This window comes from Rhizobium sp. SG741, from assembly GCF_012275435.1.
GTDB classification, from domain to species: Bacteria; Pseudomonadota; Alphaproteobacteria; order Rhizobiales; family Rhizobiaceae; genus Rhizobium; species Rhizobium lusitanum.
The window spans coordinates 341,720-572,405 of the sequence record NZ_JAAZQP010000002.1; the positions used below are offsets into that span (position 1 = coordinate 341,720).

At 60.9% G+C, this 230,686-nt stretch carries 210 protein-coding genes, 4 pseudogenes and 1 riboswitch (2 of these 215 cut by a window edge); of the genes and pseudogenes, 115 read left to right on the plus strand and 99 right to left on the minus strand.

Annotated elements, in window-relative coordinates; genetic code table 11:
* Together FHT29_RS06965 and FHT29_RS06970 are read left to right on the plus strand one after the other, a co-directional pair.
* Positions 1–109: the end of a TetR/AcrR family transcriptional regulator gene (locus tag FHT29_RS06965; RefSeq protein WP_168599438.1), read on the plus strand. It extends 458 nt beyond the left edge of the window; only the last 109 of its 567 coding nucleotides appear in the window; its start codon lies off the left edge, out of view; the stop codon is at positions 107–109.
* Between the two features lie 50 nt (positions 110–159).
* Positions 160–1,128: a quinone oxidoreductase gene (locus FHT29_RS06970; protein WP_168599439.1), complete on the plus strand. Its 969-nt coding sequence runs from the start codon at positions 160–162 to the stop codon at positions 1,126–1,128.
* A gap of 94 nt (positions 1,129–1,222) precedes the next feature.
* Here the strand turns inward: FHT29_RS06970 and FHT29_RS06975 are convergent, their stop codons facing one another.
* Together FHT29_RS06975 and FHT29_RS06980 are read right to left on the minus strand one after the other, a co-directional pair.
* Complete coding sequence (locus tag FHT29_RS06975; RefSeq protein WP_047554547.1) at positions 1,223–1,477, minus strand: hypothetical protein; 255 nt, start codon at positions 1,475–1,477, stop codon at positions 1,223–1,225.
* Between the two features lie 139 nt (positions 1,478–1,616).
* A complete protein-coding gene (locus FHT29_RS06980) occupies positions 1,617–2,534 on the minus strand; it encodes a phosphatase PAP2 family protein (RefSeq protein ID WP_168599440.1) in 918 nt (305 codons plus the stop codon).
* A gap of 440 nt (positions 2,535–2,974) precedes the next feature.
* Here FHT29_RS06980 and FHT29_RS06985 point away from each other — a divergent pair, with 440 nt between their 5' ends.
* The 5 genes from FHT29_RS06985 (at position 2,975) to FHT29_RS07005 (ending at position 7,128) form a co-directional block, all read left to right on the plus strand.
* Positions 2,975–3,928, plus strand: coding sequence for a GAF domain-containing protein (locus FHT29_RS06985; protein ID WP_037192607.1), 954 nt, complete (start codon positions 2,975–2,977; stop codon positions 3,926–3,928).
* Positions 3,929–4,084: 156 nt separating this feature from the next.
* The gene (gene adh, locus FHT29_RS06990; RefSeq protein ID WP_168599441.1) at positions 4,085–5,593 is read left to right on the plus strand and encodes an aldehyde dehydrogenase; all 1,509 of its coding nucleotides are present in this window, start codon (positions 4,085–4,087) and stop codon (positions 5,591–5,593) included.
* Between the two features lie 81 nt (positions 5,594–5,674).
* Positions 5,675–6,067, plus strand: coding sequence for a DUF779 domain-containing protein (locus FHT29_RS06995; protein ID WP_168599442.1), 393 nt, complete (start codon positions 5,675–5,677; stop codon positions 6,065–6,067).
* A 93-nt stretch (positions 6,068–6,160) separates the two neighbouring features.
* Positions 6,161–6,757, plus strand: a complete 597-nt coding sequence (locus FHT29_RS07000) for a DJ-1/PfpI family protein (protein ID WP_047554554.1) — start codon at positions 6,161–6,163, stop codon at positions 6,755–6,757.
* A 20-nt stretch (positions 6,758–6,777) separates the two neighbouring features.
* The gene (locus FHT29_RS07005) at positions 6,778–7,128 is read left to right on the plus strand and encodes a ribbon-helix-helix domain-containing protein (protein ID WP_037192598.1); all 351 of its coding nucleotides are present in this window, start codon (positions 6,778–6,780) and stop codon (positions 7,126–7,128) included.
* Here the strand turns inward: FHT29_RS07005 and FHT29_RS07010 are convergent.
* From FHT29_RS07010 to FHT29_RS07020, 3 genes are all read right to left on the minus strand, one after another.
* Positions 7,122–9,761, minus strand: a complete 2,640-nt coding sequence (locus FHT29_RS07010) for a bifunctional diguanylate cyclase/phosphodiesterase (protein ID WP_168599443.1) — start codon at positions 9,759–9,761, stop codon at positions 7,122–7,124. The genes FHT29_RS07005 and FHT29_RS07010 overlap by 7 nt on opposite strands.
* Before the next feature lie 409 nt (positions 9,762–10,170).
* Positions 10,171–10,683, minus strand: coding sequence for a hypothetical protein (locus FHT29_RS07015; RefSeq protein ID WP_047638405.1), 513 nt, complete (start codon positions 10,681–10,683; stop codon positions 10,171–10,173).
* 106 nt (positions 10,684–10,789) lie between these two features.
* Positions 10,790–11,383 (minus strand): TetR/AcrR family transcriptional regulator, encoded by a 594-nt coding sequence (locus FHT29_RS07020; protein ID WP_168599444.1) that lies wholly within the window; start codon positions 11,381–11,383, stop codon positions 10,790–10,792.
* Positions 11,384–11,444: 61 nt separating this feature from the next.
* Here FHT29_RS07020 and FHT29_RS07025 point away from each other — a divergent pair, with 61 nt between their 5' ends.
* Positions 11,445–12,374 (plus strand): alpha/beta fold hydrolase, encoded by a 930-nt coding sequence (locus FHT29_RS07025; protein WP_168599445.1) that lies wholly within the window; start codon positions 11,445–11,447, stop codon positions 12,372–12,374.
* Between the two features lie 47 nt (positions 12,375–12,421).
* Here FHT29_RS07025 and FHT29_RS07030 read toward each other — a convergent pair whose 3' ends face one another.
* Positions 12,422–13,432, minus strand: a complete 1,011-nt coding sequence (locus FHT29_RS07030; RefSeq protein ID WP_047554560.1) for a GntR family transcriptional regulator — start codon at positions 13,430–13,432, stop codon at positions 12,422–12,424.
* Positions 13,433–13,985: 553 nt separating this feature from the next.
* Here FHT29_RS07030 and FHT29_RS07035 point away from each other — a divergent pair.
* The 13 genes and pseudogenes from FHT29_RS07035 to FHT29_RS07095 form a co-directional block, all read left to right on the plus strand.
* Positions 13,986–15,059 carry an ABC transporter ATP-binding protein gene (locus FHT29_RS07035; RefSeq protein ID WP_168599446.1) on the plus strand — a complete coding sequence of 358 codons (1,074 nt, stop codon included), beginning with the start codon at positions 13,986–13,988 and terminating at the stop codon, positions 15,057–15,059.
* Positions 15,060–15,107: 48 nt separating this feature from the next.
* Positions 15,108–16,007: an ABC transporter permease gene (locus tag FHT29_RS07040; protein ID WP_047554562.1), complete on the plus strand. Its 900-nt coding sequence runs from the start codon at positions 15,108–15,110 to the stop codon at positions 16,005–16,007.
* A gap of 2 nt (positions 16,008–16,009) precedes the next feature.
* Positions 16,010–16,855, plus strand: a complete 846-nt coding sequence (locus FHT29_RS07045; protein WP_168599447.1) for an ABC transporter permease — start codon at positions 16,010–16,012, stop codon at positions 16,853–16,855.
* Positions 16,855–17,595 (plus strand): glucose 1-dehydrogenase, encoded by a 741-nt coding sequence (locus FHT29_RS07050; protein ID WP_168599565.1) that lies wholly within the window; start codon positions 16,855–16,857, stop codon positions 17,593–17,595. The genes FHT29_RS07045 and FHT29_RS07050 overlap by 1 nt, the downstream gene beginning before the upstream one ends.
* Positions 17,596–17,608: 13 nt before the next feature.
* Positions 17,609–18,376 carry an SDR family NAD(P)-dependent oxidoreductase gene (locus tag FHT29_RS07055; protein WP_168599448.1) on the plus strand — a complete coding sequence of 256 codons (768 nt, stop codon included), beginning with the start codon at positions 17,609–17,611 and terminating at the stop codon, positions 18,374–18,376.
* Between the two features lie 99 nt (positions 18,377–18,475).
* A complete protein-coding gene (locus tag FHT29_RS07060) occupies positions 18,476–19,708 on the plus strand; it encodes an extracellular solute-binding protein (protein ID WP_047554568.1) in 1,233 nt (410 codons plus the stop codon).
* 87 nt (positions 19,709–19,795) lie between these two features.
* Entirely contained in the window at positions 19,796–20,899 is a 1,104-nt protein-coding gene (locus tag FHT29_RS07065; protein WP_168599449.1) for an ABC transporter ATP-binding protein, read from the plus strand.
* Between the two features lie 32 nt (positions 20,900–20,931).
* Positions 20,932–21,813 carry a polysaccharide deacetylase gene (locus FHT29_RS07070; RefSeq protein WP_037192585.1) on the plus strand — a complete coding sequence of 294 codons (882 nt, stop codon included), beginning with the start codon at positions 20,932–20,934 and terminating at the stop codon, positions 21,811–21,813.
* A 48-nt stretch (positions 21,814–21,861) separates the two neighbouring features.
* Positions 21,862–22,194, plus strand: coding sequence for a hypothetical protein (locus FHT29_RS07075; RefSeq protein ID WP_037192583.1), 333 nt, complete (start codon positions 21,862–21,864; stop codon positions 22,192–22,194).
* Positions 22,184–23,248, plus strand: coding sequence for a GTP-binding protein (locus tag FHT29_RS07080; protein ID WP_168599450.1), 1,065 nt, complete (start codon positions 22,184–22,186; stop codon positions 23,246–23,248). The genes FHT29_RS07075 and FHT29_RS07080 overlap by 11 nt, the downstream gene beginning before the upstream one ends.
* A 16-nt stretch (positions 23,249–23,264) precedes the next feature.
* The gene (locus FHT29_RS07085; RefSeq protein ID WP_113108873.1) at positions 23,265–24,503 is read left to right on the plus strand and encodes an extracellular solute-binding protein; all 1,239 of its coding nucleotides are present in this window, start codon (positions 23,265–23,267) and stop codon (positions 24,501–24,503) included.
* Positions 24,500–25,873, plus strand: a complete 1,374-nt coding sequence (locus FHT29_RS07090) for an amidase (protein ID WP_168599451.1) — start codon at positions 24,500–24,502, stop codon at positions 25,871–25,873. The genes FHT29_RS07085 and FHT29_RS07090 overlap by 4 nt, the downstream gene beginning before the upstream one ends.
* 135 nt (positions 25,874–26,008) lie before the next feature.
* A pseudogene (locus FHT29_RS07095) lies at positions 26,009–26,113 on the plus strand (aldo/keto reductase); the annotation flags it as partial.
* 87 nt (positions 26,114–26,200) lie between these two features.
* Here FHT29_RS07095 and FHT29_RS07100 read toward each other — a convergent pair.
* Entirely contained in the window at positions 26,201–26,899 is a 699-nt protein-coding gene (locus tag FHT29_RS07100; RefSeq protein ID WP_168599452.1) for a RibD family protein, read from the minus strand.
* Complete coding sequence (locus tag FHT29_RS07105; RefSeq protein ID WP_047554580.1) at positions 26,896–27,297, minus strand: cupin domain-containing protein; 402 nt, start codon at positions 27,295–27,297, stop codon at positions 26,896–26,898. The genes FHT29_RS07100 and FHT29_RS07105 overlap by 4 nt, the downstream gene beginning before the upstream one ends.
* A 121-nt stretch (positions 27,298–27,418) precedes the next feature.
* On the opposite strand from FHT29_RS07105, the gene FHT29_RS07110 reads away from it, so the two are divergent.
* The gene (locus FHT29_RS07110; RefSeq protein WP_047554582.1) at positions 27,419–28,312 is read left to right on the plus strand and encodes a LysR family transcriptional regulator; all 894 of its coding nucleotides are present in this window, start codon (positions 27,419–27,421) and stop codon (positions 28,310–28,312) included.
* 93 nt (positions 28,313–28,405) lie between these two features.
* Here FHT29_RS07110 and FHT29_RS07115 read toward each other — a convergent pair whose 3' ends face one another.
* Positions 28,406–29,464: an NAD(P)-dependent alcohol dehydrogenase gene (locus tag FHT29_RS07115; RefSeq protein WP_047638416.1), complete on the minus strand. Its 1,059-nt coding sequence runs from the start codon at positions 29,462–29,464 to the stop codon at positions 28,406–28,408.
* A gap of 354 nt (positions 29,465–29,818) precedes the next feature.
* Here FHT29_RS07115 and FHT29_RS07120 point away from each other — a divergent pair, with 354 nt between their 5' ends.
* The 6 genes from FHT29_RS07120 (at position 29,819) to FHT29_RS07145 (ending at position 35,061) form a co-directional block, all read left to right on the plus strand.
* The gene (locus tag FHT29_RS07120) at positions 29,819–30,853 is read left to right on the plus strand and encodes an aldo/keto reductase (RefSeq protein ID WP_037192563.1); all 1,035 of its coding nucleotides are present in this window, start codon (positions 29,819–29,821) and stop codon (positions 30,851–30,853) included.
* Positions 30,854–30,943: 90 nt separating this feature from the next.
* Positions 30,944–32,446: a helix-turn-helix transcriptional regulator gene (locus tag FHT29_RS07125; protein WP_047554586.1), complete on the plus strand. Its 1,503-nt coding sequence runs from the start codon at positions 30,944–30,946 to the stop codon at positions 32,444–32,446.
* 193 nt (positions 32,447–32,639) lie between these two features.
* Positions 32,640–32,819, plus strand: a complete 180-nt coding sequence (locus FHT29_RS07130) for a CsbD family protein (RefSeq protein ID WP_037193245.1) — start codon at positions 32,640–32,642, stop codon at positions 32,817–32,819.
* Between the two features lie 45 nt (positions 32,820–32,864).
* The gene (locus FHT29_RS07135; RefSeq protein WP_080760456.1) at positions 32,865–33,209 is read left to right on the plus strand and encodes a BON domain-containing protein; all 345 of its coding nucleotides are present in this window, start codon (positions 32,865–32,867) and stop codon (positions 33,207–33,209) included.
* A complete protein-coding gene (locus tag FHT29_RS07140; protein ID WP_037192556.1) occupies positions 33,206–33,721 on the plus strand; it encodes a DUF992 domain-containing protein in 516 nt (171 codons plus the stop codon). Before FHT29_RS07135 ends, FHT29_RS07140 begins: the two co-directional genes overlap by 4 nt.
* Positions 33,722–34,035: 314 nt before the next feature.
* Entirely contained in the window at positions 34,036–35,061 is a 1,026-nt protein-coding gene (locus FHT29_RS07145) for an acyltransferase (RefSeq protein WP_047554588.1), read from the plus strand.
* Positions 35,062–35,224: 163 nt separating this feature from the next.
* Here FHT29_RS07145 and katG read toward each other — a convergent pair whose 3' ends face one another.
* Positions 35,225–37,423 carry a catalase/peroxidase HPI gene (gene katG, locus FHT29_RS07150; protein WP_168599453.1) on the minus strand — a complete coding sequence of 733 codons (2,199 nt, stop codon included), beginning with the start codon at positions 37,421–37,423 and terminating at the stop codon, positions 35,225–35,227.
* A gap of 339 nt (positions 37,424–37,762) precedes the next feature.
* Here katG and FHT29_RS07155 point away from each other — a divergent pair, with 339 nt between their 5' ends.
* The gene (locus tag FHT29_RS07155) at positions 37,763–38,782 is read left to right on the plus strand and encodes a hydrogen peroxide-inducible genes activator (protein ID WP_246703005.1); all 1,020 of its coding nucleotides are present in this window, start codon (positions 37,763–37,765) and stop codon (positions 38,780–38,782) included.
* A gap of 171 nt (positions 38,783–38,953) precedes the next feature.
* Entirely contained in the window at positions 38,954–39,130 is a 177-nt protein-coding gene (locus FHT29_RS07160) for a hypothetical protein (protein WP_167669541.1), read from the plus strand.
* A 154-nt stretch (positions 39,131–39,284) separates the two neighbouring features.
* On the opposite strand, the gene FHT29_RS07165 is transcribed toward FHT29_RS07160, so the two are convergent.
* The 5 genes from FHT29_RS07165 to FHT29_RS07185 form a co-directional block, all read right to left on the minus strand.
* Positions 39,285–40,466 carry a M20 aminoacylase family protein gene (locus tag FHT29_RS07165; RefSeq protein ID WP_168599454.1) on the minus strand — a complete coding sequence of 394 codons (1,182 nt, stop codon included), beginning with the start codon at positions 40,464–40,466 and terminating at the stop codon, positions 39,285–39,287.
* Positions 40,467–40,541: 75 nt separating this feature from the next.
* Positions 40,542–41,321: an amino acid ABC transporter ATP-binding protein gene (locus tag FHT29_RS07170; protein WP_168599455.1), complete on the minus strand. Its 780-nt coding sequence runs from the start codon at positions 41,319–41,321 to the stop codon at positions 40,542–40,544.
* Complete coding sequence (locus FHT29_RS07175) at positions 41,318–42,256, minus strand: amino acid ABC transporter permease (RefSeq protein ID WP_168599456.1); 939 nt, start codon at positions 42,254–42,256, stop codon at positions 41,318–41,320. The genes FHT29_RS07170 and FHT29_RS07175 overlap by 4 nt, the downstream gene beginning before the upstream one ends.
* Positions 42,253–43,143, minus strand: a complete 891-nt coding sequence (locus FHT29_RS07180) for an ABC transporter substrate-binding protein (protein ID WP_037192540.1) — start codon at positions 43,141–43,143, stop codon at positions 42,253–42,255. Before FHT29_RS07180 ends, FHT29_RS07175 begins: the two co-directional genes overlap by 4 nt.
* Before the next feature lie 46 nt (positions 43,144–43,189).
* The gene (locus FHT29_RS07185; RefSeq protein ID WP_168599457.1) at positions 43,190–44,167 is read right to left on the minus strand and encodes a nitrate ABC transporter substrate-binding protein; all 978 of its coding nucleotides are present in this window, start codon (positions 44,165–44,167) and stop codon (positions 43,190–43,192) included.
* A gap of 102 nt (positions 44,168–44,269) precedes the next feature.
* Between FHT29_RS07185 and FHT29_RS07190 the strand changes: the two genes are divergently transcribed.
* Entirely contained in the window at positions 44,270–45,598 is a 1,329-nt protein-coding gene (locus tag FHT29_RS07190) for a PLP-dependent aminotransferase family protein (protein WP_168599458.1), read from the plus strand.
* Positions 45,599–45,610: 12 nt separating this feature from the next.
* Here FHT29_RS07190 and FHT29_RS07195 read toward each other — a convergent pair whose 3' ends face one another.
* The 5 genes from FHT29_RS07195 to FHT29_RS34410 all read right to left on the minus strand — a co-directional run bounded on the left by FHT29_RS07195 (position 45,611) and on the right by FHT29_RS34410 (position 50,642).
* Complete coding sequence (locus FHT29_RS07195) at positions 45,611–46,684, minus strand: acyltransferase (RefSeq protein WP_168599459.1); 1,074 nt, start codon at positions 46,682–46,684, stop codon at positions 45,611–45,613.
* A gap of 38 nt (positions 46,685–46,722) precedes the next feature.
* Positions 46,723–47,538, minus strand: coding sequence for a galactosyl transferase (locus FHT29_RS07200; protein ID WP_168599460.1), 816 nt, complete (start codon positions 47,536–47,538; stop codon positions 46,723–46,725).
* Positions 47,539–47,628: 90 nt separating this feature from the next.
* A complete protein-coding gene (locus FHT29_RS07205) occupies positions 47,629–49,119 on the minus strand; it encodes a lipopolysaccharide biosynthesis protein (RefSeq protein WP_092573630.1) in 1,491 nt (496 codons plus the stop codon).
* Positions 49,120–49,414: 295 nt separating this feature from the next.
* Entirely contained in the window at positions 49,415–50,047 is a 633-nt protein-coding gene (locus tag FHT29_RS07210) for a DnaJ domain-containing protein (protein ID WP_037193235.1), read from the minus strand.
* Between the two features lie 196 nt (positions 50,048–50,243).
* The gene (locus tag FHT29_RS34410; RefSeq protein WP_348644861.1) at positions 50,244–50,642 is read right to left on the minus strand and encodes a hypothetical protein; all 399 of its coding nucleotides are present in this window, start codon (positions 50,640–50,642) and stop codon (positions 50,244–50,246) included.
* Positions 50,643–50,870: 228 nt separating this feature from the next.
* Between FHT29_RS34410 and FHT29_RS34415 the strand changes: the two are divergent.
* Positions 50,871–50,981: pseudogene (locus tag FHT29_RS34415) on the plus strand (sugar kinase); the annotation flags it as partial.
* A 60-nt stretch (positions 50,982–51,041) separates the two neighbouring features.
* Here FHT29_RS34415 and FHT29_RS07220 read toward each other — a convergent pair.
* The 3 genes from FHT29_RS07220 to FHT29_RS07230 all read right to left on the minus strand — a co-directional run bounded on the left by FHT29_RS07220 (position 51,042) and on the right by FHT29_RS07230 (position 54,398).
* Positions 51,042–52,544, minus strand: a complete 1,503-nt coding sequence (locus tag FHT29_RS07220) for a DegQ family serine endoprotease (protein ID WP_047638426.1) — start codon at positions 52,542–52,544, stop codon at positions 51,042–51,044.
* A gap of 265 nt (positions 52,545–52,809) precedes the next feature.
* Positions 52,810–53,466 carry a DUF2161 family putative PD-(D/E)XK-type phosphodiesterase gene (locus FHT29_RS07225; protein ID WP_047554612.1) on the minus strand — a complete coding sequence of 219 codons (657 nt, stop codon included), beginning with the start codon at positions 53,464–53,466 and terminating at the stop codon, positions 52,810–52,812.
* 35 nt (positions 53,467–53,501) lie between these two features.
* Positions 53,502–54,398, minus strand: coding sequence for a LysR family transcriptional regulator (locus FHT29_RS07230; protein ID WP_168599461.1), 897 nt, complete (start codon positions 54,396–54,398; stop codon positions 53,502–53,504).
* A gap of 146 nt (positions 54,399–54,544) precedes the next feature.
* Between FHT29_RS07230 and FHT29_RS07235 the strand changes: the two genes are divergently transcribed.
* Positions 54,545–55,738, plus strand: a complete 1,194-nt coding sequence (locus tag FHT29_RS07235) for an MFS transporter (protein ID WP_037193233.1) — start codon at positions 54,545–54,547, stop codon at positions 55,736–55,738.
* A gap of 28 nt (positions 55,739–55,766) precedes the next feature.
* Positions 55,767–56,597, plus strand: coding sequence for an aldo/keto reductase (locus tag FHT29_RS07240; RefSeq protein ID WP_047554614.1), 831 nt, complete (start codon positions 55,767–55,769; stop codon positions 56,595–56,597).
* A 51-nt stretch (positions 56,598–56,648) separates the two neighbouring features.
* On the opposite strand, the gene FHT29_RS07245 is transcribed toward FHT29_RS07240, so the two are convergent.
* The 3 genes from FHT29_RS07245 to FHT29_RS07255 all read right to left on the minus strand — a co-directional run bounded on the left by FHT29_RS07245 (position 56,649) and on the right by FHT29_RS07255 (position 63,293).
* Positions 56,649–59,909, minus strand: coding sequence for a cellobiose phosphorylase (locus tag FHT29_RS07245; protein WP_168599462.1), 3,261 nt, complete (start codon positions 59,907–59,909; stop codon positions 56,649–56,651).
* A 185-nt stretch (positions 59,910–60,094) separates the two neighbouring features.
* A complete protein-coding gene (locus FHT29_RS07250) occupies positions 60,095–62,566 on the minus strand; it encodes a glycoside hydrolase family 2 protein (RefSeq protein ID WP_168599463.1) in 2,472 nt (823 codons plus the stop codon).
* Between the two features lie 28 nt (positions 62,567–62,594).
* The gene (locus tag FHT29_RS07255; protein ID WP_245297463.1) at positions 62,595–63,293 is read right to left on the minus strand and encodes an FCD domain-containing protein; all 699 of its coding nucleotides are present in this window, start codon (positions 63,291–63,293) and stop codon (positions 62,595–62,597) included.
* A 128-nt stretch (positions 63,294–63,421) separates the two neighbouring features.
* Here FHT29_RS07255 and uxuA point away from each other — a divergent pair, with 128 nt between their 5' ends.
* From uxuA to FHT29_RS07270, 3 genes are all read left to right on the plus strand, one after another.
* Positions 63,422–64,600, plus strand: coding sequence for a mannonate dehydratase (gene uxuA / locus FHT29_RS07260; protein WP_168599464.1), 1,179 nt, complete (start codon positions 63,422–63,424; stop codon positions 64,598–64,600).
* Between the two features lie 187 nt (positions 64,601–64,787).
* Positions 64,788–66,878 (plus strand): bifunctional diguanylate cyclase/phosphodiesterase, encoded by a 2,091-nt coding sequence (locus FHT29_RS07265; protein ID WP_168599465.1) that lies wholly within the window; start codon positions 64,788–64,790, stop codon positions 66,876–66,878.
* 142 nt (positions 66,879–67,020) lie between these two features.
* Positions 67,021–67,452, plus strand: coding sequence for a glyoxalase/bleomycin resistance/extradiol dioxygenase family protein (locus tag FHT29_RS07270; protein WP_037192498.1), 432 nt, complete (start codon positions 67,021–67,023; stop codon positions 67,450–67,452).
* A 61-nt stretch (positions 67,453–67,513) separates the two neighbouring features.
* Here FHT29_RS07270 and FHT29_RS07275 read toward each other — a convergent pair whose 3' ends face one another.
* From FHT29_RS07275 to FHT29_RS07295, 5 genes are all read right to left on the minus strand, one after another.
* Complete coding sequence (locus FHT29_RS07275) at positions 67,514–68,344, minus strand: alpha/beta hydrolase (protein WP_168599466.1); 831 nt, start codon at positions 68,342–68,344, stop codon at positions 67,514–67,516.
* A gap of 37 nt (positions 68,345–68,381) precedes the next feature.
* The gene (gene kynU, locus FHT29_RS07280; protein WP_168599467.1) at positions 68,382–69,629 is read right to left on the minus strand and encodes a kynureninase; all 1,248 of its coding nucleotides are present in this window, start codon (positions 69,627–69,629) and stop codon (positions 68,382–68,384) included.
* Positions 69,630–69,645: 16 nt separating this feature from the next.
* On the minus strand, positions 69,646–70,569 hold the full coding sequence (locus FHT29_RS07285) for an ABC transporter permease (RefSeq protein WP_047638433.1): 924 nt from the start codon (positions 70,567–70,569) through the stop codon (positions 69,646–69,648).
* 4 nt (positions 70,570–70,573) lie between these two features.
* Positions 70,574–71,353: an ABC transporter ATP-binding protein gene (locus tag FHT29_RS07290; protein WP_037192490.1), complete on the minus strand. Its 780-nt coding sequence runs from the start codon at positions 71,351–71,353 to the stop codon at positions 70,574–70,576.
* 87 nt (positions 71,354–71,440) lie between these two features.
* Positions 71,441–72,427, minus strand: a complete 987-nt coding sequence (locus FHT29_RS07295) for an ABC transporter substrate-binding protein (protein WP_037192488.1) — start codon at positions 72,425–72,427, stop codon at positions 71,441–71,443.
* 183 nt (positions 72,428–72,610) lie between these two features.
* On the opposite strand from FHT29_RS07295, the gene FHT29_RS07300 reads away from it, so the two are divergent.
* The 3 genes and pseudogenes from FHT29_RS07300 (at position 72,611) to FHT29_RS07305 (ending at position 74,698) form a co-directional block, all read left to right on the plus strand.
* Positions 72,611–73,339 carry a GntR family transcriptional regulator gene (locus FHT29_RS07300; RefSeq protein ID WP_047554986.1) on the plus strand — a complete coding sequence of 243 codons (729 nt, stop codon included), beginning with the start codon at positions 72,611–72,613 and terminating at the stop codon, positions 73,337–73,339.
* Between the two features lie 144 nt (positions 73,340–73,483).
* A pseudogene (locus FHT29_RS34910) lies at positions 73,484–73,596 on the plus strand (glycine/betaine ABC transporter); the annotation flags it as partial.
* Positions 73,597–73,744: 148 nt separating this feature from the next.
* Entirely contained in the window at positions 73,745–74,698 is a 954-nt protein-coding gene (locus FHT29_RS07305; protein ID WP_047638434.1) for an NAD(P)-dependent oxidoreductase, read from the plus strand.
* Positions 74,699–74,717: 19 nt separating this feature from the next.
* Here the strand turns inward: FHT29_RS07305 and FHT29_RS07310 are convergent, their stop codons facing one another.
* Positions 74,718–75,926 carry a TIGR03862 family flavoprotein gene (locus FHT29_RS07310; RefSeq protein WP_047638435.1) on the minus strand — a complete coding sequence of 403 codons (1,209 nt, stop codon included), beginning with the start codon at positions 75,924–75,926 and terminating at the stop codon, positions 74,718–74,720.
* A gap of 257 nt (positions 75,927–76,183) precedes the next feature.
* On the opposite strand from FHT29_RS07310, the gene FHT29_RS07315 reads away from it, so the two are divergent.
* The 4 genes from FHT29_RS07315 to FHT29_RS07330 all read left to right on the plus strand — a co-directional run bounded on the left by FHT29_RS07315 (position 76,184) and on the right by FHT29_RS07330 (position 80,234).
* The gene (locus FHT29_RS07315; protein ID WP_081938700.1) at positions 76,184–76,891 is read left to right on the plus strand and encodes a TetR/AcrR family transcriptional regulator; all 708 of its coding nucleotides are present in this window, start codon (positions 76,184–76,186) and stop codon (positions 76,889–76,891) included.
* Positions 76,892–77,019: 128 nt separating this feature from the next.
* Positions 77,020–78,177 carry a Gfo/Idh/MocA family oxidoreductase gene (locus FHT29_RS07320; RefSeq protein WP_047638436.1) on the plus strand — a complete coding sequence of 386 codons (1,158 nt, stop codon included), beginning with the start codon at positions 77,020–77,022 and terminating at the stop codon, positions 78,175–78,177.
* Between the two features lie 12 nt (positions 78,178–78,189).
* A complete protein-coding gene (locus FHT29_RS07325; protein WP_047638437.1) occupies positions 78,190–79,365 on the plus strand; it encodes a dihydrodipicolinate synthase family protein in 1,176 nt (391 codons plus the stop codon).
* Between the two features lie 20 nt (positions 79,366–79,385).
* Positions 79,386–80,234, plus strand: a complete 849-nt coding sequence (locus tag FHT29_RS07330; RefSeq protein ID WP_047638438.1) for a sugar phosphate isomerase/epimerase — start codon at positions 79,386–79,388, stop codon at positions 80,232–80,234.
* A gap of 158 nt (positions 80,235–80,392) precedes the next feature.
* On the opposite strand, the gene FHT29_RS07335 is transcribed toward FHT29_RS07330, so the two are convergent.
* The 8 genes from FHT29_RS07335 to FHT29_RS07370 all read right to left on the minus strand — a co-directional run bounded on the left by FHT29_RS07335 (position 80,393) and on the right by FHT29_RS07370 (position 89,027).
* The gene (locus tag FHT29_RS07335; protein WP_047638439.1) at positions 80,393–81,499 is read right to left on the minus strand and encodes a branched-chain amino acid ABC transporter substrate-binding protein; all 1,107 of its coding nucleotides are present in this window, start codon (positions 81,497–81,499) and stop codon (positions 80,393–80,395) included.
* A 327-nt stretch (positions 81,500–81,826) separates the two neighbouring features.
* Positions 81,827–83,212: an FGGY-family carbohydrate kinase gene (locus tag FHT29_RS07340; RefSeq protein ID WP_168599468.1), complete on the minus strand. Its 1,386-nt coding sequence runs from the start codon at positions 83,210–83,212 to the stop codon at positions 81,827–81,829.
* On the minus strand, positions 83,209–83,535 hold the full coding sequence (rhaM, locus tag FHT29_RS07345) for an L-rhamnose mutarotase (protein WP_168599469.1): 327 nt from the start codon (positions 83,533–83,535) through the stop codon (positions 83,209–83,211). Before rhaM ends, FHT29_RS07340 begins: the two co-directional genes overlap by 4 nt.
* Positions 83,532–84,545, minus strand: a complete 1,014-nt coding sequence (locus tag FHT29_RS07350; RefSeq protein ID WP_168599470.1) for an ABC transporter permease — start codon at positions 84,543–84,545, stop codon at positions 83,532–83,534. The genes rhaM and FHT29_RS07350 overlap by 4 nt, the downstream gene beginning before the upstream one ends.
* A complete protein-coding gene (locus tag FHT29_RS07355) occupies positions 84,542–85,546 on the minus strand; it encodes an ABC transporter permease (protein ID WP_168599471.1) in 1,005 nt (334 codons plus the stop codon). Before FHT29_RS07355 ends, FHT29_RS07350 begins: the two co-directional genes overlap by 4 nt.
* A gap of 10 nt (positions 85,547–85,556) precedes the next feature.
* Positions 85,557–87,092 carry a sugar ABC transporter ATP-binding protein gene (locus FHT29_RS07360; RefSeq protein WP_047554647.1) on the minus strand — a complete coding sequence of 512 codons (1,536 nt, stop codon included), beginning with the start codon at positions 87,090–87,092 and terminating at the stop codon, positions 85,557–85,559.
* Between the two features lie 73 nt (positions 87,093–87,165).
* The gene (gene rhaS, locus FHT29_RS07365) at positions 87,166–88,161 is read right to left on the minus strand and encodes a rhamnose ABC transporter substrate-binding protein (RefSeq protein ID WP_047554649.1); all 996 of its coding nucleotides are present in this window, start codon (positions 88,159–88,161) and stop codon (positions 87,166–87,168) included.
* A 53-nt stretch (positions 88,162–88,214) separates the two neighbouring features.
* Positions 88,215–89,027: a DeoR/GlpR family DNA-binding transcription regulator gene (locus FHT29_RS07370; RefSeq protein WP_037192461.1), complete on the minus strand. Its 813-nt coding sequence runs from the start codon at positions 89,025–89,027 to the stop codon at positions 88,215–88,217.
* Positions 89,028–89,235: 208 nt separating this feature from the next.
* Here FHT29_RS07370 and FHT29_RS07375 point away from each other — a divergent pair, with 208 nt between their 5' ends.
* Both FHT29_RS07375 and rhaI read left to right on the plus strand, forming a co-directional pair.
* Complete coding sequence (locus tag FHT29_RS07375) at positions 89,236–91,332, plus strand: bifunctional rhamnulose-1-phosphate aldolase/short-chain dehydrogenase (protein ID WP_047554651.1); 2,097 nt, start codon at positions 89,236–89,238, stop codon at positions 91,330–91,332.
* A 226-nt stretch (positions 91,333–91,558) separates the two neighbouring features.
* Positions 91,559–92,851: an L-rhamnose catabolism isomerase gene (gene rhaI, locus FHT29_RS07380; RefSeq protein ID WP_168599472.1), complete on the plus strand. Its 1,293-nt coding sequence runs from the start codon at positions 91,559–91,561 to the stop codon at positions 92,849–92,851.
* Between the two features lie 5 nt (positions 92,852–92,856).
* Here the strand turns inward: rhaI and FHT29_RS07385 are convergent, their stop codons facing one another.
* From FHT29_RS07385 to ggt, 3 genes are all read right to left on the minus strand, one after another.
* The gene (locus tag FHT29_RS07385) at positions 92,857–93,303 is read right to left on the minus strand and encodes a type II toxin-antitoxin system VapC family toxin (RefSeq protein WP_047638443.1); all 447 of its coding nucleotides are present in this window, start codon (positions 93,301–93,303) and stop codon (positions 92,857–92,859) included.
* On the minus strand, positions 93,303–93,548 hold the full coding sequence (locus tag FHT29_RS07390) for a type II toxin-antitoxin system Phd/YefM family antitoxin (RefSeq protein WP_037192453.1): 246 nt from the start codon (positions 93,546–93,548) through the stop codon (positions 93,303–93,305). The genes FHT29_RS07385 and FHT29_RS07390 overlap by 1 nt, the downstream gene beginning before the upstream one ends.
* A gap of 66 nt (positions 93,549–93,614) precedes the next feature.
* On the minus strand, positions 93,615–95,204 hold the full coding sequence (gene ggt / locus FHT29_RS07395) for a gamma-glutamyltransferase (RefSeq protein WP_047638569.1): 1,590 nt from the start codon (positions 95,202–95,204) through the stop codon (positions 93,615–93,617).
* Positions 95,205–95,601: 397 nt separating this feature from the next.
* On the opposite strand from ggt, the gene FHT29_RS07400 reads away from it, so the two are divergent.
* The gene (locus tag FHT29_RS07400; RefSeq protein WP_047638444.1) at positions 95,602–96,393 is read left to right on the plus strand and encodes an aldolase/citrate lyase family protein; all 792 of its coding nucleotides are present in this window, start codon (positions 95,602–95,604) and stop codon (positions 96,391–96,393) included.
* Between the two features lie 158 nt (positions 96,394–96,551).
* On the opposite strand, the gene FHT29_RS07405 is transcribed toward FHT29_RS07400, so the two are convergent.
* Entirely contained in the window at positions 96,552–96,701 is a 150-nt protein-coding gene (locus FHT29_RS07405; protein ID WP_037192449.1) for a hypothetical protein, read from the minus strand.
* A gap of 193 nt (positions 96,702–96,894) precedes the next feature.
* On the opposite strand from FHT29_RS07405, the gene FHT29_RS07410 reads away from it, so the two are divergent.
* The 7 genes from FHT29_RS07410 (at position 96,895) to FHT29_RS07440 (ending at position 104,758) form a co-directional block, all read left to right on the plus strand.
* Positions 96,895–97,983 carry a LacI family transcriptional regulator gene (locus FHT29_RS07410; RefSeq protein WP_047554659.1) on the plus strand — a complete coding sequence of 363 codons (1,089 nt, stop codon included), beginning with the start codon at positions 96,895–96,897 and terminating at the stop codon, positions 97,981–97,983.
* Positions 97,984–98,231: 248 nt separating this feature from the next.
* Positions 98,232–99,161, plus strand: coding sequence for a sugar phosphate isomerase/epimerase family protein (locus FHT29_RS07415; RefSeq protein WP_168599473.1), 930 nt, complete (start codon positions 98,232–98,234; stop codon positions 99,159–99,161).
* Between the two features lie 11 nt (positions 99,162–99,172).
* A complete protein-coding gene (locus FHT29_RS07420; RefSeq protein ID WP_168599474.1) occupies positions 99,173–100,294 on the plus strand; it encodes a Gfo/Idh/MocA family oxidoreductase in 1,122 nt (373 codons plus the stop codon).
* Between the two features lie 208 nt (positions 100,295–100,502).
* Complete coding sequence (locus FHT29_RS07425; RefSeq protein WP_080760457.1) at positions 100,503–101,750, plus strand: ABC transporter substrate-binding protein; 1,248 nt, start codon at positions 100,503–100,505, stop codon at positions 101,748–101,750.
* A 72-nt stretch (positions 101,751–101,822) separates the two neighbouring features.
* The gene (locus FHT29_RS07430) at positions 101,823–102,761 is read left to right on the plus strand and encodes a sugar ABC transporter permease (RefSeq protein ID WP_080760458.1); all 939 of its coding nucleotides are present in this window, start codon (positions 101,823–101,825) and stop codon (positions 102,759–102,761) included.
* Entirely contained in the window at positions 102,761–103,669 is a 909-nt protein-coding gene (locus FHT29_RS07435; RefSeq protein ID WP_113108893.1) for a carbohydrate ABC transporter permease, read from the plus strand. The genes FHT29_RS07430 and FHT29_RS07435 overlap by 1 nt, the downstream gene beginning before the upstream one ends.
* 3 nt (positions 103,670–103,672) lie before the next feature.
* A complete protein-coding gene (locus FHT29_RS07440) occupies positions 103,673–104,758 on the plus strand; it encodes an ATP-binding cassette domain-containing protein (RefSeq protein ID WP_168599475.1) in 1,086 nt (361 codons plus the stop codon).
* Between the two features lie 46 nt (positions 104,759–104,804).
* Here the strand turns inward: FHT29_RS07440 and FHT29_RS07445 are convergent, their stop codons facing one another.
* From FHT29_RS07445 to FHT29_RS07495, 11 genes are all read right to left on the minus strand, one after another.
* Positions 104,805–105,866 (minus strand): class I SAM-dependent methyltransferase, encoded by a 1,062-nt coding sequence (locus FHT29_RS07445; protein WP_037192440.1) that lies wholly within the window; start codon positions 105,864–105,866, stop codon positions 104,805–104,807.
* 187 nt (positions 105,867–106,053) lie between these two features.
* Positions 106,054–106,605: a glutathione peroxidase gene (locus FHT29_RS07450; protein WP_037192437.1), complete on the minus strand. Its 552-nt coding sequence runs from the start codon at positions 106,603–106,605 to the stop codon at positions 106,054–106,056.
* Positions 106,606–106,684: 79 nt separating this feature from the next.
* Positions 106,685–108,535 (minus strand): ABC transporter ATP-binding protein, encoded by a 1,851-nt coding sequence (locus FHT29_RS07455; protein ID WP_168599476.1) that lies wholly within the window; start codon positions 108,533–108,535, stop codon positions 106,685–106,687.
* Between the two features lie 52 nt (positions 108,536–108,587).
* Positions 108,588–109,346 carry a DUF1028 domain-containing protein gene (locus FHT29_RS07460; RefSeq protein WP_168599477.1) on the minus strand — a complete coding sequence of 253 codons (759 nt, stop codon included), beginning with the start codon at positions 109,344–109,346 and terminating at the stop codon, positions 108,588–108,590.
* Between the two features lie 5 nt (positions 109,347–109,351).
* The gene (locus FHT29_RS07465) at positions 109,352–111,139 is read right to left on the minus strand and encodes a gamma-glutamyltransferase family protein (protein WP_168599478.1); all 1,788 of its coding nucleotides are present in this window, start codon (positions 111,137–111,139) and stop codon (positions 109,352–109,354) included.
* Positions 111,140–111,161: 22 nt separating this feature from the next.
* A complete protein-coding gene (locus FHT29_RS07470) occupies positions 111,162–112,040 on the minus strand; it encodes an ABC transporter permease (protein WP_168599479.1) in 879 nt (292 codons plus the stop codon).
* Positions 112,037–112,984 carry an ABC transporter permease gene (locus FHT29_RS07475; RefSeq protein WP_037193196.1) on the minus strand — a complete coding sequence of 316 codons (948 nt, stop codon included), beginning with the start codon at positions 112,982–112,984 and terminating at the stop codon, positions 112,037–112,039. The genes FHT29_RS07470 and FHT29_RS07475 overlap by 4 nt, the downstream gene beginning before the upstream one ends.
* A 73-nt stretch (positions 112,985–113,057) precedes the next feature.
* The gene (locus FHT29_RS07480; protein WP_047638450.1) at positions 113,058–114,566 is read right to left on the minus strand and encodes an ABC transporter substrate-binding protein; all 1,509 of its coding nucleotides are present in this window, start codon (positions 114,564–114,566) and stop codon (positions 113,058–113,060) included.
* A 94-nt stretch (positions 114,567–114,660) separates the two neighbouring features.
* Positions 114,661–115,398 (minus strand): FadR/GntR family transcriptional regulator, encoded by a 738-nt coding sequence (locus FHT29_RS07485; RefSeq protein ID WP_037192424.1) that lies wholly within the window; start codon positions 115,396–115,398, stop codon positions 114,661–114,663.
* 191 nt (positions 115,399–115,589) lie between these two features.
* Entirely contained in the window at positions 115,590–117,032 is a 1,443-nt protein-coding gene (locus tag FHT29_RS07490) for a M81 family metallopeptidase (protein ID WP_168599480.1), read from the minus strand.
* 7 nt (positions 117,033–117,039) lie between these two features.
* The gene (locus FHT29_RS07495) at positions 117,040–118,173 is read right to left on the minus strand and encodes an ROK family transcriptional regulator (protein ID WP_168599481.1); all 1,134 of its coding nucleotides are present in this window, start codon (positions 118,171–118,173) and stop codon (positions 117,040–117,042) included.
* Between the two features lie 324 nt (positions 118,174–118,497).
* Here FHT29_RS07495 and FHT29_RS07500 point away from each other — a divergent pair, with 324 nt between their 5' ends.
* On the plus strand, positions 118,498–119,994 hold the full coding sequence (locus tag FHT29_RS07500) for an MDR family MFS transporter (protein ID WP_168599482.1): 1,497 nt from the start codon (positions 118,498–118,500) through the stop codon (positions 119,992–119,994).
* A gap of 70 nt (positions 119,995–120,064) precedes the next feature.
* Here FHT29_RS07500 and FHT29_RS07505 read toward each other — a convergent pair whose 3' ends face one another.
* The gene (locus FHT29_RS07505) at positions 120,065–120,859 is read right to left on the minus strand and encodes a FadR/GntR family transcriptional regulator (RefSeq protein ID WP_168599483.1); all 795 of its coding nucleotides are present in this window, start codon (positions 120,857–120,859) and stop codon (positions 120,065–120,067) included.
* Between the two features lie 417 nt (positions 120,860–121,276).
* Here FHT29_RS07505 and FHT29_RS07510 point away from each other — a divergent pair, with 417 nt between their 5' ends.
* Positions 121,277–122,740 carry a DHA2 family efflux MFS transporter permease subunit gene (locus FHT29_RS07510; RefSeq protein WP_168597318.1) on the plus strand — a complete coding sequence of 488 codons (1,464 nt, stop codon included), beginning with the start codon at positions 121,277–121,279 and terminating at the stop codon, positions 122,738–122,740.
* Positions 122,741–122,769: 29 nt separating this feature from the next.
* Here the strand turns inward: FHT29_RS07510 and FHT29_RS07515 are convergent, their stop codons facing one another.
* Positions 122,770–122,910: a hypothetical protein gene (locus tag FHT29_RS07515; RefSeq protein ID WP_167669539.1), complete on the minus strand. Its 141-nt coding sequence runs from the start codon at positions 122,908–122,910 to the stop codon at positions 122,770–122,772.
* 257 nt (positions 122,911–123,167) lie between these two features.
* On the opposite strand from FHT29_RS07515, the gene FHT29_RS07520 reads away from it, so the two are divergent.
* Entirely contained in the window at positions 123,168–124,214 is a 1,047-nt protein-coding gene (locus FHT29_RS07520; protein WP_168599484.1) for an NAD(P)-dependent alcohol dehydrogenase, read from the plus strand.
* Positions 124,215–124,361: 147 nt separating this feature from the next.
* Positions 124,362–126,104, plus strand: coding sequence for a cation:proton antiporter (locus FHT29_RS07525; protein ID WP_168599485.1), 1,743 nt, complete (start codon positions 124,362–124,364; stop codon positions 126,102–126,104).
* 15 nt (positions 126,105–126,119) lie between these two features.
* On the opposite strand, the gene FHT29_RS07530 is transcribed toward FHT29_RS07525, so the two are convergent.
* Entirely contained in the window at positions 126,120–127,031 is a 912-nt protein-coding gene (locus tag FHT29_RS07530; RefSeq protein WP_037192409.1) for an acetamidase/formamidase family protein, read from the minus strand.
* 179 nt (positions 127,032–127,210) lie between these two features.
* Positions 127,211–128,161 (minus strand): helix-turn-helix domain-containing protein, encoded by a 951-nt coding sequence (locus FHT29_RS07535; protein ID WP_113134132.1) that lies wholly within the window; start codon positions 128,159–128,161, stop codon positions 127,211–127,213.
* Between the two features lie 85 nt (positions 128,162–128,246).
* On the opposite strand from FHT29_RS07535, the gene FHT29_RS07540 reads away from it, so the two are divergent.
* The 3 genes from FHT29_RS07540 to FHT29_RS07550 all read left to right on the plus strand — a co-directional run bounded on the left by FHT29_RS07540 (position 128,247) and on the right by FHT29_RS07550 (position 131,350).
* Positions 128,247–128,936: a DJ-1/PfpI family protein gene (locus FHT29_RS07540; protein ID WP_037192406.1), complete on the plus strand. Its 690-nt coding sequence runs from the start codon at positions 128,247–128,249 to the stop codon at positions 128,934–128,936.
* A gap of 274 nt (positions 128,937–129,210) precedes the next feature.
* Positions 129,211–130,209: an alpha/beta hydrolase gene (locus FHT29_RS07545; protein WP_037193182.1), complete on the plus strand. Its 999-nt coding sequence runs from the start codon at positions 129,211–129,213 to the stop codon at positions 130,207–130,209.
* 307 nt (positions 130,210–130,516) lie between these two features.
* The gene (locus tag FHT29_RS07550) at positions 130,517–131,350 is read left to right on the plus strand and encodes an alpha/beta hydrolase (protein WP_092573628.1); all 834 of its coding nucleotides are present in this window, start codon (positions 130,517–130,519) and stop codon (positions 131,348–131,350) included.
* Between the two features lie 79 nt (positions 131,351–131,429).
* On the opposite strand, the gene FHT29_RS07555 is transcribed toward FHT29_RS07550, so the two are convergent.
* From FHT29_RS07555 to FHT29_RS07575, 5 genes are all read right to left on the minus strand, one after another.
* Positions 131,430–131,603, minus strand: coding sequence for a hypothetical protein (locus FHT29_RS07555; protein WP_092573627.1), 174 nt, complete (start codon positions 131,601–131,603; stop codon positions 131,430–131,432).
* 230 nt (positions 131,604–131,833) lie between these two features.
* Positions 131,834–132,016, minus strand: coding sequence for a hypothetical protein (locus FHT29_RS07560; RefSeq protein WP_047554688.1), 183 nt, complete (start codon positions 132,014–132,016; stop codon positions 131,834–131,836).
* Between the two features lie 661 nt (positions 132,017–132,677).
* Positions 132,678–132,908, minus strand: a complete 231-nt coding sequence (locus FHT29_RS07565) for a hypothetical protein (protein WP_037192396.1) — start codon at positions 132,906–132,908, stop codon at positions 132,678–132,680.
* 47 nt (positions 132,909–132,955) lie between these two features.
* Positions 132,956–133,195: a 30S ribosomal protein S21 gene (gene rpsU, locus FHT29_RS07570; RefSeq protein WP_037193176.1), complete on the minus strand. Its 240-nt coding sequence runs from the start codon at positions 133,193–133,195 to the stop codon at positions 132,956–132,958.
* 449 nt (positions 133,196–133,644) lie between these two features.
* Positions 133,645–133,854: a cold-shock protein gene (locus tag FHT29_RS07575; RefSeq protein ID WP_037192391.1), complete on the minus strand. Its 210-nt coding sequence runs from the start codon at positions 133,852–133,854 to the stop codon at positions 133,645–133,647.
* A gap of 513 nt (positions 133,855–134,367) precedes the next feature.
* Between FHT29_RS07575 and htpG the strand changes: the two genes are divergently transcribed.
* The 5 genes and pseudogenes from htpG to FHT29_RS07605 all read left to right on the plus strand — a co-directional run bounded on the left by htpG (position 134,368) and on the right by FHT29_RS07605 (position 141,205).
* Complete coding sequence (htpG, locus tag FHT29_RS07580) at positions 134,368–136,254, plus strand: molecular chaperone HtpG (protein WP_168599486.1); 1,887 nt, start codon at positions 134,368–134,370, stop codon at positions 136,252–136,254.
* A gap of 185 nt (positions 136,255–136,439) precedes the next feature.
* Positions 136,440–136,722 (plus strand): annotated as a pseudogene (locus tag FHT29_RS07585) (PIG-L domain-containing protein); the annotation flags it as partial.
* A 321-nt stretch (positions 136,723–137,043) separates the two neighbouring features.
* Entirely contained in the window at positions 137,044–137,817 is a 774-nt protein-coding gene (locus FHT29_RS07595) for a siderophore-interacting protein (protein ID WP_168599487.1), read from the plus strand.
* Positions 137,818–138,158: 341 nt separating this feature from the next.
* Positions 138,159–139,892 carry a type I secretion system permease/ATPase gene (locus FHT29_RS07600; RefSeq protein WP_168599488.1) on the plus strand — a complete coding sequence of 578 codons (1,734 nt, stop codon included), beginning with the start codon at positions 138,159–138,161 and terminating at the stop codon, positions 139,890–139,892.
* Positions 139,893–139,894: 2 nt separating this feature from the next.
* Positions 139,895–141,205: an HlyD family type I secretion periplasmic adaptor subunit gene (locus tag FHT29_RS07605; RefSeq protein ID WP_168599489.1), complete on the plus strand. Its 1,311-nt coding sequence runs from the start codon at positions 139,895–139,897 to the stop codon at positions 141,203–141,205.
* Between the two features lie 29 nt (positions 141,206–141,234).
* Here FHT29_RS07605 and FHT29_RS07610 read toward each other — a convergent pair whose 3' ends face one another.
* On the minus strand, positions 141,235–142,674 hold the full coding sequence (locus tag FHT29_RS07610) for a family 16 glycosylhydrolase (RefSeq protein ID WP_037192379.1): 1,440 nt from the start codon (positions 142,672–142,674) through the stop codon (positions 141,235–141,237).
* A 309-nt stretch (positions 142,675–142,983) separates the two neighbouring features.
* On the opposite strand from FHT29_RS07610, the gene msuE reads away from it, so the two are divergent.
* The 4 genes from msuE to FHT29_RS07630 all read left to right on the plus strand — a co-directional run bounded on the left by msuE (position 142,984) and on the right by FHT29_RS07630 (position 145,207).
* Complete coding sequence (msuE, locus tag FHT29_RS07615) at positions 142,984–143,544, plus strand: FMN reductase (protein ID WP_037192376.1); 561 nt, start codon at positions 142,984–142,986, stop codon at positions 143,542–143,544.
* Between the two features lie 62 nt (positions 143,545–143,606).
* Complete coding sequence (locus FHT29_RS07620) at positions 143,607–143,783, plus strand: hypothetical protein (protein WP_234903847.1); 177 nt, start codon at positions 143,607–143,609, stop codon at positions 143,781–143,783.
* A 65-nt stretch (positions 143,784–143,848) separates the two neighbouring features.
* Positions 143,849–144,433: an alpha/beta hydrolase gene (locus FHT29_RS07625; RefSeq protein WP_168599490.1), complete on the plus strand. Its 585-nt coding sequence runs from the start codon at positions 143,849–143,851 to the stop codon at positions 144,431–144,433.
* A gap of 114 nt (positions 144,434–144,547) precedes the next feature.
* Positions 144,548–145,207, plus strand: a complete 660-nt coding sequence (locus tag FHT29_RS07630) for a peroxiredoxin (RefSeq protein WP_168599491.1) — start codon at positions 144,548–144,550, stop codon at positions 145,205–145,207.
* 61 nt (positions 145,208–145,268) lie between these two features.
* Here FHT29_RS07630 and FHT29_RS07635 read toward each other — a convergent pair whose 3' ends face one another.
* Entirely contained in the window at positions 145,269–146,171 is a 903-nt protein-coding gene (locus FHT29_RS07635) for a LysR family transcriptional regulator (protein WP_168599492.1), read from the minus strand.
* A gap of 93 nt (positions 146,172–146,264) precedes the next feature.
* On the opposite strand from FHT29_RS07635, the gene FHT29_RS07640 reads away from it, so the two are divergent.
* Positions 146,265–147,299, plus strand: coding sequence for an aldo/keto reductase (locus FHT29_RS07640; RefSeq protein ID WP_168599493.1), 1,035 nt, complete (start codon positions 146,265–146,267; stop codon positions 147,297–147,299).
* 85 nt (positions 147,300–147,384) lie between these two features.
* Here FHT29_RS07640 and FHT29_RS07645 read toward each other — a convergent pair whose 3' ends face one another.
* Entirely contained in the window at positions 147,385–148,416 is a 1,032-nt protein-coding gene (locus FHT29_RS07645; protein ID WP_168599494.1) for an aldo/keto reductase, read from the minus strand.
* 259 nt (positions 148,417–148,675) lie between these two features.
* Between FHT29_RS07645 and recX the strand changes: the two genes are divergently transcribed.
* The 9 genes from recX (at position 148,676) to FHT29_RS07690 (ending at position 157,286) form a co-directional block, all read left to right on the plus strand.
* Positions 148,676–149,212, plus strand: a complete 537-nt coding sequence (gene recX, locus FHT29_RS07650) for a recombination regulator RecX (protein ID WP_047555017.1) — start codon at positions 148,676–148,678, stop codon at positions 149,210–149,212.
* A 103-nt stretch (positions 149,213–149,315) separates the two neighbouring features.
* Entirely contained in the window at positions 149,316–149,891 is a 576-nt protein-coding gene (locus FHT29_RS07655) for a DUF922 domain-containing protein (protein ID WP_047554703.1), read from the plus strand.
* Positions 149,892–150,003: 112 nt separating this feature from the next.
* Positions 150,004–151,053 (plus strand): LacI family DNA-binding transcriptional regulator, encoded by a 1,050-nt coding sequence (locus FHT29_RS07660; protein ID WP_168597334.1) that lies wholly within the window; start codon positions 150,004–150,006, stop codon positions 151,051–151,053.
* A gap of 82 nt (positions 151,054–151,135) precedes the next feature.
* Positions 151,136–152,743, plus strand: coding sequence for an ABC transporter substrate-binding protein (locus tag FHT29_RS07665; protein ID WP_168599495.1), 1,608 nt, complete (start codon positions 151,136–151,138; stop codon positions 152,741–152,743).
* Positions 152,744–152,754: 11 nt separating this feature from the next.
* Positions 152,755–153,723: an ABC transporter ATP-binding protein gene (locus FHT29_RS07670; protein ID WP_168599496.1), complete on the plus strand. Its 969-nt coding sequence runs from the start codon at positions 152,755–152,757 to the stop codon at positions 153,721–153,723.
* Positions 153,713–154,582 (plus strand): ATP-binding cassette domain-containing protein, encoded by an 870-nt coding sequence (locus FHT29_RS07675; RefSeq protein WP_168599497.1) that lies wholly within the window; start codon positions 153,713–153,715, stop codon positions 154,580–154,582. The genes FHT29_RS07670 and FHT29_RS07675 overlap by 11 nt, the downstream gene beginning before the upstream one ends.
* 11 nt (positions 154,583–154,593) lie before the next feature.
* Positions 154,594–155,520 carry an ABC transporter permease gene (locus tag FHT29_RS07680; RefSeq protein WP_047638468.1) on the plus strand — a complete coding sequence of 309 codons (927 nt, stop codon included), beginning with the start codon at positions 154,594–154,596 and terminating at the stop codon, positions 155,518–155,520.
* Between the two features lie 25 nt (positions 155,521–155,545).
* The gene (locus tag FHT29_RS07685; protein ID WP_168599498.1) at positions 155,546–156,433 is read left to right on the plus strand and encodes an ABC transporter permease; all 888 of its coding nucleotides are present in this window, start codon (positions 155,546–155,548) and stop codon (positions 156,431–156,433) included.
* A gap of 40 nt (positions 156,434–156,473) precedes the next feature.
* Positions 156,474–157,286, plus strand: a complete 813-nt coding sequence (locus FHT29_RS07690) for a glycerophosphodiester phosphodiesterase family protein (RefSeq protein ID WP_168599499.1) — start codon at positions 156,474–156,476, stop codon at positions 157,284–157,286.
* Between the two features lie 41 nt (positions 157,287–157,327).
* Here FHT29_RS07690 and FHT29_RS07695 read toward each other — a convergent pair whose 3' ends face one another.
* Genes FHT29_RS07695 through FHT29_RS07715 form a run of 5 tightly spaced genes read right to left on the minus strand, consistent with a single transcriptional unit; the run spans position 157,328 to position 162,605 of the window.
* On the minus strand, positions 157,328–158,053 hold the full coding sequence (locus tag FHT29_RS07695; RefSeq protein ID WP_168599500.1) for a ribonuclease activity regulator RraA: 726 nt from the start codon (positions 158,051–158,053) through the stop codon (positions 157,328–157,330).
* Positions 158,054–158,071: 18 nt separating this feature from the next.
* Entirely contained in the window at positions 158,072–159,808 is a 1,737-nt protein-coding gene (gene araD / locus FHT29_RS07700; protein ID WP_168599501.1) for an L-arabinonate dehydratase, read from the minus strand.
* Positions 159,809–159,863: 55 nt separating this feature from the next.
* Complete coding sequence (locus tag FHT29_RS07705; protein ID WP_168599502.1) at positions 159,864–160,727, minus strand: ABC transporter permease; 864 nt, start codon at positions 160,725–160,727, stop codon at positions 159,864–159,866.
* A 4-nt stretch (positions 160,728–160,731) separates the two neighbouring features.
* Positions 160,732–161,547, minus strand: coding sequence for an ABC transporter ATP-binding protein (locus FHT29_RS07710; RefSeq protein ID WP_051963302.1), 816 nt, complete (start codon positions 161,545–161,547; stop codon positions 160,732–160,734).
* Between the two features lie 53 nt (positions 161,548–161,600).
* On the minus strand, positions 161,601–162,605 hold the full coding sequence (locus FHT29_RS07715) for an ABC transporter substrate-binding protein (RefSeq protein ID WP_037192340.1): 1,005 nt from the start codon (positions 162,603–162,605) through the stop codon (positions 161,601–161,603).
* 130 nt (positions 162,606–162,735) lie between these two features.
* Here FHT29_RS07715 and FHT29_RS07720 point away from each other — a divergent pair, with 130 nt between their 5' ends.
* From FHT29_RS07720 to nadC, 5 genes are all read left to right on the plus strand, one after another.
* Positions 162,736–163,428 (plus strand): GntR family transcriptional regulator, encoded by a 693-nt coding sequence (locus FHT29_RS07720; protein ID WP_047554718.1) that lies wholly within the window; start codon positions 162,736–162,738, stop codon positions 163,426–163,428.
* Positions 163,429–163,542: 114 nt separating this feature from the next.
* Positions 163,543–164,445, plus strand: a complete 903-nt coding sequence (locus FHT29_RS07725) for a hypothetical protein (protein WP_168599503.1) — start codon at positions 163,543–163,545, stop codon at positions 164,443–164,445.
* Between the two features lie 69 nt (positions 164,446–164,514).
* Positions 164,515–165,486 carry a quinolinate synthase NadA gene (nadA, locus tag FHT29_RS07730; protein ID WP_047554722.1) on the plus strand — a complete coding sequence of 324 codons (972 nt, stop codon included), beginning with the start codon at positions 164,515–164,517 and terminating at the stop codon, positions 165,484–165,486.
* A complete protein-coding gene (locus tag FHT29_RS07735; protein WP_168599504.1) occupies positions 165,483–167,024 on the plus strand; it encodes an L-aspartate oxidase in 1,542 nt (513 codons plus the stop codon). Before nadA ends, FHT29_RS07735 begins: the two co-directional genes overlap by 4 nt.
* A gap of 1 nt (position 167,025) precedes the next feature.
* Complete coding sequence (gene nadC, locus FHT29_RS07740) at positions 167,026–167,883, plus strand: carboxylating nicotinate-nucleotide diphosphorylase (RefSeq protein WP_168599505.1); 858 nt, start codon at positions 167,026–167,028, stop codon at positions 167,881–167,883.
* A 17-nt stretch (positions 167,884–167,900) separates the two neighbouring features.
* Here the strand turns inward: nadC and FHT29_RS07745 are convergent, their stop codons facing one another.
* Together FHT29_RS07745 and FHT29_RS07750 are read right to left on the minus strand one after the other, a co-directional pair.
* Positions 167,901–168,677, minus strand: a complete 777-nt coding sequence (locus tag FHT29_RS07745) for an SDR family oxidoreductase (RefSeq protein ID WP_168599506.1) — start codon at positions 168,675–168,677, stop codon at positions 167,901–167,903.
* Between the two features lie 97 nt (positions 168,678–168,774).
* Positions 168,775–169,635 carry a MurR/RpiR family transcriptional regulator gene (locus tag FHT29_RS07750; protein WP_168599507.1) on the minus strand — a complete coding sequence of 287 codons (861 nt, stop codon included), beginning with the start codon at positions 169,633–169,635 and terminating at the stop codon, positions 168,775–168,777.
* 228 nt (positions 169,636–169,863) lie between these two features.
* Between FHT29_RS07750 and murA the strand changes: the two genes are divergently transcribed.
* The 11 genes from murA (at position 169,864) to FHT29_RS07805 (ending at position 184,039) form a co-directional block, all read left to right on the plus strand.
* Positions 169,864–171,120 (plus strand): UDP-N-acetylglucosamine 1-carboxyvinyltransferase, encoded by a 1,257-nt coding sequence (gene murA, locus FHT29_RS07755; protein ID WP_168599508.1) that lies wholly within the window; start codon positions 169,864–169,866, stop codon positions 171,118–171,120.
* Entirely contained in the window at positions 171,117–172,007 is an 891-nt protein-coding gene (locus tag FHT29_RS07760) for an N-acetylglucosamine kinase (protein ID WP_168597347.1), read from the plus strand. Before murA ends, FHT29_RS07760 begins: the two co-directional genes overlap by 4 nt.
* A gap of 274 nt (positions 172,008–172,281) precedes the next feature.
* A complete protein-coding gene (murQ, locus tag FHT29_RS07765) occupies positions 172,282–173,205 on the plus strand; it encodes an N-acetylmuramic acid 6-phosphate etherase (RefSeq protein ID WP_168599509.1) in 924 nt (307 codons plus the stop codon).
* Between the two features lie 80 nt (positions 173,206–173,285).
* On the plus strand, positions 173,286–174,806 hold the full coding sequence (locus tag FHT29_RS07770; RefSeq protein ID WP_168599510.1) for an ABC transporter substrate-binding protein: 1,521 nt from the start codon (positions 173,286–173,288) through the stop codon (positions 174,804–174,806).
* 27 nt (positions 174,807–174,833) lie between these two features.
* A complete protein-coding gene (locus tag FHT29_RS07775; protein ID WP_168597349.1) occupies positions 174,834–175,793 on the plus strand; it encodes an ABC transporter permease in 960 nt (319 codons plus the stop codon).
* A complete protein-coding gene (locus FHT29_RS07780; protein ID WP_168599511.1) occupies positions 175,793–176,632 on the plus strand; it encodes an ABC transporter permease in 840 nt (279 codons plus the stop codon). Before FHT29_RS07775 ends, FHT29_RS07780 begins: the two co-directional genes overlap by 1 nt.
* Complete coding sequence (locus FHT29_RS07785) at positions 176,629–178,368, plus strand: ABC transporter ATP-binding protein (protein ID WP_168599512.1); 1,740 nt, start codon at positions 176,629–176,631, stop codon at positions 178,366–178,368. The genes FHT29_RS07780 and FHT29_RS07785 overlap by 4 nt, the downstream gene beginning before the upstream one ends.
* Before the next feature lie 24 nt (positions 178,369–178,392).
* Positions 178,393–179,409 (plus strand): serine hydrolase, encoded by a 1,017-nt coding sequence (locus tag FHT29_RS07790; protein WP_168599513.1) that lies wholly within the window; start codon positions 178,393–178,395, stop codon positions 179,407–179,409.
* 10 nt (positions 179,410–179,419) lie between these two features.
* Positions 179,420–180,535, plus strand: a complete 1,116-nt coding sequence (locus FHT29_RS07795; RefSeq protein ID WP_168599514.1) for an anhydro-N-acetylmuramic acid kinase — start codon at positions 179,420–179,422, stop codon at positions 180,533–180,535.
* Positions 180,536–180,641: 106 nt separating this feature from the next.
* Positions 180,642–181,592 carry a lytic transglycosylase domain-containing protein gene (locus FHT29_RS07800; protein ID WP_168599515.1) on the plus strand — a complete coding sequence of 317 codons (951 nt, stop codon included), beginning with the start codon at positions 180,642–180,644 and terminating at the stop codon, positions 181,590–181,592.
* A gap of 176 nt (positions 181,593–181,768) precedes the next feature.
* Positions 181,769–184,039 (plus strand): FdhF/YdeP family oxidoreductase, encoded by a 2,271-nt coding sequence (locus tag FHT29_RS07805; RefSeq protein ID WP_168599516.1) that lies wholly within the window; start codon positions 181,769–181,771, stop codon positions 184,037–184,039.
* 22 nt (positions 184,040–184,061) lie between these two features.
* Here the strand turns inward: FHT29_RS07805 and guaD are convergent, their stop codons facing one another.
* The 6 genes from guaD to FHT29_RS07835 form a co-directional block, all read right to left on the minus strand.
* Positions 184,062–185,420: a guanine deaminase gene (gene guaD / locus FHT29_RS07810; RefSeq protein ID WP_168599517.1), complete on the minus strand. Its 1,359-nt coding sequence runs from the start codon at positions 185,418–185,420 to the stop codon at positions 184,062–184,064.
* A 14-nt stretch (positions 185,421–185,434) separates the two neighbouring features.
* Positions 185,435–186,292: an aromatic ring-hydroxylating dioxygenase subunit alpha gene (locus FHT29_RS07815; RefSeq protein ID WP_168599518.1), complete on the minus strand. Its 858-nt coding sequence runs from the start codon at positions 186,290–186,292 to the stop codon at positions 185,435–185,437.
* Positions 186,293–186,325: 33 nt separating this feature from the next.
* Positions 186,326–187,261 carry an ABC transporter permease gene (locus tag FHT29_RS07820; RefSeq protein ID WP_047638488.1) on the minus strand — a complete coding sequence of 312 codons (936 nt, stop codon included), beginning with the start codon at positions 187,259–187,261 and terminating at the stop codon, positions 186,326–186,328.
* A 14-nt stretch (positions 187,262–187,275) separates the two neighbouring features.
* Positions 187,276–188,319 (minus strand): ABC transporter permease, encoded by a 1,044-nt coding sequence (locus FHT29_RS07825; protein ID WP_210255397.1) that lies wholly within the window; start codon positions 188,317–188,319, stop codon positions 187,276–187,278.
* A 1-nt stretch (position 188,320) separates the two neighbouring features.
* A complete protein-coding gene (locus FHT29_RS07830; RefSeq protein ID WP_168599519.1) occupies positions 188,321–189,895 on the minus strand; it encodes an ABC transporter ATP-binding protein in 1,575 nt (524 codons plus the stop codon).
* Positions 189,896–189,969: 74 nt separating this feature from the next.
* Positions 189,970–191,091, minus strand: coding sequence for a BMP family ABC transporter substrate-binding protein (locus tag FHT29_RS07835; RefSeq protein ID WP_047554750.1), 1,122 nt, complete (start codon positions 191,089–191,091; stop codon positions 189,970–189,972).
* Positions 191,092–191,339: 248 nt separating this feature from the next.
* Between FHT29_RS07835 and FHT29_RS07840 the strand changes: the two genes are divergently transcribed.
* From FHT29_RS07840 to FHT29_RS07865, 6 genes are all read left to right on the plus strand, one after another.
* The gene (locus FHT29_RS07840) at positions 191,340–191,576 is read left to right on the plus strand and encodes a hypothetical protein (RefSeq protein WP_246703006.1); all 237 of its coding nucleotides are present in this window, start codon (positions 191,340–191,342) and stop codon (positions 191,574–191,576) included.
* Positions 191,573–192,235: a Rieske 2Fe-2S domain-containing protein gene (locus FHT29_RS07845; RefSeq protein WP_168599520.1), complete on the plus strand. Its 663-nt coding sequence runs from the start codon at positions 191,573–191,575 to the stop codon at positions 192,233–192,235. Before FHT29_RS07840 ends, FHT29_RS07845 begins: the two co-directional genes overlap by 4 nt.
* On the plus strand, positions 192,235–192,867 hold the full coding sequence (locus FHT29_RS07850; protein ID WP_168599521.1) for a glutathione S-transferase family protein: 633 nt from the start codon (positions 192,235–192,237) through the stop codon (positions 192,865–192,867). Before FHT29_RS07845 ends, FHT29_RS07850 begins: the two co-directional genes overlap by 1 nt.
* Positions 192,868–192,885: 18 nt before the next feature.
* Positions 192,886–194,685, plus strand: coding sequence for an adenine deaminase C-terminal domain-containing protein (locus tag FHT29_RS07855; RefSeq protein ID WP_168599522.1), 1,800 nt, complete (start codon positions 192,886–192,888; stop codon positions 194,683–194,685).
* 88 nt (positions 194,686–194,773) lie between these two features.
* Complete coding sequence (locus FHT29_RS07860) at positions 194,774–195,022, plus strand: hypothetical protein (protein ID WP_037192288.1); 249 nt, start codon at positions 194,774–194,776, stop codon at positions 195,020–195,022.
* Entirely contained in the window at positions 195,019–195,432 is a 414-nt protein-coding gene (locus tag FHT29_RS07865; protein ID WP_047554759.1) for a type II toxin-antitoxin system VapC family toxin, read from the plus strand. Before FHT29_RS07860 ends, FHT29_RS07865 begins: the two co-directional genes overlap by 4 nt.
* 13 nt (positions 195,433–195,445) lie before the next feature.
* Here the strand turns inward: FHT29_RS07865 and FHT29_RS07870 are convergent, their stop codons facing one another.
* From FHT29_RS07870 to putA, 8 genes are all read right to left on the minus strand, one after another.
* Complete coding sequence (locus tag FHT29_RS07870; RefSeq protein ID WP_047554761.1) at positions 195,446–197,062, minus strand: GMC family oxidoreductase N-terminal domain-containing protein; 1,617 nt, start codon at positions 197,060–197,062, stop codon at positions 195,446–195,448.
* A gap of 136 nt (positions 197,063–197,198) precedes the next feature.
* Positions 197,199–198,272 (minus strand): sn-glycerol-3-phosphate ABC transporter ATP-binding protein UgpC, encoded by a 1,074-nt coding sequence (gene ugpC / locus FHT29_RS07875; protein ID WP_168599523.1) that lies wholly within the window; start codon positions 198,270–198,272, stop codon positions 197,199–197,201.
* A 1-nt stretch (position 198,273) separates the two neighbouring features.
* Positions 198,274–200,202, minus strand: coding sequence for a glycoside hydrolase family 127 protein (locus FHT29_RS07880; protein ID WP_168599524.1), 1,929 nt, complete (start codon positions 200,200–200,202; stop codon positions 198,274–198,276).
* Between the two features lie 26 nt (positions 200,203–200,228).
* On the minus strand, positions 200,229–201,092 hold the full coding sequence (locus FHT29_RS07885; RefSeq protein ID WP_168599525.1) for a carbohydrate ABC transporter permease: 864 nt from the start codon (positions 201,090–201,092) through the stop codon (positions 200,229–200,231).
* Positions 201,089–202,006 carry a sugar ABC transporter permease gene (locus FHT29_RS07890; protein WP_037192280.1) on the minus strand — a complete coding sequence of 306 codons (918 nt, stop codon included), beginning with the start codon at positions 202,004–202,006 and terminating at the stop codon, positions 201,089–201,091. The genes FHT29_RS07885 and FHT29_RS07890 overlap by 4 nt, the downstream gene beginning before the upstream one ends.
* Before the next feature lie 69 nt (positions 202,007–202,075).
* Positions 202,076–203,311: a sugar ABC transporter substrate-binding protein gene (locus tag FHT29_RS07895; RefSeq protein ID WP_047554765.1), complete on the minus strand. Its 1,236-nt coding sequence runs from the start codon at positions 203,309–203,311 to the stop codon at positions 202,076–202,078.
* A gap of 46 nt (positions 203,312–203,357) precedes the next feature.
* Positions 203,358–204,314, minus strand: coding sequence for a LacI family DNA-binding transcriptional regulator (locus FHT29_RS07900; protein WP_348644857.1), 957 nt, complete (start codon positions 204,312–204,314; stop codon positions 203,358–203,360).
* A 313-nt stretch (positions 204,315–204,627) separates the two neighbouring features.
* Positions 204,628–208,323 carry a trifunctional transcriptional regulator/proline dehydrogenase/L-glutamate gamma-semialdehyde dehydrogenase gene (gene putA / locus FHT29_RS07905; RefSeq protein WP_168599526.1) on the minus strand — a complete coding sequence of 1,232 codons (3,696 nt, stop codon included), beginning with the start codon at positions 208,321–208,323 and terminating at the stop codon, positions 204,628–204,630.
* Between the two features lie 184 nt (positions 208,324–208,507).
* Here putA and FHT29_RS07910 point away from each other — a divergent pair, with 184 nt between their 5' ends.
* Both FHT29_RS07910 and FHT29_RS07915 read left to right on the plus strand, forming a co-directional pair.
* Positions 208,508–208,969, plus strand: a complete 462-nt coding sequence (locus FHT29_RS07910) for an Lrp/AsnC family transcriptional regulator (protein WP_034506732.1) — start codon at positions 208,508–208,510, stop codon at positions 208,967–208,969.
* Positions 208,970–209,110: 141 nt separating this feature from the next.
* The gene (locus FHT29_RS07915) at positions 209,111–209,377 is read left to right on the plus strand and encodes a hypothetical protein (RefSeq protein WP_037192275.1); all 267 of its coding nucleotides are present in this window, start codon (positions 209,111–209,113) and stop codon (positions 209,375–209,377) included.
* A 46-nt stretch (positions 209,378–209,423) separates the two neighbouring features.
* Here FHT29_RS07915 and FHT29_RS07920 read toward each other — a convergent pair whose 3' ends face one another.
* Positions 209,424–209,609, minus strand: coding sequence for a 4-oxalocrotonate tautomerase (locus FHT29_RS07920; protein ID WP_037192273.1), 186 nt, complete (start codon positions 209,607–209,609; stop codon positions 209,424–209,426).
* A gap of 115 nt (positions 209,610–209,724) precedes the next feature.
* On the opposite strand from FHT29_RS07920, the gene FHT29_RS07925 reads away from it, so the two are divergent.
* Together FHT29_RS07925 and FHT29_RS07930 are read left to right on the plus strand one after the other, a co-directional pair.
* Positions 209,725–210,609, plus strand: a complete 885-nt coding sequence (locus FHT29_RS07925) for a LysR family transcriptional regulator (protein WP_047638496.1) — start codon at positions 209,725–209,727, stop codon at positions 210,607–210,609.
* A gap of 55 nt (positions 210,610–210,664) precedes the next feature.
* Positions 210,665–211,690, plus strand: a complete 1,026-nt coding sequence (locus tag FHT29_RS07930) for a LacI family DNA-binding transcriptional regulator (RefSeq protein ID WP_210255398.1) — start codon at positions 210,665–210,667, stop codon at positions 211,688–211,690.
* 51 nt (positions 211,691–211,741) lie between these two features.
* Here the strand turns inward: FHT29_RS07930 and FHT29_RS07935 are convergent, their stop codons facing one another.
* Positions 211,742–212,626, minus strand: coding sequence for a LysR substrate-binding domain-containing protein (locus tag FHT29_RS07935; protein ID WP_037192269.1), 885 nt, complete (start codon positions 212,624–212,626; stop codon positions 211,742–211,744).
* Between the two features lie 145 nt (positions 212,627–212,771).
* On the opposite strand from FHT29_RS07935, the gene FHT29_RS07940 reads away from it, so the two are divergent.
* Positions 212,772–213,632: a DUF1989 domain-containing protein gene (locus FHT29_RS07940; RefSeq protein ID WP_047638499.1), complete on the plus strand. Its 861-nt coding sequence runs from the start codon at positions 212,772–212,774 to the stop codon at positions 213,630–213,632.
* A 122-nt stretch (positions 213,633–213,754) separates the two neighbouring features.
* Here the strand turns inward: FHT29_RS07940 and FHT29_RS07945 are convergent, their stop codons facing one another.
* From FHT29_RS07945 to FHT29_RS07975, 7 genes are all read right to left on the minus strand, one after another.
* Positions 213,755–214,102 carry a hypothetical protein gene (locus FHT29_RS07945; protein WP_037192265.1) on the minus strand — a complete coding sequence of 116 codons (348 nt, stop codon included), beginning with the start codon at positions 214,100–214,102 and terminating at the stop codon, positions 213,755–213,757.
* 156 nt (positions 214,103–214,258) lie between these two features.
* Positions 214,259–214,873 carry a thiamine phosphate synthase gene (locus FHT29_RS07950; RefSeq protein ID WP_112440366.1) on the minus strand — a complete coding sequence of 205 codons (615 nt, stop codon included), beginning with the start codon at positions 214,871–214,873 and terminating at the stop codon, positions 214,259–214,261.
* Positions 214,870–215,643 carry a thiazole synthase gene (locus FHT29_RS07955; protein ID WP_047554777.1) on the minus strand — a complete coding sequence of 258 codons (774 nt, stop codon included), beginning with the start codon at positions 215,641–215,643 and terminating at the stop codon, positions 214,870–214,872. The genes FHT29_RS07950 and FHT29_RS07955 overlap by 4 nt, the downstream gene beginning before the upstream one ends.
* Positions 215,644–215,646: 3 nt before the next feature.
* Positions 215,647–215,844 carry a sulfur carrier protein ThiS gene (gene thiS / locus FHT29_RS07960; protein ID WP_037192258.1) on the minus strand — a complete coding sequence of 66 codons (198 nt, stop codon included), beginning with the start codon at positions 215,842–215,844 and terminating at the stop codon, positions 215,647–215,649.
* Complete coding sequence (thiO, locus tag FHT29_RS07965; protein ID WP_047638502.1) at positions 215,835–216,815, minus strand: glycine oxidase ThiO; 981 nt, start codon at positions 216,813–216,815, stop codon at positions 215,835–215,837. The genes thiS and thiO overlap by 10 nt, the downstream gene beginning before the upstream one ends.
* A 1-nt stretch (position 216,816) precedes the next feature.
* Complete coding sequence (gene thiC / locus FHT29_RS07970) at positions 216,817–218,643, minus strand: phosphomethylpyrimidine synthase ThiC (protein WP_047555039.1); 1,827 nt, start codon at positions 218,641–218,643, stop codon at positions 216,817–216,819.
* 93 nt (positions 218,644–218,736) lie between these two features.
* Positions 218,737–218,868: riboswitch (TPP riboswitch) on the minus strand.
* Positions 218,869–218,966: 98 nt separating this feature from the next.
* Positions 218,967–219,710 (minus strand): hypothetical protein, encoded by a 744-nt coding sequence (locus FHT29_RS07975; RefSeq protein ID WP_037192252.1) that lies wholly within the window; start codon positions 219,708–219,710, stop codon positions 218,967–218,969.
* A gap of 597 nt (positions 219,711–220,307) precedes the next feature.
* Between FHT29_RS07975 and FHT29_RS07980 the strand changes: the two genes are divergently transcribed.
* Positions 220,308–221,399 carry a porin gene (locus tag FHT29_RS07980; RefSeq protein WP_037192250.1) on the plus strand — a complete coding sequence of 364 codons (1,092 nt, stop codon included), beginning with the start codon at positions 220,308–220,310 and terminating at the stop codon, positions 221,397–221,399.
* Positions 221,400–221,529: 130 nt separating this feature from the next.
* Here the strand turns inward: FHT29_RS07980 and FHT29_RS07985 are convergent, their stop codons facing one another.
* Complete coding sequence (locus tag FHT29_RS07985) at positions 221,530–222,171, minus strand: TetR family transcriptional regulator (protein WP_037192247.1); 642 nt, start codon at positions 222,169–222,171, stop codon at positions 221,530–221,532.
* 826 nt (positions 222,172–222,997) lie between these two features.
* On the opposite strand from FHT29_RS07985, the gene FHT29_RS34420 reads away from it, so the two are divergent.
* From FHT29_RS34420 to FHT29_RS08015, 6 genes are all read left to right on the plus strand, one after another.
* The gene (locus FHT29_RS34420; protein WP_246703007.1) at positions 222,998–223,486 is read left to right on the plus strand and encodes an EF-hand domain-containing protein; all 489 of its coding nucleotides are present in this window, start codon (positions 222,998–223,000) and stop codon (positions 223,484–223,486) included.
* Between the two features lie 414 nt (positions 223,487–223,900).
* Positions 223,901–224,518, plus strand: coding sequence for an RNA polymerase sigma factor (locus tag FHT29_RS07995; RefSeq protein ID WP_348644858.1), 618 nt, complete (start codon positions 223,901–223,903; stop codon positions 224,516–224,518).
* Entirely contained in the window at positions 224,511–224,960 is a 450-nt protein-coding gene (locus tag FHT29_RS08000; RefSeq protein WP_047554782.1) for a hypothetical protein, read from the plus strand. The genes FHT29_RS07995 and FHT29_RS08000 overlap by 8 nt, the downstream gene beginning before the upstream one ends.
* Positions 224,957–225,406 carry a periplasmic heavy metal sensor gene (locus tag FHT29_RS08005; RefSeq protein WP_047554785.1) on the plus strand — a complete coding sequence of 150 codons (450 nt, stop codon included), beginning with the start codon at positions 224,957–224,959 and terminating at the stop codon, positions 225,404–225,406. The genes FHT29_RS08000 and FHT29_RS08005 overlap by 4 nt, the downstream gene beginning before the upstream one ends.
* 75 nt (positions 225,407–225,481) lie before the next feature.
* Positions 225,482–226,981, plus strand: a complete 1,500-nt coding sequence (locus FHT29_RS08010; protein ID WP_047554787.1) for a DUF1800 family protein — start codon at positions 225,482–225,484, stop codon at positions 226,979–226,981.
* Between the two features lie 2 nt (positions 226,982–226,983).
* Positions 226,984–228,204: a DUF1501 domain-containing protein gene (locus tag FHT29_RS08015; protein ID WP_047554789.1), complete on the plus strand. Its 1,221-nt coding sequence runs from the start codon at positions 226,984–226,986 to the stop codon at positions 228,202–228,204.
* A 13-nt stretch (positions 228,205–228,217) separates the two neighbouring features.
* Here the strand turns inward: FHT29_RS08015 and FHT29_RS08020 are convergent, their stop codons facing one another.
* The gene (locus tag FHT29_RS08020; protein ID WP_037192232.1) at positions 228,218–229,117 is read right to left on the minus strand and encodes a helix-turn-helix transcriptional regulator; all 900 of its coding nucleotides are present in this window, start codon (positions 229,115–229,117) and stop codon (positions 228,218–228,220) included.
* A gap of 244 nt (positions 229,118–229,361) precedes the next feature.
* Between FHT29_RS08020 and FHT29_RS08025 the strand changes: the two genes are divergently transcribed.
* Positions 229,362–230,686, plus strand: the 5' portion of a protein-coding gene (locus FHT29_RS08025) for an aldehyde dehydrogenase (RefSeq protein ID WP_037192230.1). The gene runs 127 nt beyond the window's last position; 1,325 of the gene's 1,452 nt are visible here — the first part of the coding sequence; its start codon is at positions 229,362–229,364; its stop codon lies off the right edge, out of view.

Sequence of the window (230,686 nt, forward strand, 5' to 3'; positions counted from 1 at the left end):
GCAGTTCTTGACGTCCAACATCGCCGCGATCCGTCTGGCTGCCCGAGCTGGGGTCGGAGGCGATAATTTGCTCGCCCTTGCCCGCCTTGCGCTTCGGAGCCTGCGATAAGGAATTTTTTTGCACAGTTTTGGAATGATTGTTCAAATAAGGAGATGAAGATGAAATCGATCGTCATGACCGCAGTTGGCGGCTCGAACGTCCTGCAACATGTGGACGGACCGGATCCCGTTCCCGGCGAGGGAGAAGTCTTGGTGCAGGTGCATGTGGCCGGCGTAAATTTCATGGATATTGGCGTGCGACAGGGCATGGCCTGGACCGATATGCCCAATCCCAAGCCGCTTGGCGTCGAGGGGGCAGGTCATGTTTTGGCCATTGGCGCGGGTGTCAAAAGCTTTCAGGTCGGCGATCGCGTTGCCTGGGTCTATGCGCCGGGAAGCTATGCCGAACGCATCGCCATTCCTGAGCGCGCGCTGGTACCGATACCGGCGGCCATCGACGACCGGACGGCGGCGGCCGTCATGATGCAGGGGCTGACCGCCAGCCATTTCGCGACCGACTTCTATCCCGTGCAACAAGGCGATATCGCGCTCGTTCACGCCGCTGCCGGCGGCGTCGGTTTGCTGCTGACGCAGATCATCAAGCTGCGCGGGGGGCAGGTGATCGGCCGCGTCTCCAGTGAAGACAAGAGCAGTATCGCAAAATCCGTGGGTGCCGACCATGTGATCGTAGATACGGAAGGCAAATTCGCCGATACGGCGATGCGCATCACCGGAGGGGAGGGAGTCCATGTCGTCTATGACGGCTCCGGCCCGAAGACATTTCAAGGATCGCTCGATTCCCTGATGCGGGCGGGGACATTCTGCTGGTTCGGGCCAGTTCTTGGCGGCCCAGGCCCCTTGGATATCATGAGCTTGCCGCGCAGCATCAAGATCGGCTACGCCACCTTCTTCGATCACATTCATACGCCAGAGCTTCTTATTGCCCGCTCTTCCCGCCTCTTCGAATGGATCGAGCACGGCAAGCTGCGGGTCAACATAGGCGGCGTCTATTCATTGGCGGATGCGCGCCGTGCGCATGAGGACATGGAAAGCCGCAAAACGACAGGAAAACTACTGCTCGTGCCATAAGACCAGGGGTGGCTTGGACGCCCCCATGCCTTGTCATTTAAGGCCGCGTGGCCCTACTTTCCGGGTTGGGCCACGCTAATCTTGCAGGATCTATTTAGCGGTAGCGCCATCCGCCATGCCACCGCTCGCGGTGCATCCAGTAGCGGCGCCCATCCCAATAGCCGCGTCCCGGATAGAAGGCGCCATAGCGTGGGCCGGCGGGCACGACGACAACCGGCCCGCGATTGGGGCGACATGCGCCGTAAGGGCCGCGATGGAAGCCGATACCGCATCCGTCACGGGCTTCGGCCGGTGCAACGGCGGCAAAGCAAGCTGCGGCCGCCAGGGCCAATAAAGTAATCTTTCTCATGATGTAGCCTCTATTCCCAAAGAACTTAGTTGTTGTCCCTTCAGCGCTTAAACGGCGGAGATCGGTAAATCCGTCGCTGCCCATGCCCGATATTTGCATTTCTCCGTAGGGGGCCGATGTGTCGGCGCTCACCGCCGGCTCAGGATCGGATTTCCAAGGTGTGGGAGGCGAGGTTTGACTGTGATGGGCATGCCGTCGCCGGTGCGGAGGTTGCTTCTTCTTTCGCGGTTACCGGCCTGCGCCGCAGGAGCGCGCGCAGGGTCATGAGGACTGTTTTATACCGCTCTCCCGGGCACAGGCGGCCATCGGAGCCATAGGTGAAGAGCAGCCGGCGGCGGGCAAAAGCGTGGGCCAGCCACAAGGCGAAGGCTATTCCGACGCCCCAGCCCATCAAGGTGTCGCTCGCCCAATGGGCGCCGACCCATTGACGCGACAGGCAGATCAGTACGCCGGCCGGCATGAATATGGGACGTAGGCGCGGAAAGACGAGTGCCAACGACATCGCCATGGCGCCCGCTGTCGCGGAGTGTCCGGACGGAAAGGACGCGAAGTCCGCGTGGAAGGCGACGGGTCGAAAATAAAATGCGCCGTTCGTCTGCAGCAGCTCCGGCCGAGCCCGGCCGATGATGTTCTTGGCAAGCGAGTCGACAAGGCCGCCGCCTGCTACCGATAAGAAGACGAATGCCGCGGCGGTGGCAACAAGATCGGCGCCTGTTCGTGCCGATTTCCTCAATTTGTGGGCGGGCGCGAGGATAGCGAATATCAGCAGAGCACCGCTGAACGAAAGAACCAGGAGGCCGGTGCCGAAGCTGCTGATCCATTTCGCCGTTCCACGAAGCTGCTCCGGAAATGATTTCATCCAGACGCCCAAGGGGTAGTCGGCGGTGATCATGACCAGCAAAGACAGGGCAAGGAAGATGGAGATGATCACGATCGGACGTTCGAGAAACGCTCGATTTGCAGGGGGGGTGAGCGTCGGTGCTGCGAAGAATCGTCGAAGGCCATTGATGCAGCGTGCGCGACAGGTGTCGGTAGCCGTTGCGAGGGTTTTCTTCATGGGGTCAGAACCCTGCAGGCCCGCGCGCGGAAGTCCAGCTTGCCATCACAGGCAACACGCTTACTGATGAAACTGGCACTCATGAAGTTGCGCCTCAAACTCCGCTTTCTCACTTCGTCATCGCTACAACAGCACGCTGACAACCGCCTGAAAGGGGCGGCTATAGTGCATGACTGATGTTAGGGGCCTCGAGATTGCCTGCGCATGACACGGTGGATCGGAGCACCCGAAATCCGACGCTCGAGGGGGATTATCGGGCAATGGCGCTCAGTATCCGGGTGATCCTGCATGAAAGGTCGGCCACCGCGAGGCCGAAAGGGGCTTCGTCGTCAAGAGGATGGCAGAGCGCACAGCTGGCGGACGGTAAAAGAACCAGTGGAGGATTGCGTTACCTTGTTTTTTTAGCGACAATCGATGTTGCGTTCGGTGGGAGGAGCCAGATGCACGAATATTCCGCGCATGCGGACCAGGTATACGCGTCAGCGCAGTCGGCTGCGGCCAGTTCTTCGGTCGTTGCTTCCTGGCGCCGATGCATGATGATGCACCGTCTCGCGCCGGAAGAGAAACGTTTGCCGGTAAGTCTGACGGGGCAGGAATTCGCGACTGCCGTGGAGCGCTCGGAGCGACTGATCGCGGAAGCTTCCAATGAACTGGATCGCCTCTTTCTGGCTGTCGGCAAAGCTGGATGCTGCCTGCTGTTGACCGACCGGGACGGTATAGCGCTGGATCGCCGCGGCGCAGCCGGCGACGACAAGGAGTTTCGCGATCTTGGTCTCTGGACCGGCTCGGTCTGGACGGAAGCAAGTATCGGCACGAACGGCATCGGCACTGCGCTTGCCGACGAGCGGGCCGTGGCGATTTTCCGCGATCAGCACTTCTTTTGCTCCAACATCGACTTGAGTTGCACGACCGCGCCGATCCGGGATCATCGCGGTCAGTTGGCTGGCGCGCTCGACATTTCCACCCGCCGCGACGACGTCAACGATGCGACATTGGCAATCCTGTCGCAAACTGTTCGCGACGCGGCGCTGCGTATCGAACTCAACCTGTTCAGGAGCGCCTTTGCCGGCGCCCGCTTCGTCATGGTTCCGACGGATACGGCTTCCACCTCGGCGCTTCTGGCGGTCGACCGCAATGATCTCGTGCTCGGCGCGACGAAAGCCGCCCGCCTCGCATTGAAGCTGGACGATCGTCGTATCGCCGCCGGAATTCCCGCCTGCGATGTATTGAGCGAGCAGCAAGGGGAAGCGGGCGAAGACCTGCTGGAAGCCGAGCGCGCCGCCCTGCTGCGAGCCCTTTTCCGCGCCAACGGCAATGTGTCGCAGGCTGCTTTGGCGCTTGGCATGAGCCGCTCGACCCTGCATCGAAAGATGAACCGGCTCAATCTGCACTGATGCGCCCGCGATGCGCATTTGCGCGCTGCAGATGTCGCAGAGTTGCGACACTGTGCGCTGCGGCATCGCTGGGCGGTGGTTTCGCCTTGGCGCATATGGGCGCAGGTTCCTCCCATCGGGTCCATCTACCGGACCTGCCGACCAAGGGAGGATGGCATGCTACATCAGAAGATCGTCGAATCTCCGTTCAAACTGAAATATGGCAACTATATCGGCGGCGCCTGGCGCGAGCCGATCGGTGGCAGATACTTCGATAACCTCACGCCGATCACCGGCGGCAAGATCTGCGAAATTCCGCGCTCCGACGAAAAGGACATCAATGCCGCGCTCGATGCCGCCCATGCGGCAAAGGACAAATGGGGCAGGACTTCCGCCACTGAGCGCTCCAACATCCTGATGAAGATCGCCCAGCGCATGGAAGATAAGCTGGAGGTGCTGGCGCAGGCCGAAAGCTGGGATAACGGCAAGCCGATCCGGGAAACCATGGCCGCCGACATTCCGCTTGCCATCGATCACTTCCGCTATTTCGCCTCCTGCATCCGTGCGCAGGAAGGTTCGATCGGCGAGATCGACCACGACACGGTCGCCTATCACTTCCATGAGCCTCTTGGCGTCGTCGGGCAGATCATTCCGTGGAACTTCCCGATCCTGATGGCCGCCTGGAAGCTTGCGCCGGCGCTTGCCGCGGGCAATTGCGTCGTCATCAAGCCCGCCGAACAGACGCCGGCCTCGCTGCTGGTCTGGGCCGAGGTGGTGGGCGATCTCCTGCCGCCCGGCGTTCTCAATATCGTCAACGGTTTCGGTCTGGAGGCCGGCAAGCCGCTTGCCACCAGCCCGCGCGTCGCCAAGATTGCATTCACCGGCGAGACCACGACCGGCCGGCTGATCATGCAATATGCCAGCCAGAACCTCATCCCCGTCACGCTCGAGCTGGGTGGCAAGTCGCCGAACATCTTCTTCGCCGACGTTGCGGCGGAGGACGATGATTTCTTCGACAAGGCGCTCGAAGGCTTCGCCATGTTTGCCCTCAACCAGGGCGAGGTCTGCACATGCCCGAGCCGCGCGCTCATCCAGGAATCGGTCTATGACCGCTTCATGGAGAAGGCCATCAAGCGCGTCGAAGCGATCAAGCAGGGCAATCCGCTCGATTCCTCAACGATGATTGGTGCCCAGGCCTCCAGTGAGCAGATGGAGAAGATTCTCTCCTATCTCGACATCGGCAGGCAGGAGGGTGCTGAAGTCCTGACGGGTGGGGCGCGTGCCGATCTCGGCGGGGAATTGTCGAGCGGCTACTATATCAAGCCGACCATCTTCAAGGGCCACAACAAGATGCGTGTGTTCCAGGAGGAGATCTTCGGCCCGGTCGTGTCGGTGACGACCTTCAAGGACGAGAAGGAAGCGCTCGAAATCGCCAATGATACGCTTTACGGCCTTGGCGCTGGCGTGTGGACCCGCGACGGCAACCGCGCCTATCGCTTCGGCCGCGAGATCCAGGCGGGTCGCGTCTGGACCAATTGCTACCATGCCTATCCGGCGCATGCGGCCTTCGGCGGCTACAAGCAGTCCGGTATCGGGCGCGAGACGCACAAGATGATGCTCGATCACTACCAGCAGACCAAGAATATGCTGGTGAGCTACAGCCCCAAGGCGCTCGGTTTCTTCTGAGACCTCCCAACGAAGCCAACGAGGCTCCCAGCGGAAGCTGGGGGCTTTCGTGCATTTCAATCACCACGATGGGAGATCAACATGGATGACATAGGTACAGAGCCGAGGGTTCTGGCGACGGACAAGGCGCTCGACCTCATCCGGGAAATCCAGAAGGATCATCCCAATATCCTTTTCCATCAGTCCGGAGGCTGTTGCGATGGCTCCTCGCCCATGTGCTATCCGACGGATGACTTCATGATCGGCGACAACGACGTCAAGCTCGGCGAGATCGGCGGCGTGCCTGTCTATATCAGCGGCAGCCAGTTCGAGGCCTGGAAGCACACACAGCTCATCATCGATGTCGTGCCCGGCCGCGGCGGCATGTTTTCCCTCGACAATGGACGGGAGAAACGGTTTCTCACCCGCTCCCGCCTCTTCGGCGGCGACGAGGCCTGCGCGCTTCCGGATATTGGTCGCCCGCCCGCGCGATAAAAATGCATGGGTGCCGTTTGTAGTATTTGCCTAATACCCGCGACGCGCATTCCTTTGCTAAGCTGTGACGATTGGTTTCGAGGGAGGAAAACGATGCCAGCAGCGAAAATCCTGATGATAACAGGTGATTTCACCGAGGACTACGAGACCATGGTGCCGTTCCAGACGCTGCTTGCCTGCGGCTATACGGTGCACGCGGTCTGCCCGGGCAAGAATGCCGGTGAGACGGTGGCAACCGCGATCCATGATTTCGAAGGTGATCAGACCTACTCCGAAAAGCGCGGCCATAATTTCGCGCTGAACGCCACCTTCGCCAGCATCCGCGCCGAAGATTACGACGCGCTGGTCATCCCCGGCGGCCGCGCACCGGAATATCTGCGCCTGAACCCAGAAGTCATCAAGGCCGTTCAGCACTTCTTCGAGGCGGGCAAGCCCGTTGCAGCCATTTGCCACGGTGCGCAATTGCTGGCGGCGGCCGGCGTTCTCAAAGGGCGCACATGCTCGGCCTATCCCGCTTGCCGTCCCGAAGTCGAGCTTGCCGGCGGCATCTATGCCGATATCGCCATCAATGATGCCGTTGCCGATGGCAATCTCGTCACCGCGCCGGCCTGGCCGGCGCATCCGTCGTGGCTGCGCCAGTTCATGGCTGTCCTCGATGCCGGCGCCCTGTCGAAAGCCAACGCAGCCTGAGGCTGAGCCGGGAGGCATCCATGTGCGAATTGTTCATCAAGGCCGACGCCAAACTCTGGGAAAGTACGACGCGTTCTCTGCGCATAGACGGCATGGTAACCAGCGTGCGGTTGGAAAATTTCTTCTGGTCGAAACTGGAAGAAATCGCCCGGCGTGACGGCATGAATGTCGTGCAGCTGATTACCAGGCTGCATCACGAATCGATCGATGCCGGTCACGATCTCGGCAATTTCACGTCGTTCCTGCGCGTCTGCTGCGCACGCTATCTCGACTTGCAGCTCGCCGGAGACATTTCGGGCGATCTCTCCCAGCCCATTGCGGGGGTCGACGCTTCCGCTATCCTCGGCCGGGAACGCTTGAAATATCACTGATCGCGCTTGCCTCCGCCGCGCCCCATGCGGTGGAGGCCGGTCCTTTTTGCCGGTCTGGCTTCCGGGGAGTTAGCGTGATCATGCCGTACGTCCGATCTGCTGGCGACGAAGCGGCTGACGAATTCGATCAGGTCCGAACACGACATGGGTATCGCCAATCCGAAGCCTTGCAGCGTATCACAGCCAAGGTCGCGTAGGGCCTCGGCGTGCCGTTCGGTCTCCACGCCCTCGGCAATGGACTTGACGCCGAGCGAATGCCCCATGCTGATGATCGAGCCGACCAGTTCGCGCTGTTCTGCTGACGTGTCCAGGGTCTTGGTCAATTGACGGTCGATCTTCAATGCGCTCGGGCGCAGGCGAAGCAGGCCCATGATCGAGGCGTGGCCGGTGCCGAAGTCGTCGATCTCAATGCTGATGCCGAGCTGGCGGAGATGGGCCAGATTTTCAGCAATTTGTTCGTCCAGATCGTCGAGAAAAATCGACTCCAGCAGTTCGAACGAGAACCATCGTGCCTTCTCCGGCTGGATATCCAATAGTTGCTTGAGGTTAGGGTCGCGCAACCGCCGGGAGGAGACATTTACCGAGCATTTGGGGATGTTCAGCCCTTCCGCCTTCCAGATATCGAGATCCGAGATCGCCTTTCGATAGATGAGATGATCGATCTCGCTGACGATATTCAGGTCTTCGGCGATCGGCAGAAATTTGTCCGGTGTCAGCAGCCCGCGCGAAGGGTGCTGCCAGCGGGCCAGCGCCTCGACGCCGGCGATCGCGAGCGTCTTTGCGTCGAATTGCAGTTGGTAGAAGGGTACGAACTCGCCCCGCTCCAGGGCGATGAGAATGTCTTCCGTCGTCTGTTGTGCGTTCGCAAAGCGGCTGCGCGAATTGGCGGAATAGAACTCGTAGCGGCTGCGCCCCTGCGCCTTGGCCTGATAGAGCGCGATATCGGCGTCGAGAAGCATTTGGCCGACATCGACATTCTTCCCTCTTTCATGGGCGATGCCGATGCTTGCGCTTGACCGGCATTCGATGCCGTTGACGACAACAGGCTGACGCATATTCTGTATCATGCGCTCGGCGGTCACCCGCAGTTCTTCGGTCGATCCGTCGTAGCCGACGATCGCCAGAAACTCGTCACCGCCGATGCGGGCGACGAAATCGCCTTCGAGAACGCTTTCCTTTAGAAGCTTGGCGACATGCTGCAGCAACGCATCGCCGGCGTGGTGTCCATATATGTCGTTGATCTGCTTGAAGCGATCGAGATCGATATGGAGAAGTGCAAGGCCGGAGCCGCTCGACTTGCACTCAGCCTCGATTTCCAGGATCATCCGATCCATGAAGCGACGGTTCGGAAGCCCTGTCAACGCGTCATGGAGAGCCACATATTCGATTTGCTTCCTGGCGTCCTCGAGCTCCTGATTGCGTGCTTCAGCGAGGGTCTTAGCCTGCGCCAAATCGCGCTGAAGGGCGAGGTCCGCGGTCACATCCCAGTTGGCGCCGATCATCTTGCGATGGCCATCGCTGTCGATGAAGGGCAATGTTCTGGTTCGGATGAAATGCTCCTTGCCGTCGCTTAAAATCACCCGGTATTCGTCCGAAAACGGAATGAGGTTGGCGACATGATGATCGACATTCCTGAAGACACGCTCCATGTCATCGGGATGAAGCATCGATTCCCACAGTCCGCCGATTTTCACGGTCTCCTGCGATTCGAGGTGATAGAGGCGGAACATGCCGTCGTCCCACTCCGCCGTTCCCCGATCAAAGTCCGCCTCGAAGACGCCGATCTTCGAGGCCTCCAGCGCCAGCTTCAGACGCCGCGACATGCGATCCAGTGATTCCTCCCAGGCTTTCCTGGCCGTGATATCGTTGTCGGTGCCCAGAACCCTCAGCGGACGATTGTGCCGATCCCACTTGATGCAACTGCCGCGACATTCGATCCAGATCCAGTGCCCGAGCCGATGCCGGTAGCGATACTGGAAGATTGTGGGGTTCAGGTTCGGCTGTCGTTGCTGGTGAATGCGATCGAGCACGGTTTGCCTGTCGTCCGGATGAACGAATTCCAATAGTTCGTCCATGGTTCGAGGAACTGGGTCGTCGATGGCGAGCCCTCTGATCTGCCGCCACATGTCCGAATAGAATGTCTCTTGGCTTTCGAGATCATGATCCCAAATAGCGGTCTCGGCAGCCACCAGGGCGAGGCTGGCGCGATTGTCCGTGCGCGGCTGTTCGCCGTCTCGGTCGTTCGCAACGCCGGCTTCCATGAACGCAGCGGAGATGATCGCCGAGGCCGGCGTGCCATCGTGTTCAGCCATCAAAGCGACCGCGACAGGCTTGGACATGCCGCCGTCGGCGCGCAAGCGGAGCTGGACCCTTTGGCTCCGGTCTGGAGCTGCGATCGCTGCCAGGAACTGTGTTTCGAAGGCGCCGGTATCCTGTACCTCCAGGAAATCGCGGATATTGCGTCCCGCAAGCGATGATGAGGGAAGTCCTAGCAGATCGCTCAGGCCGTCACTGGCAGCCAGGATCTCGCCGTCCATGGCGAGGATAGTTGCCGAGGATCGGGCATCCGCCGACAGTTGCGAGGATACGGCACTATCCTGATCGGGTAGCCACGGTTCCCTGGAGCGAGTCAAACTCGAAGTTCCCTTTTTATAAGGCCCTTACGGCATCGCGCCGCGGAAATGAAACTATTCTAAATGCCCAGCGGCGGGCCGGCGTGGGCGACCGGGGTTTTCCATCCGTTTGCGGCCACGCAGCTCATCTACGCGGATATGAGCGCCATTTCGACGACGTTGTCGATGCGAATGGGTCGATGTCCAAGAGCAGAATGCGCCGCATAAGTCAGCAGTTTGAGCGCGACAGCTTAATAAACCCCTGCTTTCGCGTAGGGGACGCAATCGGGGGTGGATGGCGATCACGGTGCAACACGAATGTACTGATCCCATCGGCTGAACGGCTTTCGGTGGACGCAGACCCTCGATCGCAATCGCCAGAAGGCTTGCAGGGCGAACCGATGCATCAAGGCTAGACGGAGCCTCGTTCCTAAAGTTTGGCGAAGGCCACACTTCGCCAGATCCAGCCGGCGTCCAATGCGGCCTTCCGCAGCGGTTTCTTGATCACTGATGTGTCGAATGCATAGTCATAGATCGCGCCGAAGGAGCCGTCCTCCCGGAAGCCATAGGACTTCCCGAAGCTCTTCTCCGCGGTTTGACCACGAAAGGCGGATGCCGCCAGCGCAATTGTCGGGATGCCTGCGCGCCACTCGACGGACCATTCCTGGTCCACGGAGCGGACTTCTCCCTTGGCCTCGTCAAAGCGCATCAGCACTTTGAAGACCCGTTCGAGGCCGGCCTTGGCAAAGAATTCGTACCATTGCGCATCGACGATTTTCCACTCCGCAACCAGGTCCACGCCCTCTGCCGCACCATCGCGAACGAGGAAGGGTGCGGAGTCATGATTGACCGAGAGCAAGGCGTCGCGAAGCGCGTCGACCGATCGGCGCGGCACACCCTTCGCCGGATACGTCTTTCCGGTAAACAACTCCCAGAACCCCATTTTCCCGTCTCTGTCTATTTGAGAAAAACCTGCACCTACTGATACATGCCATGCCCGCAGCAACAATGGCCATTCTTGGGGACATTTTCGGCCCGGGACCGCCGCGCTAAGGCATTCTTGCGTTTGTTAAACGCTCATCGATAAGCCGCGCCGCAGCGTCTGCCGCGGTCTCCATATAGCTTGGATCGCGATGAAGCAGGACGATCGTAAACGAGCCATCAAGAAGCAGCATGATTTGTCGAGCAAGCGGCAAGGCATCAGTTCCGGCTCCGGCGTCCAGAAAAATTGATGAGAGCCAGTCTTCGACATGCTTCTTGTGGGTGCGCGCCGCAACCAAGGCCGGATGGCCGGGAAGGTTGACCAGCTCGACCGACGTGCGCAGAAAGCCGCAGCCTTTCCATTTTCCATTGCGTGCAGAGCGGGCAAGCTGGCGAAAGAGGCCGGCGACTTTCGTGGCCACGTTGCCTTCCGTTTCCTCGAACCAGCGTTTGAACAGAGCAAGATTCGGCTGATCACGCGCTTCCAGATGTGCCGCGATGAGATCGTCCTTGCTTCTAAAGTGATAGTAAAGGGTGCGCTTGGTCACGCCTGCTTTCTCGGCGATCGCATCGACGCTGACGGCCCGGATGCCGTCATGATGAAACAGCTTCGCAGCGGCCTGAAGAATACGATCACGTGTCGGCAGGGGCTGGGCTTTCATCGTCAAAAGTATACCGAGTAGTGAATATACATAATGCGGCGATCATCCCATGCTGTCGGGCATGAGTGAAGAGGCAATCCATCCATCGACCATCAGCGGTCGACCAATTTCCATCTCCTGTCGGGACGGTATCGTCCTTGGCGGCCATCTTTGGCGCGCGGAGACGAATACCCCCGCAGGCAGCGTGATCATCAATCCGGCAACGGGCGTTCTTGCACGCTACTATCATCGCTATGCGCAGTTTCTGGCGAGACATGGCTTCGATGTGCTGACCTTCGACTACCGCGGCATCGGCCAATCGCGTCCGCAAAGCCTCAAGGGCGTCGGCTATCGCTGGCGGGAGTGGGGCGAGCAGGATTTTGACGCTGCGCTGCAGCTGATGGTCGGCTATCGGCGCGGCGGCCCGCTCATGGTGGTCGGCCATAGTATCGGCGGCTTTCTGCCGGGGCTGGCCGAAAGTGCCGCGATGATCGAGAGAATGCTGACCGTGGGCGCCCAATATGCCTGGTGGGGTGATTACGCGCCGCGCCGGCGGCTGGGTCTGCTCGTCAAATGGCATGTCGCCATGCCTGCGATTACGGCCTTCTGCGGCTATTTTCCCGGTCGCCGGCTTGGTTGGCTGGAGGACCTGCCCCGCAATGTGGCGAACGAGTGGAGTTTTCGCCGGCGCCGGTTCGAATTGAACCATCCGCGAAACGAGCGGAAAGATGCGCTTTGCCGGATGGCGGCCGTCAAGGCTCCGATCCTGGCGATCGCGGTTTCGGATGACGAGCTTGGCACCGTGCCGGCGGTGCGCCGCGCGCTGACCTATTATACCGGCGCGCAACACGGGGTCGTGCTGCTGAAACCTGCCGATTTTGGCCGCGAAGCAATCGGCCATTTCGCCCTGTTTCACGATAGCCACGCGAGCGGCTTCTGGGCCGATACGCTGACGTGGCTTCGGGAAGGCCGTAATCCCTGGCCGGCATCTGTGGTGAAGCCTTCCCAGTGATAGGCGTCTTGGATGCGTAGGTAGCACGCAGCCGGCTCCGCCGGTTCCTATTCGAGAACGCGCGTCAGATAGGCGGCCGTTACGCTTGGGCCGGGAATGATTGCGACGATCTTCATCTGCGCGATCGTTCGGTTGACGGCGGCCTCCAGATGATTCTCCATCATTGCGGCTGCCGCCTTCACGGCACCCCGCAGCAAGAGCTCCGCCACCAGGCGCAGTTCGGTGATGATGGCCGGGTCGCCGGGCAGGCCGAGCCGCCGCAGCAACCGTTCGGTCGCCGTCACCGGCAGCAGATTGTTGCGGATCGATTCCTTCAGCCGCTCATTCGGCGTTGCAAGAATGCAGACGTCGATGAAATCGGCGTAGATCGCTTCCAGAGCCGCGAGATGATCGGCGGGCTCGTGCTGCTCCAGATCCGAAAGCCGCAGGAACAGGTCGTTCAATCGCCCACGATCGACGTGGTCGGCGCCTGCAATCAGTGCCTGGGGCTCGAGCATGCCGCGCAAGACGAAGTGATCCTTGATCATCTGCGCCGTCAGCGGCCCGGCGATCCAATGGGAGGACTGGTTCTTGCGCACGAGGCCACGTTCGCGCAGCCGGGTCAGCACATCCCGCACCACGGTGCGGCTGACATTGAAATGATCGGCCAGTTCGATCTCGATGATGCGATATTGGCCGAAGACGACGCAGCCGGCCACATCCGCTTCGACCGTGTTGTAGATCCGCTCCCAGGAGGCACGACTTTGCAGCGCCTCGTCGGCATGGCGCGGAATCGTAAGCCCGAGCGTCTTGATATCAATGCGGTTAGGTTCGATGCCCTGGCCGGCGGGGCCGACGAGATAGCCGCGCCCGTTGAAGCGATGGACCAGCCCCTCGCTTTCCAGCGTCTGGAGTGCCCTTTGCACGGGCGCGCGCGAAATCTGCAGGATGTCCGCGATCGGGCCCTCGAGCAGCACGACGCCGGGCGGCAGCGTGCTGTCCTCGATATTGCCGCGCAGTACATCCTCCGCGATCTCGTAGCGCTTCTGCGCGCTGGGCCGCGCACCGTTTTCGGTCATCTGATGCAATGGACTCATGTCGTTCCGATGCCTCACTCTTACGCTTTTTGTAGCGTCAATATAGCGCAAAAATAAATGACTATTGAATACGAAATTCAACTAATACCATTCCGTAAGCCGGCGCCGATGCGCGGCGAGGGTAGGTGTGCGAGATGCAATACGCATTTTTGTGAGTTATTTCCGTAGGAAGCACTGACCTGGCTGCCTTTGCTTCGATCATATGGTGACGACACTTTGGGGCCTTTCGACGGGAGTTTCTCGCGTCTAATGCTCTGGATGTCGGTTGAGGTTTTGATATTTGTTGCCGGGCAATCAGACTTTTGAAAAAAAGCCTATTGAATACAAAAATCATTTATGCGATGCTTTCATCATCAAGGCGCTCATCAGAAGCGCCGCAGGTGGAACTCGTTGAAACGCCAAGGAACATCTCTTTGACGCGCATGTGATCATGCGCGAAAGCAGACGGACGTCTGGTGTCCGGATCAATGCTGATCCGGCGATGGCGGCTCTTTGCCTAAAGGATGGTCCTTGCCTTGAAACTGGCAGGAAATCGGTGTCGACCGTTCTTCAGATCAAGCAAGTCACCAAGTCCTATGGCGCGGCGCCCGCGCTGGATGCGGTGGATTTTTCTCTGCCCGACGATGCCTATATTTCGCTGCTCGGACCGAGCGGGTCGGGCAAGACGACATTGCTGCGTGTCATCGCCGGTTTCGAGGGGCCGGATTCCGGCTCGATCCTCTTTCATGGCAAGCGCCTTGATGGTGTTCAGCCACATGATCGCGGCATCGGTTTCGTTTTCCAGAACTTTGCGCTGTTTCCGCATCTGTCCGTTGCCGAAAACGTCGCTTTCGGCCTGCGCAATCGCAAGGTCGATCCGGTCACCGATCCGCGCGCCTTGGCCTCGAGGGTTCAGGACATGTTGGCGCTGGTCGGTCTCAAGGGCTTTGATGATCGCGCCGTCACGCAGATTTCCGGCGGCCAGCGCCAGCGCGTCGCCTTGGCGCGCACACTGGTGACGGAGCCGAAGATGGTGCTGCTCGACGAGCCGCTCGGCGCGCTCGATGCCAACTTGCGCGGCCGCATGCGAAGTGAGCTCAAGATTATCAGGGAGCGCTGCGGCGTGACTTTCCTGCATGTGACGGGCAGCGAATCCGAGGCCCTGGCGATGGGGGATCTCGTGCTTGTTCTCGATCGTGGTCGCATCGCGCAGGCCGCTGCCTCCGATGTCGTCTACAACAGCCCGGCCTCGGCAGCCGTCGCCCGCTATCTCAATTGCTACAATCTGTTTGCCGGTGCTGTCGTCGAGGATGCCTTCGTCGGTCCCGCCGGCCGCTTTCCGCTGAACGCGTCGCGTAGGAAGGCGCCGCAGCCGGCCTATGCCATCCGCTATGATCGCGTTTCGATCCGTTCTCGCGATGCCCGGCTGTCGGACGATGAGGTCCGTATCGAGGGCGATTTCATCGCCAGCGAATATTCGGGCGCGGCGGTCAATTCCTTCTTCTCGCTCGATGGCGGGCACGTCTTCGAGGTCGAGTCCCATCTCAGCCACGCCCGGCCACCGGCCTTCGTCGAAAAGGATCGCTATGCGCTCGTCTGGAAGAAGGAGGATGCCCTTGTCTTCGGTTGATCTGAGCATCCCGAAACCTTCCCCCGGACCTGCCAAGGAGAGCGAGAGATGACCATGGTTGCGACAAGCGAGGAAGCCGCAGAGGAAAGCGCAACTGTGCGCAGGGCGTCGAACAAGACATTCTGGCTGCTGGCGCCGGGCATGATCTGGATGCTCGCCTTTCTGGTCCTGCCGATACTGATGATGGTCTATGTTTCCTTCTGGACGCAGACGACCTTCAAGATCGAGCCGACGCTGACCTTGCAGAGCTGGGTCACGTTCCTGACCAGCCCCACATATCTCGGGGCTCTCTGGACGACGATCCGCATCTGGCTGCTCGTGCTGATATCGACCCTCGTCGTCGGCTATCCGGCGGCGCTCTTCGTCGGCCTGCTCGTCAAGAACAAGACGCTGCAGACCGTGCTTCTCGTCCTCTGCGTCATTCCGTTCTGGACATCGTTCCTGATCCGCGTTCTCGCCTGGCGGCCGATGCTCGGTACCGAGGGGGCGATCAACATGATCCTGATGAAGCTCGGCATCGTGCAGCAGCCCATTGAAGTGCTCTTGTTTTCGGAGCTATCCGTGATCATCGGTATGACGCAAATCTATTGCGTCTTCATGGTCGGGCCGATCGCGTTCATGATGGGCCGCATCGACGCCTCGGTCATCGAGGCTGCACAGGATCTGGGTGCCGGCTTCTGGCGCATCTTCCGCACGATCATTCTGCCGCTGTCCATGCCGGGCGTAGTGGTCGGCTCGATCTTCGTCTCCGTGATGGTTCTCGGCGAATTCGCGACGGCCGCCGCGCTGTCCGGCCGAAAGGTCAATCTGCTCGGCAATATCATCGTCACCCAGGTCGGCTCGCTGAAATGGGCTTTTGCGGCGGTCGCGGGCGTCATCCTGACCATCGTCATGGGCGCGGTCATTGCCGCATTGCTCAGGGTCGTCGACCTCAGAAAGGAGCTTTGATCATGAACGCTGGCGGCATCAAACTCGGCCTGGGTGTTTATACGGCGCTCTTTCTAATCTTCCTTTATGGGCCGCTCGCGGTCCTGGCGATCCTGTCGTTCCAGACCGGCCCGGAGGGCGGCCCGCAATTCCCGATCATCGAATGGTCAACCTATTGGTATCGTCATCTCTTCGGGTTGACGCCGCCCTCGCGCATCGCGCCCCTGCCGATCGATCAGGCGCTGATCCGTTCGCTATCCCTCGCGCTGATGACCATGATCGTCTCCACGGTGCTCGGCGTCATGTCCGCCCAGGCCTTCCGCCGCAAGTTCCGCGGCTCGGGCGTCGTCTTCTATCTGATCGTTCTCGGCATGATGGTGCCGGGCGTGCTGGTCGGTCTCGGCATGGCGCTCGTCGCCAATGCTTTCGGCGTCGACCGGCATTGGTGGAGCACGGCCTTCGTCCTGCATGTCGTCTATACTTTCCCCTTCGCTTTCCTGGTCATGCTGGCCATCTTCAACAGGTTCGATCCCAGCATGGAGGAGGCGTCCTGGTCGCTCGGCGTCACCCCCGCGCGCACCTTCCGCAAGGTGACCTTCCCGCTGATCTTCCCCGGCGTGCTTTCGGCCATGCTCTTTGCCTTCACGCTGTCCTATGACGAGTTCTCGCGGACCCTGTTTGCCTCCGGCCGGGAATTGACGCTGCCGCTCGCCATCTACGGCACCTTCTCCGTCGAGGTTCATCCGAACGTTTTTGCCTTCGGTGTGCTGACGACGCTGTTTTCCTTCGCGCTTCTCGGCACCTACGCGATCCTGATGGGGCTGTCGGTTCGCCGCGCCAAGCGCATCCGCATCCAGGAGGACGCATGATGACGCATAGGGCTTCTGCAATCGTCACCGGCGCCGGCTCGGGTATTGGTCGGGCTATCGCGCTCCGGCTTGCGGCTGACGGCTATGCGGTTTTGGTCAACGATCTCTCCGGCGACCGGGCTCAGGTCGTCGCTTCGGAAATCATATCGGCAGACGGTATGGCGACCGCGATCGCCGGCGACGTCGCCCGGCCCGAGGATGTGGCGGCGATCCATGCTGCCGCCAAGGCCTCGCACGGCGACGTCGACCTTCTCGTCAACAATGCAGGCATCGCGCATCAGGCCGCTTTCGAGGATCTCGCGCTTGAGGATTTCGACCGGATGTTTGCCGTGCATGTTCGCGGCACCTTCCTGATGACCAAGGCGGTCATGCCGGCAATGCTTCGACGCGGCGAGGGGGTGATCGTCAACGTCGCCTCGCAGCTCGGGCAGATCGGCGGCATCGAGCTCGTCCATTACTCCGGCGCCAAGGCGGCAATCATCGGCATGACAAAGGCGCTTGCCCGCGAGGTTTCCAGCTGCGGCGTGCGGGTCAATGCCGTGGCGCCGGGGCCGATCAACACGCCGCTGGTACTGGGGCTTTCCGAGGAATGGCGCGAGCGCAAGAAACGCGAGCTGCCGCTCGGCCGCTTCGGCGAGCCTGAAGAGGTGGCCGCGACCGTGGCGTTCCTGGCGTCGCCGGCCGCAAGCCTCTTCGTCGGTCAGACGCTAGGGCCTAATTCCGGCGACGTGATGCTCTGAAGGAGAGAAGCAGATGGACAGTTTACAAAAGCGGGTTGTCATTATCACCGGCGCAGGCATCGGCATCGGCCAGGCGACAGCCAAGGCTTTTGCCGCGCTCGGCGATCATGTCGTCGTCACCGATATCCTCGAAAACGAGGGCGAGGCGACCGTTCGCGGCATTCTCAGCGCCGGCGGTTCGGCTGAATTCCACCTCTACGATGTCCGCTCGACCGACGCTACCAACCAGCTTGTCGCCGATGTCGAAGCGCGTTTCGGCAAGATCGATGTCATCGTCGCCAATGCCGGCATCGCCCATCGCACCCCGCTCGCCAAGCTCAGCGACGACAAGTGGGACCTGACGATGGATGTCGACCTGAAGGGCATCTTCAAGCTGGTGCGTGCTGCGGCGCCCGGCATGCGCACCCGTAAATCTGGAAGCATCATCGCACTCTCCTCCATCATGGGCGTCGCCTACGGATGGGACGAGCATGTCCATTATTCCGCCGCCAAGTCCGGCGTTGTTGGGCTGGTGCGAGGGCTTGCCGTCGAGCTGGCGAAAGACGGCGTCAGGGTCAACGGCATTGCCCCCGGCTATATCCGCACCGCGCAACTGCTCTCGGAAGAGAATTCGCTCGGCCCTGCAGGTGCCGAGAAGGCAGCCGAATTCATCCCCATGGGCCGGCTCGGCGAGCCGGAAGATATCGCCGATGTGATCGCATTCCTCGCGTCGAAGGGCGCGAGATACATGACCGGCCAGGTTCTGGTCGTGGATGGTGGCCTCCTGGTGGGGCGGTACTGATCGCCGGCGCTCCGGCAGCGGCCGGGCGCCACGCGATACGGCAATAAAGCAGGCCCGCCAAGGGCTCAGGGAACAGCAATCAGCACAGGAGAACATGAGATGTCCAAAATGGAAATGAACAGGCGCTCTCTGTTGAAACAATCGGCCGGCATGATGGCGCTGGCGATCGGGGGCGGCACGCCATTCCTATCGTCGCGGATGGCTTACGCACAGGCAAGCGGTCTTGCCAAGGAGCAGCTGCGCACCATCGGTCTTTCCGTCACCGTTCAGGAACGAATCCTCGCCGATTTCCGCAAGGAAAGCGGCGTCGGTCAGACCTCCGGCACGGCAGCGACCTTCCCAGACGCGCAGACGAAGATCCTCTCTGGCTCCAAGGACTACGATTGCTGGGAGATTATCGGCGAACGCCTGCCGTCGATCGTGATGACCAACAATGTCGAAGCGATCCCGGCCGCCTCGCTGAAGAATTGGGCCAATATTCGTGACACCTTCACGACGCCATCCGACAAGTGGGGGCCGAAACAGCAGATCGTCGGCCAGATCTGGGCTGACGATGCCAAGACCACGCTGAACATGGTGCCGGCCGTCTATAACTACGATTCCATCGGCTACAATCCCGACGTGTTGTCGGCCGAAGAGGCCAATAGCTGGTCGGCGATCTTCGATCCGAAGTGGAAAGGCAAGTCGGGCCTCAATACCGATCCGCTGATCGCCTTCGGCCAGGCCATCATGGCCATGAACACGCTCGGGCTTTCGAGCGTCAAGAACCCGGGCAACCCGACCGCCGCCGAAATCGACGAAGCGGCGAAATTCCTCGTCTCCAAGAAGAAGGACGGGCAGTTCCGGGCGCTTTGGGGTGATTTCGGCGAGCTGGTGAACCTTATGGCATCGGGCGAGATGGTTGTCTGCGATGCCTGGCAGCCGGCGGTCATGGCCGTCAAGGCCCAGGGCAAGGCGTGCAAATATGCGGTGCCGAAGGAAGGCTATCGCGGCTGGGCGATCGGCCCTTCGATGATATCGGGCACGCCCAACAAGGAAGCCGTGATCGCCTATGCCGACTACTGGCTGTCGGGCGAGCCGGGCATCACCGTATCGGAGCAGGGCTACTACTCGCCCTCGACCAATATCCAGAAGGTCATGGCGCCGGAAAAATATGCCTTCTGGTACGAGGGCAAGCCATGGGTGGGCGCTGCCGAGCGCGGCATCAAGGAAGGCGACCTGCGCGACGGCGGCTCGCTCTCGGAGCGCGCAAAGAACGTGGCCTATTGGCACCAGTGGCCGGATGAATACGACCATCTCGTCCAGAAATGGGATGAATTCCTCAATGCCTGATCTGGGCCTGGCACAGGCTTCGGCCATCTGCCTCTTGCCCCGCGGGGAGGCCAATCCGGCCTCTCTGCCCACGCTCGGAGATCTCTCATGATTTATGACCTGGAACTCATCAATGCCGGCAAGGTCTATGACAATGGCACTCCCGCCGTCATCGACTTCAACCTTGCGATCAAAAAGGGGGAGTTCATCGCCTTTCTGGGGCCGTCGGGCTGCGGCAAGACGACGACGCTTCGCATGATTGCCGGCTTCGAGAGCATTTCCTCCGGCGACATGATGATCAAGGGCGAGCGCATGAACGATGTGCGGCCGCAGAACCGGCCGACATCGATGATCTTCCAGAACTATGCGCTGTTTCCGCATATGACGGTCCGGCGCAATGTCGGATATGGTCTCGAGGTCAAAGGCGTGGTGAAGGGCGAGCGGGATGCGCGGGTCGACCGCATCCTCGCCACGCTTGGGCTTGAGGATATTGCCGAGCGCAAGCCGGACAAGCTCTCCGGCGGCCAGCGCCAGCGCATCGCGCTTGCACGTGGATTGGTGGTCGAGCCCGACGTCTTGCTTCTCGATGAACCCCTCGGCGCCCTCGATGCCAATCTGCGCAAAGCGATCCAGAACGAGCTTAAGCTCTTGCAGAAGAGGCTCGGCGTGACCTTCGTGTTCGTCACGCATGCCCAGTCGGAGGCGCTGGCGCTGTCCGACCGGATCGTCGTGATGAACCAGGGCAGGGTAGAGCAGATCAGCCCGCCGCATCAGCTCTACACGCGCCCGGACACGCCATTCGTCGCGCAGTTCATCGGCCGCAATACCATCTTCGAAGGCGAAGTGGCCGGCGCTCAAGCCGATAACACGCTCGTCTCCACATCGTTCGGCATGCTCTCAGGTCAGGCCAACGGTGGCCTTTCCAGCAAGGTCAATATCGTTATTCCGTCGGAAGCGATCGAAGTGCACGCGGCCGAGACCTCGGCGCGAGAAAGCCTCGCCGGCGCTTTCGGCGGCAATGTCGTCGGCGCGCGCGTCGACCGCTTCGATGTCGTCGGCCATATCTCGCAGATCGGCGTCAGCCTGCCCGATGGCCGGGGGCTCGCCCTGGAAGCACATATCGACAAATACAGGCCCGGCGCCTTCCCCGTGGGGGCCGAGGTCATGCTTACCTGGGATCCGGCCGACGCGACCGTCATTCCAGCTCACTGATTATAGAAAACCTGATCAAAGGAGGTCATCCCATGGCGAAGGAAATCTTGTGCAGTTTTGGTGTCGACGTCGATGCCGTGGCCGGCTGGCTCGGCTCCTATGGCGGCGAGGATTCGCCTGACGATATCTCGCGCGGCCTGTTTGCCGGCGAAGTCGGCAGCCCGCGGCTGGTGAAGCTCTTCGAGCGGTTCGGCATCAAGACCACGTGGTTTATCCCCGGCCATTCGATTGAGACCTTTCCCGAGCAGATGCAAGCGGTGGCCGACGCCGGCCATGAAATCGGCATTCACGGCTACAGCCATGAAAACCCGATCGCCATGACGCGCGAGCAGGAAACCGAGATCCTCGACAAGTGCATCGAGCTCGTGACCAAGCTTTCGGGCAAGCGTCCCACAGGTTATGTCGCGCCCTGGTGGGAATTCTCCAACGTCACCAACGAGCTGCTTCTGGAGCGCGGCATCAAGTACGATCACTCGCTGATGCACAAAGACTTCACGCCCTATTATGTGCGGGTCGGAGACAGCTGGACGAAGATCGACTATTCCCGCAAGCCCTCTGAATGGATGGTGCCGCTGAAGAGGGGCAAGGAGACCGATCTGATCGAGATCCCGGCTTCCTGGTATCTCGACGATCTGCCGCCGATGATGTTCATCAAGAAGGCTCCCAACAGCCACGGCTTCGTCAATCCGCACGATATCGAGCAGATGTGGCGCGATCAGTTCGATTGGGTCTATCGCGAAATGGACTATGCCGTCTTCCCGATCACCATCCATCCGGACGTGGCCGGCAGGCCGCAGGTGCTGATGATGCTGGAGCGGCTTTATGCGCATATGATCAAGCATCCGGGCGTGAAGTTCGTGACGATGAATGAGATCGCCGACGACTTCGCTGCCCGCTTCCCGCGCGCCAAATAGCCGGCTAGTCTCGACAGGGCGAAGCCGTTTTCGGAAGGAACGATCATCATGTGCTCACTGTGCGGTGTTCTCGGTGGCAATGAGCATTGGACCGATGCTGCGGCCCGGCCGGGCGTCTTCACGCGCAATCACGCCAGCCCGGAGCGGCGGCGTGAACGCGCCGAGCGCGTCCGTGCGGCCAACGAAATGCTCTCCGGCTTTGGCCTCGTTCTCTCCGATTGGCAGGGCGCGTCCTTCGTCCTATCCACGAGAACGGGCTCGAGCGAGATCATCGAAGACCTCGGGCATCTCTGGCCGGCGGCCGAAAGGCTCGTCGGCCGACCGTGTGATCCCCTTGATATCGTATTCATGACACGGATGGAGGCGCGGCATGATGATTGAGCCCGATGGCTTCCTGCCGGTCAATCTTCTCACCGGCTTCCTCGGCTCCGGCAAGACGACGCTGTTGAAGCGCATCCTGGCGGATGCGGCATTTGCCGATACGGCCGTGCTGATCAACGAATTCGGCGAGATCGGGCTGGACCACGATCTTGTCGAACGCGTCGATGGCGACATGGTGCTGCTGCGCTCCGGCTGTGTTTGCTGCACCGTCCGCGGCGAGCTCGCCACGGCACTCAAGGACCTCTATTCCAAACGCGACCGCGGGCTGTTGCCGCCGTTCCGCCGCGTCATCATCGAAAGCACCGGCCTTGCCGACCCCTTTCCGGTGCTCTCCACAATCAAGGCCGATCCGGTGCTCAGGCATCATTTCCGTGCCGGCAACGTGATCACGACTGTCGATGCGGTCAACGGATTGCGCCAGCTGGAGACCTATATCGAATCCAACCGGCAGGCGGCGATTGCCGATCAGCTTGTGGTGACCAAGACCGATCTCGCGGCGGATTGCGACCGACAGGCACTTGAAGAGCGCCTTCGCATCCTCAATCCCGATGCCCCGCTCCTGATGGCAGCCGATCCCGATCTCGATCTGTCCTCGCTTGCGGACATGCGCGGCAGCGTCTCGCCAGATAGCTGCCTGTCGCAAAGCGGCTTTTATTGCGAGGAGCCGTTGCAGCTCGTTTCGGCAGAGGGCGTGCCCCATCAGGCGGCGATTTCCTCCGTCTCGCTCAGGGTCGACCGGCCCGTCGATTGGACCGCTTTCGGCCTTTGGCTGACCATGCTGCTCAACCGGCACGGGGAGCGCGTGCTGCGCGTGAAGGGCATCCTCAACCTCAAGGGCGAAGAGCGTCCCGTCGCGGTGCATGGGGTTCAGCATCTGGTCCACGCGCCGGTTCACATGGACACATGGCCCTCCGGCGACCGTACGTCACGTCTGGTCTTCATCCTGGATGGGATCGATGGCGCCGTGGTCAAGCGCTCCTTCGAGGTTTTCACATTGGCACGCATGCCGCAGACGCCATCTGCCGCATCTTCTTTGGCAATGGCGGCGCAATAGGATAATCGATCCCTTCATGAACAAGCATCAACCCATGGCAAAGACCGTGTCTGCTCCAGCCCTGCATCTGGCGGGGCGGCCGCGTCTGCGCGTTCTCGGCACCGCGATCTCGCTGCTGGAGGAACTGCGGCTTCGCGCGCAGACCGATCTCGGCATCGACGTGACCTTCGACAATAACGACTTCCTGACGACGCAGTACAAGGCGGCGCGCGAGCCGGAAACCTACGACATCTACGATCAGTGCTTTCATAACCTCGATATCGTCTGGCATTGGCGCGCCATCCAGCCGATCGACACGCAGCGCATCGTCTTGTGGGACGAGATCAACGATCTGACGAAGACCGGCCATATCGGACCCAACCCGCGGCTGGGGCTCGGCGATGTGCCCGCCCGCAAGCTCTTCGTTCAGCCGAATCTCGCCTTGGGCGACACGCCTTCGCGCTTCATCTCCATGCTTCCGACCACCCATAATTTTGACAGCTTCGCCTATCGAACCGATCAGGCGCACGATGACGTCGGCATGCATTCCTGGAGCGCACTCTTTGACGAGAGATGGGCCGGGCGCGTGGCCTTGGTGGACGAGCCCGCCATCGGCATTTTCGATGCGGCGCTCGCCGCACAAGCTGCCGGCCTGATGTCCTTCGACGATATCGGCAATATGTCGGTGCAGGAGATCGATCAGCTGATCGACTTGCTGGAAGTGCGCAAGAAAGCCGGTTTCTTCCGTGACTTCTGGAAGACGGCCGAAGACGCCGCCCGGCTGATGATCGCCGGTGAGACCAGCGTTCAAAGCATGTGGTCGCCGGGCATCGGCATCCTGAATTCCAGGGGCGTGCCGGTCGAGCAGGCTGTGCCCGCCGAGGGCTATCGCGCCTGGCATGGTGGCTTATGCCTGTCGAAACATCTCAGCGGTCGCCTTCTCGATGTCGCCTACGACTATCTGAACTGGTGGATATCTGGCTGGCCGGGCGCCGTCGTCGCACGGCAGGGCTATTACATCTCAACGCCGCAACGTTCGCGTCAGTTCATGACGCCGGCGGAATGGGGATACTGGTATGACGGGGTCGCCGCGACCGAAGACCTGCCGGGACCGGATGGGCAGATCAGGATAAAGGCGGGCTCGGTGCGCAGCGGCGGGTCCTATTGGCAGCGGGCCAATTGCATTGCGGTTTGGAATACGACAATGGATGAGCACAACTATCTTGTTCGTCGCTGGATGCAGCTTGTCGGCGGCAGAGGAGAGCAGGCGTCATGACACAGACACATCTCGGCAAGTCGATCGCGCAATTGTCGGTCCTGATCCAGTCCGGCAGTCTCGATCCTGTCACGCTGGTCGAAGAGAGCCTGGACGCGATCCGTACGCACAAGGATCAGGCGATTTTTACGCGCCTGCTCGAGGAGCGTGCGCGCGAGGAAGCCACTGCATCGTCAAGGAGATTGCGGGAAGGGCGCTCGCGCGGGTTGCTGGATGGTATTCCGGTGGCCTGGAAGGATCTTTTTGCTATTCGGGGCCTGCCCACGACGGCAGGATCGATCGTGCTCGCGGATGCCGCGCCGGCGCAAGAGGATGCGGATGTCGTAGAGGCGCTGAAAGCAGCCGGCATGGTCGCGATAGGCCGGGTCAACATGAGCGAGTTTGCCTTTTCCGGCCTCGGCCTCAATCCACATTATGGCACGCCGCTTAATCCACGGGCCACGGATGTCGCCCGGATACCGGGCGGGTCTTCCTCCGGTTCCGCTGTCGCCGTCGCTTCCGGGCTGGTGCCGGTGTCGATCGGCACGGATACCGGCGGTTCGGTGCGCATTCCCTCGGCCTTCAATGGCCTTGTCGGCTATAAGGCAAGTCGCGGCCGCTACAGCATGGCGGGGGTCTTTCCCCTGGCAACCAGCCTCGACTCGCTCGGCCCCCTGTGCCGCAGCGTTCAGGACGCCGTCTGGGTCGATGCGGCGATGCGTGGCCGTGCGGCACCCGACATCATCCGCGCGAATCCTGCCGGACTTTCAGTCGTCGTGCCGACCACTGTCGTCATGGACGATGTCGAGGACGGCGTGGCGGAGGCGTTCGAGGCGACGCTTGCCCGGCTGAGCGCTGCCGGCGTCAAGGTCCGGCGCGCCGCTTTCCCCGCTTTCGACAGGCTCTTTCAGGTGATGGCCGAGCATGGCCCGTTGGTGACCGCCGAGGCTTTCGCCCTGCATCATCGCCGGTTGGCCGGACCTGAGGCTGAAGCCATGGATCGGCGTGTCGTGGCGCGCACGCGCCTAGGCGAGAAGATCACGCTGGTCGGCTATCTGGAAATATTGCAGGTGCGTGAGCAGCTGATCAAGTACGTGGCCGGCATGATCGGGCCGAATGAGTTCGTCGCCTATCCGACTGTCGCCCATGTCGCGCCCGCGCTTGCGCCGCTTGAGGCGGATGACGAACTGTTCGTCAAGGTCAACTTCAAGACATTGCGCAATACCTTGATCGGCAACTTCCTCGATTGGTGCGGCGTATCGCTGCCTTGCGGCACCGGCAGCGCCGGCATGCCCGTGGGATTCTTGCTGTCCGCTCCGAAGGAACAGGACGAGCGGCTGCTGGGGGCGGCGCTGGCCCTGGAGGATATTATCGTCGCAAAGCTCGTCTGAGGCGAGCTTAGACTTCATGGCGACCAGCATTTGCAGCAGGGGGCGCACGCATTTTGCGCTCGGCGTTCCCCACTCATGAATCATGAATATAACTTTATGCCGATTATGCCGTCTAATCGTTAGATGCTGCCTCGCGAGCTGAGTGCCGATGACCTGGCCGAAATCCAGCGGGCTGCCGCAGAGATCGCCATTGAAGGCGAACGCTATCCCGAACAGCTGATGAAGACGACCGGCCGCTGAGCTTGAGGTTGATTTCCGAGGCCACCGCTGGCGGCCTCCTTCCAAACCTGACTGCATAGCCTTGGGCAAAGTGCTCCTTGACCAGCCTCAGCGCGGCGCGACGGTGTAGCGCAGATAGATCACGCCGTGGTCAAGCGTTTCGCAGCTCTTGAGCGAAAGTGCCACCTTGCCCGCCAGGCCTTCTTCACCGAATTCGACGAAACTCTGGCTCGCGGCGCGTCCGTCGAGAGCGGGTGCAACGAGCAGGCTGATTTCGTCGACCAGACCTTCCGCGAGGAAGGAACCGTTGATGCCGGCGCCGCCCTCCAGCAGAAGGCGCTTGATGCCAAGCTCGCGATTGAGAGTGTCGAGCATGGCGGGAAGATCGAGCTGCGGCTGTGTGGAGACGATGTAGGAAATGCCGTCTCCCGCCAGTTCGGCAAGATGGCTGTCCGGCACGTCGCCACCAAGAAGGACGACGACGTGATCGCCGTCGATTTCATTTTTGGTGAAATGCAATTTGCCTGACGTGTCGACTGCAATCGCATAATTGGCAGCCTCCCGATTGGCGAAATGGCTGGATCGGTCGACCTTGTCGTGCTCGTGCGTCGGATGCGGATTGCCTTTGCTCATTTCCGCCATCGTCACGCGGCCGACCATCCAGGCGTCGCCTTCCAGTTTCTCGTGGCACGACTGGTACAGTGCCGTCCAATCCACACGGCTGCCGTCTGGGCTCTCGGTCCAGCGGCTGGGGTGCAGCCCGCCGTCAAGCGACGAGATCATATGGCAGATGACATGAGGTTTCATGGTTGCGGCTTCCCAAGATAGTCCTTGTCGCTCACCTTCTCCATCCAGGTTACCGGCGAGCCGTTTTCCTTCTCGGCGATCGCGATGTGGCTCATGGCGCAATCGGGCGCCGCGCCGTGCCAATGCTTTTCACCTGGCGGGAACCAGACGATGTCGCCGGGGCGGATTTCCTCGACCGGACCGCCTTCGCGCTGGACACGTCCGAGACCGGAGACGACGAGCAGGGTCTGGCCGAAAGGATGCGTGTGCCATGCCGTGCGGGCGCCCGGCTCGAAAGTCACGGTTGCGCCACTGAGATTGCCGCGGCCGCTGAACGGCGCGTCGAGGCGAACCGTGCCGGTGAAATACTCTTCCGGTCCCTTGGCCGATGGTTGGGAACCGCTGCGTTTGATGTCCATGGCTTCGAACTCCTCGATAAAAAACTACGGCGTGATCGCCGTTATTCAAGGGACTTTAGACTTGTCGCATTGCAGGAACCATACGATATCAATGGCATAAAATTATATCAGGAGTTCATAAATGCAGCGAGAGGAGCTGGTCGACCTGAACGCCTTTGCTGTCGTGGCCGAAGAGAAGAGCTTTACGCGTGCCGCCGCCAGGCTCGGCACGTCGCAATCCTCCCTCAGCCATACGGTGCGGCGTTTGGAGGCGCGGCTGGGCGTGCGCCTGTTGACGCGCACGACCCGAAACGTGGCCCTGACCGAAGCCGGTGAGCGGCTGCTTGCCACGCTTCGGCCCGCGCTGGAAAGCATCGGCGCCGAACTCGCCTCTCTACGCGAACTGCGCGAAAAACCCGCCGGTACCATCCGCATCACCACGGCAGAGCATGCCGCCACGACTGTTCTATGGCCGGCGCTTGAAAGGCTTTTGTCGCAATATCCCGATATCCGCGTCGAGCTTAGCATCGATTCCGGTCTGCGGGATATCGTCGCCGATCGGTTCGACGCCGGGGTCCGGCTTGGGGAAGCTCTCGCCAAGGACATGATCGCGGTCAAGATCAGTCCCGACATCCGCATGGTCGTCGTCGGCTCCCCGGCCTATTTCGCCAGGCATCCTGCGCCGGAGACGCCAAACGATCTGGCTGATCACAACTGCATCAATCTGCGTTTGCTCACTGCCGGCGGCCTCTATGCCTGGGAGCTGGAAAAGGACGGGCGCGAGGTTCGCGTCCGCGTCGACGGTCAGCTCGTCTTCAACAATGTCGGCATGATCGTGCGTGCCGTGAGAGCGGGATTGGGGCTGGGCTTTGTGATGGAAGATCATGTCGCCGCGGATGTGGCGGCTGGGCGGCTCGTGCGCGTCCTGGACGATTGGTGCACGCCGTTTTCCGGCTATCATCTCTACTATCCGAGCCGCCGGCAGCCTTCGGCGGCGTTCTCCCTGTTGGTCGACGCGTTGCGTTACCGAGGCTGATCCCGTCATCAACGAATATGACCAAACCCGGCCGCCATGACGCGGCCGGGATTTAAGGATGAGAGTCCAAGTTCGCTGCGCCGAGGCGCCCTGTCAGGCTGCTTCCGGAACCGACAGAGACGCCATGTCGATCACGAAGCGGAAGGGAATATCGGCCCGCTGCAGGGTCGCGAAGGCTTCGTTGACCTGCTCCGGACGGATGATCCGGCACTCCGGAAGAATGCCCTTGCGCGCGCAGAAATCGATCACTTCCTGCGTTTCGCGCATGCCGCCGATCGGCGAGCCCGCGACGCGACGTCGGCCCATCAGGAAAGGCAGGCCGTTTACCTCGCCCCAGGGGCCGACCTGGCCGACGATAACAAGCGTCCCGTCGACGTCGAGCAGCGGCATGTAGGCATCGAGATCGTGCTTGACCGGGACGGTATCGATGATCAGGTCGAAGGCGTTGGCCGCGGCTTGCATCGCCCCGGCATTGGTCGAGATCAGGAAGTCGTCGGCGCCGATTTCGCGGGCGACCTTTTCCTTGTCGGGCGAGCGCGAGATCATTGTTACCCTTGCGCCCATCGCCGCGGCGAGTTTGACGGCCATGTGGCCGAGACCGCCCATGCCGATGACGCCGACGCGGCTATGCGGGCCGACGTTCCAGGTGCGTAGCGGCGAATAGGTGGTGATGCCGGCGCACAGGATCGGCGCGGTGCGGGACAGGTCCATGCCCTCGGGCACGGTGCAGACGAATTCTTCGCGCACCACGATATGCTTGGAGTAGCCACCCTTGGTGATCGAACCGTCGATACGGTCTGGGACGCTGTAGGTGCCGGTGTTGCCTTCGCGGCAAAACTGCTCCTCGCCGCGGCGGCACTGGTCGCAATGCTGGCAGCTGTCGACCATGCAGCCGACCGCGCCGTGATCGCCGACCTTGAACTTGGTGACGTCGCTGCCGATCTCGATGACACGGCCAACGATTTCATGACCCGGAACCAGCGGATAGAGCGTGAAGCCCCAGTCATTATGCGCCATATGGATATCCGAATGGCAGATCCCGGCATAGGTGATTTCCATTACCACGTCGTTTGCGAGCGGCGCACGTCGTTCGAAGCTGTAAGGCTCGAGCGGAGCATCCGCTGAGGTGCAAGCATAGCCAATGGTCTTCATGTTTCGTCCGCCTTGTTTATCATCTACCGATAAGCGCTGCGCGCAGTTGCCATTATCGGACGAAAGACTAGCCGAGGCTAGTCGCCGCGTTAAGATGGGCAATTCCGATTGCAGTCATGTCCGCTGTTCATGAATGGCAGACACTTGCGCGTTGCGGCATCACCTTGGCATAGTTTGACGCCCGAAAAGAGGCGTGGTCTTCCGTTTCCATCCGACTTGTTGGAGGAGTCCGGCCCATTATCCGGATTCCCGAATAGTAAAATCGTGAATTGCCGTCTAATTCCTGTTTTCCCGTAACATTAGATATGTAAGGGAGGCTGAGTATTGGCTTCCAGGTGGGTCGGGGGACAAAGAATGCATCTTGATGACTATGCCGCGTTCGGCCGTTCGAGCTTGCGTGTCAGTCCGCTTGCGTTGGGAACCATGACTTTCGGCGAAGGCTTCGCTTGGCAGTCGCGCGTCAAGAAGCCCGCGGCGATCCTCGATCACTATCTCGATCTCGGCGGCAACTATCTCGATACGGGCAGGGGTGACGCAAAACCGGATGCCCAGACGGTTGTCGGCAATTACCTCGCAAGGAACTCGATCAAACGCGACCGGCTTGTCATGGCTGCCAAGTTCGGCGTCGATCAGCAGGGCGTGGGGCTGGGTCGCGAAGCCATCATAGAGGCATGCGAACAAACCTTGCGGCGGTTGCGCACGGACTATCTCGATCTTTATTGGCTTGACAATTGGGACATGCAGGCGCCCCTCGACGAGGTGTTGGCAGGATTGAATGACCTCATTCAATCGGGGAAATTGCGCTATTTCGGCATTTCCGATACGCCGGCCTGGAAAGTCGCGCACGCGCAGCTGATCGCGCAATTTCATGGCTGGGCGCCATTCGTCGGTCTGCAGATCGAATATTCGCTGGCCGCCAGGCTGTTTGAGAGCGAGCTCATTCCCATGGCACGTGGAATGGGGCTCGGCGTCGTCTCGCATTCGCCGCTGAATGGCGGGCTCATTAGCGGAAAATACACTCGCAAGAACATCGGAAACCTCATGTCCGATCGCGCGTCGCCATTGGCACGGCAACCCGATGCGCAGCGTCTTGAAATCGTCGACGCTCTGCTCCGCATTGCGGCCGAGCTCGACACAACTACTGCCCGGGTGGCCCTCGCCTGGGCATTGGCGCGGCCCGGTGTATCGTCAACCATTATCGGTGTGCATACCTTGGAACAGCTCGATGATGACGTCGGCGCACTTGATGTTCAGCTCTCACCCGAGCAGACGGCGACGCTCGATGCGCTGACAATCCCGGTCCATTCCCTCGCTCTGCCGCTATTTCTGCAAAATGCGGCGCCTTCGGCCTGCATCGATTACTCGATGATGAGCCGCAGGCTTTCGTAATTTTCCGTGCTTGCTCTTGCGAGCGCATGGTAGCTTCTCTTCTCGGCTGGCCTCCCTATCTAAATTGCCAGTAGCAAGATGAGGATCCTCATGAGCGATGGGCCGCAGCCGCCGAACGTCAATCGAAACGTATTGCGCGAACTTGTCGCCGGATTGAGCGACGGCATCATCCTGATCGACCCTGAAGGCGCTATTTCCTGGGCAAACAGCGCCGCATTGCGGATGCACAGGGTGTCGACGATCGAGGAGCTGGGTGGCGATGCAGCCGGCTACCGGCAGGCCTTCACGCTGCGCTACCGCAACAATCATCTGCTTGACGAGGGCCAATATCCGATCGAGCGGCTGGTGTGCGGCGAGACGGTCGATGAGGTCACAGTCGAAATATCGCCCGCCGCCGATCTGGATCTCTTCTGGGTCCACACCGTCCGCAGCCTGATCATTGCAGATGCCGGAGTCCGCCCGGATGTGCTTGCGCTCGTCATTCGTGACGAGACGCCGCTTTTCGAGGCGGAAGAGCGTTTCGAGCGGGCCTTCAATGCCAACCCGGCACCCGGTCTGATCTGCCGTCTCGATGATCTTCGTTTCATCCGCGTCAACCAGGGTTTCGTCGAGATGACGAATTACGCCAAGGAAGACGTCATTGGAAAAACTGTCGATGAGATGGGCCTGTTTGCCAATTGCGATACGGGCGAGGATGCGTTGGCGAAGCTGGTGGAAGGCCGGCTGATCCGTCAGCGTGAAGCCCTGATCCCGCTTCCGAGTGGCGGCGATAGGCTGGTCATCATAGCGGGCGAGCCCATCGCTGTCGGCGAGGAGCCGTGCATGTTGTTCACTTTCGCCGATCTCGATGCACGGCGAAAGGCCCAGAACGCACTTCGCCAAAGCGAGGAGCGGTTCTCCAAGTCATTCAGGCTCTCGCCGGCGCCGGCGGCCATTTCTCGATTGGGCGATTTCGTCTTCACCGAAGTCAACGATGCCTTTGCCCAGCTCTCGGGCTACAGCCTCCAGGAGATTATTGGAAAGACCGCAAGCGAGTTGCGCCTGTGGGATGATGTTGCAGCCCGGCGCGCCATGGAAAAGAAGCTTGTCGATAACATGCCGCTTCGCGACGAGGTTTTGCGCCTGAAGCAGAAGGACGGCTCGATGGCCGACTGCCTTGTCTCTGCCGAGCGTGTCGAGATCAGCGACCAGCAATGTGTCATCTGGTCGTTGCAGGATGTCACCGAGCGCAGCCGCAGCGAAGCGGAGCTGATTGAGGCTATCGAGAGCGTGATGACCGATACATCGTGGTTCAGTCGTTCCATTGTCGATCGCCTCGCGACTTTGCGGCAGGTCTCGAACGGCAAGGGTCCCTCGGCGCAACTCCTCGATCTCAGCGAACGGGAAAGGGAAGTTCTCGCTTTGATCTGCCGCGGCCAGAGCGACGCCGAGATGAGCGAAACGCTGCACCTCTCCAGGAACACGATCCGCAACCATGTTGCGTCTCTCTACGCGAAGATCGGCGTAAACCGGCGCTCCGCTGTCGTCATATGGGCGAGGGAACGTGGCTTCACAGGCATGTCGATGCCCATGAAGACTGGAAAATCGACCTGATGCGAGGTCATTCCGCTTCGGTCTGGGCGCTGGACCGAAGAATCGGCATTGCAAGCCTCAAAAAGGCTATTTTCTACTAGTACAAATAGTAATTCCTGCTCTGCAAGCGTATACCATGCCGCCCTACTTCATTGTTACGGCCTCGGTTGAAAACCGATGCCTCTTCTTTTGAAAAAACCAAGGAGGCAAGACAATGGATAAGAACCGTGTCAAAGGTGCAGCCAAGGAAGCAAGCGGATCGATCAAGGAGGTCGCCGGAAAGCTGATCGGTAACGATCGGCTGAGGGCCGAAGGCGCTGTCGAAAAGGTCGAAGGGAAGATCCAGACCAAGTTCGGCAAGGCCAAGGACGCTGTCAGGAACGCGCTGCGCTGACAAGCGCGCCAACATCCACTCTTTCGATCTCGCCGAGGCTTTCCGATGCTCTTTCTAGCCAGGCTCTCATCGCTGACGATTTCGTCGGATAGCTGCGCGACCTGCGCGGCCATCCGCTGCTTGATTGCCTATGCCGATGGGCTGGAAGATGCGCATATCGACGTTAGCGCCGTAGAGGGCGCGATTGTTCTGTCGGGCGACGCGCCATCCGATGAGGCGCGTGAGCGGGCGCTCTCGATTGCCGGCGAATATGCCGGGCTTCGGATCATCAACCATATCGTCCTCCACACAGATCGAGGACCGCCCGGCCGGTCCGAGATCGGTGCATCGACCTCCGGGCCGCGGGCCGGGCTGACCGCGGCGCTCAAACCGCCAAAGGATAAGTCATGAAAAAGATCATCATCGCGGCAGCGGTCATTTCCGTTGCTCTTGGCTCGGTGGCTTCGGCCGCCAGCACGCATCATCCCAAAAAGCAGCCAGTGCAGGTTGCCTCCGAGCCAAAGCAGCGTCTTGGAACGCTGTCCTGCGAGGTTGCGGGCGGCGTCGGCATGATTATCGGATCCAGCAAGGACATCAGTTGCACCTTCAAGCAGCGAACAGGCAAGGTCGAACGCTACACGGGTACGATCGGCAAGCTTGGTATCGACATCGGGGTCACCCGCAAGACGTATCTCAGCTGGATCGTCGTCAATACCGCACCAACCCGCGTCGGTGAAGGCGCTTTGGCCGGCACCTATGTCGGCGCTTCCGCCGGCGCTTCCGTCGGTCTCGGTCTCGGTGCCAACGCCCTCGTCGGCGGCAACTCGAAAAATTTCGCGCTGCAGCCGCTGAGCGCCGAGGCAGGAACCGGGCTGAATGTCGCGGCCGGCGTTTCGCGCCTGCAATTGCGCCCAGCCGGCTGACCTGATGATCGGCACTGGCGACGCAATCGTGCCGATGCGTCCTCGCGCATGGCTGCTTTCGCCGTCGTATAGGCCAAACTGCCCTGCTCTGATCGGCTAAAACTGCAGGCAATGGTTTCGACAATCATTGCCTGCAATCAAAGTCAGTGAAATAGGTTGCTATGCCCTTGTAAGCCAAGCCTATCCGGGATTTGTGCAATGAGAAAACTCTCTCCCAGGAAGTATTTTGCTTATCTTGGATAGTGGAGCATGCCAAATCTATTAATATGGACATCTTAAGGTGGCGCTAGAGATGAACAATCCGGCAGCCTTTGATGTCCGAAATTCAAAAGCAACTTCATATTCCGGCACTTGACGGCTGGCGCGGACTTGCTGTCTTGCTGGTGCTCATCGGGCACTTTGGCGGGGACAGCTATCTTCCCGATCTCGGATCGGCTGGCGTTGACCTTTTCTTCGTCCTTTCAGGCCGCCTCATGGCTGAAATTCTCTTTGTAAGGAAAATGCCCCTGCGGCTTTTCTTCCTCCGTCGTTTCAGCCGGGTCTATCCCGCTTTGTTGGCCTTCGTGCTTGCAAGCGCTCTCCTCCTTTCCCAAACGCCGCTGGCACCCGGCGTCACCGGCGTCTTGTCCGCGCTCACCTTCACATTGAACTACGTCATCATCGAAAGTCGCACCTTCATACCCGTTTTTGATCATATCTGGTCATTATGCGTCGAGGAGCATAGCTATGTGTTGCTTGCCCTCATGGCCTTGCTGCTTCGCGGAGCCGCTGTTCGGTTCATCGGGCTCACCATTCTTGCATTGGGCCTTGCGGCGCTCGCTAACGGCATTGTGCAATATGACATCTATGGGCGGGATCCGTTTATCGTCTTCTGGCCAACCGACGTGGCTGCGGCGCCCATGCTGATTTCGGCGGCAGTCTTCCTGCTATTTGGTGAGCGCCTCAAACGGCCGGCGATAAGGTGGATAATGCCGTTGGCACTTTTCGGGGGTCTGGTTGCGCGCCTGTTCGGCGATGTCGCCTGGCTGTTCTTCGGTGCAAAGACTTTGCTATTGGCGATCGCCGTTTGCGCAATCGGGGACTCTACCCGTCTTTCCCGAGCGCTGTTCGAAGGCTCCGTCATCCGGCAAATCGGGCGAATGTCCTTCTCGCTCTATTTATGGCAACAGCCGTTCCATATCGTCGTGCTACACGGCCTGCTGCCGAAGCCTATCGCGTTGGTCCTGGCAATTTGCTGCGCGGCAGCCAGCTACCATCTGATCGAACAGCCAGCGCGCGCGCGGTTGAATGCGTGGACTGAAAGAGGCAGACGCCAGGACGCTGCTGCCGTACCGGGCTGATCTGGCGGGTACCAAAACATAGCATTCCAGTCCGCTTCATGGTTTGAAGCCGTGGATGTGCCGCGAGGAAATCGATCTGCCGGGATAATTTCGAAGATAGTCACGATGCGATATTCGGACGCGACCTGAACCTGGCCGCGTCCGAGCATGCTTCTACTTCACATCAGGCGATATCGAAGCGATCGGCGTTCATCACCTTGGTCCAGGCTGCCACGAAGTCCCGCACGAATTTCTGCTGGGCATCGCCCTGTCCGTAGACCTCGGCGATCGCGCGCAGCTGCGAGTTGGAGCCGAAGACGAGATCGACGCGGGTGCCGGTCCACTTCACGTCGCCGGTTGCGCGGTCGCGTCCTTCGAATACGTCCTTGGCATCCGAAACCGCCTTCCACTCCGTGCTCATGTCGAGCAGGTTTACGAAGAAGTCGTTGGTCAATGCCTCGGGGCGCTTGGTGAAGACGCCATGCTGGGTCTGTCCGACATTGGCGTTCAGTGCGCGCAGGCCGCCGACGAGGACGGTCATCTCAGGTGCCGTCAGCGTCAGCAGCTGCGCCTTGTCGATCAGCAGCTCTTCGGAGGAAACGGTGTATACGCCCCTCTGATAGTTGCGGAACCCGTCTGCGATCGGCTCGAGAACGGCAAAGGCGTCGACATCCGTCTGTTCCTGCGATGCGTCGGTCCGGCCCGGCGTAAAGGGCACGACCACATCGTGCCCGGCCTTCTTCGCAGCCTGTTCGATGGCGACGGAACCGCCGAGGACGATCAGATCGGCGAGCGAGACCTGCTTGCCGCCGGCGTGCGCATCGTTGAACTTCTTCTGGATGCCTTCCAGCGTCTGGAGCACGGATGCAAGCTGGGCCGGCTGGTTGGCCTCCCAATCCTTTTGCGGCGCAAGGCGAATACGGGCACCGTTTGCACCGCCGCGCTTATCGGAACCGCGGAAGGTCGAAGCCGAAGCCCAAGCGGTCGAAACCAGCTGCGGGATGGTGAGGCCCGATGCAGCAATCTCGCCCTTGAGCGCGTCGATATCGTTGGCGTCGATCAGGGCATGATTAGCGGCCGGGACCGGATCCTGCCAGATGAGCTCTTCCGTCGGAACTTCCGGGCCGAGATAGCGGGCGCGCGGACCCATGTCGCGATGCGTCAGCTTGAACCAGGCGCGGGCGAAAGCGTCCGCGAATTGATCCGGGTTCTCGAAGAAGCGCCGGGAGATCTTCTCGTAGGCAGGGTCGAAGCGCAGGGCGAGGTCCGTGGTCAGCATGGCCGGGGCGTGACGCTTGGAGCTGTCGTGTGCGTCCGGCACCGAGTTGGCGCCTGCGCCATGCTTCGGGGTCCACTGGTGCGCACCGGCCGGGCTCTTCGTCAATTCCCAGTCGTAGCCGAACAGGTTCCAGAAGAAGTTGTTGCTCCACTTGGTCGGCGTCGAGGTCCAGGTCACTTCCAGACCGCTGCCAATCGCGTCGCCGCCCTTGCCGCTGCGGAAGCTGCTCTTCCAGCCGAGGCCCTGTTCTTCTATGCCGGCAGCTTCCGGCTCGGGGCCGACATGAGCGGCATCGCCGGCACCATGCGTCTTGCCGAAGGTATGGCCGCCGGCGATGAGGGCGACGGTTTCCTCATCGTTCATCGCCATGCGGGCAAAGGTCTCGCGGATGTCGCGGGCAGCCGCGAGCGGATCAGGGTTGCCGTTCGGGCCTTCCGGATTGACGTAGATGAGGCCCATCTGCACGGCCGCGAGCGGATTTTCGAGGTCGCGGTCGCCGCTGTAGCGCTTGTCGCCAAGCCAGGTGTCTTCCGCACCCCAATAAATGTCTTCTTCCGGTTCCCAGACGTCATCGCGGCCGCCGCCGAAACCGAAGGTCTTGAAGCCCATGGATTCCAGCGCGCAGTTGCCGGTTAGGATCATGAGGTCGGCCCAGGAGATGCGGTTGCCGTATTTCTGCTTGATCGGCCAGAGCAGGCGGCGGGCCTTGTCGAGGTTGACGTTATCCGGCCAGCTGTTGAGCGGTGCGAAGCGCTGCGTGCCGGAGGAGGCGCCGCCGCGGCCGTCGCCGGTGCGGTAGGTGCCGGCGCTGTGCCAGGCCATGCGGATGAAGAGCGGGCCGTAATGGCCGAAATCGGCCGGCCACCACTCCTGCGAATCCGTCATCAGCGCGAAGAGGTCCTTCTTCAGGGCCTCGAGGTCGAGCTTCTTGAATTCCTCGGCATAGTTGAATGCCTTGTCCAGCGGGTTCGACAGGGAAGAGCCCTGATGGAGAATCCTAAGGTTCAGCTGGTTCGGCCACCAGTCGCGATTCGATCTGGCCGAGACGCTTGTGTTGCCGTGCGGAAACGGACATTTGCCAGCGTTTTCAACTTTTGTATCCATAATTTTCTCCCTTATGATGGCTTGAACTGCGCCGCCCGGTGGAGGTGTCGTCACCTCTTGGGCAGCAATTCGGTTTCATGTTCGGCGCGATGACGACATGTCATGCGCATGGAATCTCTCGTTATTCTGACCTCCCGCGAAGCGGACCGTCCGGAAGCAGACCAATCCCGACGCCCAGGTTTGCGACCGACCCGGGCATCGATGAGCTCTTGCAGTCAATGCTCCCATTGTGAGCTTGGTATGACATGCGGCGATATCTCGTATTCGCCTTACGCACTATAGCCAAGCCGTTCCATTAATTTAAGTTGGATTTCCTGATCGGTGCGATAAGGTAAAATTATGACAAATCTCACCCTCAAGCAGCTTCGCTATTTCGAAGCCCTGGCAAAGCACGGTCACTTCGGGCGCGCGGCCGATGTCTGTGCAATCTCCCAGCCCGCCTTGTCGATGCAGATCAAGGAACTGGAGGAGCAGCTCGGCACCGACCTCTTCGAGAGGGGCGCGCGCCAGGTTCGGTTGACCAATTTTGGAGAGGCATTCGCCGTGCGCGTTCGCAATATTCTGCGCTCGGTGGACGAACTGGGGGATCTGGCGCGCGCTTCCCATAACCAGCCAGTCGGGAGGCTGCGGATCGGCGTGATCCCTACGGTCGCGCCCTATCTGCTGCCGACCATCATCGGCAATCTCACCAGCCTGTATGACGGCCTGGACATTCATGTGCGCGAGACGCTGACGTCGAAGCTGGTCGAGGAACTGGCGGAAGGCCGGCTCGACACGGCCATCGTCGCGCTGCCTGTTTCCGAACCGACCTTGACAGAGGTCGCGCTGTTTGCGGAAAACTTTGTGCTGGTGCGACCGAGCGAGGACGAAGGCAAGCCGGTGCCCAATCGGGAAGCGCTGCGCGAAATGCGCTTGCTGCTGTTGGAGGAAGGCCATTGCTTTCGCGATCAGGCCCTATCTTTCTGTAATATACAGTCGGCGCTCCCACGAGAGCTTATGGACGGCAGTTCGCTCTCGACGCTGGTGCAGATGGTCAGCGCCGGCATCGGCGTCACGTTGATACCGGAGATGGCGGTGGCGGTGGAGACACGCTCGGCATCGGTGTCGGCCGTGCGTTTCCAAAGTCCGCAACCGTCACGAACGATCGGCATGATCTGGCGCAAGACGAGCCCCTTGGCCAAGCAGCTCACGCGGATTTCCGAGGTCGTTCGCCAATCGGCCGATGCCATGCGCGAGCAGCACGATTCGATCTGGCGCGCACAGGATTTCGAGTTCGACGCTCGAAGGCAGCCATCGGTGCTCCGTAACAGCAATGGTGCCTTTGCGGTGGACAAGGCGAATGATTCTGCTCTGAAATGAGCGGCTTTATGAATGGAATTGACTGAAGTTCGATCAGGATAGAGCCCTTGTCCACAGGCAAAAGGATTTCAAACGATTAAAGTAATTTTAATCGTTTAAATTTTTTAATGCATTGATTTACAAAGAATCTCTTCCATGTCATGCCATTATCGCATGGCAATGGAGGTCGTGATGCAAGAGTTCGAAAACGTAAGAAATGAGATTCCTACGGATGTGATTGATCGTCTGGAAAGCGAATGGCGGCTGATGCAGTCTCATGACTCGCAGCTGAAGACCGGGCTGCAGACGGAGACCCCTGAGAACACCGCACCGGCCACGTCCGATAGTCTCGGATCCCTGGATAAGTGACGGGTTTCGAGGGATCGCTTTGACATGACGGTGTCCCTCTGACGGCGCCTGTTGCCGACACTTTTTCCATCATCTCGCATCTGGATATCGATCAGCCCCGACCAGTGGTCAGGGCCGATCCGCTGTGAGAGTCTGGGCAGGTTCGCAATGTTGCCTAGGCGTCGAGATAGCGCTCGGTCAGTCGCGCCCACATGGCGGCGCCGACGGTGAGGCTTTCATCGGCGAAGTCATATTTGGCGCTGTGCAGGATTGCGGAATTGACGCCGTTGCCGAGGCGCAGGAAGCTGCCGGGCTTGTGTTCCAGATAGTGGGAGAAATCCTCGCTGCCGGGAATGAGGCTGCATGTGGCGACCTTGTCGGCGCCCACGAGCTCTTCTGCCACCATGCGCGCGAATTCGGTTTCCTTCTCGGAATTGACGACGACGGGATGGCCATGGGCATAGTCGACCTCGACACTGGCGCCATAGCCTTCGGCAACGGATTGCGCCAGCTTGCGGATTCGGGCTTCGAGGAGCTCGCGTATCTTCGGATCGAAAGAGCGGATGCTGAGCAGCATCCTGGCACTCTCGGGAATGACATTTGACGCTTCGCCGGCATGGATGGAGCCGACGGTGACGACTGCTGTCTGCGTCGGGTCGATGCTGCGGGAGACGACCGACTGCAGGCTGACGACGAGGTTGCAGGCGACCACGATCGGATCGATGGTCAGGTGTGGGCGAGAGGCATGGCCGCCCCTGCCGGTTATGGTGATCTCGGCCGTATCCGCCGCCGCCATCAGCGGTCCCGAACGTATCAGCCAGGTGCCTTCCGGCGCGCCGGGATGATTGTGCAGGCCGAAGATGACGTCGAAAGGAAAGCGCTCGAACAGCCCGTCTTTGATCATCGCTGGAGCGCCGCTTAAAGCGCCTGCTTCCTCGGCTGGTTGGAAGATCAGGTTCACCGTCCCGTTGAAGCGGCGGGTGCGGGCGAGATATTCGGCAGCGCCCAGCAGCATGGTCGTATGGCCGTCATGGCCGCAGGCGTGCATCTTTCCCGGCGTCGTGCTGGCATAGGGGCGACCCGTCTGCTCGGTGATGGGCAGGGCGTCCATGTCGGCGCGGATGGCGATGCTCTTCTTGCCGGCCCCGGCCGTCAGCCGGGCGACGACACCATGGCCGCCGACATTGCGCGTCACCTCGTAGCCCCAGGCTTCCAGTTTTTCGGCGACGAAGCGGGCGGTTTCCGCCTCCTCGAAGGAAAGCTCGGGATTGGCGTGAAAGTGCTGCCGGATGCCGATCAATTCGGCCTTCATCGGCTCGAAATCCGACAGGCGGGCGAAATCGTTGTCGAGGGTCATGGCTGTTCCAATGGTTCGCTAGAGCCGCCGTCCAGCCTCGGCGGGGCGGCTTTAAGGGGATCGAATGCCGTCGCGCTAGATGAAGCGCGACAGGAAGCTTCTGGTGCGGGGATGCTGCGGATTGCCGATGACATCCTCCGGCTTGCCCTGTTCGACGATCTTGCCGCCATCCATGAAGACGACCCGGTCGGCGGCTTCGCGGGCAAAGCCGATCTCATGGGTGACGACGATCATCGTCAGGCCCTGGCTGGCGAGATCACGCATGGTGGCCAGCACTTCGCCGACGAGTTCCGGATCGAGCGCCGAGGTCGGCTCATCGAACAGCATCAGCTTCGGTTTGATTGCCAGCGCTCTTGCGATTGCCACGCGCTGCTGCTGGCCGCCGGATAGCTGTCGCGGATAGTTGTCGGCCTTGGCTGAAAGGCCGACACGGTCGAGCAGTGCCCGCGCATTGTCCGTCGCCTGCTTCCGGCTTTCGCCGTGGATGCCGACCGGTGCTTCGATGATGTTCTGCAGAGCCGTCATATGCGGATAGAGGTTGAACTGCTGGAACACCATGCCGATCTTGCGCCGCTGCAGCGCGATTGCATGATTGGAGAGCTGCACGAGGCGGCCCTTGTTCATGCGGTAGCCGATCTGTTCTCCATCCACCTCGATCGATCCGCGATTGATCGATTCCAGATGGTTGATGCAGCGCAGGAAGGTGGATTTGCCGGAGCCGGAAGGGCCGAGGATGACGACCACCTCGCCTGGCGCGACATCGAGGTCGATGCCCTTCAGCACTTCGAGATGCTCGAAGGACTTGTGGACATTGCGGGCGCGCACGAGCGGCGGCAGGTTGACGTTGGCGTTCATTGGCCCGCCTCCTGTGCCGGAACCAGCATCGGAGTGTCATCCTTTGTGGCAGTGCCGGTGCGGCGGTCGCTGCGGCTATAGTAGCGCTCGATATAGCTCTGGCCGATGTTCAGCACCGACGTGATCAGCAGGTACCAGAGGACGGCTACAAGCAGCATCGGGACGACTTCGAAGGTGCGGTTGTAGATCGACTGCACGGAATAGAGCAGGTCGGCCATGGCGATGACGCTGACGAGCGAGGTCGCCTTGATCATGCTGATGAGCTGATTGCCCGTTGGCGGCACGATGGAGCGCATCGCCTGCGGGATAATGATGCGGCGGAGCGCGCGGGCCCGGGTCATGCCGAAGGCTTCGGCCGTTTCGAACTGGCCCCTGTCGACCGAGAGAAGGCCGCCGCGGATGATCTCCGCCATATAGGCAGCTTCATTGAGCGCGAGACCGGCGATGGCCGCCGTCATCGGGCTGATGACGGAATTCGTGTCCCAGCTGACGAAGGTTGGGCCGAAGGGAATGCCGATCGACAGCGTCGGAAAAAGCGTCGAGAGATTATACCAGAAGATCAGCTGCACGAGCAGCGGCGTGCCGCGGAAGAACCAGATGAACAGGGAGGCGAGCGAGCTTGCGAGCCCATCCTTAGACAAGCGGGCGACCGCCAGCAGCAGGCCGAGGACGATGCCGAACGCCATGGCGACGACAGTCAGGCCAAGCGAGACATAAAGGCCGCTGATGACGACGGGATCGAAGAAATACTGGCCGACGACATGCCAGCCGAAATTCTCGTTGTTGGCGACCGACCAGGCGAAATAGGCGGCGATCGCAAGGGTGACGGCCCAGGCCGCGACGCGACCCTTCGGAAACGGTTTATGGGCATTCGCCACATCCCGCTCGGCCGCATCGCCGGACGGCGATGCGATATCTCCGGTGTTCGTACTCATTTCGGCAACGTCCCGCCAAGATTGATACCCGGTTCCTTGATCATGTTGTTCTCAAGGCCCCATTTCTTCATGATGGCGGCATAGGTGCCATTATCAATCAGAAGCTTGACGGCATCCTTGAGAACGGGCCCTAGCGGCGAGCCCTTCGGCACCACGGCGCCCTGATAGAGGTCTTCGAAGCCGTTCTTCTGGCCGACGCCGGTCAGTTCCAGCTGGCCGTTTGCCTGCGATACGAAATAGGTGAGCGGTGCCTGCGACGAGAAGAAGGCGTCGGAGCGCTTCGAGCGAACGGCGAGGATCGAGCTTGGCTGATCGGTGAAGGACTGGATCTCGATCGCGCCCTTGCCATCGGTCTTGCATTTCTCGGCCTGGGCCTGGATCACCTTTTCGGCCGATCCGCCAGCCATGACGGCGATGCGTTGGCCACAGGCGCTGTCGAGCGAGGTAATGGCCTTTGGATTGCCCTTCTGGACGGCGAAGACAACGAATTCCTGCACCCAGTCGACGAAATCATTGGCTTCCTCGCGGCTCTTGAAATCGCCGATCGGACCGAAGGCAAACTGATAGCGGCCGGAATTGATGCCTGCGAGAATGGCGGGCAGGCCGCTGACGCTCTCATGTTCGATTTTGACCCCGAGGATCTCGCCGATAGCATCGGTCAGATCGGCACTGGCGCCGGTGAGCTTGGTGCCGGTGACGATTTCATAGGGAGGGAATGAACCATTATTGACGGAGATCATCTTGCCGGAGGTCCGTAGAGCTTCCGGCAGCTTGGCATGCAGGTCCGCGTTGACCGAGAGTTTCGGCAAGCTCGCGTCCTCTGCAAAGGCGGAACCCGAGATCATCAGGCTTGCCACGGCAAGGTAGGTCATTTTCTTCAGCGACATATGTGTTCCCCTTTTTTGCTTTGCATTTTTGAATTTCAGCCGATGGTTACGCCGCGCTCGTCCGGCTGCCATCGATGTCGAACGGAAAGAGTTCTTCGGGCGTCATCAGTCGCGGCAGGATCCCCTGCACATGCAACTCGCCGGCGAAATCTGTGATCATCTTGCGATTGGCCGCAAAGCCGCTCGCATCCCAGCCCTCCGGCAGCTCGGCCGCCGATTTCAGCAGTTCGTCGAGCATGAAGGGCGTCGTGTCGGCATATTTCCGCCGCTTGTTCAGCCACACGCGCTGCGATTCATCGATTAACGCACTCAGCTCGCCAATCACCCAGGGATGTTCGGCGACGATTTCGGCCTTCAATCCGATCAGGTGCATACCCGGTACATAGCCCACGTCATCGAAATAGCGACGCTCGGCGCTGCGGAAATCCGAAAGGACCTGGCGGAAAGCGGAGTCGCCGGCGAAATAGCCGTCCGGCATGAAGGGCGTGAAGATCGCGTCGAGCCCGCCTTCTTTCAGAAGGTCGACCATCGGCCTCTCGCGGGGGGCTGCCTCGATACGGCCGGGACGGCCGAAGCCATCGAGACGGTCGACGATCGGATGAGCTTCGGTGAGGCGACCGGCATACCACATGGCGTCCTCGACGCCGACACCCTCGCGGCGGAGTGCTGCCCGCGTCCAGGTGTTGCCGGAGTCGCGCCAGCCGGTGACGCCGATGCGCTTGCCGGTCAATTGCCCAAAGGTCGTGATCGGACTGTCCTTGGTGGTGATGACGCAGCGGTGGCGGAAACCGCGCATGATGAAATTCGGGATGCCGACGACGCTCTCGTCGCCGTCGATGCGCAATTGCGTATAGCGGCTGAAGGAGGTTTCAGCCGCGTCATAGGCATCGCTCTTGCCGACATGCGAGATGAGCGTGCCGACCCGGTCGACCTTGAGATCGAGCTTTTGGGAGGAGACGTCACCCAGGACCAACGGTGTCATGTAGTCCCAGTCACGGAGGGCAAGGCGGAGAGTAAGGGGCATGGATATTCACTCACGAGAAAACTTGTTTTCCAGATGAGTAAATGTTCAATATGGGTCAATCAAATGTTATTACGTTATTGAACATTAAAAGATGGCGCGGAAATGGGCGAAAATCGGGATGCGAAGTGGTTTGCCGAAAAATTGAACGATCGGACGATTCGCGGCATTGCGATCGAGACCAGTGCGCTGATCCGCGCGGGCGCGCTGCCTGTCGGCACCAAATTGCCGCCGATCCGCGATCTGGCCTTTGCGCTCGGCATCAGTCCAGCGACGCTGTCGGAGGCCTGGAGCGAGCTCCGGCGTCAGAAGATCATCAGTGGGCGCGGTAGGAACGGCACATGGGTCAGCGGCGATCGTTTCGTCGCCAAGCCGGTGCGTCTTGCGAGCGTGGGTGACTATGGCGACGGCGCACTGAACCTGACCGCAGCCGTTCCCGATGTCCGACTGCTGCCGAAGCTGGAGGCGGCGATGGCCTATGGCGCCTCGGCCGAGAACCTCAACAGTTACGAGCGCAGCCGTATCCTGCCGGAGCTGGAGGAGGTGGTGAGGAAGGCCTGGCCCTACGAGCCGGAAGCCTTCCTGGCGACCAATGGCGGCTATAACGCCGTATATACTTTGATCAACGCTCTCGTCATGCCCGGCGCCTCGGTGGCCATCGAAGATCCCACAGGCATGCGGCTGCTGGATATTCTGGAGGATCGTGGCGCCCGCATCATTCCGGTAAAATGCGACGAGGAAGGGCCGCTGCCGTCCTCGCTGGAAGAGGCGCTGAAGTACCGGCCGGTCGCCTTCGTCTTTCAGCCGCGCATACATTCCGTCACCGGCCAAAGTGTCAGCCCCGCGCGCATGGCAAGTCTCGCCGGCGTCCTTCGCGATAAGGACACGCTGATCGTGGAAGACGATGGTGTAGCCGATATCTCGACGGCTCCGCGTCATTCCATGGGACATCTTTTCCCCGACCGCGTCATCCATATTCTCTCATTTTCGAAAACACACGGGCCGGATCTGCGTCTCGCGGTGCTCTCGAGCTCGCGCGCGATCATCGACCAGATCCAGTCCTATCGCAGCTTTAGTTCCGGCTGGACCAGCCGTATCCTGCAGGCGGCTGCCGCCTGGCTGCTGCGGGATTCGGCGACTGAGGCGTGCCTGGACCATGCCCGCAAAACCTACCGCGAGCGCCGCGCCGGTCTGATCGATGCGCTCGGCGAGCGCGGTGTGAAAGCGTTGCACGGAGAAGGGTTGTGCGCCTGGATACCAGTCTCGTCCGAACCCTTCGCGATGGTGACGCTTGCGGCGCGGGGCATAGCCGTGCATCCGGGCGCCAAGTTCTCCATCCTGCCCAGCAGCCACTTGCGCGTTGCGACCGCCAATCTTTCAGAGCGGCGCGATGAAGTCGCCGATGCCATCGCGCTTGCCGCCGTTCACACCTGACTTTGCCAAGAGCTATTCGCCGGGCGTGCTGGCGCTTACTCCCTTGGTCTCGCTTTTCCAGGATGATGCATATTTGACGAGCAGAGTGGCAAGCTGCGCCGAGGCAAATGCTATGACGGAAATCAACGCGAGATAGAGAACAATATAGGCAAGGGGCTGCGACTGAATCGCACCGAAAACATGGCCGTAGATCTCGGTGAAGCCGCGATGGCACATATAGATCGGATAGGAGAGATAGCCGAGGAAAACGCCGATCCGCTGCAAACTGGCCGGAAGCTCAAGCATCGTGCCGGCAAGGACGATGAGCGGCGAGATCAGGATGCAGAATATCAGCGCATATTTCAGCGAAGAGGTGGGCAGGAACAACAGAATGCAAATCGCCGCGATCGGTAGGACGGCGAAGTAGGTATTTGCTGTTCGCCCGAGCCCGGAAAGGCTTCGGAGCCTGTAGATGATCATGCCAAGGGTGAATGAGAAAAACACGCGGGCGAGGCCGCCATCAACCGAATGCCATTCCCAGCCGAGGTCAAGCGATCTGTGAACGAAGACCGAAGCGATCAGCGCCGCCAGGGAAACAGCGGCAATGGCGATAAGTGTTCGCGTTTTCAATCTGAAAAGCACGAGCGCGAATACCAGATTTGCCAGCAGCTCCCAGAACAGCGACCAGGCCGGCCCATTCAGCGGATAGAGCGGCCAGAGGTCTCCGGCCGAACGGGTCAGGAAGCTCGGCGAAGGCAGCATGAAGACGGTCGACAAGATGCTTGCGAAGAGATCGGCGCGCCCGACGCCTGCGGCCTGCCAGTGCAACAACAATTGGACAAGGCCAAAGACGCTGCCGATCAGGAAGAGCGGATAGAGGCGTATATATCGAGCCTTCATGAAGGCCAGGACGGTCATGCCACCGGCAAGCTTTTCGCCATAGGCTCTGGCGATCACAAATCCGCTGAGAACGAAGAAGAAATCGACCGCGATATAGGCTGATGGCGCATAGGGCCTGTCGAGATGGTAGACGACAACGGCGAATGCCGCCAGGCCGCGCATGGCGTCCAGGGCGGCGTATCTATGTCTTGTTGCATCAGCCGGCATTGATCGAGACCTCGTTGAGCGAAAGCGACGCGTGTGCCCTATCGGGCTGCGCGGACGCCGAAGAATTCACTTCGCAGGTTGCGATCTAGCGGGCGGACACGGGAGAGATTTCCCAGGAACTGGCGTGGATGGCGAAGCACCGATGAGTTCAGAAAATGGGTCCGGATCAGATTGGAGGACTTGCTGTGAGCGCCGCTATGCCCCACCCGGTAGATCGCGCCGCGAAAGGGGAGCGATCCCAGCGGATGACCTTGATCGGCCAGCATCTTGCCGATGCGCACATGGCTGCCGAGCATCGACTTGATGTAATCGATATCGGCGTCTTCGAAGGTTGCCGGCAGCCGGTATAGATCCGAGCGGATGATCAGCGACGTGCCGCAGAAATTGGCGAAGTCGTTGTGATGCAGCAGCAGCCGACCGCCTTCGTTCCATAGATAACCTCTGTCGATCTTCCAGCCATTGGCATCGGCGTTTCTTGCGGCAAACTCGACGATGTTGGCGCTGACGAAATCATCGTCGTCGACGATCATGAAGAAGCGCGTGTCGCGGGCGGAAAGCATTCCGGCCAACACCCGGCGACCCTTGTCCAGACGGAATGCGTCGTAGACTTTTTCGCGGTCGGCGCCGTTGATATCGTGCAGCTGATTTGGCGGGAAGGTTACGCGCTCTGCCGAGAATTTCGGCGGCAGGTCAGGCAGATCGGCACCCTCATTGGCAACGATCACGGCGCGCCAGTCGCCGTTGGTTTGTCCGGAAATCGAGGCTATCGTTTGCGACAGCCTCCTCTTCAACGAAGGCCAATCGTTCGAATTGGCCTGATGACGAACCGGGATGATGAAGGTAACCAGCGTCATAAACGCGCCCTTTCTGACAGTTGGTGCTGCCATGGCGGGGGTCGAAGTGGCATTTGCTGCCTTGTTTCGATCCATTGTCCGCGACGGCAGTTATTGAGCTTTTGCGCGACGACCTTGCAGCGTCGTGCGCACCAGGAAGAGGATCCTTTCCCTGCACAGGAGGAGGATCAGAGCTGAGTAGGTGATGCCGCCGATCAGGATTTCGCAGACCAGACGCGAGGCTATGGACCAGTCGCGCATGGCCGACGATATCGCCAGTACCGCGACAAGCATGCCGAGATAGGCGGCGATCGGTCTGATAAACTGGCCGAAATATTGCGGGATGCTCAGGCCGATCAACCGGGAGACCATCCACAGCGTCGCAGGCCACAGCATCAGCACTTCGACCATCAGCGCAAAGACGATGGTGGTAACGCCATATTTATAAAGAAGAAGCACGGTCAGGATGGTGACGATGTTGCGCACCAGCTGATAGTAGAACCACCAATCGGATTTGCCCTGGCTTGTGATCAGGGATGCCTGGATCACGCCGATGCCGGCCATCAGGCCGATCACGCAGAAGAAGCGCACCGGCCAGATGGCAGCCGCCCAATGCGGGCCGAAGATCAGCGGGATGGCATCGTCGGCAACGGCTGCGAGCCCCATGAAAGCCGGAAAGGAAATCAGCGAGCAGCCGAAGGTGGCCATGAGGAAGGCTTCGCGGACCTTGTTCTGATCGTGCTGCAGGGAAGAGAGCAGGACATGGCTCACCGAGGTCAAGCCGCCGGCGACCACGTTGTTCAGCATCTCGTACAGGCGTCTGGCAAAATTATAGATACCGAGCGCTGCCGGGCTCACCAACGTGCCGATGATCAGCTGATCGAGGTTCATGGTCTGCAGGAACCGGTTGCCGGAGGCGAATATGCCGTAATGCAGCAACTCGCGCAGGCTCGAGAGCTTGATCCGGACACCGGGCAGCCATTTGGCGCCCCAGAAAGCCGCGACACAGGCTGCGGCCGGCGCTGCGATCTGCGCGATCGCAAGCGCCCAGAGGCCGAAGCCGGCGAAGATCAGCGACAGGCAGATGGTTGCGGACACGCAGGTGGCGATCGCGGTACGCGCCGCCGCCAGATGAAAGGACATCGTCCTGCCGATCAAGGCGTTGGGAACGATGATCATCATGTCGAAGAAGATCTTCAATCCGATGATCATCAGCAGGCTGACGATCTCGTCGTGGCCGACCCAATGGGCAACGGTCGGGGAGAGGAAAAACAGCGCGGCATAGAGAATGGCCGCCGAAAGGAAGGAGAGCCAGAAGACCGTGTCGAGATGGCTGCGCCGGATCGACTTCTGCTGGATCAGCGCTTCGCCGAAGGCTGTAGGCCCAAAGCCGGCGGTGAAACTGACGATGGCGAAGGCGAGCGCAACGAGACCGAAATCTTGCGGCAGAAGAAATCGCGACGTGACGACGAAGACGAGACTGTTGAGCGCCGTCGGGATCAACGTGTCCAGTGCCGACCAGAATGCACCCCTCAATGCGGCCCGCGATCGGTTTTCGCTCAGATGTTCAAAGACGATGTCATCCGCTTGGGAAGCCAGCAATCGCATACTCCACGTTTTAAATTTTCAACCGGCGCAGGCGTCTTCCGGCGTCGGCCGATCGCCGTGTCGTCATCTTTGATGGAATCGAACGGCTCACTTGAGGCTTGATCTAGGCCAGCCCTTCGATTTGTCTAGGGACGATTGTTGCATTGCAACATAGCGTTGCTGAAAAGAGTCGGCGATCGAGATAAGGGCGAGCAAACCGACCGTCTCAAGGTGGCTTCGATCGACCGCAAAGATCAGCTTGGACGGGCTTATCTATGTCCCCGCATGCGAGCCATGATCAATGGCGCAATCACTGGGCGGCGGAGCGGACCTTAGGCACTTCGTCCCATTCGATATCGGGCGCCAATTCCGCCTCGTCATGAGATTCGTCCATGACATAGAGATAGCCGTCGAGCATGTCGCAGGCGCGTTCGTTGGCGCCGATCTTCGATTCGGTCTCACTGATCGCGGTGGCAATCGCCTTAATGCGGGCGCGCAGCATGTGGCCGACAACGTCCTTGCCGGGGCGTTTTCCAAGACGGTCGAGATGAAGGTTGATCCGATTGGAATGCCGCTCCAGTTCGCTCTTGCTGAAATGCGCCTTGCGGATCTCTTCGAGAAGAGCCGCCCGCATTTTAGCAACCGGATCGAAGGTCCCGGGCTCGCGTTCGTCCAGAACCATATCGGTAATAAGCTTCTCGATGGCGACCAGCGCCTGCAGATCGACGGCATCGGTCAATTCGACATCATAGCCGGTATCGTCGAAGACTTTTCGGCGCACGGGATCCAGAAGCAGCTCATAGGCCTTCTGCAATTGCGAGAAGGTCTCGGTATCGCCGCCGGAATCGGGGTGTGCCGCCTTCGCCCGTTTGCGATAGGCCGCCTTGATCTGCTCTTCGCCCGCATCGCGCGCAACGCCGAGAATGTCGTATGGATCAGTCACTCCAACTCCTGCCGCCGCTTCGTCCTGTCCCAAGGGCAGAAGCCCTTTGCCGTTGAATTTTCCGGCAGACAAAAAGGTCCCCCATCGGGTCGCTCCTATCTGCCCACGACGTCTTTGTACCATCACAAAGGCAGAGTTTGGACAAAAACAATCACGTGTCAAAGCCGAAGTGTCTCTTCTGTGGAAATGCGGCTTCCTAGATCGTTCGATCGAAGAAGACGGTCGAGCGTGCCTGCTTCAGCCGATAGAGTTGGGCCGGGCGATTGCTGGCACGGCGCATTTCTCCTTCTATTGGCTCGATGAAATCTACTTCCCCCATGCGTTTGCGGAAGGCCGATTTGTCGAGACTGCGGCCCAAAAGGCGCTCGTAGACGGTCTGTAATTCGCCCAATGTGAAGGCTTCCGGCAGAAGGTGGACCGGCAGCGTCGAATATTCGACCTTGCTTCGCAGCCTTGCGGTCGCCGCCCTCAGAATGGTGGCGTGGTCAAATGCAAGGGGCTCCATAACCGCGTCGCCGCTGATCGGCCGCCAGGCAACATCAGTCACGTTACCCCCGTGCCGCAAGGTGAACGCATCCGGCGAAATCAACGCCATGTAGGTTACGCTCAAGCTCCAGCCGCGCGGATCGCGCAACGCATCGCCGAAAACGCCGACTTGTTCGAGATAGGGCGCCGTGATTCCCGCTTTGTCGGCCAGGACACGCCGCGCCGCCGCTTCGAGGTCGCGGTCCTCGTCGACATGGATCCACCCGCCCGGCACACCCAACCGCCGGCAAAAGGATCCGTGCGGCGACGTGCCAGCAGGAGCTCGAGCCCAGCAGGTGAGCACGGCGTCATCTTCAGCGACGGCATCGAGACGGATTTTCTCCCTTTCAACGCCGGAACCCTGGCGAGGATCGGTCTTGCCGAACGGCAGGGGTTGCTGGTCATCTAAACGCAAGCGGCCCGCCTCCCGGAATGGGAGACGGGCCGCTTTGTGCTATCGGTTCAGGCGTCAGGCGGCCGAGAACGGTACAGCCACGAACGTCTTGTCGCCATCACGCTCGATGAGGAGCAGGACGGATTTGCGGCCATCCTTGCTTGCCTGTGCAACGGCGGTCTGCACCTCATGGGCGTTGCGAACCGGCTGGTCGTTGACCGAGACGATGATGTCGCCGGTCTGGATGCCGGCTGCGGCGGCCGGCTTGTCCGGGTTGACGCTGGCAACGACCGCACCCTCGACGCCGTGTGGCAGGTTCAACTGCTGGCGTAGATCGGGAGTGAGGTTGGCGAGGCCGACGCCGATGCTCGGCTGGTTGGAAGGCTGAACCTTGCCATCGCCGTTGTCATTGGCGGCCTGCTTGCTGTCGTCGTTGCCGCCGATGGTGACATTGACATCCATGCTCTTGCCGTTGCGCCACAGAGTGACCGAACGCTGGTCGCCCGGGGACAGATCGGCGACGAGCCGCGACAGATCCTTCGGCGTCTTGACGGTCTCGTTGCCGACGGCAGTGACGATGTCGCCGCTCTTGATGCCGGCACGGGCAGCGGGGGTTCCGTCATTGACGCTGGCGACGAGCGCACCCTGCGTCTGTGACAGGCCCATGGCGTTGGCGACATCCGAGGTTACGGGTTGGATCGCGACGCCGAGATAACCGTGATCGATCGAGCCATTCTTTTCCAACTTGGCGACGATCGTCTTGGCTTCGTCGGAAGGAATGGCGAAGCCGACGCCGACACTGCCGCCGTTCGGCGAATAGATGGCGGTGTTGATGCCGACCACATTGCCTTCGCGGTCGACAAGCGGGCCGCCGGAATTGCCGTGGTTGATCGGGGCATCGATCTGGATGAAATCGTCATAGGGGCCGCTGTGCAGGTCGCGACCACGGGCCGAGACGATGCCGGCGGTGACTGTTGTACCGATGCCGAAGGGGTTGCCGATGGCCAGGATCTGGTCACCGAGCTTCAACTTGTCGGAATCGCCCCAGGCAATGGTTGCCAGCGGCTTCGGCGCCTTGATCTTCAGGACGGCAAGGTCCGATTTGGCGTCGGCGCCCAGCAGCTTGGCCGGCAGTTCGGTGCCGTCGTCGAGTGTCACCTTGATGTCGACTGCGTTCTGGATGACGTGGTTGTTGGTGACGATGATGCCGTCAGGGCTGATGACGAAGCCGGAGCCGAGCGCCATGGCGTGCTGGTTCTGCTGCTGGTGCGGCGCCTGTTTCGGGAAGGGGATACCCTGGTTTTCGAAGAACTGGCGGAACTGCTCGTCCATCGGCGAGTCGCCGCTGTCGGCGCTCGTGTCCGTCGCCTTCATGGTTGTGGTGACGGTGACGACAGCGGGCTTGTCGGCGTCGACGATCGGGGCAAAGGAGCCGCCGGGCGCGATGATGCCGGCAGGCTCGGCTGCGGCTGCTGGGGTTGCGGAGGTGCCGAAGGCAAAAGGCAATGCGCCCGCGCCGACAATGATGGCGGCTCCGACAATGGCGGCGGTGCGATGTTTGCGAAGAATAGATGACATGGCAAAAGTCCCTTGCGAGATTGTTGGCGAATTGGCGTCTTGTCCATCTCCGGGACAGGCGTCGAATGGGTTCGCGTCAATTCTTTCCGGGAGCCTTTGTTTCCCGCACTTACTGTGGGGAGGCAAAGTATAAAATTGAATTGGCGCTGTCATGTAATATGATCCGCCAATTGACTTTTACAAATTAAATATTGATCATGTTATTATTGCAAAATTTTAAGATATTACATGAATTTAATGTTTGGCGGCCCGAATTTCTCCATATTCAGGGCTGTGGCGCCGGCCATCGTTTAAGCGCCTCCGCACCGACTTCCGTAAGCGCATAGATGCCGCGATCGACGCGTTCGAACCAGCCGTAGACGTTATCCCTCAGAATTTGCGGCGCCTTTGGTGCTGCGGCACGCATATCCTTCGGTTTCTGTACGCCGTTTTCGATCGCTGCGGCGCAGGCAAGGGCCTGCTGACGATAGGCAGTCATGATCGGTTTGCGCGTGCTGCCGCCAAGTGCCGGATCGCCCTTTCGCCGGCGATGTTCGTCAACAAGCCGTGATCTGCGGCGCGCATTCTTGCGCGGCATCGGCGAGACAGGGCTGACGACGATGTCGACGGTGCCGCTGTCGGACACCGCCAGCATGCCGAAGCCCAGCCGCCGGCAGAGATCGCGGAAGCGCCGGTCGCTTTCCCGGCCCTTGCCCTTCGCCGAGACCCGGGCGGCAATCCAGACTTCGTCACTGGCCGCGGCACGATCGACCGCCTGCAGGATCAGTTCGAGATTGAAAGTGAGCTTCAGCTCGCAGATGACGACGACGGGCGGCTCGCCGTCATTGAGCCCGACGAGATCGCAGCCGCCGATCTCGCCCTTTACGGCGTAGCCCGCCGTCTCGAGAAATGACTTGATCGGGAGATAGAGTTCCGTTTCCAAATCCTGCTCTCCGCTCTGGAGTGTCCGGATTCGGTTTATCCGATTCGGTTAACCAGAAAGTCGATAAAGGCGCGGATGCGGGCCGCCAGGTGCTCATGGCCGGCATAGACGGCATGGATGTTTTCGATATCCTCCGGATTGAAGTCTTCCAGAACTGGCACCAGCCGTCCAGAATCTATATCCGGCTGCACGTGAAATTGTCCGATGCGGGCAAGGCCCATGCCCTCGAGGCAGAGGCTGCGCACGGTCGGGCCGTTGTTGGCTTGGAGATTGCCCTCAACGATTTTCACAAATTGCGCGCCGGTGTGTGGATCGCGAAAAGGCCAGCCTTCGGCCGTCGGACGGAAATTGAAGGTCAGGCAATTGTGATGGTCGAGTTCTTCCGGCGTCTTCGGAAGACCCTTCCGTTCGATATAGGCCGGCGATGCGACGACGACGCGGCGGCTTTCTAGAAGCTTGCGGGCCTTCAGCGAGCTATCCCGCAATAGCCCTGAGCGAATAGCGACGTCGGCGCGCTCGCCGACGATATCGATGACGTTGTCGGTGAGCGAGATGTCCAGTTCGATCTCGGGGTAGCGTCTCAGGAAATCGGGAATGAGTGGCACAAGGCAGCTCACGCCAAAGGCGACGGAGGCGCTGACCCGCAGCAAACCACGTGGCACGGCCGCCCCGCCGGCTGCCACGATCCTCTCCGCTTCCTGAATATCCGTGAGGATCGCCTGCGCCTTTTCCAGATAGATCTCACCTTCCGGCGTCAGTTGCAGGGAGCGGGTGGTGCGCACCAGAAGACGGGTGTTCAGCCGCTCTTCCAGCCGGGTGATGAGCTTGCTGACGGCAGACGGAGACAGGCGTAGTTTCCGCCCGGCCGCCGAGAAGTTGCGAAGGGTCGCCACCTGAACGAAGACATCCATCTCGCCGGCGCGATTGTCCACTTCTTCCTCCTGGCTTTGAATTGAATTCACAAGTGTTGCGTTTATATAGGCGATTATCGCTTGAATGTCTTGGCCCCATATTCTCTCCCGAACAAGAACCTATGCAGCCGGAATTCTCCGGCCTGTCTTTTGGATCGGGTGATCTCATGCCTCTCGCTCTCTTCGCGTTGACGATCGCTGCCTATGCGATCGGGACAACCGAATTCGTCATCGTCGGTCTGCTCCCCACTGTGGCGAACGACCTCCACATCAACCTGCCGCTTGCCGGCCTCATCGTCAGCGTCTATGCGCTCGGCGTCACCTTCGGCGCACCGATCCTGACGGCGCTCACCGGCCGCATCGAGCGCAAGCCGCTGCTGCTTGGCCTGATGGCGCTGTTCATCGTCGGCAACGGCATGGCCGCCTTGAGCCCGGGATATGCGCCGCTGCTCGTCGCGCGCGTACTTTCCGCCTTCGCCCACGGCGTGTTCTTCTCCGTCGGCTCGACCATCGCGGCCGATCTCGTGCCGGAAAACCGCCGTGCCTCGGCAATTGCCATGATGTTCATGGGGTTGACGGTTGCGATCGTGACGGGCGTTCCCCTCGGCACCTTCATCGGCCAGACCTTCGGCTGGCGGGCCACCTTTGCCGCCGTCGCAGCTCTCGGTGTCATCGCCTTCGCCGCCATCGCGCTGCTGCTGCCGTCGAACCTGAAGAAGGCACCGGCGGCCGGCATCGGTGAGCAGATCCGCGTGCTTGCGAGCGGCCGCTTGTTGATCGTCTTCGCCATGACGGCGCTGGGCTATGGCGGCACTTTCGTTGCCTTCACGTTCCTGGCTTCCATCCTGCAGGACGTGACCGGCTTTGAAGCCTCCGCCGTCAGCCTCATCCTGGTACTCTATGGCGTCGCCATTGCCATCGGCAATGTCGTCGGCGGGCGCCTCGCCAACGGCAATCCGGTGCGCGCGCTGACCTGGCTGTTCATTGCCCAGGCTGTGGTGCTCGTCCTGTTCAGCTTCACGGCTGTCTCGCCCTGGCTTGCCATCCCGACGCTGGCCGCTCTCGGCTTCCTGTCCTTCGCCAATGTGCCCGGGCTGCAGCTCTATGTCGTCCAGCTTGCCCGGGAGGTTCGCCCTGCCGCCGTCGATGTGGCCTCTGCCCTCAATATTGCCGCCTTCAATCTCGGCATTGCCGCGGGTGCGTGGGTCGGCGGCCTGGTGGTGGAATCCTCGCTTGGCCTCGGTGCCACACCCTGGGTCGGCGCGATCCTGGTCGTCGCTGCCTTGCTTTTCACTCTCTGGAGCGGCGCGCTCGACCGCCGCTCGGCCTCCACGGCGCAGGCCGTCTCCTCCGCTGCCTGATCAAACTTTGCAATCGAAAGGACAATCCATGCAAATCGTCAGCGCCAACGGCGCCTCCATCCCCGCTCTCGGCTTCGGCACCTTCCGTGTGCCGGGGCCTGACACCGAACGCATGGTGGCGCATGTGCTCCGCAACGGCTATCGCCACATCGACACCGCCCAGATCTACGGCAACGAGGCCGAAGTCGGCGATGGCATCCGGCACTCCGGCATCGCCCGCGCCGATCTGTTCCTGACGACGAAGGTCTGGGTCGAAAATTATCGCCACGAGGCTTTCGTCGCCTCGGTCGACGAAAGCCTGAAGAAGCTGAAGACCGATTACGTCGATCTCCTGCTTCTTCACTGGCCGAACGCTACAGTGCCGCTTGCCGAACAGATCGGCGCGCTGAACGACGTCGCCAGGGCAGGAAAGGTGCGCCATATCGGCGTCTCGAACTTCAATCGGGTGCTGATGCGCGAGGCGGCAGCGTTGAGCGAGCTGCCGCTCGTCACCAATCAGGTCGAGTATCACCCCTATCTCGATCAGTCCGCTGTCATCGAGACGGCAAGAAGCCTGGGCATGTCGGTGACCGCCTACTATGCCATGGCCGACGGGAAGGTATTGTCTGACACGCCGCTGAAGGAGATCGCCAGCCGGCATGGAAAGTCGGTTGCCCAGATCGTCCTGCGCTGGATCGTGCAACAGGGTCTGGTCGTCCTATCGAAGACCGTGTCGGAAAGTCGCGCGATGGAAAATGCCGCTATCTTTGATTTTGCCCTGACGCAGGATGAAATGGCGGCAATCCACGCGCTTAGCCGCCCGGATGGCCGCATCGTCAGTCCCGACGGTCTGGCACCTGTCTGGGATGAGGCAGCTTGAATTCTAAAAATGAGGGAGCCGCGCCAGCAGCTCCCTCATGTGTTTATCGGTTCAAGCCTTGAAATCCAGCTTGACCTCGCACGCACCAACCGAAGCCGGCAAAAGCGGCTTGCGGATGCGCTGGCCGAAGTCCCGCTTGAAGCCGAAGACATTGCCGATCAGGCTCTTGGTATAGAGGCCCGGGCCGCTCGAGTACGTGCGCCAGCCGCCATCGACAGCAATATCGCCCGCCTTGACGCGCGCCCAGTCGGACGAAGCATGATAGCGATCGTCGAAGGCGGCGTCGCTGCTGCTGAAATAGGTGTTGCGCTGGCGCAGTGACGCATGGTCCAGCCGGCCGCTGACGGCGATTGGATTGGCGAGCGCCAGGGCAGCCCATACCGCTTCGGCATCGTCATCAAGCGCCAAGGCTTCGCAGTAGCGCAGATGTGCATGCACATACATCAGCCCGATCTCACGGCCGAAGAAGGACGAGGATTCGGCGCGGCGGAACAGCGTTTCAGGCCCACCGGCATAGGTCGCCGGCTTTTCCATCAGCCGAACACCATCCGGGAACAGCAGGTTCTCGCGAATAATCTTCATATGGCTGTGACGCTGCTCCGGCGTGAACAGGCCGCCGATCATCGGCTGCGTCATCGCAATCAGCGAATAATGCAGGCCGGTCCGGGTATCCTGCGGGTGCAGCAGCAGTTCGACGCCATCATGGCTCGGATCGAATACGCCGTAGCCAGCGACGATGCCGTCGCGCATCAGGAGCCGGTTGAAATCGCTGCGCATGGCGGCTGCAGTCTCCTGCAGTGCCTGCGCCTCATCGCTGCGGCTGGCGAGCGTCAGGATCTTGGCATAGCGCACCAACTGCTCGTAAAGCAGCGAAACGGTCCAGCTGCTGACCATCCAGTCGCGCAGGTGCGGGTCGGCCGGCTGTAGACTGTCGTTCCAGTCGCCATCGCCGTAGCGGATAAGGCTTGTGCCCTTCACGAAGCGGCTGCGCACGGTTTCGAGCAGCTTTTCGACGTGATCGGAGATCGTCGCGCGCTCCGAGGTCAGCAGCATGGTGTCGTCGGCACGCCACGGCACGGTTTCGGCAAGGAAAGCGATATCGCCCGTGGCCTCGATATAGTCGCACAACGCCTTCAGCGGCCAGACGACGATATCGCCATGGGCCTCGCCGGCGCGGATATTGGCGTAGGGCTCCAGCATGAACCATTGCGGCCAGTCGCCCCGATCCCGATACTGCTCGGAAAAGACGGTGCTCAGAACCTGCCGGGTTTCCTCGTCATGCTCATAGGCAAGCAGGAATTCCACCGGACCCTGGCAGACGTCACGCGTTCCCCAGGCGGCGCCGGTATACTGCTCAAGTCCATGCGGCACGCTCAAGTGCACGATCGCATCATGGGCGATCCAGGGCAGCATGACGGCCTGGGCTGTTACATCCGGATCGTCGCCTTCGATGCGCGCGTTGCGCGTCACATGGCTCCAGAACCGTTGTGCAGGCGCCAGCATCTCTTCGCTCTTCACACCCGAGGCGTAGCGCGCCGAAAAGGTCTCGCCGGCAGCCGCATCGGCCATCGAACCGGTGACGGCAAAGCGCAATTCCTGCGTGGGATGCGATTTCAGCGCGATGAACGGGCCGTTGCGGGAGTTGCCATCGTCATAGAGCAGTTCGTCGCCGCCGATGGCCTCGAAGGCATCCGGCGTCGGGGTGACGAGGTGATAGGCCGCCTGCGGGTAACGATCCCACAGCCACGAGGGCTGCGGGCGGAAGGAAATTCGTTTGTTCTCGGTATCGATGGCGATATCGGCGACTGCTTCATAATCGCGTTCGCCGAGTACGATATGGCCGAATACCAGGAAGCGGCAGGCGGCCCCTTCGACCGAAACGCTCCACTGCATGGCCGGATCGTCGCCGGAGGCGATTGCCGACACAGTGATGGTGCGGTCGGACAGCCGATAGATCCAGCTGGTGTCGCTCAGCCCCATCTCGAAGGCAGCGGGCACGCCGAGCAGGCGCCAACCGTCGCCGAAATCGACGAGAATGCGCAGGCCGCTCGACCGCGTCAAATTGTAGGGATCGCGGGAGACGGAGAAGAGTTTGTGGAAGGAAGTGTTGCCGATGGTCAGCTGCGCGGCAAAGATGCCCTGCATCCAGCAGGTCGCCGCCAAGGTCTGGTCGTCGAGCAGCATGTTCTGCCCGCTGCGGATAATGGCGCCGTGACGGCGCGCCACGACACGTTCCTTTTCGCTGAGCACGACGTGCCTGTTGTGCGGCCCATCCGGCACGAAGAAGGAAATGAGCTTCCCGTCGACATGCTCCTCAAGCATGCGCTTGGGATAAAACGCATCGATGTCGTCCTGCTCGAGGGTGTCGCTGACGGCGAAAGATGCGTTCTGCACAAGGCTGCGGGCCGGCGGCGCAGCGACAATCGCGTCCTTGGCCAGTTCATCCCGCAATTTTGGCAGGTTATCGAGGCGCGCAAGGTCGGCATCGCTCGAGGCGGCCGGATGGTCGGCAACGAAGAGACCGAAGAAGGACGTTGTAGCTGCCGCGCCTGGTGCCAGAGAAAGCAGCTTCGACTGGATCGCCGGGCAGGCGACCTCGTGCTGTCGGCGCATGCTCGGCAGGCTGATGCCGAAGTCAGGCACCATGACGCCGTCATTGTCCTTGGACGGCACGAGGAGCTGGATCGCGTCGGTGGCAAAGGCCGCAGTACCCTCGAGGCAGCCTTGCGCCAGCCAGGGGTTGCGTTTGCCGCCCTGCTTGAGGTTCTGCCGATTCATGACCACGGGGCCGAGGACGGCATGGTTGGCGATGTGGTGGTCGATATATTGCGACGCGTAGGCCTCGCTGTTCATCAGGAATCCGCGATCGCCAAGGCCGACGTCCTGAAGGAGAACGAGATCGGCCGCGAGCGTCGTGCCGGTGGTGTTTTCGAGCGATACCTGCCAGAACCATGCGGCCTCGCTCGGGTGCAGCCGCAGGCTGACCATGTGCTTGACGCCGGCCGTCTCGCCGCTCCAGCAAAGGCCGCTCTCGGCATGGCCGAAACGCACCGCGGCCTTCGGGCCGACGATCTCGGCCGTTTCCGGCTTGGCGCCGCCGACGCGCAGATAAAGACGGCCGATGCCCCCATAGACGGGCGATCCAAGCACCTGGTTGATCATGACGCCGCCCTGCTGGTCGGCAAAATCGATTGAAAACAGCGTGCCGTTCGGCAGCGCTGAAACCGAAAGGCCGGCACTATTGGTAAGCGTGGTAAGACCGAGTTCTTCGCGACGGGGCGTCTGAAAGCTGCGATTGAAGTCCGAGGACATAAGCTAGGTCTCGCTGATTCATGGATCGGATGGGGTACTAGATCACAAGGCTGAGCCCGATCATAGGCGGCATTTTTGCCATTCGCGACAGCAATCTTTCGTGACGGCTGCCTGCTGGCTCACGGAAAACATATGACTCGACCCGGCAAGGGCGCCGGGTCATTCGACTGGAAACGCTGTCACTTTCATCGATGCGCCGGCGTCTCTGCGACCTGATTGGCAGTGCGCACGATGGTTGAAAGCTCGGCGTTGTCGAAGGCTTCCTTCGAAATGCCGCTGACGTGGAAAGCCCTGCTTTCGCCCGGCATCAGATTGACGAGCATATCGTCGACCTCGGCATTCGGGCTAATGCGATCGACGAACAGGCAGAGGTCGCGCAGCAGCGTCTGTGCCGTAATGGTGACCGTGATCCCGTCGCCCGTCTGCATGCTCTGGATATCGAAGCGCGGCTGCGGATAGTGCAGCTCCATGTCCTTCTCGAAGAACCACCACGCTTCGGCATCGCCGAGACGCGCGCGCAGGAATTCCCGCCGGGGATCATCAGGCGTCGCCACGTCACTGGGGATCGGAATGTCGGTATTCTCGAAACGGTCGCACAGAACGCGCCAGACGGAGTGATGTGCAAGCAGCTTGCCGTTGACATCGAAACGTTCGACGGTGAAGGGCACGCGCCAGAATAGCGTCGCATCGTTCACGGCAACGGCGGCAAGGCCGTCGCCGCGCGGCTGGATGGTAAGAAGATGCGGGGCATAGCTGTGGCGCAGCGCGTACCAGAGCGGCTTTTTGCGCCCCGCGCCGTCGATCGCCGCCCATGACGTCACCGGCCAGCAATCGTTGAGCTGCCAGACGATCGTGCCCATGCAGGTCGGCCGGTGCGAGCGCATGTGGTCGATGCCGAAGCCAATGGCGCGCGCCTGATTGAGCTGTGTGACGAACAGCCAGTCGTCGAAATTTTCCGGATGGGGGAACCAACCATCCAAGCCTTTCAGCAGCTTGTCGTTGCCGGTGGTCGCTTTCTGATGGTGCAGGACGCCGGGGGAGGCGGGTGCACGATCCTTCTCGCGCACGGATTGCGTCAATGTCGCGAAGGTTGAAGGTGCCTGCCATCCGAATTCGGAACAGAAGCGCGGGATGTAGTTGCGGTAGGTCTCGTAGCCCACCTCGTTCCAGACATCCCAGATGTGCTTGCAGCCGTGCTCGTCGGCATTCGGCGCGATTTCCATCGAGCCGGAATAGGGGCTTCCCGCCCAATAGGGCCGCGTCGGATCGATCTCGGCCACCAGTTTCGGCAGGAGATCAAGGTAATAGCCGGCGCCCCAGGGACGATTGCCGAGCACATCCTGCCAACCCCAGTCGAAATAGCCCCAGATATTCTCGTTATTGCCGTTCCAGATCACCAGCGAGGCATAGGGCATCAGCCGGGTGATTGCCTCGCGCGCTTCGGCTTCGATCTCGCTGTAGACGGGCGCTTCTTCGGGATAGGTGGCGCAGGCAAACAGGAAATCCTGCCAGACCATGATGCCGGCGGCGTCGCATTCCTCGTAGAAGGTATCGGTCTCGTAGATGCCGCCGCCCCAGACGCGCAGGAGGTTCATGTTGGCATCGCGGGCCTGGGCGATCCGCTCGCGATAGCGCTCCCGCGTCACGCGCGGCAGGAAGCAGTCGTCCGGAATCCAGTTGGCGCCGCGGGCAAAGACCGGCACGTCGTTGACGACGAGGGTAAAGGCCGAGCCGATCTCATCCGGCGTCGTGTCGAGCCGCACGGAGCGGAAGCCGACACGACGCTTCCAACCGTCCAGCACCGCGCCATCGGAGCCCTGAAGCTGAAGATCGAGGTCGTAGAGCGGCTGGTCGCCGAGCCCGTGCGGCCACCAGACCTGCGGATTGTCGATGCGGCATTCGATCTGCGCGTGGATCTCTCCCTGCGCAACGCGAACTTCCGAGCGCTTGCCGCCGACCGACAGCACCAGGGCTACGCTGTCCGTACCCTTCGCGGCCCATTCGATCTCGACATGCAGGCGGGCGACGCCCTGGCCGCCTTGCAGCGTAATTTCCGGGCGGATGCTGCCGAGGCGCGCCTTCGACCAACTCTCGATGGCGATGGGCTGCCAGATGCCCGAGGTGACGACGGTCGGACCCCAATCCCAGCCGAAATTGCAGGCCATCTTGCGGATGAGATTGCCGGGGCCGGGATAATTTGTGGGTATATCGGCGGCGCTGCCGAGCTGCTTGCGCACGGCTTCGCCATGCTCGTAGGCCGATTGGAAATCGACGATCAGTTCGTTGCGGCCGCTCTTGAGGTTGTCGCCGATGTCGAAGCGATAGCTGCGATGCATGTTGCGGGTCTCGCCGAGCACGGTGCCGTTCAGCTCCAGGCGCGCCGCCGTATCGAGGCCGAGGCAGGAGAGATCGATACGCTCGGCCTCTTCGCTCTCCCAATCGAAGGCGAGGCGATAGCGCCAGGCGGCGCGGCCGATCCAGTCCTGCGAGATCTCGTTGACGTCGAGATAGGGGTCGGTGATCAGCTGGGCGGCCATCAGGTCGAGATGCACGTTGCCAGGCACAGCGGCCGGGATCGTATTCGGCAGGGACGGCGCGGTGGAGGGTGCGCGAAGGCGCGAGATGGTCCAGCCGGTGTCGAGCGTCTGTCTTTTCATGTCATGGATCCGTGAAGAAATGGGCGTCTCAAACGGCGTTCGGCGCGATGAATTGCAGCCCGGCCTGCAGGTGGCGGTTCATGTGATAGGCGTAGGCGATTCGATCCCGTTTTATCAACGCCTCGATGATGTCGCTATGTTCGTCATAAGCGTTGTCGACGGCTTCGCGGGACCGCTTGCCCGCCTCCATCAGCCTTTGCAACAATGGCTGCAGAATACCATAGACTTGTGACAGCGTTTGATTGCCGGCAAAGCCGACGAGAGTGGCGTGGAACTTGAAATCCAGCGCGGCGGCCTGCGAAAGTTCCGGTGCAGCTTTCATTGAGTCGTTGATCGATCGCAGCGTTTCGATGGCGGCATCATCGATGCTTGAGAACAGAAGATCGCAGAGATTGACCTCGATCAGGCGGCGAAAACCCTGGATATCGAGGAAGCTTTCCGCCGATATGTCGATGGCGAAGGAGAACTGATCCATCAGTGCCTGTTGACGCCGGTCGGTGATGACGGCGCCAACCTTCTGGCGGCTTTCGACAATGCCGTAGGCCTTGAGGATGCGGATTGCCTCGCGGACCGTATTGCGGCTGCTGTTGAACATCGAGGCGAGCTCCGCCTCAGAGGGCAATGCATCCCCAAGGCCGAGATTGCGCTCGCGCATCAGTCGCCGCAGCGCATCGACCACCTGGTCCACTGCCGAGCCTCTATCCTCGATATCAGCGGTCTCCACCACGATTCGTCCTCCATGGCCGGAAACATATTGTTGGTCAATAAGGACTGTCAAGCGCGGAAAAAGATGTGTTCTGAGTGGACATTTGCGGATACGGCGATATTTTGACCAACAAATCGAGGAGGTGTCGCATGGAGAGCTGTTGGCGTTGGTTTGGGCCGAAGGATCTTGTTCCGCTTCAGCATGCTCGTCAGGCCGGGGCGACGGGCATTGTCACGGCGCTGCATGAGGTCGCCTATTCACGCTCCTGGACGCCGGCTGAAATCGAAGCGCGAAAGGCCCTGGTGGAGGCGGCGGGCCTGCGCTGGAGCGTATGTGAATCGATCCCCGTGCCCGGCGCCATCAAGCTTGGCGGCGCCGGAGCCAGGGCCGCGATCGGCATCTGGAAGGACAGCCTGGTCAATCTCGCCCGGTCCGGCATCAAGACGATCTGCTATAATTTCATGCCGGTGGTCGATTGGACGCGGACGGATCTGCGCTTTGAAATGCCGACCACGGCGCTTGCGCTGCGTTTCGACATGGTGGAATTCATCGCCTATGACGTCTTCGTCCTGCGCAGGAAGAGTGCCGAGGCGGATTATGCGCCGGAGCTGGTGCAACGCGCCGAGGAGCGGCTGAAGGGCCTTTCCGAGGAGGCGGTGCAACGGCTGGAAAACAACATCATCGCCGGGCTTCCGGGCGGTGAGGACAGCTACGGTCGCGAGGCGATCCGCTCGGCCATCGCCCTCTTCGAGGGAATGACGGCTCGGGATCTTCAATCCAATCTCGAGATGTTTCTGCAGGAGGTTGCGCCCGTTGCAGCCGAGCTTGGCGCGAGGCTCGCAATCCACCCGGACGATCCGCCCATTTCGCTTTTCGGCCTGCCACGCGTCGTTTCAACGGCGGCGGATCTGCGCCGCATCCTTGGCAGCGTCGACCATCCGGCCAACGGCTTGACGCTCTGCGTCGGATCGCTCGGGTCCCGCGCCGACAATGATGTGCTTGATATCGCGCGGGAATTTGCCCCACGCGTCAATTTCGCCCATTTGCGCGATGTCGCGATCGAGGCCGACGGTTCCTTCGTCGAGGCTTCCCATCTGGAGGGGCGCAGCGACATGCACGCCATCCTGCGAACGCTTTTGGCCGAGGAGGCGCGCCGACGCGCCGAGGGTCGCGATGACTATCTGATCCCGATGCGGCCGGATCACGGCCATCTCATCGGCGACGATATCGATAAGCCGACCAACCCGGGGTACTCTTTGATCGGCCGCCTGAAGGGGCTGGCGGAACTGCATGGCGTCATTCACGCCATCGGCAAGGCTGGCCTGTAAGCATCACGCTTGTCCGCTGTTGGACTGCGTGGCCGTGAGGGTAGAAAAGCAAAGCGCGCGGTTGCATATTCGGTAGGCTTTTGCTCAAAGTTTAGGCGAGCTACCATTTTGATTTTATTTAACTTTTTAGAATATGACTTTCCAATTCTCTGGTAGTTCAACTCGAATTTGCAAGGTCGATCCGTCCATGAATTCCGTTTGGCCCGACGCCCCGAACGACGATTTTCGGTCGCTTTTCAAGACGCATCCCTCGCCGATGTGGGTCTATGATCCCAAGACGTTGAAATTCCTGATCGTCAATGACGCCGCTCGCGATCTCTATGGCTACAGCCACGCTGCCTTTTCGGTCATGACCGTGCTCGATATCCGGCCGGCGGCGGAGCGCGAGCGCATGCTCGAAGCGGTTCACCAGCGCACCGACATGGAGACGGCGCAGCGCTGGACGCATCTGAAAGTCGATGGCCAGACGTTCGAGGTTTTGACCTATGGGCGTGAAATTTACTTCGACGGCAAGGCGGCGATCCTGGCGATCGTTCAGGATCGCACCGAGGTCAACGCTGCCCGGCGACAGGTCGATGCCACGCAGTCGCTGCTCGACAGCATCGTCGACAATCTGCCAGTCGGCGTTTTCGTCAAGGATATGGCGAAGGGCGGCCGCTATATCCTGTTCAACGAGGCCTGCGGAGGCATTGTCGGGCTGCGGGCGAAGGACGTGATCGGCAGGCCGGACGAAGCTATATTTTCCGACGAGCAGACGGCGATCCTTCGCGAACAGGACAGGCTTGCCTTCGACGCGGCGACGACCGTCGGCTTCGAAGAAACCATCCACGCACGGGATGGAGTTCCGCGCATCGTGAAGACCGCCAAGCGGATACTGCCAGCGCCCAAAGGACAGGCGCCGCGCTACCTTCTCGGCATCTCGCAGGATGTCACGGAGGAGCGCAATGTCGAGGCGAAGCTTGCGCATCTTGCCATGCACGATTCCCTGACCGGCCTTCCGAATCGTGCTTTCTTTTCAGAGAGCATCGTCAAGCAGGTGGCTGCCGCGACACCGGAGAAGCCGATTGCGCTTCTCTACATCGATGTCGATCATTTCAAGGATATCAACGACAGCAAGGGCCATGCCGCCGGCGACATGCTGTTGCGCCAGGTCGCCCAGCGTCTCCTACAGCTTGCCGAGAAGAACGATCTTGTCGCCCGCCTCGGTGGTGATGAGTTCGCCTTGGTCCTGAAGATGACGGATGCCGGGCGGGCCCAGCGCTTTGCCGACCTGCTGCTGCTATCGCTCTCCGTGCCTTTCGATCTCGATGGCGTCCGCGAGCACGTTACCTGCAGCATCGGCATCGCGATGGCGCCGGAACATGGCGGCGATGCCGACGTCTTGATGCGGGACGCCGATCTGGCGCTCTATGCGGCAAAAGGCAGTGGCCGATCGACCTATCGCTTCTATCAGACTGATATGCGGCTTGAGGCGGAGCGGCGCTATCAACTCACCCTGGAGCTTCGCGAAGCCCTGCAGAGGAACGAATTCGAGCTCTATTATCAGCCGATCATTCGGCTGGACAATGACGGGTTGTCGGGTTTCGAGGCTTTGATCCGCTGGCACCATCCCACGCGTGGGCTCATTGCGCCTGCCGAGTTCATCCCCGTTGCCGAGGAAACCGGCATGATCGTGCCGATCGGCGACTGGGTATTGCGGGAGGCCTGCCGGACCGCGAGGCAATGGCCAGGCGATCTGAAAATCGCCATCAACCTTTCCGTCTATCAGTTCCGTCATGCGAGCCTGCTCGCGACCGTCGTTTCGGTTTTGGATGAGACCGGCCTTCTCCCCGAGCGACTGGAGATCGAGGTTACCGAATCCGTCCTGCTTTCAGAAGTCGAGCAAAGCCTGTCGCTGCTGCGCGCCCTGAAGGAACTCGGCATCCGCATCGCCATTGACGATTTCGGCACCGGCTACTCATCGCTCAGCTACCTGCGCTCCTTCTCTTTCGACAAGATCAAGCTCGACCGCAGCTTCGTCGCCGGCATGGAGACCGATCCCGGCAATCTGGCGATCGTGCGTGCCGTCGTCGGCATTGCCTCGGGCTTCAATGCCGTGACGCTGGCGGAAGGCATCGAGACGGAGGAGCAATTGGCGAAATTGCGCGCCGAGGGCTATAGCGAAGTACAGGGCTTCCTGCTTGGCCGGCCTATGCCGCGCGAGGAGGCGGAAGCACGCATCTTCAGCGAGATCTATCCCGCCAAGGCGCTTCGCGCCCGAAAGCCGGCGCATGGGTGATCCTCGGACAGGATGCCCCGTGCTTCCGAAAAGATAATTTAAAAAATCGAACTCCTTTTGTCGGGAAGTCTTTTCGGTCGACGTCCTTGGGGCGGCCCACCGCAAGGGCGTGACATGCAAACCCGTTCGCAAGGAGACGAACATGACCGATACAGCAGAACAGACGCAATCCTCGCAGCCCCGCGTGCCGGTTCACGGCGGCGTCGTGGCCTATCTGACGGTGGATGGCGCTGTAAAGGCAGCCGATTTCTACAAGCGTGCCTTCGGTGCCGAAGAGGCCTTCATGTTCCCGGTCGACGAGAAGGGCCGGACGATGCACATCCATCTCTACATCAACGGCAGCTCGGTCATGCTCGGCGATGCCTTTCCCGAGTATGGCCACGCACTGGAAAAGCCGCAGTCGTTCGTGATGCAGCTGGTCGTCGAGGACTTCGATGCCTGGTGGAAGCGTGCTGTCGATGCAGGCTTGGAGGTCATCATCGAGCCGCAGGTGATGTTCTGGGGTGATCGCTGGGGCCAGCTCCGCGATCCCTTCGGCGTCACCTGGGCTATGAATGCGCCCGTCAACGAGTGATATCTGCCAACCCTCGGCGCGGACGATGCGCGCCGAGGGCATGTTTCATTGACTGCAAGCTTCAATCCGCGAGCAAGGATCGCGTCAGTGGATGAGAGACATCGGTGAGGCCGTCGAGTACCGTATAGTGATTCCGATCGGGCTCGATTACCACTTCCGTTGCAGCGCCAAGCCCGGTCCAGATATTGGCAAGCAGCGCATTCTGACGCACGAATTCGGCACGCTCCGCACCGCCGACCCAGCACGTGAGGCGGATATTGCTTAAGGGTTCCAGGAGCGCGGGGCTCTCGCTTTGTGCCTCCGCCATATCGATGCGAAGCTGCGCGTTCATGCTCCGCTTCATGATCGGGCGCAGATCATGCAGGCCGGAAATCGCGAGGACATGGCGGATGCGTTTGAGGATCGTCTCGTCCAGCGGCGATGTCGTCGTCATCATGCGGGCCACGAGCTGACCGCCGGCCGAATGTCCCGTCAGGATCACGGGGCCATCGACGATGCCTGCCGCCGTTGTGATCGCCGCTGCGACTTCCCTGCCGATCCCGCCAATGTGGATTGCAGGGCAGAGCGTGTAGGACGGGATGGCGACTGCGTAGCCTGCAGCAATCGGACCTGCTGCCAGATGCGACCAATAGCTTTTGTCCAGTTGCAGCCAGTAGCCGCCATGAACGAAGACGACCAATCCCTTCGGATGTTCTTCGGGCAGGAAGAGATCGAAGCGATTGCGCTCGGCGGGACCGTAGACGAGGTCTAGTCTGGCGCGTCCGGCTGTTGTCAGGTTGTCACGGAAGGATCGAGCGGGCTCGACCCATGCATCTGGCCACCGATCGCCGTCGACGATGTAGGCGCCGTTGGTATAGGCACTATCCCAATCGGTGACCTTGAAATAGCTCATCTATGGCTCCTCCGTTTCGGCGATCGGCAACAATGGATCAGGTTACAGCCGAGCGCACGGCAAAGCGTGCGTCCCGCCAGGATCCGCTGCTCAGAATCTCTTCCAGCACCGAAGCTGCCAGCCACACATCGCGATAGCTGACATAGAGCGGCGTGAAACCGAAGCGCAGCGTTGATGGCGCGCGGAAATCGCCGATGACGCCACGCTCGATCAGCGCCTGCATGACCTCATAGCCATTGCCGTGGGTGAAGGAGACCTGGCTGCCACGCCTTTCGCTGTCGCGCGTGGTGTCCAATACGACGCCATATCGGCCGCACTTCGCTTCGACCAGCCGGATGAAGAGATCGGTGAGCGCTATGCTTTTTCGGCGCAGAGCATTCATGTCCACTTCGTCCCACATCGAAAGAGCACCCTTCAGCGCCCGCAATGACAGAATGGGCTGCGTGCCGCAAAGGAAGCGCTTGATGCCGACGTCGCCGTCGAAGCTTCGCTCGAAGGCAAAGGGACGAGCATGGCCCCACCAGCCGCTGAGCGGCTGGACGATAGATGCATGGTGCCGGCGGGCCGCATAGATGAAGGCCGGCGCGCCGGGGCCGCCGTTCAGATATTTATAGGAGCAGCCGACGGCGAAATCGGCGCCAGCGCCATCGAGATCGACCGGCAGGGCGCCGGCGCTGTGGCACAGGTCCCAGATGACGAGTGCGCCGGCCGCCTGGATGCGCTTCGTCAGTGCCGCCATATCGCGCAGCTCGCCGCTCTTGTAGTTGACATGATTGACGAGGACGACGGCGACGCTCTCGTCGATCAATTCCTCGATGGTATCGGCATCGCGACCCTCGAGACGGAGCGTAACCCCAGTACGGGTCGAGGCCACGCCCTCGGCCATATAGAGGTCGGTCGGGAAACTGTCGCCTTCGGCAACGATGACGTTGCGGTCCGGCCGCATCGTCAAAGCCGTATGAAGCGCCTTGTAGATGTTGATCGACGTGGAGTCGGTCACGACAGTCTGGCCTTCGGCGGCGCCGATCAGCCGGCCGATGCGATCGCCGAGCTCGAGCGGCAGATGAAACCATCCGGCGCTGTTCCAGCTGCGGATCAGGCCATTGCCCCATTCTTCCATGGCCGCCTGGCGCACTTCGGCAAAGACCTCGTGCGATGCCGCGCCGAGCGAATTGCCGTCAAGGTAGATGACGCCGACCGGCAGGGCAAAACGGCTGCGGAAAACACGCAGCGGATCGGCCTCGTCCAGGGCCTCGACGGCGGCGAGATCGGGAAGGCTGTCCATGATATTGCCTCTTGATTTATTCGCGAATGGTTTCCCGCGCGGGCGCTCCCCCGCGGCTGCGGCGGATGCTCGGCAGCGCCAGCATGGCAAGCACGAACAGGCCGGTCGCAAGCTTCAGGTTCGGCGGCGGCATGCCGGCTGCAAGGCAGAGCGACACGAGCTGATAATAGATGATCGACCCCACGAAGGGGGCCAGCAGCTGACGCAGTACGCTCTGCTTACCGGTGAAGGCTTCGCCGATCATCAGCGCGGCAAGGCCGTTGATCAGGATGCCGATCCCCATGTTGACGTCGGCAAATCCCTGCGACTGCACCATCAGTGCGCCGCCTGTTGCGGAAAAGGCGCTGGCGATGCCGACGCCGCCGATGGTCGCGGCCCAGACATTGATGCCCTGTGCCTCGGCCATGTCGGGATTGGAGCCGACGGCGCGCATGGCCGTGCCCTTTTCCGTCTTGAAGTAGAGATTGAGTACAATCAGCACGACGAGAGCGATGAAACCGGCAACGACGATCTTGCTCGCTGGAAAGCCGGCCTCCGTGAACGGCACCCAGTCGAACACGGTCGGCGAGCCGAAGACGGAAAGGTTCGATTTGCCCATGATGGCGAGGTTGATGCTGTAAAGCATGGTCGACATCAGGATGCCGGCAAGCAGCGTATGGATGCGGAAGCGCAGGTGGATAAACGCCGTGCAGCAGCCGGCGGCAAGGCCGACGGCGAAGGCCACGACGATGGCAAGCGGCGGTGTGACGCCGGCTGCAAGCAGAATGCCGCTGATGCAGCCGCCAAGCGGAAAGGCGCCCTCGCTGGTCAGGTCCGGAAAGCTCAGCATGCGGAAGGGGATCATGATGCCGAGGACGACGAAGCTCAGGATGAAGCTCTGCGCCAGCGTGACCGGGATGAGCGAGACGAAGCTCGAAAAGGTTGTCTGAATGAAATCCATGATCTCAGCTCACCAGCAGCATGCGGTCGGTCTTGACGGCGAAATGGCCGATCAGTTCGGGCACCGTGATGCGCCGCTTTCCTTCGCCGGTAATTTCAAGATGGACGCGCCCGGCGTCGAGCATGATGATACTGTCGCCGAAATCGACGGCGTGTTGCATGTTGTGCGTCACCATCAGGGTCGTCAGCTTCAGCGCTTCGACGGTGCGCACCGTCGCCTGCATGACGATGTCGGCGGTGCGGGGATCAAGCGCTGCCGTATGTTCATCGAGCAGCAGCACATCGGGGGAGCCGCCGACCGCCATGATGAGGGAGAGCGATTGCCGCTGGCCGCCCGAAAGCAGCTCCACCTTGGTATCAAGCCGGTTCTCGAGGCCGAGGCCGAGAACGGAGAGGCGCTCCTTGTAGGTGGCGAGGCGGGAGGCGTTCAGTCCGGGTCGCAACCCGCGTTTCTTGCCGCGCAGTTCGGCAAGAAGCATGTTCTCGCCGACCGTCATGCTGGCGGCGGTTCCTTTCATCGGATCCTGGAACACACGGGCAAGGCGCGCGGCGCGCTTGTGCACCGGCATGTCGGTGACGTCGTCGCCGTTGATGAGTATCTCTCCGGAATCGAGGCTGAGCGCGCCCGAGATCGCGTTGAGCATGCTGCTCTTGCCCGCGCCGTTCGAGCCGATGACGACGCCGAATTCACCGGATTTGAGGGAGAGTGTCAGGCCGTCGAGCGCGACTTTCTCGTCCGGCTGGCCCCTGTAGAAAACCTTGCGCGCGGATTTGATGTCCAGCATCCGTGCCTCCCCTGCAGTGTAGGCTTGGAAAATGGCGGCGTTCGTGACGCCGCCATGGATCGAATGATCGTTAGACGATGCCGCCGATCACTTCGTGAAGCAATTGCAATCGGCAAGCGATGCCGGCACTTCGGCGCCGAATGCCTTCAGCACTGTCTTGTTGATCAGCGGCGCATGGTCGGCATAGGCCGGAAGCGAAGGCTTGATCGTCTTCGGATCGGCACCCTTGAGGATCTGGGCCGCGATCTTGCCTGCATTTTCGCCGACCTGCTCGTAGTTGACGGCGAAGCTCGCGGGCACGATGCCGTTGCGAACCGCGGCGTCGTCGGAATTGACGATCGGGATCTGGGCCTGACGGGCGGCGGAAGAAACGGCGGTGATTGCCGGCTGCAGGAGATTGGAGGCGGGCGTGTAGATCACGTCTGCCTTGCCGGCGAGCGAGGCGATGCGCTGCTGGATGTCGTTGACGTTGTCAACGCCGACGGGAACCACTTCGAAGCCGGCTGCCGGTGCGGCCTGCTTGACCTTTTCGAGAAGGGCAACGTCATTGGCCTCGCCCGGATTGTAGGGGACGCCGAAGCGCTTGGCATTCGGAAGCAGTTTCCTGGTGAAGGTCATGATGGCGGCGATGTCCTGCAGGTCGCTTGCACCGGTAATGCCTTCGCCGCCGGCATCCCAGGAGGGGACGAGCTTGGCGGCGACCGGATCGGTCACGGCCGAAAAGACGATCGGAATGCCGGAGCCTGCGAGCGCCTTCTTGGCGATCTGCGAGACCGGCGTCGTGACCGTGTACATCAGCTTCGGATGTTCGGACTGCAGCTTGGCGATCATCTGCGGCACAAGCGAGGCGTCGAAGCTCGTGTTGCTTTCGGAATAGACGACATCCTTGCCTTCGACGAAGCCATTCTCGGCGAGCGCCTTTTTGAAGCCGGCGATCGAGGCATTGAGCTGCGGATGCTCGCCGAAGTTGGCGATTGCGATCTTGATGGGTTCTGCCGACGCCGAGGCGACGCCTGCCATGAAGGCACCGGCAACCACGAGGCTGGACAGCCATTTGGACGTAGATTTCAGCATATTTCCCTCCCGCATGTGTCAAAGAGCCGTGTTTTTCGGCTTTCTTGGGCAGGATCATAGCGACTGCTGCAAGCCTGTCAATTTGCGATATATGATATGCACCATGGACGGCTTTAATATATAATTTCTCGATATGGCTATTTTATATATAATCTGGGGAATGTGAGGATTGGGATGGGCGTCATGCAGGACAAGGACGCGTTGAGCAAGACGGAGGCGGCCTATTGGCTGTTGCGGCGCGACATTCTCAACACCAGGCTGAGGCCCGGCGCATCCCTGCGGCTTGCCGCCCTGCGCGATGCCTATGGCGTCGGCTGGACTCCGCTTCGCGAGGCGCTGTCGCGGCTCGAGGCCGAAAAGCTGGTAACGGCCGTCAGCAATCGCGGCTTTGCGGTCGCCCCCGTATCGCGCGCGGAGCTGGAGGACCTGATGCGGGCGCGCATGGTCGTCGAACTGCCGCTGCTGTTGGAATCGATCGAAAAGGGCGGTCCGGATTGGGAATCGGCCGTCGTCACCGCGCATTATCGCCTGTCGCGCTGCAAGATCGTGCCCGACGCCGCTTCGGACGAGATGGCTGACGAATGGGACGAGAAGCATACGGCCTTTCATGCAGCGCTTGTCAGCGCGGCGACATCGAACTGGCTCTTGCGCTTCCAGGCCACCATCACCGACCAGCTTCGCCGCCACCACCGTTTCCTTGGTCTGGCGCCGACCCAGCGCGCCGCCGCCGGCCTGACGATCGGCTATGAGAAGGCAGCCGCAGCCCTGCAGGATGCGATGGCGATCGAGCATCACACGGCGCTGATGGAAGCGGCCCTCGACCGTGATCTCGAGCGCGCCAAGGCGCTGATGACGGAGCATATCGGCTATACGCTGCAGGTCTATATCCGTTCTGAGGATGAGAACGGATAGCGCCACAGTGTCCGGATATTGTAAATAACTATATAATATCAATGGATTAGACATTAAATCGGGAGCGCCCGATTGGCTGTTTCTGCGGGGTCTTCACGTTCAAGTATTATAATATTGAGGAAGAATTCCCAAGTTAGTTATAATCGTGTCGGCCTGGCTCGCGCGATTGCCGCAAATCCGGAAATCATTCTTATGGACGAACCGTTCAGCGCAGTCCTGATCTTATCCGTTCGGAGGACGGCGACGATGAACGGGAAGGGCCAAAGCAGCGCATCGGCGCGGCCGTAAGAAAATCCCCGCTTCCTTTCCTCTCGGAGGGTGACAAATCGGTGTGCGCTCCTATTCTCAAGGGCGGATCACTTTTTGAATTTCGAGGGGATCCGCTTTTGACTTTGGGAGGACATCATGACGCGTGCAGTGGTAATCGGCGCAACCGGCCATGTCGGCACCTATCTCGTGCCGCGGCTGGTCGAGGCAGGGTACGACGTGGTGGCGATCAGCCGTGGTCAGGCAAAGCCCTATTCGCCGAACCGGGCCTGGGACGACGTCGAAATGTTGACGATGGACCGCTCCGCCATGGAAAAGGACGGCAGTTTTGGTCCGGCGATCCGCGCTTTGAAGGCGGATATCGTCATCGACATGATCTGCTTCACGCTCGACAGCGCCAGGCACCTGACGGACGCGCTGACCGGTCATGTGAGCCATTTCCTGCATACGGGCACGATCTGGACGCACGGCTTCTCGATGGTCGTTCCGACGCTGGAGGAGACACCGAAGCGACCCTTCGGGGACTATGGAATCCAGAAGGCAGCCATCGAGGCGCATCTGCTGGATGAGGCGCGCCGCAAGGGCTTTCCCGCGACGCTGATCCATCCGGGCCATATTGTCGGCCCTGGCTGGGCTCCCCTTAATCCGGCCGGCCATTTCAATCTGTCGGCATTTTCGACGCTGGCGCTGGGCGAAACGCTCGTCTTGCCGAATTTCGGCCTGGAGACTGTTCACCATGTCCATGCCGATGATGTCGCGCAGATGTTCATGGGGGCGATCGCCAATTGGCGGGCTTCGACCGGGGAGAGCTTCCATGCCGTCTCGGGCGGTGCGGTGACGCTTCGAGGCTATGCTGAGGCGATGTCGCGCTGGTTTGGTCACGAACCGAAGCTTGAATTCCTGCCCTATGAGACATGGGCGAGAGATCGGACTCCGGAAGATGCGCAGGCGACATGGGAGCATATCGCCCGCAGTCCGAACTGCTCGATCGCCAAGGCACAGCGACTTCTCGGCTACGAGCCGCGATATACATCGCTCGAAGCTGTTCAGGAATCGGTGGCATGGCTGATGGCGAACGGGCGTATCGGCTGAGAAGCTCAGACCTTATCGCTCAACGCTTGAGCCAGGCGTCGATGCCCTTGGCCGCCGCGCGGCCGGTGGCAAAGCAAGCCGACAGGAGATAGCCGCCTGTCGGCGCTTCCCAATCGATCATTTCCCCGGCGACGAAGATACCAGGGAGCTTCTTCAGCATATAGCCGTCATCGAGTTCGCCCCAACGGATGCCACCGGCAGACGAGATGGACTCGGCAATGGGTCTTGGTCTCAAAAGCGGAATCGGCAAGGCCTTGATCAGGCGCGCCAGACTTTCCGGATGCGAAAGGGTCGCCGGATCGGCAAGCTCCCGCAGAAGGCCGACCTTGACGCCTTCGATCCCCGCGCCCTTGCGCAGGCGATTGGAAAGGCTGGCTTTCGGATCCTGTCGAGCCAGATCGCGCGACAGCCGTGCCGCCGTTCGGCCGGGCGCCAGATCGATGATGAGCGCGGCTTTGCCTTCGCTTGTTAGGTGATCGCGCAAGGCAGCGGCATGGGCATAGACGAGACTGCCTTCTATGCCCGCCTGCGAGACGACGAATTCGCCTGGGAAGGTCCCCGCCTCGGATGTTGCCGTCACGGCTTTGAGCGGCATGCCGGCAAAACGTTCCTTGAATGGCCCACTCCAGTCGACGTCGAAACCGCAATTGGCGGGCTGGAAATCGGCAATGTCGATGGCTTTGCCTCGAAGCCAACCGGTCCAGGCCGCATCCGAACCCAGCCGAGGATAGCTGGCACCGCCGAGCGCTAGCAGAACGGCATCATAATGGACGATGCTGCGCCCCTGCGGTGTCTCGAATGCCAGACCGCCGTCTGCGAAGCCAGACCAGCGGTGCCGTGTCATGATACGCGCACCTTGCGCCTCCAGGCGGGCGAGCCAGGCGCGCAGCAATGGCGACGCCTTCATGGCTTTCGGGAAGACGCGGCCGGAAGAGCCGATGAAGGTCTCCGTTCCCAGCCCCGCCGCCCAGGCTCTGATATCGTCGGGCTTGAAGCCATCGAGTGCCGCGCGCAGCCGGGGCGAGGCCGCGCCAAAGCGGTCGGCGAAAAGGCCATAGGCTTCCGAATGCGTGATGTTGAGGCCGGATTTGCCGGCCAGCAGGAATTTGCGCGCGACCGTCGGCATGCTGTCATAGACAGTGACGCGATGGCCCGACAGAGACAGGGCTTCTGCCGCCATGAGCCCTGCGGGGCCGCCGCCGATGATTGCGATCTGCTTCTCAGCCATAAGCCGTCCGGTGCCAATTCCTATCCGCTCTCTTGGGCCGGACCGGTGTCGAAAGCAAGGTCAGCCCATTCATTTGTCAGGGAAATTCATGCCACGGGGAGGGTCTTGTCTGACGCGTATCCACCTTTAAATCGATATAACCATCTGGTTACTATGACCAGCGATTCGCGAGGGACTGTCAACTTATGAGATGATCGGTTACTTATCGGCGCCAGGAATGGCCGCACAAGCCTTGAACGATGCCGCCGGGAGCCATGATGTCGGAAGCCAGAACCGTGAAGCGCCGCGCAAAGAACGCAGACCTTGCGAATATCGATCAGGCGTCATCGCGCGCAACGCCGGAACGGCCCCGTCTCAGGGATGCGGAACGCACGAGCAAGGCGATCCTGGCCGCCGCGACCAAGGAATTCGCCGAGCGCGGCTATGGCGGCGCGCGTGTCGATGCGATCGCCGAGCGCGCCAAGATCAACAAGCGGATGCTCTACCACTATTTCGGCGGCAAGGACGCTCTTTACGTCGCCGTTCTCGAAGGCAGCTACATCGCCATCCGCTCGGCCGAGGCAAGGCTTGACCTTTCGCATCGCTCGCCTGTGGAAGGCATGCGGGAGCTTGTTGTTTTCACATGGCAATATTTCTTGGATCACCCTGAATTCCTTGGTATTCTCAGCACGGAAAACATGCACAAGGCCCGCTTCCTGAAGCGTTCGGCGCGTATTTTCGAGCTGCATTCGCCCCTGGTTTCAGAGATTTCCGACCTGCTCGACCGGGGTGCGGCAGCCGGCGATTTCCGCCCCGGCTGCGATCCCGTCAAGATCTATATGAGCATCGCAGCGCTCGGCTCGTTCTTCCTCACGAACCGCTGGACGCTATCGACGATCTTCCGGCGCAATCTTTCCGACAAGGCGGAAATCGACGCCTGGGGCGAGCACATCGTCGACGTCATCTTCGCCTATCTGCGCCCCTAGGCGTCCTCTCGCGACAAGCTCAGCAATTGCGGGTGATTGCCGCCGCGGCCATCGACGATGACCGTTGACAGCCTCGCTTCGCCATGTCAGTTATGTAACTATATAGTTATTTACGGGAGGAATGACTTATGGTGACGAAGCCGATCGGTATCATCATGCACGGCATCACCGGACGCATGGGCTATAATCAGCATCTGGTGCGCTCCATTCTGGCAATCCGCGAACAGGGCGGCGTCTTGCTGGCCAACGGCGATAAGCTGATGCCCGAGCCGATCCTCGTCGGCCGCAATGCCGAGAAGATCGAGGCGATCGCCCGCAAGCATGGGCTTTCCAAAACGACGACCGATCTCGACAGCGCCTTGGCCGATCCCGACAATACGATCTTTTTCGATGCCGGCTCGACGCAGATGCGCGTCGACCTGCTGGAGCGGGCAATTGCCGCCGGCAAGCACGTCTATTGCGAAAAGCCGATCTCCGAGACGCTTGCCGAGGCGCTTTCGGTCGCCGCTTCGGCGGAGCGGCGCGGGGTCAAGAACGGCGTGGTGCAGGACAAGCTGTTCCTGCCGGGCCTGCGCAAGATCGCCATGCTGCGCGACAGCGGCTTCTTCGGCAAGATCCTCTCCGTGCGCGGCGAGTTCGGCTATTGGGTCTTCGAAGGGGATTGGGGCGTGCAGGCGCAGCGCCCGTCGTGGAACTATCGCAAGGCCGACGGCGGCGGCATGATCCTCGATATGCTGCCCCATTGGCGCTACGTGCTTGACAACCTGTTCGGTGAGGTCAAGGCCGTCAGCTGCCTCGGCGCCACACATATTCCAAGCCGCGTCGATGAGAGCGGCAAGACCTATGTCGCGGATGCAGACGATGCGGCCTATGCCACGTTCGAACTTGAAGGCGGCATTGTCGCCCATATCAATTCCTCCTGGGCGGTGCGTGTGCGGCGTGATGATCTCGTTACCTTCCAGGTCGACGGCACCCATGGTTCCGCCGTCTGCGGCCTGATGCGGTGCTGGACGCAGCATCGCGTCAACACGCCCAAGCCGGTCTGGAATCCGGACCAGCCGCAAACGATCAATTTCTTCGACACCTGGGACGAAGTGCCGGACACCCAGGTCTTCGACAATGGCTTCAAGGTGCAATGGGAAGGTTTCCTGCGCCATGTCGCCGAGGACGCGCCGTGGAAGTTCACGCTTCGCGAAGGCGCCAAGGGCGTGCAACTGGCGGAGCTGGCGCAGAAGAGCTGGACCGAGCGTCGCTGGGTCGATGTGCCCGCACTGACAGCGCTGTAGGAGATCGGCCTCATGACGAGAAGCCTTCGTTTGCCGACGGTCAGCGGCGGCCTTGCCGACTTCACGCTCACCAGCGCACCGTTGAGCGCTCCGGTAAAGCCGGCCGGCGGTCATCATTTCAACCGCGTCGCCTACGCTGCCGCCCACGTCGTCGTCGACCCCTTGGCAGACAACGATCCCTGGCTCGATCGCAACATCGACTGGGAACGCACCATCGCCTTCCGGGAATGCCTCTGGGATCTCGGTTTCGGCGTGGCGGAGGCCATGGATACAGCACAGCGGGGCATGGGTCTCGATTGGACCGGCGCCAAGGAGCTGATTGCGCATGCGCAATCGGCCGCCCGTAATCGGCCGGATGCGCTGATTGCCTATGGCGCCGGCACCGATCACGTGCCGCCCGGCCCGGATGTGACGATCGACGATGTCATTCGCGCCTATGAGGAGCAGATTGCCTATGTGGAAGGGCAGGGCGGCCGCATCATTCTGATGGCGAGCCGCGCGCTTGCCGCGGCGGCCAAAAGTCCGGACGATTATATTCGGGTCTACGACCGTATCCTCGGGCAGGTAAAGGAGCCTGTGATCATCCATTGGCTCGGTTCGATGTTCGATCCGGCGTTGTCAGGCTATTGGGGATCGCCCGACGATCTGCAGGCGATGGAGACAGCGGTCGCGATCATCAATCAGAACGCCGCCAAGGTCGATGGCGTGAAGATCTCGCTGCTGTCGGCCGAGAAGGAAATCGTCATGCGCCGCCGGCTCGACCCGTCGGTGAAGATGTATACGGGCGACGATTTCAACTATGCCGAACTGATTGCCGGCGACAGCCAAGGCTATTCGCATGCCCTCCTCGGCATCTTCGATGCCATCGCGCCGGCGGCTAGTGTGGCCTTGGCGAAACTCGCCCAGAACGATCTCGATGCCTTTCATCGGATACTGGCACCGACCGTTCCGCTGTCGCGGCATATCTTCAAGGCGCCGACGCGCTTCTACAAGACCGGCGTCGTCTTCCTCGCCTATCTCAACGGCTTCCAGGATCACTTCCAGATGCTCGGCGGCCAGCAGAGCACGCGTTCCATCCTGCATCTTTCGGAACTGTTCCGGCTGGCGGAGGCGGCAGGTGTTTTGAAGGATCCGGATCTGGCGGTGCGCCGGATGAAGACGATCCTCGCCACCGTCGGCATCGACTAACGGACAAGAGGATCATCGCAATGGCCGTAGAGGGTCTGTCCATCAATCTGGCGACGGTGCGCCAGCAATACGACATGCGCCAGGCGGTCGAGGCCTGCCTGAAGCAGGGTATCGTCGCGATCGCCCCCTGGCGCGATCAAGTGCACAAGATCGGCCTCGCGGAGGCCGCAAGGATTGTGGCCGACAACAGGCTCAAGGTGACAGGCCTTTGCCGCGGCGGCATGTTTCCCGCTGCGGATGCCAATGGGCGGGCTGCGGCGATCGACGACAACAAGCGCGCAATCGATGAGGCCGCCGCGCTCAATGCCGATTGCCTTGTCCTTGTCGTCGGCGGTTTGCCTGAGGGTTCGAGGGATATCGGTCATGCCCGCGAGATGGTGGCCGACGGTATCGCGGCGATCCTGCCGCATGCCCGCAGCGTCGGCATTCCCTTAGCGATCGAGCCGCTGCATCCGATGTATGCCGCCGACCGCGCCTGCGTGAACACGCTGGAGCAGGCGCTCGATATCTGCGACCTGCTGGGTGAGGGCATCGGTGTCGCCATCGATGTCTATCATGTCTGGTGGGATCCGAAGCTTTACGAGCAGATCGCGCGCGCCGGTGCCGGCGGCAGGATCCTGGCGCACCATATCTGCGACTGGCTGGTCCCGACCACGGATCTGTTGCTGGATCGCGGCATGATGGGCGATGGCGTCATCGATCTGAAGGGCATTCGCGCCGAGATCGAGAAAGCCGGCTATTTCGGCCTGCAGGAGGTCGAAATCTTCTCACAAGACAATTGGTGGAAGCGCCCGGGTGAGGAAGTGCTGGCCACCTGCATCGAGCGGTTCCGCACTGTTTGTCAGAGCAATTCCAGGAAAAGTGCGTAGCGGTTTTCCGTCCGGAATTGCGTAGAAACAATAGCATAGAGCGGTCAGGCGATTCCGTGAAACGCGTAACCGCTCTAGCCAGCATAGTGTGAATTAGGCATAAAAAGGCCGGGCCAGCATGTGGCCCGGCGAGATTTTGAGAGCGTCGATCCGACGGCTTATTCGGCCGAAACGATCTTACCGCCTTCCCATTTGTAGAGCGAGAAGCTCTGCGAGGTGAGGTCGCCGGTTTCGCCATAGGTGACCTTGCCGATGGCGGTATCGACAGGCTCGCCCTTCTTCAATGCAGCACCGGCGGCTTCGGCGTCGTCTGGCTTGCCGGCCTTCTCGATGCCGGCCTTCAACACTTGCACGGCGGCATAGGCGTTGAGCGTGAATGCTTCAGCCGGAATGTTGCGTGCCTTGAGCGCGGCAACGGCGCTCTGCGAAGCCGGGTTCTTCAGGGCGTCGGCCGCATTGGTGAAGATCGTGCCGGCAGCGGCGTCATTGGCGATCGCCCAATATTCGGTGTTGGAAAGTCCGTCGCCGCCGATGATCTGCGCCTTGACGGAGATGTCATGCAGCTGGCGAGCCAGCAGACCCGCTTCCGGATGATAGCCACCGAAGTAGATCACCTCGACACCGGCCTGCTTCAGCTTCGACGTCAGGGCGCTGTAGTCCTTTTCACCTGGCGTCAGGGAATCGTCCAGCACCTCGGTCACGCCGCCCTTGTTCAGGGTAGCCTTGAAGGCGTCCGCCAGGCCCTTGCCGTAGGCGCCCTTGTCGTTGAGGATGGCGATCTTCTTGTCCTTGAAGTTCTTCACGACGTAGTCTGCCGCAACGGTTGCCTGCTGGTCATCGCGGCCGCACGTGCGCAGGATGTTGGTCAGGCCGCGATTGGTCAGGTCCGGAGCGGTCGCGGTCGGCGTCACCATCAGGATGCCGTTTTCGGCAAGCGCATCCGAAACCGGAATGGCAACGCCCGACGTGACCGGGCCGACGACGAAGTGGATGCTGTCACCGACGAAGCCGTTGGCGACCGATACGCCCTGCTTCGGGTCGCCGGCATCGTCACCGAGCTTCAAGACCAGCTTCTGGCCGAGAACGCCGCCGCTCTTGTTGATTTCCTCGATAGCGGTTTGCGCGCCGTTCTTGACCTGTTCGCCGTAAGCGGCGACCGGGCCGGTCAGTGGCGCGATGAGGCCGATCGTGATGTCCGCGTGCGCGAGAGGCGCAAAGGCCAGCGAAGCGACGAAGGTCGCGGCCGTCAATGTCTTCAGACTCATTTTATCTCTCCTTGGATGGGCGCGGCAGCGCCCTTTGAACCCGCCCAATGGCCTGTCTCGACGCGCAAACTGCCGTAAGGCGTGCTCTTAAAGAGAACAGAACTGACATCGAAGCTGACGACCGCTTTCGGACATTTTTGACCTCGAGAGCGCTCATAAGAGTATTTTCTGTAGGAATATTGGGACGATTCCGCAAGAAAATAACCGTCGCGAAGACAATTTTAGCGATTTTTCGGAAATTTTCGTCGAGGGATGGTTGCTGTAGTCTTGCAGTCGGGGGTTGTTCCCAGTCTCGACCACCCGTCACTCGGCGCGGATTGACCAAACCTACCCGGTCAAGGCATCGCGCCAGGTCTGCCGATAGCGAATCAAACCCGGCAGGTCGGCGTGGACTGGCGGATTTTCCGTCGCAGCCGGCGGTCGGATGCCGGCGAGCAAGGCCGCACCCTGGCTGGTCCCCGTCGAGCCCGCCACAGCGATGACGTCAGTCCTCGTCAGGGCGGACAGCGCGAAGAGATAGGCGCGATTAAGGGCAAAAGGTCCCTCGACGAAGATCGACCCCTTGGCGCCGATCAGGCCGAGGCAGGCTTCCGTCATCAGGGCAAGATAGAGGCTGACGGCTGCAAGACGTTCGGCATTGCTTGTTGAGGCATCCCCGATCCACTGCATCTTCCTGTCAGGGAACGGTCCCGATCCCTCGACAATGTTCGGCAGCAGCATGAGGCCATTTCCGATCACCGTCTCAAGAGCGGCTTCGATCGCCTCGGGAGGTGCTTCGCCGATGTCTGCAGCCAAAATCTCGAACTCGCGGCCGCCCATGAAGCGGGACGAGGGCACGGCGCGGCCATAAGCGTCGACATTGGCAAGCGCATCGCGTGCCGGGTCGAGATGTTCGAGATCGCCGCCGACGGCGAAGTTGATCACCCAGGTTCCCGTCGACACCACGGCGAAAGGTGCCTCGTTCTCGACCAGATGCGGCAGTAGGGAAGCATTGGAATCATGGATGCCGCAATAGACCGGGGCCGGCGCCGCAAGGCCGATATCAGCCGCAAGTGCCGGCAGTACCGGCCCAAGCGCGTCGAAAGCCGAGCGAACCGGCGCCATCAAAGTGCGAATGCCAAGCGTATCGACCAGGGAAGAATAGGTTCCGGTCGTCGGGTTCCAGAGATCCGTGTGGCAGCCGAGCGAGGTCACCTCGCTGGCAGCGATGCCCGTCAGGCGATACGCCCAATATTGCGGATAGGTCAGGATCGTCGCGACGTGGGCGAAGTCTTCGGGAAAGACGCTTTTCTGATAGTGGATCTGCGCGCCGACATTCAGGCCACCGGAGAGGCTTGGCGAGAAGGTTTCCGTAAAGGCCGGGCGCAATTGCCCATAGGCGTCCTGTATGGCTTGCGGATAGGTGTGCTCATAATCGAGAACCTGCAAGGCAAGGCCGCCATCGACATCGAGCAGCACCGCCGAGGCTCCGTGGGTGGTGATCGATATGGCATCGAAGCCTGGCGTCGTTGCAAAGCCCTTCAGCGCACTGATGATGAAATCCCAAAGTCTCTCGATATCGTAATGCGGATAGAGGCCGGTCTTCAGCACGCCGTTGCTCGTTTTGACGACGGCGATTTCGCCCCCGGTCTCAGCATCGAGCACCACGACCTTGGCATTGGTCTTGCCGATGTCGATCACTGCGATATGGCGATAGGCTGATACGGCGGTCATGGCAGATGGAAGACCGTAACGAGATCGCTCTGAATCGGCGAATTGTCGGGATTGGTCGCCATGATATCGGCCATGTGCGCCCACCATTTCTTCATGATGGGATGGTCTGGCAGGCTCGCCATCGTGTGATCCTTCGGTCGCGTCAGCACGCCGAAGAGCGTGTTCGTCTCACGATCGAGATGGATGGAATAGTCGCTGGCGCCGGCCTCAAGCAGCAGCACCACGAGTTCGGGCCAGATCTCGTCATGGCGTCTTTTGTATTCCGCCTCCATGCCGGGATTGAGCTTCATCTTGAAGGCGTGGCGTTCGAGAGCTGCGGTCATCTGGAACTCATGGTCTTGATGCGTCTTGCGACGATCGGCAGTGCGATGGTGATGATGAGAAGGAGGCCGATGAAGATCGACATGACGATGCCCGGGACGTTCAGCAGGCCGAGGCCGAAGGTGACGAGGCCCATGACGAAGGCGGCGATGACGACCCCGCCGATCGTGCCTGAGCCACCGAGGATCGAGACCCCGCCAAGCACAACCATGGTCACTACTTCGAGCTCCCAGCCGAGCGCGATCGACGGGCGGGTCGAGCCAAGCCGCGAGGTCAGGCACACTGCTGCGATGCCGCTCATAAGACCGGTCAGGAGAAACAGGATGAATTTGACCCGCTCGAAAGGGATGCCGGAGAAGCGCGCGGCAAAATCATTGTTACCAATCGTATAGACCTGCCGGCCGAAATTCGTCGCATGCAGCAGGATCGCGAAGACGATCGCCAGCACGATGAAGAGAACGAATTCGAAGGAGAAGACCCACACGACATAGCCCTGGCCGAAATAGGCGAAGCTGTCTGGGTAGTTGCCATAGGCCTGGTCGCCGAGAACGATGTAGGAGATGCCGCGGAAGAGGCTCATCGTGCCGATGGTGACGACGATCGACGGCAGCTTCATCCCGGAGACGAGGAAGCCGTTGAACAGGCCGCAGAACAACCCGACCCCAAGCCCGATGGCAACGAGGCCGACAGTATCGACGCCGGCCTGCGCCGCAGCGCCCATGGCCGTCGAGGCGAGCGCGATGATGGCGGCGACCGAAAGGTCGATCTCACCGGCAATGACCAGCAGCGCCATGGCAAAGGCGATCATCGCCTTTTCGGTGAAATTGAACGTCGCGTCAGAGAGATTGTAGGGATCGAGGAAATAGGGCGAGGCCAGCGAATTGAAGATGAAGATCGCGACTGCGACGCCGAACAGCAGCGTTTCCCAGCTTGCCAGAATGCGTTTGAACGGTGTTCCCAAACGGTCTGGAATGGCGCGCTTTTCCGTCTTTGATTGAGAAACGGTGCTCATGCGCTTGCTCCATGGCTGGCGGTGTCCTTCGCCGCCTGATCCCGCAGGATGATACGGCCGCGATTGCGCTCGCGCCGGGCGTTGAAGACGACCGCAAGGATGATGACGGTGCCTGATATCGCCATCTGCGTGAACGGCGAAATGCCGATGACCGGAAGGGCGTTCTTGATGACGCCGAGGAAGAGCGCGCCGAGTACGGCGCCCGCCACCGAGCCGACGCCGCCGGCAATCGAAATGCCGCCGATGACGCAGGCCGCGACGCTGTCCAGTTCGAAGCCGCTGGCGATATCGACATAGGCGACCGCATAGCGCGACACCCAGAGATAGCCGCTGAGGCCGGCAAGCGACCCTGAGAGGACAAAGGCGAGGAAACGCGTCCAGCCGACGTCGATGCCGGCATAGACCGCCGCCACCGGATTGCCGCCGCTGGCATAGGTGGAGCGGCCGAACCGCGTGTAGCGCAGCACGAAATACATGATCAGCACGATGGCGATGCCGATCCAGGCGAGCACGGGCAGGCCGAGCAACGGCGTGCGCGGCACGCTGAGGAAATTCGGCGTGAACTGGTGGGCGTTGACCCAGGCGCCACCCGACAGCACGAAGGCCATGCCGCGATAGATGGTGAGTGTGCCGAGCGTGACGACGATCGGCGGGATCTCCAGCGCCCAGACGAGATAGCCGTTGATGGCGCCGAGAGCCGCGCCCATGACGATCGCCGTGATCACGAGGACGACCAGCGGCAGATCGGGATAGGCAGCATTCAGCATCGCCACCGCCATGCCGGTAAAGGCAAGATTGGCGGCAACCGACAGATCTATCGATTTCGTCAGGATGACCGTCATCTGCGCCAAAGCGAGGATGATGAGGATCGACGTATCATTGAAGATATTGGCGAGATTGGCGGGCTCGGCAAAACCGGCCGCGCGTGTCGCGAAGCCCGCGATCATCACGGCAATGATGATGGCAAGCAGCGTTTCGCGTCTTTTGAGGATGCGTGGCATCCCGTCCTCCCTATGCGTTGCCCGTGGCGGCGCGCACCAGTGCTTCCGGTGTCAGCCCCTCGCGCTCGAACAGGCCGGCCGACAAGCCCTCTTTCATGACCAGCACGCGATCCGCCATGCCGATGATCTCTGGCAGCTCGGAGGAAATCATGATGATGCTGAGGCCTTCTGCCGCCAGTTCGCTGATGAAGCCGTGCACGGCCGCTTTCGAGCCGATGTCGATGCCTTTTGTCGGTTCGTCGAGAATGATGATCTTCGGCTGCGTCGCCAGCCACTTGCCGATGACCACCTTCTGCTGGTTGCCGCCGGAGAGCGTGCCGACCGGAACGGAAAGGGCTGCGGCGCGAAGATCGAGGCGCTCGGCATATTTGCGCGCCAGCGCGAATTCGTTGGCGGCCTTCAGGAAGCCCTTGCGCGAGGTGCGTCCGAGTGAGGGTAGCGACATGTTCTGATAGATCGGCATCGGCAGTGCCAGACCGTGGCGTCCGCGTTCTTCCGGCACATAGACGATACCGGCGCGAATGGCGTCCTGCGGCGAACGGACGTGGATTTCCTGCCCATTGAGCGTCAATCGTCCGGAAAGCGGTTTGGTAATGCCGAAAAGGGACTGACAGAGTTCGGAGCGTCCGGCGCCGATCAGGCCATAGACGCCAAGGATCTCGCCGCGGCGGAGCTTGAAGGAGATGTCGCGAAATTCGGTGCGGTGGCAATAATTTGCGACGTCCAGCACCGTATCGCCAATCGTCACCGAGACTTTCGGGAAAGCGTCCTTGACGTCTCGGCCGACCATCATGCGGACGATCTCGTCCTGCGGCGTTTCCTTGAGCGTGCCGTGCCCGACGGCGCGGCCGTCACGGAAGACTGCGAAATTGTCGGCGATCTCATAGAGTTCGTCGAACTTGTGGCTGATGAACAATATGGCCTTACCCTTGGCCTTCAACCCCTCGACGATGCGGAAGAGATCGTCGATCTCCTTGCGGGAAAGGGCGGCGGTGGGCTCATCCATGATGACGATACGGGCATCGATCGAGAGTGCGCGCGCGATCGCGACGAGGTGGCGCTGCGCGATGGAAAGATCTTTCAGACGGGTGGAGGGATCGATGGCGCTTTCCAGCGATTCCAGCAGTTGCCTGGAGCGGCTGTTCATCGTCTTCCAGTCGATGGTGCGCCAGGACGTGCGCGGCGCATGTCCGAGAAAGATGTTCTCGGCAACCGTCAGTTCGTCGAAGAGCACGGTTTCCTGATGAATGGCGGTAACGCCGGCATCGATGGCGGCCTGGGCATTGGTAAAGGTCGTCGGCTCGCCGTCGATGAGGATCTCGCCTTCGTTCGGGCGGTAGATCCCCGTCAGGATCTTGACGAGGGTCGATTTGCCGGCGCCGTTTTCGCCGATCAGGGCGGTGACCTTGCCGGGGTAGAGAGAAATGCTGACGCCATCCAGCGCTTTGACGCCCGGGAAGATCTGAGAAATGCCGCGCATTTCCAGGATGGCCTGACTGTTCGCGGCTGGTGTGTCCGCTAGGGATCGTTGAAGGACTGTGGTCATCAGCAATGCACCGGATCAATGAAACCAGGTCCGGCGGCTGACGCCGCCGGAGAGCTGCGGATAAGATCTTCGATCAGAAAACCTTGGAGAACTGATCGATATTCGTGGCGTTGTAGACGAACGGATCGGCCATGGCGGCTTCGCCGTTTTCGCCAACCTTGATCTTGCCCATGCGACCGGCATTGATCTCGCTGCCCGGCTTGCCATCGGTCTCACCCTTGACGAGGCGGTAAGCGATCTGCGTTGCCGAATAACCAAGGTCGATCGGGTTCCAGATCGCGAATTCCTTCGTCGCGCCCGACTTGATGGCGCCGGCCATTTCCGACGGCAGGCCGAGACCGGTCACGTAGACCTTGCCGATCTTGCCGGCATCCTTGACGGCCTGTGACGCGGCCAGCACGCCGACGGTGGTCGGAGCGACGATGACCTTGACTTCCGGATGCGAGGTCAGGAGGCCCTGGGCTTCGCGATAGCTCTTGTCCGAAAGGTCGTCGCCGTAAACAGTGGTTACCAGGTTAAGACCCGGGAAGTCCTTGAGCTGCTTCTTCATCTCGCCGATCCAGATGTTCTGGTTGGTCGAGGTCGTCGTGGCCGACAGAATGGCGAAGTCGCCCTTGCCGCCGTCAAGATGATCCTTGGCGAGCGTCAGGCACATCTTGCCGATCAGCGCGTTCGAAGAGGGGTTCAGCTGCAGGATGCGGCCGGCCTTCGCGACGCCGGAATCCCAGGAGATGACCTTGATGCCGCGCTGTGTTGCCTTCTTCAGGGCAGGGACGACAGCGTCCGGATCGTTGGCGGAAATGGCGATCGCATCGACACCCTGCGCGATCAGCGAGTTGATCACTTCGATCTGGCCTTCGGCCGTGGTCGAGGTCGGGCCGGTGTAGATCACCTGCACGCCGCCGAGGTCCTTGGCTGCTTCCTGGGCGCCCTTATTGGCGGCCTCGAAGAAGCCGTTGCCCAGCGACTTCACCACAAGACCGATCTTGATGTCTTTCGCGCTTGCCGTGCCGGCCATCAATGCCGCAGCGAGTGCGACGCCGATCGCCAGTTTCTTTGCTATGTTCATGTTTCTTCCTCCCAAGTTGATAGGCTATGCTCACCCCGCCACAGCCGCGTCCCTTATGCGACCGACGGGGAATCTTCCTCCTCGGCCTCAGCCGAAACGCTTGTAATAATCAGCGATACGCCTGCATCCTCGATCATCCGCACGGTGTCTGCCGAAATGCCGTCATCGGTGATGATCGTCGTTACTTGCTCGAGCGGGCAAAGGATCAGGCTGGAGCGCTGACGGAATTTGCTCGAATCGACCATGAGGATGAGTTCGTCGGCCTGGCGCATCAGCTTCTGCTCGCTCTGGATCAGCAGCCCGTCGGCCTCCATGATGCCGAGCGGGCCGACGCCCTGCGCGCCGATGAACATGCGTCGTGCGTAGAAATTGCGGGTCGTGTCGTTGTCGAAGGGCGAGAGAATCAGGCTCTGCTCGCGATAGATCGCGCCGCCCGGAACCGTCACCGTATTTTTCGAATGCTTGACCAGATGTTCGGCGATGGCGAAGGAATTGGTCATCACCTGCAGCCGGAAACCCGAAATGTAATGCACCAGCTGAAAGGTGGTCGTGCCGCCATTGATGATGATGGCGTCGCCCGGATTGCACAATTCAGCGGCCTTGCGCGCAATTGCGCGTTTCTTATCGATATTGACCGCTTCTGAGACACGGAAGGGGCGGCCGGCCAGATTGCCGAGCTGCGGAGGGTGGATCGATTCTGCGCCACCACGGACGCGGCGAATCTTCCCTTGCACATGCAGGGCTGCGATATCACGGCGTATCGTCGCTTCCGAAGCTTCTGTCAGCTCGGAAATATCCTGAATGGTCACCACAGGCTTTTCCTGTACGGCGCTCAGAATAATGCGATGGCGTTCACGTTCGTGCATCGGCTCCTCCTTGTTGGCGGTTATTTCGCAAATATGACAAAGTGTCAATCATAAACGATCACAAACTTTCATATTGCATCGCAGCATTATCGAATATGATCGTTTTCGATTGACAAGGTGACTGTGTGTGAGCGATACCCTGCTCACAAAGAGTGGTACCTGCATGTTCCGGTTCCGCTTGCAAGACTTGATTTCAAGGGAGGATGACATGGCGGCTGACGTTCAGCTTCTGAAGAACCGTTGGGATGATGCATATGCGGCCGGCCTCGATGAGCCGGGCAAACTGCTTTACCGGTCCAACTTGCTTGGCGCCGACAAGCGTATCACCAACTACGGCGGCGGCAACACGTCGGCCAAGGTCATGGAAACCGATCCGCTGACCGGCGAGAAGGTGAGGGTTCTCTGGGTCAAGGGCTCCGGCGGTGATGTCGGCACCATCAAGCTCGATGGGTTTGCCACGCTCTACCAGCAAAAGCTCGATAGTCTGAAGGCCATCTATCAAGGCGTTGCCGATGAGGATCGCATGGTCGGCTTCCTGCCGCATTGCACCTTCAATCTCAATGCGCGCGCTGCCTCCATCGATACGCCGCTGCATGGCTTCGTGCCGTTCACCCATGTCGACCATATGCACCCCGATGCCATCATCGCCATCGCCGCCTCGAAGAATTCGCGTGAATTGACACGGGAGATCTTCGGCGAGGAGATCGGCTGGCTGCCATGGCGCCGTCCCGGCTTCCAGCTCGGCCTCGATCTCGAAGCCTTCGTCAAGGCGCATCCGAATGCCAAGGGCGTCGTGCTCGAAAGCCACGGGCTGTTCACCTGGGACAATGACGCTAAAGCCTGCTACGAGCTGACGCTTCAGATCATCAACAAGGCCATCGAATGGTTTGCCGCCAAGACCGAAGGGAAGACGATCTTCGGTGGTGCGGCCGTCCAGAGCCTGCCACAGGCCGAACGGCGTGCGATCGCTGCGCGGCTGATGCCGGAAATTCGCGGCCGGATCGGCAAGGCGGAGCGTAAGCTCGGCGACTTCGACGATCAGGCTGCCGTGCTCGAATTCGTCAACTCCAGGAATTTGCGGCCGCTCGGTGCGCTCGGCACGAGCTGCCCGGACCATTTCCTGCGCACGAAGATCCGCCCGCTGATCGTCGATTTCGATCCGGCCAAGCCCGATGTCGATGCCGTCATCGCCGGCCTCGACAAGGCGCTGGAAGACTACCGCGCCGATTACGCTCGCTATTACAACGACTGCAAGCACGACAACTCGCCCGCCATGCGTGATCCCAATCCGGTGATCTTCCTGGTGCCGGGCGTCGGCCTGCTGTCCTTTGCCCGTGACAAGGCGACCGCCCGTATCGCCGGCGAATTCTATGTCAACGCCATCAACGTCATGCGCGGCGCCTCCACCGTGTCCGAATATCAGGGCCTGCCGGAGCAGGAAGCTTTCGATATCGAATACTGGCTGCTGGAAGAGGCAAAGCTGCAGCGCATGCCGAAGCCGAAGAGCCTTGCCGGCAAGGTTGCCTTCGTCACCGGCGGTGCCGGCGGTATCGGTCGCGCCACGGCGGCGCGTCTGGCCGGCGAGGGCGCCTGCGTGGTGCTGGCGGATATCGATCAGTCGGCACTTGAGGGGACGCACGAGGATTTCGCCAAGAAATTCGGTGCCGATACGGTGCGCAGCGTCAAGCTCGATGTCACCAAGGAAGACGCTGTCATTTCCTCCTTTGCCGAGGCCTGCGTCGAATTCGGCGGCATCGACATTCTGGTATCCAACGCCGGCATCGCCTCCTCGGCGCCGATCGAAACCACCGAGCTTTCGATGTGGAACCGCAATATCGACATCCTCGCGACAGGCTACTTCCTCGTTTCACGCGAAGCTTTCCGGCTGTTCCGCCGCCAGAACCTCGGCGGCAATGTCGTGTTCGTCGCCTCGAAGAATGGCCTCGCTTCCTCGCCGAATGCGGCGGCCTATTGCACGGCCAAGGCCGCCGAGATCCATCTCGCACGTTGCCTGGCGCTGGAAGGTGCCGAAGCCGGCATTCGCGTCAACACGGTCAACCCGGATGCCGTCCTGCGCGGTTCGAAGATCTGGAACGGCGAATGGCGCGAACAGCGGGCGGCCTCTTCGAAGATCGAGGTGGACGAACTCGAGGAACATTACCGCAAGCGCTCGATGCTGAAGCTCAACGTCTTTCCGGAGGACATTGCCGAGGCGATCTACTTCCTGGCTTCTGACCTTTCCGCCAAGTCGACAGGCAATATCATAAACGTCGACGCCGGCAACGCCCAGAGCTTCACGCGGTAATGGATACGCTCTCCCTTCTCCCCAACGGGGAGAAGGTGGCCCGAAGGGTCGGATGAGGGGGCGCGGCAAAACGCAGTTTTATCTTTCGCTGGTGCTCAAGATACTCGTCGCTGCGCTCCTCATCCCCCTCATCTGCCCGTTGGGCATCTTCTCGCCGCTGGGGAGAAGAGGAGGCCGCACGATCGAAACGCTGTAACATTTCGAATGACGTATCTGGGAGGAAAGAATGGCCGAGTTTAGAATTGCGCCGGATCTGGTCGCTGCCGAAAACGACAAGCGCGCCGCTGCGCTCAAATCCGATTACGAGGCGCTGGGCGCCGCGCTCGCCCGCCGTGGCGTCGATATCGAAGCCGTGACGACGAAGGTCTCCGAATTCTTCGTCGCCGTCCCGTCCTGGGGTGTCGGCACCGGCGGCACGCGCTTTGCCCGCTTTCCGGGAACGGGCGAGCCACGCGGCATTTTCGACAAGCTAGACGATTGCGCCGTCATTCAGCAATTGACGCGCGCAACGCCCAAGGTCTCGCTGCATATCCCTTGGGACAAGGCGGATCCCCGCGAATTGAAGGCGAAGGGCGATGCGCTCGGCCTCGGCTTCGATGCCATGAATTCCAACACTTTCTCCGATACGCCCGGCCAGGCGCATTCCTATAAGTTCGGTTCGCTCAGCCATGTCGATGCCGCAACTCGCGCCCAGGCCGTCGAGCACAACATCGAATGTATCGAGATCGGCAAGGCGATCGGCTCGAAGGCGCTGACCGTCTGGATCGGCGACGGTTCGAACTTTCCCGGACAGAGCAATTTCACGAGGGCATTCGAGCGCTATCTCGCCTCCATGGCGGATATCTACAAGGCGCTGCCAGATGACTGGCGGCTGTTTTCCGAACACAAGATGTATGAGCCGGCCTTCTATTCCACAATTGTACAGGATTGGGGCACCAACTACCTGATCGCGCAGACACTGGGCCCGAAAGCCCAATGCCTCGTCGACCTCGGCCATCACGCGCCGAACACCAACATCGAGATGATCGTCGCGCGCCTCATCCAGTTCGGCAAGCTCGGCGGCTTTCACTTCAACGATTCCAAATATGGCGATGACGATCTCGATGCCGGCGCCATCGAGCCCTACCGCCTGTTCCTCGTCTTCAACGAGTTGGTCGACGCCGAGCGGCGCGGCGTCAACGATTTCAATCCGGCGCATATGATCGACCAATCGCACAATGTCACCGATCCGATCGAGAGCTTGATTTCCAGCGCCAACGAGATCCGCCGCGCTTATGCGCAGGCGCTGATCGTCGACCGAAATGCGCTGGCCGACTATCAGGATGCTAACGACGCGCTGATGGCGTCGGAAACGCTGAAGCGCGCCTATCGCGCCGATGTCGAGCCGATCCTCGCCGAAGCCCGCCGTCGCGCCGGCGGCGCCGTCGATCCTGTCGCGACCTATAGGGCAAGCGGCTATCGCCGCAAGGTTGCCGGCGAACGACCGGCCTCGGTTGGCGGCAGCGGCGGGATTATCTGAGGACCTTATAGTTCCGGTGGATTGGCGAACGGATCGAGCGAGCGAACATCCATTAACTCGAAGTGTCTCAGGTTCCGGGTGAGAACCGTGTAATCATGCCGCAGCGCCGTTGCGGCGATGGCTGCATCTTCGAACCCAGGGTTTCCGCCACGCCCGACCGCCTGGTCGAACAGGCGACCGGCGATGCGGGCCGTTGCCGCGTCGAACGCCAGGATACGTTCGCCATAGAGATGGAGGACGAGCGCGAGCCATTCGCCAAGCAGACTGGCTTTCTGGCTGGCACCTGTTCGATGGGCCTTCGCGATCCCAGTTCCTATTTCAGCGACGGTTATCGCGGATAGGAAAAGCCGATCGGCATGGGCCGCAACCCATGCCCGAACCGTTTGTGACAGTAAATCTTGCGCACGCAGCGGCGATGTCGCGGAAATGATGTTCGTATCCAGAAGATACATCAGATATCGTTATCGCGCAGCAGTCGGCCCGGCTTGCGCACGGGCAGGTCGTCATCTTCCAGCGGTGCATTGGTTAGCAACCAACCAAAGGACGGAACCTGCTTCAGCTTTTGATATTCGTCATAGGAAATGATGACGGCGGTGCGTTCGCCATGGCGTGTGATGACGGCCGCATTGCCGCTGAGAGCGTCATCGACAACGGCGGAAAGTGTTGCCTTCGCGTCCTTCAACTGAATTTCTCTCATAGGTCACCTATATGACTAGTGTAGTCATAATATGGGCCCCACCTCTTGCTCCGTCAATATTCGAACTCAATAGCCAAGCGCGATGCCATCCTTGCGGTGGTCGGATCCGCCGAGCAGGATGCCGCGCTCGTGATCGATCATGATCGCTTGCGCACCGCCGATCGGCTCGTCCGCCCATTCGACGACATGGCCGCGGCGTTCGAGATTTCGCTTGGTTTCTTCCGATATCGTCGGCTCCAGCGACAGCTTGCCGCCGAAGCAGAAGCTGCGTGGCTGGTCGCTTGCCTGCTGCGGATCGAGATCGCGGTCGAGGATCTGGGTCAGCATATGGGCATGGCCGGCCGCCTGATATTGCCCGCCCATGACGCCGAAGCTCATGCGCACCTTGCCGTTTTCCATCAGCATCGCCGGGATGATCGTGTGGAAGGGCAGTTTGCCGGGGCCGATGGCGTTTGGATGGCCCTGCTTGACGACGAAGCCGGCGCCGCGGTTTTGCAGCAAGACACCCGAGCGCGGGGCATAGATGCCGCTGCCGAAGGCCATGAAGACCGAATTGATCAGTGAAATGGTGTTGCCATCGCGATCGACGACGGAGACGTAGACGGTGTCGCGATGCGTCGGCCCATCCCAGATTTTGGCATCGGCGGCGCGCTCAAGGCTGATCTTTGCCCGCATGGCCGCGACCGAGTGCTCCGACAGCAGTTCGTCTATGTCGAAGGTCAGATAATCGGGATCGCAGATCAGTTGATCGCGCATGGCATAGCCCGCCTTGGTCGCTTCGGCATGCAGGTGGATGCGATCGGCTTCGGAAAGCTTCGGGTCGCGAAGATCGAAACCGTCGAGGATGCGAGTGATCAGCAACGCCGCAAGGCCCTGACCGTTCGGAGGGCATTCCAGAAGATCGCGGCCGCGGAACTTGCCGGAGATCGGCTTGGTCTCGAACGCCTTGTAGTCGGCGAAATCGCTTTCCTCGTGCAGGCCGCCCAACGATTTCAGAAGCGCGGTGATCTCCTCGGCCACCGGGCCGCGATAGAAGGCGTTGCGGCCATCCCTGGCGATGGCCTTCAGCGTCGCGGCGAGGGCGGGATTGGTGACGCGTTCACCCGTTCTCGGCGCCCGGCCGTTCGGCAGGAAGTAGGCGGCCGAATCCTGATATTTGGCGACGCGGTCGCTGTAACGATGCCAGTCGAGTTCGACACGCGGCGTGATGCAATAGCCGTCTTCCGCGGCGGCGATGGCCGGAGCCAGTACGCGGCCCATATCCAGCCTGCCGTAGGTGCCGATCAGCCGGCACCATGCATCGATCGCGCCGGGAATGGTGACAGCATGCGGGCTGTCGTCGGGAATGGCGGTGAAGCCCTTTTCGAGGAAATAGTCGAGTTTTGCCTTTTGTGGCGCGCGGCCGGAGCCGTTGAGCGCGACCGGCATGCCGCCGGCGGCACTATAGAGGGCGAAGCAGTCGCCGCCAATGCCGGTCATGTGGGGATCGATGACCGACTGCAGCGCGACCGCAGCGACCGCGGCGTCGACGGCATTGCCGCCGGCACGCAGGATGTCGACGGCGGCGAGTGTTGCCAGCGGATGGGAGGTGGCGGCCATGCCCTTGTCCGAAACGGTGACCGAACGGCCGGGCTTGAAAAAGTCTCGCTGCTGCATGTCGTCGACGTCCTCTGTCTGCCTTGTGTGCATCCGCGCGCATGGCGCGGCGTCGATAGTGTTTTACGGTGTTTTTTCCGTCATGGAAGCCATGGCCTTGCCGCGTTGTGATTTTCAAACATCTTGTCATCAACCGATCGTGCTATCGGCCAGCCAAGCAGCGAAAATATCCGGATATTTGTCATGTTCATCTGTCAGGTTCGGGATGAAGCGGCCCGCCGTGCGGTGGCAATCACGCTAGGGTCGGCTTTTTTGACGCGCTTGCGTCGGATGGTCACTTTCGAGTGGCCCGGGCGTCGGAATTGAGTATTGTCGGCGGTAGTGGCGGCCTTGATTTGATTGTCGAAGGCCATCTCGAAAGATAGGGCTTGCGCTCGATTAGGTGAGGAAAATCAATATGACGACTGACATTAACGGCTTTGCCGGGCGCCTGAAGCGTCGCGAGAATGGCGGTATGATCTCTGCCTGGATCGGCACACCCGACCCGCTGTTCGTCAATCACCTGGCGCAGGAAGACTTCGATACCGTTGTGCTGGATATGCAGCATGGCATGTGGGACATGGCGTCGGCCGCCAACGGTATTGCGCATGTAAGGCTCGCCGGCAAGCCGGCGATCGCCCGCATCCCGGTCGGCGATTTCGCCTCCGCCTCGCGGCTTCTGGATGCGGGTGCCTCCGCCATCATCGCGCCGATGATCAATTCCGCCGATGACGCTCGCGCTCTGGTGAAGGCGACGAAATATCCGCCGCTCGGCGAGCGTAGCTGGGGGCCTTCGCTTGCGCTCAATCATTTCGGCATTTCAGCGGAAGACTATCTGCAGAGCGCCAATAGTCTGACCGTCACCATCGCTATGGTGGAAACCCGCATGGCGCTCGACGCCATCGACGAGATACTTGCTGTCGATGGTATCGATGGCATTTTTGTCGGCCCATCCGATCTTTCCATCGCGCTTTCGAACGGTGCGCGATTGGCGCCGGAAAGTGCGGCGATCGATCAGGCGCTGTCGACGGTGCTTGCACGTTGCCGCGCCCATGGCAAGGTGATCTGCGCCTTCGGCGGCGATGGCGATCGCGCCGGGCAATATCTGAAACTTGGCCTCGATCTGGTCATCGCCGGCGCGGAAACGGCGCAGTTGCGGGCCGGTGCCCGCACGGCCATTCAGACTGCACGAAAAATCGCTGCTTCATAAACGATTGGGTAGCAAAGAGGCTGCCCGGGGGCACTTCCGGGCATGCCATTGCCACTATCTGCGATGTCGATCCGCAGTTTCGGATCCGCCGATAGCGGCCCAAACCGCAGATCCGGAGTTTCCGGTCAGCGAGGTCGGGCTGCTAGCGATGGGTTTTGCTAGTTTACGAGCTTTACGTAGCAGGGCCTATAAGTCTCTAAACCACAGCCGCCACCGACGGCTTGTGCCGGCGTGATCGTGTTTTGGATGGCGATCGCTGCAAGTGCGACGGCAATGATTGTCAAAACAGTTTTGGTATATTTGTCCATGAGCTATTCTTTCAAAAGTAGCGAGTAATGATTTGCACTTTAAAATTGCTTTTATAAATGTCAATTACAAAAAGTTGCATTAAGCAATTTGCTGTCGAGCATATGCGCCGGTGGGGCCTGCTGGTCTTTCCGTTGCAATGAGCGCGGCTCCGCGCTTGCGTCGCCATTCGCCGGCGGGCATTGTCAGGCTGATATGACGGAGCAGAAAGATTTGTCGAAAGTGCATGGATGGGGACTAGGGCGCGGCCTGCGGCGCGAAGCTGGCCAGCGCGTGACCTTGCGAACGGTCGCGACTGCTCTCGGCCTTTCGGTCACAACCGTCAGCCGGGCTTTGAAAGAGGGACCCGAGGTCAATCGCGAGACGATCGAGCTGGTCAAGCGAGCGGCGAGCGAGCTTGGTTATCGCCCCAATCTCGGCGGTATCAATCTGCGCACCGGCAAGACCCACGCCATCGGCATCGTGCTGCCATTCGGGCGCGAGGGCGAGGTGAATATCGTCGTCGCCTCGCTGATCGAGGGTGCGTCGCGCTACATGAAGGCGCGGGGATACCGGACCACCATCGTGCCGCAACTGCAGGCGGATGATCCCTTCGCGACGGTGCGCGATATCGTCGAGGAAGGGTCCGTCGACGGCATCATCATCACGCATACGACGCCGCAGGACGACCGCGTCAAATATCTGCTTGAGGTCGGCATGCCTTTTGTCACCTTCGGCCGCACCGAATTGTTGAGCGTCCATCCGAGCATAGACCTCGATCATGAGGTGATCGGCGCGCAGGCCGCGCGCCTGCTTCTGGATGCCGGTCATCGCAAGCCGTTGCTGATCGCGCCCAGCAGTCAATTCACCTATAGTCTTCAGTTCGTCCGGGGATGGCGCAAGGCCTTTGCCGAGCGGCATCTCGATGTTACGGGCGAACAGATCCACTTCACGGCGGGAACGCCGGATAATGGTCGCGAATTGGCAAAGCGCGTCGTCACGCAAAATCCGGAAGCGACCGCCGCCTTCGTCGCGAGCGAGGAGGCGGCTCTGGGCTTCCTGGCCGGCTTGCGGGACGCAGGCCGACAGGGTGGGCAGGATTTCGCGCTGATCACCTATGGCGGCACGGCATTGCCCGATTTCTTCAATCCACCGCTCAGTACTTTCTATTACTCCAATCATGCGATCGGCGAGCGGTTGGCCGCCTTTCTAACCCGGGCGATCGCCGGTGACGATCCCGCTGAGCTACGCGAAATCGTTCAGGCTGAATTCGTCGATCACAATAGTCAGCTACTCTCTGCCTGATATGCGCAGCAGTTGGTAACATCAGCCGAGCCCTGGAAGATATTCGTAACGTTACGATTTTGCGCATTTATAGGAAATGCCGCGCCCGTTGCCGAGAAAATGATCGCTTGACAGCATCGCGATTATCCAACAATCGTAACGTTACGAATTGTCATTCGGAGGGGTTTGAGGCTCCGATTGGCAAAAATATCGACGAGGGCACGGAGGCCCTGCCGCAGGCGGGCAGCCACATTCAAAGGGAGGATGACGTGAGCCAAGGCGCGCTTTTTTTCGGATCGCCAATATGGGCGTTCAACTGGAACCCGCCTTACGCGGCACCGCTGCGGCGACTTGCCCGCACCGGCTGCAAGGGCTTCGAGCTCACCGCATGGTCGGTCGACATGCTGGCCTATTACACGCAGGAGACCATTCGCGAGCTGAAGCAGATCGCCGATAGCGAGGGGCTGGTGCTCACCAACTTCTTCTTCAATCTGCCCTTCAGCCGCGTGGCGGAAGCGGCGACTTCAAGCGTCGATCTCGATGGCTATAAGCGCGGAATGGATGTGGCGGCGGAGATCGGCACGCCCATCGTCACCAGCATGACGCCCTATCCCTTTCAGTCCGACGTCAAGCCGATCTTGCAACGGCCGATTTCGCAGGAGTGGACGGCGGCGGTCGAGCCGCAATGGGACTGGACGGGCGAATATGATGTGGTCGTCGATGGTTTTGCCAAGGCTTGCGAAATCGCTGCTTCGGCAGGCCTGCGCGTGGCGATCGAGCCGCATCCCTATCGCTGGGTCAGCTCTGGCCAAGGCATGCAGCGTCTGATCGAGCGCACAGGCGCTCCCAACCTCGGCCTGAATTTCGATCCGAGCCACCTCTTTCCGGCCGGCGACATGCCGCACTACGTCGTGCTGGCACTCGGCGACCGCATCTTCAACACCCATTTCTCCGACAATGAGGGCCATACTAATGCCCACTGGCGGCCGGGGCGCGGCAAGATCGACTGGAAGGCGATTTTCGCGGCACTGCAGGCGATCGGCTATTCAGGTCCGATCACGCTGGAGCTGGAGGATGCGCCGGGAGCGTCTCACTGGACGCATTTCCGTGAAGCGACACCGGAATTCGACGAGGAGATGCGACGCGGCATGAGCTATCTGCGCGCCGCTGCCGCCGAACTCGACATCATCATTTCCTAGAGGCAATCCCAATGAGCAATGAGCCCATGAAAGTCGGCATCGTCGGCGCCGGCAATATCAGCGCCACCTATGTCGCAACCCTGCATATGTTCGATTTTATCCGTGTGAAATCGATCTACGATCTCTATGATTCGTCGGCGCAGAAGCTGGCTGCGCAGTTCGGTATTGAGGCCGTGGCGCTGGATACGATGTTGGCCGATCCGGAAATCGGTCTGATCATCAATTTGACGACGCCAGTCTCGCATTATGCCATCAGCAAGAAGGCGCTTCTTGCCGGCAAGCATGTCTATTCCGAAAAGCCGCTCGGCGTTTCCATGGCGGAGGCAGAGGAACTCATGTCGATCGCCCGTGCCGGTGACCTGCGGCTCGGTTGCGCGCCCGACACCTTCCTCGGCGGCGGTCATCAATTGACACGGCGGCTGCTGGATGAAGGCCGCATCGGCAAGACGATCTCGGCCACCGCCATGCTGCTCTTGCCCGGCCATGAGCATTGGCATCCCAATCCGGCCTTCTTCTACGGCCGTGGCGGTGGGCCGATGCTGGATGTCGGTCCCTATTACGTGACCAACCTCATTGCCTTGCTCGGCCCCGTGCGCGAGGTTTTCGGCACCGCCAAGATCACTCGCATCGAGCGCACGGTGAAGACCGATCCGCATCGCGGCGAGACGATCAAGGTACTGGTGCCGACGCATCTGACTGGCGTCATGGAGTTCCATAGCGGCGCGACGGTGACCATCGCGACCAGCTTCGATGTCATCAAGCACAAGCACAACCAGATCGAGCTTTATGGCTCGGAAGGAACCATGGTGACGCCGGATCCGAACAACTTTACCGGCAGGGTCGAGATATTCCGCGAAGGCACTGATGCCTGGGAGGAGGTTCCGGTCGACCATCCCTATACCGAGGGTGAGCCCGGCCATCTCGGGCTGCGCGGTTTGGGCGCGGCTGAAATGGTTGATTCCCTTCGCTCGGGACGCCAGCATCGGGTATCGTCGGAACTTGCCTTCCACGCCCTGGAAGTCATGACGGCATTCGAGCGGTCGGCCCAGTCACGCGGCGTGGTTGCAATCCACAGCAGCTGTGGTCGTCCGGATCCGATAGATCGCACAATTAATGAGGGACGTTTCGCATAGGCTGCGCTATAGGTTGGGAAAATGCAGTCCTTTCGGACTGTGGGCTTGACGAAGGGACGATGCGTAAGGAAGCATTGGCCACTCGCCGCAGGGAATGGAGGCCCGGCGGTACGGTTTTGGGGGACCGTGAAATTCGGCATCCGATGTCTGAAGATGGCGGCGGCTGAGCACGGGCGTTTGGAGAACGTTATCAAAGGAGGAGGAACGTATGCGTAAATTGATGATGGCATTGGTCGGCGCCACGGCGCTGGTCGCGGCAAGCGTGACCGGCGCTCTGGCCGACGGCAAGAAAGCCGAAGTCTTGCATTGGTGGACATCCGGGGGCGAAGCCGCCGCCGTGAAGGAACTGGCCAAGGCCTTCAACGCCGCCGGCGGCGAATGGGTGGATACCGCGATTGCCGGATCCGGCTCGACCGCTCGCCCGATCGGCATCAACCGCATTATCGGCGGCAACCCGCCGACGGCCATGCAGTTCAACACCGGCACGCAGATGAACGACCTGGCCCAGCAAGGTCTGCTGCGACCGCTTGATGATCTGGCCAAGGAGCAGGATTGGAAATCCGTCCTGACGCCCGCCTTCTATCAGGCGATTCAGTTCCAGGACCATATCTATGGCGCGCCGATCAATGACCACGGCCAAAACTGGCTGTTCTATTCCAAGCCCGTTTTCGCCAAGGCGGGCGTGACCGAGGAGCCGAAAACCTGGGATGAAATGTTTGCCGCGCTCGACAAGATCAAGGCCGCCGGGCTGATCCCGGTCGCCGTTGGCGGCCAGCCCTGGCAGCTCCAGTTGATGTTCAACGCCATCCTTCTCGGCGAGGGCGGCAAGGATCTCTACGGCAAGGTCTGGAAGGATCTTGATAAGGATGCGGTCAAGTCCGACAAGTTCAAACATGTCGCCGAGGTCTTCGCCAAGCTGCGCAACTACCAGGATCCGGGCAGCCCGAACCGCGACTGGAACGTCGCGACCGGCATGCTGATCGACGGCAAGGCCGGCATCCAGTTTATGGGCGACTGGGCCAAGGGCGAATTCATCCATGCAGGTCTCGTCGCCGACAAGGATTTCGGCTGCATCCTCGGGCCGGGCGAATCGAACTTCATGATGGGCGGCGACATCTTCGTCTTCCCGGTCCTGAAGGACAAGGCGGCGGTCGACGCTCAGACCCTGCTGGCAACGGTCATCATGTCCAAGGAAGGCCAGCTCGCCTTCAACTCCAAGAAGGGCTCGGTACCGGTTCGTCTCGACGTCGACACGTCGAAGCTCGATGCCTGCGCTCAGAAGGGTCTGAACGCGCTCAAGGATCCGAGCCGTCAGATCCTGACCTCCGACGTGCTGACATCACAGGATATCGTTCAGACCGAACAGGACCTCGTCGCCCAGTACTGGACGACACCGAGCATGACGCCCGATCAGTTCGCCGATCAGTTTGCCAAGGTCATCGAACAGGCGAAGTAAGCTTCAGTCGACATCCATGCGGCGGCAGGGCCTGCCTGCCGCCGGTTTTCATGAATGCTGAGGAGGAGCGTCGTGAGCACACCTGAAACAAGCGCCGCCACTGTCGGTGTCACCGTCGTAAAGACGGGCGCCACCCGCAGGAGGATGCGTTTTTCGCCCTATATCGCCCTTTTCCCTGCTTTCGTCATCGTCCTTCTCGCCTATGTCGTGACGGTTGTCTGGAACATCTGGATATCTTTCACAGACAGCAAGGTGCTGCCGGTCAACATCTTTGTCGGCACCAAGCAGTACGAGCGGCTGTTTGACACCGCACGCTGGCAGATATCGCTGCAGAATGTCGTGCTTTTCGGCTTTCTGTTCATTGCCGGCTGCCTGATCCTCGGCTTCCTTCTTGCCGTGGCGCTGGACCAGAAAGTTCGCTTCGAAAATACATTCCGGACGATCTTCCTCTATCCCTTCGCCATGTCCTTCATCGTGACAGGCCTTGTCTGGCAGTGGATCATGAATCCGACGCTCGGCCTGCAGAAGGTTGCAGACAGCATCGGCTTCACCTGGTTCCGCTTCGACTGGATCGTCCAGAGCAATCTGGCGCTCTACGTCATCGTGCTTGCCGGCATATGGCAATCGACGGGCCTCGTAATGGCGATCATGCTGGCGGGATTGCGCGGCGTCGACCGCGAGCTGTGGAAGGCGACGCGCATCGACGGCATCCCGAGCTGGCGCGTCTATCTCCACATCGTCATACCGATTCTGAGACCGACCATTATCACCGCCAGCGTTCTTCTGGCGATCGCCGTGGTCAGGGTCTATGAGCTGGTTCTGGCGACCACCGGCGGCGGCCCGGGAATTTCGACCGAGGTGCCCGGGAAATTCATCATGGATTACCTGTTCGGCCGCGGCAATATCGGCCTTGCCACAGCGGCGTCGACCGTCATGTTCGTCACCGTGGTCATCGTGGTGACGCCCTGGCTCTACTACGAATATTTCCGTGAAAAACCGAGGGGGAACTGATGACGACGCCATCTTCCGTCGCAGCCGCCATGCAGGGCCCGACCGGGCGCAAACCGCAGCACTTTACTCCCGGGCGCATCGGCCTCTACGCCTTTCTCGTCATGGCGGCAATGTTCTTCCTGCTGCCGCTTTATGTGATGCTCGTCACCTCGTTCAAATCCATGCCGGAGATCCGGCAGGGCAATATCTTTGCCTTCCCGCTGATGTGGACGACGGAGGCCTGGGTGCAGGCGTGGAGCACGGCCTGCACCGGCCTTGAATGCGGCGGTATCAGCGTCGGCTTCTGGAACTCGGTGAAGATCCTGATCCCGAGCATGATCCTGTCGATCTTCATCTCGTCGCTGACCGGCTATGCGCTTTCCTTCTGGCGGGTGAGGGGCTCGAATGTCCTTTTCGCCATCCTCCTGCTGGGGGCCTTCATTCCCTACCAGGTCTTCATCTATCCGCTGGTTCTCATCTATCGCGATGTCGGCATCTATTCGACGCTGCCCTGCATCATCATCACCCATACGGTGTTCGGCCTGCCTGTTCTGACGCTGCTGTTCCGCAATTATTATTCCAGCCTGCCGATGGAGCTGTTCAAGGCTGCCCGCATCGACGGCGCGGGGCTATGGCAGATCTTCTTCCGGCTGATGATCCCCATGTCCATTCCGATCCTTGTGGTGGCGGGGATCCTGCAGGTCACCGGTATCTGGAACGACTTCCTGTTCGGCGTTGTCTTCGCCGGCCGGGAAAACTTCCCCATGACCGTGCAGCTCAACAATATCGTCAACTCCACCCAGGGCGAGAAACTCTACAACGTCAACATGGCGGCAACCATTCTGACCGCCCTGGTTCCGTTGATCGTCTATTTCGGTTCGGGTCGCTGGTTCGTGCGGGGTATCACCGCCGGCGCAGTCAAGGGATAGTTCATGGCCAATGTTTCCATTCGCGAACTTGCAATCGGTTTCGGCAGCGTCGGCGTCCTGAAATCGCTCAATCTCGAGGTGAGGTCGGGCGAGTTCATCGTTCTGCTCGGTCCGTCCGGCTGCGGCAAGTCGACCCTGCTCAATGCCATTGCCGGCCTCACCGATATCAGCGATGGCCAGATCTGGATCGGCGACAAGAACGTCACCTGGGAGGAGCCGAAGGATCGCGGTATCGGCATGGTGTTTCAATCCTATGCGCTCTATCCGACGATGACGGTCGAAGGAAATCTCTCCTTCGGGCTGCGCATCGCCGGCATGGCGAAGGAGGAGATTGCCAAGCGCGTCGACCGCGCCGTGCAGATCCTGCAGATCGACCCCCTGCGCAAGCGGCGGCCGGGAGAATTGTCCGGCGGCCAGCGCCAGCGCGTCGCCATCGGCCGCGCCCTGGTGCGCGACGTCGATGTCTTCCTGTTTGACGAGCCGCTGTCCAACCTCGATGCCAAGCTTCGAACCGAACTGCGCGTCGAGTTGAAGCGCCTGCATAGCGGCCTCGGCTCCACCATGATCTACGTCACGCACGACCAGATCGAGGCGCTGACGCTGGCCGACCGTATCGCTGTCATGAGCGGCGGCGTCATCCAGCAGTTCGCCACGCCGAAGGAAATCTATCGTCGCCCTGTCAATCGCTTCGTGGCGGGCTTCGTCGGCTCGCCCTCCATGAACTTCCTGTCTGGGAAGGTGACGAGCAACAACGGCTTGCCTGCCTTCGTGCTGACCGATGGCCGCACGATCGATCTCAACGGCTACCAGTTTTCCGGCACGCCCGGGGAGGGCCGTACGGCAACGCTCGGCGTGCGGCCGGAACAGATGCAGTTCGCGCCCGCCAGCGATCGTGCCTCGAATCTGCCGGCGACCTTCAGCATCGTCGAGCCGATGGGCTCGGACAATCTGATCTGGGGCCAGGTCGGCAACGAGACCATATCGGTGCGCATCGATGCCGACGAGGAGGTTGCGCTCGAAAGCGAGCAGCCGGTCTATTTCCAGCCGGCGCTCGCGTCGCTGTTCGGCGAAGACGGGCAGCGTCTATAAAAGATCAGATGGCGCCGCGCGTTCTGCGGAGCGCGCGGCGCCATTTTCATGCCTTGACTTCGAAGACCATATTGAACGGCGTTTCGGTCGCCTTTCGGAAATGCGAATAGCCCGCATCCATAGCGACCTTGCGCAGTTTCAACTCGCCGGCTTGCGCGCCTAAACCCAGCCCGACTTCCTGCGACAGCGAGGCCGGCGTGCAGATCATCGTCGATGCGCCGTAGAAGACGCGGCCGACCGGGTTGAGATTGTCCTTCAGGCAATCATGCGCAAAAGGCTCGACGATCATCCAGGTGCCGTCGTCGGTAAGGCTGTCCTTGACATGTTTGCCGGCGCCGACAGGATCGCCCATGTCGTGCAGGCAATCGAACATCGTCACGAGATCATAGCCGGCAGCCGGGAAGTCCTTGGCACTCGCCTGTTCGAAGGTGATGCGACCGTCGACGCCCGCTTCCTTCGCCGCAGCTTTCGCTCGCTCGATGGAGGGAAGATGATAGTCGAAGCCGAAGAAGGTCGAGTTTGGATAGGCTTCCGCCATCAGGATGGTCGAGGCGCCATGGCCACAGCCGACATCGGCGACGGCGGCGCCGGCTTGAAGCTTTTCCTCTAAACCCTTCAGCGCCGGTATCCATTCCGAGACGAGATGGCTGTTGTAGCCCGGCCGGAAGAAACGCTCCGTGCCGCGGAACAGGCAGGCGCTGTGCTCATGCCAGCCGAGGCCGCTGCCGGTCCTGAAGGCATTGGCGATCTTCGGTTCGTCGAGCCACATGGATTGAACGACATCGAAGGCGCCGGTGAAGAAGGCGGGACTGTTTTCCTCCGCAAACACCATCGCCTGTTCTGGCGTCAGGTGGAAGCGCTCGGTCTTGTCGTCATAGCTGACATAATCGGCCGCCGCCTGAGCCGAAAGCCATTCGCGCACATAGCGCTCTTTCACGCCGACTTTGTCGGCTAACTCAGCCGAAGTCATCGGTGTTCCGTCCGCCATGGCCTTGAACAGGCCGAGATGATCTCCGAGTGTTACCAACACACCCGAGACTGCCGCGCCGAGATCGCCGACCAGGCGTCCGACTAGGGCATCGAGTTTCTGCATATCAGGTTCGCGCATGACATCCTCCCATCAGAATTGATGCAGCGTTCCGTCCAGATATATACGGAAGCTGAAACATACTCTCGGGCGGGAGGGGAGGCAATTACGTCATACGGCTGAGCAGGCCTCGTGCTGCAGCCTTGGAAAAGGCGCAACCTATTGAGGTAATGCCTTATTTTGGAAATGCGCGAGGTGCCGAGCTGCCTCAGCCGGCGCGCGCCAGCTCCTTTTCCAAAACGGAGAGCAAGCGCGGATCGTCGGCCGTAACATCAGGTGCAAAGCGGGCGGCGACCTTGCCGTCGCGGCCTATCAGGAACTTTTCGAAGTTCCAGACGATGCCGCCGTCCTGGCCGGTCTCAAGGCCGTGTTTCGCCAGGCGTTCGCGCATCGGGCCGTCGCCGGTCGTTTCGACGCCGGAGGCGATCAAGCCGTCGTAGAGCGGATGCCGCTCTTCGCCCGTGACAGCGATCTTGGAAAACATCGGGAACTGCACGTCATAGGTCAGCGTGCAGAAGCTCAGAATGTCCTCGTTCGTGCCGGGTTCCTGGCCCTTGAAATCATTGGCCGGGAAGCCTGCAATGACGAAGCCTTCGTCGCGCTTGTCCTCGTAAAGCTTTTCCAGCCCCTCATATTGCACCGTCAGCCCGCATTTGGAGGCGACGTTGACGACCATGATGACCTTACCGCGATAATCGGCGAGCGTCGTATCGCTGCCGTCGATCTTCTTTACCGGAATATCGAGCACGTTGTCGGTCATTTCGTTCACTCCAAGTGAGATGGAAAATAGGATGCCGATATTTGCCTGGATTTGACGGCCGTCAAGGTCAAAATCCTGCTCAGGCGGCCTCCTCCATCCGGACCAGATGGCCGTTCGACACTTCACGGTAGTGTCGCGTCGGCGTGATGTATCCGACCGGCCGCACCGGGCTCTTCAATTCGTCGACGCCCAGATTGCGCTTGATGCCGCGACGCGACGGATCCGGCACGGGCACTGCCGCTATCAGCTTCCTCGTATAGGGATGCTGCGGGTTTTCGAACACCGAGGCACGCGGGCCGATCTCGACGATTTCGCCGAGATACATCACCGCAACGCGATGGCTGACGCGCTCGACCACGGCCATATCATGCGAGATGAAAAGATAGGATAGATTGAGGCTCTGTTGCAGGTCCATCAGCAGATTGCAGACCTGCGCCTTGATCGACACGTCGAGCGCCGAGACACTTTCGTCGGCAACGATCACCTTCGGATCGAGGGCGAGTGCGCGGGCGATACAGATGCGCTGGCGCTGGCCGCCCGAGAATTCGTGGGGGTAACGGCCCATCATATCAGCCTTGAGGCCGACGCGCTCCAGAAGATCGGCGGCCTTTTCGCGGGCTTCCGCGCGTGAACCGAGACGATGCTCGATGAAGGGTTCGGCGACCGCCGCTCCGATCGTCATGCGCGGGTTGAGGCTGGCGAAGGGGTCCTGGAAAATCATCTGGATGCTGCGGCGCATGCGGCGCAGATCGAGCGCGCCGAGCTTCATCACGTCATAGCCGTCGAGACGAACGTCACCGGATTTGGGATTGATGAGGCGCATGATGGAGCGCCCGGTCGTCGACTTGCCGCAACCGGATTCTCCCACCAGTGACAGTGTTTCTCCTTGGGCAAGATCGAAGGAGACGTTTTCAACTGCGTGGATGGCGCCGGTCGGGCGCCCCAGCAGCCCACCGCGAAGATCGAACCGGGTGACGAGGTTCTTGACCTCGAGAACCGGCGTCTTGCCGCGATCGACGGTGTTGGCAAGCGCCGTGGGTTCGCTGCGCTCGCCGGTGCTGATATCGACGATGGGGAAACGTAGCGGCTGGGCCTGATCCTTCATCGAGCCGAGCCGCGGCACGGCCGACAACAGCGCGCGGGTATAGGGATGCTGGCCGCGATGGAAGATGTCGTCGGTCTTGCCGGTTTCCACCGCCTCGCCGCGATACATGACGATGGTGCGGTCGGAAATCTCGGCAACGACACCCATGTCGTGGGTGATGAAGAGAACGGACATGCCTTCCTCCTCCTGCAGCACCTTGATGAGGTCGAGGATCTGCCCCTGAATGGTGACGTCGAGAGCCGTCGTCGGCTCGTCGGCGATCAATAGTTTCGGGCGGCTGGCGAGCGCCATGGCGATCATCACGCGCTGGCGCATGCCGCCGGAAAACTGATGAGGATATTCGTCAAAGCGCGAGGTTGCGTTGGGGATGCGCACCTTCTCCAGCAGGCGGATCGTCTCTGCCCTGGCTTCTGCCTTGGAGATATCGCCGTGGCAGGTCAGCGCTTCGGAAATCTGCCGGCCGATGGTGAAGATCGGGTTGAGGCTGGTCATCGGCTCCTGAAAGATCATGGCGATGTCCTTGCCTCTGACCCTGCGCATCTCCCCTTCCGGAAGAGTAAGGATATCGCGGCCGTTGAGCCTGACGGAACCTTCGATACGGCTGCTGCCCCTGGCAAGCAGGCGCATGATCGAAAGCGAGGTGACGCTCTTGCCGGAGCCGCTTTCGCCGACAATCGCAACCGTTTCTCCCGGCATGACGTCGAAGGAGATGTTCTTGACCACCTGACGCCATTCGCCATCGACGAGAAACGAGGTCGTCAGATTGGAGACCGAGAGAACAGACTGTGCTTCCGGTTTGGTTTGCTGCGTTGTAACGGTTGTCATGGCGTCCCCTTTTTATGATCTTGCGCACTGGCCGGGCATCAATCGACGCTGTTCATGATGGTACCGGCGCGGTGGCGAAGGAGGCCGAAGGACGACCCTCGGCGATCCTTGCGGCTTCAAGAGCAGCAATCCTCTCGTCGATCTCGCGGCGGTCGGTCATCCCGCTCGGGTTCTGCCGTGTCGGCATGGTTTCGGCGACGTGCAGATAGCGCTCCTGCGCGACGGCATAGAGCCGTTCGAGTTCGGTGAGCGGGTCGGCGCTGTCGTCGACGCGGATGTTCAGCCAGGCATAATCCTGATCGCGGTAAATCACGAGCGCGGCCGATTGCTTGCCGCGCTTGTCGCCACCGGCATTCTCGCCGGCGCGCATGGCTTCGAGCAGCCGCTCGGCGAGCGGCTTTCCTGTCGTTTTCTTAAAGGTCGCAAGCGTCTCGGCAATCACCTGCGGTCCCGCCAGCATATTGCCGGCAACCGAGACATTGTCATCGACAAGATGGCCTGCCCAGTCGATGCACTTGGCGCCGGTGAAGGCGGCGTTGTTGCCCTTGCTGTCGATCAGATGGAACTGGCGTTGCTCGCGGCCTTCGTCGCGGGCACTCAGCGCTTGCAGAATCTCGGTCGGTGTATGACCGGCGGCGAGCATCGCAAGTCCGTCGATGCCGTAGAGCGGGCTTGCGAAGGCCTGCGTCGCGACGGCGCCGATGCCGCCGCGAAGATGCGGCACGATGCTGCCGACGGCGAAAAAGCGTGTGGCGACGGCAATGGCGAGATGGCCGGTTTCCGGCTCACGGGCAACGATCGACCAGGTCATCGGCTCTATCTCCCAATGGCATAGGCTTGCATCAAACGCGGTGTTGCTGCAGCGCGCAAGAGGCCATCTTTATCCCGCCGTGCTGCGGTAAGCCGCCCCACGGTCCATTCGGGTGCGACGGTCAGCTGATGGCCCTTCCTGCGGAGGGCATCGAGCACTTCGGTATTGAAGTTGGCCTCCGCCGTCAGGCCGCCGGGCTCGCGGGTGCGCGGATAGAAGGAGCTCGGAAAATGCGTGCTGTGGAACAGCGGTTTGTCGATCGCTTCCTGCAGGTTCAGCCCGTGGTGAACATAGCGCAGGAAGAAGGAAAGCTGCCATTGCTCCTGCTGATCGCCGCCCGGCGTGCCGAAGGCGAGCGTCGGCCGGCCCTCGTGCAGCGCAAGCGTCGGCGTCAGCGTCGTGCGCGGCCGCTTGCCCGGAGCAAGCGAAGAGGGCAGGCCCGGCTTCAGCCAGAACATTTGCGCACGCGAATTCAGGCAGAAGCCGAGACCGGGAATGATCGGCGAGGACTGCAGCCAGCCACCGGAAGGGGTGACGGAGACCATGTTGCCCTCACGGTCGATCACGTCGATATGCACGGTATCGCCGCGCTTTTCGGTCAGGTGCGACATGGTGGGCTCGTAGACCGCGCCGCCCTTGGCTTCCGGGGCGTCGAGCATGTTCATGGTGAGATCGTATTGGTCTTCGAAGCCCGGCAGCTTGCCAGGGCGCAACGCAAGCGAGGCCTCCGGGGAAATGAGCTTGCGGCGCTCATCGGCATAGGCGTCCGATAGCAGGGTATCGAGCGGTACGGTCGTGAAATTGGGATCGCCGTAATAGACCTCGCGATCGGCAAAGGCGAGTTTCATGGCCTCCGTGATCGTGTGGACGAAGTCCGCGCCGGCCGGATCCATGCCAGCGAGGTCGAAACCCTTGAGCAGCGACAAAGTCTGCAGGAAGACCGGCCCCTGGCCCCACGGGCCGATCTTGGCGACGGTCCAGCCATGATAGTCGTAGGTCTGCGGCTCCTCGACGGTGGCGTACCAGTTGGCCATATCGTCGGCCGTCAGCACGCCCTTGTGGCGCTGGCCGCTCGCATCCATCACTTCGGCCTTGCCGACATAGCTGTCGATCGCCTCCGCGATGAAGCCGCGATAAAAGGCATCGCGTGCCGCCTCGATCTGCGCTTCGCGGCCGCTCTTCACCTCCGCCTCCGCGACGACCCGCTTCCAGGTTTCGGCAAGAACCGGGTTTTTGAAGTTGGACCAAGGTTCCGGGGCGGAGCCTCCGGGAAGCCAGGTCTCATGGGAAGTTGGCCATTCCTTGCGATAGAAATCGGCGAGCCCCGCAATAGTGGCGGAGACGCGGGGCAGGATGGGGTGGCCGTTCTCGGCATAGCGGATTGCCGGCTCGAGAACATCGCGGACCGTAAGCCTGCCATAGTCGCGCAGCATCAGCATCCAGCCGTCGAAGGAGCCGGGGATGACGGTGGCGAGCAGGCCATCGCCAGGGATCAGCTTCAACCCCTCGCTCGTATAGTGCTCGATCGTCGCTCCGGCCGGCGCCGGTCCCTGGGCGCAGATGACCTCGACCTTGTCCTTTTTCTTCGAATAGAGGATGGCCGGCATATCGCCGCCCGGTCCGCAAAGATGCGGCTCGACGATCTGCAGCACGAAGCCGGTCGCTGCGGCGGCGTCGAAGGCGTTGCCGCCCTTTTCGAGAATGCTCATGCCGACGGCCGAGGCGATCCAGTGCGTTGACGTAACGACGCCGAAAGTGCCGAGGATCTCGGGGCGCGTGGTGAATGCGGTCATTGGGGGCATCCTTTCAGTTTATTCATGCTTCGCGCGGGTCGAGCGCGTCGCGCAGGCCGTCGCCGAGGAGATTGAAGCCGATCACGACGAGAAAGATGGCGGCCCCCGGCCACATGGCCATCCAGGGCGCCTGTTCCAGATAATTCTTGGCGACGTTGAGCATCGAGCCCCAGCTCGGAGCCGGCGGTTGCTGGCCGAGCCCGAGGAAGGAGAGGCTGGCCTCGGCGATGATGGCGGTCGCGATGGTGAGTGTTGCCTGCACCAGGATGGGCGCAAAGACGTTCGGCAGGATATAGCGGGTGATGATGCTGAAGTGGCGCAGGCCGATCGAGCGGGCGCCTTCGACATATTCCTCCGTCTTGACCGCGAGCACCTGACCGCGTGTTAGCCGTACGAAGACAGGCGTTGCCGAAAGGCCGATCGCGATCATCGCATTGGTGAGGCTCGGCCCGAGAAAGGCGGCAAGAGCAATGGCCGTGATCAGGAACGGCATGGCCAGAAAGGCTTCGGTGATGCGCGAGATGATCTGGTCGATCCAGCCGCCGTAATAGCCGGAGATCAGGCCGAAGGGCACGCCGATGGCGACCGCAATGGCGACAGAAAAGATGCCTGCCATCAACGATGCCTGCGCGCCCCAGATCATGCGGGACAGAATGTCCCGGCCGATATCGTCGGTGCCGAACCAATGGGCTGTTGATGGCGCCTTGCGGATCGCCGACCAGCTGGTGGCAATGGGATCGGCGATCGGCAGGATCGGCGCCAGCGCGGCGAGCACGGCAAAGAAGAGGATGATGGCGAGCCCGACCAATGCTCCCTTATTGGCCTTCAACTTGCGCCAGGCGCGGTTGGGAGCGCGCTTGGCCGAGGGCGCGGCTACGGCCATCTGTACGATCGTACTCATAGCGCTGCCCTCATGCGCGGGTTGAGGAGGACATAGAGAATGTCGGCGATGAGGTTCATGGCGATGAAGCCGATAGCCGTGCAAAGCACGACTCCCTGGACCACCGCGTAATCCCGGTTGAAGACGGCATCGACGATCAGCTTGCCGAAGCCGGGGATGGTGAAGATCTGCTCGGTCAAAACCGCGCCGGCCAGCAGCTCGCCGAATAGCAGCGCGCTGACGGTGACGATGGGCAATATGGCGTTGCGGAAGGTGTGCTGCAAAACGACGGCGGCTTCGGAAAGACCTTTCGCGCGGGCCGTGCGGATATAGTCGGCGCTGAGCACGCTCAGCATCGAAGAGCGGGTGTGCCGCATCAGCGTGGCCGCGAGCGCATTGCCGAGCACGAAGGCGGGCATCAGCATGGTCTGGATCGAGCGCCAGGGGTCCTCGAAGAACGGCTGGTATCCGGAGGCGGGCAGCCAGTGAAGCTTCACCGAAATCAGCAGGATCAGCATGATCCCGAGCCAGAAATTCGGCACGGACAAGCCGCAGAGGGCGACGATATTGGCGAGAAAATCGATAAGCGTATTCTTCTTCACCGCTGCGAGGATGCCCATGGGAATGCCGATGGCGAAGGCGAAGATCATCGACATGACGGCGAGCTGGATGGTGACCGGCAGCTTTTCCGCGATGAGCGTCAAGACCGGCTGATTGGTGCGCAGCGAAACGCCGAGATCGCCCTTCGCGACGCCCTGCAGCCAATAGCCATATTGGTAGATGACCGGGTCATTCAGCCGGTATTTTTCGCGAAGCAGCTCAAGAACCTGCGGATCGCGCTCCTCGCCTGCCATGGCCAGCACCGGATCGCCCGGAAGGAGCTTCTGCAGGGAGAAGACGAAGATCGAAATGATCAGCAGCGTCGGTATGGCGACGAGCAACCTCTTTCCGATATAGCTATACATGGGCAGATCCTCGCCGCGCATATCGAATGCCGGAAATGCCATGCGGGGAGAGCGCCCGCATGGCGTTTTTGGCTCAGTTGCTCTTCTTCACACCGGCGAGCCGGATCATCCCGTCCGGGGCGGGCGCGAAGCCGGTCACTTTCTTGTTGTAGGCCCAGATCCAGGCCTGATGACCGAGAAAGATGATCGGCAGATCCTCGTTGAGGATGGCTTCTGCCGCATCGTATTTTTGCTTGCGCACCGCAGTGTCCTGCGACTGGCGTGCCTCGAGCAACAGCTTGTCGACTTCCGGATTGCTGTACTTTGAATCGTTGAGTCCGGCACCGGTCGTCACGAATTGCTGGATATTGCCGTCTGGATCGGAGCGGCCGGACCAGTCGGAGCGGCTTAGCTGGTAGTTGCCGCTCGACTGCGCATCAAGCAGCGTTGCGAATTCGGTGGTTTTCAAGGTTACGTCGAAACCGGCTTCGGCAACCATCGACTGAATGATTTGCATCATTTGCATCGAGACCGGATTGTTGGCGACGGCGAGTTCGACGGGGATGCGATCGAAACCGGCGGCCTTGACCAATGCCTTGGCCTTGTCGATGTCGCGGGCAGGAACCGGAATGTCCTTATCGTACCAGGGGCTGTTCGGTGCAAAGGGCTGATTGCCGGCAAGCCCGGTGCCGTCGAAGACGATCTGCATGGCGGCTTCGCGGTCGATCGCCAGCGAGAAGGCCTGGCGCAGGCGCTTATCCTTGCCCAGCGGATTGTCTGCGCGCGCACCATTTCCGACATTGGCATAGACGCCGAGCCACCCCGTGCCGATTGCATCGGCATAAACGAGATTGGGATCACCCTTCACCGTGCCGACATCGGATGCGGCGACGCGCTCGATCATGTCGAGATCGCCGGAGCGTAGGTTTGCGAGGCGAACCGTCGTGTCGGGGATCGGCAGATAGGTCACCTTGTCGATGAAGATGGTGTTCTTGTTCCAGTAGTCCTGGAATTTTTCGAGTACGATGCGGTCTTGCTGCACACGCTCGACGAATTTGAACGGACCGGAGCAAACGGGATGATCGCCGAATTTGGCGCCGGTCGCCTTTGCCGCGGTCGGCGAGACCATCATGCCGGAGCGGTCGGAGAGCTGGGCAAGCAGAGTGACATCGGGCGCTTTCAGGGTAAAGGTGACTTCGTATTCGCCCGATGCCTCGACCTTGGCGACGGAGGAGAGCTCGCTCTTGCGGCGCGATTCCGGCATCGTTTGGTAGCGCTGGATGTTATCGACCACCGCTTGCGCGTTGAACGGCGTCTCGTCCTGGAATTTTACGCCTTGACGCAGTTCCATGATCAGCTGCTTGCCATCAGCAGACCATTTCCAGGATGTGGCGAGCTGCGGCACGAACTGCAGATCCGGCGTCACGTCGACCAGCTTGTCGCAGAGCGCGGTATAGACGATGCGGCCGACGAATGTGCGCGATTGGGCCGGATCCAGCACGTCGGCATCGTCCTGCAGGCCGATCTTCAGCTCGACAGCGAAAGCCGGCAGCGCGATCAATGCGCCGGCGGCAAGCGATGTCAGGAATTTGGCGATCTTCATCTTGTTCTCCTGATTATGAATTATGATTTTCGTTTTTTTGCAGTCTCGACCGGTTTCCTCTCCGGTCGTTGTCTGGTGCGGGCAGAGCTTTTGGTCAGCCTACCTCTTCGGTCAGTGGTTCCTGTGCTTGTCGCGCATCGAGCGAGGTGATGCGGATCAGGCTTTCCTGAAGCATCAGAAGGTGCTTACGCATGGCTTCGGCGGCCTTCATCGGGTCGCGCGCCGCAATCGCATCGATGATCGCCATGTGCTGCGCATAGGAGATCGGGCGCGTCTTGTTGATGCTGCGGGCCAATTCGCGAATGGTTTGCCATGCCTCGTCCTGGCGGACATGGTTGATGACGTCGAAGATGGTCAGAAAGAACTGATTGCCGGCACTCTCGGCGATCAGCCGGTGCAGCGCGCCATCCCAGAGCTCGCGACTGTCGGCATCGTCGCTGGCGGTGATTTTCTTGGTCAGCTCATACATGCGATCGATGTCATCGGGCTTGGCGCGCATGGCCGCCAGCTGGGCCAGCTGCGGCTCGATGCGCAGACGAACCTCCATGACCTCCATGAGATCCGTGCGGGCGACAAGCGAACTGACATGCTCGCTCCAGCCGTCCGGGCGCTGCCCCGCATAGGTTCCCGAGCCCTGGCGCCGCCAGACGCGGCCTTCGGCCTCCAGCACCTCCAACGCTCGCCGGATGGCACGACGGCTGACGCCCAATGTCTCCGACAGAACCCGTTCCGTCGGCAACTTCCCGTCTGCCGGCAGATCGGCCGAATTCAAAAGCCCTCTGAGCTTTTCCAGGGCGTAGATCGAATTCTCCGGAAGGCTGCTGATTGCCATAGTGGGGAGTGAACCAATTTCGAATTGGTTCAATAGAAGTTCAACGCAACCCTGCCGTCAAGCTCTTTTTTGTGCAATTTATGCAATGCACAATGTTTGTGCGTGACGCACAAAAGCGGACCGTAAAACGGTGCCGCCCGCGTGCTATTCCGGAAGAGTTTTGCCCGACCTACCGCTGCCGGCTTTGGAGCTCAGCGACTGATAGCTCGCGCCGAGACTACCGTCTCGGGCGTGAAATCGAAATCCTTGTCGAAGGGATAGGTTGGCTTCTGCTTGCGCAGCCGCGGCAGGCGTTCGACGAACTGATCAACGACCCCCGGCGAAAGCGCCATCAGGTTCGGATTGGCGATCGGCGCCAGTTCCGGCGAGAGATAGCCGGACTTCACGACGATGATCCTGGCCTTGTGCGGATCGAGGCCGAGGCGCGTGAAATCGGAGAGGTTGTGATAGGGCCGGCGCTTTGCCGACAGCACTAGGTCGATACCGCCGATGGAAACAACCGCCTGGGCGTCGATCGGGTCTGCGGTCTCAAGTAGGAATTTAACGGTGAAGCTGCCTTTCACGGGCTTGCTGCCCTTCGTGTCGAGCGATGCGCCGACCGAAAGATCGAGGGTGGCGCCGACGCCTGCCACATAGCAGGCTTCCGTGGCAGCTTTGTCGGCAATGCCGGCGAAAATGACGCCCTTTGCGTTATTGGCGATAAGTTCAGCAAGCACATCAGCGCGGTCGCCGACGCCGCCGCCTGTGGGATTATCGCCGGATTCGGCAAGCACCACGGGCACGGTCTCGCTGGCAATCGCCTTGGCGACGCATTCCCCGATCGTTCCGGTCTCGCAACCGAAAACGAAGTCCTCACGCACATCCCAACAGGCCTGAGCCAGGCGCTTCGCTTCGCGCTCAAGAACTTGGCGATCCGTGCCGGTCATGATGGCCGCGGCGGTGGCCCGCGGTTCGTCGGCCCAGACATAGCCGACCATCAGCGAGGCATCCCAGACGCCATCGATGGCGTCTATCTCGGGCAGTAGATCGTAGAGGCTCTTGGCCGGCTCATCGACCGTGCTGGTGCGTTCGCCCGGCAGTACCACAGGGATCGGTGCCCAAAGCAGGATCGGCTTCACGCCGGTCTTCAGGCTCTCCGTCAGCATCTTCACGGCGCGACGCATGGTCTCTTCGACATCAATATGCGGCGCGGTGCGATAGGTGGAATACATGTCGAGCGCATCGATGATGCGCTGGGTGACGTTGCCGTGCAGGTCATAGCTGGCCGAGACCATGCAATCGTCGCCGACGACGGCACGTGCCGCGCTGATCCAGTCGCCTTCGGCATCTTCCATGCCTTCGACATACATGGCGCCATGCATGGCAAGATAGAGCCCGTCGAGCGGCAGCAATGGTTTGAGACGTTCCAGAAACTCCGCCTTGAAGGCCTCGTATGTATGGCGGGCGACAGGACCGCCGGCGATTGCCCTGGCATGGATGGTCGGCAGGAATTCGCCGTCGTAATCCCTAAGGAAAGCGAAATAGGGCGCGGCCGTCAGCTCCTCGCCACGCAGAACGCGAAAATCCCTTTCTTCGTTCAATACGGGATTATAGGTGCTGCACTCGATGTGAATGCCTCCGACGGCAATGCGCATGGGAACCTCAATTCGGGGTGGGACCAATCAGGAAATTGTGGGCGGCAATGCTGGCGGCTCCACGAGCCCAGACATCGCCATCGACGCGCTGGGTGCGGATCGGCGTCTGGCCGGCATAGCGCGGCAACACGTTCGCCTCGGCCGCCTGCCGCATGACAGTGCCGAAGAGACCATCGAAGCATCCCTCGACATGGGTGATCAGGATCATGCCGGGATCGTTGAACTGGATCAGATGGGCAATGGCCAGACCGAGTGCATTTCCGGCCCGATGCAGGATGCGGATGGCGGCCGCGTTGCCGAGCGAGGCCTCGTTTTCCAGATCGTCAAGGGAACTGCAGGCAAGGCCTTCCGCTTTCGCCATTTCCTTGATTGCCTTCATCGAGGCGACGGTATCGAGGCAGCCGCGCTTGCCGCACCGGCAGGGCGAGCCATTGGGTTCGATGGTGCAATGGGCAATCTCGCCGGCGCCGCCATGATTGCCGCGATAAAGCTTGCCGCCGACGAAATGGGCGCAGCCGATGCCGTCGTCGAAAGAGACGACGCTGAAATTCTGGACGTCGCGTGTGCTGCCGAACAGCTTCTCGCTGACGGCGACCGCCTTGGCGTCGTTTTCGATGAAGGTGTCGATACCGGTCTTCTGCCTGACGATGCCCGCAAGCGGCACATCCTTCCAGCCAAGCAGCGTTGATTGAACGCAGTTTGCCTGCTTCTCGTCGACAAAGCCTGAGAGGGCGATGCCGATGCCGTAAAGCTTGCGGACAGCATCCTCGCGTTCTGCCAACAGCTTCGGCAGCGTCTCTGCTATCAACTCGGTGATAACATCCGGATCGCGCGACCGCGGCATGGTCTGGCGCGCGACGATACTGCCGTTGAAATCGCTAAGCACCATCGCTGCCGGGTCTTCGAGCAACGAAATGCCGACGAAGAAGGCGCCTTCGGGATGCAGATCGAGCAGGATCGAGGGGCGGCCCTGGCCGTAGATCGTCTCCGTTTCGTGCAGGACGCCAAGGGAGATCAGATCGCGGGCAATTCCGCTCATGGCGGCCTTGCTAAGACCCATGGATGTCGCAAGATCTGTTCGACTCAGTGGTCCGGATTGACTGATCACGCGCAGAAGCTGTTGCTGGGAAGAAGTAAGCAATTCGACGTTCCGCCTGGATTTCAGCGTGTTTTTCCGACAATAAGTTCATAAAATGAACAAATCAACGGAAATAAATTTAGCTGAGGGCTTATTTGCGGACGTGACAACAGACGGATTCCAGTCAATCTGCGCGATCTGCAGTTGCGTTTAAACAGTTGACATCGACCTGTATCAGTATGCAATGCTTATCATAGCAATCTAGGCAAAAATCCCCCCAGTCGCCTCGTCTTCCGGCGTCGATTCCAAAAATGAAACGCTCGATCATGGTCGCCTCGACGGCCTGTGCGTATTCGACATCGGGCGCGGCAGTCAGAAAGGAATACCATGTCCAGCACGGTCGATCGTTCGAGACGTCCGTTGGTCATCGTCTCGATCATGCTTGCGACCTTCATGGTCGCAGTGGAAGCGACGATTGTCGCGACCGCCATGCCGCGCATCGTCGGCCAGCTCGGCGGCTTCACCTATTACAGCTGGGTCTTCTCCGCTTTTCTCCTGGCGCAGTCCACCACGACGGTTATCTATGGCAAGCTTTCCGATATGTTCGGCCGCAAGCCCATGCTTATCGTTGGCATCCTGATCTTTCTCGTGGGATCTACGCTTGCGGGTTTTGCCTGGTCGATGGCCTCGCTGATCGCGTTCCGGCTGCTTCAAGGGCTTGGCGCCGGCGCCATTCAGCCTGTGACGATGACGGTTGTCGGCGATCTCTACAAGCTGGAAGAGCGTGCCAAGGTGCAGGGTGCCCTTGCCAGCGTCTGGGCTGTTTCGGCGGTCATCGGTCCGCTTGCCGGTGGCATCATCGTCGATCATCTCTCCTGGGCATGGATTTTCTGGATCAACCTGCCGTTAGGCGTCCTGTCCATCGCCGGCTTCGTATGCTTCCTGCATGAGCGCATCACCCCGCGCGAGGCGAAGATCGACTATCTCGGGACGATCCTGTTTTCGATATCGATCGTATCGCTGCTGGTCATTCTGACGGAAACCGGTTCCGGTTTTGCCGTCCTTGGTTTGCTAGCGATCGTCTTTGTGGTCAGCGGCGTCCTGTTCATATGGCAGGAGCGGCGGGCGCCTGAGCCGATCATCTCGATCGCGCTGTGGAGCCGGCGGCTGGTGGCGACCAGTAATGCGGCAACCCTGCTTGCCGGCATGGCCTTGATCGGCCTGACGACGGTTCTGCCGATCTACGTTCAGGGTGTTCTCGGCCGATCACCGCTCGAAGCCGGATTCACCTTGACCATGCTGATCGTCGGCTGGCCGCTGGCGGTCATGCTTGCGAGCCGGTTCTTTCGCATGTTCGGCATCCGCCGGACCTTGCGTGCCGGAAGCTTCATGTTTCCGTTCGGTGCGCTGTTTCTTTTGTTCCTGACCCCGGAAAGCAGCCCGATCATCGCCGGCGTAGGCTCGTTTCTGATGGGCTTCGGCATGGGCCTCATCAGTCTCACCAGCGTCGTGCTCGTGCAGGAAAGCGTCGAATGGTCTATGCGCGGCAGTGCCACGGCCTCGATCATCTTCTCGCGCAGCCTCGGCAACACGCTTGGCGCCACGGCGCTCGGCGCGATCATGAATGTCGGTATCGCTCATTTCGGCAGCGGCGAACTGGCAAGGAGGCTTCACGATATTCTGAACCAGCCGACCGGCCTTTCCGATCTTGTCGGCGATCCGGCGATCAGGAACGTTTTCGACGCCGCGCTTCACTGGAGTTTCTGGGGAGTCGTCATCGTCGCCATCACGACGTTCGCAACCGTCTGGCTCATTCCCGTCGCCCATGATGCCGGCCGCCGATCGGTGCCCAAGGCGGATGCCCAGGATGCGATGACGCATTGACGGAGCGCGACCGGCAACGGGCCACGCTTCCCTCCGCCGGCATTCATCGTGACGCTTGCGACGTGCTGCGTCAGAAATCGTAATGGCTGATGCGCCAGGACTCCAACAGGCTCCGTGATGCCTTGATCGCGGCGTCGGGATCGCGGGCGACGATCGCGTCGAGGATGGCCTTGTGGTAGGGCAGGGAACGCTTCTGACCCTCCGCCACTTCATCATGGTCGGAAAGCGTGCGATTGGCGTAGATCCCAACCGCAATCAGGTCGATCAGCTGTGAATAGATCATGTTGTGCGTGGCGGCGAAGATCGCGGTATGGAAGCGCAGATCGGCGTCGGCATTGGTATTGATGTCGCCGATGGTGGAAACCATTTCCTCGTAAGCGGAACTGATTGCCGTGACGTCTTCGTCCGTGCGGCGTGTGGCGGCACGCGCGGTAGCCTCCGGCTCCAGCGCCAGCCGCAAATCCTTGATGGAGCGCATGATTTCCACCGAAGGTCCGGTCTCGTAGTACCAGACCATGACGTCGGTATCGAGGTGATGCCAGTTGGAGCGCTCCTTGACGCGGGTGCCGACGCGGGTCTTGATCTCCACCAGCCCCTTGCCGGCAAGGCATTTCATCGCTTCGCGAATGACGGTGCGGCTGATGCCGAATTGTTCCACCAGATCGGGCTCGTTCGGCAGCGTGGCGCCTACCGGGTAACTTCCACCGACGATGCGGCGACCAAGCTCGTGGACGAAATAGCCGAAGACGCCGCGACGGGGGATCGTACCGTATTTTCGCACAAAGGCATCGAATGGTGACTGCGTTACGATCAGTTTCGCCTCCGGTGTTGCCGCAGTGGTCTTTGCATCAAGGCCATGTTTCATTATGCGGAGCTCTCATTCCTTTGATACGCGATTGCGAAGCTAATCTTCAGCCGATGATATGTTTTGCGGGCTCTATGCTGATGTCTCGGCTTGTTCGAGGCTGTTTCATATTGTTTTGATATCGATCCTGTCGTTCTTGGCGCGGCATTTCCGATAAAAAACCCTACCATGTCTTGTGCGCAAATGCCTACTGGCACCGGATTGACCGGTCCGTTCACCAAGGCGCATTGGCGGATCGTCATGATTTCCGGCCCAGCCGCATGGCGGAAGGTGGCAGCACGGCAATCAAATTCTGCGCCACCCACTAAGCGAAACGTGATTGACCAATCGAATGATGGGACGATTTCGATCTATCGGAAACGATGCCGAACCGATTAAATAAAGGGGGATGCGAGGCGGATTCGGAGTAACTGGTTGATGAACGACATGTCCACGCATGGGCGGGAGAAGGAAATGCAGGCGGCAGGCTCACGGTCGGTCTCGATTGCGTTGCTCGTGGCCGGTGCTTTCTTCATGGAAAACCTGGATGGTACGGTCATTGCAACCGCGCTGCCGCAGATGGCCGTTTCCTTTGGCGCCCGACCGGTGGATCTCAATATAGGCATGAGTGCCTATCTTCTGACGCTCGGCGTCTTCATCCCCATCAGCGGCTGGATCAGCGACCGTTTCGGCGCGCGACTGGTATTCACCACGGCCGTCGTCGTCTTCACGCTCGCTTCCGTTTTGTGCGGTTTTGCCAACGGTGTCGGCTCCTTCGTCGCTATGCGCATCCTGCAGGGGATCGGCGGCGCGATGATGGTGCCGGTGGGCCGGCTCGTGGTTTTGAACAATACCCCGAAGGACAAGCTGATCTCGGCGATTGCGACGATCACCTGGCCGGCGCTGGTGGCGCCCGTTCTTGGACCGCCACTCGGCGGCTTCATCACCGACCATGCGAACTGGCGCTGGATCTTCTTTCTTAACTTGCCGCTCGGCATATTGGCGTTTGCCTTCGCGCTCATTCTCATTCCGGAAACCAAGAATGCTGCGCGGCCGCCTTTCGACTGGATCGGCTTCGTCGTCAGCAGCATCGGTCTAGCAAGCCTGATGTACGGGCTGGAGCTGGTCGGCCGTCCCGATCTCATATGGCTGGAAGCCTCGGCCTATGTGGTCGCGGGGCTGGTTCTGCTCACCGTAGCCGTGTTTCATTTTCTGAGGACGGAGCATCCGCTCATCGATCTCTCAGGGCTGAAGCTGCCGACCTTCGCGGTCACGATCTCCGGCGGATCACTGTTTCGTACCGCTATCGGTGCGGTGCCGTTTCTGTTGCCGCTGATGTTCCAGGTCGGCTTCGGGCTCAGCGCCTTTCATGCCGGCATGCTGACCTTGGCGGTCTTTGCCGGCAACCTGGCGATGAAGCCGGGGACGACGCCGATTTTGCGGCGTTTCGGCTTTAAACCGGTATTGATCGTCAACGGCATCCTGAATGCCGCCTTCATTGCAGCCTGTGCGTTGTTTTCGCCCGATACGCCGGTCTGGCTCGTCGTACCGGTGCTGTTCATCGGAGGCATGTGCCGCTCGATGCATTTCACGGCATTGAATACGATTGCCTTCGCCGACATTCCGCCGCAGAAGATGACAGGCGCCAACACGCTGTTCAGCACCGTCTTTCAGCTGACCATGGGCATGGGCATCGCTGTCGGTGCCATCGGCATTCGCATCGGTCAGGCTGTCAGTGCACCGCTTGGCGTAGGCGGCATCGTCGCCATCGAATTCCGCCTCGCCTTCGTGTTGCTCGGCATCATCGCTCTCTTTGCCGTGCTGGATTGCCTGCCGCTCGACCGCAGGGCCGGCGACAACGTTGCGCGCAAGCAGAAGGCGGGCGCGAAAAAGGCGGCTTGAAAATCTCCGCTATGAACGACATGTGCTGCTCAATGGGGATACTGAATGAGATTATAATGCAACAGCACCGCGGGTATCGCCATCAGGATGATAAGAAGCATTGCAAAGCTTGCTGCACGCAACATTTTCATCCGGCGGGCGCGCTGACCGGTCCAATCATATACTGCCATAATGAGCCCCTCCTTTTCCTCAATCATTACAAAGGCAAGAAATGGAACTCCAGTCAATATTGGCAATAGGGCGTTAAATAATAAGTTCATTCTAATATAATGGGGTAGTATACCGCCATTCTATTGGGCACCAGCACAACGCGTCTTCTCCGGCATTGGCGCAAGCTCGTTTCGCGACACCGGTTGGACGCTGGAAGAACAAGAGTTTGGGCCTTGCGCAAGCAGGCGCCGTTTGCTTCGAAAAGAGGAAAAATGCGATGAGTAAGATGCGCGCTTTGGTGCTGGAACGCCAGCATGAACTGGCAATCCGCGATATAGACCTTCCGCAGGAGGTCGGGCCGGGTCAAGTCAAGATCAAGATCCATACGGTCGGCGTCTGCGGATCCGACGTCCACTATTACACGCACGGCAAGATTGGCCCCTTCGTCGTCAACGAGCCGATGGTGCTTGGCCATGAAGCCGCCGGCACTGTCGTCGAAGTCGGTGCTGGCGTGACGCATCTGAAGATCGGCGACCGCGTCTGCATGGAGCCGGGGATCCCCGATCCCAATTCCAAAGCGAGCCGTCTCGGCATGTACAATGTCGATCCCGCCGTCATCTTCTGGGCAACGCCGCCCGTCCATGGCGTGTTGACGCCCTTTGTCGTGCATCCGGCCAATTATACCTTCAAACTGCCTGATAATGTCAGCTTTGCCGAGGGCGCGATGGTCGAACCCTTTGCGGTCGGCATGCAGGCGGCGACCAAGGCGAGAATTACCCCCGGTGACACCGCCGTCATCCTCGGCGCCGGCCCGATCGGCACGATGGTCGCGATCGCGGCTCTTGCCGGCGGCTGCGCACGGGCGATCGTTGCCGATCTCGCCCAGCCGAAGCTCGACATCGCCGCCCAATATCAGGGCGTCATCCCTGTCAATATTCGCGAAAACAATCTGGTCGAGGAAATCAGCCGACTTACGGATGGTTGGGGCGCCGACGTCGTCTTCGAGTGCTCCGGTTCGCAGAAGGCCTGGGAAACAGTCATGGCGCTGCCGCGCCCGGGCGGCGTGATCGTCGCCGTCGGCCTGCCGGTCGATCCGGTCGGTTTCGATGTTTCGACGGCATCGACCAAGGAAATCCGTATCGAAACGGTCTTCCGCTATGCGCATCAATATGAGCGCTCCATCGCACTGATCGCGTCCGGCCGTGTCGATCTGAAGCCGCTGATCTCGGAGACATTCGCCTTTGAAGACTCCATCGAGGCGTTCGATCGTGCCGTCGAGGCCAGACCAACGGATGTCAAGCTGCAGATCATCCTGGATCAGTAAGCGTCTGTTTACCTCGTCGCCTTGCATCCGCGAGGCGACGTTTTCCTCCGGTTTCGCACGACCCCGTAGACGGGTAGGCAAAAGCGATGCTAGTTAGCCTGAAAAGAGAGGAACAGGCTTTAACGCCGTGAAACGGGAAGGATAGCCGTGCCGCACGACGTCGCATTGATCGCACTGATTGCCGGCGGGTTCGTGTTCGCGGCCATTTTCGGCTATCTCGCCGACAGGCTACATCTGCCGCCGTTGGTCGGCTATCTGGTTGCCGGCGTCATTATCGGCTCATCCACACCGGGCTTTGTCGCCGATGTTTCACTCGCATCGCAATTGGCAGAAATCGGCGTCATCCTGCTGATGTTCGGCGTCGGCCTGCATTTTTCGGCCGCTGATCTGCTGGCGGTGCGCGGAGTCGCCATCCCCGGTGCCATCGGTCAGATCGCGATCGCAACGCTTTTAGGCATCGGCTTGACGTCCCTCTGGGGCTGGGGCATCGGCGCAGGCGTGGTCCTCGGGCTAAGCCTTGCCGTTGCCAGCACCGTTGTACTGTTGAAAGCGCTGGAAGAGCGCAATCTGGTGAATTCGACCAACGGGCGCGTGGCTGTCGGCTGGCTGATCGTCGAAGATCTGGCGATGGTACTCGCACTTGTCCTGCTGCCGGCCTTTGCCGGCGCCATGGGCGGCCATGTGAATGCCGGCGACCATGCGGCTTCCGGCTCGATCTGGCTGACGATCGGCATGACGCTGGTCAAGGTGGCGGCATTTACTCTGGTAGCGATCTTCATCGGTCCGCGCGTCGTACCCTGGCTGTTGACGTCGGTCGCCCGCACAGGCTCGCGCGAATTGTTCACGCTGTCGGTTCTGGCGATCGCGCTTGGCATCGCCTTCGGGGCGGCGGAGATATTCGGCGTTTCCCTCGCGCTTGGAGCCTTCTTTGCCGGGCTCGTGATGAGTGAATCGCATCTCAGCCATCGGGCTGCGGCCGACTCCCTGCCATTGCAAAATGCCTTTTCCGTGCTGTTCTTCGTATCCGTCGGCATGCTCTTCGATCCGACTATCCTGGTGCGCGAACCGCTGATGATCGTCGGCGTGCTTGCGCTCATCATGATCGGCAAGTCACTGATTGCTTTCGGCCTGGTACTGCTACTGCGTTACCCGGCGAGCATGGGCTTTGCGGTTGCAGCCGGCCTTGCGCAGATCGGCGAATTTTCCTTCATCCTGGCCGGGCTCGGCGTTTCGCTCGGTCTGTTGTCCCGGGAAGGACAGGATCTCATTCTTGCAGGAGCGATCCTGTCGATTACGCTCAATCCGCTGGCCTTCTTCGCCGTCGAGAAGCTGGAGAAATGGACGTTTTCCCGATGGCCGTCGTTCGCGAGCAAATACGGCATGGCCAAGCAAGATGGGCTGCGTCGCGAACTGACCGCCATCAACAAGCAGCGGGAGGAAAGGGATCGGCAGCATAGTCTCGAGATCGAGGAACTGATCGAGACCTTTCCGATGTTTGCCGAGCTGGATGACAATGCGCATGAGGAGCTTCTGCTGCTCTTCCGGCCGAGATCGGCTTCGCCGGGCGATCGCGTCATTCGCACGGGCGATCGCGGCGACAGCATGTTCTTCATCGCGTCCGGCGCCGTCGAAGTGCAGCTTGAGGACGATGAGGTTCCGCTCGGCGCCGGTTCATTCTTCGGCGAAATGGCCCTGTTGACCGGCGCGCGCCGTACCGCCGATGTCGTTGCCGTCGATTTCTGTCAGCTTTTCGTGCTGGAGCGCCGTGATTTCAACCTGTTCATGTCGCGGCATCCGCAACTGCGCGCCGCCGTCAGCCACATGGCGCGCGAACGGCAGGAAAGCAACGTGTCGCGCCAGCGGCGCGACCAATCAGAGGATGCGAGCTGACGCCCGATCTGGGATTTAGCGGCGCCTCAGCCAGGATTTCGAAACGCGGCAGGCCATCGTATAGGCCGGATCGAAGACATTGCCGACATCGTAGCGCACGACTTGGCCGAGCAGGTGGCTGGCGGCAGTCTTATCGAGGCCGTAGTCGGAGCCGAGCCAGCGCAGCATTTCACTGGTTGCGTGCTGCAGGGCCTGGTCGAGCGGCCGGGCATTGCCGATGGTGAAAATGTCGTCCACCGTCTCGCCGCGCGGCCAGACTATCGTCTTTTTCTTTTCGACGCTCAGCCGTACCGTCACCTCGAAGGTGGTTTCGATTCCCGTGCCGACGATCTCGCCGTCTCCCTGCACGGCGTGGCAATCGCCCAGGAAGAAAAGTGCGCCTGGCGCCGATACGGGAAACCAGATGGTCGTGCCCGGCCCCAGCAGCCGATAGTCCATGTTGCCGCCGAATTCGCCGCTGGTGGCGGTCGATATGGCCTGGCCGAGCGCCGGCGCAACACCGAAGCAGCCGATCATCGGCGAAAGCGGCAGCGTCAGGGCCTCAAGGCCGGCCACCGGCTCGGAAAGTCTCGTTGTCAGGGCTTCGCGGTCGATCTGCCAGATCACCTTTTCGCTGGCCGGCAGTGCCCGCACATCCTGCGGATCGACGACGTTGCCTGCAACGACGCTGCGGGTGAATCCCGTATCGCGCGTCGGCACCATCGTCAGGATTTCGACTTTGAGGGAATCGCCCGGTTCCGCACCCTCGACGAAGATCGGGCCGTTCATCGGGTTGGGACCCGAGGCATGGCGAATATCATGCTTGTCATAGCCGGCAGCGTCGAGCGTTTCGGTAATGACGGTATCGCCATCGGCGACATGCAAGGCCGGCGGCAGGGAGCCGATGACGTTGTGATAGACGGTGGGGGTAAAACGGTGCGTTGCCATTGCCTACAGCCTTATCCTGAATTTGGTTCGGTCAACCTATGACAGCTTTGCCGTGTCACGAAAGACCGCGTTTGCGGATATTATGGATTACCGCTTCGGACGATCCCAAGGACGATAATAGAAAAGCGACAACAGCGCTCTGCGGATTTCGCCGGCCGCGACCTGGAATGCAGGTTGATCTAGGCGAAATGATCGCGAAACGCCTGTGGCGTGGTTCCGAATTTTCTCAGGAAATTGCGCCGCATGGTTTCCTCCGAGCTGAAGCCGCAACGGATGCGCGCCTGGTGAACCGTAAGGCCCTCTTCCAGCAGACGCCGCACCGCCTCGGTGCGGATATCCTCCACAGCCCTTGCGGGCGTGCGTCCGGTCGCCTTGAGGTAATGCCGGGAAAAGCTGCGCGCACTCATATTCGCCCGTTCGGCGAGAACGGGCAGAGAGAGGTCCGCGCGCAGATTGCTCATGATCCAGGCATGCAGTTGGTCGAAGCGCTCGCCGCTTTCCTGCAGGCGCAATGCTGAACTGAATTGCGCCTGGCCGCCCGGCCGCTTCAGGAAGACGACGAGCTCGCGGGCGACGGAAAGTGCCAGTTTCCGGCCGAGGTCGTCTTCGACCAAAGCGAGGGCCAGATCGATGCCGGCGCTCACGCCCGCCGAGCTCCATAGGTCGCCGTCCCGGACGAAGATCGGATCCGGCTCCAGTTTCACTTGCGGGAAGCGCTTTGAGAATTCCTCGCAGCGGTTCCAATGGGTCGCCGCGCGTCGCCCGTCCAGAAGTCCCGCTTCGGCAAGAAGAAAGGCGCCGCTGCAGACGGAGGCGGTTCGCCGGGTGCTTGCCGACCGCCTGCGCACCCACTCGACCAGGGCCTGATCTTCGCATGCCTTGTTGACGCCCCAGCCGCCGGCGATGATCAAGGTGTCGAGCGGGCCGCCAACGTCGCTGAGTGGCGCAGTCGTCAGCACAAGGCCTGAACTGGTCCTGGTCTGCGCGTCCGTCGCGACTGCGACTGCCTCATAGGGCCTTGGCAATCCGCTTTCGATTGCCGCCTCATTGGCACTGGTGAAAACCTGCAGCGGACCGGCTATGTCGAGCAGCTGGGCATTGTCAAAGGCAAGTATCTCGATGTGGCGCATGATTGGCACAAAATGACGGGAGTTTGGCAAATACGCCAGATTGTGATCGCATAGGCTGGTCGAAGTCAACCATAGGAGATCCACCATGACCGTTCGCTTCGGCCTGCTCGCCTTTCCGGGCGTCCAGCAACTCGACCTGACCGCCCCTTACGAGATATTTGCGTCGATGGAAGGTGCGGAGGTTCACCTCGTCTGGAAGGATACGTCTCCGATCGTCTCCGCCACCAAGCTGGTGCTGCAGCCGACGACGAGCTTTGCGGCGTGCCCGTCCCTCGATGTGATCTGCGTGCCGGGGGGCAGCGGCGTCAATGCGCTGCTGGAAGACGAGACGGTTCTCTCCTTTATCCGCGCGCAGGCGGCCCAGGCACGCTTCATAACCTCGGTGTGCACAGGTTCTCTCGTTCTTGGCGCCGCCGGTCTGCTCAAGGGCAGGAAGGCGACGACCCATTGGAATGCGCGCGATTTCCTGGCGGAATTCGGCGCCATCGCGACCCCTGGACGAGTCGTCCGGGACGGCAACCTTTTCACCGCGGGCGGCGTGACGGCGGGCATCGATTTCGGACTGACCATCGTTGCGGCCCTGCGCGATCAGGCGGAGGCGGAAGCCATCCAGCTTTCGCTGGAATACGCGCCCGCACCGCCGTTTCACTCCGGATCGCCGGAGGAGGCGCCGGCCGATGTGTTGATCGAGACGAAACGGCGGCTTGCCGGCTCGCGGACGGCCCGGGAGGCCATCATGGCTCGTCTCGCGGCTCGCCGGCATCAGGCCGGTTGAGCGCCGATCCTGTGCGCAAGCGATGTCACCTCGCTGAAATGGAACGTCGATAAGGACACGATCTGACTTTTGATCGTAGCGACAATCCCATCGAGGTGACGATGCCCAATCGGGCGAACAGGATCCTGATTTCAGGTAGCCTCTCATGCTTGACAGGAACAGCATTTCTGCGACCGTGGCATCACGATGTCGTGTGCGGCCTTGTGGTGGGCGAGAGGCTATTCTGATGAACAAGTTCCGATCATTTCGCTGCATTCCCCGTTTTGCCATGGCGATGAACATTCTGGTCGCCGCGGTTTTCTCGCCGATGCTGCCGGCATCAGAAGCTCACGCGCTTGAGGTCGGGCAGCAGACGAAGGCATCGGGCGAGCAGATCGAGAAGCTGATCAAAGCGCTGCGCGACAGCGGTGCCATGGCCGACAAGGACCTGTTGCAGCGGCGTGCCGACTTCGAGAATCTGATGGCAGCGACGCCGGATCCGACACGCGTGCAGATTCGCCGGGTTGACGCCAACGGCGTTGCCGGCGATCTGATCTGGCCGGCACGGCTGCACTATGGAATCGGCAGGCGTGCCATTCTCTATCTGCATGGAGGGGGCTTTTATAGCGGCTCGCTGCGGACACACCGCAATATTGCCGCCTCGCTTGCCAAGGGGGCGTCTGCCGATGTGCTGCTCATCGACTATCGTCTCGCGCCCGAACACGGTTTTCCCTCGCAGATCAACGATGCGGTGGCGGCCTATCGTTGGCTCCTGTCGTCAGGATACAAGGCCGGAAACATTGTCATTGCGGGAGAGTCGGTCGGCGGAACCCTGGCCATCGAGATTATCCTGAACCAGCTTCGCCTCAAAGGAGCGCTTCCCGCGGCAGTGGTTGCCATGAGCCCGGTGACCGATTTCGCCGCGACGGGGGCGTCACTGGTTGCAAACGCTTCCCGTGACCCGTTCATGGGCAAGGAGGAATTGACCATCATCCACAATGCCTATGTTGCCGACCGATCACCGGTCGATCCCGAGATATCGCCGCTCTATGCCAATTTGGCCGGCTTTCCACCCCTGCTGATCCAGGTGGGTTCGCGGGAGACGCTGCTGGATGACAGTGTGCGGCTGGCGGACAAGGTGCGGCAGGCGGGCGGAGACGTGGCCCTGGAAATCTGGCCTGGCATGATTCACCAGTGGCAGATTTTCCCATTCTGGCTCGAGGATGCCAGGAAGTCGAATGGGAGAGTGGCGGAATTCGCGATTTCGCATTTCGTCGACAAACCCGCGCAATAGTCTTGGCGTACAATCGTATGCGGCCCGATTGGGTTTCGTGGAGTATCCTATAATTATTTATCGCACGATATAATCGTAAGATAAATTTTTTGTAGACAACGCGCGGCGAGTGCTCTATGCATAATGATATTGCGATAATAAATCGCGCAATATATTATAAGTGGAGATTGAAATGAGCCAGTCGATCAATCAAGCTACCCGTCGTGGCGTTATGACCGCCGGACTAGGCCTTGCCGCCGCCGCCGTCATGCCCTTCGCTCAACCTGCACAAGCCTCTGCAAAGCAATCTTCGAAAGGTAAGGACACAATGAGCAGCAGCACGATCACCACCAAGGACGGAACTCAGATCTTCTACAAGGATTGGGGAACAGGCCAGCCGATCGTCTTCCATCACGGATGGCCGCTGAGCTCGGACGATTGGGACGCCCAGATGCTCTTTTTCCTCAATCAGGGCTACCGCGTTATCGCCCATGATCGCCGCGGCCACGGGCGCTCGAGCCAGACGGCGACCGGAAACGAGATGGATACCTATGCTGCCGACGTGGCCGCACTCGCCGAGCATCTCGACCTGAAAGGCGCCATTCACGTCGGCCATTCGACCGGCGGTGGCGAAGTCGCCCGCTACGTGGCGCAGTATGGCGGTCATGGCCGGGTTTCCAAGGCGGTGCTGATTGGCGCCGTGCCGCCGATCATGGTCAAGTCCGACAAGAATCCCGGTGGCCTGCCGCTGGAGGTATTCGATGGCTTCCGCGCGGCGCTTGCCGCCAATCGCGCGCAATTCTTCCGCGACGTTCCGTCAGGACCGTTTTACGGCTTCAATCGCCCCGGTGCGGTGGTTTCGCAGGGCGTCATCGATAATTGGTGGCGTCAGGGCATGATGGGGGGCGCCAAGGCGCATTACGACTGCATCAAGGCCTTCTCGGAAACGGACTTCACTGAGGATCTGAAGAAGATCGAGGTGCCGACGCTGGTCATGCATGGCGATGATGACCAGATCGTCCCGATTGCGGACGCGGCCCTTTTGTCCATCAAGCTGCTGAAGAACGGCACGCTGAAAGTCTACAAAGGCTTTCCGCACGGCATGGCGACCACGCATGCGGATATCATCAATGCGGATCTGCTGGCGTTCTTCAAGGCTTAAAGATCCCCCGAAGAGTGAAGCGCCCGCCTTCCGGCGGGCGCTTCACAGCCGGCCGGGTGCTGTTACCACGCCTGCCGCTTCAGCTATCAAGTTTCAATGAAAGCTGAACGGCACGCGGCAAGGGTGGTAGCGGCCGGCTGATGTCGACGCGGCGTTTCCAATTGGCGAGCCGCTTCTGCTCGCGCTCCCGAAGCGCCTTCGAGACCGCGACAAAGGTCATGGCACGCTCAATGACTTGTTCAGCTTTGGTCATGGACATCTCCATATGTTCACTTTATGTTCTCATATTGAGTGCAATAAGTCAAGCTTATGGCGGTGAGCGCCCAGCGCTCTCGGGTTCCGAATATAGGGCGAGCATATTCCGACTGCTCTGCGGAATGTCCCGGACTTGCAACGCCAGTGAATGGGGTTGACGTTCGTAGCCAATCAAATGCTTAGAAGAGTGTCGCGGTCGTCTTTTCCAATTCGGACGTTGACGGTCTACTAGCCTTTCAGCTTGCGCCCCTGTTTTTGCTTCGGCTTCTCAACGGATGGGTCCGACACTTCCTTGGCCAATCTTGCCTGGCGAAGGCGCTCCGTCTTGCTTTCACGCGCAACGACTTCGTTTTGAATGATGGTCCGTGCTGAATCATTCGTGGCAATCGCCGCTTTTTCGGCTCTGGACAAGCGCTGCTCTGACCGATTGACTCTAAATGCACTCATGTTGCCTCCTGGAGCTGCCGGCAACAAAAAAGGCCGGAGCGAAACCGCGCCGACCTTCCTCACATCGCCCTCGCACCAATGCCAGTACATCCGTGGTCAAAAGAGGAAAACGACTAAAACATCGCGAGCGTCAAATTTCGTTAGCGCTCACCAGCAATGTTACTTCGTAGATGTGGGGTGTCATTCCGTCGAATGCAAGTACTAGAGAAATTTATTTCGATTTATTAGGCGTCCATAGGGAGTTTCCGGACGTTTTTTCGATGCAGCTAAGGAGATGATGAGTATCCGTCTTCTCCGAAACTTAAATGGCTGATAAACTACTTGAGATCGATGCGACACGGAAATTGCTCCGCCCCATCCTTCTCGGTGGCCCATGTCGAAGCTTACATTCAGATACAGCGTTCGTGAGGAGCGTGATTGTACCTGGACAGTGTACGATGTCTTCACGGGAAGGGCTGCGGAGCCCACGCATTGGATACTGAACGTTCTGACTGAGAAGGAAGCAAAGGCCTATTGCGCCATTCTTAATGTCAAGGACATGGAAAGACGTGAACGCCTGGGCTTCTAGCGCGCGCAGGCGAGATTGCCTTGTCCCTTAATGGTTAGGCGATATTCTCCCGCAATGTCACGCCCGGCCACGCCGGATGGGCTTTTTTCTTTCCTTTACCAAGGTGGCCGTTTTCGGTTCTTCCGTGGCTTCTTGTTGCAGGCGAAGAGTTCGCAGCGCCTCGGTTTTCTTTTCCCGGGCGGAGTTTTCCGCCGCCACGATGGATTTTGCCATGCTGGTGGTGGTCGCGGCTTTGTCGTTGGTGAGAGACGCAGCCTTCTTGAAGAATTGGTCCTTGGTGGCTGTCATGATCGCTCCTTCGCGCACAGCAGTAAATTGGGGAGGGTTGTCGAAGATTAACGACTTTGGGTCCGGCTTCGGGTGCTCTTGGGCAGCAGACCGTCTCTTTGTAGCTTCTTGCGCATCAGCTTGCGGTGCCGGCGAATGGCTTGCGCTTTCTCTTGAACACGCTGCTCGGATGGCTTCACAAAGGCTGAGCGCACTTTTATTTCGCGAAAAATGCCTTCACGGATCATCTTCTTCTTCAGTACGCGCAATGCTTGATCAATATCATTGTCTTTTACAAAAACTTGCAAATCATACCTTTCCGTAGCGCACAGCATGTCGCTCCGCGCCCTATCTGAAGGCTTGTTTTTTGCCTCCCGCAGTAAGGGGTTTCAGCCAAGGCTCCGGTCTTGCGGATGTGGAGTTTTGGCTGTCGGCAACTGGATCCGCGCAAAGCTGCTCGATGTCCGCCTCCGAGATGCGGCGTTCAAAGCTCTCATGCGTGAAGCGAACCTGATAATATGCCTCGGCGGAGTCGGAGGGGAGCATGCTTATGATGCGGCATGTCCTTGGGGCTGCTTTCAGCCGAGTGAGATCCGCTTTCAAGACCACTACGTCTCCAGCCGAAAACTTCATTCTGCTCATGGCATCCCCTCGCTGATGGGCCGCAGAAATACAAAAGGCCGGGCATTACCCGACCTTTCCCTGCCAGTTCGATCCTTGCTGCCAGTACATCCGTGGTCAGCATGACGAATGACAATCAGATAGCTTTGAGATTGTCGGCAGAACTCTTGCCGGTCTTGCGATCGCGAACCAGTTCGTAATCGACCTTCTGGCCTTCGGCGAGAGAATTCATACCTGCGCGCTCCACAGCGGAAATGTGAACGAACACATCCGTTGCGCCGTCTTCAGGTTGAATGAAGCCAAAACCCTTGGCGCTATTGAACCACTTTACAGTTCCAGAGCTCATGACAATTTCCTTTCAATTAGACATAGAATTTCGCTCCGCGGCAAACCATTTGCCGCAGTATCACGACCAAAATTGAAAGAAAATTCGGCTACGCTTCCGCGTTAACAAAGATCATCAAGCAAGATCGACATTATTAACATAGGGCTGAAACAAGGCAAAGGCAAGGCTGCATTTATGGCCGACGATTTTAACCGGCAGCCGCTCCGATACAATAAATGAAAATAACCGTTGATTTACAATCGCCATGGGGTGTTCGCTACACCCACTCGGCCGCGGTCGCAAGGCATGTGTCGACGATCCCGCGGGTATCGGTACGGCAGGAGCCGCGACCGGCTGGCGGGCGACGCTGCGGGTCGCGCGGCCGGAAGATTTGCCGGATGGACGGTTGTGTCGGATGAGAGCGAAAATCATCTGGCCGCCAGCGCATGAAGCGACAACGCCCGCTTGAAATTTGCCTCATCTTCCGCCACCTGTTCGGCGCGACTTTCAATATTCCCAGGAGACTAGACGCACATGACAACCACCGCAGAAAACACCGCTGAGAGCCACGTCTTTGAGGCTGACGTTGCCCGCCTTCTGCATATGATGGTTCACTCGGTTTATTCGGATAAGGACGTCTTCCTGCGCGAGCTGATCTCGAACGCGACCGATGCCTGCGAAAAGCTGCGCTATGAGGCGATCGCCGAGCCCGCGCTGCTCGCCAACGACCCCGACAGCCGCATCCTGTTGACGCTCGATGCCGACGGCAACAAGCTCGTCGTCGAGGACAACGGCATCGGCATGAGCCGCGATGAGCTGATCGAGGCGCTCGGAACGATCGCCCGCTCGGGCACGCGCGCCTTCATGGAGCGCATCGAGGCCAACAAGCAGGGCGAAGGCGCGCAGCTCATCGGCCAGTTCGGCGTCGGCTTCTATTCCTGTTTCATGGTCGCCGACCGGGTTGACGTCGCCTCCCGCCGCGCCGGCGCGGAGGAAGCCTGGCTCTGGTCATCCGACGGCAAGGGTGGCTACAGCGTCGCCCCGATCGATGTGGCCGAGGCTCCCGCTCGCGGCACGCGCATCACGCTGCATCTGATGGACGATGCCAAGAGCTATGCATCGCGCTGGACGGTGGAGCGCATCGTCAAGGAGCAGTCGGGCCATGTGCCGGTACCGATCAAGATCGCCGAGGCGCCCGGCGCCGAGCCCACGCAGTTGACCGACGGCACCGCGCTTTGGACCAAGTCGAAGAACGACATCACCAGCGAGGAATATACGGATTTCTATCGCGGCGTTTCCGGCCAGTATGACGAGCCGGCGCTGACGGTGCATTTCCGCGCCGAAGGCCGCCACGAATATTCCGCTCTCGCCTTCGTGCCGGGCTCGCAGCCATTCGATCTCTCCGATCCGGATCGCAAAGGCCGCATGAAGCTCTATGTGAAGCGGGTCTTCATCACCGACGAGGCGGAATTGCTGCCGCGTTATCTTCGCTTCGTGCGCGGTCTTGTCGATACGAACGACCTCCCGCTCAACGTCTCGCGCGAGATGATCCAGGAAAGCGCGATCCTGTCGGCGATCCGCAAGGGTGTCACCAACCGTATCATCACGGCAATCGAGAAGCTGGCTGAAAGCGATCAGGATGCTTTCCTGAAGCTCTGGGAAAATTTCGGCAGCCTGATCAAGGAAGGCCTCTACGAGGATTTCGAGCGGCGCACGCAACTGCTGGCGCTGTCGCGCTTCCGCACCACCGCCTCCGGCGATGGCTACCGTTCGCTTGCCGATTACGTCAAGGACGCCAAGGAAGGCCAGCAGTCGATCTACTATCTTGTGGGCGGCAGCCTGGATCAGCTGAAGGCATCGCCTCAGCTCGAAGGTTTCCGCGCCCGCGGCATCGAAGTGCTGTTGCTGACGGATTCCGTCGACAGCTTCTGGGTGACAAATGCGCCGGAATTCGAGGGCAAGAGCTTCAAGTCGATCACCCAGGGCTCCGCCGATCTCGCGCAGTTCAAAAAGCTGGACGAAGACAAGGCGGAAAATGCGAGTGCTCCCGCCGAAGTGCAGGCCTTCATCGATTTCGCCAGGCAAAAGCTTGCCGATGAGGTGTCGGACGTGCGCGCGTCCGATCGCCTGATCGAAAGCGCTGTCTGCCTGGTCGCTTCCGAACAGGGTTACGACCGGCAGCTCGAGAAGATCCTGCAGGGGGCCGGCCGCTTGCAGTCCGGCGCCAAGCCGATCCTGGAAATCAATATGGATCACCCGGTCGTCAAGGCCATCGCCGCCAAGATCGATGCACCGTCGCTGCGCGACGATGCGGCATTCCTGTTGCTCGATCAGGCGCGCGTGCTGGATGGCGACAAGCCGGCCGATCCGCGCGCTTTCGCCGAGCGTCTGGCGCGGGTGATGGAAAAGGCTCTCCAGTAATCGAAAGGGCCGGCACGACTTTGATGAGGCCGTGCCGGCCCGGATCTTTCGAGTGCGGTCGGGAAGGCTGAATACGTTCGACAGAGCGGGTCGCTCTAGCCAAAACTTATCGCCAGGGCACGAGATCCGAATTGGCAAACTACGCCGCGCGGCGTGAAATCGCTGTCGTTCGGAAGGAGTTCCCCATGTCGGAAGAAAAGACGGCACTTATTATCAGCGCGCATGCTCCTGACTTCGTATCGCGCTGCATGCGGAGCGGGCTATAAGGTCACCGTCGTCTGCCTGTCCCTCGACGAGCGCGGCGAGTCGGCAAAGCTCCGGAAGCAGCCGGGCATGACGCTGGAGCGGGTCAAGGCAGCGCAACGGGCGGAATCGGAAAAGGCGGCAAAGGCGCTCGGCGTCTTCGACCTCGGCGACTATCCGCTGCGCCTGACGGACGAAGACAAATACTGCCTGGCCGATGTCATCTCTTATCGAACATCCGGCGGGCCTGATGGAGGTTTTCCTGGACCTCGACGAGGGCGACCATTAATGGGGCGGGAACGGTCAGGACAGCGCGAAAACTGTTCGATGGCCGCATGTTTGCGACGTCATAAACTTGAGTTTCATTTGAAGCTTTTTATTGCGCGCTGCGCATTCTTCTCCTATAGAGGAACCCGAAATGGCCGGGTGTCGCCCGGCCACGTAAGCGTTAACGTCACTCAACGCGTATGATCGAACGGCTCTGCGGCTTCGGTCTGCGCGGCTATGTCCTGCGGATCAAGGTTTAAGAGCCTCGAAGGGACACAGATGGATAACCCCCAAACCTCAAATCCGAATAGTTCGGTTCCGAAGATCGAGCGTGTGCGCCATGAGCTGAAGCGGCGTACCCTGACCGTCTCCAACGTGGAAAAGATCACGCCCGGCATGCTGCGCATCGAGCTTGCCGGGGAAGACCTTGCCGATTTTGTCAGCCTCGCGCCCGACGATCACATCAAGGTTCTCGTGCCGGGCCCTGGCGAAGAGATGGTGCGGCGCGACTATACGCCTCGCCGCTACGATACCGATGCCCGCACGCTCGTCATTGATTTTGCCATTCATGAAGCAGGACCTGTCACTCAATGGGCACTCGGCGCCCGCCCCGGTGACAGCCTGGAGATCGGCGGTCCCCGCGGTTCTGCTGTTATCTCCGACGACGTCAAGAATTGGCTGCTCGTCGGCGACGAGACGGGGTTGCCGGCCATCGGCCGTCGCATCGAGGAGGCCGGCAGCGATGTGCGGATCACGGCCATTATGGCGGTTGCGGACGCTGCCGAGCACCAGATCTTTCAAACCGACGCCCAGCTGGAGACTCATTGGGCGCATCGGCCCCTGTCGGAGGCGACCGACGCGTCTGCGCTGATGGCCGTTCTCCAATCGGTCGAGCTTGCGCCCGGCACCTTCGTCTGGATTGCCGCTGAAGCCTCGGTGACGCGTGCGCTGCGGACCTATTTCGTCGAAGAACGCGGCTATCCGCTGAGCTGGATCAAGGCATCCGGCTACTGGGTCAAGGGCAAGGCGGACGCGACCGAGAAATTCGACTAGGTGTCGATATGGCAGGCGGCTGCAAGAAACCGCCTGCCAATCCTGATATGAAGGCCGGCTCATCTTGCCGGCAGATGTTCCTGCCCCATCTGATGGCACAGCTGTCCCGTAAAAGGACAAGGGGCTCAATGCTAAGATTGAGTTCACCGAGACTGAAGCCGGGGCAGATTTCGACTTCCTAAATTGCGTGGAATCGCCGAAGGTTAGGCGCAAAGCGGAAATGGTGACGAAGTCATCGCCGGTCAATTTACAGGTTCGAGGCGCCGAGCGGGAGGCGGTGCCGACGAACGTCGCGCAAACCCCTGCCGCACGCGACGGCCGATATTGAGGATCAAAGCGAAGTGCCTGCCGTCCCGAAAGAACCGCCGCAAACATTCGTCTCGCTGATGTTGTCGTCTCTGCGCAAGGCCTTCTTCAGCATTGCGCTTGCGAGTGCTGGTATCAACGTGCTGGCGCTGACCGGCTCCTTCTTCATGCTGCAGGTCTACGACCGGGTTATTCCCAGCCGCAGCCTGCCGACGCTATCGGGACTCGTCATCATCGTCGCAACCCTGTTCCTCTTCCAGGGAGTGTTGGAACTGCTGCGTTCGATGCTGCTTGCGCGCATCGGCACGTCGCTGGATGAGCGGTTGAACCGAAAGGTCTTCCGCTCGCTTCTGTTCCTGCCGACTCAAAGGCAGACATCGGATGACGGGTTGCAATCGGTTCGCGATCTCGAGCAGATCCGCTCGTTTCTGTCCGGCAGCGGCTCGACGGCGCTTTTCGACCTGCCTTGGATGCCTTTCTACCTGATCCTCTGCTTCCTGTTCCACGTCTGGATCGGCGTCACGGCCCTATGCGGCGCCATCCTGCTCGTCGGCATAACCTTGCTCGCGGAAATATTGTCGCGACGGCCGGCCTTGGAGGCCGCCAAGTCCTCCGCCCTGCGTCTCGGCTTTGCCCAGGCGGCACGGCGGAACTGGGAGGCGGCGATATCAATGGGTTTTGCCGGCCGGCTGACCGAGAAATGGGTTGTCATGAATGACGATTACCTGAAGCATCAGGCGGCTGCCGGCTCCATCGTCGGAGCGCTGACGATCGCGGCAAAGATGGCGCGCATGATGCTTCAATCCGCGGTGCTGGCGGTCGGCGCGATCCTTGTCATCCGTCAGGAGGCGACGGGCGGTATCATCATCGCGAGCTCGATCCTGGTTACGCGGGCGCTGGCACCCGTCGAGCTTGCGATCGGTCAATGGAAGGGTTTCGTTGCCGCGCGCCAGGGCTGGACGCGGCTTGCGACGCTCCTCGATGTCGCACCTGCCGAGCAGCATGCTCTCACCCTGCCGGCACCGGCGCGCGAACTCAGCGTCGAGAATATCAGCGTTGCCTCTCCGGGCGGCCGCGATCTCATCCTGCGCAACGTCTCGTTCAAAGTACCGGCGGGAACGGTGCTGGGCGTCATCGGTCCGAGTGCATCGGGCAAGTCTTCGCTGGCGCGCGCGATCACGGGTCTCTGGCCGGCTGCGATCGGCACCATCAGGCTCGACAAGGCAGCGCTATCGCAATGGGAGCCGAACGAACTTGGCCGGCATATCGGCTATCTGCCGCAGGATGTCGCTCTCTTCGACGGCTCGATTGCGGACAACATTTCCCGTTTCGATAAGAATATGGAGCCCGAGCCGGTCATCTCAGCTGCGAAGGCTGCCGGCGTCTACGACATGATCGTCAAGCTTCCCGATGGATTCGATACGGTGATCGGCGAGGGCGGCTCACGGCTTTCGGCCGGCCAGAGGCAGCGCATCGCATTGGCGCGCGCGCTTTACGGGGATCCATTCCTGGTGGTCCTGGACGAGCCGAATTCTAACCTGGATGCCGAAGGAGAGACGGGCCTGACCGCCGCGCTGACGGGCGTGCGGGAGCGGGGCGGCATCGCCATCGTCATCGCTCACAGGCCGAGTGCGCTTGCCGCCGCCGACAAGGTGATGATCGTTGCCGGCGGCCAGATGCAGGCATTCGGGCCGAAGAAGGAGATCCTCGGCGCCCCGCCCAAGCAGGTCGGGACGGCAGCCCTTGCGATTGCTGGCGGAGAAGTATGAGGATGAACGACACCCCATCACCTTCAACCGAACGCGCCATCCGCCGTCTGTCGCTGCTCGTGGTGGCCGCCATCCTGCTATTGTTCGGCGTCATGGGCGGCCTTGCGGCCGCAACGAAGATTTCCGGCGCGGTGATTGCTTCCGGAAGCCTGGTCGTAGACAGCTACGTGAAGCCGGTGAAGCATCTGAAGGGCGGTATCGCGAGCGCAATCTTCGTGAAGAACGGCGATCATGTCGGTGCAGGCCAGGTGCTCCTGCGGCTAGACGACACGCAAACCAGAGCCAATCTCGCCATCATCCGCAAGCGCCTCAGCGAACTGTCCGCGCGCACGGCGCGTCTGGTCGCCGAGCGCGACGGCAAGGATGAGATCGCCTTTCCGGCCGATCTGCTCACTGCCGCCGACAACGAGGATGTCGGGGCCATTCTGGACGGTGAGCGGCGGCTTTTTCGAGACCGGGAGGCTTCACGCGAGGGCCAGAAATCGCAGCTGCGCGAACGAATTCAGCAGCTGAAGCAGGAGATCGAGGGGCTTACGGCGCAGGAGCAGGGCAAGCGGAGCGAGATTGCGCTGATCGGCAAGGAGCTTGGCAGCCTCGAGGGGCTGCTCAACCAGGGCATCATTTCGGCGACGAAGGTCTATTCTCTGCAGCGGGAAAGCGCCTCGCTGAACGGCGATCTCGGCAATCTCGTATCGTCGATTGCCCAGACCAGGGGCAAGATCGCGGAAACCGAACTGCAGATCCTTCAGATCGATGCCGATCAGAGCTCGCAGGTCTCCGATCAATTGCGCCAGGCGGAGAGTGATACCGGCCAGTTTTCGGAACGCCTGGTCGCCGCCGAGGACGATCTGAAGCGGATCGACATCAGGGCGCCGCAGGCGGGCATCGTCGATCAGCTGGGCATCCATGCCGAAGGCGCGGTCATCTCGCCGGCCGAAGCGATCCTGCAGATCGTCCCCGACAAGGATGCGCTCGTGGCCGAGCTGAAGCTCGCGCCGCAGGATATCGATCAGATCGCTGTCGGGCAGCCGGTCTCATTGCGATTTCCCGCCTTCAATCAGCGGATTACGCCGGAGCTGAACGGGCATGTGGAGACGGTCTCGGCGGATCTGGCGATCGATCAGCGTTCGGGCCAGAGCTATTATATCGTGCGGGCAAGGGCGCCGAAACAGGAATGGGACCGGCTGGGGAAACTGACGCCGCTGCCCGGCATGCCGGTGGAGGCTTTCATGCAGACAGGCCAAAGAAGCATTCTGGCCTATCTGACGAAGCCGATGACCGATCAGATCCGGCGGGCATTCAAGGAGGATTAGGGTGCCGCCGTGAGGCACCCTTGATTTTCTCAGATATGCCAATCCGACGTATGGGCTGTTTGGGCCGAGGCGGCGAGTTGCGCTGCATGGTCGTCCAGCGAATAGGCCTTGATGTAGTCGATCTTCATTTCGGATCCGTGCTGGAGCCCGTCCGACGGCGTGCCCGCCAGGCCTCCGACGGCGAGATCGACAAGCATATACATCGGACCATGCATATCGGCGGGCGTGGCGGCATGGGCGACGGCGACGTCGTCGAAATACCAGGTGATCTGATCCTTGTCCCAGAGCACGCCGTAATTGTGGAAGCCGTCGGTGCTCGGCACTTCCACTGGAATGGACGTCATCGTGTGCTCGCCGGTGGCATTCGAATGAACCGTGACGTTGACCGTATTCGGGTTCTGGCCGCGCATTTCCGCCACGTCGAGTTCCGGCGGCCAGGAGCCATCCTCCGGCAGCAGCCAGAAGGCCGGCCAGACGCCCTGGTCATGCGGCATCTCGGCGCGCATTTCGAAATACCCGTAGGTCTGGGAGAAGGAGGAATGGGTGGTCAGTACGCCGGACGTGTAGTTATGGTTCTCGGTGATTGTCTTCAATGCGTCGGGCGTCGGTTTCGCGGTGATGGTGAGAACACCGTCGGATGAAATTGAAAACGGATTTGCCGATGCCGTCGGCGCATAGGACGGGTTGATGTACCATTGCAGCTCGTCGTTCAGGCTGCTGCCCTTGTCCGGTGCCCAGGAATATTTCGCGTCCCAGGTGCCCTGTGTTCCCTCGTGCAGCGAGAGCGCGTTGAAATCGTCTGAAAAGGTTTGCGTCAGCAAGGATCTGTCCAATCCGAGCTGGAACTGATTTTCGTGCAGATCGGCAACCGTCTTGTTGGCGAAGACCAGGCTTTCGCCGTTACCGAGATCGAGATGCAGGTTGGCGCCATCCTGGCTGGTATGGCTGACGACCTGATCGAAGGAAGTCAGACCGTATTGGTTGAGGCGCACCTTGTCGTCAGCGCTGAAGTCGGTAATGAGATCGCTGCCGTTGCCCTTGGTGACGATGAAGGTATCGGCACCGCCGCCGCCTGTCAGCACGTCGTTGCCGGCGCCGCCGTCGATGGTCTGGCTGCCGCTGCCGCCTGTGATGATGTTGTCGGCGCTATTGCCATAGGCATGGCGGTTGTTGCCGGTCACCGTGAGATTTTCGAAATTGTCCGGCAGGGTGTAGTCCATCCAGGTGTTGATGGTATCGACACCGGCATTGGGCGCCTCGTAGGCGTGGTTGATGCTTGAATAGAGATAGTAGATATCGTCGCCGGTGCCACCCATCATCGTCACGTTGACGGTGTTGTCACCCCACATGGAATCATTTCCGGCGGTGCCGTGGAGCGTAGGGCCGGAGCCGGTGGCCGAAAAGAAACCCGTCGACGTATCGCTGTAGTAAAGCGGCTGTCCTAGGGCATTCAGAACCGAATTGGGCATCGCAAACCTCTTCCTTTGTGCCGGGCTGTCTCCTCCACAGACCTGATATTATATTCCTCCACGCTCATGTGCCTCAGATAGCGTGCTTTGTTTTTTCGCCCAGCCCCGCGCGACAAGTTTTTCGGCGATATGAGTGAAATGGCTGGGCATCGCGCATTTTGGATCACCCGGGACGGGCAGCCCCTACAAGCAGGGAAGAGATTTTCGGTTTTGCGACCAACGAGAGATCGTCGTTTCTTTTAATCTATCAATTTTGTGGACAATATTCGCATTATCGAAAGCGTGCCCGACGTTCGGAAAGGAATAAGAATGAGCGCCCCTAAACTCGTCGGCATCGCCGGCAGCTTCAATCGGCCATCAAAGACCTACGCGCTGGTTCGGACCGTCGCCGGTCTGGCGAGCGACCGATATGGGTTTGCCAGCAAGGTCTACGACCTGCACGATGTCGGTCCCTCGCTCGGCGCAGCGCAATGGCGCAAGGATCTTGACGATCAAGCCAAGAGCGTCATCGACGATATCGTCTCGTCGGATGCGCTGATCATCGGTTCGCCGACCTTCAAGGGATCCTATCCGGGGCTCTTCAAGCATCTCATCGACCTTATCGATCCTCATGAACTGCGCGCCAAGCCGATCATCATCACGGCGACGGGCGGAGGCGACCGGCATGCGCTGATGGTGGAGCACCAACTACGGCCGCTCTTCGGCTTCTTCATGGCCCATACGCTGCCGACTGCGGTCTATGCCTCGGATCGCGATTTCACCGATTACAAGGTTTCCTCGGAGCCGCTCGCCAACCGGATCAATGAAGTCGTCGGCGAGCTTGCCGCCTTCTTTCCGCATCCGGTGAGGGTGCTTGTTGCCGCGGAATAGTGCCTGAAAGGCGGTTCGATCTGCAAGCGCTAAGCCTGGAATTCAACGAGATGGAGGGTTGCATGAGATCTAGTATCATCAGTCGCCTGAAGACGATTTTCGGCTTCTTTCCGTTGGATAGAAAGAGGGATGGGCTTGTGCCCGTACAAGGGGCGCCGACCGCAAGCTACGACCGGGAGCCTTCCGCCCGCGAGTATGAGCTCTATTATTGGTGCTCCACGCCGGCGCCCTGGTATTGAAGGGACACGCCCTTGGTTTCGTGTCGCGGATTGCGGTTCTCGCTGAAATCGGCTGGGAGGGTATCATGAGCAGAGTGCTGATCATGCCCGGATTGTTCGGATCGGGCGAGGGGCATTGGCAACGCTATTGGCTGCAGGATCATCCTGATGTTCGGCTCGTGGAGCAGGACGATTGGGACCATCCCAATCTCGGCAATTGGATGGAAAGCCTCGAGGCGGCGCTGGAAGAGGCCGGCGAAGCCTATATCGTTGCCCATAGCCTGGGCTGCCTGCTGACCGCGAGATTGCCCGGTCGCCCGGCTGCGCGAAGGGTCAAAGGAGCACTTCTCGTCGCCCCTTGCGATATTCCCGTAACCGAGACGCTTCACGCCGGCCATCTTTCCTTCGGCACGATGCCGACGGAGGCGCTGCCTTTCCCTAGTATCACGATCGGCAGCCTTAACGACATCTATATGAGGCTCGACCGCCTGACCATGTTCGGCCGGCTCTGGAATTCCGATGTCCGCAACATCGGCCTTGCCGGGCACATCAATATCGCCAGCGGGTTTGGACGATGGCCAAGCGGCTACGGGTTTCTGGAAATGCTGAAGGCGCGCACAAAGCATCGCCGGCGGCAAGGACTTCCGCTTGCAATCACGGCGCTCCCTTGAAAGAGGGGCTTCCCATGAGAGTCATTCGACGCCATTGTGCGGTCGACTTTTTGACAGTTTCCTCTGCTCGCAATCCAAGGCATGCGACGAGGATCACATTTTGGAGGTAGGGTAATGAGCTTGCGTATCAACGATATTGCTCCCGATTTCACCGCAGAGACGACGCAAGGGGAAATTCACTTCCACGACTGGATCGGCAGCGGTTGGGCCGTTCTGTTCTCCCACCCGAAGAACTTCACGCCCGTCTGCACGACCGAACTCGGAGCGATGGCAGGCCTGGAGCGGGAATTCGCCAAGCGCGGCGTCAAGGTCATCGGCATTTCCGTCGATCCGGTCGAAAGTCATGAAAAGTGGAAGAGCGATATCAAGACGGCGACCGGCTTCGAGGTCGAATATCCGCTGATCGGCGACAAGGACCTCAAGGTCGCCAAGCTCTATGACATGTTGCCGGCCGGTGCCGGCGAAAGCTCCGAGGGGCGCACGCCCGCCGACAACGCCACTGTTCGCTCGGTCTTCGTCATCGGCCCGGACAAGAAGATCAAATTGATCCTTACCTACCCGATGACGACCGGGCGCAATTTCGGCGAAATTCTCCGCGCCATCGACTCCATCCAGCTGACCGCCAAGCACCAGGTCGCGACGCCGGCAAACTGGCAGCAGGGCGAAGATGTCATCATCACCGCCGCCGTTTCCAACGAGGACGCCATCAGCCGGTTCGGCGCGTTCGATACGGTATTGCCCTATCTGCGCAAGACCCGGCAGCCGACTGCCTAAGTCGGCACGTTGGCGCGACTACCAATCGATGCGATGCGACCTCGGGGGCCGCATCGCCTTTTCATAGCCTGACATTCTCGCGCAGGAACTCCAGGAGCGCCCGCACCCGCGCCGGCAGGGGGCCACCCTGGCCGATATAGACGGCGTAGAATTCCTCGACATCGCCCGGGTTGAGCTCTTCCAACACCGGAAGCAGCCGGCCGGCATCAAGATCGGCCTTGACGGTGAAGGCGGCGAGGCGCGCAATCCCGGCGCCCGCAAGCGCAAGGTGGCGCATGGCTTCGCCGTCGCCAACCAGCAGGCTGCGCGTCGCCGGAAGTGTCATCATTTGGCTGCCGAACCGAAGGGACCAGTCTTCGATCGCCCGCGAATAGGAAAAGCCGATGCGGCAGTGCCTTTCAAGCTCTGCGGGTGAGCGCGGCACACCGTGCCGCCGTAGATAATCCGGCGATGCAACGATCATCTTACGCGTCGCGCCGAGCTTGCGGGCGGTGAGGCTGGAACTCTTCAGCGGGCCGGCGCGGATTGCGACATCTGCCCGCTCTTCCATCAGATCCACGATCCGATCGGTATGAAAGACCTCGAGCGAGACATCAGGATATAGCGCCATGAAGGCGGGAACGAGTGGAGCGAGCACATGATTGCCGAAGGAGCCGCTGGTGTTGATGCGGATATGCCCCGCAACCTGCTCGCCTGCCGAAGCATGGCGTTCGGCCTCGCCAATATCGGCGAGGATCGTCACGCTGCGCTCATAGAAGCCGCAACCCTCGGGCGTCAGCTGCAGGCGCCTCGTCGAGCGATTGATGAGACGCGCGCCGAGACGCTTCTCTAGCCTCGCGACGAGTTTGCTCACGGCTGAAGGGGTCATGCCGCAGGCCTTAGCGGCGGCGGTGAAGCCGCCGAGCTCGACGGCGCGGACGAAGACCTCCATTTCACCGGAACGATTGATATCCTGACGGCTCATGATGAATTGAAATCACAAATCAGTTTCTTTCCGGCAATCTATATCATCACTGTCGAAGCGTCTATCTATGAGGGGAACCAAAGGAGACAGACGATGGATTACAGAAATCTTGGTGCTTCCGGCTTGAGAGTGCCCGTGCTCAGTTTCGGAGCCGGCACATTTGCCGGCAGCGGGCCGCTCTTCAGTGCCTGGGGTTCGACGGACGCGGCGGAGGCGCGGCGTCTCGTCGATATCTGCCTCGAGGCGGGCGTCAATCTCTTCGACACCGCCGATGTCTATTCGGCCGGCGCCTCCGAAGAGGTGCTCGGTCAGGCGATCCGGGGCCGGCGCGATGCCGTGTTGATTTCGACCAAGACTGCACTGCCGATGGGGGATGGACCGGGTGATTGGGGCGCTTCGCGTTCCCGGTTGATCAAATCGGTCGACGCTGCGTTGCATCGTCTCGGCACTGACTATATCGACCTGCTGCAGTTGCACGCCTTCGATGCCTCGACGCCCATCGAGGAGACGCTTTCCACCCTTGACGGTCTCGTGAAGGCGGGCAAGATCCGCTATATCGGCGCTTCGAATTTTGCCGGCTGGGAGCTGATGAAATCACTTTCCGTCTCCGACAGGCATTCATATGCGCGCCATGTCGCCCATCAGGTCTACTATTCGCTTGCAGGCCGCGACTATGAATGGGAGCTGATGCCGCTCGGCGCGGATCAGAATGTCGGCGCGCTGGTCTGGAGCCCGCTCGCGTGGGGCAGGCTCACGGGCAAGATCCGCCGTGGTCAGCCGCTGCCGGAGAAAAGCCGCCTGCACGAAACAGCATCCTTCGGGCCGCCGGTCGATGACGAAAAGCTGTTCGATATCGTCGATGCTCTGGATGAGATCGCTGCCGAAACCGGCAAGAGCGTGCCGCAGATCGCAATCAACTGGTTGCTGAGCCGGCCGACCGTTGCGAGCGTCATCATCGGCGCGCGCAACGAAGAGCAGCTGCGACAAAATCTCGGTGCGGTCGGCTGGGCGCTTTCCAAGCAGCAAATCGAAAAGCTGGACCGGGTCAGCGCCGTGGCCGCGCCCTATCCCTATTTCCCATATCGACGGCAGGAGGGCTTTGCCAGGCTCAATCCGCCGCTGGTCTGACTGGCAGCCCTTGTGCTTGCCCGAGACTGGGACAAGGAAAAAGCTGGCGGCGAAGAACAATCTCTCTTCGCCGCCAAACTATATTTTACCGGCCGCCTTCGATATTGCGATGACGCTGGTTCCTGCCGCTCTCGCCATAGGGATAGGCGGCGGGTTGCGGTGCGCTGATCTCGTTCAGCCTGTCCATCTCCGCCTCCGACAGCTTCAGCTCGCCGGCGCCGAGATTGTCTGCAAGCTGCTCCCGCGTGCGGGCACCGAGGATGACGGAGGTCACCGCCGGCCGCGCCGCCGTCCAGGCCAGTGCGACCTGCGCCATGGTGACGCCGCGTGCCTTGGCGATCTCTTCCACGGCAGCGATGATTGCCCAGGTCCGCTCCTGCGCGTTGCGCGGTGCATAGGATTCGCTGCCGCGATTGGGGTTCTCGCCAAGCCGGGTAGCACCGGTCGGCGCCTCGTCGCGCCTGTATTTGCCGGTCAGCCAGCCCCCGCCCAGCGGTGACCAGGGCAGCATGCCCATGCCGGCATCCAGGCATGCGTCGACGATCTCAAGCTCGATATCGCGTACGAGCAGATTATATTGCGGCTGCAGCGTGACCGGCCGCGTGTATCCGTGCGCCTTGGCGATCTCGACGGCCTTGGCGATGTGCCAGCCGACATAGTTGGAGAAGCCGTAATAGCCGATCTTGCCGGCGCGCACCGCATCGTCGAGAAAGCGCAGCGTCTCCTCGATCGGGGTCAAGGCATCCCAGGCATGCATCTGATAGAGATCGATGTGGTCGATGCCGAGACGGCGCAGCGAGTCGTCCAGAGCCTGCCCGAGGTGCCGGCGCGAGAGGCCGATGTCGTTCGGGCCGTTGCCCATCGGAAAACGGCCCTTGGTGGCGACGACGGCTTGCCGTGCCTCGGTCGGACGCGCCTTGAGCCAGCGCCCGATGATCTCTTCCGACTTGCCGGCGCTATAGACGTCGGCGGTGTCGATGAAATTTCCGCCCCAGGCGAAGTAATCGTCCAGCAGTTTGTGCGATGCGGCTTCGTCCGCTTCCGCGCCGAAAGTCATGGTGCCAAGGCAGTAGGCGGTTACGACGGCCCCGCTTGGGCCGAGCTTGCGATAATCCATTCCTGTCTCCTCTGACGGAGCGACGGCACCCGATTCGCAAAAGCGAGCGGCAGAGCCGGGGGCTCCGATATCCATAGCGATGTCGTGGTTGAGACGGCCTCCACCGTCGATGACGTATGGCGCCCGACACTCCAGCGTCGAGGCCACAGCAATACAATAGCCAATCATCCCATGATAACCAAGCGCATTCATTGCCTGGACGACTTGGCTTGCGTAAAATTCTCCGTGATGATTCCTCTTTCGCCGAATGTCTTCCTTCATGGATGAAACGCCGACAAGCCGCATGCTCTCCTGGGCGCGCAACTCCACGATCTATCGCCTCGAACGCCGGATGATGACCGAGAAGCAGCTGTTCGATGCGATCGCCAGAAAGGCGAAACAGAAATTCGAGGGTATCAGTGATGCGCAGATCAAAGCGCTTGCCGATTTTGCCGTCAAATTCGCCTATGAGCTGAAAGTACTCGATGATGTCGTTTACGCCGAAATCAGTACGCGCTCCGCAGCTCGCTCCGGCAAATCGAAGAAAGCCATCGCCTTCAAGCTCGCGTCCAAGGGGATACATAGTGAAACGGTCGTCGCCGCAGTGGAGGAGGTCGACGATCTCCACGCGGCGGTGATCTTTGCCAGAAAGCGCGGCTTCGGGCCCTTTCGGCGCGGTGATCTGGATGAGAAGCGCAAGTCAAAGGAATTGTCCGCCTTCGCCCGCAACGGCTTCAGCTTTGCGGTCGGCAAGAAGGTTTTCGATATGGAGCGTCAGGACGCCGAAGAGGTGCTGCAGTCGACCTCTGCATTCTGAGGCCTGACACTCATTGAAATAGCCGGGGTCACCGGCTAGCTTGCCGCGCTTGAGAGCAGCGTGCACGGGGAAGTTTGTGAGATCAGCTATTCGATTGTCCGCGATGGCGTTATGCATCGCTTTTCTGCCCATGCCCGCCTATGCCGATTGGCAGCCTGTCGAGATCATCAAGACCTATGCAATTACTGGAACGTCCGGCGCCGAACTTTATGATTCGATCGGCGAGCGGGGTCCGTTGCTCGGCCCCAAGGTGCGGGCGATCGCCCATACCGATTTCAAGCTCACCTGGACCCGCAAATACGAGCCGCAGCCGGATGGCGCCTGCATGATCACCGTCAACATTCCCAAGGTGATCATCACCTACACATTGCCGAAACCCTCGGCACAACTGCCGGCCTCGACGCGCAGAAGCTGGCAGAAGTTCATTGCCGGCGTCGAGGCGCATGAGCGGGTGCATGGTGGGTTCATCAAGGATATGGTCAAGGAAATCGAGACCATGAGCGTCGGCTTCTCCGTGCCCGACGACCCGAAATGCAGCAGGATTCGCGTGGAGTTGACGAAGCGGCTTGGCGAGATTTCCAAGAAAGAGCGGCAGCGCAACGTCGACTTCGACAAGGTCGAATTCAGCGACGGCGGCAATCTCCAGCAACTCGTTCTGAAACTGGTGAGGGAAGAATAGGCGGCGACAGAGATATCGAAGCTCGCAACGCTATTGTCGTCTCCGCCGCTTGCCCCGATATCGACCTTTCGCCATTGTCACGCCCGGGGCGGAAGAGGTTGTGCAAGGCGATATGAAAACACCCAGGAGAATCGGTATTCTTGAGGTTGCGCGGCTGGCCGGCGTTTCCGCTACGACGGTTTCCCGCGTCCTCAACGGTCATGCCGATAGCCGCATCAGCCTGGAGACACAGGAACGCGTCAGGGCGACGGCAAACAGTGTCGGTTATGTCGTCAACCGGCTGGCGACATCGCTCAGAACGCACAGAACCGGTGTGTTCGGTGCCATCGTCAACAGTCTTTCGGGTCACTATCAGCCGCATCTGACAAGCCGCCTTCAGGCGGCGGCTCAGCGGCGAGGGGTGGAACTGCTGGTCGCGCAGGCGAAGGCGGAGGCTGGCGAGGTCGCCGGCCAGCTACGCCTGTTCCAGGAGGATTTCTTCGACGGCGTGATCATGGTCAGCGATCTCCCCGGTCAGCAGGCCCTTTGCGATCATCTGGATCGCATGGGCAAGGCGCATGTGACGCTCGGCGCGGGGTTGACCGGTCCGCTGCCTGCAGTCGTGACGGACGATCGTCATGGCATGACCCTGCTGTTCGACCATCTGACGGGATTGGGACACCGCCGCATCTCCTTCGTCTACCGCGTGAGCCGCAGCGCGCTTCGTGATCGCCTGTCGATCTTTCAGGACGTGGTTGGCGGCAGCGCGGGTGCCATCGTCGGCGATGTCATCTCCTTCGAGAGGAGTGATAGCGATCGTGACGCGTTCAAGAGCATCCTGGCTTCGCCCATGACGCATCCGACGGCCCTCATCTGTGGGAGCGATGGCCTTGCGATCGAGGTCGTTGCATTTCTGCGCGACATCGGGCTGCGGATTCCCGCCGATATATCCGTTGTAGGCTATGACAACGTGCCCGACACAGCCTATTGGGCGCCGCCGCTTACGACAGTGGCACAACCGACGGATTCGCTGTGCGAAGCCTCGCTTGACCTTCTGGTTGAGCTGTCGAATCTTCCACTGGAAGCACGCATTACAAAGCGCCCGATGCGCTTCGTGCCGCCTGAACTTGTCATACGTGCGTCATCGTGCTCCCCTAGTTTGCGGCCATTCTCCCTTGCGTAGTTGAAACGGCAGTTTTGAGCGCAAGTGGTCCTTTCTTATTTGCGCAAACGTTTGTGCAAGCCCTTAACAGGAGAGCGTGCCGATGTCCGATACCCTGCTCACCGGCCTCAATATGGCCATTACCCGCCGCACGACGCTTCTCATGGGAGCGGCGGCAGGACTCTCCGTCTTCGTGCCGGCACTGTCTGCTTCCGCTGGGGATGGCGATGACAAAAGGCCCGAGCTTCGCATCGCGGTTCAGCAGAATCCGGTATCGCAGGAGCCTGTCGATGCGGCCAGCAACGTCGCCTTCCGCAACAATTATTCCATTCACGAGACGGTTCTTGCTCTCGACATGCGCGGCGACTTCTCGGTGAAGCCCAATCTTGGGGTATCCTGGACCTGGGTCTCGCCGACCATTTTGGAAATGAAGCTGCGTCCGGGGGTGATCTTCCACGACGGCCGCGAGATGACGGCCGAGGATGTCGCCTTCTCTTTCGGCCCCGAGCGGCTCCTGAACAAGGATGCGCCGGGCTACCCCGTCTATCGCACCAATTTCACCAGCCTCGATCATGTCGAGGTGGTCGATCCGCTGACGGTTCGCTTCATCACGAAATTCCAGGATCCGATCTTCCTGCAGCGCCTGGCATCCTATGCCGCCGTCGTCATCAGCAAGGACGCATGGCAGAAGAACGGCGGCAACTGGACCACATGGCGCCAGAAGCCGGTCGGCGCCGGCCCCTACAAGGTCGAGAGCTATGCGACCAATGAAAATGTGATCCTCGCGTCGCATGATCAGGCATATCGCGGCAAGCCGGCCGCCAAGCGCGTGACATTGCGCATCGTCCCGGAAGTCTCCTCGCGCATCGCCGGACTGCTCGCCGGCGACTACGACATCGCGACGGACCTGCCGCCGGATCAGCTTGCGGTCGTGACCGCCAGCACAGGCCATGAGATCGTCGGCGGTCCGGTTCCCAATCACCGCATCCTGTTTTTCGACAAGAACAATCCGGTGCTCAAGGACCCGCGCGTACGCCAGGCACTCATTCTCGCTATCGACCGTCAGGCGATCGTCGATACGATCTGGAACGGCCGCACCAGAGTGCCGAACGGCCTGCAGTTCGAACTCTACGGTCCCGTCTATCTCAAGGACTATCCGGCTTACAAGTACGATCCGGATCAGGCGATGCAGCTCCTGAAGGATGCCGGCTATAACGGCGAAGAAATCGAGATTCGCTCGCAGAACAATTATTATACGGCGGAAAATCCCGTCACGCAGGCCGTCGTCGCCATGTGGCAGGCCGTCGGCGTCAACGCCAAGATGAAGTTCGTCGAAAGCGGCAAGCTGTTCGAAAACTCGTCGACCCGAGCCACTGGCAACTGGTCGAGCACCGGGCAGATCCCCGACCCCTATATTTCCTTCTTCACGCAATTCAGCTCGGCCGGCTCGTTGAACTCGTTCAAGATCTGGCAGAATGCGGATTTCGACGCCCTGGGCGTGAAGATGGAGCAGGCCGTCGATCCGGCCGAACGTGCCAAGATCTTCCGCGACATGCTGCATCTGATCGAGTGGCAGGATCCGGGTGTTACTGTCCTGCACCAGAATGCCGTCTTCTTCGGTATCCGCAAAGGCATCAAGTGGCAGCCGCTGCCGGCCTTCCAGATGGATCTCGGTGCCGGCAGCCTTGCCTTCGAAGAGCAGAAGAGCTGAGCATCGTCGCGATGGCAACGCCCATTCTTTCGGTCGACAATCTGAGTGTCTCGTTCAGAACGGGCGCGGGCCGGGTTCATCCGATCAACAATGTCTCCTTTGATCTTGCCGAGGGTGAAATCCTCGGCATCGTTGGGGAGAGCGGGTCGGGCAAGAGCATGACTTGTCTTGCCCTTGCCGGCCTCTTGGGTCCGACGGCGAGTGCCACCGGCTATATTTCCTTCGAAGATGCCATGTACGATGCTGCGGAGCTTAGCGGGATGGCGCGCGCAAAGCTGCCGCCCATCGGCCTGATCTTTCAGGAGCCCGTCTCCTGTCTCGATCCGGTCCGCACGATCGGCTCCCAGATCGCCGAAGCGGCTGTCAGCGCCGGCCTGTCGGCAAGCGAAGCCAGGGCCGAGGCCCTGCGGCTGCTGGCGGAGGTCGCTATTCCGCAGCCGGAGACGCGTTACAACGCCTATCCCGCGCAATTTTCCGGTGGCATGTGCCAGCGCGTGATGATTGCCATGGCGCTTGCCATGCAGCCGCGGCTGATCATTGCCGACGAGCCGACCACCGCGCTTGACGTCACCGTTCAGGCGCAGGTCGTGGCATTGCTGGTCAAGGCGGTGCGCGAGCGCGGCATCCCGATGATCTTCATCAGCCACGATCTCGATCTGGTTTCCGAGGTCTGCGACCGTATCGCGGTCATGTATGCGGGCTCGCTGGTCGAGATCAACCGGACAGACGATCTCTACGACAATCCGCGCCATCCCTATACGCGGTTGCTGCTGGAGGCGATGCCGGGCCGCGGCAAGCCGCTCGAAAAGCTCGCCGATATTCCAGGCGAGCTGAAGCTGCACGATGCCAAGCCTTTGGCCTGCGCCTTCGCGCCACGTTGCCCGCGGGCAGAAACCCATTGCGCGACGGCCGTTCCGCCGCTGATCGCCGGCAGGGCTTCGCTTGCCTGCTTCAATCCATGGAGCTCCCATGACGCTTGAGAAACCAATCCCATCGAATGGGGATGAAGCCGGCCTCGCGCTTGCCGCCCGCAATCTGCAATTTTCCTATTCGCCCGGCTTCTCCCTCCGGCCTGGGCGAGCCCAGGGATTTCACGCGATCAAGGATGTGAGCCTGGAATTGAAGCCCGGCGAGACGCTGGGTCTGGTCGGGGAGTCCGGTTGCGGCAAATCCACGCTCGCCTCCCTTCTCTGCGGTGACCGGATGCCGACATCAGGCGCCATCGAATTGTTCGGCCAATCCTTTGACGACTTAATGAAGCCGAACCGGCGCGGGCTGGCCAGGCATTTGCAGGTGATTTCACAGGATACGCTGGGCGCGCTCGATCCGCGGCGCAGCGTCGGCCACCAGATGCTGGAGACACTGGCGATCCACCGCATCGGTCATCCGTCGAGCCGGTCCGACCGCGCCGCCGAGACCTTCAAGGCCGTCAGCCTGCCGGTCTCCGCGCTGCAGAAGTTCCCGCATCAGCTTTCGGGCGGCCAGCGCCAGCGCGTGGCCATCGCGCGTGCTCTAATCGTCGAGCCGAAGATCCTGCTCTGCGACGAGCCGGTCTCTGCACTCGATGTTTCGGTGCAGGCTCAGGTTCTCAATCTCCTGCTCGATCTGCAGCGCGCCCGCGGCCTGTCGCTGCTCTTCATCAGCCACGACGTGCGGGTGGTCCGCCATGTCTCGCATCGCGTAGCGATCATGGAGGCTGGGCAGATCGTCGAGACCGGCCCGACCGAGGAGGTCTTCGCAAACCCAGCTCATCCCTACACGGCAAAGCTTCTGTCTGCCGTTCCGCGCGGACGTCGCCACAAGATGCGGCAGGCAGCCGCCGTTCTCGAAACGCTCTGAAGGAACGGGCCATGCTTCAATCCATTCTGCGTGCGCTCTTCAGGGCCCTCGTCACGCTCTTCTTGGCGATCACCTTTACCTTCATCATCCTGCGTATCAGCGGCGATCCCCTGCATTCGCTGTTGCCCGTCGAGACGCCGCCGGAAGTGGTGGCGCTGATGCGGCAGCAATGGGGTCTCGATCAACCGCTCTACATCCAGTATTTCTCCTATCTCGGCCATCTGTTGCGCGGGGATTTCGGCACGTCGCTGCTGAACGGGCAGGATGCCTTGACGCTGGTCCTTTCTAAGGTGCCGGCGACGCTGGAGTTGATGGGCGCGGCGCTGATATTGGCTTTTGGCGCCGGCGTGCCGCTTGGCATTCTGGCCGCGCGCAATCGCGGGGGTCTGATCGACCGTTTCGTGATGATGCTGGCGGTGCTGATGCATTCCCTGCCGAATTTCCTCATCGCAATCCTGCTTATTCAGTTGTTCGCCGTGTCGCTGCGGCTGCTGCCGAGCGGCGGCGGATCGACGGCGGCGCATCTGGTCATGCCTGTTCTGGTGATCGGTCTTTACAATGCCGGCATCATCGCCCGCTTCGTTCGTTCGAGCGTGCTGGAAGTGCTGGGCCAGCGCTATATCCTGGCCGCCCGCGCCAAGCGGATCGGCGAGAGCGCGGTGCTCTGGCAGCATGTCATGCCGAATGCGGCCCTGCCGCTCCTGACCATGCTCGGCTTTCTCGTCGGCGGCATGATCGGCGGCGCGGCTGTTGTCGAGACCGTCTATGCCTGGCCCGGCGTCGGCCGCTTTCTCGTTTCGTCGGTGGCGCAGCGCGACCTCAACATCGTGCAGACCATCGTCATCCTCATCACGGCGACGATGGTGAGCGCCAATCTCCTCATCGATTGTCTCTACATTCTCGCCGATCCGCGCCTGCGGCATCGGGCATCGGCCTGATCGGCCACTTCGAAAGGTCATCATCATGACGAACGCCGCGACCGGCGCCGATGCGCTCCCCAAGATCAAGTCCGCGAAAGCGTCGCGCAGCCCGCGTCTCGATCTCACGACGGCGGTTTGCGCGATCGTGCTTGTCACGTTCATTCTGGTTGCGATCTTTGCCAATGTGCTTGCGCCCTATGGCTTTGCGCAGATCGATCTCCATGCCCGCAAGGCGCCGCCGCTCCTGTTCGGCGGCACATTCAAGCACGTTCTCGGCACGGACGAGCTTGGTCGCGATATTCTGAGCCGGGTCTTCTATGGCGTGCGGACCAGCCTGCTGATCGCGCTCGGCGCCTCAGTGATCAGCCTGACGCTCGGAACGACGCTTGGACTGCTCGCAGCGTTTCGCCGCGGCTTTGCCGACATGCTGATCCGGGTGGCGGTGGACTTCCAGGCGTCGATGCCGTTTCTGATCATCGCGCTCGCCGTTCTCGCCTTCTTCGGCGACAACCTCTGGCTTTTCATGGCGCTGCTCGGCCTCTACGGCTGGGAGCGTTACGCCCGGCTGGTTCGCACCATGGCCGGCCTGGAACTGGAGCGGGGCTATGTTGCGGCCCTGAAGCGCAATGGCGCCGGCACGCCACGCATCGCCTTCCTGCATGTCTTGCCGAACATTCTCTCGGTGGTTCTCGTCAATCTCACAGTGATCCTGCCCGAAATCCTGATGCAGGAATCGGCGCTGAGCTTCCTGGGCCTCGGTATCCAGCCGCCGCTCGTCAGCCTCGGCAGCATGGTCGGCGCAGGGCGTGATTACATCATGACCGAATGGTGGATTTCGACGCTGCCGGGCATCGTGATCTTCCTGCTGTCGCTGTCGATCAGCCTGATCGGCGACTATCTGCGCGACGCCTTCGACCCGACGCTGCACTAAGCTTTTGCTGAAAACATTCGATAATTCAAGGAGACTTCCATTGCCTTTGCCTCTTCATGCCGCTCGTCACGGCCTGCTGCGCATCGCAGCCCATCGCGGCTTCAGCCGACATTTCCCGGAAAATACCATCCTTGCCTTCCAGCAAGGGGTGGACGCCGGCGCCAACGAATCCGAGATCGATCTGATGCTGACGCGCGACGACAAGATCGTCGTGATGCACGACAAGACGCTGGATCGCACCACGAGCGGTCGAGGCTTCGTCGCCGATCATGATCTCGACCATATTCTGACGCTCGATGCGGGCGCGAAATTCGACGCGCGTTTTGCCGGTGCGCGCGCGCCGGCGTTCGCCGAGGTGGTCTCCTGGGCGAAGCGGACGGACACGCGCCTCGCCATCGAGATGAAGGAGCAGGAGCGGCCCGACAGGCTGGCCGACATCATGATCGGGACGCTGAGGGACATGGATGCCTTCGAGCACGTCGCCATCTCCTCCTTCGATCACCTCGATCTGCGGCGGGTGAAGGAGATCGAGCCCCGCCTGCAGATGGAAGCGATCCTTCATCATCGTCCGGTCGATATCGTCGCTTCCATGCGATCAGGCGGGATAGATGGCGTGTCGCTGGAGCTCAATCGCTTTCATCGAGCCGATGCCGAGGCTCTGCAGGAAGCTGGGATCGCTGTGCGACTGAGCCTGCCGCTACCGGAAAAACTCGCCGTTTTCTGGCAAGGCGGCAGAGACCTGCTTCCCATGATCCGGCATTGCGTCAAGGACGGCATTATCGACGCCCTGATCGGCGACGACGTGGATTTCCTGTGCATGCTGGCGAGAAGCGCAGCCGGAATCGAGGAGTAACGGGCATTCCCGTGGCTACGTTGTTGCCATGAGGGCCGCCGTCAGCGGCCCTTTTTCTTTCGCCATTCGGCGAATTTGAGCTTCGGGGCGTCGCTGGTTGCTGGGTAGAGACCGATGATGGTGGCGCCGTTCATGACCTCCTCGGTCACGAAGTCCTCGTAAGCCGTCATCTCCACGGTCTCGTCTGCTATTTCGTCTGCCAGATGTGCGGGAATGACGATGACGCCTTCATTGTCGCCGACAAGGACGTCGCCGGGGAAAACCGCCACATCGCCGCAGCCGATCGGACCGTTGATCTCGATGGCCTGATGCAGCGTCAGGTTTGTCGGTGCGGACGGCCGGTGATGATAGGCGGGAATATCAAGGGCGGCGATTTCCGGGCTGTCGCGGAAACCGCCGTCGGTGACGACGCCGGCCACGCCGCGCACCTGCAGGCGCGAGATCAGGATCGAGCCCGCCGATGCGGCGCGCGCATCCTTGCGGCTGTCCATGACCAGAACGGCGCCGGGCGGGCACTGTTCGACGGCGGCACGCTGCGGATGTTCCGGATTACGGAAGACTTCGAGCGTGTTGAGGTCTTCGCGCGCCGGAATATAGCGCAGGGTGAAGGCCTGGCCGACCATGTTCGCCTTCTTCGGCGAGAGCGGCCGGACATCCTGGATAAACTGGTTGCGCAATCCGCGCTTGAAGAGGGCCGTGGCGATCGTCGGTGTTGCGACCCCCATCAGCTTGTTGCGCGTCTCGTTGCTCAGCACGTAGTTGCTCATGCAGAATATCCTTTGCGATCAATAGATGTCGGGTTCGCCCGGTGTCGGGCCGAAGCTGGTTTCCAGGAAGTCGAAGTCGCAGCCCGTATCGGCCTGTGCCACATGGCGCGAAAACATCCAGCCATAACCGCGGCCGAATTTCTCGGCCGGCTTGACCCATGCTTCGCGCCGCCGTTGCAATTCGTCTTCGTCGACAAGCATGTCGATGCGCCGCGCTTCGAGATCGAGACGAACGATATCGCCGTTGCGCAGCAAGGCCAGCGGGCCGCCGACATGGGATTCCGGGGAGACATGCAGGATGCAGGCGCCGTAGCTGGTGCCGCTCATACGGGCGTCGGAGAGGCGGAGCATGTCGCGATGACCCTGCTTCAAGAGCGCCTTGGGGATCGGCAGCATGCCCCATTCCGGCATGCCCGGCCCGCCCTGTGGGCCAGCACCGCGCAGCACCATGACGTGGTCTGGCGTGATGTCGAGATTTTCATCGTCCACCGCCGCTTTCATCTCCGGATAGCTGTCGAACACCAGCGCCGGCCCCTGATGCTTGTGGAAGCGCGGATCGCAGGCGGCCGGCTTGATGACGGCGCCTGTTGGAGCAAGGTTGCCCTTCAGCACCGCGAGCGAGCCTTCATGATAGACCGGATTGTCGAGCGAGCGGATGACGTCGTCATTGTAGCATTTGGCACCTTCCAGCGTTTCGCCGAGCGTAACGCCGGATACGGTGAGTGCCGACAGGTCGAGCTTGGAAGAGAGCTTCGCCATCAGCGCTCTGAGGCCGCCGGCGTAATAGAAATCCTCCATCAGATAGGTCTTGCCGGTCGGCCTGATGTTGGCGAGCACCGGCGTGGTGCGGCCCGCCGTGTCGAGATCGTCAAGTGAGAGATTGACGCCGGCCCGCCGCGCCATGGCGATCAGATGGACGACGGCGTTGGTGGAACAGCCCGTCGCCATTGCCACCGCGACGGCATTGTTAACCGCGGCTTCCGTGACGATCTTGGAGGGAATGAGATCTTCCCATACCATCTCGACGATGCGACGGCCGACGGCCGAGGACATGCGGATATGGTTGGCATCCGGTGCCGGAATGGAGCTGGCGCCGGGCAATGTCAGGCCGAGCGCCTCGGCGATCGCCGTCATGGTGCTTGCCGTGCCCATGGTCATGCAGTGGCCGTAGGAGCGGGCGATACCGGCCTCGACGTCGACCCATTCCTTCTCCGAAATGGTGCCGGCGCGGCGCTCGTCCCAGAATTTCCAGGCATCCGAGCCGGAGCCCAGATATTCGCCGCGGTAATTGCCGCGCAACATCGGGCCGGCCGGCAGATAGATCATTGGCAACCCCGCGGAGAGCGCACCCATGACGAGGCCCGGCGTGGTCTTGTCGCAGCCGCCCATCAAGACAGCGCCGTCGACCGGATGCGAGCGCAGCAGCTCTTCAGCTTCCATCGCCAGCATGTTGCGATAGAGCATGGTCGTCGGCTTCACATAGCTTTCCGACAGCGACAGGGCGGGCAGTTCCAACGGAAAGCCGCCGGCCTGCAGGATGCCGCGTTTCACATCCTCGACGCGATGCTTGAAATGAGCGTGGCAAGGGTTGGCATCGGACCAGGTATTTAGGATGGCGATGACCGGCTTGTCGGTCCATTCTTCGGGCGCATAACCCATCTGCATGGTGCGCGAACGATGCCCCGAACTTCTGAGATCGTCCGGGGCGAACCATCTGGCGCTGCGCAGTTCCGACGGTGTTTTCCTGCTGCTCATTGTATTCCAGCCTTGTATCCGAATGTTGGTGGAAGCGATAAGTCGATGCGCCGCATCATTCCTTCATGCCCCATTTTTGCAGGGTCCGACGCTCGATCGTCTGGAAGACCAGGTTCTCGACAATAAGCCCGATGACGATCACAGTCAGCAGGCCGGCGAAGACCGAGGGTATGTCGAGAAGATTGCGGTTTTCGAAGATGAACCAGCCAAGGCCGCCCTGGCCGGAGGAGACGCCGAACACAAGTTCGGCGGCAATCAGCGTACGCCACGAAAAGGCCCAGCCGATCTTTAGTCCGGTCAGGATCGAGGGGAAGGCGGCCGGGATCAATATCCGGAAGACATAGGAAAGTCCGGTCAGCCCATAATTGGCGCCGACCATACGCAGCGTGCGCGAGACGCCGAGGAAACCGGCATGAGTGTTGAGCGCGACAGCCCAAAGTACCGAATGTATGAGTACGAAGACGAGGCTTGCCGGTCCGAGACCGAACCAGATGAGGGCGAGCGGCAGCAGCGAAATTGCCGGCAGCGGGTTGAACATCGCCGTCATGGTTTCAAGAAAATCGGTGCCGATGCGGGTGTTGATCGCGACGACCGTGAGGATGGCGGCAAGCACCGTTCCCGAGACGTAACCCGTCACCAGCACCTTCAAGGTGGTCCAGATGCGGGCCGGCAGGACGCCGTCGGCGAACCGATCGTAGAGCGCCGTCAGCGTGTCGCTGAGCGTCGGGAACAGGAGGGGATTGTCGAGATGCCGGGCATAGGCCTCCCAGATGATGGCAAGGGCGACGATCAGCAGTGATTTGCGAAAGAGACCGGATTGCCAGAGGAGCTCCAGCGGGCCGAGCTTCTGTTCGACGGCGGCGATATGGCCGACCGTTTCGGCTGTCTCGGGGGCAAGGATGATCTGCGGTGCGCTCATGGTCTCACTCCCTGTGTCCCTGTTCGGCAAACAGCATGTGATGGATTTCCTGCTCCAGCTTCGCGGCGGCCGCGGCGTCATTGCGGACCGATTCCACATCGCGTACTTCGGCCTTGACGCGGCCCGGATGCGGCGACAGCAGCAGGATGCGGTTGGAGATCTTGATCGCCTCGGCGATCGAATGGGTGACGAAGATGACAGTGAAGCGGGTATCTTCCCAGAGCTGCAGCAGCTCATCCTGCATCTGGCGGCGGGTCAGCGCATCGAGTGCGGCAAAGGGCTCGTCCATCAGCAAGATATCGGGCTGCATGGCCATGCCGCGGGCGATTGCGACACGCTGCTTCATGCCGCCGGAAAGCATATGCGGATAGGTGTCCACCGCCCGGGTGAGCTTTACCTTCTCGATATAGTCGCGGGCGATGGCCTCGGCTTCCCTGCGTGGCAGGCGGCGTGCCGTCGTCAGCGGAAACATGACGTTTTCGAGCACTGTCTTCCACGGCAGCAACTGGTCGAATTCCTGGAAGACCATCATGCGGTCGGCGCCGGGCTTCTTGACCGGCTGTCCCTTGATTTCGATCCGGCCCGCCGTTGGCGTCATATAGCCGCCGATGGCCTTCAGCAGGGTCGATTTTCCGCAGCCCGAGGGTCCGAGGAGAACGAAGCGATCGGACTGGGCAACCGAGAAGCTGACGTTTTCCGTCGCGGTGATGAGGAGATTCGGCGTCTTGTAGCGCAGTGTCACCTTGTCGACATTCAACAGCGGCTTTGCGGTTGCCGTTTCTGTTGTCGGCTTGTCGGCGGCAATTTTTGTCTGAAGCATGAGGGCTCCTCCACGAAATGGCTTGAAGGCGGCATTCGCGCCGCCCGCAGGCGTCAGTTGCCGTTGAGATCGGCTGCTTCCGGCAGGTAGTAGTCGGTCCAGGCCTTGGGCATCGTCTTCAGTGTGCCGGTCTTGTAGAGATGGGCCGCGAACTTCATGGTTCCCTGTGGGTCCATGCGGAATTCCATCATGTGCGGCTCATTGAGGATCGCCAGCAGGTCGTCGACACCAGTTTTGTCGCCGCTGACCGTCTTATAGGCTTCCACCGCCGATTTCGGGTCCTTTTTGATGAAATCGATCGCTTCCGCCGTAGCTTCGCGCACCGCCTTGATGATCGTCGGGTTGGCGCTGGCAAACTGGGTCGTGGTGAAGAAGGTGCCCTGGGTCAGCTCGCCGCCGATGATGTCGCGGGAATCGATGACCTTATGAACGCCCGGCTGCTTCAGCTCCAGATACTGGAAGGGTGGGGCGGAGAAGTGGTTCTTCACCTCATGCGTCTGGTTGGCAAGCGCCGCCATGGCATCGGGATGGCCGAGCTGTACGGTATTGGCATCGAATTTGTGCACCTGGTCGTCGCCATACATCTGCGCGGCAGCCATCTGCAACAGGATAGCCTGCGTCGAAACGCCGACCGTCGGCACGGCGATCTTGTCGCCCTGCTGGATATCCTTCAGCGACTGAACCCGCGGATCGCGCGAGACCATGATGACCGGCTGGGCCGAATTGGTGACGATGCCCTTGACCTTGCCCCTGGTGCGATCCCAAAGCAGCAGGAGGTTGCCGGTGCCGGTATTAACGATGTCGACGCTGCCGGAAAGCAGTGCATCGGTCTGCGCGCCACCGCCGCTGAAGGTGCGCCATTCCACCGTGACGCCGGGCAGGCCATCGGCCGCCGCGTGTTTCTCGATCAGCTTCTGCGTCTCCATGACGTGGCTGGCGAGATAAAGAATACCCGGCTGGCGCGTGATCGAAATGTCGGTCTTTTCAGCGGCGCCGGCTGAAAAAGTGCCGGCAAGCATCACGCCGACCGCAGTCAGACAGCGAAGAAATCCTCTCATCTACTCCTCCCCATTGATCCAACCCTTGAGAAATGGAGTTGGCTTGGTTGGACTAAAGCACTAATGTATCAGTGCATCAAGCCCTAAACTGTGCTTAATGGTTCGACGCTCTCGATCAGAAAGGCTGCCAGTGAAGCTCAACCCGAAAGAATTCGCCCTGGACCGCTCCCGTCAGGTCGCGCCGCAGATCCTGGAAATCCTGCGGTCGCGTATTCTTTCCATGAGCCTGCCACCGACGACGGTGCTATCGCGCATCTCGCTGCAGAGCGAATTTAACGTCAGCCAGACGCCCGTGCGCGATGCCTTGATCCGGTTGGAAGAGGAGGGGCTGGTCGAGGTCTATCCGCAATATGCAACCGTCGTTTCGCGTATCGATATTCGTAATGCCACCGAAGCGCATTTCCTGCGACTGTCGATCGAGCTTGAGGCGATCCGCCGGCTGACGCTGGAAGCGCCGGATGAGACGTCAGCGGCTCTGGAGACGGTTCTGTCTCGCCAAAAACGTGTCGTGTCGCCGGAGACCTACGATCTCTTTGACACGCTCGACAAGGATTTTCATCGGGTACTTTACGAGAGGGCAGACATTCTCGGCCTGTGGGCGACAGTTCGGCGTCAGGGAGCACATATCGACCGGCTGCGGATGCTCAATCTGCCGATGCCGGGCAAACTGGAGCAGATCATCGTCGATCATCAGGCTGTCGTCGATGCCGTTCGCTTGGGCGATCCGGAGGCGGCCGTTGCCGCCTTGCGCAAGCATCTCTCCGGCACATTATCGATCATCGATCTGATCTGCGAGCAATATCCGGATTATGTGAGCCGTTAAACGCCATCGGTCATCTCAGGATTGCTTGGACATGTGGAGCGGGCAAGCGCGCGCATTGGCTTGCGCCTCGCTTCATGCGAGAAAGCGTGTGATGAAACAGATCATGGAGTTTGCTTGACCATCGGACTTGCGCATGCCGAGCTGATCGCCGTCCTGACGGCTGTCACGGGCAATGATCCCAGGGTGATGACGGTGCGGTCGGGTGAGGCTTTGCCGTCCGGTCCGTTCGAGCTTGGGCATCGCACGCTGCAAAGCGGGCTTCGTGAGTGGATCAGGGAGCAGACGGCTCATCCCGTCGGCTATCTGGAGCAGCTTTATACCTTCGCCGATCGTGACCGAAACAACGAGATCCTCGGCGGACGAACGATCTCGATCAGCTATCTCGGCCTGGTGCGCGAACAGGCAGCCCCCGGCGGCGGCCTGCCGGGATGGCATGGCTGGTACGAATATTTCCCTTGGGAAGACCATCGCAAAGGTCGGTCGGCGGTCCTCGATGACATCGCCGCCCGCGTTGCGCTCTGGGTCGATGGTGACGCTGCGAGGCGTGATCAACGCCGGCGCCGTATCGATTTCGCCTTTGGATTAAACGGGGCCGCATGGAACGAAGATCTCGTTCTGCAGCGCTACGAGCTGCTCTACGAGGCCGGTATCGTCGCCGAGGCGGGCTGCGAGCAGTCGCGAACTTTCGGACGGCCGATGTTTGCCGATCACCGTCGTATCCTCGCCACCGGCATGGCGCGGCTGCGGGCCAAGATCAAGTACCGCCCGGTCGTCTTCGAGCTCATGCCTGAGAACTTCACGCTTCTGCAATTGCAGCGAACAGTCGAGGCGCTGGCAGGCCTGACGCTGCACAAGCAGAATTTCCGACGGCTGATCGAACAGCAGGACTTGGTGGAAGAGACCGGCGGCTCCGAAAGCGAGACCGGCGGCCGCCCGGCGAAGCTCTTCCGCTTCCGTCACGCCATCCTCGAAGAACGCGAATTCGCCGGAACGAAATTACCGCTCTCCCGCAATTGACATATGCTCATATCGAGAATATCTATTTGCGCATAATATGCTCAAAGTGAGTATAATAAGGAGCCGGTCATGAATCTTCCCGTATCCGCATCCTCCCTCTATGATCGTGTCAGCCGCGTCATCCCGAAAGCCGAATGGCTGACGTTTCAGGATGATGTCGAGGCCATCCTCGAGCTGAAGCGGCGGCACAACGCCGTCATTCTCGCCCACAACTACCAGACGCCGGAGATCTTCCACGGCGTTGCCGATATTGTCGGCGACAGCCTGGCGCTGGCGCGCAAGGCCATCGAGGTCGACGCCGACATCATCGTCCTTGCCGGCGTGCACTTCATGGCCGAGACCGCCAAGCTGCTGAACCCGGAAAAGACGGTGCTGATCCCCGATATGGACGCGGGTTGTTCGCTGGCGGATTCGATCACGCCTGAGGATATCGCCTTGCTGCGACAGGCACATCCGGGCGTTCCCGTCGTCACCTATGTCAACACCTCGGCTGCCGTGAAGGCGGCATCCGATATCTGCTGCACTTCGGGCAATGCCAAACAGGTGGTGGAATCGCTCGGCGTGCCGAAAGTGCTGATGCTTCCGGACGAATATCTGGCGCGCAACGTCGCGCGCGAAACCAATGTTCAGCTCATCGCCTGGCATGGACACTGCGAGGTCCATGAACTCTTCACCGCCGACGACGTGCGCCAACTGCGTGAAAATTATCCCGGCGTCACGGTGCTTGCGCATCCCGAATGTCCGCCGGATGTTGTCATGGAAGCGGATTTTGCCGGCTCGACTGCCGTCATGTCCGACTATGTCGGCAAAAGGCGCCCCGCCCGCGTCGTGCTGCTGACGGAATGTTCGATGAGCGACAATGTCGCCGTGCGTCATCCCGATGTGGAGTTCATCCGGCCCTGCAATCTCTGCCCGCATATGAAGCGCATCACGCTCGGGAATATCCGTAAGGCGTTGGAAGAGGGGCAGCATGAAGTGACGATCGATCCGGCGATCGCGGTCGCCGCCCGCCGCGCGGTGGAAAGGATGCTGGCGATATGAGCGAGATTCTTGAAGAGCTGAGCGGTCGCATCGTTATCGTCGGCAGTGGTCTTGCCGGGCTGATGACAGCGCTGACCTTGGCCCCGGAACCCACCGTGATCGTAACGCGCGCCGCGCTCGGCGGGGAAACGTCGAGCGCCTGGGCGCAGGGCGGTATCGCTGCCAGCATGGGTGACGACGACAGTGCTGCGTTGCACCTGGCCGATACGCTTGCCGCCGGCGACGGGCTTTGCGATTTGAAGGTGGCCGCGAGCATCGTCGCTGAAGCGCCCGCTGCCATCGCTGCGCTGGAGCGGGCCGGCGTTCAGTTCGATCGCAATGGCGCCGGCGTACTATCATTGGGCCTCGAGGCGGCTCATTCACGTCGCCGTATCGTGCATGCGAAAGGCGACGGCTCGGGTGCGGCCATAGTCCGTGCGCTTACAGAGGCGGTCGCCCGCGCGCCGTCGATCAGGGTGCTTGAAGGCTATGAGGCGCAACGGCTGTTGCTGGACGGCGACCATATCGCCGGTCTGCTGTGTGCAACGGAGAAGGGGACGGTCATCCTGCCATCCTCCCGCGTCGTGCTCGCGACGGGCGGCATAGGCGGCCTCTACGAGGCCACGACCAATCCTGTCGGCAATTTCGGGCAGGGGATCGCGCTTGCCGCGCGGGCCGGCGCGCTTCTGGCCGACATGGAATTCGTGCAGTTCCATCCGACGGCGCTCGACAGCCGCAGACGACCGCTGGCGCTCGTCAGCGAGGCGGTTCGTGGCGAGGGTGCCTTGCTCGTCAATGAGAATAACGAGCGCTTCATGGCGAAGGTCGATGGCGCCGAGTTGGCCCCCCGCGATGTCGTTGCGCGCGCCATCAGCGCGGAAATCGCGCGCGGAGGCCGGGTTTTTCTCGATGCCCGTGAGGCGCTCGGCAACCGCTTCGCGGCGCGTTTCCCTGTCATCGACGCGCTTTGCGGCGAGGCCGGCGTCGATCCATCGCGTGATCTAATTCCGGTGCGTCCGGCTGTCCACTATCATATGGGTGGCGTGGCGACGGACGAGAATGGCCGCAGTTCCGTGCCCGGCCTATGGGTCGTTGGCGAGGCGGCATCCACTGGCCTGCACGGGGCCAACCGCCTTGCCAGCAATTCCCTGCTGGAAGCTGCGGTGATGGGCATGCGAGCGGCGCATGATATCGCCGGCATCGATGCAGGCCCGACAAGGCTGCTGCACGATCATGCGCGTCTCTTGGCACCCGATCTGTCGCTTGTTCGGCCTGTTGTCTCGCGCCATCTCGGCGTCCTGCGCAATGCCGGCGCGATTCATGGCGCGATCGCAGCCCTCCTGCCGCTGTTCGACAGCGAAGGTCCGACGGCCGATCCGGCCCTCGTCGCGCTGCTGATCGCCGTCTTCGCCAGCCTCAGGAGGGAATCGCGCGGTGCTCACGCCCGCACGGATTTTCCGCTGAAGCTGCAGCATGTGCAGCGTCGCATGATGCGTCTGTCCGATGCCTTGGACATCGCGAGATCCGTCATTCCCTATTCCTTCGCCAGGAGCGCCTGACATGACCCTCGTTCCCCTTCCGCGCCTCATCGTCGAGCCGTTGGTGCGCAATGCCCTGCTTGAGGATCTCGGCCTTGCCGGCGATGTCACGTCTGCCGCCGTGATCCCCGCGACGCATCGGTCCCGCGTGGCAATGGTGACGCGCCAGCCGGGTGTGGTCGCCGGCCTCGATGCGTCCGAACTCGCCTTCCAGCTCGTCGATCCCGGCATCATCATGACCCGCAACGTGCCTGACGGCACGAAGGTAGAGGCAGGCGAGGTGATTGCAACGATCGAGGGACCATCGCGCGGCCTGCTGACGGCGGAACGCACCGCCTTGAATTTCCTCGGCCATCTCTCGGGTATCGCGTCCGTGACGGGCGGCATCGTCGAGGCGATCGCGGGCACCAAGGCTTTGATCGTCTGCACCCGCAAGACGACGCCGGGCCTGAGGGCGCTGGAGAAATATGCTGTCCGCGCTGGCGGCGGCACGAATCATCGCTTCGCGCTCTATGACGCTGTGCTGATCAAGGACAATCATGTCGCCATTGCGGGCGGTGTCGTCGAGGCGATCCGTCGAGCCAAGGCGGGCGTCGGCCATATGGTCAAGATCGAAGTCGAGGTCGATACGCTGGAACAGCTTCGCGAAGCCATGGCCGAAGGTGTGGATGCCGTGCTGCTCGACAATATGGCGCCGGATCAGTTGCGCAAGGCGGTCGATATTGTCGCCGGACGAGCCATTACCGAAGCGTCGGGCCGCATCACGCCGGCAACCGCTGCAGCAATCGCGGCCTCCGGTGTCGATCTCATTTCCGTCGGATGGCTGACACATAGCGCGCCGACGCTCGATATCGGCCTGGACTGGAAGTCGGCGGCTTAACGCCGCCGATTGCAAGCTCAGAAAACGACCGGCACTTGTGCGCCGTCCATGCTGATGACGACGCCGGTAACGTAACTTGCCTTGGTCGAGCTCAGGAAGGCAACGACATTGGCGATATCAGCCGGATCTGCCATGCGGCCGATCGGGATGCGCCGCAGCGCGTCGGCGAGCGCCTCCTCCTCTGTCGAGCCGGTAGCTTTCGCCGCCGCCTTCAGGCCTTCGGCGACGCGATCCGTTTCCGTCAGGCCGGGATTGAGGCCGACGACACGCACGCCCTTGCCGGCATAGGCATTGGCGAGCCCGACGCTTGCGAGCATCAGGGCGGCATTGGCCGACCCGCCGGGCAGATGGAAGGGCGAGGCGATCTTACCGCCATTGCCGATGATATTGATGACGGCGCCCGAGCCGCGCATGCTCATGCGTTTGATGACGGGATCGATCACGTTGATATAGGAAAAATACTTCGCATCCATCGCGGCGCGCCAGATCGCAGGGATCAGTTCGTCTGCCGGCGTGCGCGCCGCAGCCCCTGCGCTGTTGACGAGAATATCGATGGGGCCGATTTCGGCCTCGACCTTGTCGACGACCGCGAGGGCCTGCTCATCGGATATCAGGTCGGCGGCATAGCCGTGCGCTCCGGAGAGCTTCGAAAGCGCCTTGTCGATGTTGGCTTGCGCGCGCGAACATATGGCGACACGCGCGCCTTCCAACAGGAAGAGTTCGGCGCAGGCATAGCCGATGCCCTTAGAGCCGCCTGTGATCAGAACGACTTTATCCTTGAGGCCAAGGTCCATGAGATTGTCTCCGGGTGCATTGCGAAAGGGCTCGCAAGCTACGTCCGGAAATCCCTGCCGTACAGAGTGGCAGCCGTCACAGCTTGTTTACCGGTCTCTACGAAAGGCGTTTGGCCTTCAGCACGGAAACGGCGGTTTCGCTGTTGTGGACATAGTCGTGGGCATCGGGCTGCTTTTGCACCAGCAGAATGAACAGCAAATCCGTCAACATCAGCTGGGCATCGCGCGCCGTGATCGACGAAGAGCGGACGCGATCCTCGTCGCCGACGGTGTGAAGGCGGATATCGGCAACGCGGGCAAGCGGGTTGTCCTGAAGTCCGGTAACGGCAATGACGGTCGCCCTGCGCTGGCTTGCGAGCTCGGCGATCCGCAGCGTCTCGATGCTGGTGCCGGAATAGGAAAGGGCAAAGAGCAGATCGTCCGGGCCGAGCGTCGACGCATTGGCCATCTGCACGTGGCTGTCGCTGTCATGCAGGACGTTGCGGCCGAGCTTCATCAGCTTGTAGGAAAAGTCGCGGGCGACCAGCGATGAGGCGCCGACGCCGGCCAGATGGATGCGCCGTGCATCGTGAAGGGCTTCGAGCGCCTTGTCGATATCGCCCTCATTGTTGACCGAGATGGTCTGCTGCATGGCTTGCAATTTACTGCCCAACAGCTTCTGCAGGATCGTGAGATAGCCGTCACCCACTTCGATCGTGCCGTGGATCATGCCGGCCGGGGCTGGCCATTCCTGGGCTTTCGCCTCGCTGACGGCAAGCTTCAGTTCCTGGTAGCCGGCATAGCCAAGCTTCTGGCTGAACTTGACGACGCTCGACTGGCTGCGGCCTGTCTCGACCGCAAGCGCCGCCGATGAGAGGCGCAACATCTGGTCGGGATTTTCGACGATGAATTGCCCGATCTGGCGATCGGCAGGCGCCATGGTCTCGAGCTGCGCACTGATTTTCTTCAAGATAGACATCTGTCCCTTCGGGCCGTCGGGGCCGATTCACGCATCATCACGAGCAGACCAAAAATAGCATTCGGATGAAGCCGGGCAACCATGCTTTGAGCGATAGAGGTTACCATAGAGAATTGGAATAAAAAATTCCAATTTCCGTTGACAGGTTGGAATGGTCGAATAATCTTCTGCAGGAAGCAGGCGGCGGAGTCTCTGGGACGTCGCACCTCTCTTCAACGGGTTCTGATCATGGATAGACTTCGCATCTCTGGCGGCAAAAGGTTGCAGGGCGCCGTGACGATTTCGGGCGCCAAGAATGCGGCCCTGCCGCAGATCGCGGCTGCCCTTTTGAGCCCGCATCCGCTGGAGCTGACCAACCTGCCTGTCGTCAGCGATGTCGAGAACATGCTTGGCGTCATTGCCCTTCATGGGGCGAAGATCACGCGTGCGGCGCACGGCACGACGATCGATCCGAGCGCCATCGTCTCGAAGGAGACCTCGTACGATACGGTCCGGCGCATGCGAGCAACCGTCCTGGTGTTGGCGCCGCTGCTTGCCCGTTTCGGTCAAGCACGCGTCTCCCTTCCCGGTGGTTGCGCCATCGGTGCCCGACCTGTCGATATGCATATCAAGGCGCTTGCGACCCTGGGAGCCGATATCGCGATCGAAAGCGGCCTGATCGTCGCTTCGGCTGCCAATGGGCTGAAGGGTGCCCGCATCGTGCTGAGCTCGCCGTCGGTCGGCGCGACGGAGACGGCCATGATGGCCGCCTGCGCCGCCAAGGGCGAAACGGAGATTTTGAACGCCGCGCGTGAGCCGGAAGTTGCCGATCTCGCCGCCTGCCTCAGCGCCATGGGTGCGCGGATCGAAGGGGCGGGCACGCATCGCATCCTCATCGATGGGGACACCAGCTGGCGTCCCGCCAAACACCACGGCATCCCCGACCGTATCGAGGCGGGAACCTATGCCGTGGCCGCCGCCATCACCGGTGGACAGCTCGAACTCATCCATGCCCGGTTGGAAAATCTTGCCTCGGTCGTGCAGGCGCTGGAGGCCATGGGCGTCAGTGTCTGGCCGAGCGATCGTGGCTTGGTCGTCTCCAGAGACCGTCCGCTCAAGGGCGCCGACCTCACCACCGAACCCTATCCGGGCTTCCCGACCGATCTGCAGGCGCAATTCATGGCTCTTGCCTGCTGCGCCGAGGGCGCCTCGCTGATCCGCGAGACGGTGTTTGAAAATCGCTTCATGCATGTGCCGGAGCTGATGCGGCTGGGAGCCAACATCACCCTGCAGGGCACAACGGCCCTAGTGCGGGGTGGTGTGCCGCTCAAGGGGGCGCAGGTGATGGCGACGGATCTTCGCGCCTCCGTTTCGCTGGTGCTGGCGGCGCTCGTGTCGAAAGGCGAAACCATCGTCAATCGCGTCTATCATCTCGATCGCGGCTATGAGCAGCTTGATCGCAAGCTTCGCCTCTGCGGCGCCGATATCGAACGGCTGACGTCATGACCGCTGCAGCAGAAACCTCTCCTTATTTCCTCGGCGTCGATGGCGGCGGCACCGGTTGCCGCGCCCGCATCGAGGATGCCGCCGGCACGATACTGGGGCAGGGATTGTCCGGTCCCGCGACGACGCGGCTCGGTGTCGAGGAAGCCTGGGCTTCCATCGCCAGGGCCTTCGATGCCGCAATCGAAGAGGCGGGTCTGAGCGCCACGCATATCAAGCGTATCCATGCAGGCGTCGGGCTGGCCGGTATCAGCCGCAAGGGTGCGCTTGAGGCCCTCAGGGCCATAGAACATCCCTTTGCCAGCATCGACTTCGTCAGCGACGGCGAGGGAGCCTGCCTCGGCGCCCATTCCGGCCGGGATGGGGCAATCGTCATTGCCGGCACGGGGTCGATCGGGCTCGGTCTCGTCGAGGGCCGGCAATTGCGGGTCGGTGGTTATGGTTTTCCGATCTCGGACGAGGGCAGTGGCGCTTACCTCGGGCTGAATGCGGTGCAGCTCGCGCTTCGCGCCCATGATGGCCGCGAGCAGAAGACGGCATTGCTGGCCGAGATCATGCAGCGATTCCAGAACGATCCCATGGAAGCGGTGGCCTGGATGGATCGCGCATCCGCCACCGACTATGCGACACTTGCGCCGATGGTTCTGCGTCATGCCGACCAGGGCGATGCCGTGGCGCGGCGCATCGTGCAAAGCGCGGCAGGGCATATCGACACATTGGTTCGCACCCTTTTCGAGAAGGGTGCGCCGCGCGTCTGCCTGCTTGGCGGCCTGGCGAGTCCGCTCGAGCCCTGGCTTGCGCCGGATGTGCGCCGCAGCCTCAAGCCCATCGATGGCGATGCGGTCTCGGGCGCCATCATCCTTGCCAGAAGGGCAATCCGCCAGCGTTGACGGGAAGGTCGGCGCAGCGGTTTTTCGCGCGATAAAATTGGAATATTTTATTCCTTTTGTGATTGACTGAAGGAATAAACGGACATAGTGTTAACAAAGGTAAACAGGGAATGGGCGCAGAACGAAGCCGAAAAGGCCGGCTGCATCCTGGCTGATTTCAGTCTTCCGTTTTGTTGAAAAACCGAATTTTGCCGGGGCGGGTCCGATGCTTCATTGGTCGGGCTTGTCATCTCCTGACTTATTGATGTCGAAGCGTTAGTTCGAGAACAGACCCATGACAGAGCAGAAGTTGATATCCGAACTGGAGCAGTTGGTTTCCGAAGGCCGCAATCCGAATACGATGCATATCGATCTGCTGCCGACCTTCGATATCCTGCGCGAGATCAATTATGAGGATCAGACGGTGCCGGTCGCCGTCGAAAAGGTCATTCCGGCCATCGCTGCCGCCGTCAACCAGATCGTCGCCGCCTTCCAGAAGGGTGGCCGGCTGATCTACATGGGGGCAGGGACCAGCGGCCGGCTCGGCGTGCTCGACGCCTCCGAATGCCCGCCGACCTTCAGCGTGCCGCCGGAGATGGTCATCGGCCTGATTGCCGGCGGGCCGGATGCGCTGCGGCGTTCGATCGAGGGAGCAGAGGATGATCCCGAGCAGGGACGCCAGGCGCTGCGGGAGATCAACCTGACGGCAGCCGATGTCGTTGTCGGCATCGCCGTCAGCGGTCGCACGCCCTATGTCATCGGCGGCTTGAACTATGCGAAGAGCATCGGCGCCTTTACGGTCGCCCTGTCCTGCAATCCCAATTCCATTATTGCCGGCATCGCCGATCTGGCGATTTCTCCGGTTGTCGGTCCGGAAATCCTGACAGGCTCGACGCGCCTGAAGTCCGGCACAGCGCAGAAGCTCATTCTTAACATGCTGACGACGGCAAGCATGATCCGCATCGGCAAGAGCTATCAGAATCTGATGGTCGACGTCAGCGCGAGCAACAAGAAGCTGGTGGCGCGCGCCGCGCGCATCGTCATGCAGGCGACCGGCTGCTCGCAGCAGGAGGCACGCCGCGTTCTCGATCTGACAGGCAATGACGTCAAGCTTGCCATTCTCACGGAAATAACCGGGATGGGCATTGAAGAAGCCCGCGCGGCATTGCAAAACGCTGATGGATTCCTGCGCAAGGCCATCAACGCTAGGACTGCTTAAGGGAAGATCGCGGCGCGCCGCGATAGCAATCAATTGGCCAAAATCGGCCGGGGACATTTGAAAAAATCGGAGGGCTGGGAATGGAAGGGCATTTTGCAAGGAAACTGATTTCGGGGGTCGTGCTGGCGGCGGGGCTTGGCATGGCGGTGGTCGCGATGCCGGTTGAGGCAGCGACGCTGCGCATGGCGTGGTCGCAGGATGCGACCGGGCTCGACCCGCACAAGCAGACGGCCTTTTCCTCCATCCGGCTGCTGGAACTGATCTATGAGCCGCTCGTTCGCCTCGATGGCAGTCTGCAGATCGTGCCCGGCATTGCCGACAGCTGGCAGTTTTCACCCGACGGCAAGCAGCTGACTTTCAAGCTCAACGCCAAGGCGAAGTTCCAGAATGGCGCCCCGGTGACCTCGGCCGACGTGAAGGCTTCCTTCCAGCGCATCCTCGACCAGGCGACCGGCGCCGTCGCCCGCGCCAACTTCTTGTCGATCGCGAGCATCGATACGCCCGACGCCAATACCGTTGTGTTCAACCTGTCGCAGCCTGACGTTCCGATCCTGACGGCGATGACCAGCCTCAATGCGGCGGTTGTTCCGGCGAGCGAAATTACCGCCGGCACCATCGGCACGAAGGCGATCGGTTCTGGCCCCTTCAAGCTCGACGGCTGGGTTCCGAATTCCAAGGAAGTGTTGAGCGCCAACAAGGACTGGGCAGGCGGCGCCGTCGGCGTCGACGGCATCAACATCAGCGTACTGCCCGATGAAACGGCGATTCTGGCATCGCTGCGCACCGGCCAAATCGATTTCGCGCTCCTGAACGATCCGCTCGTGGCGACACTGGTCCCCAAGGAGCCGAAGCTTCAGCTCACCCGCACGCCTGTGCTGGCCTACAATGTTCTGCAGCTCAACCCGTCGCGCAAGCCGATGGATCAGCTTGCGGTGCGCCAGGCGATCTCCTGCGCCATCGACCGCAAGGACGTGATGGATACGGCAGCGCTCGGCGAGGGCAAGGTGACCGGGCCGCTGACGATGCCGCTCTACGCCACCGATCCCGGCCAGCTTTTCTGCTATACGCGCGACGTAGCGAAGGCAAAGAAGCTGATGGCCGATGCCGGTTTTGCCAATGGCTTCTCCGCGACGGTGATCGCCGCCACCGGCGAGCCGCCGACGGCGACAGCCGAAGCGCAGGTCATCCAGTCGCAGCTCGCCGAAATCGGCATCAAGCTCGATATCAAGGTGATGGAGCTCAACGTCTATGTCGATACCTGGCTGAAGGGCAATTTCGACATGGCGGTCGCGCTCAACGGCGGCAGCGCCGATCCTTACTCCATGTACAACCGGTACTGGACGAAGACCGGCAATCTGCAGAAGGTCGCCAATTACATCGACGACACGCTCGATAGCCTGATGCAGAAGGGGCGCGTCGAAACCGACCCGGCCAAGCGCAAGGCAATCTTTGCCGAATTCGAGAAGCATATCGCCGAAGTCTCGCCCTGGATCTGGCTCTACACGGCTTACGGCTACACGGCTGAGCAGAAGAATGTTCAGGGCTTTGTGCCGACGCCGACGGGCTCGCTGTTCGGCCTCGCCAAAGTCTCGATCAAGTGACGGCAGTCGAGATTTAGAGGAAGTGCCATGGGATACCTGACGCGCCGGCTCATGACATTCCCGCTGATCATGCTGGGCGTATCCATCCTCGTCTTCGTCGCCATCCGGCTGGTGCCGGGTGACGCGATCACGGCGATGCTCGGAACCAATGCGGGCCTGCTGACGCCGGAGCAGCGGCAGGCCCTTGCCACCTATTTCGGCATCGACCAGTCCTGGCCTGTTCAGTATTGGCATTGGCTCCTGGGCATATTCCAGGGCAATCTCGGCATTTCCGTCACCTACGGCAAGCCGGTGCTCGACATCATCCTCGAGCGCTTCCCGCTGACGCTCGAACTTGCGTTGCTCTCCATGGTGATCGCGCTTGCCATCGGCCTGCCGGCGGGCGTCTTTGCCGCGACACGAAACGAGAGGTTCTCCGATCTTGCCGTGCGCATCGTCGCCATGATCGGGCAATCGACGCCGAATTTCGTTCTCGGGCTTCTGCTGATCTATGCCTTGTCGGCCGGTTTCGGTGTCTTGCCGACCATGGGGGAGTTTACGCCCATCTGGCGGGATCCGCTCGGCAATCTCGGCCAGATGATCCTGCCGGCATTGACGCTTGGCTTCGCCTTCGCCGCCTCGGTCACGCGCGTCGTACGCTCGGCCATGCTCGATGTTCTGAGTGACGATTATGTCCGCACGGCCCGCAGTCGCGGCGTGCCGGCGCGTGGCGTCATCTGGCGGCATGCGTTGCCGAATGCGCTGATCCCGGTGGTGACGCTCAGTGGCGTCGAGTTCGGCTATCTTCTCGGCGGCGCTGTTCTCGTCGAGCAGATCTATGCTCTGCCCGGACTCGGCCGCATGGTGCTCGACGCCATCCTGCAGCGCGATTATGCCCTGGTGCAGGGTAGCGTGCTGTTCATCGCCTTCAACTTCATGATCGTCAACCTGCTCGTCGATCTCGCCTATGTCGCGCTCGATCCGCGCGTCCGTCTGGGAGAGGGTTGATGCGGATCGTCAAGGCCATTTTGGGACATATGAGCGGCCGGATCGGCGGCATCATCGTTCTCATCTATATCGTGCTTGCCATTCTCGGCATGCTGGGGCTCACCCCGCACGATCCGTTGATGCAGAACCGGATCGACCGCCTGCATGCCCCCAATCTCACCTATTGGATGGGCACCGATCTCTTCGGCCGCGATGTCGCAAGCCGGCTGATGAACGGCATCGGAGAATCCTTCACCGTCGCCTTCCTGTCCGTGGCCGGCGCAAGCCTGATCGGCACCGTGCTCGGTTTGACCGCAGCCTGGTCCGGAAAGCGCTGGGCCGGCGTGATTATGCGGACGATGGACGTGCTTCTGGCCTTCCCGGCGATCCTTCTAGCGCTCCTGATTATCGCCATCGTCGGGCCGGGCACCTGGACCAGCGTCGCGGCGATCGCGATCGTCTACACGCCTATCTTTACCCGCGTCGTGCGCGGTCCGGCGCTGTCTTTGAAGGGACGCGACTTCGTCGATGCCGCCCGCACCTTCGGCAGCAGCAGGTCTTACATCCTGACGCGGCATTTGTTGCTCAATCTTGTTGCGCCGCTGACGGTGCAGGTGACGCTGGCGCTCGCCTGGTCGCTGTTGACCGAAGCGGGCCTGAGCTTTCTCGGTTTGGGAACGCAGCCGCCGGCCTCCTCGCTCGGGCTGATGCTGAGTGACAGCCGCAACCTTATGGAAACAGCGCCCTGGCTGCTGATCTTCCCCGGCATAACCATCATGATCTCTATTCTCGGCTTCAACCTGCTCGGCGATGCCCTGCGCGATATTCTCGATCCGAAAATGCGGAGGTCCACCGTATGAGCCCACTGCTGTCGGTCTCGGATCTGCGCGTCGGTTTCGGACGCAATCCGGAAGCAAATCCCATCGTTCGCGGAGTCAGCTTCGAGCTCGAAGCTGGCGAGACGCTGGCGATCGTCGGTGAGAGTGGGTCGGGCAAATCCGTCACGGCGCTTTCGATCAATCGCCTAGTCGATTTCGGCGGCGGTCGCATTACTGGCGGCTCGATTCGGCTGAAACGTGCGGATAACCGCGTTCTCGACCTGACCACGGCCGGCGAGGCACAGCTGGCGAAGATCCGCGGCGCCGAGATCGGCATGATCTTCCAGGAACCGATGACCTCGCTTAATCCGGTGCTGACGATCGGCACGCAGATCGAGGAATCGTTTCGGCTGCATCGCGGTCTGACCGGCCGCCAAGCGACGGCCGCCGCCAAGGATGCCTTGGATCGTGTGCGCATTCCCGATGCCGCTCGACGCCTGACCTATTGTCCGAACCAGCTTTCCGGCGGCATGCTTCAGCGTGTGATGATCGCGACGGCACTTGCCTGCAATCCGCGCCTGCTGATCGCCGACGAGCCGACGACCGCGCTCGACGTGACCGTGCAGGCGCAGATCATGGCGTTGCTCGCCGAGTTGAAGCGCGAGACCGGCATGTCGATGATCTTCATCACCCACGATATCGGCCTCGTCGCCGGCATTGCCGACAAGGTCATGGTTATGCAGGCCGGAGAGGCGGTCGAGCAGGGCGAACTCAACCAGATCCTCGATAATCCCATCCATCCCTATACACAGCATCTGCTGCATTCGGTTCCGCATTTCGCTGCCGGGAGTGCCGCGCGCACGGATTTTCAGCGCGATGAATCTCAGACCAAACCGGCGCTGAAGGTCGATGGCTTGACCGTCCGTTTCGCGGTGTCGAGCAGCTTCCTGCGTCGTGCGACCGGCGCGGTTCATGCCGTGGAAGGGGTCGGCTTCGATCTGATGCCGGGCGAGACGCTGGCGATCGTCGGCGAGAGCGGCTCCGGCAAATCCACGACCGCGCGGGCGATCCTTGGATTGGTCAAGTCGACGCGCGGCACGTTCACGACTAGTGGCGGCAAGGCCGCCGACCGCACGAGCGCGGTGCAGATGGTCTTCCAGAATCCTTACGCCTCGCTCAACCCGAGACTTCGGGTCGACAGCATTCTCGCCGAACCGGTGATCGCGGCCGGTGGCCGCCTGTCGGGAGGCACGCATGAGCGGATGGTCATGCTGCTGAAGCGCGTAGGCTTGCCGGAAAATGCCCTTGAACGCTACCCGCACGAGTTTTCCGGTGGCCAGCGCCAGAGACTGTGCATCGCGCGCGCTTTGATGCTGAACCCGTCCGTGCTGGTGCTCGACGAGGCGGTTTCCGCACTCGACGTCTCCGTTCAGGCGCAGGTCTTGAACCTGTTGATAGAGCTCCAGCGCGAATATGGGCTCGCCTATCTGTTCATCTCGCATGACATGGCAGTGGTGGAGCGGATCGCTCATCGCATCGCCGTGCTCTATGCCGGCCAGATCGTCGAGATCGGCGATGCGGCCTCGATCTTGTCGCAGCCCAAGCATTCCTATACCAGGCGGTTGATCTCGGCAGTCCCGACGGTCGCGCGGCGAAAGGAGAATTTCGCGCTCGACACGCGTCAGGTTCCTTCGTTGGTGCGTCCTCTCGGTTTCGAGCCGGCAGCACCGGAATGGCGCCGGTTCGCGCCGGATCACATCGCTCTGGCGGAAGCCTGAAGCAAGCCGGCGGGAAGGCGAGATATGGCGGGAGAGGGTATGCAGTTTGAGGAGCGTTTCGATCGGGCCTTTGCGCCGCTCGAACAGGCCGTCGCGTCAACGCGCATTCCGGGCGGCGTTCTGGGCATGGTCGATCTCGACGGTAACCGGCTGGTACGTGCCGTCGGTTCGGCGCAGAAGGTCCCGAGCGTCAGGCCCATGCTGGTCGATACATGGTTCGATCTCGCATCGCTCACCAAGGTCATTTTCACCACATCGCGCATCCTGGCGCTGGCGGAGGCCGGCACCATCGATCTCGATGCGCCGCTGACGACACTTCTGCCCGATCTGCGTCAGTACAGCGCCGAGGCATGGGAGCGAAAGGTGACCTTTCGCCAATGCCTCGGTCATCAGACGCCTTTTCCGGCGGTCGAGCCGATCTATACCTACGGCCGCGATCCGGACCTATTGCGCGCTTTCATCCTGCAGCGCGAATGGCGGGCCGGCCCACCCGTCTATTCCGATATCAATTTCATTCTTCTCGGCTTCGCGCTCGAACGCCTGACCGGCCAGACGATCCGCGCCATGGACCCGGGGCGGGGCTTTGCCTTTTCCGCCGAGCCCGATCAGGCGGCCGCGACGGAAGACTGCACGTGGCGTCATCGCGTCTTGTCGGGCGAAGTCCATGACGATAATTGCTCTGCTCTTCAGGGTGCGGGCCATGCCGGGCTATTCGGAACGGCAGCGGCAATCCTCGATTTTGCCGGGGGCTTGCTCGATGGCAGCGGCGCATCAGCCCGCTCGATCGCACTGATGCGCGCACCGCTTTCGGCCACACGCACGCATGGCTGGGAGCGCGCCCATGACGGTTGGTCCGGCGGGACGCTGTGCTCGCCGGAGACGATCGGCCACACAGGGTTCACCGGCACCGGCCTCTGGATCGATTTCGACAAGGGCAGGGCCTGGACCTTGCTCACCAACCGCATTCATCCGACACGCCATTTCGACAGTGGCATCTTGACGCTTCGTCAAACTGTCGGCGATCGCGTCAACGCAGCTTAGGAGCCTGATCATGGAACCAATCTGGGCAGTCGGTCTGATGACCGGAACCGTTCTCGACGGCAATATCGATGTTGCCATGCTGAAGACGGATGGCGAGCGGATCGAGGAATTCGGCCCCTATGTTCTGGCTCCCTATCCCGACTGGATCCGGGCGCTTCTGGAGGAGACGCTGCGGCAGGCGCGGGTATGGAACTTCGACGGCCCCGAACCGGCGATTTTCAAGGAGGCGGAAGAGGCCCTGACGCGGGCTCAGTCGGAGGCTGTCAGGCAATTGGTCGAGATCCACGGCATGACCATGGCAGATATCGGCGTTGTCGGGTTCCACGGCCAGACTGTGCTGCATCGGGCACCGCAAAAAGATCGGCTGGGGCAGACGCGCCAGCTCGGCGATGGCGAGTTGATGCGATCCATCCTCGGCACCAAGGTCGCCTATGATTTCCGCTCGGCCGATATGCGCGCCGGTGGCCAGGGTGCGCCGCTTGCCGCCGTCTACCACACCGCCTTGCTGCGCGGCGCGGGCGCGGCTGGCGAGACCGCCATCCTCAATCTTGGCGGCGTTGCCAATATCACGTGGTGGGACGGCGAGGGCAATTTCGTCGCCTTCGACACCGGCCCTGCCAATGCACCGCTCAATGATTTCATCAAGTCCCATGGTCTCGGCGAGATGGACCGCGACGGTGCGCTCGGTCGGGCCGGCAAAGTGGACGAGGCGCGGCTCGAGAAGTTGCTGCAGCACCCCTATCTTAGCAAGCCCTATCCAAAGTCGCTGGATCGTTTCGATTTCGGTGCTTCGATGGCGGATGGGCTCAGCCCTGAAGATGGTGCTGCGACGCTTTCGGCCTTCACGGCGGGCGCTGTGGGCAAGGCGCTGGATCTGTTGCCGCACCGGCCGAAGAAGGTTGTCGTCAGCGGCGGCGGCCGTCACAATCCCACAATCATGTCGATGCTGCAAAGCCGCGCCGGCGTGGAGCCGATCTTTGCCGAAGACCTCGGGTGGCGCGGCGATGCCGTTGAGGCGGAATGTTTTGCATTTCTGGCCGTGCGTGTGCTGCGCGGCTTACCGATCAGCTTCCCCGGCACGACGGGTGCGCCGGAGCCCATGCGCGGCGGACGTCTCGCCGGATAATCGCCGGCAGCAACATCACGCCGTCAAAGGTTTTCGCTGCAGCCCATCGATGCTATGAAGAGATCGCAATTATGCGATCGAACTGGCTTGGACGGATATCGCACGGATGGCAGGCAGGCAGCATCGAGCAGGCTTTGTCGGCGGCGTGGTCGCCTTTGCCATTATATGTGTCGTCGTGGCTTCGGCCCTTCGCCCTGCGAGCGCGCAGCCGGAATGGAGCGTTGCGCCGCCGGCCTGCGTCTCCGGCCCGATGATCACGCGCACGGGCGAGACACTTTGCATTCGCAAGGAAAGTTATAACAGGGATCTCTGTGCGGCTATCGATTACTTCGCCCGCATCAACCGTCTGCCGTCGGATTATCTGGCTCGGCTGGTCTGGCGCGAGAGCACGTTTCGGCCGGATGCCGTCAGCCCGAAAGGCGCTCAAGGCATTGCCCAGTTCATGCCTGGGACGGCAAAGCTTCGCGGCGTCCGCGACAGCTATGATGCGCTCGAAGCGCTGGGCAAGGCAGCTTCCTATCTCGACGAATTGCGCAACCGGTTCGGCAATCTCGGGCTGGCCGCCGCCGCCTACAATGCCGGCGAGGCGGGCCTGGCGAATTTTCTGAATTCCGGCGATCTTCCCTATGAGACGCGCAGCTATGTGAGCGCGATCACCGCGCATACGGTCGAGGAGTGGCGCGATGGACCGCCCGACGTCGCCGCGCCGGCCTTGGAGAAGGGCAAGCCTTTTGTCCAATCCTGTGTTGCCCTTGCCGGCAGTCGGCGGCTGAAGCAGGTCGCCTTGGAGCAAGAGCGGCCCTGGGCGCCCTGGGGCGCTCAATTGGCAGAGCATTTTCAGGTCAATGCCGCCCGCAACCTTTTCGCGACAAATGTCCGAAAGTTGCAGTCTCCCTTGAACGCGGAAAAGCCGCTGATCGTGCGTCAGCGTAATGCGGATTTCGGCCGGCGCATCCGCTTTGCCGCGCGTATCGGCAGGCAGACGCGTGCCGAGGCGGATGCCGTTTGCACGCAGGTCCGGCAACAGGGCGGCACTTGCCTGGTGTTCAAGAATTGAGTTTCTTGCTGACCTCAGATGCCGATCTCGAATGCCGGAGGCATGCCATCGTCGCATCGCGTCGCGCTTGTTTGATCGAGTGCCCACTGATTGGACTTTACTCCCTCTTGGCTCGCGCTTATTCGTTAAGGCCCGACCTTTGGGAGGAAGCCGCGGGATAACCAAAGGAGCGTGCAATGGCGCATAAGCGTGAAGTCCCTGGGATCCGTGCCTACAACAGCCCGGCCGGCGGCTGGGGAGCGCTCAAGGCCACCGCCAAGGCGGTCCGTGACCAGATGGAAGTCACCGAGGCGCCCGGCCTGCTCCTGCGCACCAACAAGCCGACGGGTTTCGATTGCCCCGGCTGTGCATGGCCCGACAAGGAGCATACCTCCACCTTCCAATTCTGCGAGAACGGTGCGAAAGCAGTCACCTGGGAAGCGACGAACAAGCGCGTGACGCCGGATTTCTTCGCCGAACATACGGTGAGCGAACTCCTGACTTGGAGCGACTATGATCTGGAGAATTCCGGTCGGCTGACGCATCCGATGGTCTACGATCGCGCAAGCGACACTTATAAGCCGATTGCTTGGGAAGATGCCTTTACCCGCATCGGCGAAGTCATGCGCAGCATGCCCAATCCGGATATGGTCGAATTCTACACGTCGGGCCGCGCCTCCAACGAGGCGGCTTTCCTCTTCCAGATCTTCGCGAGGGAATACGGCACCAACAATTTCCCCGATTGTTCGAACATGTGCCATGAGGCAACCAGTGTCGGCTTGCCGCAATCGATCGGCATGGGCAAGGGCACGGTATCGCTCGACGATTTCGATCTCTGCGACCTGATCATTTCGATGGGGCACAATCCCGGCACCAACCATCCGCGCATGATGGGCACACTGCACGAGTGCTCGCGCCGCGGCGTGCCGATCATCGTGTTCAATCCGCTGAAGGAGCGGGCGCTGGAGCGCTTCGCCGACCCGCAGAGCCCCATCGAAATGGGAACCTTCGGATCGACCCGGATCGCCTCCTCCTATTACCAGGTGAAGATCGGCGGCGATGCCGCTGCGCTCAAGGGTATCATGAAGGGCGTTCTGGCACTTGCCGAGACTTCGGAAGACGTGCTCGATCATGCGTTCATTGCCGAGCATACCAGCGGTTTCGACGCGCTGGTTGCCGATATCAAGCATACGGAATGGGCTGATATAGAGCGCGTATCGGGTCTTTCCCGCGCCGATCTGGAGCAGGTCGCCGCCGCCTATGCCAAATCCAAGGCAACGATCGTCGCCTACGGCATGGGTATCACCCAGCATGCCAAGGGCACTGCGAATGTGCAGCAGATCGCCAATCTTCTGCTGCTGCGCGGCAATTTCGGCAAGCCTGGCGCCGGCATCTGCCCGCTGCGCGGACACTCCAACGTGCAGGGCAATCGTACCGTCGGGATCACCGAGAAGCCGGATGCCGCGCTGATTGAGGGCATCGAGCGCGCCTTCGGTTTCAAGTCCCCGGCCCATCACGGCCATGATGCGGTTGCCGCCATGCAGGCGATGGCCGAAGGTCGCTCGAAGGTGCTGCTCAGCCTCGGCGGCAATTTTTCGATCGCGCTTCCGGATCCCGAGCTGTGCGCCGAGGGTATGCGCAGGCTCGATCTTGCCGTCCACCTGAACACCAAGCTCAACCGTTCCAATCTTCTGATCGGCAAGGAATCCTTCTTGCTGCCAGTGCTTGGCCGCACCGAAGAGGACGTTCAGGCCGCCGGCCCGCAATCGGTGACCATCGAGGACTCGATGTCGATGGTGCATGCCTCGCGCGGCAGGCTGAAGCCGGCATCGGGGGAGCTACGTTCAGAGCCAGCCATCGTTGCGGCCATGGCGCAGGCTACCTTGCCGGAAAGCAAGGTCGCGTGGATGGAACTGGTCAAGGACTATGACCTGATCCGCGACAAGATCGAAATCGTTTATCCTGATTTCGTCCGTTACAATGAGCGCATCCGCGTGCCCGGCGGCTTTCGCCTGCCGCTCCCGGCGACGGAGCGCGTCTGGAAGACGCCTTCCGGCAAGGCCGAGTTCAAGCTGTTTTCCGGCCTTAATGAGGACATCTCGCTTTCGGATTCAAGTATCCTCAAGCTCGCGACGATCCGCAGCCATGATCAGTACAACACCACGATCTACGGTCTCGACGACCGTTATCGCGGCGTGTTCGGCCGTCGTGATGTCCTGTTCATGAACGACAAGGACCTTGAGGCCAAGGGATTGGAGCATGGCGATCTCGTCGAGATCGAGACGGCGCTGCCTTCCGGCGGCAAGCGGCTGTTGAAGCTGACGGCGATTTCCTACGATATCTCGGAGGGTTCCGTCGCTGCCTATTATCCGGAAGCCAATTGCCTGATCCCGCTCGACTATCAGGACAAGGAAAGCGGCACGCCTTCCTACAAGTCCATCCCGGTGCGCATCAGCAAGGCTGCTTGAGCAAGGCTGCGCGCAAACCGGGCTAGACGCTGCGGCCGCCGACCCAGGTGGCCGCAATATTCGGCCGCGAGGCGGTGTAAATGATCTTCTGCAGGATGCCTTCTCCGGCATCGCGATCCTCGAACAGCCGCACCGTGCCCTTCTCGTGGGCGGTGTCGATGACGATGGCATCGAACTGATAGCCGGGCGTAAACTGCCCGACCGGCAGATCGAGTGCCGCGCCGCCGCCGGCCGTTGCGATATGAAAGGCATCGCGGAAATCGATCTGCGCCGGTCCGAATGTGGAGCGGCTTTCGGCCGGCACGTTCGGATCGACACCGCTTTGCAGCATCCTCGAGACGAGGATCGCGCCGCGGGCATTCTCCAGCATCGACGCGCTGGGCCCGCCGGAAATATCCGTGCCGAGGCCGACATGCAGGCCCTTTTCCAGCGCTGCCCGCAACGGAAAGACCGCATTGGCAAAATAGGCGTTCGAAAGCGGACAATGCGCAACGGCTGCTTCGCGCGCCTTGATCGTCTCCATATCCCTCGCGGTCAGGAAGTTCGCATGCGCCAATACCGTGCCGCGCCGAAGCAGGCCGAAGCGGTCCAGGCTCTCGGTATCCGTCATGCCGTGCCGGGTAAGCACGTAGCCATGCTCCCAATCGCTCTCCGAACAATGGGTCTGCACATGGCAGCAGCATTCCCGGGCAATCGCGCCGAGCCCTTCGAGCGTTGCATCCGTGCAGGAGGGAATGAAACGCGGCGTTACCACAGGCAGGACGCGGCTTTCGCCATTGTCGGGATGGCCGCGCACATAATCGATGAGTGCGCGAGTGCCTTCCAGCGCCGCATCGCTCGAGGCGTCGCGATAGTAGTCGGGGCATTCCTGCCGATTGTCCATGGCCACCTTGCCGATCAGGGCGCGCTGGCCCCTTTCGAGGCAGATATCGACCAGCGCCCGGGTCGCCTGCTGGTGTATGGTGGCGAAATACAACGCCGTCGTCGTGCCGTTGGCAAGGAGGTCGTCGACCAGCAGGCCATAGACATGGCGTGCGAAGACAAGGTCCTCATAGCGTGCCTCCAGCGGGAACGTGTGTTTCTGCAGCCAGACTTCCAGCGGAACGTCAAGCGCGTCGCCAAGCTGCGGGTATTGCGGCGCATGCACATGCAGGTCGACAAAACCTGGCAGAAGATAGGAGCCGTTCGGCAGCGTCACCAATTCACCGGTGGCTTCGCGCGCGTCGCGGATGGTCCGATAGTTGGGGTCACCGTAACGATGGATCGCTTTGATCGCGCCGGCTGCATCGATCTCGATCAGCACATCATCCAGAATGTCGATCTTGCCGCGCACGGGTGAATGAAAGCCCGATGCGCTCAGGGTCTTGCCACGCAAATCCATCGCTGTTCTCTATTTCAGGCAGCCATCATGGTGGTGCCGTAAGTAATGCCCTTTTCCTTCAGCCAGCGCCGATAGGCAATCGACGTGGCGTCGGCGCGAGTCGGGATTTCCGCCCGCGGCTCCAGCGGTAGCAGCACCGGGCGCTGGTTTTCAAGAATGATGCGGTCCTGCAGGAAGATGAGTTGCTGGAAATGCACCAGTTCCGTCGTCGTCGAGACGTCGTCGATCAGGAACATGACCGGATGGGCGCGGCAACGATCCGGATCCAGGGGCTGCACGAAAAGGCAGATGACGTCCCAACGATTGGCGGCATTCGGGCAGGTCTTGTAGAGCAGCGTCGCAAACGGCGTCATCACCCGATAGATATAATCCGTCATGATGCCTTCGCTGGCCGAAAGTGCCGCCTGCGGCTGGAAGAACTGGCAATTGGTCGCCCAGACCTCGTCGACGTCGCGGCGGATCTCGACATTGTAATGTGTCACTTCGGTGTGCGGCTCGGCGCCGAGAATATCGGTGTGCACGAAGGGGAAATGCGCCAGGTCGAGAAAATTTTCCACGATCCGGAGCCCCGAGGCCCGCACCGCCACCGTGCCGCAATTGACCACGCGGCGATCCGGCTCATCGGCTTCGGGCAAGTCGAACAACCCGCCGGCCGGCGTGCCGAGCGTCGTCCAGACGAGGCCGAAGCGGTGGATCAGCGGCAATGGCTCGGCGCGTCCCTCGGCATTTACGACCAGTGTCCCGTCATTCGATCGCGTCACGGTAAGGTCGGTGCCGAGAAGACGGTTCACCGAGGTTCCGAAGGGAATCTCGTTTTCCGTTTCCAGCGCATACCATTGATCGAGGGCTGCCTTGTCCAAACATTGGCTCATGCGAGGCTCCTTTTTCTTGTCCGTCGATGCACCTTAGCGGACATCGCGATAATAGGGCAGGCCGATGGCGGCCGGGGCGGCCATGATACGGCGCATGCGCTGCCATGCCAGCACCGGCACGATGATGAAGGCCATCGTGCCGAGATAGGGCAACATGGACAGGAAGGCGGGTGCGATCGGCCAGCCGCGCGCCTGGCCGACGAAGCCGAGCGCGGTGATGAGGCCGAAGAGCAAGCCCGACAGAACGGCCGGGATCGGCCGGTAGCCGGCAAAGATCACCAGCGCCACCGCGATCCAGCCGCGACCGGCGACCACCCCGTCGGACCAGGAAGGCACGAAAGCAAGCGTCAGGTAGGCACCCGCGCCGGCGGCAAGGGCTGAGCCGGCCATGACGTAGGCGCAGCGGATGAGGTTGACCGAAATGCCGGCCGCATCCGCCGCCGCCGGATTTTCGCCGACGGCGCGCAGATTGAGGCCGTGGCGGGTGCGGAACATGATGTAGCTCAGCGCTACCGGCAGGATGATATAGATCAGATAGACGAGGATGTTCTGCGAGAAGAAGGCCTTGCCGAGGATCGGGAGATCGCTGAGGAGGGGAATTTCGATACCGGAAAAGGTGGCGCGCACCGGCATGCCGGAATAGGCGCGGCCGATGCTGGAGGCGATGCCGTTGCCCATCAAAGTCAGCGCCAGGCCGCAGAGCACCTGGTTGGCACGCAGGAGAACGGTGGCTGCGGCGAAGATCGCGCCGAAGAATGCGCCGACAAGCAAGGCGGCGAGAAAACCGAGCGTCGGCGAGGGATAGATCGTCGTTGCGGCAACGCCCGTCAGCGCGCCCATTGCCATCAGTCCCTCGACGCCGAGATTGACGACGCCGACCCGTTCGGCCAGCACTTCGCCGAGAGCAGCCAGCGCCAGCACGCCGCCTGCGAGAAAGGCTGTGGTCAGGAGGCCGGTGAGAAGATCCATGGTCTCTTGTCCTTTCAAGCCTTGTCGCGGGCGATGTGATAATGGGCGAGCTCATCGCCGATCGCCGTCAGGAACAGGATGAGCCCGGTGATCGCGAGCACCGCCGACGTCGTCAGCCCCTGGGTTTGCAGGACGATGCCGGAATTCAGGATGAAGGCCATCAACGCCGCTGAAAAGATAACGCCGATGGCGGAGTTGCGCGCCAGCACCGCGACCATGATGCCGAGATAGCCGTAATTGTTGGAAATACCGCCCTGCAGGCGATGCACCGTGCCGGCGATCTCCAGCATGCCGGCAAGCCCCGCTATGGCACCGGACAGAAGCATGACCGTGATCAGGTGGCGCCGCGCCGGTATGCCGGCATAATGGGCCGCAGCCGGGTTGGAGCCGACGAGGCGCACTTCGTAGCCCCAGCGCGAGAAAGCCAGCAGGCCGGCGACGATGATGGCGGCAAGGATGGCGACAGGAAAGCCCCAATGGATGGAGCCCCAAAGCTCCGGTATTTCGGCCGACAATCGCGCGGTTGCCGAATTCGCCGTGCGGTCGCGCCAGGCGCCGGTCGAGACGTAGAATACCAGAAGCACAGCGACGAAATTGAGCAGCAGCGTGGTGATCAGCTCATTGACGCCGGCATAGGCGCGCGCCAGCGTCGGGATAAGGATCCAGACAAGGCCGCCGAGGAGGCCGCCAAGAAACATCAACGGCAGGATCACGACAGGCGAGCCGGGCACGAAGAGGCCGACCACGGCAGCACCGAATGCGCCGGCATAGAATTGTCCCTCGGCACCGATATTCCAGATGCCAATTTGCTGGCCGACGGCGACGGACAGTCCCGTCAGGATGAGAGGGACCAGCAGAACACCGAGATCCTGAAGGCCGAAACTGGAGCCGAGGCTCGAATCGATCACCTCGGAAGCCAGCTCGAGCGGCTTTGCGCCGGTGACCGCCAAAACCAGCCCGGCAAACACGAGCGCCAGCAGGATAGCGACGATGCGGGCGGCAAATGCTTTGGCGGGTGAGGCCGAGGGTAGGCGGTGAAGACGCCAGGACATGCTCATGTCAGGCAACCTCGCGCGCAAGGGCGCGTCCACCCATCAGTAGGCCGATCTGGTCGATGTCGGTCCTGTCGTTGTCGACTATTCCCATGATCCTGCCTTCGTAGAGCACGGCGATGCGGTCGGAGAGATTGAGGAGCTCTTCCAGTTCCTCCGAGATCAGCACGATCCCTGCGCCGGCATCGCGTAGCTCCACGATATAGCGCAGCATCGTGTTGATGGCGCCGACGTCGAGGCCGCGGCTTGGATAGGCAGCGATCAGAACCTTGTTGGCGATACGCATCTCACGTCGGGCGACGAGGCGCTGCTGGTTGCCGCCGGAAAGATTGCGGACCGGCATGTTGAAGTCGGGAATGGTCACTTCCGCCGCCGCCGCAATCTCCTTGGCAAGTGCGGTCGCTCCGCCCGGACGATAGACCGCGCCGGCTGATACCGGCGGCTTCTTGTACTCGCGCATCACGGCGTTGACGGTGATGCTGAGCGCAGGGGCAAGGCCGCTATGCAGCCTGTCTTCCGGTATATGGCCGATGCCATTGTCAGCGAAAACAGCCGCATTGCTGTGCTCGACTGGACGCCCATCGATAAGGATGCGCCCGCTGCCGATCTGGCGCATGCCTGATAGCACCTGGCTCAATTCGCGCTGGCCGTTTCCGGCGACACCGGCAATGCCGAGAATTTCCCCGGCATGAACCGCAAGCGAAACATCATGCAGCGCCTCGGTACCGGCGTCATTCTGTGCAGATACGCTTTCCAGGCTCAGTACGGGTTTCGCAGAGATCGGCGCGGCGCCGGCGGCGCGCTGGCGCATGTCGGCAAGCACGATATCGCGGCCGACCATCAGCTTGGCAAGCATGCGGGCATTGCAATCGGCCGTCCTTTCGGTCGCGACCTTGCGTCCGCCGCGCAGAACGCTGATGCGATCGGAAATCTCCATGACCTCATCGAGCTTGTGGCTGATGAAGATGACGGCGTTGCCATGGGAGACGAATTCGCGCAGTGCCCTGAAGAGTTCGCGGGCTTCTGCCGGCGTCAGCACGGCGGTCGGCTCGTCGAGAATGAGAACACGCGCCTGACGCGCGAGCACTCTCAGGATCTCGACACGCTGCTGCTCACCCGTTGAAAGATCGCTGATGCGCGCGCCGGGGCGGGTTTGAAGATTGAATTTTTCCGCGAGGGATGCCGTGCGCGCTTCCAGCACCTGTGCGGAGGCGCGCCGCGGCGTCTCCGACCAGCCGAGATGAATGTTCTCGGCGACGGTGAAGGCCTGCACCAGCTTGAAATGCTGATGCACCATGCCGATGCCGGCGGCGATCGCCTGAAGGGGCGTCGCAAAATGCTTGGCATAGCCATCGATGATGATCTCGCCGGCGTCGGGCTGATAGATGCCGGTGAGGATGTTCATCAGCGTCGATTTGCCGGCGCCGTTTTCGCCAAGCAGGGCATGGATCTCGCCGGGTAAAACCTCGAGATCGACATTCTCGTTGGCGATGACGCCTGGAAAATACTTGGCGATGCCCTTGAGCTGGACCAGTGGCGGTGTGCCCGCAGGAGCGGAAAAGGGTGTCGCAGTTTCGGTCATCAAATGCATACCAGACAGTCATGGGATAGGCCTCGGCCGCAGATCGACCGAGGCGTAATTCGCAATTGGCTTGTTCAGGCGCTGAGCCCGGTAACGCCCTCGACGGACCAATCCCAATTATAGAGGTCGTTATCGGTCATCGTCTGCCCGGCGGCGATGCGGACCTTGCCGGTCGAATCCTTGATTTCGCCGGCAAAGGGCGACCAGCCGCCGACGATCTTGTCGCGCACTGCATCGGCAGCGGCGGCAACATCGGCCGGAACCTTTTCGCCCCATTTGTCGCGGTCGACGCCGGAACCCATGGCAAAGAGCGTATTGGTCGGAGTCCAGGTGCCGGCTAGCCGCTTGCCGACCTGATCGACATAATACTTGCTGAAATCGATGAGGACGGACGAGACGTAGGAGTTCGGGCCGTAGCGGCGGATGTCGGTGTTCCACATGGCCGCCCAGACGCCGCGTTTTTCGGCGACCTGCAGGTAGCCGGCTTCGTCCATGATGCCGAAGAGGAAATCGCAGCCATTGTCGATCAGCGCCGTGCCGGCTTGCGTTGCCGCCTGCGGATCAAACCAGGAATTGATGGCGATGGTCTGCAGCGTCGCATTCGGATTGACCGAGCGCGCGCCCATCAGAAAGGCGTTGGTCGAGGCAAACACCGAGGCGACCGGGAAGGAGGCGACATAGCCGAGCTTGCCGGATTTCGACAGATGACCGGCGGCAACGCCGATGACGTAGGTCGGATACCAATGGGCCAGATAGTACCAGCCGAGATTATCCATATCGACGCGGCCGTCGCATTCGAGGAAGGCGACGGCGGGCGCCTGCTTGACGACGGCATGCAGGAAGTCGCCGTTTGAGGAGGTATCGAAAATGATGTTGGCGCCTTCGCTGACGAACTGACGATAGGTGCGGGTCGCATCGGCGGAATAGGGGATGTTTTCGACTTCGAGGATCTTTTTCAGCTTCGGATAGGCCGCCTTTACCGCAAGCAGGCCTTGGTGATGCGCCCAGGTCCAGCCTTCGTCCGAAATCGGGCCGACATGACCGAAGCCGACGACCGCATCTTCTTCCTTGATCGCCGGGAAAGAGGCTGCGGCATAGGCCTGGCCGGCAAGGCCTGCAGGCAGCATCAAGGACGCCGCACCAGCGGCGCTCATATTTAAAAATCCGCGACGGGAAAGCGAACGCAAGTCGATCATGGGACCCCTCTTTTGATTAGGTGCGCAACGGCGCCCAGGTGTAATCGACGCAACAATTATGCCAGTTGCCGCGCGGTGATCCGTCCGATGTCTGTTGGTCGATATCGATCCGCTCCGCAAAGCCTCTTGAATTTCAAAAGGCAGCGCGGCTAGAATGCCTAAAACTGAAGCATGTTTATTTTTTATGCAAAGTGGGCATTTTTGATGCGTAATGTGGGCATGGATAGAACGAGCGGACTGTCTGCGGCATGATCGAGGCGGCGCGTTTTGTCTTTCGGGGGCGGATGGTGTGCGACAGTTTCGTCGAGTTTGCCCGGCATCGTGCGCGCCGGCTGGATCTGGACATCGAGGTCGGGGCCTGCGATGCGCGATCCGCGACGGTTGCCGTAAGGGGCCAGAATGATCTTGTCGACGCGTTCGAAATGGCCTGCAGCCTCGGGCCCTACGATTGCATTATTCTCGATATCGAGCGGAGTGGCTTATGAAACTGGAAGCAGGATGGGTGCCGGTGGCGCTTTCGGCGTCGATCGAGGCTGGAACCTCGGCCGGCGCCGTGGTCGATGGCAGCGAGATCGTCGTCTGGCGCGACAATAGCGGCAAGGCGCATGTCTGGGAGGATCGCTGTCCGCATCGCGGTATGCGCATGAGCTTCGGTTTCGTTCGCGGCGATCACATCGCCTGCCTCTATCACGGCTGGCAGTACGATACCGCCGGGCAATGTCGTTATATCCCGGCGCATCCGACCCTTGATGTGCCGCAGACCATCAAGGTGCCGACCTATGCGGCCGAGGAGAAATACGGGATCGTCTGGGCGACGGCCGCGCGGGAGGCTGCGCTGCCTGACATCGACGGCGTAACCGAGGTGACCCCGGTGCGCAGCCTCTATATCGAACGCTGCCCGGACGATGTCGCTACTGCATTGCCCAGGAGCGGCTTCAGCGATCTGGGTGCCAATCTCGGCCTGCTCGAGGTGGGCGATGATCGTCTGCTGGTGGCGCTGCAAGACATCTCGTCGAAAAAGACCGCGCTGCATATCGTCATCGCCGGTGCGCCTGCCGTGCATGCCGGCGCCAAGCAGAAGCACTATGCTGTCTGGGCCGAGAGGCTGCGTTTCGACCTCGAGCAGAATGCGGAGGTCGCCTGATGGCCGGCATCACGCTCTATAATTACGAGATGGACGAGGGAAGCTATCGCGTCCGCCTACTGCTTTCGATACTGAAGCTCACCTATACGACGATCGCCGTCGATATGTTTCCCGGGCACGAAGAGACGAAGCCGGCCATGCTGGCGCTCAATCCCCTGGGAACGATGCCTGTCCTGAGCGACGGCGACCTCGTGCTGCATGGCACTGAGGCTATCCTTGCCTATCTCGCCAAGGCCTACGATCCCTCGCGCCTCTGGCTGCCGGAGGATGCGCCCGCCTTCGGCGCAACTGTGACGTGGCTGCATTTTTCGGCGACAGCACTTGCGGCCGCTGTGGCCGCGCGGCTGAAATCCCTGTTCGATACGCACGGCGATGAAACAGCCCTTTATGCCGGCGCGTGCAAGGCCTTCCGCATCATGGACGACCACATGACGCTGCGCCAGTTCGATGGCTGCGAATGGTTCGTCGGCGACGGCCCGACGCTTGCGGATCTGACGTTGTTTCCATCCTTCGCGCTCAGCCGCGACTATGGTATCGACCACGACGACTATCCGGCCCTGCGCCGTTGGGTGCGGCGTTTCCGTGCCATCGAAGGCTTCCGCACCATGCCGGGCATACCCGATTATCACTGATCTCGAATTGGATATCCGATGACGCTCACACGTTTTTCCGTCAAGCCGCTTTCGACCATGACGCGTACGCTTGCCGATGTTGCCTCGGCGCGTCGCGAGCCGGATCTGGTGATCAAGGGCGCGCGCGTGCTATCGACCTATTCTGAGCGGGTTCTGCCCGGCAAGGAAATCTGGGTTGCGGGCGGCCGTATCGCCGCCGTCAAGCCGGCCGGCAGTTACCGGGGCAGCGGCGCCAAGCTCTATGACGCCAGGGGAGGGATCATCGCGCCCGGCCTGGTCGATCCGCATATCCATATCGAGTCCAGCATGGTGACGGCCTGCGCCTATGCCGAGGCCGCTCTCTTGAACGGGACGACCACCATCTTCTGCGACAGTCATGAAATCGGCAATGTGATGGATGTCGCCGGTGTCGAGGCGATGCTGGAGGATGCACGCCATGCGCCCCTGTCGATCTTCCTGACGGTGCCGAGCACGGTGCCTGCGACCTCGCCGCAGTTGGAGACGGCGGGCGGCGATCTGACACCGCAAAAGATCGCCGATCTCTTCGACAAATGGCCGGAAGCCTTGGCGCTCGGCGAAAAGATGGATTTCGTGCAGGTGGCGATGGGCGACGAGCGCAGCCATGCGATCCTGGCGGCGGCGCTTGAGCGAGGACGGCCGGTCTCGGGTCATGTCTACGGCCGCGAATTCGTCGCCGCCTACGCGGCATCCGGCGTCACCGATACGCATGAAGCGATCGACCGGGAAATCGCCGACGACCTGCTGGAGGCCGGCATTTGGCTGTTCCTGCGCGGCGGTCCGCCGACAACGCCCTGGCACAGCCTGCCGCATGCCATCAAGACCATCACCGAGCTCGGTGCGTCGCATAAGCGCATCGCCGTCTGCACCGACGACCGCGATGCCGAAGACCTTCTGCTCTTCGGTCTCGATTGGGTAACGCGAGAGGCCGTCAAGGCCGGCATGACGCCGGAGCAGGCCTGGGCGATGGGCTCCCTGCACGGCGCGACCCGCTTCGGCATGGAAAGCGAAATCGGCGGTCTCGGCGGCGGCCGCCGCGCCGATCTGGTGCTGTTGACCGATGACCTGAAGCCGGTCAGCACCTGGTATGGCGGCGAACTGGTGGTCGAAGACCGCAAGATCACCCCGGTCCTTGATGCGGCGCTGTCCAATCCCTACCGCTATCCGGAAGCGGCCTATCACACGGTGAAGTTGCCGAAAGCGTTGAAGCTGACGCCGGAGCTGCCGACCGAGCCGGTGATTGCGCACACGATCAAGACCGAGTTGCCGGGCATCACGCTCGGGCATGTCACGGTCGAGCTCGAGCCGGCAAACGACTGGCAGACGCATTTCGACCGTCACGGGCTCTGCTTCGTGACGGTGGTCGAGCGTCACGGCAAGTCCTCGGGCAATGTGGCCCATGGTCTCCTGAACAGCTTTGGCCTGAAGAAGGGGGCGGTTGCCTCCTCCGTCGGCCATGACAGCCACAACATCATCATCGCCGGCACCAACGAGGCGGATATGAAGGTCGCTCTCGATGCGATCGAGGCCGTGCAGGGCGGCGTCTGCGTCGTCATGGACGGCGAGGTAACGGCGATGGTGCCGCTGCCGATCGCTGGGCTGCTCTCCGACAAGCGCGTGCATGAGGTTGCGGAAGAGGTGAAGGCGTTGAAGGTCGAATGGGAGAAGGCCGGCTGCACCATCGCCTATATGGGCTTCAACCTGATCCCGCTCTCCGTCATTCCGGAAATCCGCATCACCGACAAAGGCCTCGTTCTTGTGCCGGAAATGGTGATCGAGCCGTTGTTCGAGCAGGTGTGACGTTCGTTTAGATGTTGCCATCAAGCCATCAGGTGCCATCTTGATGGCTAGATGTGAGGGGCTTATATTGGTGGGATAGGAGACCAATATGGCTGAACCTCAACTATCTGTTCGTAGCGCCAAGGCACGCGACCTCGCTCATCGGCTTGCCCGGCGCGAAAACCGCACCATTGCCGATATCGTCGAACGCGCTCTGGAATCCTACGAAATTCGCGAGGCCGGCCGTGAACCCGCATCGTCTTTTTATGCTCGTATGGCTATGAGCGATGGCGAGGATATCGATCTGGAGGCCGTCATCCGCGAAGGACGGCAAGCTAATCACGGAATAGATCTGTGATATTTCTCGACACCAATGTCGTCTCGGAAACGTTCCGAAAGCTGCCCGATGCGGCTGTGATCTCGTGGCTTGGTCGGTATGATGCGGAGGTTGCGCTCTCAACCGCGGTTATCGGCGAAATCGCCTTCGGTATTCAGAAGATCTTACCGGATCAACGTGCGGCACGGCTGGAGCAACGATTGTCCGAATGGCGCCGCCGGTTTGCCGATCGGCTTTTCGGCCTCACCGAAGAGGCTGCGTTGGCTTATGGAGAGATCATGGGAGTCGCGAAACGACAAGGGCGGCCGATGTCGATGGCGGATGGCATGATCGCTGCCATAGCGCGCGTAAATGGCGGACGCCTGGCGACTCGCAATTTATCTGATTTTGAGACTGCAGGCCTTGAACTGATATCGCCGTGGGAATTCTAGTATCGCGCCAAGTTCAATAACCCCTCGCGATCATCCCAGCTGCCTTCGAGCCAATCGCCATTGCAGGTGCATTGGTATTGCCCGAGGGGATAAAAGGAATGATCGAGCAATCGATGACCCTGAGACCTTCGATGCCGCGCACGCGCAGCGTTCCGTCGACCACTGACATCGGATCGCTCTCCGGCCCCATGCGCAGGCTGCCGGAGGGATGGTAGTTGGTCTTGACCGTCTGGCCGGCGAATTTGGCCAGCGACTCTTCGTCCTGTAGCGCCCGTCCGGGCAGGATCTCATCTGATATCTTCGATTTGAACGGTTCGGTTTCCAATAGCTGACGGGCGACCTTCAGCGAGGCGAGCGTCAGCCGCAGATCGTCGGGATCGCCGAAGAAATTGCAGTCGACCAAGGGTTGATCCGCCGGATCGGCCGAGCGCAGCCTGACGCTGCCGCGCGCTTTCGGCCGCAGCAGACACGAGGTGAAGGTGACGCCGTAGGTCGGCTTTGCCGAGGAGACATCGCGGTCGAGATAGACGATCGGCGCGCAATAGAGCTGGATCGTCGGCCGTTCGCCGCCATCGGGGTCGTAGAACAGGCAGGATTCGATGCCTGTCGTCGTCACCGGGCCGGAGTTGAACAGGAGATACTGCAGGCCGTTGCGCAACATCGGCCAGCCCTTGTCCTCGCCGAAATAACCGGATTTGCCCTTGGTGGTGGCAATGACCGGGACCTCGTGATGATCCTGCAGATTGGCGCCGACGCCCGGAAGATCACGCACGACGTCGATACCATGGTTGCTGAGGTGATCGGCCGGTCCGATGCCGGAGAGCATCATCAGCTTGGCGCTGTTATAGGTGCCGGCTGCGACGAGAACTTCGCGGGCGGCCCTGACCGTGTGCGTTTGACCATTCTGCGTGTAACTGACGCCGGTCGCGCGGCCGCTTTCGATGACGATGCGATCGACGCGGGCGTCGGTGACGATATCCAGCCGCTCATCGCCGGCAAGCGGATCGAGGAAGGCCTTCTTGGCATCGGAACGTTCCGTCTTGCCGCCCCATAATCCATAGGTGTGCTGCATGATGCCGACGCCGTTTTGCCTGGCGCCGTTGAAATCCGGATTGTAGGGATGGCCGAGGCCCTGGGCTGCGAGCAGGAAATCCTGGGTCGTATCGCACGTATAGCCGGGTTCAGAGACGCGCAGGTTGCCTGCAATACCGTGATAGTCGTCGTTGAAGCGGGTATTGCCCTCGATGCCTTTGAAATGCGGCAGCATGTCCGCATAGGACCATTCCGTACCGTCACCGAGATGGGCGGCCCAGTGGTCGTAGTCTTCCTTTTGGCCGCGCATGTAGACCATGGCGTTGACGGCACTGCCGCCGCCGAGCGCCTTCGCAACGGGAACGATCGGGCCGCGTCCGCCAAGCTGCGGCTGGGCGATCGTATGATGCATTTCGAGGAAATCGTCGCGGGCGAGATATTTCATGTAGCCGGCGGGAAAGGCCATCAGCTTGGCAGTGTTGCGCGGGCCGCGTTCGATGATGAGCACGGAGAAGCCGAAATCGCGTACAAGCCGCATGGCTGCGACGCAGGCAGCCGAACCGCCGCCGGCAATGATGAAATCATATGTCTTCGCCATAAGACCCTTCCGGCTTGATATCGCGCATCGTCCTGGACAGGACAGGCGCACGGCATGAAATCTCCATCAGCAACTTTCCTCAAATCATCCTTGTTCGTCAAATGATTAGCGTGCCGATGCGATGGAAATATGCGGCTTAGCGAAGTCGCCCGCCCTGCTTGTCGAAATAGCGCCGCCGCTCGGGTGGGCAGCGCAGATAGAGCGTATCGCCGCGCTCGATATCAGGCCCTTCACGATATTCGGCGATCAGTGATTGGCCATCTTCCGTCTGGCAATAGAGATAGCGGGTGCCGCCCAGATATTCGGTGACGTCGACCGTGACCCGTACGGCATCCTCCCGATCGGATGCCACGATCAAATGTTCCGGGCGCATGCCGAGCAGCAGGCTTTCGCCGGGCGCCGGCCTGTGCTGTGCGAGATCGACCTTGATGTTGCCGTTGCCGACCTTCGCCATCCCTTCGCCAGACCATATGGCTTCGATCATGTTCATGCGTGGCGAACCGATGAAGCCGGCGACGAAGCTGTTGGCGGGATCCTCATAGATCTCGCGCGGACTGCCCACCTGTTCGATCCGGCCGTCCTTCAAGACGACGATCTTGTCGGCGAGCGTCATGGCCTCGGTCTGATCGTGGGTAACATAGATCATCGTATTGCCGAGCTCGCGGTGCAGCCGGGCAATCTCGATGCGCATGGATACCCGCAGTTCGGCATCGAGATTGGACAGCGGTTCATCGAACAGGAAGACCTCCGGCTTGCGCACGATCGCCCGGCCAATGGCGACGCGCTGGCGCTGGCCGCCCGAGAGCTGGCCCGGACGTCGATCGAGCAGATGATCGATCTTGAGGATCGCGGCGGCGGAGCCCACCCGCTGTTCGCTCTCGGCCGCATCGGCCCGGGCCATTTTCAGCCCGAAACCGAGATTGTCGCGCACGCTCATATGCGGATAGAGCGCGTAGGACTGGAAAACCATGGCGATGCCGCGCTCGGAGGGATCGAGATCGGTGACATCGCGACCCTTGATGGCGATCTCGCCGTCGGTGACTTCCTCCAGCCCGGCAATCATCCGCAGCAGGGTGGACTTGCCGCAGCCGGACGGTCCGACGAAGACCACGAAGGCGCCCTCCGGCACATCGAGATCGATGCCGTGAATGACCGCCAGCCCGCCGAAGCTCTTGCGGACGCCGGTGAGCCTCATGCCGTTCTTTGTCATGTCAGGCCCCATGGCTCTGACCGGCGCGGATCCAGACCAGCATTTCGCCCGGCTCACGATTGTCCCAGAGATGATAGGGAACGAAGCGCGCAGTGGCGGCGCGGCTCTTCGGCGGTGTCGTCCGATAAAGATCCGATCCCCAGTCAGCCTCATCACGCGTGACCGGAATATCGAGCGCAACGGCGCCTTCGAGGGCGGCGATTTCCGCCGTCTTTGCGGATGCCGGATCGCCGGCGAGCGAAATGCCGTTGAGATCGTGACCGTTATCCGTGGTCTCGACGCAATAGACGAGCGGGCCGCGCATCAGGGCAGCGCGCCCGGCATCCTGGCGAACCCTCGGATTGGCGAACAGGGTACGCGGGATCAGCGGAATGTTGAGGTCGACCTTGTCGCCCGCCTGCCATTCGCGTTCGATACGGGCATAGCCGTCGATGGTAACGGCCGGGAGATCGACGGACTTGCCGTTGACGGCAAGCGTTGCGCCTTCGGCCCACTCCGGTATGCGTAGCGACAGTGCGAAATCTGCGTTGCGATCGGGGTTGACCTCGAAATGGATGGCCCCATCCCAAGGATAGCGCGTCGTCTGGACAAGCGTCGCTGTCACGCCGCTCGCCAGCGGCACGCGGGCCTTGCTCTCGCCATAGAGATGCACTGCGATCTCGTTGTCTGCGGCGGCATACATGTAGGAGCCGACCGAAGCGAGCAGGCGGGCGATGTTGGGCGGGCAGCAGGGGCAATGATGCCAGGTCCAGCGATGATGCTTGCCGGCGCTCTCCAGCGGGTTTTCATAGAAGAAGGTCTTGCCGTCGAGCGACAATCCGGCCATCGCGCCGTTATAGAGCGCCTGCTCCATGATGTCTGCATAGCGGCGGTTCGGGCCGCGCCCGAGCATGCGGTTGGCCCAGAAGACGAGGCCGACAGAGGCGCAGGTCTCGGCATAGGCGCTCTCGTTCGGCAGGTCGTAATAGTCGGTAAAGCCTTCGTTGGAGGCGGCAGGCCCGATGCCGCCGGTCACATACATCTGCTTGGTCGTCAGATCGTCCCACAGCGTTTCCAGCGCCGAGGTCAGCGTGTCGTCGTTATACTCCGTGGCGATATCGGCCATGCCGGAATAGAGATACATGGCGCGCACGGCATGCCCCACAACCTTGGTCTGGTTGCGAACCGGCTGATGGGCCTGATTGTACTCATAGGTCTTCTGCACGAATTTCTTGGGGTCGCGCCCGTCACGCAGCGCTTCCTCGGTGAAGAAATGCGGTTCCTGACCGCGCTCGTCGATGAAGTATTTGGCAAGATCGAGATACTTCTTCTCAGCCGTAACGCGGGCGAGCTTGACGAGCGCGAGCTCCACCTCCTCATGGCCGCAATAACCGCGCAGCTGCCCTTCGCCGTGGCCGAAGACCGTGAGCATGTAGTCGGCAAAGCGGCTCATGATGTCGAGCAGCTTGCGCTTGCCCGTCGCCTGATAATAGGCGACGGCCGCTTCGATCAGATGGCCGGCGCAATAGAGCTCGTGATGATCGCGCAGATTGGTCCAGCGGCGACCGGGCTGGACGCGCTGGAACCAGGCATTCAGATAGCCGTCCTCGTCCTGCATCTTGCCATACATGTCGATGATGGCGTCCGCGCGCCCCTCCAGTTCCGGATTGGGCCGGCGGTAGAGCGAATAGGCGATGGTCTCGATCGATTTGCCGAGATCGCTGTCCCAGAACATCTGCGTCGAGCCCGACCATGTCTGTAAGGGAATGATGATGCCCGGGCTCGGCTGGTCGACATCGATAGCGCGGATCATGCCGGCCTCGACGCAGCGGTCGAGCAGGGTGGCTGCGGTCGAATTGCAGATTGCATCCTGGCGTTCACCGAACAGACCGGCGAGCTCGACATTCGGAACGGGCAGGGGGCGGAACTGGCGGCTTTGCTTGTCTGACATGACTTTCATCCGTTTGTTTGAAGGGATCATTTCACCGCGCCGGCCATCAGGCCGCGCATGTAGTAGCGTTGCAGAAGCAGGAAGACGATGACGCAGGGGATCGTCATGACAGCGATACCGGCCTGGACCGCCCCCCAATTGACGGCGCCGAGGCGCCCGGTCCTGACGGCGATCATCAGCACCGGCAGGGTGAATTTCTCGTTGCTGGAGAGAAGGATCAGCGCTGCCAGGAACTCGTTCCAGGCGTTCAGGAAGGCGAAGATCGCAACCGTTGCCACGCCCGGCAGCACCAGCGGAAACAGCACGCGGAAGAGAAGCCTGAGGTCACGCGCGCCGTCGATGCGGGCTGCCTCTTCGATTTCCTTAGGCACCGCGTCAAAGGCGTTGCGCATCATGAAGACCGAGAAGGGCAGTTGCAGCGTCACGTAGACCAGCGTCAGCCCGATCAGCGAATTGTTGAGGCCGAGCTTCGCGAGGATGATAAAAAGCGGCGTCAGGATCGACTGAAAGGGGATCATCAGCGTTGCGATGACCAATATGAACAGCGCACCCTTGAAGGGGAATTGATAGCGCGAGAAGCCGTAGCCGGCGAGCAGGCTGACGATGACGGTCAGCAGCACCGTGCCGAGCGAGACGAAGAGCGAATTCAGCGTGTGCTGCACGATGCCGGCGCCGAAGCCATCGAGCGAGCGATAGGCATCGAAGCTGAAGCTCGTCGTCGGCCAGGGCGGCAGCGGCGGAAGGCTCGCCTCGCTACCGTGCCGGAACGAAGACAGGAGCGCGATCGCAAAGGGTGCGAAGAAGAAGATGACGATGATGACGCCGATGCCGTGATAGCCGACACCGCCCCAAAGCTTGCGCCTTGCGCGGCGCTCCTTTGCGCTGATCATGGCCGATCCTCCCCGACGCGCAGCAGCCAGAGCTGGACGATGCTGATCAGCACGAGAATGACGAGCAGTGCGATGGAGAGTGCGGCGCCATAGCCGAGATTGAAGGACACGAAGGACTGGTTGAAGATGTAGTAAACAACGGAAATCATTCGGTTTTGCGGCCCGCCGCTGGTCATGATGTAGAACTGGTCGAAGGCGAGCACCGAGCCGGTGATGGAAATGATCAGCGCGAGCGCGATGGTGCGGCGCATCAGCGGCAGGGTCAGATGCCGGAAGCGCTGCCAGCGTTTTGCGCCATCGATGCGGGCGGCTTCGGTGAGTTCGGAGGGGATTGCCTGCAGGCCGGTGAGAAGGATGATCATGGTGAAACCGGCGATTTTCCAAACGACCATGACGATGATCGTGGCGAAGGCCATGTCGAAGTCGGCCAGCAGGTTCGGCCTCTTGTCGGCTAGACCGAGCGCCAGCGCCACCGGCGCGAAAAAGCCGCTGTCGACATTGGCGAGCCAGACCCAGAGCAGCGAGGCCGTCGCAAGCCCGACAACGACGGGAAGGAAGATGATGGTGCGGTAGAAGCCGACGAAAGGCCGCTGCTTCTCCACATAGAGCGCCAGCGGAAAGGCTATGGCGAAAATCGCGATGGTGACGATGACGGTGTAATAGGCGGTAAAGCGTAGCGCCGCCATGAAACGTATGTCGGAGACCATGCGCGTATAGTTGCCGAAGCCGATCCAGCGGGGATTGCCGAGCAGCGGCCAGTTATGCAGGCTCATCCAGACGGTGAAGATGACGGGCAGAATGAAGAAGACGATGACGAGCGCCATGGCCGGCGCGATGTAGAGAAATCCGTGCCAGCCGGCACGCCTTCGCCGCTTGCGAAGCCGCGCGGTTGCTGTAGCTCCAGGACCAGCCATGGAATGCTCCCGATGTTGCGATGGAAGGACCGGGAAGCCTCAAGGCTTCCAGGTGTTCACGCGTTTATGTTACTGGGCGTTGTCGATGATCGACTGCATCTCCGATTGGGCGCTGGAAAAGGCGCCGTCGACGTCGCTTCCGAAGATGGCGGCATTGGTGAAGCCAGCCCAGGGTCCGTTGGCGCTGTTGATCAGATCGTTGAACTGCAGCGTATAGGGCGTCTTGGCGACCGATATGGCCTTTAGGCCCACCTGCATGCGCGGATCGAGGCCTTGCAGCACCTGATCGGCGATATCGCCACGCGTCGGCAGGCTGCCGTACTTCGCCATGATCTTCTGTCCCTCGAGCGAATAGGTGTATTCGAGGAATTTTTTCACCGCATCGAGCTTCTTGGTACCCTTGGAGATGACGAAATTGTCGCCGCCGGCAAAGGAAGACGGCTTGCCGTCGACGCCGGGGATCAGCGTCACGCCGAAATGGATATCGGGATATTGCGTGATCAGCGTGCCGATCGAAAAGGCGCCGATGCTTTGCTGGCCGATCCTGCCGTTGCTGATGCTGAGGAAATTGGCGCCGTTGTCGCTGGCGGCTCCCGCCGGCACCAGATCCTTCTTGACCATGTCGCGGTAGATGCCGACCGCCTTGCGCATTTGCGGCGTGTCAAGCGTGGCGGTCTTGCCGTCTGCCGAAAGAATGTCGGCGCCCGCACCCCAGACGAGGGGGGTGAAAGTGAAGATCATGCAGCCGCCACAACCGCCGCCGGAGAAATAGAAGCCGTAGGTATCGCCACCGAGCGCGCGGATCTTTTCGGCATTCTGCTCGATCTCCTCCCAGGTGGCCGGCGCCTTTTCCGGGTCGAGGCCGGCCTTCTTGTAGAGATCCTTGTTCCAGGCGAAGACCGAGGTCTCGACCGACAGCGGCAGGCCGTAGACATGGCCGTCATAGGTGCCGAGCTTCACATGTGAGGGCGAGAGCGAGTTGAAGTAGGGCAGGCTCTTGGCCCAATCGGTCAGGTCCGCGAGCTGGCCGGCGGCGGCAAAGGCCGGCGTGTAGATAAGGTCCATCGACAACGCGTCAGGGGCCTGGCCGCCGGCGATGGCGGTTGCGTATTTCTGCACGAGTTCCGAGAACGGCACTTCCGTCAGCGCGACCTTGTCATCATGGCCGGCATTATAGGCTTCGACGACCTTCTTGAAGGAATCGCCGATGCCGCTGCGCACCCACATGGAGATGTTTTCGGCGGACGCGGCGGATGCAAGGCATAGGGATATGAGGCCGGTTGCGGCCAGAAAGCGCTTCATCATGTTTCTCCTCCCATGGGGCAACTCCCGTGCGCCCCTTTTTCCTCAATTAAAGATCGGGGTCTCCCCCGCACGACTGCCGCACGACGAGTTCGCAGGGCAATGTTCTGATCCCCGGTTCGACGGTGCGTCCCTCCGCAAGCGCCAGAACCGTCAGTCCGGCTTCTCTGCCGAGCGCCTTGAGATTCATGTCGACCGTCGTCAGCGGCGGCCGCGTTTGCGCCGCGACGATCTCCCAATTGTCGAAACCGACCACCGAGACATCCTCCGGCACCCGCACGCTGCGCTCGCGCAGCGCATCCACGACCGCGCGGGCGATCTGGTCGTTGCCGCAAAAAATACCATCCGGCTTTGCGCCGGCCGTGCTCCACAGTTGCCCCACTGCCTCATGTCCCCACGCCTCCGACCAGGAGCCGTACATGACCGGCAGCGTGTCGCCGGCAAGCTCGCGATAGGCCCGGGCACGCTCGCGCACCGAGACGAAGCTCTCCGGGCCGGTCACATGGGCGATCCGGTGGCGGCCAAGACCCTTCAGCCACTCGACGGCAAGGGCCGCGCCCTGAAAGTCATCGGCGCAGAAGGTGACGCTATCGGGCGCACCCTCGGTAAAGGCATAGACGACGGGCACGGGCAGGTCGGAAAGATCCACCGGCAGGCGGCGGTCGATGCGCTTTCCCGAGGCGATGATGCCGTCGACGTGCTTGTCCAGCATGGCGTCCACATGAACCTTTCCGAGCGCCGGATCGTCCTCGATCGTGCAGAGGAAGACCGAAACCCCGTGATCGACGAGCGCTTCCGTGATGCCGGCCATAACAGGCAGTGTGAAGCGGCCATATGTATCGTTGGTCAGAAGACCGATCGTGAAGGTGCGATTGCTGAGCAGTCCCTTTGCCAATGCGTTCGGGCGAAAGCCGATCTCGGCGGCGAAGCGTTTGACCCGCTCGCGAGTGTCGTCACCCATGCGACCGGTATTGTTCAGGGCTTTCGATGCCGTGGAAATGCTCACGCCCGCAGCCGCCGCAACATCGTGAATCGTTGCCCGGCCGCTTCTCGCACGCTGGTTTTCCAGATGTTTTCTCCCATTCGATTTTTCATGAGAAAAGCTTTTCTCATTATGAGAGTCAAGATGAGAAAAGCTTTTCTCAAATATTTTTGAGCGCAGCGGTTCATGGCGCTCGAGGCGCAAGAAGAGCGCGTGGCGGCGATTGCGCCGGGGCGAGTTTGGGAGGGTTTACGATCGAAGGCAGATCAATAAAAAAGGCGGCAGCCAACCCTCGGCAAGGGTTCGACTGCCGCATGCATCAAGGTTACGAAAGACGTTATCCGATGGTCATCAGGCTTGCATTGCCGCCGGCTGCGGCGGTGTTGATCGAGGTCGTCACTTCTTCCAATAGCCAGTTCAGGCAATAAGCGTCCGTGCTGTTGGCGATTTCCTCGCTCGAGGCGCCCTGCGTCAGCACCAGCGGGCCGGGCAGTGTGGCGATGGTCTTAACGGCCTGTGCGATGCGCTCGGCATTACCTTCGATCAGCGCGCCGGCGAAAGGTCCGTCCGCAGCCCAGTCCTTTGTCCAGGAGATGCGGCTCGCGACGGCGGCCGGCAAGTTCTGAAGCTCGTCCTGCAGGCCGGATAAAGCGTCGATGGCGATCGAATTGCCAGTCGCAAGCGCGGCGGCGATCTGGACATGCAGGCCAAGTGCGGTCTGGGGAATAAGCAGGATCCTGCCGCGGGGATGCAGCGCATAGAGGTTCAATTCGCCGACGGGGCCTGTCAGCTCGGCGTTGAAGCCCAATGATGATTGGCCGGCGACGGCGCGCGCCTGCTTTGCTGCTCCCTTGCTCTCGAGCCAAGCGAGAAATTCCTGGGCGGCCGGATCGACTTGTACAGTGGCGTCGCGCAACGGCTCTGTCGAAGAGGCGACGAGCCTGCGCAGATACATAGGTCCACCCGCTTTCGGGCCCGTGCCGGAAAGGCCGCGGCCGCCAAAGGGCTGGACGCCGACAACGGCGCCGATGATGTTGCGGTTGACATAGAGATTGCCCGCCCGCACGCGCCCGGTGACATGGGCGATCATGTCGTCGAGCCGCGTATGCAGGCCGAAAGTCAGGCCGTAGCCGGATGCATTGACATCGTCGATCAGCTTGTCGAGCCCCTTGCGCTTGTAGCGAATGATGTGGAGGACAGGTCCGAACACCTCTTTCTTGAGGTCGCTCAGCTTCTTCAGCTCGATGATCGTCGGGGCGACGAATGTGCCCTTGTCGGCACTTGCGGGAAGGTCGAGTTGCTCGACGGCGCAGCCGAGCTTGCGCATGCGTTCGATATGTTCATCGATGCCGCGCTTGGCGCTGTCGTCGATGACAGGGCCGATATCGATGGCGAGCCTGTCGGTTCGGCCAACGGACAGTTCGCGAAGCGCGCCTCGCAGCATGGTCAGCGTGCGATCTGCGATTTCCTCCTGCAGGCACAGCACGCGCAGAGCCGAGCAGCGCTGTCCGGCGCTGTCGAAGGCAGAAGCGATCACATCGCCGACCACCTGTTCGGCGAGCGCCGAGGAGTCGACGATCATGCCGTTCTGGCCACCGGTCTCGGCGATCAGCGGGATCGGCTTGTTGAATTTCGACAGCCGTTCGGAAAGCTGCGCCTGAATGAGCCGGGCGACTTCAGTCGAACCGGTGAACATGACGCCGGCAGTCTCCGGCGCACCGACGAGAGCCGAGCCCATCCTGCCGCTGCCCGGCGCGAATTGAAGAACGTCGTGCGGAATACCGGCTTCGTGCAGGATGCGAATACCCTGGGCGGCAATCAGCGGTGTATTGCCGGCCGGCTTGGCGACGACCGGGTTGCCGGCGACCAGTGCAGCAGCAACCTGGCCGGTGAAGATCGCCAGCGGGAAGTTCCAGGGGCTGATGCAGACGACCGGACCGAGCGGGACGCTGTCGGGCTTCAACACCTCGCGCGCTTGCGCGGCATAATAGCGAAGGAAGTCGATGGCTTCCCGGACTTCGCCGACGGCGTTCGCAGCCGACTTGCCCGCCTCGCGGATCGCCAAGCCTACAAGCAACGGCATCTCGCCTTGCATCAGCTCGGCGGCACGCTCCAGCATCGTTGCCCGCGCATCCGGGCTGACGGCGGCCCATGAGGCAGCAGCGCCGGCTGCAAGGCGCATCACCTCGTGCGCGTCCTCAGGATTAAGCTCGGCAACCTGACCGACGATATCGGAATGGTCGGCGGGGTTGAGGATTGGGCGCTTCTCGCCGCGTTCAGAGCCATCAGCGAGCAACGGCTTTGCAATCCATTCCCTGGCAGCGGAGGAGTGCAGTTCAATAGACAGATCGGAAAGCGCCGCTTCGTTTGAAAGATCTATGCCGACAGAATTCTTTCGAGCACCGTCAAACAGGTCGGCGGGCAGGGCGATCTTGTCGTGCTGGGCGCCCATGATGGGCATTGCGCGCACGCGTTCGACAGGATCGGCGATCAGTTCGGAGACGGGAACGGCGGGATCGGCGATCTTGTTGACGAAGGAGGAGTTGGCGCCGTTTTCCAGCAGGCGCCGGACAAGGTAGGCGAGCAGCGTTTCATGCGTGCCGACGGGCGCGTAGATCCGGCACGGGCGGCCGAGGTTTTCGGCGCCGACCACTTCCTCATAGAGCGGTTCACCCATGCCATGCAGGCATTGGAACTCATATTTGCCGACGGAGAAATCGTTTCCGGCCATCTGATAGATCGTCGCCAGCGTCTGCGCATTGTGCGTGGCGAATTGCGGGAAGACTACATCGGTTGCCGCGAGCAGCTTCTTGGCGCAGGCGATGTAGGAGACGTCGGTGTAGACCTTGCGGGTGTAGACCGGGAAGCCTTCGAGGCCATCCAGCTGGGCACGCTTGATCTCGGCGTCCCAATAGGCGCCCTTGACGAGGCGGACCATCAGCCGATGGCCTGAGCGGCGGGCGAGATCGATGATGAAATCGAGGACGAAGGGGCAGCGCTTGCCATAGGCCTGCACGACGAAGCCCATTCCATCCCAGCCAGCAAGATCGGGATCAAGGCAAAGCGCCTCCAGCAGATCGAGCGATAGCTCCAGCCGGTCGGCCTCTTCGGCATCGATATTCAAGCCGATATTGTATCGCTTGGAGAGGAGGGCGAGCGCTTTCACCTTCGGCAGCAGCTCGCCCATGACCCTGTCGGCCTGCGAGCGCGAATAGCGGGGATGCAGGGCTGAAAGCTTGATGGAGATGCCCGGCCCTTCGTAAATGCCGCGGCCGGCCGAAGCCTTGCCGATCGCATGGATCGCGGTTTCATAGTCGCGATAATAGCGCTCGGCATCGGCATGCGTCGTCGCGGCTTCACCGAGCATGTCGTAGGAGTAGCGGAAGCCCTTCGCCTCCAGTGTGCGGGCGCGCCGCAGCGCCTCGTCGATGGTTTCGCCGGTGACGAATTGCTCGCCCATCATGCGCATGGCCATGTCGACGCCGCGCCGGATGACAGGCTCGCCGCAGCGCGCGATCAGCCTCGTCAGCGATGCCGACAGCCCGCCGTCGTTGACTGTCGACGTGAGCTTGCCGGTCACCACCAGGCCCCAGGTCGCGGCATTGACGAAAATGGAGCGACCGCCGCCCAGATGCGACTTCCAGTTACCCCCGGCAATCTTGTCGCGGATCAGGGCGTCACGCGTCGCGGTATCGGGAATGCGCAACAGCGCCTCGGCAAGGCACATCAGCGCCACGCCTTCCTGGCTCGATAGCGAATATTCATGCACCAGGCCTTCGACGCCATCGCCCTTGTGCTTGGCGCGGAGCGCTTCGATCAGTGTCCTCGCCGTCTTCTTCGCAGCCTCGCGGACGGACTCCGGCAAAGTGGCCGCCTCGACCAGCATAGGGAGGCATTCCGTTTCCGGGCGGCGGTAGGCGGCCGTGATCGCCTTTCGAAGCGGGCTTTGCTGCTGGATAGGGGGTGCGAACTGCGCGAATGGGGCGGCGTCTGGCGATGGTTCTTCGGCGGCGAGTGCGGCAGTGACAGTCATGATAACCTCAAGGTGCAAGGGTCCCGGTAGCCTGGCAGGCGCGAGCGATTTCGCCTTCTGCAGCTCTCCCGTTGCTTCGATGCAAACATACTTCATTCCGGAAAGGCGTTCCGCCTTGAAACTGCGGCTTTCTAGTCATATTGGACTTCAATAGCCCGTATTTCAAATAGGAATGCCTGCAAAAATGATCAAATCCAGTGAAATAGACCAGTTCGATCAAAAGATCCTCGATGCACTGGTCGAAGACGGCCGCATGTCGATCACCGAGCTTTCCGAGCGGGTCGGTCTTTCCAAGACCCCTTGCCAGGCACGATTGAAGAAACTGATCGATTCCGGCTATATCGATGGCTTCAAGGCGGTGCTCAATCCAATCAAGCTCGGCCTCGACCATGTCGCCTTTGCCGAAGTGAAGCTGACGGATACGCGCGAGCAAGCTTTGCTCAGCTTCAACAATGCAGTCAAGAAGATCAAGGAAATCGAGGAGTGCCATATGATCGCCGGCCGCTTCGATTATCTTCTGAAAGTGCGGACATCAGATATTCGTCGCTACCGTATCGTCTTGGGCGAGAAGATTTCCAGCCTGCCTTTCGTGGCGAGCACATCGACCAATGTGGTGATGCAGTCGGTCAAGGAAAACTGGTCGTAGTTCGCACCGCAATTCCGCTGCTTGCCGCGCTGCGATCCTGCCTCATCCATCGCAACCATCTCGCCGGCTAAACAAGGATCTAGATTTCGCCACTCGAATCGGATCATTGCGAAGGGCTAAAATTAGTAAGGTGGAGTATGCATGGAAATGAATGCAAGCGACCGCGACCTCATTGAGGTCATGAAGCGGTACTTTGCGGTGAAGGCCGAAGTGGAGGAAGTAAAGTCCCGCCTGGAGGCTGCAAGACGGGACAGCGGCGAGGAGATCGGCGCATTTTACAATCCGCGCACCAATATCGACCACGCCGCCGATATCATCCGTTCGCATGCCCTCAAGCAGGAATTGGCCCGTCTGATGGATTGGGCCGAGGGCTGGGGGCGTCGCAGCTTGACGACGAACGAGGCCTAACGGCCGATTTGGTCGTCAGGCCCAATGATGATCGGATCGGATCTTCTCAGCCATCCGATTTCAGTTTGCCCGCCGTCGCCCAGGATTCCTTCGAAATCTCGGTAATGATGATTTCCACCGATTCCGGCGGGCAAACGAGCGTTTCGACGACGACCTTGGTCGCTTCGCGAACGAAGGCACGCTTCTGGTCCTGTGTGCGTCCGGGATGCATTTCCAAGCGCAAGATGGGCATGACGGCTCCTTGATAGAAGATTGCCTGAGATTAGGCATCTCCGACTATCTTGCAAAACCAGAAATCGATAAATACGCTGCCATTCGCTTCATTCCGAACCTATAGGTATGTAATCGTGGATAAGTTGGCTGGTATGGCGATGTTCGTCAGGGTCGTCGAGCATGGGAGCTTCGCAGCCGCGGCGGAGACCAGCCAGGTATCGGCCACCATGGTCGCCAAGCATATCACGACGATCGAACAGCGCCTCGGCGCGCGATTGCTCCATCGCACCACGCGCCGCCACCAGCTGACCGAGGTCGGTAAGCTCTATTATGAGCGATGCAAGACGGTGTTGACGGAGGTCGATCTGGCCGAGGCATCGGCGTCGGAATTGCAATCGGCGCCGCGCGGCCGGTTGCGGCTCGTCGCGCCGGTCAGTTTCGGGACCCAAAGTCTCGTCCCGGCTCTCGTCGAGTACCTGCGTCAGAATCTTGAAGTCAGCGTCGATCTGGCGCTCGACAATAACCCTCATGATTTGATCGGCGAGGGCTATGAACTTGGCATTCATATCGGAGCCCTGACGAATACCAATCTGGTCGCACGCCCGCTAAAACCCTATCGCCGGATTCTCGCGGCATCGCCCGACTATCTCGACCGCTGCGGCAGGCCGGAAAGGCCCGAGGAGCTCGCCAACCATATGTGCCTTGGCCATTCCTATTGGCGCACCCAAGGTCGATGGCATTTGGTCGGTCCCGGGGGCGAAACGCGCGAGATCGCTACCAGCAGCAGGTTCACCACGAACCAGGGGGCGGCTCTCCGCATCGCCGCCCTGCATGGCGCCGGTATCGCCTTGCAGCCGGAGCTGCTCCTGGCCGCCGATCTCGATGCGGGAAGGCTGGAGCCTGTGCTGCCGCAATGGTCGTACAAGCCGACACCGATGCATCTGGTCTATGCGCCGGATCGCCGTCCCACAGCGATGTTGCGGAGCGCGATCGATTTCCTTGTGGCCCGCTTTGGCTGAAGCCGAAGCCCTCTTTCGGCGGCTGCGAATCTATGATCAGATCTGATCATGGACTATGGGAGAAGATGGGGGAGACGTGGCGAAAGTTACGCTGAAGGATGTGGCTGCCGCTGCCGGTGTCGGTGCTGCCACGGTGGAGCGAGCGCTGAACGGGCGCGGCAATGTGCTGCCTGAGACGGCAGAGAAAATATTCATTGCAGCCAAGCGGCTTGGCTATCGCACACCGCCTGCCGGCACAAGGCACGGGCTGGTGCGCATCGAAGTTGTGCTGCTTCGGCCGGAAACCTATTTCTACTCCAGGCTCAATCGCGCCTTCGAACGCATCGCCGCCTTGCTCGACAAGGATATTCTCATCCAGCGGACCTTTGCGCGTGAAAATGACCCAGCCGATTTTTCACGCCATATCGCCACCCCGCAAGCCCGCCGTTCGGCGCTCATCGTCGTCGCGCCCGATCACCCCGATGTGGTCGGCAGCATCCGCAAGGCGGCCGCCGGCGGCATCCCTGTCGTGCAGATCATGACGCGGCCGGCACCGGAACTTGCCTATGTCGGCATCGACAACGAGGCGGCCGGACGCACCGCCGCCTTTTATATGGCGCGCATGCAGGCCGGGTGCGCGGGCACCTTCGTCGCCCTCTGTCACAGCGGGGCCTATGAGAACCACAAGGCGCGCATCCGCGGCTTTTCCGACTATCTGCTTGCGAATGCGAACCCGTCCCATTGCTTTGCCGAAGTCATGTTCGACGAGGATGACGAGATGAAGACGATGGAGCTCTTGTCCAGCGCCCTCGATCGCTATCCCGATATTGCCGGTCTTTACAGCGCCGGCGGCGACAACGCCGCAATCGCGACGGTTCTTCGCCGCCACCGCAAGCAATCGGTCTTCTGGGTCGGCCATGAACTTTCGGATGCGACGCGCGGCTACCTGAAGGAAGGCTTGATGACGATCGTTCTCGATCAGGCCCCGGAAGTGCAGGCGCGCCGCGCCATCGACCTGACGTTGAAGCGCCTCGGCCTGATCGATACCGATATCGATGCCGAGCCGGTACGCTTTCTGACCGTCACGGCGGAAAGCCTTTGAAACGGCAAGGGCGCCTCGTCGATCGCTTCGCTGCCCCGTTGTGCACGAGCCTCAGGTGCCCTGACTGTTTCGGGATGTCGGGCTTACTGCAATGAGCCAGTCGCGAAAGATTTCTGCTTCAGCGGAAAGGCGGTTGGCTTCGATGAGCCAATAGGATTTGTCCATGTCCGAAGGTGTGTCGAAGAGCGTGACGAGTGTTCCATTGGCCAGCTCGTCGGTAATCAGCGCGGTCGGGCAGAGGCCGATGCCCTGCCCACCGATGACCGATCCGATCATCAGGCTGAAATCGGCAAAGATTGGTCCGGGTTTCGGAGGCGCGCGGATACCGGCAAGCGCGAACCAGCGCGCCCAGGAGCTTGTGGTTTCGTCATGTAGAAGGTCCGCGTCGATCAGGTCGGTTGGTGCCGTGATTGGCCCATGACGAAGCTCGAACTCTGCCGAGCAGGTCGGCCGCGTCTCGCCGCTCAATAGCGCGATAGCGGCCGCTCCTGGTCTCGTCCCGTGGCGGATCAGCAGATCGACGCTTGCAGCCTCCGGCGTCATTGCATCAAGCGCATAGACGATGTTGATGCGAATATCCGGATGCTCTCTCCTGAATGCCGGCAATTGCGGGATCAGCCAGCGGGTGGCGACGGACGCGATGCAGGCGACGCTGACCGGCCGGTCATGGGCCTCGAGCTTCAATTGCCTGGCGGCGATATCGATATGTCCAAGGCCGTTTGCCACCGCCGCTCCGAATTCGCGGCCCGCTGCCGTCAGCGTCACGCCGCGGGCATGACGCATGAACAGCGAAACGCCGAGCCAGTTCTCCATCGACCGCACATGCTGGCTGACGCCGGCCGCCGTCAGATTGAGCTCTGCGGCCGCCTTGACGAAACTCTCATGACGCACGGCCGCCTCTAAGGCGCGAAGGGAGGCGAGAGGGATATGACGCATAGGTTATGGCTAAGTAAAACTTAGCCAGAGCGCAAGGACAATCGACGTTGTGCAATGGGCTGATCTCGCTAGAGTGCAGCCGAAACCGTTGCCTCGCTCGCGGAATGAAGCAGGTAGGTGAATCGGTAAAGGATGAAGGATTGTGATGCACAGGATTATCGACATGCCCGCTCCCTCCGACGCCGAAGAACGGCGCAGCAAGCCGCCGGTTGTCGTCTATCCGAATGAAACGCTGCCGCCGGCCGGTCTGGATGTGCTGCATGCCGCAAGGCGAACCATGAGCAAGATCGCGGAAATCATCGTGCCGCCGCGCGAAGCCGGCAGCTTCCGCGTGCCGAAAGGGCATTTCTTTCGCATCGTCAGCACGGAGGGTTCGCAGGTCGGCGACCTCAATCTCTGGAACGCCGCCGACCTCTCCGAACGCTTCTTCAGCGGCAAGACCCGCGCGCTTCATGCCACGCATGTCGGCGTCGGCGACCGGCTGTGGAGTACTCTGCCCTATCTGCGGCCGATGGCGACGATCACCTATGACACGCTCGGCTGGTATGGCTGGGACGCCGATGGCGCCGGCATCCACGATGTCATTGGTACGCGCTGCGATCCCTATACCAATCGTCTGCTGAAAGGCGACGACTATCACCACTGCTGCCATTCAAACCTGTCACGAGCGCTCGCCTCTGAAATGAACATGCCTGTCCGCGAGGCGGAGGCCCATGTCCATGACGTGCTGAACGTCTTCATGTGCACGGGCTTTACGCGCGACACGCACCAATATTTTATGAAGGCGAGCCCGGTGCGTCCGGGCGATTTCATTGAATTCTTTGCGGAGATCGATCTTCTCGGCGCACTATCGGCCTGTCCGGGCGGCGATTGCGGCAGCGGCCATTCGAGCGATTTGGCGCCGTGTTATCCGCTTCGCGTGGAAATCTGGCAGCCGGAACCGGAAAGTCTTGCCGGCCGCGCCTTTCCCGAGCGCAGCCCCTATTCGGGAACACATGGCCTTTAGGTCTGCAAACGGCTTGCGTCGTGAGGCTATAGAAACAGTTTGCCGGCGGTTTCGGCCGCCGGCAATCCAAGTTGGTTTATCAAGCCCGGCACCAGCCCGGAGGCCGATACCCAGTTGATTGCTTAATTGCAGACGCGGACGCGCTCGTAGTGCCAACCGTCGTCATACTGGTTTTGAACCTCGCGGTTCTCCAGCCAGCATCTCGGCGGAGGTGCCTCGTAAACCGGGCCGCGGTTGGCAAGTGCACCACCGACGATCAGGCCGCCGAGGAGACCTGCGGCGACGCCGCCGGCGATTGCACCACCATTGCCATGGTGATGATGGCGGCGCCAATCGTCATGTCCACGCCAGTCGCCCCGATAGGGCGGGCGCCCGTCATAATACTGCGCCTGTGCGTTGCTGACGGGCGCGAGTGCGCCGCCTACGACCGTAGCGGCCAGCAAAACCGTAAGAATTGTTTTCTTTATCATGACTACCTCCAAAGCAGTCTTCATGCTCAGCGAATGCGCGAGTCATTTATCTAACGTTCTAAGCATGATTATGTTCACCTGAATGTTTTATGAATGCGCCGTTCATCGGCGCTAAGCCTTTGAAAACCGGTCTCGGCGCTGTGATCTCGCGCCGCATTAATTGGTTGGAATGCGATCGTGCGTTGCCCTAATCCATTCGAGCGTCCGTGATTCGGGATCGGGATTGCGTGTGATGTCGGTGACGACGGCGGCGCTATCGGCGCCATTTTCGAATACGCCGGCAACGCGCGCGACGGTCAGCCCGCCGATCGCGACAAGAGGGATCTCGCGCAATTTGGCCTTCCATTGGCCGATGCGTTCCAGACCTTGCGGCGCCCAGGCCATCGCCTTGAGCACGGTGGGATAGATCGGACCGAGCGCGATGTAATCGGGATGCGCCGCAAGTGCTGTCGCCAGCTCCGCCTCGTCATGCGTCGAAAGGCCCAGTTTCAAGCCGGCCGCGCGGATCGCGCCAAGATCGGCCGCCGCCAGATCCTCTTGACCCAGATGGATGAAATCGCAGCCTTCCTCGATGGCGAGTTTCCAATAGTCGTTGACGATCAATTGGCATCCATGTGCCGCGCAGACGGCCTTTGCCTGCCGGATGTCGGCGCGTATCTCCGCCGGCGGACGATCCTTTATGCGCAGTTGCACCAGCTTGACGCCGAGCGGCACCAGCCTTTCGATCCAGGCGGCACTATCGACGATCAGGTAGAACGGATCGAGCGTCATGCGAAAACCGCCTTTCCGATCACGGGCGTCGACGGCACCGCCATGTCGCGCGGCTCCAGCATGCCTGCGCCGAATGCTTGCCTGCCGGCATCGATCGCCTTCGCAAAGGCTTCCGCCATGGCAGCGGGATCGCCGGCGCCGGCAACTGCTGTGTTCAGCAGCACGGCATCGAAGCCGAGCTCCATGACGATGGCAGCGTGGGAGGGCCGGCCGATACCGGCGTCCACGATCAATGGAATATCGGGGAAATGCGCCCGCATCGAGCGAAGGGCGGAAAGATTGAGCGGTCCCGCCGCCGTTCCGATCGGCGCGCACCAGGGCATCAGCACCTTGCATCCGGCTTCGAGCAGCCGTTCGGCCACCACCAGATCGTCCGTCGTGTAGGGAAAGACCTCGAAACCTTCGCCGGAGAGAATGCGAGCTGCTTCGACGAGCGCAAACACGTCCGGCTGCAGCGTGTCGTGGTTGCCGATCACCTCCAGCTTGATCCAGTTGGTCTGAAACACCTCGCGCGCCATCTTCGCCGTCAGCACGGCCTCGGATACGCCATGACAGCCGGCGGTATTGGGAAGAACGCGAGTGCCGAGCTCACGGATCATGTCGAAGAAAGCGCCGCCATTGCGCCCGCCGGCCGTTTCGCGGCGCAGCGACACGGTGAGGATCCCTGTCCCCGATCGCTTGACCGCTTCTGCGAGGACGATGGGCGAGGGATAACGCGCGGTGCCGAGAAGAAGGCGTGACTCTATTGGGGTTCCATAAAGATCAAGCATGGTTCAGCCTCCCTGCATTGGCGTCAGGATCTCGATCCTGTCGTTGTCGTTCAATGCATGGTCATCGCGGTCCTCTCGATGGACGACTTCGCCGTTGACGGCGGTCGCCAGCCAGTCGCCCTCATAGTCGAGTGCAGCCAGAAGTTGCGAAAGTGTGGCTGCGGCGATCGTCTGGGCTTCGCCATTGATGATCAGGCGCATCGGGAGCTCCTTTGCTTTGTCTGTTCGGAAAGGACGAGATCGGCAGCCTCCGCCGCCATTGCCGGCGCGAGCAGGAAACCGTGGCGATAGAAACCATTGATCACGACGACTTTGCCTTCCCGCGTCACGCGCGGAAGATTGTCGGGGAAGGCGGGGCGGATACCGGCGCCGGTTTCGATGACGGCGGCGTCCGCAAAGGCAGGATGCAGCGCGTAGGCAGCATTCAGCAGTTCCATCAGCGAGCGTGCGCTGACCGGTCCATCGAATTCGGTCTCGATCATGGTCGCGCCGAGCATGAAAAGGCCGTTGCCGCGAGGAACGATATAGACGGGAAAGCGTGGATGCAGCAGGCGGATAGGCCGGGCAAGCGCGATTTCTTCCGTGCGCAGATAGAGCATTTCGCCGCGTACGCCGCGCAGATCCGGGGTGTGCCCGATACGGGCGGCGCCCGTGCAATCGACGATCTCGGAGAACTCGTCCTCGTTCACATCGTCACAGGTAAAGGCGACGCCCTTCGCCAACAATCCTTCTTTCAACGAGTGCAACGCCCGACGCGGATCGAGATGGGCTTCCTCAGGAAAGAACAGCCCCTGTCTGAAACGTCCGGCAAGGGCTGGCTCGAGTGTCGCGATATCGCTCTCCTCCACCCAGCGATAGCCGGCCGTGCGGCTGGCGAATCGCTTTAGTTCGCCGTGATCGCGCGTCGGCGCGACGACGAGCGTCCCGTTGCGCACGACGTTACCCGGCAGGATCGCATCCCATCGGTCGGCGGCATCGCGGCCGAGCGTAAGCACGGCCTCATCGGCGCTTTCCCGCTCGCACCATGGCGCCAGCATGCCGCCGGCGAGCCAGGAAGCGGCATGATCGAAGTTCGGGCGGGGGTCGAAGATCGTCACTTCTGCGCCGCGAACGCGCAATTCATGCGCGACCGTGAGGCCGGCGACGCCGGCCCCTTTGACAAGGATACGCATCTCATTCGGCCGGATGCGCTGGCTTATCGATCGGCATGTAGAGATCGCCGCCTTCGCGATACTTTGCCGCCATCGCGTCCAGTCCCTCCTTCTGGGCCTCCGCGCGGATGTCGTGCGAGATCCGCATGGAGCAGAATTTCGGGCCGCACATCGAGCAGAAATGCGCCACCTTGTGGGCTTCCTTCGGCAAGGTCTCGTCGTGGAAGCTGCGGGCGGTGTCGGGATCGAGCGAAAGGTTGAACTGGTCTTCCCAGCGGAATTCGAATCGCGCCCGCGACAGGGCATCGTCGCGCAGTTGCGCCGCTGGATGTCCCTTGGCGAGATCGGCGGCATGAGCGGCGATCTTGTAGGTGATGACGCCGGTCTTGACGTCGTTGCGATCCGGCAGGCCGAGATGCTCTTTCGGCGTGACGTAGCAGAGCATCGCCGTGCCGAACCAGCCGATCATGGCAGCGCCTATCCCAGAGGTGATGTGGTCGTAACCCGGCGCGATATCGGTCGTCAGCGGCCCGAGCGTGTAGAAGGGCGCCTCGCCGCAGACCGCGAGCTGCTTGTCCATGTTTTCCTTGATCTTGTGCATCGGCACATGGCCGGGCCCTTCGATCATCACCTGGCAATCCTTGGCCCAGGCGATCTTCGTCAGCTCACCGAGCGTCTCGAGCTCGGCAAATTGCGCCGCATCGTTGGCATCGGCGATCGAGCCGGGGCGAAGGCCGTCACCCAGCGAGAAGGAGACGTCATAGGCGCGGCAGATATCGCAGATCTCCTCGAAATGCTCGTAGAGGAAGCTCTCGCGGTGATGATGGAGACACCACTTGGCCATGATCGAGCCGCCGCGCGAGACGATGCCGGTGACGCGATTGACTGTCAGCGGGATGTAGTGAAGCCGCACGCCGGCATGGATGGTGAAATAGTCGACGCCCTGTTCGGCCTGTTCGATCAACGTGTCGCGATAGACCTCCCAGGTCAGGTTCTCGGCAATTCCTTCGACCTTCTCCAGCGCCTGATAGAGCGGCACGGTGCCGATCGGCAGCGGCGAATTGCGGATGATCCACTCGCGGATATTGTGGATGTTGCGGCCGGTGGAGAGATCCATGACGGTATCGGCACCCCAGCGGGCGGCCCAGACCATCTTCTCGACCTCTTCCGCCATCGAGGAGGTAACGGCGGAGTTGCCGATATTGGCATTGATCTTCACCAGGAAGTTCCGGCCGATGATCATCGGCTCTGCCTCCGGGTGATTGATGTTGGCGGGAATGATCGCCCGTCCGGCGGCGACTTCCTGCCGGACGAATTCCGGCGTTACATGATCGGGAATATGCGCGCCGAAGCTCTCGCCGTCGCGGACCAAGGCTTCGGCCTTTGCCTTGCGGCCGAGATTTTCGCGAATGGCAATGAATTCCATCTCCGGGGTGATGATGCCGGCCCGCGCATAGGCAAGCTGCGTGACAGCCTTGCCGTCCCTGGCGCGCAGCGGCTGGCGGCGCCCGGGAAATTCGGGGGTCAGCCGATCGGCACTGACGAAGCCGTTGTCCTCAGGGCGCACATGGCGGCCCTCATAGGCTTCGACATCGCCACGAGCGAGCACCCAGTCACGACGGAGCCCGGCAAGTCCCTGCTCGATGCGGATTTCGGCGCCCTCGACAGTATAGGGGCCGGAGGAATCGTAGACGACGACGGGCGGCTCGCCTGCCGTCGGATGAACGCTGATCTCGCGCATCGGCACGCGGATGTCGGAATGGATGTCTCCCGGAATGTAGATCTTCCGGGATGCCGGCAGCGGGCCGGTGGTGACGGTTGGGGTGAGGTTTTTTGCGGCAATGGTCATGGTTTGAGGCTCCAAGTTGCATTTGGAGACCCAGTCAATCAGCCGGAATGATGAAAAGACGCCGGCTGTGGATTCCACGCGTGAATCCGAAGCCTTCGAGCGCTTGCACCGTCCCTACGCCAGTATGAACTGGATCAGGTTCAACGGGTCACTGCGCCACAACAGGCAAAGCCGTATTGTCCAGCAGTATCTCAGCCCCTTGTCGGGACCCCCCTGGTGAATATCGGGAGGCTATGCTCTCCCCTCCACCTCTGTCAACCCCGCAGCCAAGATCACGGTCGCTGTCTGTGATCTTCCTCCGGCCGCTCCGGCATAGACCCGCCTTAGTAGCGGGGCGCCGTGTTGCCAACGAAGCGATGAGCGCCGGTATGGGTAAGCTTGCTGGCGGTATCGAGCCAGATCTTGCCGCCAAGCGCCCGCCAGCGATGGCAGAAGGCGAAATCCTCGCTCAGATAAATGCCCGTCCCTTCCTCGATCATGCATTCGAAGAGAGCGTATTGAGTCGCAGGCGAACGTTTGGTGCCGGGATAGGCATGGATGGCGCTGTAGCGCAGATCGGGATAGGCTGCGGTCATCGTCTTGATGACTTCACGTTTGATGAGCAGCATGCCGGTGCCCGCATAGATAGCACTGACAAAATCACCATCGCGTTCGCTGCTCTGGCCGACCAGCGGCGTGCCGACATAATGCAGAGCTGCGGCATTGAGTGACTCGCCGGTGCGCGTGGTTGCGCGCGCCGCACTATCCCAGTCGTAATCCTTGATGGGGTACATGGCCGCGACGACATCCTTGTCCGCATTCAGCAGCCGCATTACCTGCTCGGGCTCGAAACTGATGTCCGCGTCGATGAACAGCATATGCGTCGCCGCCGTGTCGTTCAGGAAGGAGGATACCAGCGTGTTGCGGCTGCGGGTGATCAGCGCATCATTGCCGAGGAGTGCAAGCGTCAATTGTATGCCGGCCTGCGCGCCGACCTGCATCAGGGAAAAGATGGATTGCATATAATCCTTGGCAACAAGTCCGCCGAAACAGGGTGTCGCTATGAAGATCAGCCGATTCTCGGTCATTCGCTGTTGGGCCCTTTCCGGTAGCGCGCGAGTCGCAAGAATCTAGGGAGATTCAACATTTCTGTGTGTACCGAATTATTGAATTTTGTTTCTGGAGAGTTTCCGAACGTTGTTGACGGAAGCCGGGATGATTGCCGGGGCGTGCGAAAATGGCGGGTTAGGTCGCGGGGCTTCCGGATTGGCCACCGATGTCGATGCCGCGCTCGGCCGTGGGCACTTCCGCCGGCCCCAAAAACGCGCCTTTCCGCCATCAATGAATGGTCCACGCCTGTCCCGCTGCCCGCAGTTGCATTTAAGCAACAGATGCCAAGACTAACGCTATGGTCGGTTTCACATAATTGACAAACATACTGTCCGTTTGTAAATCGGATGCAGGACATAAGCTGTCTTACGGTCGAGTATTCGGCCGGATCGGTAGGGGCATTTCATGACCGTTGCCGCGAGATCAATTATGGAGGTGAGAGGGGACTCAAGCCAACATCAGGTGCGTATTTGCCGGGCTACTTGGTCGCGTTTAGACCGACCGGCTTTCGAGGTGATATTCCAGCTCTGCACTCGCGGAAAACTAGAAATGCATATTACAACCAGGAGTTTAATATGAACCTGAAAAGTCTTCTTCTCGGCTCGGCTGCTGCGCTGGCGGCAGTATCCGGCGCTCATGCGGCCGACGCTATCGTTGCCGCTGAACCGGAGCCGCTCGAATACGTTCGCATCTGCGACGCCTACGGTGCTGGCTACTTCTTCATTCCGGGCACCGAAACCTGCCTCAAGGTCGGCGGCCGTGTCCGTACCGAAGGCGAATGGTACGATGCTTACAACCCGAACAGCAAGGTCGGTACGCTGTGGCACACTCGTGCCGAGCTCAGCCTCGACACCGCGACCGACACCGAATACGGTCCGCTGAAGACCAATACGGTTATCCGTTGGGATTGGAGCGATGGCAACTCCACCTCCACGAAGCTGCTGTTTGCCAACATCAGCCTCGGCGGCTTCCTCGTCGGTAAGGCCGACTCGCAGTACAACTCCTACATTGGTTATGCTGGCGACGTCATCAACGACGACGTGATCTATGACGGCCCGTACGAACTGAACCAGTTGACCTACAACTACGATGCAGGCAACGGCTTCACGGCTATGGTCTCCGTCGAAGACAGCAACTCCAGCGGCTCGGGCGCTTCCTACGGCTCCAGCTGGTGGACGGACGACAAGTCCAACCACTACGCTCCCGACGTTGTTGCCGGTGCCGGCTTCAAGTCTGGCGCATGGGGCTTCAAGGTCGTCGGTGGTTATGACTCCATCGTCGAAGAAGGCGCTGTCAAGGCTCGCGTCGATGCCGACTTCGGTATGTTCTCGGCCTTCTTGATGGGTGGCTGGAACACGGACGGCGACAAGCTCAACAAGTATGCCGGCACTAACCTTGATCGTTCTGCTTGCCCCGTTAACGATCCGTCGAAGTGCGGCTGGGGTGACTGGGCAGTTTGGGGCGGCGTTGGCGTTCCGATCAACGAAAAGCTGAAGTGGAACCTCCAGCTCGCCTACACCGACTCGAAGATCTTTGCTGCGACCACGAACCTCAAGTTCAACCCGGTCAAGAACCTGCTTATCGAGCCGGAAGTCTCCTATACCGATTTCGATTCTGTGAACCAGGATCAGTGGGCCGGTATTCTGCGCTTCGAGCGCAGCTTCTAATCCTAAGTTACCTGGCCTCGTGCCAGGTAATAGAAGCCTGATGTTTCCAATCCGTCGGGCTTCTTACACTGATCGGTTGACCTCCGATCAAAGAGGAAGGATCCGGCTTTCCCTCCGGATCCTTCTTGATTTAAAGGGCCAATGTCGCCATCCCGCGCGTCTGGACCGACGGGAACCAGGTTTTCAATACCATCTTGATAAACATCTGTCCGCAAGGGACGAGCTGGAAATCGCCCCTGTCGAGCGTCCATTCCGTGATCAACCCGCCGATGACGGCGGTCAGTGAGGAGGCAGCCGTATCCGGCGTCCAGGGTGCGGGTAGCTTCGTGTTCGCATCCATCAATGTAAATATTCTCGCGAAGTGTTCGTGCATATCGTGCCGGAAGGAACTCGCGCGGTTCGTGGTTCCATCGCAGAACGCCATGTCGAGATGCATCATAACCTTCAGCATGCTGCGTTTGCGCGGATCGTACTGAATATCCTCGAACACCGTTGCGATCGCATCCGCCACAAGATCGAGCGGATTGGGCGGCAATTCCTTCGACATCCGCTCGGCCAACTCCTGGAATGGCTGCTGTGCCTCATCCCGGATCGCGAACATCAATCCCTGCTTGTTCTTGAAATGCCAATGAACCGCTCCCCGCGTAACACCGGCTGCTGCGGCTATCTCCTCCAGGCTGACATTTTCGTATCCCTTGTCGAGAAACAGAGCCTTCGCGGAATGTAGGATTTCGCTCCGGGTTTCTGCCGCCTCCTCCTTAGTGCGCCTCATTCGGTTCTCCACATAAGCCAATATTCAAGCTGTGCCCCTTTTTTATATGTCGCTCCATCAACGCCGTTTCGGTACTGGTCCTCCCTTATACCAGCAACAGCCACAACGCAGCAAAGCTTAGATATTCCCTAAAAATCGACGAAGGAAAACGTACTGAGGCGTATTCGTCAAGCTCCTATAAGCCACGCGCAAGTTTCCTTGTGCAGTTTGGGCGTGTTGGGAAGTGCAAAATCGAAAAATGTGCAGATGCCGATAGCGCCATGATGGCGATCGCTCGCCTTGGACATCCTTGAATTCATTACCCTCGGAAACGGCCCATTCGCCCGATCGCAGGGGCATGGCGAGTTTGATCTCCAGCATTCGGCAATCCCATCCGCCCATATCGATGTCGAAGTCAGGCCGCCGCAGTCACGCGATCCGGCATGACATCCTGTTCAAGTCGCGTACGCGTAAAGCATTCAAGTCCCTCTCAACGCTCGTATTCGGAGGCCCCATGACGAGCATTACCTCAGTCCTATCAAATAATTACTATCCATATCGGACATCTCAGTCGACGTCGTCCTCATCGAACGATTCGGTCGCGTCCATACTGTCCGGTAGCTCATCCAGCAGTTCTTCCGGCACGAGCTCGTCGTCATCAACCGACCAATCTCAGATCGCTTCGGCCGAGCAGCTGGTTGCCCAGCTGATGAATATCATCCTCAACTTGCAGTCTGGCAACGGCAGTGACAGCTCCAGGTCGGACTCGGAGAGTGATTCCACCAGCGCGACGTCGAGTACTCAGCAGTCTTCCGCGACCAGCAGCCAGAGCAGCAAGCAAAGCGATATGATCGGCGCCATGGATACCGATGGCGATGGCAATATCAGCGAGGCGGAATTCGTTGCCGCTCGTCTGTCCGATGTCAGCGAGGACCAGGCAACGCAGTTGTTCAAAAGCTTCGACACGAAGAACACCGGCTCGCTTACCGAATCGCAGCTGGCAAGCGCCATGCAGTCGGGCCAGCAGCCTCCTCCTCCGCCGCCTCAGGGCAGCCAGTCGAGTGACGACCAGCTCTCCAGCATGTTCTCCTCCATGGATACCAATGGCGACGGCAGTGTCAGCGAAACCGAGTTCGTTGCAACTCGCCCGTCCGACGTGAGCGAGGATCAGGCAACAGCGCTATTCAAGAGTCTCGATACCTCCGGTTCGGGATCGCTGACGCAGAGCCAGTTCGAATCGGCCATAAAGGCGCAACAGCAGCCGCAGATGCCTGATTTCGGCGGCCTTTATGCGTCCACTGACCAGGAGCAGACGGACGAACTGCTGTCCCTCTGATCGAAAGTGACCTTTCGCATCCGATCATGCGAACGGGCCGCCCGCTTGAACAAGAGACGTTGGGGCTTCCCTGTCCAAGCGGGCCGGCTTTTAAAGAACTTCCCCTATGAATGAGGCATTCCTGCAGCCCATCCTCTTATGGACGAGGGCCTGACGCCGCACGATCTCCGATTCTCTGGAAAGCCGCCTTGTTCTCAGTGCTGCCCGCGACAGAGGTGCCGCGCTCGCAAACGGAAAAGCAAAGATCGATGATATCAGAGCGACGGATTTCGTCGCGCGAAGCGTTCAACCATTGAGAACCTATGCTCGATATCGAAGGGAAGACACGCTGCCGGAGACGTTTCGATCGGATTGGCGTCGCCCGCCGGGACTGACGGATAGGCTAAGTCCCCTTGTCAAACGCAGGGAACGGGGGTGCTATGCGATCATTTCACGAAACCGGGACGACGGCGATTGTCGATGAAATGGGATCGCGTGCCCAGGAGTGGCGACCCGGACGAGGATCTGCTCGGTCGCATCGCTGCCGGTGACGTTCCGGCGATGCGCCTGATGGTCGCGCGGCAGCTGCCGCGGATTCTGTCCGTGGCCACCCGCATGCTTGGCGATGCCGCCGAAGCCGAGGATATCGCGCAGGAAACATTTCTGCGTGTGTGGCGAAACGCCGGAGGCTGGCGCCAGCGCGATGCCCTCTTCAGCACTTGGGTCCATCGCGTGGCGATCAACCTCTGCTACGATCACCTGCGTCGGCGCAAGGATGTGTTTGCCGAGCACCCGCCCGACCTCGAATATGAGGGTCCGGCGCCGGATGCCGGCCTGATGAGCGAGGATGACCCATCGCGGCGCGTGGAGCGGGCCATGCAGATGATTGCTCCCCGCCAGCGCGAGGCGATCGTCCTGGTCTACTATCAGGGGCTGTCGAATGCGGAGGCGGCGGCGATCATGGACGTTAGCGTGGATGCGCTGGAAAGCCTGCTTGCGCGTGGAAGGCGCTCCTTGCAGTTGCTGTTATTGAAGGAACAGAGCGATGGCTGAACATATCGCGGGTCCGATGAGTGCCGAGCGGTTCGCTGAAATGGTCGACGCCTATGGCGGCGACATCGGCCGATGGCCGCAAGATGAGCGCGCGGCCGCACGCGCCCATGCCAGGAGTGCCGAGGCAGCCGGCATGCTCGAACGTGCAGCGGACCTCGATTCGCTGCTCGACACATACGTCCTCAAAGCTGGCCACGAAGGCTTGGACGGCCGGATAGTCGCAAAATTTGTCCACCGCTCGAGGATGAGGAACTTGTTTCGCTTCGGTTCCGCCGGCATCGGTCTTGTCGGCATCGGCATTGCGGGCGCTCTCGCCGGCAGTATCGCCATCGCCATTTTGGCGCCCAACCTCACGTCGGACACCGTCATCGCATCGGATGGGACCGCCACCATGTTCGGCGATGTCGGGCCGGATGCGGCGATAAGGCAGGACAGCCAATGACAGACCGCAGCTTTCGAATATTGGTCATATCTCTGCTGGTGCTGAACACCTTCCTGATCGGAGCATTGGCAGGCGGAGGACTGACATGGATCCGCAACTCGCAGGCACGCGCCGCCGTGATGCCTTTGGCGGGCGAGCAACTGCCTTCGTCGCAGAGGAAAGCGCTGCGCGCGGCGCTGAACGAAGCGCGGAAAGACCAGCGCCCGACCATTCTCGAGGCGCAGCAGGCCAAAATAGATGCTGCGTCCATCCTAGGGCAGCCGACGCTGGATACGGAGGCACTGTCGGCCGCCTTGGCGCGAGCGCGCAATGCCGACATCGCCCTGCGGACGAAGCTCGAGGAACGCGCCGTCGATTTCGCGGCAACGCTTTCCTATGACGAACGCCGCGCTCTTGCCGAAAGCCTGATCCGCCGCGGCGTTCCCAAAGCCGCCGCCACAAAATGATCACACTTGCCCACCGACGGATCGGAAAGATGCTCGCGTTTAAGGAGCATGTCTGATGCAGGAGTTGGCAGGAACATGGCTCAGCAATCGAATGATGTTTATGCCGCGCTCGCTCTTTCCCGGTTCGGGCTAGGAGCGGATCATAACGGCATCGCGTCGATCCTGTCGGATCCGCGCGGCGCTTTGCTTGAAGAGATCACCGAACGCTTCGTCCCGGTTCCGGTCGGGTCGCAATTGCAGTCCACAGCCGATCTTCTCGTTGCTCTCTACGCTTTCCAGGAGCAGCGAAAGGAAGCCCGGCAGCAGGCCGTTGCGGCCGTTACACCGCAGCAGGGCAAACCGGCGCAAGCCCCGCAGCAGGGTCCTCAACTCCCCGGCTCGACGAGCGCCCAGCCCGGCGCCCAGGAGATGGCAGCGACAATGACCAAGGCGGTCGAGAAGCTGGAGAAGCCTTCGGCCCCCTATCTTCCGCAGCAGATTCTGCTGGCGGAGGCGGATGCACGTTTCAACGGCACCATCCGGCAGCCGCTGATCGGTTTCGGCGAACGGCTGGCCATGTTCTGGGCAAACCATTTCGCCGTCGCGATCTCCAAGAGCGAGGAATGCCACATTCTTGCCGGTGCGTTTGAGCGGGAGGCTATCCGTCCACATGTCTTCGGGCGGTTCTCTGAGATGCTGCTTGCGGTCGAAACCCATCCGGCCATGCTCGGCTATCTCGACAATCAGCAGTCGATCGGGCCGAATTCGAAGGCCAATGCCAACAAGAAGCGTGGCCTCAACGAAAATCTTGCCCGCGAGACGCTGGAGCTGCATACGCTGGGCGTCAATGGCGGCTACACGCAGACCGACGTGACGACGCTTGCGAAGATCATCACCGGCTGGACGGTGGCGCGGGCGGAGGGGAAGCTCGGCACGCCTGGCACGTTCGTCTTCAACGCGGCTGCCCACGAGCCGGGCGACCAGACGTTGCTCGGCTTGACCTATGCCGACAACGGCGTCGGGCAGGGGCGGGAGGCGCTGCGTGACCTTGCCCGCCATCCGGCAACCGCGCAGCATATCGCCACCAAGCTCGTCCGGCATTTTATCGCCGACGTGCCGCCGCCGGCGCTCGTGCAGACGGTTGCGGCAACCTTCACCAAGACGGATGGTGATCTCTCCACGGTCTATCGCGCCCTGCTCGGCTCTGAAGAGGCTTGGAATCCGACGCTTGCCAAGGTCCGCTCACCGCTGGAATTCATGGCCGCTCTTCTGCGGGCCAGCGGCGAGACGCCGAAGCCGAATGTCATTCTCGGCACCCTGACCGCCATGGGCCAGCCGTTTTGGGCGCCGGCCGGCCCGAACGGCTTTGCAGACACTGCCGATGTCTGGGCTTCCAGCGAGAGCCTTAGCATGCGGATGGATGTCGCCAATATGATCGCCAATGCGGCATCGCCGCAAGGAGATCCAAGGCGCTTCGTTTCGGACAGTCTCGGCCCGCTTCTCTCAAATGAAACGCTGCAGGCGGTATCGCGTGCAGAGACCCGCAACCAGGGCTTTGCGATCGCCTATCTTTCCCCCGAATTTCAAAGGCGCTGACCATGACTTGCGAACTCATGACTCCCACCCGCCGTGCCGTTCTTGGTGCTTCCGGCGCCTTGTTCGCCTGGGCTTTCATTCCACGCTTCGCCCATGCCGCCGGCGGCCGCGATCCGCGGTTTATCACCATCATCCTGCGTGGTGCGCTCGATGGCCTGACGGCCGTCCCGCCTGTCGGCGATCCGGACTATCAAGCGCTTCGCCAGGCGATCGCCATGACGACGAGCGGTCCTCATGCTGCGCTTCCGCTCGACAGCTTCTTTGCGCTGCATCCGTCGATGCCGAACTTTAATGGCCTTTACCGCGCAGGGCAGGCGGCCGTCGTTCATGCGAGCGCGACGCCCTATCGCGACCGCTCGCATTTTGACGGTCAGGATGTGCTGGAATCCGGTTATGAAACTCCAGGCCGCGTCGATTCCGGCTGGTTGAACCGCATGCTGGAAGGCCTTCCCAAAGGGGACAAGGTTTCGCCCGGTTCATCCGCCATCCATGGATTGTCGGTCGGCGCGAACGCACCGCTAGTCATTCGTGGCAAGGCGCCGGTGCTCGGTTGGTCGCCATCCAACTTGCAGCCTGTCAGCGATGACCTGCCGCCGCGCCTTATGGATCTCTACAATCACACCGACCCCTTGTTCGCGAAGATCCTCGCCGAGGGCATCTCCACCGGCAAGATCGCAGCCGGCCTCGACGTGAAGGCGCGAGGCGGCCCAGGCGATCCCACCGGGATGGAGCAGATGGCGAGGGGCGCCGCGCGCCTGCTGGCGCAGGATGATGGTCCGCGTGTTGCCGCACTCGCCTTCGAAGGATGGGACACCCATGCCGGCGAGGTGGATCGGCTGAACAAGCTGCTTGTGGGGCTCGACAATGCGTTGGCGGCGTTCCAGCAAGAACTCGGTCCCTCCTGGAAGGATACCGCGATCGTCGTTGCGACGGAGTTCGGCCGCACGGCGCAGGTGAACGGCACCGAGGGTACGGATCATGGCACCGGCACGACTGCCTTTCTCGCCGGTGGTGCGATCAAGGGCGGCCGGGTGATCGCCGACTGGCCCGGCCTCAAGCAGGCGCAATTGCGCGATGGCCGCGATCTTGCCGCCACGACCGACCTGCGCGCGGTGATCAAGGGCATCGCCGTCGATCTGCTCGGTGCTTCGCCTGTTGTATTGACCCGCGACGTTTTTCCCGGGTCCGATCATGTCCTGCCGATGAAGGGGCTGATCGTCTGACGACAGGCTGTCGTTATGGCCAATCTGCATAGCCCGACGACAGGACATGGCTTTCCGCGACTTCGCTCCTGCGGGCGAAGTCGCGATAGGTTGCCGGCGAGAAGCCCGTCTTCTTCTTGAAGAAGTGGCTGAAATAGGTGGGGTCACGAAAGCCGAGGCCGTCGGAAATCTCCTGGACTGTGCGGGCCGAGCGCTCCAGCCGCAATTTCGCTTCCTGCACCACCCGCTCGTGCAACAGCTGCACGGGGGAGCGGCCAAGCGCGCTGCGGCAGATGGAATGCAGGCGATCGGTGGTCACGCCGAGTTCGCGGGCATAGTCCGTCATCGGCCGATGCTGGCGGAACCAGGTCTCCACCAATTGCCGATATCTCTGCAGGATCGATGCGCCGCCGCCGCGCCCGCGCTGTTCGGCTGTTTCCGCGCCGCCTGCCCGCCAAAGCGCCATCAGGATCAGGCGCATATAGGCCGAGATCGCCATCCATGACGCCCGGGAGGGATCGCCAAGCTCCCGAACGAAGCCGGCGACGAGCGGCTGCGCCTCACCGACGGCATCGGCATCCGGCGCGGCCATGAACCAGGGCTGTTCGCTGAAGATTCTGAGCGCGTAGGATTCCGCCCGGTCTCCGATCGCGTCGACCACGATCTGCGGCGAGGCGCCGATGATGAAACCGGCAGCACCGGCCGCCATATGCAGCTCGCAGTGCGACTGCGGCGGCAGATAAGCAATGGTCGGCCCAAGAAAAGCCCTTTGGTCTTCGCCCTCGAGAATAAGTTTTGCTGTCCCCACCTGCAGCAGGAAAAGGTGGTGGAATTGGGCGTAGAGGCCCTTTTGGAAACGGATCGTGCGAGGTGTCAGCGAGGGCTCGTGCCAATCTCCGCGCGCATGAAGATGGATGCCGCTGTCGAAAACCAACGAGTCCTCCTTCGCATGGCATGACGAGAACGTGGCATGATTGCCAGATATTTGCAATATTAACCCAGAAAATCGCATTCAATCCTCGTCGCAACGACGTAATCTCTTCTCATGAGCCTTTGGGAGGAGGTCTCCACGCAAAAGATATGGTTGTTGCGGCTGCATCCCGGCGGCGCTCGACCATGCGCGCTTTCTCCCATTTTGGATGACTGCAGGCATGGCCTGCCAAAGAGCGGATGATCGCATGTTCGTGGCAAAACTGCTGATCGATGACGAAACGCTGGATGCGTCTGATGCATCCACCTTCGAGCGCGTCGATCCGGCGACCGGCGATGTCGCGACCATCGCGCCGGCCGCTTCGGCGGCAGACGCTGCCCGCGCCGCCTGCGCCGCAGCGGCCGCCTTTCCCGTGTGGTCGCAGACCGGGCCGGGCGAACGGCGCACGCTTCTGAACAAAGCTGCGGACATTCTGACCGCTCGCGCAGCCGACTTTGTCGAAGCAATGGTCGGCGAGACCGGCGCGACCGCGCTTTGGGCGAGGATTAATTGCGGTCTCGGCGCCGACATGCTGCGCGAGGCAGCTGCCATGACGACACAGGTCGCCGGCGAGATCATTCCTTCCAGCGAGCCGGGCAGCCTTGCCATGGCGGTGCGTCAGCCGGCCGGGGTCTGCCTCGGGATCGCCCCGTGGAATGCGCCGATCATCCTTGGCGTGCGCGCCATCGCCATGCCGCTAGCCTGCGGCAATACCGTCATTCTGAAGGCATCCGAACTCTGCCCCAGGACTCATTGCCTGATCGGCGAGGTCCTGCGTGAGGCAGGCTTCCCGCCCGGTGTCGTCAACGTCATCACCAACGCGCCGAAGGATGCGGCCGCGATTGTTGAAGCCTTGATTGCACATCCGGCCGTGCGCCGGATCAATTTCACCGGCTCGACGCGTGTCGGGCGCCTCGTTGCCGAGGCTTCAGCACGCCACCTTAAGCGTTGCCTGCTGGAGCTTGGCGGCAAGGCGCCGTTCATCGTGCTCGCCGACGCCGATATCGACGAGGCGGTGCGCGCCGCCGCCTTCGGCGCCTTCATGAACCAGGGCCAGATCTGCATGTCGACCGAGCGCATCATCCTCATGGAGGAGATTGCCGACGAATTCGTCGAGAAGTTCAGGGTGAAGGCCGAGACGCTCGTTGCCGGCAATCCACTCGACGGCAATACACCGCTCGGCACGATGATCAGCGCGGAGGCCGCCAGACGTGTTCGTGCGCTGGTGGAGGATGCGATGCAGAAGGGTGCAGTCGTGGTTTGTGGCGGCCAGGCGCGGGGCACGCAGATCGATGCCACGATCATCGATCACGTGACGCCGGCGATGCGGATTTACCGCGAGGAGAGTTTCGGACCGCTCGCCGCCATCATCCGGGTCGACAGCGTCGATGAGGCTGTGACGGTCGCCAACGACAATGAATATGGCCTGTCATCGGCGGTGTTCAGCCGCGACATCAATCAGGCACTTTCAGTCGCAAGGCGCATCGAGACCGGCATTTGCCACATCAACGAGGCAACTGTCGCGGATGAGCC

Coding starts and splice junctions, on each gene's coding strand:
- FHT29_RS07915 (WP_037192275.1), top strand. CDS start 209,111: ATGGAAATGAATGCAAGCGACCGCGACCTCATTGAGGTCATGAAGCGG.
- FHT29_RS07530 (WP_037192409.1), bottom strand. CDS start 127,031: ATGGCAACGCACCGTTTTACCCCCACCGTCTATCACAACGTCATCGGC.
- FHT29_RS07110 (WP_047554582.1), top strand. CDS start 27,419: ATGCAGCGAGAGGAGCTGGTCGACCTGAACGCCTTTGCTGTCGTGGCC.
- FHT29_RS07595 (WP_168599487.1), top strand. CDS start 137,044: ATGGATAACCCCCAAACCTCAAATCCGAATAGTTCGGTTCCGAAGATC.
- FHT29_RS06995 (WP_168599442.1), top strand. CDS start 5,675: ATGGATGACATAGGTACAGAGCCGAGGGTTCTGGCGACGGACAAGGCG.
- FHT29_RS06985 (WP_037192607.1), top strand. CDS start 2,975: ATGCACGAATATTCCGCGCATGCGGACCAGGTATACGCGTCAGCGCAG.
- kynU (WP_168599467.1), bottom strand. CDS start 69,629: ATGGACAGCCTTCCCGATCTCGCCGCCGTCGAGGCCCTGGACGAGGCC.
- FHT29_RS07625 (WP_168599490.1), top strand. CDS start 143,849: ATGAGCAGAGTGCTGATCATGCCCGGATTGTTCGGATCGGGCGAGGGG.
- rhaS (WP_047554649.1), bottom strand. CDS start 88,161: ATGAACATAGCAAAGAAACTGGCGATCGGCGTCGCACTCGCTGCGGCA.
- FHT29_RS07140 (WP_037192556.1), top strand. CDS start 33,206: ATGAAAAAGATCATCATCGCGGCAGCGGTCATTTCCGTTGCTCTTGGC.
- FHT29_RS07885 (WP_168599525.1), bottom strand. CDS start 201,092: ATGATCAGCGCAAAGGAGCGCCGCGCAAGGCGCAAGCTTTGGGGCGGT.
- FHT29_RS07340 (WP_168599468.1), bottom strand. CDS start 83,212: ATGACCGCCGTATCAGCCTATCGCCATATCGCAGTGATCGACATCGGC.
- FHT29_RS07610 (WP_037192379.1), bottom strand. CDS start 142,674: ATGCCCAATTCGGTTCTGAATGCCCTAGGACAGCCGCTTTACTACAGC.
- FHT29_RS07470 (WP_168599479.1), bottom strand. CDS start 112,040: ATGAGTACGATCGTACAGATGGCCGTAGCCGCGCCCTCGGCCAAGCGC.
- FHT29_RS07350 (WP_168599470.1), bottom strand. CDS start 84,545: ATGAGCACCGTTTCTCAATCAAAGACGGAAAAGCGCGCCATTCCAGAC.
- FHT29_RS07805 (WP_168599516.1), top strand. CDS start 181,769: ATGGCGCATAAGCGTGAAGTCCCTGGGATCCGTGCCTACAACAGCCCG.
- rhaI (WP_168599472.1), top strand. CDS start 91,559: ATGGCCGAGTTTAGAATTGCGCCGGATCTGGTCGCTGCCGAAAACGAC.
- ggt (WP_047638569.1), bottom strand. CDS start 95,204: ATGCAGCAGCGAGACTTTTTCAAGCCCGGCCGTTCGGTCACCGTTTCG.
- msuE (WP_037192376.1), top strand. CDS start 142,984: ATGAGCGCCCCTAAACTCGTCGGCATCGCCGGCAGCTTCAATCGGCCA.
- FHT29_RS07130 (WP_037193245.1), top strand. CDS start 32,640: ATGGATAAGAACCGTGTCAAAGGTGCAGCCAAGGAAGCAAGCGGATCG.
- FHT29_RS07485 (WP_037192424.1), bottom strand. CDS start 115,398: ATGGCAATCAGCAGCCTTCCGGAGAATTCGATCTACGCCCTGGAAAAG.
- FHT29_RS07680 (WP_047638468.1), top strand. CDS start 154,594: ATGCTTCAATCCATTCTGCGTGCGCTCTTCAGGGCCCTCGTCACGCTC.
- FHT29_RS07330 (WP_047638438.1), top strand. CDS start 79,386: ATGGCCGTAGAGGGTCTGTCCATCAATCTGGCGACGGTGCGCCAGCAA.
- FHT29_RS07200 (WP_168599460.1), bottom strand. CDS start 47,538: ATGACGCTGGTTACCTTCATCATCCCGGTTCGTCATCAGGCCAATTCG.
- FHT29_RS07175 (WP_168599456.1), bottom strand. CDS start 42,256: ATGAGTACGAACACCGGAGATATCGCATCGCCGTCCGGCGATGCGGCC.
- FHT29_RS07895 (WP_047554765.1), bottom strand. CDS start 203,311: ATGATGAAGCGCTTTCTGGCCGCAACCGGCCTCATATCCCTATGCCTT.
- FHT29_RS07420 (WP_168599474.1), top strand. CDS start 99,173: ATGAGCAATGAGCCCATGAAAGTCGGCATCGTCGGCGCCGGCAATATC.
- FHT29_RS06970 (WP_168599439.1), top strand. CDS start 160: ATGAAATCGATCGTCATGACCGCAGTTGGCGGCTCGAACGTCCTGCAA.
- FHT29_RS07695 (WP_168599500.1), bottom strand. CDS start 158,053: ATGAGCAACTACGTGCTGAGCAACGAGACGCGCAACAAGCTGATGGGG.
- FHT29_RS07125 (WP_047554586.1), top strand. CDS start 30,944: ATGAGCGATGGGCCGCAGCCGCCGAACGTCAATCGAAACGTATTGCGC.
- FHT29_RS07090 (WP_168599451.1), top strand. CDS start 24,500: ATGACACAGACACATCTCGGCAAGTCGATCGCGCAATTGTCGGTCCTG.
- thiS (WP_037192258.1), bottom strand. CDS start 215,844: ATGCGCCTGATCATCAATGGCGAAGCCCAGACGATCGCCGCAGCCACA.
- FHT29_RS07640 (WP_168599493.1), top strand. CDS start 146,265: ATGGATTACAGAAATCTTGGTGCTTCCGGCTTGAGAGTGCCCGTGCTC.
- FHT29_RS07480 (WP_047638450.1), bottom strand. CDS start 114,566: ATGAAGATCGCCAAATTCCTGACATCGCTTGCCGCCGGCGCATTGATC.
- FHT29_RS08000 (WP_047554782.1), top strand. CDS start 224,511: ATGGCTGAACATATCGCGGGTCCGATGAGTGCCGAGCGGTTCGCTGAA.
- guaD (WP_168599517.1), bottom strand. CDS start 185,420: ATGGATTTGCGTGGCAAGACCCTGAGCGCATCGGGCTTTCATTCACCC.
- FHT29_RS07800 (WP_168599515.1), top strand. CDS start 180,642: ATGGCAGGCAGGCAGCATCGAGCAGGCTTTGTCGGCGGCGTGGTCGCC.
- FHT29_RS07705 (WP_168599502.1), bottom strand. CDS start 160,727: ATGAGCGCACCGCAGATCATCCTTGCCCCCGAGACAGCCGAAACGGTC.
- FHT29_RS07295 (WP_037192488.1), bottom strand. CDS start 72,427: ATGCTGAAATCTACGTCCAAATGGCTGTCCAGCCTCGTGGTTGCCGGT.
- thiC (WP_047555039.1), bottom strand. CDS start 218,643: ATGACCATTGCCGCAAAAAACCTCACCCCAACCGTCACCACCGGCCCG.
- FHT29_RS07025 (WP_168599445.1), top strand. CDS start 11,445: ATGAGTGAAGAGGCAATCCATCCATCGACCATCAGCGGTCGACCAATT.
- FHT29_RS07065 (WP_168599449.1), top strand. CDS start 19,796: ATGATTTATGACCTGGAACTCATCAATGCCGGCAAGGTCTATGACAAT.
- FHT29_RS07270 (WP_037192498.1), top strand. CDS start 67,021: ATGACCGATACAGCAGAACAGACGCAATCCTCGCAGCCCCGCGTGCCG.
- FHT29_RS07390 (WP_037192453.1), bottom strand. CDS start 93,548: ATGAGAGAAATTCAGTTGAAGGACGCGAAGGCAACACTTTCCGCCGTT.
- FHT29_RS07945 (WP_037192265.1), bottom strand. CDS start 214,102: ATGATAAAGAAAACAATTCTTACGGTTTTGCTGGCCGCTACGGTCGTA.
- FHT29_RS07535 (WP_113134132.1), bottom strand. CDS start 128,161: ATGCGCCACATCGAGATACTTGCCTTTGACAATGCCCAGCTGCTCGAC.
- FHT29_RS06980 (WP_168599440.1), bottom strand. CDS start 2,534: ATGAAGAAAACCCTCGCAACGGCTACCGACACCTGTCGCGCACGCTGC.
- FHT29_RS07710 (WP_051963302.1), bottom strand. CDS start 161,547: ATGCTTCAGACAAAAATTGCCGCCGACAAGCCGACAACAGAAACGGCA.
- FHT29_RS07195 (WP_168599459.1), bottom strand. CDS start 46,684: ATGCCGGCTGATGCAACAAGACATAGATACGCCGCCCTGGACGCCATG.
- htpG (WP_168599486.1), top strand. CDS start 134,368: ATGACAACCACCGCAGAAAACACCGCTGAGAGCCACGTCTTTGAGGCT.
- FHT29_RS07055 (WP_168599448.1), top strand. CDS start 17,609: ATGGACAGTTTACAAAAGCGGGTTGTCATTATCACCGGCGCAGGCATC.
- FHT29_RS07500 (WP_168599482.1), top strand. CDS start 118,498: ATGTCCAGCACGGTCGATCGTTCGAGACGTCCGTTGGTCATCGTCTCG.
- FHT29_RS07475 (WP_037193196.1), bottom strand. CDS start 112,984: ATGTATAGCTATATCGGAAAGAGGTTGCTCGTCGCCATACCGACGCTG.
- FHT29_RS07760 (WP_168597347.1), top strand. CDS start 171,117: ATGACCGCTGCAGCAGAAACCTCTCCTTATTTCCTCGGCGTCGATGGC.
- FHT29_RS07440 (WP_168599475.1), top strand. CDS start 103,673: ATGGCCAATGTTTCCATTCGCGAACTTGCAATCGGTTTCGGCAGCGTC.
- FHT29_RS07880 (WP_168599524.1), bottom strand. CDS start 200,202: ATGTCAGACAAGCAAAGCCGCCAGTTCCGCCCCCTGCCCGTTCCGAAT.
- FHT29_RS07745 (WP_168599506.1), bottom strand. CDS start 168,677: ATGGACCTTGGCCTCAAGGATAAAGTCGTTCTGATCACAGGCGGCTCT.
- FHT29_RS07355 (WP_168599471.1), bottom strand. CDS start 85,546: ATGCCACGCATCCTCAAAAGACGCGAAACGCTGCTTGCCATCATCATT.
- FHT29_RS07555 (WP_092573627.1), bottom strand. CDS start 131,603: ATGACCAAAGCTGAACAAGTCATTGAGCGTGCCATGACCTTTGTCGCG.
- FHT29_RS07070 (WP_037192585.1), top strand. CDS start 20,932: ATGGCGAAGGAAATCTTGTGCAGTTTTGGTGTCGACGTCGATGCCGTG.
- FHT29_RS07410 (WP_047554659.1), top strand. CDS start 96,895: ATGACGGAGCAGAAAGATTTGTCGAAAGTGCATGGATGGGGACTAGGG.
- FHT29_RS07950 (WP_112440366.1), bottom strand. CDS start 214,873: ATGACGCTCGATCCGTTCTACCTGATCGTCGATAGTGCCGCCTGGATC.
- FHT29_RS07285 (WP_047638433.1), bottom strand. CDS start 70,569: ATGGATTTCATTCAGACAACCTTTTCGAGCTTCGTCTCGCTCATCCCG.
- katG (WP_168599453.1), bottom strand. CDS start 37,423: ATGGATACAAAAGTTGAAAACGCTGGCAAATGTCCGTTTCCGCACGGC.
- FHT29_RS07310 (WP_047638435.1), bottom strand. CDS start 75,926: ATGGCTGAGAAGCAGATCGCAATCATCGGCGGCGGCCCCGCAGGGCTC.
- FHT29_RS07030 (WP_047554560.1), bottom strand. CDS start 13,432: ATGACCGAAAACGGTGCGCGGCCCAGCGCGCAGAAGCGCTACGAGATC.
- FHT29_RS07165 (WP_168599454.1), bottom strand. CDS start 40,466: ATGACCCTCGACAACGATTTCGCCCGCCTGTCGGATTTCGAGCCGATG.
- thiO (WP_047638502.1), bottom strand. CDS start 216,815: ATGCGTATCCTTGTCAAAGGGGCCGGCGTCGCCGGCCTCACGGTCGCG.
- FHT29_RS07385 (WP_047638443.1), bottom strand. CDS start 93,303: ATGTATCTTCTGGATACGAACATCATTTCCGCGACATCGCCGCTGCGT.
- FHT29_RS07795 (WP_168599514.1), top strand. CDS start 179,420: ATGGAACCAATCTGGGCAGTCGGTCTGATGACCGGAACCGTTCTCGAC.
- FHT29_RS07565 (WP_037192396.1), bottom strand. CDS start 132,908: ATGACAGCCACCAAGGACCAATTCTTCAAGAAGGCTGCGTCTCTCACC.
- FHT29_RS07605 (WP_168599489.1), top strand. CDS start 139,895: ATGAACGACACCCCATCACCTTCAACCGAACGCGCCATCCGCCGTCTG.
- FHT29_RS07750 (WP_168599507.1), bottom strand. CDS start 169,635: ATGTCTATCTTGAAGAAAATCAGTGCGCAGCTCGAGACCATGGCGCCT.
- rhaM (WP_168599469.1), bottom strand. CDS start 83,535: ATGACCGCAGCTCTCGAACGCCACGCCTTCAAGATGAAGCTCAATCCC.
- FHT29_RS07490 (WP_168599480.1), bottom strand. CDS start 117,032: ATGCGCATTGCCGTCGGAGGCATTCACATCGAGTGCAGCACCTATAAT.
- FHT29_RS07670 (WP_168599496.1), top strand. CDS start 152,755: ATGGCAACGCCCATTCTTTCGGTCGACAATCTGAGTGTCTCGTTCAGA.
- FHT29_RS07790 (WP_168599513.1), top strand. CDS start 178,393: ATGGCGGGAGAGGGTATGCAGTTTGAGGAGCGTTTCGATCGGGCCTTT.
- FHT29_RS07185 (WP_168599457.1), bottom strand. CDS start 44,167: ATGCCCCTTACTCTCCGCCTTGCCCTCCGTGACTGGGACTACATGACA.
- FHT29_RS06975 (WP_047554547.1), bottom strand. CDS start 1,477: ATGAGAAAGATTACTTTATTGGCCCTGGCGGCCGCAGCTTGCTTTGCC.
- FHT29_RS07300 (WP_047554986.1), top strand. CDS start 72,611: ATGCAGGACAAGGACGCGTTGAGCAAGACGGAGGCGGCCTATTGGCTG.
- FHT29_RS07015 (WP_047638405.1), bottom strand. CDS start 10,683: ATGGGGTTCTGGGAGTTGTTTACCGGAAAGACGTATCCGGCGAAGGGT.
- FHT29_RS07080 (WP_168599450.1), top strand. CDS start 22,184: ATGATGATTGAGCCCGATGGCTTCCTGCCGGTCAATCTTCTCACCGGC.
- FHT29_RS07785 (WP_168599512.1), top strand. CDS start 176,629: ATGAGCCCACTGCTGTCGGTCTCGGATCTGCGCGTCGGTTTCGGACGC.
- FHT29_RS07620 (WP_234903847.1), top strand. CDS start 143,607: ATGAGATCTAGTATCATCAGTCGCCTGAAGACGATTTTCGGCTTCTTT.
- FHT29_RS07515 (WP_167669539.1), bottom strand. CDS start 122,910: ATGGCAGTATATGATTGGACCGGTCAGCGCGCCCGCCGGATGAAAATG.
- FHT29_RS07840 (WP_246703006.1), top strand. CDS start 191,340: ATGATCGAGGCGGCGCGTTTTGTCTTTCGGGGGCGGATGGTGTGCGAC.
- FHT29_RS07105 (WP_047554580.1), bottom strand. CDS start 27,297: ATGGACATCAAACGCAGCGGTTCCCAACCATCGGCCAAGGGACCGGAA.
- FHT29_RS07045 (WP_168599447.1), top strand. CDS start 16,010: ATGAACGCTGGCGGCATCAAACTCGGCCTGGGTGTTTATACGGCGCTC.
- FHT29_RS07985 (WP_037192247.1), bottom strand. CDS start 222,171: ATGAGGCGCACTAAGGAGGAGGCGGCAGAAACCCGGAGCGAAATCCTA.
- FHT29_RS07860 (WP_037192288.1), top strand. CDS start 194,774: ATGGCTGAACCTCAACTATCTGTTCGTAGCGCCAAGGCACGCGACCTC.
- FHT29_RS07775 (WP_168597349.1), top strand. CDS start 174,834: ATGGGATACCTGACGCGCCGGCTCATGACATTCCCGCTGATCATGCTG.
- FHT29_RS07540 (WP_037192406.1), top strand. CDS start 128,247: ATGACCGTTCGCTTCGGCCTGCTCGCCTTTCCGGGCGTCCAGCAACTC.
- FHT29_RS07445 (WP_037192440.1), bottom strand. CDS start 105,866: ATGCGCGAACCTGATATGCAGAAACTCGATGCCCTAGTCGGACGCCTG.
- FHT29_RS07665 (WP_168599495.1), top strand. CDS start 151,136: ATGTCCGATACCCTGCTCACCGGCCTCAATATGGCCATTACCCGCCGC.
- FHT29_RS08005 (WP_047554785.1), top strand. CDS start 224,957: ATGACAGACCGCAGCTTTCGAATATTGGTCATATCTCTGCTGGTGCTG.
- FHT29_RS07120 (WP_037192563.1), top strand. CDS start 29,819: ATGCATCTTGATGACTATGCCGCGTTCGGCCGTTCGAGCTTGCGTGTC.
- FHT29_RS07265 (WP_168599465.1), top strand. CDS start 64,788: ATGAATTCCGTTTGGCCCGACGCCCCGAACGACGATTTTCGGTCGCTT.
- FHT29_RS07425 (WP_080760457.1), top strand. CDS start 100,503: ATGCGTAAATTGATGATGGCATTGGTCGGCGCCACGGCGCTGGTCGCG.
- FHT29_RS07850 (WP_168599521.1), top strand. CDS start 192,235: ATGGCCGGCATCACGCTCTATAATTACGAGATGGACGAGGGAAGCTAT.
- FHT29_RS07220 (WP_047638426.1), bottom strand. CDS start 52,544: ATGTCATCTATTCTTCGCAAACATCGCACCGCCGCCATTGTCGGAGCC.
- FHT29_RS07940 (WP_047638499.1), top strand. CDS start 212,772: ATGCACAGGATTATCGACATGCCCGCTCCCTCCGACGCCGAAGAACGG.
- FHT29_RS07305 (WP_047638434.1), top strand. CDS start 73,745: ATGACGCGTGCAGTGGTAATCGGCGCAACCGGCCATGTCGGCACCTAT.
- FHT29_RS07190 (WP_168599458.1), top strand. CDS start 44,270: ATGGGCGAAAATCGGGATGCGAAGTGGTTTGCCGAAAAATTGAACGAT.
- FHT29_RS07075 (WP_037192583.1), top strand. CDS start 21,862: ATGTGCTCACTGTGCGGTGTTCTCGGTGGCAATGAGCATTGGACCGAT.
- FHT29_RS07910 (WP_034506732.1), top strand. CDS start 208,508: ATGATCAAATCCAGTGAAATAGACCAGTTCGATCAAAAGATCCTCGAT.
- FHT29_RS07320 (WP_047638436.1), top strand. CDS start 77,020: ATGGTGACGAAGCCGATCGGTATCATCATGCACGGCATCACCGGACGC.
- murQ (WP_168599509.1), top strand. CDS start 172,282: ATGACAGAGCAGAAGTTGATATCCGAACTGGAGCAGTTGGTTTCCGAA.
- FHT29_RS34420 (WP_246703007.1), top strand. CDS start 222,998: ATGATCGGCGCCATGGATACCGATGGCGATGGCAATATCAGCGAGGCG.
- FHT29_RS07085 (WP_113108873.1), top strand. CDS start 23,265: ATGAACAAGCATCAACCCATGGCAAAGACCGTGTCTGCTCCAGCCCTG.
- FHT29_RS07000 (WP_047554554.1), top strand. CDS start 6,161: ATGCCAGCAGCGAAAATCCTGATGATAACAGGTGATTTCACCGAGGAC.
- FHT29_RS07275 (WP_168599466.1), bottom strand. CDS start 68,344: ATGAGCTATTTCAAGGTCACCGATTGGGATAGTGCCTATACCAACGGC.
- FHT29_RS07820 (WP_047638488.1), bottom strand. CDS start 187,261: ATGGATCTTCTCACCGGCCTCCTGACCACAGCCTTTCTCGCAGGCGGC.
- FHT29_RS07815 (WP_168599518.1), bottom strand. CDS start 186,292: ATGAGCCAATGTTTGGACAAGGCAGCCCTCGATCAATGGTATGCGCTG.
- FHT29_RS07955 (WP_047554777.1), bottom strand. CDS start 215,643: ATGCTTGATCTTTATGGAACCCCAATAGAGTCACGCCTTCTTCTCGGC.
- FHT29_RS07835 (WP_047554750.1), bottom strand. CDS start 191,091: ATGATCGACTTGCGTTCGCTTTCCCGTCGCGGATTTTTAAATATGAGC.
- FHT29_RS07870 (WP_047554761.1), bottom strand. CDS start 197,062: ATGGCGAAGACATATGATTTCATCATTGCCGGCGGCGGTTCGGCTGCC.
- FHT29_RS07325 (WP_047638437.1), top strand. CDS start 78,190: ATGACGAGAAGCCTTCGTTTGCCGACGGTCAGCGGCGGCCTTGCCGAC.
- FHT29_RS07825 (WP_210255397.1), bottom strand. CDS start 188,319: ATGAGCATGTCCTGGCGTCTTCACCGCCTACCCTCGGCCTCACCCGCC.
- FHT29_RS34410 (WP_348644861.1), bottom strand. CDS start 50,642: ATGGCGTTGATTTCGCCGGATGCGTTCACCTTGCGGCACGGGGGTAAC.
- FHT29_RS07935 (WP_037192269.1), bottom strand. CDS start 212,626: ATGCGTCATATCCCTCTCGCCTCCCTTCGCGCCTTAGAGGCGGCCGTG.
- FHT29_RS07780 (WP_168599511.1), top strand. CDS start 175,793: ATGCGGATCGTCAAGGCCATTTTGGGACATATGAGCGGCCGGATCGGC.
- FHT29_RS07100 (WP_168599452.1), bottom strand. CDS start 26,899: ATGAAACCTCATGTCATCTGCCATATGATCTCGTCGCTTGACGGCGGG.
- FHT29_RS07855 (WP_168599522.1), top strand. CDS start 192,886: ATGACGCTCACACGTTTTTCCGTCAAGCCGCTTTCGACCATGACGCGT.
- FHT29_RS07235 (WP_037193233.1), top strand. CDS start 54,545: ATGCCTCTCGCTCTCTTCGCGTTGACGATCGCTGCCTATGCGATCGGG.
- FHT29_RS07375 (WP_047554651.1), top strand. CDS start 89,236: ATGGCGGCTGACGTTCAGCTTCTGAAGAACCGTTGGGATGATGCATAT.
- FHT29_RS07335 (WP_047638439.1), bottom strand. CDS start 81,499: ATGAGTCTGAAGACATTGACGGCCGCGACCTTCGTCGCTTCGCTGGCC.
- FHT29_RS07250 (WP_168599463.1), bottom strand. CDS start 62,566: ATGAAAAGACAGACGCTCGACACCGGCTGGACCATCTCGCGCCTTCGC.
- FHT29_RS07145 (WP_047554588.1), top strand. CDS start 34,036: ATGTCCGAAATTCAAAAGCAACTTCATATTCCGGCACTTGACGGCTGG.
- FHT29_RS07830 (WP_168599519.1), bottom strand. CDS start 189,895: ATGACCGAAACTGCGACACCCTTTTCCGCTCCTGCGGGCACACCGCCA.
- FHT29_RS07930 (WP_210255398.1), top strand. CDS start 210,665: ATGGGAGAAGATGGGGGAGACGTGGCGAAAGTTACGCTGAAGGATGTG.
- FHT29_RS07155 (WP_246703005.1), top strand. CDS start 37,763: ATGACAAATCTCACCCTCAAGCAGCTTCGCTATTTCGAAGCCCTGGCA.
- FHT29_RS07545 (WP_037193182.1), top strand. CDS start 129,211: ATGAACATTCTGGTCGCCGCGGTTTTCTCGCCGATGCTGCCGGCATCA.
- FHT29_RS07975 (WP_037192252.1), bottom strand. CDS start 219,710: ATGACCGAGAATCGGCTGATCTTCATAGCGACACCCTGTTTCGGCGGA.
- FHT29_RS07050 (WP_168599565.1), top strand. CDS start 16,855: ATGACGCATAGGGCTTCTGCAATCGTCACCGGCGCCGGCTCGGGTATT.
- FHT29_RS07240 (WP_047554614.1), top strand. CDS start 55,767: ATGCAAATCGTCAGCGCCAACGGCGCCTCCATCCCCGCTCTCGGCTTC.
- nadA (WP_047554722.1), top strand. CDS start 164,515: ATGAATCTTCCCGTATCCGCATCCTCCCTCTATGATCGTGTCAGCCGC.
- FHT29_RS07245 (WP_168599462.1), bottom strand. CDS start 59,909: ATGTCCTCGGACTTCAATCGCAGCTTTCAGACGCCCCGTCGCGAAGAA.
- FHT29_RS07455 (WP_168599476.1), bottom strand. CDS start 108,535: ATGACAACCGTTACAACGCAGCAAACCAAACCGGAAGCACAGTCTGTT.
- FHT29_RS07630 (WP_168599491.1), top strand. CDS start 144,548: ATGAGCTTGCGTATCAACGATATTGCTCCCGATTTCACCGCAGAGACG.
- FHT29_RS07635 (WP_168599492.1), bottom strand. CDS start 146,171: ATGAGCCGTCAGGATATCAATCGTTCCGGTGAAATGGAGGTCTTCGTC.
- FHT29_RS07660 (WP_168597334.1), top strand. CDS start 150,004: ATGAAAACACCCAGGAGAATCGGTATTCTTGAGGTTGCGCGGCTGGCC.
- FHT29_RS07290 (WP_037192490.1), bottom strand. CDS start 71,353: ATGCTGGACATCAAATCCGCGCGCAAGGTTTTCTACAGGGGCCAGCCG.
- FHT29_RS07360 (WP_047554647.1), bottom strand. CDS start 87,092: ATGACCACAGTCCTTCAACGATCCCTAGCGGACACACCAGCCGCGAAC.
- FHT29_RS07400 (WP_047638444.1), top strand. CDS start 95,602: ATGACGACTGACATTAACGGCTTTGCCGGGCGCCTGAAGCGTCGCGAG.
- FHT29_RS07160 (WP_167669541.1), top strand. CDS start 38,954: ATGCAAGAGTTCGAAAACGTAAGAAATGAGATTCCTACGGATGTGATT.
- FHT29_RS07520 (WP_168599484.1), top strand. CDS start 123,168: ATGAGTAAGATGCGCGCTTTGGTGCTGGAACGCCAGCATGAACTGGCA.
- FHT29_RS07135 (WP_080760456.1), top strand. CDS start 32,865: ATGCTCTTTCTAGCCAGGCTCTCATCGCTGACGATTTCGTCGGATAGC.
- FHT29_RS07715 (WP_037192340.1), bottom strand. CDS start 162,605: ATGAGAGGATTTCTTCGCTGTCTGACTGCGGTCGGCGTGATGCTTGCC.
- FHT29_RS07020 (WP_168599444.1), bottom strand. CDS start 11,383: ATGAAAGCCCAGCCCCTGCCGACACGTGATCGTATTCTTCAGGCCGCT.
- FHT29_RS07465 (WP_168599478.1), bottom strand. CDS start 111,139: ATGACCGCATTCACCACGCGCCCCGAGATCCTCGGCACTTTCGGCGTC.
- murA (WP_168599508.1), top strand. CDS start 169,864: ATGGATAGACTTCGCATCTCTGGCGGCAAAAGGTTGCAGGGCGCCGTG.
- FHT29_RS07645 (WP_168599494.1), bottom strand. CDS start 148,416: ATGGATTATCGCAAGCTCGGCCCAAGCGGGGCCGTCGTAACCGCCTAC.
- FHT29_RS07005 (WP_037192598.1), top strand. CDS start 6,778: ATGTGCGAATTGTTCATCAAGGCCGACGCCAAACTCTGGGAAAGTACG.
- FHT29_RS07315 (WP_081938700.1), top strand. CDS start 76,184: ATGTCGGAAGCCAGAACCGTGAAGCGCCGCGCAAAGAACGCAGACCTT.
- uxuA (WP_168599464.1), top strand. CDS start 63,422: ATGGAGAGCTGTTGGCGTTGGTTTGGGCCGAAGGATCTTGTTCCGCTT.
- FHT29_RS07980 (WP_037192250.1), top strand. CDS start 220,308: ATGAACCTGAAAAGTCTTCTTCTCGGCTCGGCTGCTGCGCTGGCGGCA.
- FHT29_RS07180 (WP_037192540.1), bottom strand. CDS start 43,143: ATGTCGCTGAAGAAAATGACCTACCTTGCCGTGGCAAGCCTGATGATC.
- FHT29_RS07370 (WP_037192461.1), bottom strand. CDS start 89,027: ATGCACGAACGTGAACGCCATCGCATTATTCTGAGCGCCGTACAGGAA.
- recX (WP_047555017.1), top strand. CDS start 148,676: ATGGATGAAACGCCGACAAGCCGCATGCTCTCCTGGGCGCGCAACTCC.
- FHT29_RS07505 (WP_168599483.1), bottom strand. CDS start 120,859: ATGAAACATGGCCTTGATGCAAAGACCACTGCGGCAACACCGGAGGCG.
- adh (WP_168599441.1), top strand. CDS start 4,085: ATGCTACATCAGAAGATCGTCGAATCTCCGTTCAAACTGAAATATGGC.
- putA (WP_168599526.1), bottom strand. CDS start 208,323: ATGACTGTCACTGCCGCACTCGCCGCCGAAGAACCATCGCCAGACGCC.
- FHT29_RS07575 (WP_037192391.1), bottom strand. CDS start 133,854: ATGAGCTCTGGAACTGTAAAGTGGTTCAATAGCGCCAAGGGTTTTGGC.
- ugpC (WP_168599523.1), bottom strand. CDS start 198,272: ATGACAAAGAACGGCATGAGGCTCACCGGCGTCCGCAAGAGCTTCGGC.
- FHT29_RS08015 (WP_047554789.1), top strand. CDS start 226,984: ATGACTTGCGAACTCATGACTCCCACCCGCCGTGCCGTTCTTGGTGCT.
- FHT29_RS07170 (WP_168599455.1), bottom strand. CDS start 41,321: ATGAACGCCAACGTCAACCTGCCGCCGCTCGTGCGCGCCCGCAATGTC.
- FHT29_RS07435 (WP_113108893.1), top strand. CDS start 102,761: ATGACGACGCCATCTTCCGTCGCAGCCGCCATGCAGGGCCCGACCGGG.
- FHT29_RS07770 (WP_168599510.1), top strand. CDS start 173,286: ATGGAAGGGCATTTTGCAAGGAAACTGATTTCGGGGGTCGTGCTGGCG.
- FHT29_RS07685 (WP_168599498.1), top strand. CDS start 155,546: ATGACGAACGCCGCGACCGGCGCCGATGCGCTCCCCAAGATCAAGTCC.
- FHT29_RS07550 (WP_092573628.1), top strand. CDS start 130,517: ATGAGCAGCAGCACGATCACCACCAAGGACGGAACTCAGATCTTCTAC.
- araD (WP_168599501.1), bottom strand. CDS start 159,808: ATGAGCAGCAGGAAAACACCGTCGGAACTGCGCAGCGCCAGATGGTTC.
- FHT29_RS07655 (WP_047554703.1), top strand. CDS start 149,316: ATGGCGTTATGCATCGCTTTTCTGCCCATGCCCGCCTATGCCGATTGG.
- nadC (WP_168599505.1), top strand. CDS start 167,026: ATGACCCTCGTTCCCCTTCCGCGCCTCATCGTCGAGCCGTTGGTGCGC.
- FHT29_RS07510 (WP_168597318.1), top strand. CDS start 121,277: ATGAACGACATGTCCACGCATGGGCGGGAGAAGGAAATGCAGGCGGCA.
- FHT29_RS07115 (WP_047638416.1), bottom strand. CDS start 29,464: ATGAAGACCATTGGCTATGCTTGCACCTCAGCGGATGCTCCGCTCGAG.
- FHT29_RS07040 (WP_047554562.1), top strand. CDS start 15,108: ATGACCATGGTTGCGACAAGCGAGGAAGCCGCAGAGGAAAGCGCAACT.
- FHT29_RS07920 (WP_037192273.1), bottom strand. CDS start 209,609: ATGCCCATCTTGCGCTTGGAAATGCATCCCGGACGCACACAGGACCAG.
- FHT29_RS07450 (WP_037192437.1), bottom strand. CDS start 106,605: ATGACCGACAACGTGCTCGATATTCCGGTAAAGAAGATCGACGGCAGC.
- FHT29_RS07735 (WP_168599504.1), top strand. CDS start 165,483: ATGAGCGAGATTCTTGAAGAGCTGAGCGGTCGCATCGTTATCGTCGGC.
- FHT29_RS07060 (WP_047554568.1), top strand. CDS start 18,476: ATGTCCAAAATGGAAATGAACAGGCGCTCTCTGTTGAAACAATCGGCC.
- FHT29_RS07845 (WP_168599520.1), top strand. CDS start 191,573: ATGAAACTGGAAGCAGGATGGGTGCCGGTGGCGCTTTCGGCGTCGATC.
- FHT29_RS07890 (WP_037192280.1), bottom strand. CDS start 202,006: ATGGCTGGTCCTGGAGCTACAGCAACCGCGCGGCTTCGCAAGCGGCGA.
- FHT29_RS07675 (WP_168599497.1), top strand. CDS start 153,713: ATGACGCTTGAGAAACCAATCCCATCGAATGGGGATGAAGCCGGCCTC.
- FHT29_RS07405 (WP_037192449.1), bottom strand. CDS start 96,701: ATGGACAAATATACCAAAACTGTTTTGACAATCATTGCCGTCGCACTT.
- FHT29_RS07460 (WP_168599477.1), bottom strand. CDS start 109,346: ATGACCTGGTCGATCGTTGCCCGTGAGCCGGAAACCGGCCATCTCGCC.
- FHT29_RS08010 (WP_047554787.1), top strand. CDS start 225,482: ATGGCTCAGCAATCGAATGATGTTTATGCCGCGCTCGCTCTTTCCCGG.